Annotated in this window: 208 protein-coding genes, 3 pseudogenes and 3 riboswitches (2 of these 214 cut by a window edge); of the genes and pseudogenes, 100 read left to right on the top strand and 111 right to left on the bottom strand. The window is 70.7% G+C overall.

From position 1 onward, the window contains the following. The 4 genes in view from ACFVT5_RS17605 to ACFVT5_RS17590 are tightly spaced (at most 29 nt apart) and all read left to right on the top strand, a layout consistent with a single transcriptional unit that may run on beyond the window. A protein-coding gene (locus tag ACFVT5_RS17605; protein ID WP_389887814.1) for a hypothetical protein crosses the window boundary here: on the top strand, positions 1-194 show its 3' end. Its footprint begins 544 nt before the window's first position; only the last 194 of its 738 coding nucleotides appear in the window; its start codon lies off the left edge, out of view; the stop codon is at positions 192-194. A gap of 29 nt (positions 195-223) precedes the next feature. Continuing rightward, the gene (locus ACFVT5_RS17600) at positions 224-769 is read left to right on the top strand and encodes a hypothetical protein (protein ID WP_389887811.1); all 546 of its coding nucleotides are present in this window, start codon (positions 224-226) and stop codon (positions 767-769) included. 12 nt (positions 770-781) lie between these two features. After that, positions 782-1,537 (top strand): hypothetical protein, encoded by a 756-nt coding sequence (locus ACFVT5_RS17595; RefSeq protein ID WP_389887808.1) that lies wholly within the window; start codon positions 782-784, stop codon positions 1,535-1,537. 19 nt (positions 1,538-1,556) lie between these two features. Then, entirely contained in the window at positions 1,557-2,783 is a 1,227-nt protein-coding gene (locus ACFVT5_RS17590) for a lytic transglycosylase domain-containing protein (RefSeq protein ID WP_389887806.1), read from the top strand. 15 nt (positions 2,784-2,798) lie between these two features. Here ACFVT5_RS17590 and ACFVT5_RS17585 read toward each other — a convergent pair whose 3' ends face one another. The 3 genes from ACFVT5_RS17585 to ACFVT5_RS17575 all read right to left on the bottom strand — a co-directional run bounded on the left by ACFVT5_RS17585 (position 2,799) and on the right by ACFVT5_RS17575 (position 7,241). After that, positions 2,799-3,692, bottom strand: a complete 894-nt coding sequence (locus tag ACFVT5_RS17585; protein WP_389887803.1) for an LLM class F420-dependent oxidoreductase — start codon at positions 3,690-3,692, stop codon at positions 2,799-2,801. 154 nt (positions 3,693-3,846) lie between these two features. Beyond that, positions 3,847-6,411: an ABC transporter permease gene (locus tag ACFVT5_RS17580; RefSeq protein WP_389887800.1), complete on the bottom strand. Its 2,565-nt coding sequence runs from the start codon at positions 6,409-6,411 to the stop codon at positions 3,847-3,849. Between the two features lie 11 nt (positions 6,412-6,422). Next, entirely contained in the window at positions 6,423-7,241 is an 819-nt protein-coding gene (locus tag ACFVT5_RS17575; RefSeq protein WP_389887797.1) for an ABC transporter ATP-binding protein, read from the bottom strand. 202 nt (positions 7,242-7,443) lie between these two features. On the opposite strand from ACFVT5_RS17575, the gene ACFVT5_RS17570 reads away from it, so the two are divergent. Together ACFVT5_RS17570 and ACFVT5_RS17565 are read left to right on the top strand one after the other, a co-directional pair. Next, positions 7,444-7,671: an antitoxin gene (locus tag ACFVT5_RS17570; protein WP_389887794.1), complete on the top strand. Its 228-nt coding sequence runs from the start codon at positions 7,444-7,446 to the stop codon at positions 7,669-7,671. 37 nt (positions 7,672-7,708) lie between these two features. Beyond that, a complete protein-coding gene (locus tag ACFVT5_RS17565; RefSeq protein WP_389888197.1) occupies positions 7,709-8,047 on the top strand; it encodes a fic family toxin-antitoxin system, toxin component in 339 nt (112 codons plus the stop codon). A gap of 13 nt (positions 8,048-8,060) precedes the next feature. Here ACFVT5_RS17565 and ACFVT5_RS17560 read toward each other — a convergent pair whose 3' ends face one another. From ACFVT5_RS17560 to bioB, 4 genes are all read right to left on the bottom strand, one after another. Continuing rightward, on the bottom strand, positions 8,061-8,720 hold the full coding sequence (locus ACFVT5_RS17560) for a class I SAM-dependent methyltransferase (protein WP_389887791.1): 660 nt from the start codon (positions 8,718-8,720) through the stop codon (positions 8,061-8,063). A 34-nt stretch (positions 8,721-8,754) separates the two neighbouring features. Beyond that, on the bottom strand, positions 8,755-9,474 hold the full coding sequence (bioD, locus tag ACFVT5_RS17555) for a dethiobiotin synthase (RefSeq protein WP_389887789.1): 720 nt from the start codon (positions 9,472-9,474) through the stop codon (positions 8,755-8,757). Positions 9,475-9,481: 7 nt separating this feature from the next. Beyond that, positions 9,482-10,690 carry an adenosylmethionine--8-amino-7-oxononanoate transaminase gene (locus ACFVT5_RS17550; RefSeq protein ID WP_389888194.1) on the bottom strand — a complete coding sequence of 403 codons (1,209 nt, stop codon included), beginning with the start codon at positions 10,688-10,690 and terminating at the stop codon, positions 9,482-9,484. A gap of 124 nt (positions 10,691-10,814) precedes the next feature. Beyond that, positions 10,815-11,975, bottom strand: coding sequence for a biotin synthase BioB (gene bioB / locus ACFVT5_RS17545; protein ID WP_389887786.1), 1,161 nt, complete (start codon positions 11,973-11,975; stop codon positions 10,815-10,817). A gap of 212 nt (positions 11,976-12,187) precedes the next feature. Between bioB and ACFVT5_RS17540 the strand changes: the two genes are divergently transcribed. Next, on the top strand, positions 12,188-13,327 hold the full coding sequence (locus tag ACFVT5_RS17540; protein ID WP_389887783.1) for an 8-amino-7-oxononanoate synthase: 1,140 nt from the start codon (positions 12,188-12,190) through the stop codon (positions 13,325-13,327). 42 nt (positions 13,328-13,369) lie between these two features. Here ACFVT5_RS17540 and ACFVT5_RS17535 read toward each other — a convergent pair whose 3' ends face one another. Further along, positions 13,370-13,603: a DUF397 domain-containing protein gene (locus tag ACFVT5_RS17535; RefSeq protein WP_389887780.1), complete on the bottom strand. Its 234-nt coding sequence runs from the start codon at positions 13,601-13,603 to the stop codon at positions 13,370-13,372. 9 nt (positions 13,604-13,612) lie between these two features. Further along, entirely contained in the window at positions 13,613-14,470 is an 858-nt protein-coding gene (locus ACFVT5_RS17530; RefSeq protein ID WP_389887777.1) for a helix-turn-helix domain-containing protein, read from the bottom strand. A gap of 273 nt (positions 14,471-14,743) precedes the next feature. On the opposite strand from ACFVT5_RS17530, the gene ACFVT5_RS17525 reads away from it, so the two are divergent. Continuing rightward, a complete protein-coding gene (locus ACFVT5_RS17525) occupies positions 14,744-15,175 on the top strand; it encodes an ATP-binding protein (protein WP_389887774.1) in 432 nt (143 codons plus the stop codon). Positions 15,176-15,223: 48 nt separating this feature from the next. Here ACFVT5_RS17525 and ACFVT5_RS17520 read toward each other — a convergent pair. The 4 genes and pseudogenes from ACFVT5_RS17520 to ACFVT5_RS17505 all read right to left on the bottom strand — a co-directional run. After that, a pseudogene (locus ACFVT5_RS17520) lies at positions 15,224-15,457 on the bottom strand (DUF6328 family protein); the annotation flags it as partial. A gap of 121 nt (positions 15,458-15,578) precedes the next feature. Continuing rightward, complete coding sequence (locus tag ACFVT5_RS17515; protein ID WP_389887771.1) at positions 15,579-16,055, bottom strand: C40 family peptidase; 477 nt, start codon at positions 16,053-16,055, stop codon at positions 15,579-15,581. A 3-nt stretch (positions 16,056-16,058) separates the two neighbouring features. Then, a riboswitch (cyclic di-AMP (ydaO/yuaA leader) is annotated at positions 16,059-16,232 on the bottom strand. 338 nt (positions 16,233-16,570) lie between these two features. Continuing rightward, positions 16,571-16,885, bottom strand: a complete 315-nt coding sequence (locus tag ACFVT5_RS17510; protein WP_389887768.1) for a hypothetical protein — start codon at positions 16,883-16,885, stop codon at positions 16,571-16,573. Between the two features lie 7 nt (positions 16,886-16,892). After that, on the bottom strand, positions 16,893-17,561 hold the full coding sequence (locus ACFVT5_RS17505; protein WP_389887765.1) for an ATP-dependent Clp protease proteolytic subunit: 669 nt from the start codon (positions 17,559-17,561) through the stop codon (positions 16,893-16,895). Between the two features lie 208 nt (positions 17,562-17,769). Here ACFVT5_RS17505 and ACFVT5_RS17500 point away from each other — a divergent pair, with 208 nt between their 5' ends. The 8 genes from ACFVT5_RS17500 (at position 17,770) to ACFVT5_RS17465 (ending at position 24,656) form a co-directional block, all read left to right on the top strand. Then, on the top strand, positions 17,770-18,048 hold the full coding sequence (locus ACFVT5_RS17500; RefSeq protein ID WP_389887762.1) for a type II toxin-antitoxin system Phd/YefM family antitoxin: 279 nt from the start codon (positions 17,770-17,772) through the stop codon (positions 18,046-18,048). 296 nt (positions 18,049-18,344) lie between these two features. Continuing rightward, positions 18,345-18,647, top strand: a complete 303-nt coding sequence (locus ACFVT5_RS17495) for an urease subunit gamma (RefSeq protein ID WP_389887759.1) — start codon at positions 18,345-18,347, stop codon at positions 18,645-18,647. 14 nt (positions 18,648-18,661) lie between these two features. Continuing rightward, positions 18,662-18,973 carry an urease subunit beta gene (locus ACFVT5_RS17490; protein WP_389887756.1) on the top strand — a complete coding sequence of 104 codons (312 nt, stop codon included), beginning with the start codon at positions 18,662-18,664 and terminating at the stop codon, positions 18,971-18,973. After that, entirely contained in the window at positions 18,966-20,687 is a 1,722-nt protein-coding gene (locus ACFVT5_RS17485) for an urease subunit alpha (RefSeq protein WP_389887753.1), read from the top strand. The genes ACFVT5_RS17490 and ACFVT5_RS17485 overlap by 8 nt, the downstream gene beginning before the upstream one ends. Continuing rightward, complete coding sequence (locus tag ACFVT5_RS17480) at positions 20,687-21,361, top strand: urease accessory protein UreF (RefSeq protein WP_389887750.1); 675 nt, start codon at positions 20,687-20,689, stop codon at positions 21,359-21,361. Before ACFVT5_RS17485 ends, ACFVT5_RS17480 begins: the two co-directional genes overlap by 1 nt. Before the next feature lie 88 nt (positions 21,362-21,449). Next, positions 21,450-22,139: an urease accessory protein UreG gene (gene ureG, locus ACFVT5_RS17475; protein ID WP_389887747.1), complete on the top strand. Its 690-nt coding sequence runs from the start codon at positions 21,450-21,452 to the stop codon at positions 22,137-22,139. Beyond that, the gene (locus ACFVT5_RS17470) at positions 22,136-22,897 is read left to right on the top strand and encodes an urease accessory protein UreD (protein ID WP_389887744.1); all 762 of its coding nucleotides are present in this window, start codon (positions 22,136-22,138) and stop codon (positions 22,895-22,897) included. Before ureG ends, ACFVT5_RS17470 begins: the two co-directional genes overlap by 4 nt. 160 nt (positions 22,898-23,057) lie before the next feature. Next, positions 23,058-24,656, top strand: a complete 1,599-nt coding sequence (locus tag ACFVT5_RS17465) for an alpha/beta hydrolase (RefSeq protein WP_389887741.1) — start codon at positions 23,058-23,060, stop codon at positions 24,654-24,656. A 64-nt stretch (positions 24,657-24,720) separates the two neighbouring features. Here the strand turns inward: ACFVT5_RS17465 and ACFVT5_RS17460 are convergent, their stop codons facing one another. Beyond that, positions 24,721-25,758: an NAD-dependent epimerase/dehydratase family protein gene (locus ACFVT5_RS17460; protein ID WP_389887738.1), complete on the bottom strand. Its 1,038-nt coding sequence runs from the start codon at positions 25,756-25,758 to the stop codon at positions 24,721-24,723. A gap of 100 nt (positions 25,759-25,858) precedes the next feature. After that, positions 25,859-26,614, bottom strand: coding sequence for a lysophospholipid acyltransferase family protein (locus ACFVT5_RS17455; protein ID WP_389887735.1), 756 nt, complete (start codon positions 26,612-26,614; stop codon positions 25,859-25,861). Positions 26,615-26,823: 209 nt separating this feature from the next. Here ACFVT5_RS17455 and ACFVT5_RS17450 point away from each other — a divergent pair, with 209 nt between their 5' ends. Then, a complete protein-coding gene (locus tag ACFVT5_RS17450; RefSeq protein ID WP_389887732.1) occupies positions 26,824-28,203 on the top strand; it encodes a hypothetical protein in 1,380 nt (459 codons plus the stop codon). Between the two features lie 29 nt (positions 28,204-28,232). On the opposite strand, the gene ACFVT5_RS17445 is transcribed toward ACFVT5_RS17450, so the two are convergent. From ACFVT5_RS17445 to ACFVT5_RS17425, 5 genes are all read right to left on the bottom strand, one after another. After that, positions 28,233-28,403, bottom strand: a complete 171-nt coding sequence (locus ACFVT5_RS17445) for a hypothetical protein (RefSeq protein WP_389887729.1) — start codon at positions 28,401-28,403, stop codon at positions 28,233-28,235. Between the two features lie 130 nt (positions 28,404-28,533). Then, the gene (locus ACFVT5_RS17440; RefSeq protein WP_389887726.1) at positions 28,534-29,484 is read right to left on the bottom strand and encodes a cytochrome c oxidase assembly protein; all 951 of its coding nucleotides are present in this window, start codon (positions 29,482-29,484) and stop codon (positions 28,534-28,536) included. Positions 29,485-29,598: 114 nt separating this feature from the next. Beyond that, positions 29,599-30,624 (bottom strand): 6-phosphofructokinase, encoded by a 1,026-nt coding sequence (locus ACFVT5_RS17435; protein WP_389887723.1) that lies wholly within the window; start codon positions 30,622-30,624, stop codon positions 29,599-29,601. Between the two features lie 168 nt (positions 30,625-30,792). Then, complete coding sequence (locus ACFVT5_RS17430; RefSeq protein ID WP_389887720.1) at positions 30,793-31,521, bottom strand: type 1 glutamine amidotransferase; 729 nt, start codon at positions 31,519-31,521, stop codon at positions 30,793-30,795. Positions 31,522-31,554: 33 nt separating this feature from the next. Further along, positions 31,555-32,793 carry a MurT ligase domain-containing protein gene (locus ACFVT5_RS17425; protein ID WP_389887717.1) on the bottom strand — a complete coding sequence of 413 codons (1,239 nt, stop codon included), beginning with the start codon at positions 32,791-32,793 and terminating at the stop codon, positions 31,555-31,557. 136 nt (positions 32,794-32,929) lie between these two features. On the opposite strand from ACFVT5_RS17425, the gene def reads away from it, so the two are divergent. Beyond that, positions 32,930-33,475 carry a peptide deformylase gene (gene def / locus ACFVT5_RS17420; protein ID WP_389887714.1) on the top strand — a complete coding sequence of 182 codons (546 nt, stop codon included), beginning with the start codon at positions 32,930-32,932 and terminating at the stop codon, positions 33,473-33,475. A gap of 96 nt (positions 33,476-33,571) precedes the next feature. Here the strand turns inward: def and ACFVT5_RS17415 are convergent, their stop codons facing one another. Then, positions 33,572-34,228 carry a TetR family transcriptional regulator gene (locus ACFVT5_RS17415; RefSeq protein WP_389887712.1) on the bottom strand — a complete coding sequence of 219 codons (657 nt, stop codon included), beginning with the start codon at positions 34,226-34,228 and terminating at the stop codon, positions 33,572-33,574. Positions 34,229-34,392: 164 nt separating this feature from the next. On the opposite strand from ACFVT5_RS17415, the gene ACFVT5_RS17410 reads away from it, so the two are divergent. Beyond that, entirely contained in the window at positions 34,393-35,622 is a 1,230-nt protein-coding gene (locus ACFVT5_RS17410; protein ID WP_389887709.1) for an acyl-CoA dehydrogenase family protein, read from the top strand. Here ACFVT5_RS17410 and ACFVT5_RS17405 read toward each other — a convergent pair. The 4 genes from ACFVT5_RS17405 to ACFVT5_RS17390 all read right to left on the bottom strand — a co-directional run bounded on the left by ACFVT5_RS17405 (position 35,602) and on the right by ACFVT5_RS17390 (position 39,266). After that, positions 35,602-36,216, bottom strand: a complete 615-nt coding sequence (locus tag ACFVT5_RS17405) for a cupin domain-containing protein (protein ID WP_389887706.1) — start codon at positions 36,214-36,216, stop codon at positions 35,602-35,604. The two genes, ACFVT5_RS17410 and ACFVT5_RS17405, sit on opposite strands and share 21 nt — an antisense overlap. 19 nt (positions 36,217-36,235) lie before the next feature. Continuing rightward, positions 36,236-37,459 carry a cytochrome P450 gene (locus ACFVT5_RS17400; RefSeq protein WP_389887703.1) on the bottom strand — a complete coding sequence of 408 codons (1,224 nt, stop codon included), beginning with the start codon at positions 37,457-37,459 and terminating at the stop codon, positions 36,236-36,238. 97 nt (positions 37,460-37,556) lie between these two features. Next, on the bottom strand, positions 37,557-38,666 hold the full coding sequence (locus ACFVT5_RS17395; RefSeq protein ID WP_389887700.1) for a type III polyketide synthase: 1,110 nt from the start codon (positions 38,664-38,666) through the stop codon (positions 37,557-37,559). A gap of 120 nt (positions 38,667-38,786) precedes the next feature. Continuing rightward, positions 38,787-39,266, bottom strand: coding sequence for a DUF3574 domain-containing protein (locus tag ACFVT5_RS17390; protein ID WP_389887697.1), 480 nt, complete (start codon positions 39,264-39,266; stop codon positions 38,787-38,789). A 159-nt stretch (positions 39,267-39,425) separates the two neighbouring features. Between ACFVT5_RS17390 and ACFVT5_RS17385 the strand changes: the two genes are divergently transcribed. Continuing rightward, on the top strand, positions 39,426-40,148 hold the full coding sequence (locus tag ACFVT5_RS17385; RefSeq protein WP_389887694.1) for a transcriptional regulator: 723 nt from the start codon (positions 39,426-39,428) through the stop codon (positions 40,146-40,148). On the opposite strand, the gene ACFVT5_RS17380 is transcribed toward ACFVT5_RS17385, so the two are convergent. The 5 genes from ACFVT5_RS17380 to ACFVT5_RS17360 all read right to left on the bottom strand — a co-directional run bounded on the left by ACFVT5_RS17380 (position 40,145) and on the right by ACFVT5_RS17360 (position 45,934). Beyond that, positions 40,145-40,405 (bottom strand): DUF6213 family protein, encoded by a 261-nt coding sequence (locus tag ACFVT5_RS17380; RefSeq protein ID WP_389887691.1) that lies wholly within the window; start codon positions 40,403-40,405, stop codon positions 40,145-40,147. The two genes, ACFVT5_RS17385 and ACFVT5_RS17380, sit on opposite strands and share 4 nt — an antisense overlap. A gap of 115 nt (positions 40,406-40,520) precedes the next feature. Then, on the bottom strand, positions 40,521-41,912 hold the full coding sequence (locus tag ACFVT5_RS17375) for an NADP-dependent succinic semialdehyde dehydrogenase (protein ID WP_389887688.1): 1,392 nt from the start codon (positions 41,910-41,912) through the stop codon (positions 40,521-40,523). A gap of 94 nt (positions 41,913-42,006) precedes the next feature. After that, positions 42,007-42,522 (bottom strand): NUDIX domain-containing protein, encoded by a 516-nt coding sequence (locus tag ACFVT5_RS17370; protein ID WP_389887685.1) that lies wholly within the window; start codon positions 42,520-42,522, stop codon positions 42,007-42,009. Then, complete coding sequence (locus ACFVT5_RS17365) at positions 42,519-44,066, bottom strand: ATP-dependent DNA ligase (RefSeq protein WP_389887682.1); 1,548 nt, start codon at positions 44,064-44,066, stop codon at positions 42,519-42,521. Before ACFVT5_RS17365 ends, ACFVT5_RS17370 begins: the two co-directional genes overlap by 4 nt. A 110-nt stretch (positions 44,067-44,176) precedes the next feature. Continuing rightward, positions 44,177-45,934 carry a phosphatidylglycerol lysyltransferase domain-containing protein gene (locus ACFVT5_RS17360; protein ID WP_389887679.1) on the bottom strand — a complete coding sequence of 586 codons (1,758 nt, stop codon included), beginning with the start codon at positions 45,932-45,934 and terminating at the stop codon, positions 44,177-44,179. A gap of 189 nt (positions 45,935-46,123) precedes the next feature. Between ACFVT5_RS17360 and ACFVT5_RS17355 the strand changes: the two genes are divergently transcribed. Together ACFVT5_RS17355 and asnB are read left to right on the top strand one after the other, a co-directional pair. Further along, entirely contained in the window at positions 46,124-47,389 is a 1,266-nt protein-coding gene (locus ACFVT5_RS17355) for an alpha/beta hydrolase (protein ID WP_389887676.1), read from the top strand. Between the two features lie 371 nt (positions 47,390-47,760). Continuing rightward, positions 47,761-49,620, top strand: coding sequence for an asparagine synthase (glutamine-hydrolyzing) (asnB, locus tag ACFVT5_RS17350; protein ID WP_389887674.1), 1,860 nt, complete (start codon positions 47,761-47,763; stop codon positions 49,618-49,620). A gap of 31 nt (positions 49,621-49,651) precedes the next feature. Here asnB and ACFVT5_RS17345 read toward each other — a convergent pair whose 3' ends face one another. Together ACFVT5_RS17345 and ACFVT5_RS17340 are read right to left on the bottom strand one after the other, a co-directional pair. Further along, on the bottom strand, positions 49,652-50,746 hold the full coding sequence (locus ACFVT5_RS17345; RefSeq protein ID WP_389887671.1) for a hypothetical protein: 1,095 nt from the start codon (positions 50,744-50,746) through the stop codon (positions 49,652-49,654). Between the two features lie 34 nt (positions 50,747-50,780). Continuing rightward, positions 50,781-51,647, bottom strand: coding sequence for an ABC transporter permease (locus ACFVT5_RS17340; RefSeq protein ID WP_389888191.1), 867 nt, complete (start codon positions 51,645-51,647; stop codon positions 50,781-50,783). Between the two features lie 157 nt (positions 51,648-51,804). Here ACFVT5_RS17340 and ACFVT5_RS17335 point away from each other — a divergent pair, with 157 nt between their 5' ends. Next, on the top strand, positions 51,805-52,893 hold the full coding sequence (locus ACFVT5_RS17335; RefSeq protein ID WP_389887668.1) for an S-(hydroxymethyl)mycothiol dehydrogenase: 1,089 nt from the start codon (positions 51,805-51,807) through the stop codon (positions 52,891-52,893). Next, complete coding sequence (locus ACFVT5_RS17330) at positions 52,893-53,522, top strand: MBL fold metallo-hydrolase (protein WP_389887665.1); 630 nt, start codon at positions 52,893-52,895, stop codon at positions 53,520-53,522. Before ACFVT5_RS17335 ends, ACFVT5_RS17330 begins: the two co-directional genes overlap by 1 nt. A 94-nt stretch (positions 53,523-53,616) precedes the next feature. Here the strand turns inward: ACFVT5_RS17330 and ACFVT5_RS17325 are convergent, their stop codons facing one another. The 6 genes from ACFVT5_RS17325 to ACFVT5_RS17300 form a co-directional block, all read right to left on the bottom strand. Beyond that, entirely contained in the window at positions 53,617-54,369 is a 753-nt protein-coding gene (locus ACFVT5_RS17325) for an anti-sigma factor domain-containing protein (protein WP_389887662.1), read from the bottom strand. Next, positions 54,366-54,890, bottom strand: a complete 525-nt coding sequence (sigK, locus tag ACFVT5_RS17320; protein ID WP_389888188.1) for an ECF RNA polymerase sigma factor SigK — start codon at positions 54,888-54,890, stop codon at positions 54,366-54,368. The genes ACFVT5_RS17325 and sigK overlap by 4 nt, the downstream gene beginning before the upstream one ends. Positions 54,891-55,065: 175 nt before the next feature. Next, positions 55,066-55,662, bottom strand: a complete 597-nt coding sequence (locus ACFVT5_RS17315; RefSeq protein WP_389887660.1) for a hypothetical protein — start codon at positions 55,660-55,662, stop codon at positions 55,066-55,068. Then, positions 55,659-56,561 carry a DUF6286 domain-containing Asp23/Gls24 family envelope stress response protein gene (locus ACFVT5_RS17310; RefSeq protein WP_389887657.1) on the bottom strand — a complete coding sequence of 301 codons (903 nt, stop codon included), beginning with the start codon at positions 56,559-56,561 and terminating at the stop codon, positions 55,659-55,661. The genes ACFVT5_RS17315 and ACFVT5_RS17310 overlap by 4 nt, the downstream gene beginning before the upstream one ends. Then, positions 56,561-56,743, bottom strand: a complete 183-nt coding sequence (locus tag ACFVT5_RS17305; RefSeq protein ID WP_389887654.1) for a hypothetical protein — start codon at positions 56,741-56,743, stop codon at positions 56,561-56,563. The genes ACFVT5_RS17310 and ACFVT5_RS17305 overlap by 1 nt, the downstream gene beginning before the upstream one ends. A gap of 81 nt (positions 56,744-56,824) precedes the next feature. Beyond that, the gene (locus tag ACFVT5_RS17300) at positions 56,825-57,328 is read right to left on the bottom strand and encodes an Asp23/Gls24 family envelope stress response protein (RefSeq protein ID WP_389887650.1); all 504 of its coding nucleotides are present in this window, start codon (positions 57,326-57,328) and stop codon (positions 56,825-56,827) included. Between the two features lie 177 nt (positions 57,329-57,505). Between ACFVT5_RS17300 and ACFVT5_RS17295 the strand changes: the two genes are divergently transcribed. The 3 genes from ACFVT5_RS17295 (at position 57,506) to ACFVT5_RS17285 (ending at position 59,172) form a co-directional block, all read left to right on the top strand. Then, positions 57,506-58,111 carry an RNA polymerase sigma factor gene (locus tag ACFVT5_RS17295; protein ID WP_389887647.1) on the top strand — a complete coding sequence of 202 codons (606 nt, stop codon included), beginning with the start codon at positions 57,506-57,508 and terminating at the stop codon, positions 58,109-58,111. Continuing rightward, the gene (locus tag ACFVT5_RS17290; protein WP_389887644.1) at positions 58,102-58,734 is read left to right on the top strand and encodes a hypothetical protein; all 633 of its coding nucleotides are present in this window, start codon (positions 58,102-58,104) and stop codon (positions 58,732-58,734) included. The genes ACFVT5_RS17295 and ACFVT5_RS17290 overlap by 10 nt, the downstream gene beginning before the upstream one ends. 81 nt (positions 58,735-58,815) lie before the next feature. Then, positions 58,816-59,172, top strand: a complete 357-nt coding sequence (locus ACFVT5_RS17285) for an Asp23/Gls24 family envelope stress response protein (RefSeq protein WP_389887641.1) — start codon at positions 58,816-58,818, stop codon at positions 59,170-59,172. A 24-nt stretch (positions 59,173-59,196) separates the two neighbouring features. On the opposite strand, the gene ACFVT5_RS17280 is transcribed toward ACFVT5_RS17285, so the two are convergent. Continuing rightward, positions 59,197-59,625 (bottom strand): ATP-binding protein, encoded by a 429-nt coding sequence (locus tag ACFVT5_RS17280; protein WP_389887638.1) that lies wholly within the window; start codon positions 59,623-59,625, stop codon positions 59,197-59,199. A 216-nt stretch (positions 59,626-59,841) separates the two neighbouring features. Between ACFVT5_RS17280 and ACFVT5_RS17275 the strand changes: the two genes are divergently transcribed. Then, positions 59,842-61,869, top strand: a complete 2,028-nt coding sequence (locus ACFVT5_RS17275) for an ATP-binding protein (RefSeq protein ID WP_389887635.1) — start codon at positions 59,842-59,844, stop codon at positions 61,867-61,869. Between the two features lie 42 nt (positions 61,870-61,911). Here the strand turns inward: ACFVT5_RS17275 and ACFVT5_RS17270 are convergent, their stop codons facing one another. Together ACFVT5_RS17270 and ACFVT5_RS17265 are read right to left on the bottom strand one after the other, a co-directional pair. Further along, entirely contained in the window at positions 61,912-62,586 is a 675-nt protein-coding gene (locus ACFVT5_RS17270) for an SRPBCC family protein (protein ID WP_389887632.1), read from the bottom strand. Further along, entirely contained in the window at positions 62,583-62,954 is a 372-nt protein-coding gene (locus tag ACFVT5_RS17265; RefSeq protein WP_389887629.1) for an ArsR/SmtB family transcription factor, read from the bottom strand. The genes ACFVT5_RS17270 and ACFVT5_RS17265 overlap by 4 nt, the downstream gene beginning before the upstream one ends. Positions 62,955-63,239: 285 nt before the next feature. Here ACFVT5_RS17265 and ACFVT5_RS17260 point away from each other — a divergent pair, with 285 nt between their 5' ends. The 3 genes from ACFVT5_RS17260 to ACFVT5_RS17250 all read left to right on the top strand — a co-directional run bounded on the left by ACFVT5_RS17260 (position 63,240) and on the right by ACFVT5_RS17250 (position 68,507). Next, positions 63,240-63,881, top strand: a complete 642-nt coding sequence (locus tag ACFVT5_RS17260) for a chaplin (protein WP_389887626.1) — start codon at positions 63,240-63,242, stop codon at positions 63,879-63,881. Positions 63,882-64,234: 353 nt separating this feature from the next. Next, on the top strand, positions 64,235-66,679 hold the full coding sequence (locus ACFVT5_RS17255; RefSeq protein ID WP_389887623.1) for a PQQ-dependent sugar dehydrogenase: 2,445 nt from the start codon (positions 64,235-64,237) through the stop codon (positions 66,677-66,679). A 1-nt stretch (position 66,680) separates the two neighbouring features. Then, the gene (locus tag ACFVT5_RS17250; RefSeq protein ID WP_389887620.1) at positions 66,681-68,507 is read left to right on the top strand and encodes a ThuA domain-containing protein; all 1,827 of its coding nucleotides are present in this window, start codon (positions 66,681-66,683) and stop codon (positions 68,505-68,507) included. Between the two features lie 57 nt (positions 68,508-68,564). On the opposite strand, the gene ACFVT5_RS17245 is transcribed toward ACFVT5_RS17250, so the two are convergent. Beyond that, on the bottom strand, positions 68,565-69,662 hold the full coding sequence (locus tag ACFVT5_RS17245; RefSeq protein WP_389887617.1) for an acyltransferase family protein: 1,098 nt from the start codon (positions 69,660-69,662) through the stop codon (positions 68,565-68,567). Positions 69,663-69,913: 251 nt separating this feature from the next. Between ACFVT5_RS17245 and ACFVT5_RS17240 the strand changes: the two genes are divergently transcribed. After that, the gene (locus ACFVT5_RS17240) at positions 69,914-70,942 is read left to right on the top strand and encodes a 6-phosphofructokinase (protein ID WP_389887614.1); all 1,029 of its coding nucleotides are present in this window, start codon (positions 69,914-69,916) and stop codon (positions 70,940-70,942) included. Positions 70,943-70,978: 36 nt separating this feature from the next. Continuing rightward, entirely contained in the window at positions 70,979-71,221 is a 243-nt protein-coding gene (locus ACFVT5_RS17235; RefSeq protein ID WP_389887611.1) for a DUF1876 domain-containing protein, read from the top strand. A 19-nt stretch (positions 71,222-71,240) separates the two neighbouring features. Here the strand turns inward: ACFVT5_RS17235 and ACFVT5_RS17230 are convergent, their stop codons facing one another. The 3 genes from ACFVT5_RS17230 to ACFVT5_RS17220 all read right to left on the bottom strand — a co-directional run bounded on the left by ACFVT5_RS17230 (position 71,241) and on the right by ACFVT5_RS17220 (position 74,062). Beyond that, positions 71,241-72,806: a DHA2 family efflux MFS transporter permease subunit gene (locus tag ACFVT5_RS17230; protein ID WP_389887609.1), complete on the bottom strand. Its 1,566-nt coding sequence runs from the start codon at positions 72,804-72,806 to the stop codon at positions 71,241-71,243. Position 72,807: 1 nt separating this feature from the next. Next, complete coding sequence (locus ACFVT5_RS17225; protein ID WP_389887606.1) at positions 72,808-73,116, bottom strand: GNAT family N-acetyltransferase; 309 nt, start codon at positions 73,114-73,116, stop codon at positions 72,808-72,810. Positions 73,117-73,297: 181 nt separating this feature from the next. Beyond that, a complete protein-coding gene (locus tag ACFVT5_RS17220; protein WP_389887603.1) occupies positions 73,298-74,062 on the bottom strand; it encodes a 2OG-Fe(II) oxygenase in 765 nt (254 codons plus the stop codon). A gap of 188 nt (positions 74,063-74,250) precedes the next feature. On the opposite strand from ACFVT5_RS17220, the gene ACFVT5_RS17215 reads away from it, so the two are divergent. Then, complete coding sequence (locus ACFVT5_RS17215; RefSeq protein WP_389887600.1) at positions 74,251-74,595, top strand: DUF6401 family natural product biosynthesis protein; 345 nt, start codon at positions 74,251-74,253, stop codon at positions 74,593-74,595. Positions 74,596-74,685: 90 nt separating this feature from the next. Here ACFVT5_RS17215 and ACFVT5_RS17210 read toward each other — a convergent pair whose 3' ends face one another. Continuing rightward, positions 74,686-75,873, bottom strand: coding sequence for a D-alanyl-D-alanine carboxypeptidase family protein (locus ACFVT5_RS17210; protein ID WP_389887597.1), 1,188 nt, complete (start codon positions 75,871-75,873; stop codon positions 74,686-74,688). A gap of 239 nt (positions 75,874-76,112) precedes the next feature. Here ACFVT5_RS17210 and ACFVT5_RS17205 point away from each other — a divergent pair, with 239 nt between their 5' ends. Beyond that, positions 76,113-76,946: an NmrA family transcriptional regulator gene (locus ACFVT5_RS17205; RefSeq protein WP_389887595.1), complete on the top strand. Its 834-nt coding sequence runs from the start codon at positions 76,113-76,115 to the stop codon at positions 76,944-76,946. 139 nt (positions 76,947-77,085) lie between these two features. Then, positions 77,086-77,730 (top strand): hypothetical protein, encoded by a 645-nt coding sequence (locus ACFVT5_RS17200; protein ID WP_389887592.1) that lies wholly within the window; start codon positions 77,086-77,088, stop codon positions 77,728-77,730. 15 nt (positions 77,731-77,745) lie between these two features. Here ACFVT5_RS17200 and ACFVT5_RS17195 read toward each other — a convergent pair whose 3' ends face one another. The 5 genes from ACFVT5_RS17195 to ACFVT5_RS17175 form a co-directional block, all read right to left on the bottom strand. Then, on the bottom strand, positions 77,746-78,450 hold the full coding sequence (locus tag ACFVT5_RS17195; protein ID WP_389887589.1) for a peptide deformylase: 705 nt from the start codon (positions 78,448-78,450) through the stop codon (positions 77,746-77,748). 84 nt (positions 78,451-78,534) lie between these two features. After that, positions 78,535-79,992 (bottom strand): flotillin family protein, encoded by a 1,458-nt coding sequence (locus tag ACFVT5_RS17190; RefSeq protein WP_389887586.1) that lies wholly within the window; start codon positions 79,990-79,992, stop codon positions 78,535-78,537. A gap of 138 nt (positions 79,993-80,130) precedes the next feature. Then, a complete protein-coding gene (locus ACFVT5_RS17185; RefSeq protein ID WP_389887584.1) occupies positions 80,131-80,655 on the bottom strand; it encodes a hypothetical protein in 525 nt (174 codons plus the stop codon). A 147-nt stretch (positions 80,656-80,802) separates the two neighbouring features. Continuing rightward, on the bottom strand, positions 80,803-82,695 hold the full coding sequence (locus ACFVT5_RS17180) for an NAD-binding protein (RefSeq protein ID WP_389888185.1): 1,893 nt from the start codon (positions 82,693-82,695) through the stop codon (positions 80,803-80,805). A gap of 148 nt (positions 82,696-82,843) precedes the next feature. After that, on the bottom strand, positions 82,844-83,335 hold the full coding sequence (locus ACFVT5_RS17175) for a nitroreductase family deazaflavin-dependent oxidoreductase (protein WP_389887582.1): 492 nt from the start codon (positions 83,333-83,335) through the stop codon (positions 82,844-82,846). Between the two features lie 222 nt (positions 83,336-83,557). Between ACFVT5_RS17175 and ACFVT5_RS17170 the strand changes: the two genes are divergently transcribed. Continuing rightward, entirely contained in the window at positions 83,558-84,556 is a 999-nt protein-coding gene (locus ACFVT5_RS17170) for a PP2C family protein-serine/threonine phosphatase (RefSeq protein WP_389888182.1), read from the top strand. Positions 84,557-84,581: 25 nt separating this feature from the next. On the opposite strand, the gene ACFVT5_RS17165 is transcribed toward ACFVT5_RS17170, so the two are convergent. The 3 genes from ACFVT5_RS17165 to ACFVT5_RS17155 all read right to left on the bottom strand — a co-directional run bounded on the left by ACFVT5_RS17165 (position 84,582) and on the right by ACFVT5_RS17155 (position 86,725). Next, entirely contained in the window at positions 84,582-85,346 is a 765-nt protein-coding gene (locus ACFVT5_RS17165) for a DUF2470 domain-containing protein (protein ID WP_389887579.1), read from the bottom strand. A 127-nt stretch (positions 85,347-85,473) separates the two neighbouring features. After that, on the bottom strand, positions 85,474-86,211 hold the full coding sequence (locus tag ACFVT5_RS17160) for a hypothetical protein (protein ID WP_389887576.1): 738 nt from the start codon (positions 86,209-86,211) through the stop codon (positions 85,474-85,476). Then, positions 86,204-86,725 (bottom strand): SigE family RNA polymerase sigma factor, encoded by a 522-nt coding sequence (locus ACFVT5_RS17155; RefSeq protein ID WP_389887573.1) that lies wholly within the window; start codon positions 86,723-86,725, stop codon positions 86,204-86,206. The genes ACFVT5_RS17160 and ACFVT5_RS17155 overlap by 8 nt, the downstream gene beginning before the upstream one ends. 378 nt (positions 86,726-87,103) lie before the next feature. Between ACFVT5_RS17155 and ACFVT5_RS17150 the strand changes: the two genes are divergently transcribed. After that, on the top strand, positions 87,104-87,565 hold the full coding sequence (locus ACFVT5_RS17150) for a subtilase-type protease inhibitor (protein WP_389887570.1): 462 nt from the start codon (positions 87,104-87,106) through the stop codon (positions 87,563-87,565). Positions 87,566-87,698: 133 nt separating this feature from the next. Here ACFVT5_RS17150 and ACFVT5_RS17145 read toward each other — a convergent pair whose 3' ends face one another. Both ACFVT5_RS17145 and ACFVT5_RS17140 read right to left on the bottom strand, forming a co-directional pair. Further along, positions 87,699-88,571 carry a putative protein N(5)-glutamine methyltransferase gene (locus ACFVT5_RS17145; RefSeq protein WP_389887568.1) on the bottom strand — a complete coding sequence of 291 codons (873 nt, stop codon included), beginning with the start codon at positions 88,569-88,571 and terminating at the stop codon, positions 87,699-87,701. 191 nt (positions 88,572-88,762) lie between these two features. After that, positions 88,763-88,954, bottom strand: a pseudogene (locus ACFVT5_RS17140) (DUF5133 domain-containing protein); the annotation flags it as partial. A 260-nt stretch (positions 88,955-89,214) separates the two neighbouring features. Here ACFVT5_RS17140 and ACFVT5_RS17135 point away from each other — a divergent pair. Continuing rightward, a complete protein-coding gene (locus ACFVT5_RS17135) occupies positions 89,215-89,796 on the top strand; it encodes an ATP-binding protein (RefSeq protein WP_389887565.1) in 582 nt (193 codons plus the stop codon). Between the two features lie 76 nt (positions 89,797-89,872). Here the strand turns inward: ACFVT5_RS17135 and ACFVT5_RS17130 are convergent, their stop codons facing one another. The 7 genes from ACFVT5_RS17130 to ACFVT5_RS17100 form a co-directional block, all read right to left on the bottom strand. Then, positions 89,873-90,871, bottom strand: a complete 999-nt coding sequence (locus ACFVT5_RS17130) for a phosphotransferase (protein WP_389887563.1) — start codon at positions 90,869-90,871, stop codon at positions 89,873-89,875. Between the two features lie 84 nt (positions 90,872-90,955). Next, complete coding sequence (locus tag ACFVT5_RS17125) at positions 90,956-91,393, bottom strand: nitroreductase family deazaflavin-dependent oxidoreductase (protein WP_389887560.1); 438 nt, start codon at positions 91,391-91,393, stop codon at positions 90,956-90,958. Between the two features lie 48 nt (positions 91,394-91,441). Continuing rightward, the gene (locus ACFVT5_RS17120; protein WP_389887557.1) at positions 91,442-93,418 is read right to left on the bottom strand and encodes an RICIN domain-containing protein; all 1,977 of its coding nucleotides are present in this window, start codon (positions 93,416-93,418) and stop codon (positions 91,442-91,444) included. 464 nt (positions 93,419-93,882) lie between these two features. After that, positions 93,883-94,341, bottom strand: a complete 459-nt coding sequence (locus tag ACFVT5_RS17115) for a DinB family protein (RefSeq protein WP_389888179.1) — start codon at positions 94,339-94,341, stop codon at positions 93,883-93,885. A gap of 76 nt (positions 94,342-94,417) precedes the next feature. Beyond that, positions 94,418-96,574, bottom strand: a complete 2,157-nt coding sequence (locus ACFVT5_RS17110; protein ID WP_389887554.1) for a PP2C family protein-serine/threonine phosphatase — start codon at positions 96,572-96,574, stop codon at positions 94,418-94,420. 194 nt (positions 96,575-96,768) lie between these two features. Next, entirely contained in the window at positions 96,769-97,344 is a 576-nt protein-coding gene (locus tag ACFVT5_RS17105) for an SRPBCC family protein (RefSeq protein ID WP_389887552.1), read from the bottom strand. After that, the gene (locus tag ACFVT5_RS17100) at positions 97,341-97,691 is read right to left on the bottom strand and encodes an ArsR/SmtB family transcription factor (RefSeq protein ID WP_389887550.1); all 351 of its coding nucleotides are present in this window, start codon (positions 97,689-97,691) and stop codon (positions 97,341-97,343) included. The genes ACFVT5_RS17105 and ACFVT5_RS17100 overlap by 4 nt, the downstream gene beginning before the upstream one ends. A gap of 166 nt (positions 97,692-97,857) precedes the next feature. Between ACFVT5_RS17100 and ACFVT5_RS17095 the strand changes: the two genes are divergently transcribed. Beyond that, on the top strand, positions 97,858-98,898 hold the full coding sequence (locus ACFVT5_RS17095; RefSeq protein WP_389887548.1) for a hypothetical protein: 1,041 nt from the start codon (positions 97,858-97,860) through the stop codon (positions 98,896-98,898). Here ACFVT5_RS17095 and ACFVT5_RS17090 read toward each other — a convergent pair. After that, positions 98,881-99,270: a hypothetical protein gene (locus tag ACFVT5_RS17090; protein WP_389887545.1), complete on the bottom strand. Its 390-nt coding sequence runs from the start codon at positions 99,268-99,270 to the stop codon at positions 98,881-98,883. The genes ACFVT5_RS17095 and ACFVT5_RS17090 overlap by 18 nt on opposite strands. 406 nt (positions 99,271-99,676) lie before the next feature. Between ACFVT5_RS17090 and ACFVT5_RS17085 the strand changes: the two genes are divergently transcribed. The 7 genes from ACFVT5_RS17085 (at position 99,677) to ACFVT5_RS17055 (ending at position 105,503) form a co-directional block, all read left to right on the top strand. Continuing rightward, positions 99,677-101,545: an MFS transporter gene (locus ACFVT5_RS17085; RefSeq protein WP_389887542.1), complete on the top strand. Its 1,869-nt coding sequence runs from the start codon at positions 99,677-99,679 to the stop codon at positions 101,543-101,545. Next, positions 101,545-102,093 (top strand): MarR family winged helix-turn-helix transcriptional regulator, encoded by a 549-nt coding sequence (locus ACFVT5_RS17080; protein WP_389887539.1) that lies wholly within the window; start codon positions 101,545-101,547, stop codon positions 102,091-102,093. The genes ACFVT5_RS17085 and ACFVT5_RS17080 overlap by 1 nt, the downstream gene beginning before the upstream one ends. A 9-nt stretch (positions 102,094-102,102) precedes the next feature. Continuing rightward, complete coding sequence (locus ACFVT5_RS17075) at positions 102,103-102,846, top strand: dienelactone hydrolase family protein (RefSeq protein WP_389887536.1); 744 nt, start codon at positions 102,103-102,105, stop codon at positions 102,844-102,846. A gap of 64 nt (positions 102,847-102,910) precedes the next feature. Then, entirely contained in the window at positions 102,911-103,189 is a 279-nt protein-coding gene (locus ACFVT5_RS17070; RefSeq protein WP_389887533.1) for a DUF6295 family protein, read from the top strand. Between the two features lie 70 nt (positions 103,190-103,259). After that, positions 103,260-103,769 carry a MarR family winged helix-turn-helix transcriptional regulator gene (locus tag ACFVT5_RS17065; protein WP_389887530.1) on the top strand — a complete coding sequence of 170 codons (510 nt, stop codon included), beginning with the start codon at positions 103,260-103,262 and terminating at the stop codon, positions 103,767-103,769. Between the two features lie 38 nt (positions 103,770-103,807). Continuing rightward, complete coding sequence (locus tag ACFVT5_RS17060; RefSeq protein WP_389888177.1) at positions 103,808-104,683, top strand: ABC transporter ATP-binding protein; 876 nt, start codon at positions 103,808-103,810, stop codon at positions 104,681-104,683. Further along, positions 104,643-105,503 (top strand): ABC transporter permease, encoded by an 861-nt coding sequence (locus ACFVT5_RS17055; protein WP_389887528.1) that lies wholly within the window; start codon positions 104,643-104,645, stop codon positions 105,501-105,503. The genes ACFVT5_RS17060 and ACFVT5_RS17055 overlap by 41 nt, the downstream gene beginning before the upstream one ends. Positions 105,504-105,552: 49 nt before the next feature. Here the strand turns inward: ACFVT5_RS17055 and ACFVT5_RS17050 are convergent, their stop codons facing one another. Next, the gene (locus tag ACFVT5_RS17050; RefSeq protein WP_389887525.1) at positions 105,553-106,785 is read right to left on the bottom strand and encodes an aromatic acid exporter family protein; all 1,233 of its coding nucleotides are present in this window, start codon (positions 106,783-106,785) and stop codon (positions 105,553-105,555) included. A 207-nt stretch (positions 106,786-106,992) separates the two neighbouring features. Here ACFVT5_RS17050 and ACFVT5_RS17045 point away from each other — a divergent pair, with 207 nt between their 5' ends. Next, complete coding sequence (locus ACFVT5_RS17045; RefSeq protein WP_389887523.1) at positions 106,993-108,162, top strand: lactate 2-monooxygenase; 1,170 nt, start codon at positions 106,993-106,995, stop codon at positions 108,160-108,162. A 66-nt stretch (positions 108,163-108,228) separates the two neighbouring features. After that, complete coding sequence (locus ACFVT5_RS17040; RefSeq protein WP_389887520.1) at positions 108,229-108,987, top strand: class I SAM-dependent methyltransferase; 759 nt, start codon at positions 108,229-108,231, stop codon at positions 108,985-108,987. Between the two features lie 60 nt (positions 108,988-109,047). Here ACFVT5_RS17040 and ACFVT5_RS17035 read toward each other — a convergent pair whose 3' ends face one another. Both ACFVT5_RS17035 and ACFVT5_RS17030 read right to left on the bottom strand, forming a co-directional pair. Next, on the bottom strand, positions 109,048-109,350 hold the full coding sequence (locus ACFVT5_RS17035) for a hypothetical protein (protein ID WP_389887517.1): 303 nt from the start codon (positions 109,348-109,350) through the stop codon (positions 109,048-109,050). A gap of 46 nt (positions 109,351-109,396) precedes the next feature. Beyond that, on the bottom strand, positions 109,397-110,224 hold the full coding sequence (locus ACFVT5_RS17030) for an aldo/keto reductase (RefSeq protein ID WP_389887514.1): 828 nt from the start codon (positions 110,222-110,224) through the stop codon (positions 109,397-109,399). 182 nt (positions 110,225-110,406) lie between these two features. Between ACFVT5_RS17030 and ACFVT5_RS17025 the strand changes: the two genes are divergently transcribed. Further along, entirely contained in the window at positions 110,407-111,033 is a 627-nt protein-coding gene (locus tag ACFVT5_RS17025) for a GntR family transcriptional regulator (protein ID WP_389887512.1), read from the top strand. Here ACFVT5_RS17025 and ACFVT5_RS17020 read toward each other — a convergent pair. From ACFVT5_RS17020 to ACFVT5_RS17010, 3 genes are read right to left on the bottom strand one after another with little or no spacing between them, the layout of a single operon-like run. Further along, positions 111,030-111,386, bottom strand: a complete 357-nt coding sequence (locus tag ACFVT5_RS17020; RefSeq protein ID WP_389887509.1) for a cupin domain-containing protein — start codon at positions 111,384-111,386, stop codon at positions 111,030-111,032. The two genes, ACFVT5_RS17025 and ACFVT5_RS17020, sit on opposite strands and share 4 nt — an antisense overlap. Beyond that, a complete protein-coding gene (locus ACFVT5_RS17015; protein ID WP_389887507.1) occupies positions 111,383-112,222 on the bottom strand; it encodes a carbon-nitrogen hydrolase family protein in 840 nt (279 codons plus the stop codon). Before ACFVT5_RS17015 ends, ACFVT5_RS17020 begins: the two co-directional genes overlap by 4 nt. A gap of 43 nt (positions 112,223-112,265) precedes the next feature. Then, on the bottom strand, positions 112,266-112,469 hold the full coding sequence (locus ACFVT5_RS17010; RefSeq protein ID WP_389887504.1) for a hypothetical protein: 204 nt from the start codon (positions 112,467-112,469) through the stop codon (positions 112,266-112,268). A 216-nt stretch (positions 112,470-112,685) separates the two neighbouring features. Here ACFVT5_RS17010 and ACFVT5_RS17005 point away from each other — a divergent pair, with 216 nt between their 5' ends. The 6 genes and pseudogenes from ACFVT5_RS17005 to ACFVT5_RS16980 all read left to right on the top strand — a co-directional run bounded on the left by ACFVT5_RS17005 (position 112,686) and on the right by ACFVT5_RS16980 (position 117,391). Next, on the top strand, positions 112,686-113,372 hold the full coding sequence (locus ACFVT5_RS17005; protein ID WP_389887502.1) for a DUF2848 domain-containing protein: 687 nt from the start codon (positions 112,686-112,688) through the stop codon (positions 113,370-113,372). A 312-nt stretch (positions 113,373-113,684) separates the two neighbouring features. Further along, positions 113,685-114,872, top strand: coding sequence for a cytochrome P450 (locus tag ACFVT5_RS17000; protein WP_389887499.1), 1,188 nt, complete (start codon positions 113,685-113,687; stop codon positions 114,870-114,872). A gap of 14 nt (positions 114,873-114,886) precedes the next feature. Further along, positions 114,887-115,081, top strand: a complete 195-nt coding sequence (locus ACFVT5_RS16995; RefSeq protein ID WP_389887496.1) for a ferredoxin — start codon at positions 114,887-114,889, stop codon at positions 115,079-115,081. Between the two features lie 115 nt (positions 115,082-115,196). Beyond that, complete coding sequence (locus ACFVT5_RS16990) at positions 115,197-115,562, top strand: YciI family protein (protein WP_389887493.1); 366 nt, start codon at positions 115,197-115,199, stop codon at positions 115,560-115,562. After that, positions 115,562-116,796: pseudogene (locus ACFVT5_RS16985) on the top strand (RNA polymerase sigma factor). The gene ACFVT5_RS16990 and the pseudogene ACFVT5_RS16985 overlap by 1 nt, the downstream one beginning before the upstream one ends. A 115-nt stretch (positions 116,797-116,911) precedes the next feature. Beyond that, positions 116,912-117,391, top strand: a complete 480-nt coding sequence (locus ACFVT5_RS16980; RefSeq protein WP_389887490.1) for a VOC family protein — start codon at positions 116,912-116,914, stop codon at positions 117,389-117,391. 69 nt (positions 117,392-117,460) lie between these two features. On the opposite strand, the gene ACFVT5_RS16975 is transcribed toward ACFVT5_RS16980, so the two are convergent. Both ACFVT5_RS16975 and ACFVT5_RS16970 read right to left on the bottom strand, forming a co-directional pair. Further along, complete coding sequence (locus tag ACFVT5_RS16975) at positions 117,461-118,555, bottom strand: chemotaxis protein (protein WP_389887487.1); 1,095 nt, start codon at positions 118,553-118,555, stop codon at positions 117,461-117,463. Between the two features lie 210 nt (positions 118,556-118,765). Beyond that, positions 118,766-123,055 carry a discoidin domain-containing protein gene (locus ACFVT5_RS16970; protein WP_389887485.1) on the bottom strand — a complete coding sequence of 1,430 codons (4,290 nt, stop codon included), beginning with the start codon at positions 123,053-123,055 and terminating at the stop codon, positions 118,766-118,768. A gap of 239 nt (positions 123,056-123,294) precedes the next feature. Here ACFVT5_RS16970 and ACFVT5_RS16965 point away from each other — a divergent pair, with 239 nt between their 5' ends. Both ACFVT5_RS16965 and ACFVT5_RS16960 read left to right on the top strand, forming a co-directional pair. Further along, positions 123,295-123,918, top strand: coding sequence for a hypothetical protein (locus ACFVT5_RS16965; RefSeq protein WP_389887482.1), 624 nt, complete (start codon positions 123,295-123,297; stop codon positions 123,916-123,918). 100 nt (positions 123,919-124,018) lie between these two features. Continuing rightward, on the top strand, positions 124,019-124,687 hold the full coding sequence (locus ACFVT5_RS16960; protein ID WP_389887480.1) for a fibronectin type III domain-containing protein: 669 nt from the start codon (positions 124,019-124,021) through the stop codon (positions 124,685-124,687). Positions 124,688-124,718: 31 nt separating this feature from the next. Here the strand turns inward: ACFVT5_RS16960 and ACFVT5_RS16955 are convergent, their stop codons facing one another. Next, a complete protein-coding gene (locus ACFVT5_RS16955; RefSeq protein WP_389887477.1) occupies positions 124,719-125,876 on the bottom strand; it encodes a S1 family peptidase in 1,158 nt (385 codons plus the stop codon). Between the two features lie 306 nt (positions 125,877-126,182). On the opposite strand from ACFVT5_RS16955, the gene ACFVT5_RS16950 reads away from it, so the two are divergent. The 4 genes from ACFVT5_RS16950 (at position 126,183) to ACFVT5_RS16935 (ending at position 128,584) form a co-directional block, all read left to right on the top strand. Continuing rightward, on the top strand, positions 126,183-126,605 hold the full coding sequence (locus ACFVT5_RS16950; RefSeq protein WP_389887474.1) for a hypothetical protein: 423 nt from the start codon (positions 126,183-126,185) through the stop codon (positions 126,603-126,605). A 308-nt stretch (positions 126,606-126,913) separates the two neighbouring features. Further along, entirely contained in the window at positions 126,914-127,438 is a 525-nt protein-coding gene (locus ACFVT5_RS16945) for a SigE family RNA polymerase sigma factor (protein WP_389887471.1), read from the top strand. Further along, positions 127,428-128,096, top strand: a complete 669-nt coding sequence (locus ACFVT5_RS16940; RefSeq protein ID WP_389887469.1) for a L,D-transpeptidase — start codon at positions 127,428-127,430, stop codon at positions 128,094-128,096. The genes ACFVT5_RS16945 and ACFVT5_RS16940 overlap by 11 nt, the downstream gene beginning before the upstream one ends. Continuing rightward, entirely contained in the window at positions 128,093-128,584 is a 492-nt protein-coding gene (locus tag ACFVT5_RS16935) for a nucleotidyltransferase domain-containing protein (RefSeq protein ID WP_389887466.1), read from the top strand. The genes ACFVT5_RS16940 and ACFVT5_RS16935 overlap by 4 nt, the downstream gene beginning before the upstream one ends. 66 nt (positions 128,585-128,650) lie before the next feature. Here ACFVT5_RS16935 and ACFVT5_RS16930 read toward each other — a convergent pair whose 3' ends face one another. From ACFVT5_RS16930 to ACFVT5_RS16920, 3 genes are all read right to left on the bottom strand, one after another. After that, positions 128,651-129,580 carry a hypothetical protein gene (locus ACFVT5_RS16930; RefSeq protein WP_389887464.1) on the bottom strand — a complete coding sequence of 310 codons (930 nt, stop codon included), beginning with the start codon at positions 129,578-129,580 and terminating at the stop codon, positions 128,651-128,653. Further along, complete coding sequence (locus tag ACFVT5_RS16925; RefSeq protein ID WP_389887461.1) at positions 129,577-130,587, bottom strand: SPFH domain-containing protein; 1,011 nt, start codon at positions 130,585-130,587, stop codon at positions 129,577-129,579. The genes ACFVT5_RS16930 and ACFVT5_RS16925 overlap by 4 nt, the downstream gene beginning before the upstream one ends. Before the next feature lie 254 nt (positions 130,588-130,841). Beyond that, positions 130,842-131,036 (bottom strand): antitoxin, encoded by a 195-nt coding sequence (locus ACFVT5_RS16920; RefSeq protein WP_389887458.1) that lies wholly within the window; start codon positions 131,034-131,036, stop codon positions 130,842-130,844. Between the two features lie 102 nt (positions 131,037-131,138). On the opposite strand from ACFVT5_RS16920, the gene ACFVT5_RS16915 reads away from it, so the two are divergent. Next, complete coding sequence (locus ACFVT5_RS16915; protein ID WP_389887455.1) at positions 131,139-131,936, top strand: helix-turn-helix transcriptional regulator; 798 nt, start codon at positions 131,139-131,141, stop codon at positions 131,934-131,936. Positions 131,937-131,972: 36 nt separating this feature from the next. Here ACFVT5_RS16915 and ACFVT5_RS16910 read toward each other — a convergent pair whose 3' ends face one another. Continuing rightward, positions 131,973-133,247 carry an alpha-L-fucosidase gene (locus tag ACFVT5_RS16910; RefSeq protein WP_389887452.1) on the bottom strand — a complete coding sequence of 425 codons (1,275 nt, stop codon included), beginning with the start codon at positions 133,245-133,247 and terminating at the stop codon, positions 131,973-131,975. 322 nt (positions 133,248-133,569) lie between these two features. Between ACFVT5_RS16910 and ACFVT5_RS16905 the strand changes: the two genes are divergently transcribed. Both ACFVT5_RS16905 and ACFVT5_RS16900 read left to right on the top strand, forming a co-directional pair. Next, positions 133,570-134,058, top strand: coding sequence for a DUF2165 domain-containing protein (locus ACFVT5_RS16905; protein WP_389888174.1), 489 nt, complete (start codon positions 133,570-133,572; stop codon positions 134,056-134,058). A gap of 99 nt (positions 134,059-134,157) precedes the next feature. Continuing rightward, entirely contained in the window at positions 134,158-136,548 is a 2,391-nt protein-coding gene (locus ACFVT5_RS16900) for an FHA domain-containing protein (protein WP_389887450.1), read from the top strand. Between the two features lie 80 nt (positions 136,549-136,628). Here the strand turns inward: ACFVT5_RS16900 and ACFVT5_RS16895 are convergent, their stop codons facing one another. After that, positions 136,629-137,918, bottom strand: coding sequence for a streptophobe family protein (locus ACFVT5_RS16895; protein ID WP_389887447.1), 1,290 nt, complete (start codon positions 137,916-137,918; stop codon positions 136,629-136,631). 362 nt (positions 137,919-138,280) lie between these two features. Between ACFVT5_RS16895 and ACFVT5_RS16890 the strand changes: the two genes are divergently transcribed. Further along, entirely contained in the window at positions 138,281-139,114 is an 834-nt protein-coding gene (locus tag ACFVT5_RS16890) for a hypothetical protein (RefSeq protein ID WP_389887444.1), read from the top strand. A gap of 109 nt (positions 139,115-139,223) precedes the next feature. Here the strand turns inward: ACFVT5_RS16890 and ACFVT5_RS16885 are convergent, their stop codons facing one another. Continuing rightward, on the bottom strand, positions 139,224-140,096 hold the full coding sequence (locus tag ACFVT5_RS16885; protein WP_389887441.1) for an LLM class flavin-dependent oxidoreductase: 873 nt from the start codon (positions 140,094-140,096) through the stop codon (positions 139,224-139,226). A gap of 146 nt (positions 140,097-140,242) precedes the next feature. Between ACFVT5_RS16885 and ACFVT5_RS16880 the strand changes: the two genes are divergently transcribed. Further along, the gene (locus ACFVT5_RS16880; RefSeq protein WP_389887438.1) at positions 140,243-140,542 is read left to right on the top strand and encodes a hypothetical protein; all 300 of its coding nucleotides are present in this window, start codon (positions 140,243-140,245) and stop codon (positions 140,540-140,542) included. A gap of 131 nt (positions 140,543-140,673) precedes the next feature. On the opposite strand, the gene ACFVT5_RS16875 is transcribed toward ACFVT5_RS16880, so the two are convergent. The 3 genes from ACFVT5_RS16875 to ACFVT5_RS16865 all read right to left on the bottom strand — a co-directional run bounded on the left by ACFVT5_RS16875 (position 140,674) and on the right by ACFVT5_RS16865 (position 144,181). Further along, positions 140,674-141,519 carry a nitroreductase/quinone reductase family protein gene (locus ACFVT5_RS16875; protein ID WP_389887435.1) on the bottom strand — a complete coding sequence of 282 codons (846 nt, stop codon included), beginning with the start codon at positions 141,517-141,519 and terminating at the stop codon, positions 140,674-140,676. A 366-nt stretch (positions 141,520-141,885) separates the two neighbouring features. Further along, positions 141,886-143,070, bottom strand: a complete 1,185-nt coding sequence (locus tag ACFVT5_RS16870; RefSeq protein ID WP_389888171.1) for a diaminopropionate ammonia-lyase — start codon at positions 143,068-143,070, stop codon at positions 141,886-141,888. 136 nt (positions 143,071-143,206) lie between these two features. After that, positions 143,207-144,181, bottom strand: coding sequence for an aldo/keto reductase (locus ACFVT5_RS16865; RefSeq protein WP_389887433.1), 975 nt, complete (start codon positions 144,179-144,181; stop codon positions 143,207-143,209). Positions 144,182-144,371: 190 nt separating this feature from the next. On the opposite strand from ACFVT5_RS16865, the gene ACFVT5_RS16860 reads away from it, so the two are divergent. After that, a complete protein-coding gene (locus ACFVT5_RS16860; RefSeq protein ID WP_389887430.1) occupies positions 144,372-144,920 on the top strand; it encodes a 2'-5' RNA ligase family protein in 549 nt (182 codons plus the stop codon). A 263-nt stretch (positions 144,921-145,183) separates the two neighbouring features. Here the strand turns inward: ACFVT5_RS16860 and ACFVT5_RS16855 are convergent, their stop codons facing one another. Both ACFVT5_RS16855 and ACFVT5_RS16850 read right to left on the bottom strand, forming a co-directional pair. After that, positions 145,184-148,111, bottom strand: coding sequence for an FAD-binding and (Fe-S)-binding domain-containing protein (locus ACFVT5_RS16855; RefSeq protein WP_389887427.1), 2,928 nt, complete (start codon positions 148,109-148,111; stop codon positions 145,184-145,186). Positions 148,112-148,240: 129 nt separating this feature from the next. Further along, complete coding sequence (locus tag ACFVT5_RS16850) at positions 148,241-148,756, bottom strand: MarR family winged helix-turn-helix transcriptional regulator (protein ID WP_389887424.1); 516 nt, start codon at positions 148,754-148,756, stop codon at positions 148,241-148,243. A 114-nt stretch (positions 148,757-148,870) separates the two neighbouring features. Between ACFVT5_RS16850 and ACFVT5_RS16845 the strand changes: the two genes are divergently transcribed. Beyond that, positions 148,871-150,670, top strand: a complete 1,800-nt coding sequence (locus ACFVT5_RS16845; protein ID WP_389887421.1) for an ABC transporter ATP-binding protein — start codon at positions 148,871-148,873, stop codon at positions 150,668-150,670. Between the two features lie 53 nt (positions 150,671-150,723). Continuing rightward, the gene (gene mltG, locus ACFVT5_RS16840) at positions 150,724-151,566 is read left to right on the top strand and encodes an endolytic transglycosylase MltG (protein ID WP_389887418.1); all 843 of its coding nucleotides are present in this window, start codon (positions 150,724-150,726) and stop codon (positions 151,564-151,566) included. A gap of 82 nt (positions 151,567-151,648) precedes the next feature. Here mltG and ACFVT5_RS16835 read toward each other — a convergent pair whose 3' ends face one another. The 6 genes from ACFVT5_RS16835 to ACFVT5_RS16810 form a co-directional block, all read right to left on the bottom strand. After that, a complete protein-coding gene (locus ACFVT5_RS16835; RefSeq protein WP_389887416.1) occupies positions 151,649-152,764 on the bottom strand; it encodes an NAD(P)-binding domain-containing protein in 1,116 nt (371 codons plus the stop codon). Positions 152,765-152,864: 100 nt separating this feature from the next. After that, positions 152,865-154,061: an LLM class flavin-dependent oxidoreductase gene (locus ACFVT5_RS16830; RefSeq protein ID WP_389887413.1), complete on the bottom strand. Its 1,197-nt coding sequence runs from the start codon at positions 154,059-154,061 to the stop codon at positions 152,865-152,867. A 2-nt stretch (positions 154,062-154,063) separates the two neighbouring features. After that, complete coding sequence (locus ACFVT5_RS16825; protein WP_389887410.1) at positions 154,064-155,107, bottom strand: ABC transporter substrate-binding protein; 1,044 nt, start codon at positions 155,105-155,107, stop codon at positions 154,064-154,066. Between the two features lie 155 nt (positions 155,108-155,262). Further along, positions 155,263-156,051, bottom strand: a complete 789-nt coding sequence (locus ACFVT5_RS16820) for an ABC transporter ATP-binding protein (protein ID WP_389887408.1) — start codon at positions 156,049-156,051, stop codon at positions 155,263-155,265. Then, on the bottom strand, positions 156,024-156,896 hold the full coding sequence (locus tag ACFVT5_RS16815; RefSeq protein ID WP_389887405.1) for an ABC transporter permease: 873 nt from the start codon (positions 156,894-156,896) through the stop codon (positions 156,024-156,026). Before ACFVT5_RS16815 ends, ACFVT5_RS16820 begins: the two co-directional genes overlap by 28 nt. Positions 156,897-157,049: 153 nt before the next feature. Beyond that, positions 157,050-157,133, bottom strand: coding sequence for a putative leader peptide (locus tag ACFVT5_RS16810; RefSeq protein WP_389888168.1), 84 nt, complete (start codon positions 157,131-157,133; stop codon positions 157,050-157,052). Positions 157,134-157,301: 168 nt separating this feature from the next. On the opposite strand from ACFVT5_RS16810, the gene ACFVT5_RS16805 reads away from it, so the two are divergent. The 3 genes from ACFVT5_RS16805 (at position 157,302) to bla (ending at position 160,058) form a co-directional block, all read left to right on the top strand. Continuing rightward, the gene (locus ACFVT5_RS16805; protein WP_389887402.1) at positions 157,302-157,724 is read left to right on the top strand and encodes a YjbQ family protein; all 423 of its coding nucleotides are present in this window, start codon (positions 157,302-157,304) and stop codon (positions 157,722-157,724) included. Positions 157,725-157,891: 167 nt separating this feature from the next. Continuing rightward, on the top strand, positions 157,892-159,082 hold the full coding sequence (locus ACFVT5_RS16800) for an alpha/beta fold hydrolase (protein WP_389887399.1): 1,191 nt from the start codon (positions 157,892-157,894) through the stop codon (positions 159,080-159,082). 91 nt (positions 159,083-159,173) lie between these two features. Then, the gene (bla, locus tag ACFVT5_RS16795) at positions 159,174-160,058 is read left to right on the top strand and encodes a class A beta-lactamase (protein WP_389887396.1); all 885 of its coding nucleotides are present in this window, start codon (positions 159,174-159,176) and stop codon (positions 160,056-160,058) included. Between the two features lie 133 nt (positions 160,059-160,191). Here bla and ACFVT5_RS16790 read toward each other — a convergent pair whose 3' ends face one another. Further along, positions 160,192-161,328, bottom strand: coding sequence for a PQQ-dependent sugar dehydrogenase (locus ACFVT5_RS16790; RefSeq protein WP_389887393.1), 1,137 nt, complete (start codon positions 161,326-161,328; stop codon positions 160,192-160,194). Positions 161,329-162,390: 1,062 nt separating this feature from the next. Continuing rightward, entirely contained in the window at positions 162,391-162,606 is a 216-nt protein-coding gene (locus ACFVT5_RS16785; protein ID WP_389887391.1) for a hypothetical protein, read from the bottom strand. A 527-nt stretch (positions 162,607-163,133) separates the two neighbouring features. Here ACFVT5_RS16785 and ACFVT5_RS16780 point away from each other — a divergent pair. Continuing rightward, on the top strand, positions 163,134-163,607 hold the full coding sequence (locus ACFVT5_RS16780) for a hypothetical protein (RefSeq protein ID WP_389887388.1): 474 nt from the start codon (positions 163,134-163,136) through the stop codon (positions 163,605-163,607). A gap of 84 nt (positions 163,608-163,691) precedes the next feature. Continuing rightward, complete coding sequence (locus ACFVT5_RS16775) at positions 163,692-164,291, top strand: LysE family translocator (protein WP_389887385.1); 600 nt, start codon at positions 163,692-163,694, stop codon at positions 164,289-164,291. A 180-nt stretch (positions 164,292-164,471) separates the two neighbouring features. Here ACFVT5_RS16775 and ACFVT5_RS16770 read toward each other — a convergent pair whose 3' ends face one another. After that, positions 164,472-165,365 (bottom strand): helix-turn-helix transcriptional regulator, encoded by an 894-nt coding sequence (locus ACFVT5_RS16770; protein ID WP_389887382.1) that lies wholly within the window; start codon positions 165,363-165,365, stop codon positions 164,472-164,474. Positions 165,366-165,625: 260 nt separating this feature from the next. Between ACFVT5_RS16770 and ACFVT5_RS16765 the strand changes: the two genes are divergently transcribed. Continuing rightward, positions 165,626-166,480 (top strand): SDR family oxidoreductase, encoded by an 855-nt coding sequence (locus ACFVT5_RS16765; protein WP_389887379.1) that lies wholly within the window; start codon positions 165,626-165,628, stop codon positions 166,478-166,480. A gap of 44 nt (positions 166,481-166,524) precedes the next feature. Next, complete coding sequence (locus tag ACFVT5_RS16760; protein WP_389887376.1) at positions 166,525-166,938, top strand: cupin domain-containing protein; 414 nt, start codon at positions 166,525-166,527, stop codon at positions 166,936-166,938. A 24-nt stretch (positions 166,939-166,962) separates the two neighbouring features. On the opposite strand, the gene ACFVT5_RS16755 is transcribed toward ACFVT5_RS16760, so the two are convergent. The 3 genes from ACFVT5_RS16755 to ACFVT5_RS16745 form a co-directional block, all read right to left on the bottom strand. After that, positions 166,963-167,604 carry an endonuclease gene (locus ACFVT5_RS16755; RefSeq protein ID WP_389887373.1) on the bottom strand — a complete coding sequence of 214 codons (642 nt, stop codon included), beginning with the start codon at positions 167,602-167,604 and terminating at the stop codon, positions 166,963-166,965. 112 nt (positions 167,605-167,716) lie between these two features. After that, positions 167,717-168,871 carry an RES domain-containing protein gene (locus ACFVT5_RS16750; protein WP_389887370.1) on the bottom strand — a complete coding sequence of 385 codons (1,155 nt, stop codon included), beginning with the start codon at positions 168,869-168,871 and terminating at the stop codon, positions 167,717-167,719. Positions 168,872-168,882: 11 nt separating this feature from the next. After that, complete coding sequence (locus ACFVT5_RS16745; RefSeq protein WP_389887368.1) at positions 168,883-170,361, bottom strand: alpha/beta fold hydrolase; 1,479 nt, start codon at positions 170,359-170,361, stop codon at positions 168,883-168,885. A 315-nt stretch (positions 170,362-170,676) separates the two neighbouring features. On the opposite strand from ACFVT5_RS16745, the gene ACFVT5_RS16740 reads away from it, so the two are divergent. Beyond that, positions 170,677-171,837, top strand: coding sequence for an esterase-like activity of phytase family protein (locus ACFVT5_RS16740; RefSeq protein WP_389887365.1), 1,161 nt, complete (start codon positions 170,677-170,679; stop codon positions 171,835-171,837). 134 nt (positions 171,838-171,971) lie between these two features. On the opposite strand, the gene ACFVT5_RS16735 is transcribed toward ACFVT5_RS16740, so the two are convergent. After that, entirely contained in the window at positions 171,972-172,646 is a 675-nt protein-coding gene (locus tag ACFVT5_RS16735) for an NADPH-dependent F420 reductase (protein ID WP_389887362.1), read from the bottom strand. Positions 172,647-172,744: 98 nt separating this feature from the next. Between ACFVT5_RS16735 and ACFVT5_RS16730 the strand changes: the two genes are divergently transcribed. The 4 genes from ACFVT5_RS16730 to ACFVT5_RS16715 all read left to right on the top strand — a co-directional run bounded on the left by ACFVT5_RS16730 (position 172,745) and on the right by ACFVT5_RS16715 (position 176,185). After that, positions 172,745-173,134, top strand: coding sequence for a winged helix-turn-helix transcriptional regulator (locus ACFVT5_RS16730; protein WP_389887359.1), 390 nt, complete (start codon positions 172,745-172,747; stop codon positions 173,132-173,134). 173 nt (positions 173,135-173,307) lie between these two features. Then, the gene (locus tag ACFVT5_RS16725; RefSeq protein WP_389887357.1) at positions 173,308-174,849 is read left to right on the top strand and encodes an amidohydrolase; all 1,542 of its coding nucleotides are present in this window, start codon (positions 173,308-173,310) and stop codon (positions 174,847-174,849) included. Between the two features lie 149 nt (positions 174,850-174,998). Continuing rightward, positions 174,999-175,147: riboswitch (cobalamin riboswitch) on the top strand. A 35-nt stretch (positions 175,148-175,182) separates the two neighbouring features. Next, entirely contained in the window at positions 175,183-175,404 is a 222-nt protein-coding gene (locus ACFVT5_RS16720) for a CbtB-domain containing protein (protein WP_389887354.1), read from the top strand. A 22-nt stretch (positions 175,405-175,426) separates the two neighbouring features. Further along, positions 175,427-176,185 carry a CbtA family protein gene (locus ACFVT5_RS16715; RefSeq protein ID WP_389887351.1) on the top strand — a complete coding sequence of 253 codons (759 nt, stop codon included), beginning with the start codon at positions 175,427-175,429 and terminating at the stop codon, positions 176,183-176,185. Positions 176,186-176,281: 96 nt separating this feature from the next. On the opposite strand, the gene metE is transcribed toward ACFVT5_RS16715, so the two are convergent. Further along, a complete protein-coding gene (gene metE, locus ACFVT5_RS16710; RefSeq protein ID WP_389887348.1) occupies positions 176,282-178,597 on the bottom strand; it encodes a 5-methyltetrahydropteroyltriglutamate--homocysteine S-methyltransferase in 2,316 nt (771 codons plus the stop codon). A gap of 151 nt (positions 178,598-178,748) precedes the next feature. Then, positions 178,749-178,982: riboswitch (cobalamin riboswitch) on the bottom strand. Between the two features lie 42 nt (positions 178,983-179,024). Continuing rightward, positions 179,025-179,741 carry a TetR/AcrR family transcriptional regulator gene (locus tag ACFVT5_RS16705; RefSeq protein ID WP_389887345.1) on the bottom strand — a complete coding sequence of 239 codons (717 nt, stop codon included), beginning with the start codon at positions 179,739-179,741 and terminating at the stop codon, positions 179,025-179,027. A gap of 181 nt (positions 179,742-179,922) precedes the next feature. Between ACFVT5_RS16705 and ACFVT5_RS16700 the strand changes: the two genes are divergently transcribed. The 3 genes from ACFVT5_RS16700 (at position 179,923) to ACFVT5_RS16690 (ending at position 186,699) form a co-directional block, all read left to right on the top strand. Then, positions 179,923-181,170 (top strand): FAD-dependent monooxygenase, encoded by a 1,248-nt coding sequence (locus ACFVT5_RS16700; RefSeq protein ID WP_389888165.1) that lies wholly within the window; start codon positions 179,923-179,925, stop codon positions 181,168-181,170. A gap of 279 nt (positions 181,171-181,449) precedes the next feature. Next, positions 181,450-185,349, top strand: a complete 3,900-nt coding sequence (locus ACFVT5_RS16695; RefSeq protein ID WP_389887342.1) for a metallophosphoesterase — start codon at positions 181,450-181,452, stop codon at positions 185,347-185,349. Between the two features lie 105 nt (positions 185,350-185,454). Then, a complete protein-coding gene (locus ACFVT5_RS16690; RefSeq protein WP_389887339.1) occupies positions 185,455-186,699 on the top strand; it encodes a HupE/UreJ family protein in 1,245 nt (414 codons plus the stop codon). On the opposite strand, the gene ACFVT5_RS16685 is transcribed toward ACFVT5_RS16690, so the two are convergent. Both ACFVT5_RS16685 and ACFVT5_RS16680 read right to left on the bottom strand, forming a co-directional pair. Continuing rightward, entirely contained in the window at positions 186,663-189,041 is a 2,379-nt protein-coding gene (locus tag ACFVT5_RS16685; RefSeq protein WP_389887336.1) for an FdhF/YdeP family oxidoreductase, read from the bottom strand. The two genes, ACFVT5_RS16690 and ACFVT5_RS16685, sit on opposite strands and share 37 nt — an antisense overlap. A gap of 66 nt (positions 189,042-189,107) precedes the next feature. Further along, a complete protein-coding gene (locus ACFVT5_RS16680; protein WP_389887333.1) occupies positions 189,108-189,740 on the bottom strand; it encodes a DUF1345 domain-containing protein in 633 nt (210 codons plus the stop codon). 171 nt (positions 189,741-189,911) lie between these two features. Between ACFVT5_RS16680 and ACFVT5_RS16675 the strand changes: the two genes are divergently transcribed. Next, positions 189,912-190,373 carry a GreA/GreB family elongation factor gene (locus ACFVT5_RS16675; protein WP_389887330.1) on the top strand — a complete coding sequence of 154 codons (462 nt, stop codon included), beginning with the start codon at positions 189,912-189,914 and terminating at the stop codon, positions 190,371-190,373. A gap of 67 nt (positions 190,374-190,440) precedes the next feature. On the opposite strand, the gene ACFVT5_RS16670 is transcribed toward ACFVT5_RS16675, so the two are convergent. After that, on the bottom strand, positions 190,441-191,478 hold the full coding sequence (locus ACFVT5_RS16670) for a medium chain dehydrogenase/reductase family protein (protein WP_389887327.1): 1,038 nt from the start codon (positions 191,476-191,478) through the stop codon (positions 190,441-190,443). Positions 191,479-191,702: 224 nt separating this feature from the next. Between ACFVT5_RS16670 and ACFVT5_RS16665 the strand changes: the two genes are divergently transcribed. Together ACFVT5_RS16665 and ACFVT5_RS16660 are read left to right on the top strand one after the other, a co-directional pair. Then, positions 191,703-192,047 (top strand): SCO0607 family lipoprotein, encoded by a 345-nt coding sequence (locus ACFVT5_RS16665; RefSeq protein WP_389887324.1) that lies wholly within the window; start codon positions 191,703-191,705, stop codon positions 192,045-192,047. A gap of 342 nt (positions 192,048-192,389) precedes the next feature. Next, positions 192,390-194,051, top strand: coding sequence for a PHB depolymerase family esterase (locus tag ACFVT5_RS16660; protein ID WP_389887321.1), 1,662 nt, complete (start codon positions 192,390-192,392; stop codon positions 194,049-194,051). A gap of 131 nt (positions 194,052-194,182) precedes the next feature. Here the strand turns inward: ACFVT5_RS16660 and ACFVT5_RS16655 are convergent, their stop codons facing one another. From ACFVT5_RS16655 to ACFVT5_RS16645, 3 genes are all read right to left on the bottom strand, one after another. After that, on the bottom strand, positions 194,183-196,381 hold the full coding sequence (locus ACFVT5_RS16655) for a hypothetical protein (RefSeq protein ID WP_389887318.1): 2,199 nt from the start codon (positions 196,379-196,381) through the stop codon (positions 194,183-194,185). A gap of 232 nt (positions 196,382-196,613) precedes the next feature. Then, positions 196,614-197,699 (bottom strand): sensor histidine kinase, encoded by a 1,086-nt coding sequence (locus ACFVT5_RS16650; protein ID WP_389887315.1) that lies wholly within the window; start codon positions 197,697-197,699, stop codon positions 196,614-196,616. Further along, the gene (locus tag ACFVT5_RS16645; protein ID WP_389887312.1) at positions 197,696-198,334 is read right to left on the bottom strand and encodes a LuxR C-terminal-related transcriptional regulator; all 639 of its coding nucleotides are present in this window, start codon (positions 198,332-198,334) and stop codon (positions 197,696-197,698) included. The genes ACFVT5_RS16650 and ACFVT5_RS16645 overlap by 4 nt, the downstream gene beginning before the upstream one ends. 411 nt (positions 198,335-198,745) lie before the next feature. Between ACFVT5_RS16645 and ACFVT5_RS16640 the strand changes: the two genes are divergently transcribed. The 3 genes from ACFVT5_RS16640 (at position 198,746) to ACFVT5_RS16630 (ending at position 202,264) form a co-directional block, all read left to right on the top strand. Continuing rightward, entirely contained in the window at positions 198,746-200,425 is a 1,680-nt protein-coding gene (locus tag ACFVT5_RS16640; RefSeq protein WP_389887309.1) for a SpoIIE family protein phosphatase, read from the top strand. Beyond that, on the top strand, positions 200,425-201,219 hold the full coding sequence (locus ACFVT5_RS16635) for an SDR family NAD(P)-dependent oxidoreductase (protein WP_389887306.1): 795 nt from the start codon (positions 200,425-200,427) through the stop codon (positions 201,217-201,219). The genes ACFVT5_RS16640 and ACFVT5_RS16635 overlap by 1 nt, the downstream gene beginning before the upstream one ends. A gap of 172 nt (positions 201,220-201,391) precedes the next feature. Beyond that, positions 201,392-202,264 (top strand): aldo/keto reductase, encoded by an 873-nt coding sequence (locus tag ACFVT5_RS16630; RefSeq protein ID WP_389887303.1) that lies wholly within the window; start codon positions 201,392-201,394, stop codon positions 202,262-202,264. Positions 202,265-202,324: 60 nt separating this feature from the next. Here the strand turns inward: ACFVT5_RS16630 and ACFVT5_RS16625 are convergent, their stop codons facing one another. Beyond that, positions 202,325-203,818, bottom strand: a complete 1,494-nt coding sequence (locus ACFVT5_RS16625; RefSeq protein WP_389887300.1) for a short-chain fatty acid transporter — start codon at positions 203,816-203,818, stop codon at positions 202,325-202,327. A 157-nt stretch (positions 203,819-203,975) separates the two neighbouring features. Here ACFVT5_RS16625 and ACFVT5_RS16620 point away from each other — a divergent pair, with 157 nt between their 5' ends. Then, positions 203,976-204,488: an HIT family protein gene (locus ACFVT5_RS16620; RefSeq protein ID WP_389887297.1), complete on the top strand. Its 513-nt coding sequence runs from the start codon at positions 203,976-203,978 to the stop codon at positions 204,486-204,488. 1 nt (position 204,489) lies between these two features. On the opposite strand, the gene ACFVT5_RS16615 is transcribed toward ACFVT5_RS16620, so the two are convergent. The 3 genes from ACFVT5_RS16615 to ACFVT5_RS16605 all read right to left on the bottom strand — a co-directional run bounded on the left by ACFVT5_RS16615 (position 204,490) and on the right by ACFVT5_RS16605 (position 210,005). Next, a complete protein-coding gene (locus ACFVT5_RS16615) occupies positions 204,490-205,257 on the bottom strand; it encodes an NPP1 family protein (RefSeq protein ID WP_389888163.1) in 768 nt (255 codons plus the stop codon). A gap of 202 nt (positions 205,258-205,459) precedes the next feature. Beyond that, the gene (icmF, locus tag ACFVT5_RS16610; RefSeq protein WP_389887294.1) at positions 205,460-208,708 is read right to left on the bottom strand and encodes a fused isobutyryl-CoA mutase/GTPase IcmF; all 3,249 of its coding nucleotides are present in this window, start codon (positions 208,706-208,708) and stop codon (positions 205,460-205,462) included. Between the two features lie 145 nt (positions 208,709-208,853). Beyond that, positions 208,854-210,005, bottom strand: a complete 1,152-nt coding sequence (locus ACFVT5_RS16605; RefSeq protein WP_389887291.1) for an acyl-CoA dehydrogenase family protein — start codon at positions 210,003-210,005, stop codon at positions 208,854-208,856. A 138-nt stretch (positions 210,006-210,143) separates the two neighbouring features. Here ACFVT5_RS16605 and ACFVT5_RS16600 point away from each other — a divergent pair, with 138 nt between their 5' ends. Beyond that, a complete protein-coding gene (locus tag ACFVT5_RS16600; RefSeq protein WP_389887289.1) occupies positions 210,144-210,890 on the top strand; it encodes a TetR family transcriptional regulator in 747 nt (248 codons plus the stop codon). A 198-nt stretch (positions 210,891-211,088) separates the two neighbouring features. Here the strand turns inward: ACFVT5_RS16600 and ACFVT5_RS16595 are convergent, their stop codons facing one another. Then, complete coding sequence (locus ACFVT5_RS16595; RefSeq protein WP_389887286.1) at positions 211,089-211,832, bottom strand: DUF1775 domain-containing protein; 744 nt, start codon at positions 211,830-211,832, stop codon at positions 211,089-211,091. Positions 211,833-211,921: 89 nt separating this feature from the next. After that, a complete protein-coding gene (locus tag ACFVT5_RS16590; RefSeq protein WP_389887283.1) occupies positions 211,922-212,719 on the bottom strand; it encodes a hypothetical protein in 798 nt (265 codons plus the stop codon). Positions 212,720-213,147: 428 nt separating this feature from the next. Here ACFVT5_RS16590 and ACFVT5_RS16585 point away from each other — a divergent pair, with 428 nt between their 5' ends. From ACFVT5_RS16585 to ACFVT5_RS16555, 7 genes are all read left to right on the top strand, one after another. Continuing rightward, positions 213,148-215,001 (top strand): right-handed parallel beta-helix repeat-containing protein, encoded by a 1,854-nt coding sequence (locus tag ACFVT5_RS16585; protein WP_389887280.1) that lies wholly within the window; start codon positions 213,148-213,150, stop codon positions 214,999-215,001. Positions 215,002-215,386: 385 nt separating this feature from the next. After that, positions 215,387-216,043 carry a ThuA domain-containing protein gene (locus ACFVT5_RS16580; RefSeq protein WP_389887277.1) on the top strand — a complete coding sequence of 219 codons (657 nt, stop codon included), beginning with the start codon at positions 215,387-215,389 and terminating at the stop codon, positions 216,041-216,043. Beyond that, entirely contained in the window at positions 216,028-217,116 is a 1,089-nt protein-coding gene (locus ACFVT5_RS16575; RefSeq protein ID WP_389887274.1) for a Gfo/Idh/MocA family protein, read from the top strand. The genes ACFVT5_RS16580 and ACFVT5_RS16575 overlap by 16 nt, the downstream gene beginning before the upstream one ends. 48 nt (positions 217,117-217,164) lie before the next feature. Continuing rightward, a complete protein-coding gene (locus tag ACFVT5_RS16570; protein ID WP_389887271.1) occupies positions 217,165-220,197 on the top strand; it encodes an alpha-mannosidase in 3,033 nt (1,010 codons plus the stop codon). A gap of 176 nt (positions 220,198-220,373) precedes the next feature. Next, complete coding sequence (locus ACFVT5_RS16565) at positions 220,374-221,351, top strand: ABC transporter permease (RefSeq protein WP_389887268.1); 978 nt, start codon at positions 220,374-220,376, stop codon at positions 221,349-221,351. Continuing rightward, a complete protein-coding gene (locus tag ACFVT5_RS16560; RefSeq protein WP_389887265.1) occupies positions 221,348-222,289 on the top strand; it encodes a carbohydrate ABC transporter permease in 942 nt (313 codons plus the stop codon). Before ACFVT5_RS16565 ends, ACFVT5_RS16560 begins: the two co-directional genes overlap by 4 nt. A gap of 26 nt (positions 222,290-222,315) precedes the next feature. After that, on the top strand, positions 222,316-223,562 hold the 5' portion of the coding sequence (locus ACFVT5_RS16555; RefSeq protein WP_389887263.1) for a substrate-binding domain-containing protein. 394 nt of this gene lie beyond the right edge of the window; only the first 1,247 of its 1,641 coding nucleotides appear in the window; it begins with the start codon at positions 222,316-222,318; the stop codon falls past the right edge of the window.

The following is a 223,562-nucleotide window of genomic DNA, read 5'->3' as shown; positions in this document are numbered from 1 at the left end:
GCGTCACGCTCACCACCCAGGCCGTACGCGTGGGCACCGTCAGCCTCGACGGAAACAGCGCCCACCTGCTCGTCTTCCTCGACCAGACCGCGCACCGGGGCGACAAGAAGCCCACGACATCCGCCGCCCAGCTCTCCGTCACGGCCAGCCTGCGCGACGGCGTGTGGCAGATCGTCGACATCAAGGCCCGTTGACATCAGGGCCCGTTGAAGGGAACCAGCGCATGACACGGTCCATCCGCACGGCGGTGCTGCTGCGCCGGCCGCTGCTCGCCGCGGCCCTGGCCCTGGCCCTGGTCGCGGGCGGTGTCGCGGCCTGGGCCGGCTGGTCCTGGTACGGCGCGGCCCACGACGAGTCGGCGGACTACGCGGCGGCCCGCGACGCGGCCCTGGAGGCGGGGGAGCAGGCCGTACAGAACCTCAACACGCTCGACCACCGCCAACTGGACCGCGGGCTCGATCTGTGGGAGTCGTCCACGACGGGCGAGCTGCACAGCCAACTTGCCAAGGGACGCGAGGAGTTCGCCGTGCAGGTCGCGGAGGCGAAGACGGTCAGCACGGCGAAGGTGCTGTCCGGGGCGCTGACGGAGCTGGACCAACGGGCGGGCCGGGCACGTGTGTTGGTCGCGCTGCGCGTCACGGTACGGGCGTCGGACGCGAAGGCCACGGAGAAGGACAGCCGCATGCTCGGTGAACTGACCCGGACGAAGGGCCACTGGAAGCTCAGCGCCCTCGGCCAGGCGCCGGTCGGCGACACGGCGACGGACTGAGGAGGTACGGACATGTCGACGACCCGCCATCACATCAACCGCCGGCGCCGCCTGGAGGCGAACTCGACCCGGGGCGAACGGGACGCCGGGGGAACGGCGTTGACCACCGCGGCCCCGCCCGCCGAAACCAAGCCGACCCCCAAGTCGGTACCCAGGCCGACCCTCAAGTCGCTACCCAAGGCGACTCCCAAATCCGTACCCAAGGCGACAACGTCCGTCCCGAAGCCCAAGCCCGCCCCCCGGACGGGTCGGCGTCACGTCGCCCTGCTCGCCGGTCTCTGCCTCCTCACCCTCCTCCTCGGCGCCTTCGCCGGATGGGCCCGCGCCGAGGTGAGCGCGCTGCGTGACCGGCCCGCGCTGCGCAACACCGCGCTCACCGACCCGGCCCGTACCAGCGAGATCAAGGGTCAGGTGAGCCGGGCCGTCGGTGGTGTCTTCTCGTACGACTACGCCAACCCGGGCACCTCCGAGAAGGCCGCCGCCACCTATCTCACCGGCAAGGCGGTCGAGCAGCACCGCACCCTCGTCTCCGGGGTGATCGCCCAGGCGAAGAAGCAGAAGGCGGTGATCACGACCACGGTGACGGACAGCGCCGTGGAGCGTATCGACGGCGACCGCGCCCGGGTGCTCGTCTTCGCCGACCAGAGCAGCACCGGCACATCCGCCAAGGCCCAGGAACCCACCTACGCGGGCGCGATGTTCGCCGTCGACCTGCTCCGAAAGGACGGCCACTGGCTGATCTCCGGCATCGACACCTTCGGCAGCTGACCTGACGAAAGGGCCCACCGTGTCCCCGCAGTTCCCGCGTTTCCGACGCCCCCGCCTACGCCCCCGTCTGCGCCGTGGCGCGCGCGGCACCGCCGTGGCCGCCGCCGCGATGGCCCTGCTCACGGCGTCGCAGGCGTCCGGTGTCGTCCAGGAGATGACGGCCGACCGGCACGACGAACAGCCCGTGTCGGCCGATGGACCGCTGCCCGAGGTCGACTCCCAGGGCGACGACTCGTACCACACCGAACTGCCGCCCCTGAAGACCGTGAACGCCCCACCGCAGACGTACACGCCCGCACGGGTACGGGCCGAGTCGGGCATTCCGGCCACCGTGCTCGCCGCCTACCGCAGGGCGGAGGCGTCCGTGGCGGGCACCGACCCGGGCTGCCGGCTGCCGTGGCAGTTGCTCGCGGCGATCGGCAAGGTCGAGTCCGGGCAGGCGCGCGGCGGAGCGGTGGACGCGCGCGGCGACACCCTGGGCCGGATCACCGGACCGCCCCTGAACGGGAACGGCTTCGCCCTGATCCGCGACACCGACAAGGGTGCCTGGGACGGCGACACGGTGTACGACCGGGCTGTCGGGCCGATGCAGTTCCTGCCGTCGACCTGGCGGCGCTGGGGCGCCGACGGCAACGGCGACGGCCGCGCGAACCCCAACAACATCTTTGACGCGGCGCTCGCGGCGGGCCACTACCTGTGCGCGGGCGGCCGTGATCTGAGGCGCCCGGCCGATCTCGAACGGGCCGTCCTCAGCTACAACTACTCCCGCGAGTACCTCCAACTGATCCTGTACTGGCTGGAGTTCTACCGCGAAGGCGTGCACACCGTGCCGGACGGCAAGGGCGTGATCCCGGACAGTCCCGGCGCGGGCGGCAAGACCCCGGCCACCCGCCCCGTCGGCGGAGGCGGTGGCGGTGGCGGTGACGACGGCAAGGGCGGCGGCATCGTCATCGGCCCCGACCCGACGCGGAGCCCCACGCCGAGTCCGACACCGCATCCCACACCCGACCCCACGGACAGCCCGACCGGCAGCCCGTCACCGTCACCGTCCCCGACCGACAGCCAGCAGCCCACGGACCCCGGGACGCCCCCGACGGACCCGCCGACCGACCCGCCCACGTCGGACCCCGGCACCACGCCCTGCCCCACGGACAGCGCGTCACCGCCCGCGGACCCGTCGGGCGAGCCCACGCCGACCCCCGGCAACACCGGCAGCCCGTCCCCCTGCGCGACACCCGGCACATGAAGGACGCCCGCGAACTCAGTCGGACGCCCGCAGCTCCGCGATGACCTGCCCGAACGCCTCCATCGAGTGCTCCATCACGGTCACGTACGAGAAGCCGTACCGTTCCCGCTGGGCGCTGACCTTGCGGACGATCTCGTCGGCCGTTCCGACCAGGACGATCGGCAGCCCGACGATCTGGTCCTCGGTGAACTGCGGCATGAGCGCCGGCCAGTCGCTCAGGGCGGCTCCCGGATCGTCGGTGATCACGACGAGCTGGACGAGCAGGTTCAGCTCGGCGGGCTCGGGACGCGCGTCGGCGGCGTAGCGGCGGTAGGTCGCGACCCGCTCGTCCAGTTCCTCGGCGGTCAGCGGGGTCGGCGTCCCGGCCGTGTCGCCCGGTACCGTACGGCCTCCGCTGAAGGCGGCGATGTCGGCGTGCTCGGCGGTGAGCCGCAGCATCCGGTCGCCGTTGCCGCCGATCAGCAGGGGCACCCGCGGCTGAACCGGCTGCGGCTGGTGGTCGGAGGAGCCGAGCAGCCGCCCGACCTGCTCGACGGTGCGCCGTAGCTGGTCGACCCGCTCCCCGGGCGAGCCGAACGGCAGACCGGCCGTGTCGTGCTCCGCCGGGACGTATCCGGTGCCGAGGCCCAGCTCCAGGCGGCCACCCGTCAGGGCGTCGGCGGTCGCCACCTCGCGGGCCAGCAGGGTCGGGTTCCAGAAGCCCGCGTTGAGGACGAAGGTGCCGACGCGCGGTCGTGTCGTCGCGTCGGCCGCCGCGATCAGCGCGGGGAAGGGCGCCGCCATCCCCAGATGGTCGGGCGCGAGGATCACGTCGTAGCCCAGTTCCTCGGCCCTGCGGCACTTCGCGCGCCAGGCGTCACCGGGAGCGGGGGCCAGCATGTTGACCCCGAAACGGAACGGTCGCGGCATGAACTCTCCTCACCAGTAGGGCACTTGCGCGACACGCTATGTCGGTGGCCCGGCACGTGCGAGCGCGCCACGACGTCCGGTCGGTCATTGATGGCGCGTGAGCCACAGCGTCCGGTCGGTCCATCGTGACGACTGCCCCACGCCGTCCGTGCGGTCATTCGTGGGCGATCGCCGCCAGCACGTTCATGCGCGACGCGCGCAGTGCGGGCAGGAGTGCGGCGGCGAGTCCGACGACGACCGAGCCGATGACGACCGCCGCGATCGTGCCCCAGGGAATCGCGAGCGCCGTCATGCCCTCCAGGGCGAGGACCCGCTGCACGGCGAGTCCCCACACCAGGCCGAGCCCGAGCCCGAGCACCGCGCCGAACACGGCGATCACCACCGACTCCAGACGGATCATCCGGCGCAACTGCCGCCGCCCCAGACCGATCGCGCGCAGCAGCCCGATCTCCCGGGTGCGTTCGACGACCGACAGGGCCAGGGTGTTGACCACCCCGAGGACCGCGATGACGATGGCGAGGCCGAGCAGCGCGTACACGAGATAGAGCAGGACGGCGACCTGGTCGCGCACCAGCTTCTTGTAGTCGGCCTGATCGCGGACCTTGACCTGCGGATACGGGTCGAGGGTCGTCTCCAGGCGGGTGCGCAGGGTGTCGGCGCCGGTGCCGGACGCGGCGTTCACGAAGAGCGCGGAGTCCTGCCCGCCGGGAACGTACTTCTCCACCGTGCCGAAGCCCAGGAAGAGGCCGCCGCGCATCCCGGGGCCCTGCGGGGCCTTCATGCCGGTGAGGGCGCCGACCGTCAGCTCGGTGCGTACGAGCCCGGGGAACTCGACGGGAACACGGCTGCCCACGGTCAGCCCGTGTTCCTCGGCGAAGTCCCGCTCCATGGCGATGTGGTCGGGCGCGAGCGCGGAAGCGGTGTTCCCCTGCGTGTACTTGAGGTGGCTGACGTCGTCGAGCCGTGGCTCGTAGCCCGCCGCCGTGGACTCGACGCGCCGGCCGTCGGGCATGGTCAGGGCGAGCTTCGTCATACGGGAACGGACGACCAGGCCCGCGCCCTCGGTGGCCCGCACCTTCTCGGTGATCTCCTGCGGGAACGGCAGCCCCATGTCGTTCTGCACGGTGAAGTCGGCGCCGAGCGTCGTGTCGATCTGCCGGTCGAACGACTCGGTCATGGACGCGCTCGCCACCGACATGCCGCCCACCAGGGCAAGGCCCACCATGAGGGCCGCCGCGGTCGCCCCCGTACGGCGAGGATTGCGCAGCGCGTTGCGCTGGCTCAGCCGACCGACCGGGCCGAACACGAGGGGGAACGCGCCACCGAGCACCCGTATCACCGGACGCACCAGGAGCGGACCGGCGATCACCGTGGCGACGAGCGTGAGGACCACACCGATCGCCAGCAGTGAACTCGCGGTCGCGGTCCGGTCTGCCGTGGCGCAGCCCACGAGCGCGGCGGCGCCCAGTGCTCCGACGACGGCCCCCGCGACCGCCCGCACCCGCAACGGCCGTCCCACACCGGTGACTTCGGCGTCCGACAGTGCGGCCATCGGCGACACACGGGCCGCCCGGCGGGCCGGCAGATACGCGGCGACGAAGGTGACGCCGAGCCCGACCGCGTAGGAGGCGACCGGCGTTGCCCAGCCGATGACCATCTCGGTGGACTTCAGGTTCATCCCGATGGCGCCCATCAGCCCGATCAGGCCCCACGCGAGAGCGATGCCCGTGGCCAGGCCGAGTGTCGAGCCGACCAGACCGAGCAGGACCGCCTCGGTGAGGACCGAACGGCGGACCTGGCGGCGGTCGGCGCCGATGGCGCGCAGCAGGCCCAGCTCACGGGTGCGCTGCGCGATGAGCATGGAGAAGGTGTTGACGATCAGGAACACGCCCACCAGTACGGCGATCCCGGCGAATCCGAGCATCACGTACTTGATGATCGCCAGGAAGCTGCCGAGATCGGCGGCGGACGTCTTGGCCTGCTCGGCGGCGGTCTCCAGTTGGTAGGCGTCGCCGAGTGCCGCTCCGACGCGCTGCTTCAGTTCCTCGTCGGAGACTCCGGGGGCCGCTGCCACGGAGATGGCGGTGGCGACGTCGTCCGCGCCGAGCAGTGCCCGCCGCGCGGTCGGCGGGTCCAGGAAGAGGAGGGCGGCGCCCGGGTTGGTCGTACGGAAGGTGGCGATCCCGACGATCGTGACCTTGAAGGAGCCGGGCCGCGCGATGACCGTCAGGGTGTCGCCGATGCCCAGGTGCTTGGCGTCGGCGGTGTCGGCGTCGAGCAGCGCTTCGGTCGGCCCTTTGGGTGGGTGCCCCGAGGTGAGGCTGACGGGGCTGCGGTCGGTGGGGTTCCAGGCGGTCGCGATGGTCGGCGCGCCCGTCGTCGGGCCCACCGGGTCGTTCTTCGCGTCGACGACGGTGATGTTCTCGACGGACGCCTCGGCGTGGGCCCCCGCGACCCCGTCGATCGCGCGGACCCGTTCGGCGAGGCTCGCGGGCACGGTCCGGGTGATCCCGGATGCCTCCGCCGACCACAGGTCCTTCTCCGGATTCACCGTCACATCGGCCGACGTGGACGCGAACAGCCGGTCGAAGGTACGGGTCACCGTGTCCGAGAAGATGAGACTGCCCGCGACGAACGCCACGGACAGCAGGACGGCGAGGGCGGACAGTAGGAGCCGCCCCTTGTGCGCGAAGAAGCTCCGCAGGGTCGCCTTCAGCATTCCGGCCCGCCTCAGCCGCGCGCCGGACCGGAGCCGCCGGAGCCCTCCGGCGGTTGCTGACTCCCGGAGAACAACCGCATCCGCTCCAGGACCGCTGCCGCCGTCGGCCGGGGCATCTCGTCCACGATGCGTCCGTCGGCGAGGAAGAGCACCAGGTCGGAGTGGGCGGCGGCACCCGGGTCGTGCGTCACCATGACGACCGTCTGGCCCAGCTCGTCCACCGCCTCGCGCAGAAAGCCGAGGACTTCGAGTCCGGCGCGTGAGTCGAGATTTCCGGTGGGCTCGTCGGCGAAGATCAGTTCCGGGCGGGACGCGAGGGCCCGCGCACAGGCGACCCGCTGCTGCTGACCGCCGGAGAGCTGCGCGGGCCGGTGCTTCAGCCGGTCGCCGAGCCCGAGCGTCCCGATGACCCGGTCGACCCACGCGCGGTCGGGTGTGCGGCCCGCGATGTCCATCGGGAGCGTGATGTTCTCGGCCGCGTTCAGCGTCGGGATCAGGTTGAACGACTGGAACATGAAGCCGACGCGGTCCCGGCGCAGCCGCGTCAGCTCACGGTCCCGCAACCCGGTGATCTCGGTGTCCCCGAGCCAGACCTGACCCGCCGATACGGTGTCGAGCCCGGCGAGGCAGTGCATCAGCGTGGACTTGCCGGAACCGGACGGGCCCATCACCGCCGTGAAGCGCCCGCGTGCGATGTCCACGTCGACGGAGTCCAGCGCGAGTACCTTCGTCTCGCCGCTGCCGTACGCCTTGGTCAGGGCGCGGGCCCGCGCGGCGGTCTCGGCGGCCCCCACGCGCCCGGTGGCCGATTCTGCGGCAGGTGTGGACAAGGCGGCCTCCCGGTCGTGGATGTGCCCGGCTCTCGTACGCGCGCCCGAGCGTAGTGTGGCGCACGGCACACCGGGTATCCCTCAGAAGGCGGGTACCCCGAGACCGATGTAAGGGGCACTGGACCGGGCGCCCCCGATGCGCCCTTCCCGCACCTCCGGCGCCCCCTTGCGAGTGCTAGCGTTCTGGCGCTAGCTTCGGGGTATGGCGAAGACTCAGCTGAACGTACGGGTGGAGGAGGACACCGCCCGAGCCGCGCGGGAACGCGCACTGGCCCGCGGGATGAGTGTCAACCGCTACATCGAGGAACTGGTCAGACAGGACACCGGCGAGATGGGGCATACGTTCGTGGAGGCGGCGGCCGATTTCATGAAGCAGTACGAGTCCGTGTTCGTCGAGGAATTCGGCGCGGAGCGCGAAGGTCGTCGTTGAGCCGTTGAATCTCTCCGTCGACCTTGCCTGGCTCCTCATGATCGCCGAACAGAAGACACCAGGAGATCCCCAAGTCACGGACTGGGGAGCCCTTGTGGCGGCCGTCGGCCGGCATGAGGCCGAGATATTCGGCATCCCCGTCTACGAGACGCCGCACGACCGTGCCGCGTCCTTACTTCAACTCCTGCTCCACGTACCCGCGTTGGAGCGGTCCAACGCACTGTTCGCGGCCTCCGTCGCGTATGCGTATCTCGTCGCGAGCGGCCTCAAGGTCGTGACCTCACCCGAGCAGGTGCGTGACCTCGCCCGGCTGGTCAAGAGCGGCGAGGCCACCGTGCACGACATCGCGCGGGAACTCCGCCAGTGGAGCCTGTGAGCCGCTGACGGCGTCAGGGGCGCCGCGCCGTGCCGAGCACGCAGTACGAGGTCGGCAGGCGCGGCCCCCGCTCGGGCAGCAGCAGCCGCCGGTACGTACCCATCTCGAACCCCGCACCGGAGATCGCCCGCAGCGGCTCGCGCCCCACATGGCAGCCGCCGAACAGCAACGGCCACACGGTCCGGTCCAGGGCGCCCTGCACCGTGGCCATGGCCCGCCCGGACGCCCGCCCGTGCTCAAGGAAGCGCAGCTCGGCGCCTGGGCGCAGCACGCGCCGGATCTCTCCGAGCGCCCGGTGCGCGTCCCGCACACTGCACAGCACCAGGGACACCACCGCCGCGTCGAACGCCTCGCTCTTGACCGGCAGCGCCTCCGCCGCGCCCGGCACCACGTCGACCGGCACATCGGCACGCGCCGCCGCCGTCACCGCCAACTGCCGCAGCATGGCTTCCGGTTCGATCGCGACGACCTCGGAGACCGCCGGCGGGTAGTACCGGAAGTTGAGTCCGTTCCCCGCGCCGATCTCGATCACGCGGCCCGAGAGCCCGGCGAGCATCTCCTGCCTGAGGGGTCCGACCGCCGGTTCCGACGCGACGCTCATCCGGGCGTAGAACCGTGCGAACCAGGGATGGTGCACGGCGTCCTTCGGGACTGCGGTCGGCCGCTGCGGCATGGGAACGCTCCTCAAGACAGCTGGGCCACCGACCCTAGACCGGCGCCTGCTCCCCGGTGAAGCGCGCCACGTCCCAGGTTCCGTGCAGCGCGGGCGCCAGCCACCCGGCAGCCGCCGCCCGGAAGACCGCCGGGTCGTACGCCCCCGCACCCTCGGGCACCGCCCCGAGCAACGGCGCTTTTGCGACCACCGGCAGATCCGCGAGGTTGCAGCGGGCCGCCAGATCCGGCTCACGCGGCCAGGACCCGACGACCACACCGAGCAGATCCACCTCCCGTGCGCGCAGCGCCTCGGCGGTCAGCGCGGTCGTGTTGAGCGTCCCGAGCCCCGCCGCCGCGACAAGCAGCACCGGAGCCCCCAGCATCCGTGCCGCGTCGGCCAGCGTGGAGCCCGCGCCGTCGAACCGTACGAGTAGGCCGCCCGCGCCCTCGACCAGGACGAGGTCGTGTTCGGCGGCGAGCTTGGCCGCCGCGTCGGCCGTCTCCCGCGCGCCGACCGGCGCGAGCCCGGCCCGGTGCGCGGCCGTGGCCGGGGCCAACGGGTCGGGGAACCGGGCCAGTTCGACCGCCGTCACCCCGCCGGCCAGCCGTACCACCTCGTCGGCGTCACCCCGCTCGTCCCCGGTCACACCGGTCTGCGCGGGCTTCAACACCGCCACGGAACGCCCGGCGGCCAGCGCCGCGCAGGCGAGCACCGCCGTGGTCACGGTCTTGCCGACCTCGGTGCCCGTCCCGGTCACCACCAGCACCGTCATACGCCCCTCACCCCTCCGCCGCGGCAGCGCACACCGCGCGGGCCACCCGCGCCACGTCGTCGTCGCCCGTCACATAGGGCGGCATCGTGTAGACGAGATCCCGGAACGGCCGCAGCCACACACCCTCGCGCACCGCCGCCCGCGTGGCCCGCTCCATTTCCACCTCGTGGTCGAGCTGGACCACACCGATCGCCCCCAGCACCCGGACGTCTTTGACACCGGGCAGGTCCGCCGCGGGTGCCAGGCCCTCGCGCAGCCCCGTCCCGATCCGTTCGACCTCGGTACGCCAGTCCTGGTCCAGGAGCAGCCCGATGGACGCGCAGGCCACCGACGCGGCCAGCGGATTGCCCATGAACGTCGGTCCGTGCGCGAGTACCGGCACCTCGCCGCGCGAGATCCCGTCCGCCACGCGCGCGGTGCACAGCGTCGCCGCCATCGTCAGATAGCCCCCGGTCAGCGCCTTGCCCACGCACATCACATCCGGCGTGACCCCCGCGTGCTCCGCCGCGAACAGCTCACCCGTGCGGCCGAACCCGGTCGCGATCTCGTCGAACACGAGCAGCACCCCGTGCGCGTCGCACGCCTCGCGCAGCACCCGCAGATACGCGGGGGAGTGGAACCGCATCCCGCCAGCGCCCTGCACCACCGGCTCCACGATCACCGCGGCCAGCTCGTGCGCGTGCCGCTCGATCAGCTCGCGCAGCCCGTCCGCGTATGTCTCGTCGTACTCGGCGGGCGGCGCGTCCGCGAACACCTGGCGGGGCAGGTCACCCGACCACAGCTCGTGCATGCCGCCCTCCGGGTCGCACACCGACATCGGCTGCCAGGTGTCGCCGTGATAGCCGCCGCGCCAGGTCAGCAGCCGGTGCTTCTCGGGACGGCCGAGCGAACGCCAGTACTGGAGGCACATCTTGACGGAGACCTCGACCGAGACGGAGCCCGAGTCGCACAGGAAGACATGCTCCAGACCGTCGGGGGACAGGTCGACCAGGAGCTTCGCGAGGCGTACCGCGGGCTCGTGTGTGAGACCGCCGAACATCACATGGCTCATCCGGCCCACCTGGTCGCGCACGGCGTCGTCCAGGACGGGGTGGCGGTAGCCGTGGATCGCGGACCACCACGACGACATGCCGTCGACCAGTTCGGAGTCGTCCGCGAGCCGCAGCCGGACCCCGCTCGCCGACGCGACGACGAGTGGGTCCCGGCGGCCGGGCATCGGACCGTACGGATGCCAGACGTGGCGGCGGTCCAGGGCGAGCAGATCGTCGGTCGGCAGCGTGCCGGTGGGCAGCGTGCCGGTCGTCAGGGTGCCGGTCGGTAGATCGTGGGTCGGCGGGGCGTCACGCATTGGGCGCGAGATCCGTTCCGGCGCCCCGTCGGCGTACCGCCACGAGGTCCGTACGCGCCTCGGACACCTCCGGTGACACCGGTGCGGAGTCGCCCGTACCGCAGCCGCTGCCGGCCCCATCGGCGGAGCCGCAGCCGCCGCCCGCCGTCGCGCGGTGCTCCGGCAACGTGACGGTGTCCGCGCCCTCCACCTCGAAACCGGCGTCCGCGATCATTTCCAGATCCGCCTTGCCCGCCTGGCCCTCACTGGTGAGGTAGTCGCCGAGGAAGATCGAGTTGGCGAGGTGCAGCGCCAGCGGCTGGAGCGTCCGCAGATGGACCTCACGGCCGCCCGCGATCCGGACCTCCGCGTCCGGGCAGACGAACCGGACCATCGCCAGGATCCGCAGACAGCGCTGCGGGGTGAGGTTCCACTCCTTGGCGAGCGGGGTGCCCTCGAAGGGGATGAGGAAGTTGACCGGCACCGAGTCCGGGTCGAGGTCCCGCAGCGAGAAGACGACGTCGACCAGGTCCTCGTCGCTCTCGCCCATGCCCGCGATCAGCCCCGAACACGCCGAGAGCCCGGCCGCGTGCGCCTTACGGACCGTGTCGACCCGGTCGGCGTAGGTGTGCGTGGTCGTGATGTCCCCGTACGTCGCCTCGGACGTGTTGAGGTTGTGGTTGTACGCGTCGGCGCCCGCGTCCCGCAGCCGGTCGGCCTGGCCGTCGGAGAGCAGCCCGAGGCAGGCGCACACCTCGACGCCCTCGTTCTGGTCCTTGATCGCCTTGATGGTGTCCGAGACCCGGTCCACGTCCCGGTCCGTGGGACCCCGCCCGCTCGCCACCAGACAGACCCGCTTCGCGCCACCCGCGAGCCCGGCCGCCGCGGCCTGGGACGCCTCGTCGGGCTTCAGCCAGGTGTACTTGAGGATCCCCGCCGTGGAACCGAGGCGCTGGGAGCAGTACGAGCAGTCCTCGGGGCAGAGCCCGGACTTGAGGTTCACCAGATAGTTGAGTTTCACCCGCCGCCCGAACCAGTGCCGGCGCACCTTCCCGGCCGCGGCCACCACATCGAGCACGTCGTCGTCGGACGTCGCCAGCACGGCCAGCGCCTCGTCGCGGGTCGGCAGCTCACGCCGAAGCCCCTTGTCCACCAGCGTGTTCAACAGGTCCATGACGCAGATCTTGACGTACGCCACGCCGTCCGGCTAGGGAGACATCGGACAACACTGCCCGTTCAAGGTGTGGGTATTGCCACATCCTGGGTGGGCCGCGTGACCGCTAGGGTCTGTGCACTGCCTACAAAACCACCCCTGGATCCCGCCTGCCCACCGCCCGGCCCGCCGGTGCCCGTGACCGTCCGGATCCGCACACGCCGGAGGCGCGCATGGCGGCAACGCCGTTCGACTGGATCGACGCACAGGCCGCCCGGCGCCGCGCGGCCGGACTCGTCCGCACCCTGCGCCCGCGCCCGGCCGACTCCCCGCTCCTGGACCTCGCGAGCAACGACTACCTCGGTCTGACCCGCCATCCCGAGGTCGTCGCCGGGGCCGCGGACGCCGCCCACCGCTGGGGCGCGGGATCGACCGGCTCACGCCTGGTCACCGGATCCACCGCGCTGCACGCGGAACTCGAAGCCGAACTCGCCGCGTTCTGTGGCTTCGAGGCGGCCCTCGTCCTGTCCTCCGGCTACGCGGCCAACCTCGCCGCCGTCACCACACTCGCCCCGCACGGCTCGCTGATCGTGTCGGACGCGGGCAACCACGCCTCGCTGATCGACGGCTGCCGGCTCGCGCGCGGGACCACCCAGGTCGTCCCGCACGCCGACCCCGACGCCGTGCACAAGGCCCTCGCCACCCGGACGGGTGACGCGGTGGTGGTGTCCGACTCGGTGTTCTCGGTCGACGGCGACGCGGCCCCGCTCACCGAACTCGCCGCCGTCTGCCGCAGGAACGGCGCCGGACTGCTCCTTGACGACGCGCACGGACTCGGCGTCCTCGGTACGGGTGGCCGGGGCGCCCCCCACGCGGCGGGTCTCTCCGGGGCCGACGACGTCGTCGTCACCGTGACCCTGTCGAAGTCGCTGGGCAGCCAGGGCGGCGCGGTGCTCGGCCCGGCCCGGGTGATCGACCATCTCGTCAACGCGGCCCGCACCCTCATCTTCGACACCGGGCTCGCCCCGGCCGCCGCGGGCGCCGCGCTCGCGGCACTGCGGCTGCTGCGCCGTGAGCCGCACCGCGCCGACCGGGCACGCGAGGTCGCCGCCGGGCTGCACGACCGGCTCACCGCGGCGGGACTTGAGGCGGTACGGCCGGACGCCGCCGTGGTCTCCGTGCGCGCGCCCTCGCCCGAGCAGGCCGTGCGCTGGGCCGCCGACTGCCGCGCGGCGGGACTGGTCGTGGGCTGCTTCCGGCCGCCGTCCGTACCCGACGGTGTCTCGCGGCTGCGGCTGACCGCCCGCGCGGATCTCACCGACCGGCAGATCGGCGACGCCGTACGGGTGATCGTGGACACCGCGCCCCGATAACCGCCGGGTGCGGGCGGTGCACCGGGCAGTGCGCCGGGCGCTTTACGCGAGGGTGCCGACGAAGGTGCTCCAGGCGGCCGGGGTGAAGAGCAGGGCCGGTCCCTGCGGGTTCTTCGAGTCGCGGACGGCGAGCAGGCCCGCCGCGCGGCCGGCCACCGGCTCGGCCGTCTCCACACAGTTGTTCATTCCCGTGCTACGGCTGCTGCGGCGCCAGCGGGCGCCGCTCAGGGACGTGCTCCTCGGAACGGGCAGGGTGGGACGAGGCAGTGCAGACATGGTGCCTCCTTATGCGCCGTGACGGATTCCGGCGATGAAGTCCAACGAGTCCTCTGGGGAAAGGGCGTGGCTCTGCAGGGAGGTGAAGGCATCGACGTACGCCTTGAGGTCTTCTTTCCGCTCCAGGTAAACGCTATGCGTCAAATGGTCAAGAACGACCACGTCCAGATCAGCAATGGCCGGAAATGAGAACACAACGAAAGGACCGGTGAGTCCGATGTGCTCCCCGGTGGCGAACGGCACCACCTGGAGCCGCACATGGGGCAGCTCCGCCGACTCGACCAGGCGCTCCAGCTGACGCTCCATCACCGACGGGCCCCCGACCGGCCGTCGCAGCACCGCCTCGTCGACCACCACGCTCAGCTCCGGCGGCGGATCCGCCCGCAGCACGTCCTGCCGCGCCAGGCGCACATCGACCAACTCGTCGATCTGCCGGTCCGGTACATCCCGGACCGCCGACCGGGTCACCGCCCGCGCGTAGTCCGGGGTCTGGAACAGCCCCGGCACCACCGACGTCTCCATCGTCCGCATCCGGTTGGCCTGCGCCTCCAGGCAGATGAAGTCCCGGTACGCGGGCGACAGCAGCGCCCGGTAGGCGTTCCACCAGCGGCTGCCGCCGTCGTCGCCGTCCCCGGCGAGCGCGACCAGCAGCTCACGCCGGCCCGGGTCCTCGACCCGGTAGGCATCGAGCAGCAGGCGCACATCCGCCGGCGTCACACCGCTGCGCGCCGTCTCGATACGGCTCACCTTGGACTGGTGCCAGCCCACCAGACGCGCGGCCTGGCCACTGGTGAGTCCGGCGCCGTCGCGCAGCGTGCGCAACTCGGCGCCGAGCTTGCGGCGGCGCACCGCGGGACCGTAGTGCATGGCCGTCTCCTCCCGGCCGCGGACGAGTTCACCGCCAGACGGTAGAGGACGGGTGGGGGCGGGTGGCAAATGCGGGTGACGGCCGGTGCCAAATCCGGTCGGTCGTAGCAGAGTTCACCGCTTCGAGCGACAGATATATGCACATCCTGGTGGATCGCCACGCGTGACCGGCGCAAAGATGGCAGGCTGACGCGCAGCACCAGTCCGGGACCGCCCTCGAACCATCCGCCTCGTGTCGGAGTCCGGTCCCGGTGGGAAAGGGACGACGTCGCCATGGCCGACCACCAGGAAGCATCCGTGACGCTGCCGAGCGATCCCGCATCGGTCTCCACGGCCCGGAAGTACGTGAGCGACGTCCTCGCCGGATGGGGCCTGCCGGGCGACGCCGAGGCGCACGACACGGTCCGGCTCATCGTGTCGGAACTCGCCACCAACGCCGTCCAGCACACCCTGGGCCAGTCGCCCACGTTCACCGTCGACATCGCCCTCGAACGCGACGAACAGTTGCGGATCGGTGTCACCGACAGTCACCCCCGCTACCCCAAGCGGCTGCCCGCCGCCGTCCAGCAGGACAACGGCCGGGGCATGGTGATCATCCGCTGGCTCACCGCGGAGTGCGGCGGCCGACTGTCCGTCAGCCCCACGCCCGAGGGCGGCAAGACGGTGTGGATCGCCCTGCCGTGGACGGTGCCCGTCCAGAGTTGACGCCGGAGGCCGTGCCGGGCCCGGATCGCGGGTGCCGAATCGTTCCCGTCACCCGGTTCGGGGGTCCGACGGGGGCCCCGGCAGGACCACCCACAGCGCCGCACACGCGGTCAGTGTGCTGACGCCCGCGATCACCCCGCCGACCCGCCCGAGCGCGACATCCACCACGAGCAGCACGGAGCCGGTCAGCGCGAGCCCCAGCACGCCGAGCCCGTACTCGGCGAGCCGCGAGGAGACCCGGACGATCTCCGGCTTCGCGCGCCGCCGGAAGAGATACCGGTGCGTGTCTTGAGCACACCGTGCCGGGTGACACGCCGTCAGGGGGTGACGTGCGCGCGGTCGGGCGGCCTGCGCGGCGGTGGCGGGGCGGTCGCGATCCGTCCCGCCACCCGGACCGCGCGGGTCAGACCACCCGGCCGTACCAGACGCTCTGGGTCCAGATCTTCTGGAGGCGCACCACGTCCCCTGTCTTGGGCGAGTGCCAGATACGTCCCTTACCGGCATAGATGCCGACGTGGTAGACGTACTGGCCCGAGTGGAAGAACACCAGGTCTCCGGAGCGGCGGTTGTCCGCCGACACATGGCGCGTCTGGTTGTACTGCGCCGCGGCCGTGCGCGGGAGCGTCTTGCCCGCGCGCTTGAACGAGTAGAGCGTCAGCCCGGAGCAGTCGAACCGGCGCGGCCCGGTCGCGCCCCACTGGTACGGGGCGCCCTTCTTGGAGGCGGCCACCTGGAGTGCCCTGGTTCCCGTCGTCGCCGCCGCGGCGGCGTCGGACGCGGCACCGGGAACCACGATGCCACCGCCGACGGCGGCGAGCGTCAGGGCCGATGCGGTACCGGCCCGGGTCAGCAGCGACGGAACACGATTGAGCGCGGTCATGGGTAACCCTTCGTCAGCCGCCTGTGAAGGATGACCTGTCGGGTTAGGGCAGGCGAAGATGCCCTGCCGCTGACGCGGCTTCACCCCAAGGGCCGGTCCGGATCTCTCCGGTGGCCCGTCGTGCCTGGGTCCTCCACTCCTGCCGATCCACTTCTGTCGACCCGGCATCCGGACGGCGGCAGGACTCGGCGTCCGCCCGGACCGCCCCGCCGCCGATGGCGGGGGCTTGTCGTCGAACGGATCTTCACGCATGAATGTCGTGAAAACCGAGAGTCACCGGTACTTTGTGAGCCTCCTCACCGCTGATCCGTTCGGGTGGACAGACACCTTTTCGAACACGCGGGGAGACACCTGACGATCGCCGTACCAGCGGCGGAACGCATTTTTCGGGTGCCGGGGTGGCCGAGTCGCGCAACTCAGGTCATCGCCGTGACGACCACTTAATAAGTCGTTCGGTGGTACCTCTTTCGGCCCGTTTGTGCCGCGTTCCGGACGCTGTGTCACCGTCGCCGCGCTCACTCCTGTCCGGTGGGCACCCTCGGTATCCCCACGCGGGCCGCGCGGCGCTCGCCGTCGAGGGTGCGCAGCGCCCGGGTCAGCGTCTCGCTGTGCACCTCGCTCTCGCCCCGCTGATGCATCAGGGCCAGGGCGTCCCGCAGTTCCGCCGCCCTGCCGACGAGGGCCTGCGCGGCACGCAGCCCGCGGTACGTGTCGCCGCCCCGCGCCGGATTGATCCGGCCCAGCAGATCGACGACCTCCAGATAACGGTCGATCAGTTCGCCCTCGGCCCGGGTCAGCGCGGGCAGCGGCGGCAGTTCCGGTGGCAGCATCGGCGCGTCACCTCCCGTGCGGTGCCGTGCGCGAGGTCTTGCGGCTCGGGACGACCCGGTCGATCAGGCCGTACTCGACGGCCGCCGGCGCGTCGAGGATCTTGTCCCGGTCGATGTCGGCGTGGACCCGCTCGGGGCTCTGCCCGGTGTGCCGGACGAGCATCTCGGTCAGCTGGTCACGGGTGCGCAGCAGTTCACGCGCCTGGATCGCCAGGTCGTCGGCCTGCCCCTCGATCGGCTCCCGCAACGACGGCTGATGGATCAGCACCCGGGAACCCGGCAGCGCGGACCGCTTGCCCGGTGTCCCGGCGGCCAGCAGCACGGCCGCCGCCGACGCGGCCTGCCCCAGACAGACCGTCTCCACGTCACAGGTGACGTACCGCATCGTGTCGTAGATCGCCGTCATTGAACTGAACGAGCCGCCGGGGGAGTTGATGTACAGCGAGATGTCGCGGTCGGGCGCCAGATATTCGAGGTACATGAACTGCGCCATGACGTCGTTCGCCGAGGTGTCGTCGACCGGCGTGCCCAGAAAGACGATCCGCTCCTCAAGAAGCTTCGCGTACGGGTCCAGCGTGCGCTGCCCCGCGGTCGTGCGCTCCGTGAACTCGGGCAGCACATGGCGGGCGTCCGCCGGCTCATGGGTCGGGCGGAACGGACGGGACGGGCGGTTCATGGTGGTCGCCTCCTCGGAACGGGCTCTGTAAAAAATGTACAGGACGTACGTACCGGGAGGAGGATCGATAAGGGCCCCGCGCGCCCGTACGACCAGGAAAACCGCAGCTCAGAGCCGTAACGCCGTTCGCTGAGGGTGAATCCGGGTCGCGAGCCACCGCCACCGTGGGACCGGCCGGTTGCCGCGGGGTCCGTCTAAGCTGGGGACCATGGCTTACGAGATTCCGGTGACGCAGGCCCGAGCCGAACTCGCGGATCTGATCAACCGTGTCGTGTACGGCGGTGAACGCGTCGTCGTCACCCGCCATGGGAAGCCCCTGGTGGCCCTGGTGTCGGCGGCCGATCTGGAGCGCCTGGAGGAGTCCGAGGAACCCGCGGACGAGCAGGTCGTCAGCTCGGTGTCCACGCTGCGGGCCCTGTCGTCACCGGCGGCCGAGCGTCAGCGCTTCGGCATCACGGCCGAACACCGGGGCCCCGAGGCGAGGTAGCCCCCGCGCCGCTCCGAAAACGCGAGACCGTGCGCCCCGGAGGACTCAGGGGCCGCCGGAGGGGAATCCCGGTGACGGCGGTCATGGGTCGGTCAAGGATTGGTTAACGTCCCCGAAACTCCGCTGAACTAGCGTGCGTACCTGTGCCACCTGGGATTTCGTAGGCGAAGCGCGTGATCGATCACGCGCGTCGGTGTGTCCGTGACGGCCCTGTCCGCCCCTGACATCCCGACCGTCGCGGTGGCCGCGGCGACCGGACCCCGCACGGTCCGGAGCGAGGATCGTGAGGTGGAGCCGTGCAACTGACCCCGCACGAGCAGGAGAGACTGCTCATCCATGTGGCCGCGGACGTGGCCGAGAAACGCCGGGCCCGCGGCGTGAAGCTCAACCACCCCGAGGCCGTCGCGCTGATCACCTCGCATGTGCTCGAAGGCGCCCGCGACGGCCGGACCGTCGCCGAACTCATGGCGTCCGGCCGTAAGGTCCTCACCCGCGACGACGTCATGGACGGCATCCCCGAGATGATCCACGACGTCCAGGTGGAGGCCACCTTCCCGGACGGCACCAAACTCGTCACCGTCCACGACCCGATCGTCTGACGGGGGGCCGCCGCGTGATTCCCGGAGAGTTCCTGTTCGCGGACGAGCCCGTCGTCGTCAACGAGGGCCGCGAGGTCACCCGCCTCAGCGTGCTCAACGCCGCCGACCGGCCCGTCCAGGTCGGCTCCCACTACCACTTCGCCGAGGCCAACCCCGGACTCGCCTTCGACCGGCACAGCGCCCACGGCAAGCGGCTCAACATCGCCGCCGGGACCGCCGTCCGCTTCGAACCCGGTATCCCCGTCGATGTCGAACTCGTCCCCCTGGCCGGTCTGCGTATCGTGCCGGGCCTGCGTGGCGAGACCGGAGGTGCCCTCGATGCCTGAGCTGTCCCGTGCCGCGTACGCGGACCTGTTCGGCCCCACCACCGGCGACCGTATCCGGCTCGCCGACACCGATCTGCTGGTCGAGATCGAGGAGGACCGCTCCGGCGGCCCCGGACGCTCCGGCGACGAGTCCGTGTTCGGCGGCGGCAAGGTCATCCGCGAGTCGATGGGCCAGGCCCGCACATCCCGGGCCCAGGGCGCCCCCGACACCGTCATCACCGGTGCCGTGATCATCGACCACTGGGGCATCGTCAAGGCCGACATCGGTATCCGGGACGGCCGGATCACCGGCATCGGCAAGTCCGGCAACCCGGACACCATGGACGGTGTGCACCCCGACCTGGTCATCGGACCCGAGACCGAGGTCATCGCGGGCAACGGCAAGATCGTCACCGCCGGAGCCGTCGACACCCACGTCCACTTCATCTCGCCGACCCTCGTCGACGAAGCCCTCGCGTCGGGCGTCACCACCCTCGTCGGCGGCGGCACCGGACCCGCCGAAGGCACCAAGGCCACCACCATCACGCCCGGCTCCTGGCACCTCGCCCGGATGTTCGAGGCGATGGAGTCCAGCCCCGTCAACATCGGCTTCCTCGGCAAGGGCAACACCATGTCCACCGAGTCGATGCACGCCCAACTCCGGGCCGGCGTACTCGGGTTCAAGATCCACGAGGACTGGGGCGCGACCCCCGCCGTCATCGACGCCTGTCTCGGCGTCTGCGAGGACACCGGCGCCCAGCTCGCCGTCCACTCGGACACCCTCAACGAGGCGGGATTCGTCGGCGACACCTTCGCCGCCGTCGCGGGGCGGACCCTGCACGCCTTCCATGTCGAGGGCGCGGGCGGCGGTCACGCACCCGACATGATCACCGCGGTGTCGCTGCCCCATATGCTGCCCAGCTCCACCAACCCGACCCGCCCGCACACCGTCAACACCGTCGAGGAACACCTCGACATGCTGATGGTCTGCCACCACCTCAACGCGGCGGTGCCCGAGGACCTCGCCTTCGCCGAGTCCCGGATCCGGCCCACGACGATCGCCGCCGAGGACGTCCTGCACGATCTGGGCGCCATCTCGATGATGTCGTCGGACTCGCAGGCCATGGGCCGTATCGGCGAGATCGTCATGCGTACCTGGCAGACCGCGCACGTCATGAAACGGCGCCGGGGCGCGCTGCCCGGCGACACCCGCGCCGACAACCACCGGGCCCGTCGCTATGTCGCCAAATACACCATCAACCCGGCCGTCGCGCAGGGCCTGGACCGCGAGATCGGCTCCGTCGAGTCCGGCAAACTCGCCGACCTCGTCCTCTGGAACCCCGCGTTCTTCGGAGTCAAACCACAGGTCGTCATCAAGGGCGGACAGATCGCGTACGCGCAGATGGGCGACGCCAACGCGTCCATCCCGACCCCGCAACCCGTGCTGCCGCGCCGGATGTTCGGCGGACACGGCCGCGCCCCGGCCGCGAACTCGCTCAACTTCGTCGCCCAGGCCGCACTTGACGACGGACTGCCCGAACGCCTCGGCCTCTCCCGCCGGTTCGTGCCGATCACCTCGACCCGCGGACTGACCAAGGCGGACATGCGGCAGAACGACGCGCTGCCCCGGGTCGAGGTGGCTCCCGACAGCTTCGCCGTCACCATCGACGGAGAGCTGGTCGAACCCGCTCCGGCGAGTGAACTGCCCCTGGCCCAGCGCTACTTCCTGTTCTGATGTCCCGCGCCGCACTGCTCGTCCTGGCCGACGGCCGCTTCCCCGCCGGTGGGCACGCCCACTCCGGCGGCGCCGAAGCGGCCGTCGCCGCCGGACGCGTCACCGACGGGCCCAGCCTGGGGGAGTTCTGCCGGGGGCGGCTGCACACCACGGGGCTGGTGTCCGCCGCGCTCGCCGCCGCCGCGGCGCTCGGCACCGACCCGCTCGTCCTCGACGAGGCAGCCGACGCCCGCACCCCGTCACCCGCCCTGCGTAACGCCGCCCGCCGGCTCGGCCGCCAGCTCATCCGGACCGCCCGCGCGACCTGGCCGCACCCGGAACTCGACGCGCTGGCCACGGCCCGCCCGCGCGGCGCCCATCAACCCGTCGTGCTCGGTCTCACCGCCCGCGCGGCCGGACTCGGGCCCGAGGACGCCGCGTACTGCGCCCTGTACGAGAGCGTCAGCGGGCCCGCGACCGCGACCGTGCGGCTGCTCAGCCTCGACCCGTTCGACGCCACCGGCGTACTCGCCCGGCTCGCGCCCGAACTGGACCGGGTCGCCCGGAGCGCCGTCGACGCGGCGCTGCGGGTAGGCGAGGAGGGCCCCGACGCGCTGCCCGCCGCGTCGGCGCCGCTCCTGGAGATCGCCGCCGAAGCCCACGCGGCCTGGCCGGTACGCCTCTTCGCGTCCTGAGAGCCGCGCTCCCCCACGACCCCACCCGCCCCGAATCCCCCCGAGCCACCCCCGCACCCCGCACCCCGCCCCCGAAAGGCACCCCGCCATGCATCTCGATCACGACACCACGAGCTTTCCCCAGCGGCACACCCACAGTGCCGCGCCCCTGCGGAGTGACGGCAGTCGGCGAGCGTTGCGGGTCGGGCTCGGTGGGCCCGTCGGGTCCGGGAAGACCGCGACCGTCGCCGCGCTCTGCAAGGAACTCCGCGACGACCTGTCCCTCGCCGTCGTCACCAACGACATCTACACCCGCGAGGACGCCGAGTTCCTGCTCCGTGAGGCCGTGCTGCCGCCCGAGCGGATCACCGCCGTCGAGACGGGGGCCTGCCCGCACACCGCGATCCGCGACGACATCTCCGCCAACCTCGAAGCCGTCGAGGACCTGGAGGACGCGATCGGACCACTCGATCTGATCCTCGTCGAGTCCGGTGGCGACAACCTCACGGCCACCTTCTCGAAGGGACTCGTCGACGCGCAGATCTTCGTCATCGATGTCGCGGGTGGCGACGACATCCCCCGCAAGGGCGGCCCCGGCGTCACCACCGCCGACCTCCTCGTCGTCAACAAGACCGACCTCGCGCCGTACGTCGGCTCCGATCTGGAGCGCATGGCCGCCGACGCGAAGGCCCAGCGCGCCGAACTCCCCGTGGTCTTCCAGTCGTTGCGGACCGACGACGGTGTGCGGTCCGTCGCCGAGTGGCTCCGTGGACGCCTCGCCGACTGGACCATGGCGTGACCCCAGCGGCGGGCGTCCGCGCCACCGCCCGGATCACCGCGGCCCCCGACGGCCGCGGCGGCACCGCCCTGCCCCTGCTCACCGGCGAGGGCCCGCTCGCCGTCCGCCGCACCCGCGCCACCGGACCCGAGGCACGTGTCCTGCTCGTCGGCGCCATGAGCGGACCCCTCGGCGGCGACCACTTCACCGTCGACACGGAGGTCCGCGACGGGGCGCGGCTGCACATCGGATCGGCCGCCGCGACCCTCGCCCTGCCCGGCCAGTCCAAACACCCCGCGCGTTACGACGTACGCCTCACCGTGGGCGACGACGCGTCGCTGCGCTGGCTGCCCGAACAGCTCATCTCCGCACGCGACAGCGACCTGCGTGTCACCACCCGCGCCGAACTCGTCCCCGGCGCCCGCCTGGTGCTGCGCGAGGAACAGGTACTCGGCCGCAGCGGAGAACCCCCCGGCACCCTCACCAGCCGGCTCACCGTCCGCAGCGCGGGCCGGACCCTCCTCGACCAGGAACTCGCCTGCGGACCCGGCGCACCCGGCGGCTGGGACGGCCCTGCCGCACTCGCCGGCCACCGCGCGGTCGGGCAACTCGTCGTCGTACGACCGGAGTTCGCGCAGGCCATGCCGGAAGCCGGGATACTCGGGGAGCACGGAGCGATCATGCCGCTGGCCGGGCCCGCCGTGCTGGTCACCGTGGTCGCGCCGGACGCACGGCAGGTACGGCGCGATCTCGACGCGGCGCTGCACCGGCTGGCGTGAGGTGCCCGCACCCATCGTTCGGCAGGTCGACATCTCCGCTCAACGGAACGTCGGTACCCGGTTATCGGATTGGTAAAGAACGCGGTCCACGCCTGTTCTCAGGGACCTCACAGCCGACAGGATCCCCGTACTGCTCGAAACTGCGTACGGGAGGTCACACTTGAGACGGACAGGACGAGCGAGACGAGTCGCCGTACTCGGCTCCGCCGGCACCCTCATAGCGGGGACGCTGATAGCCGGCGCGCTGTCCGCACCGGCGGCCAGCGCGCACTCCGCCGGCCAGGGCCAGGACCGCGAGGCCCGCGGCACCGCGATCGCCGCGGACCGCGCGGAGAAGGCCGGCATCGACTGGAAGAACTGTGACGCGGACTGGGGGCTCCCCCAGGGCATCCAGTGCGGCTGGGTGACGGTCCCCCTCGACTACGCGAAGCCCTACGGCAAGCAGATCAAGCTCGCCGTCGACCGCGTCGCCAGCACCGGCACCAAGGAGGAGCGCCAGGGCGCCCTCGTCTACAACCCGGGCGGTCCCGGCGGCTCCGGCCTCCGCTTCCCGGCGCGCGTCACCAACAAGGCCCCGCTGTGGGTCAAGACGTCGAAGGCGTACGACTTCGTGGGCTTCGACCCGCGCGGCGTCGGCCACTCGGCGCCCATCTCCTGCATCGACCCGCAGGAGTTCGTGAAGGCCCCCAAGGCCGACCCGGTCCCCGACAGCGAGGCCGACAAGCGCGCCCAGCGCAAGCTCGCCGCCGAGTACGCGGACGGTTGCGCCGAGCGCAGCGGCGAGATGCTGCCGCACATGACCACGCCCAACACCGCGCGTGACCTCGATGTCATCCGCGCGGGACTCGGCGAGAAGAAGCTCAACTTCCTGGGCGTCTCGTACGGCACCTACCTGGGCGCCGTCTACGGCACCCTCTTCCCGAGCCACGTCCGCCGCATGGTCGTGGACAGCGTGGTCAACCCGTCGCGCGAGAAGATCTGGTACGAGGCCAACCTCGACCAGGACGTCGCCTTCCAGATGCGCTGGGACGACTGGACCGCCTGGGTCGCCAAGAACGACGCGACCTTCCACCTGGGCGCCACCCAGGCGCAGGTCCAGCAGCAGTGGCTGAAGCTGCGCGCAGCCGCGAAGAAGAGCCCCCTCGGGGGCGTGGTCGGCCCTGCCGAGCTGATCGGCTTCTTCCAGAGCGCGCCGTACTACGACTCCCAGTGGGTGCCCATCGCCCAGACGTGGAGCAAGTACGTCGCCGGTGACACCCAGGCCCTGATCGACGCCGCGTCGCCCGACATGTCGGACATCGCGGGCAACGCGTCGTCGGAGAACGGCAACGCCGTCTACACGGCCGTCGAGTGCACCGACGCCAAGTGGCCGAGCAGCTGGCAGAAGTGGGACCGAGACAACACGCGGCTCCACAAGGACTACCCGTTCATGACGTGGGCCAACGCCTGGATGAACCTGCCGTGCGCGACCTGGCCGGTGAAGCAGCAGACGCCCGTGAACGTCAAGACCGGCAAGGGCCTGCCGGCCGTCCTGATCGTCCAGGCGACGCGTGACGCGGCGACGCCGTACCCCGGCGCCGTCGAACTGCACCAGCGGTTCAAGGGCTCCCGTCTGATCACCGAGAAGGACGCGGGCTCGCACGGTGTGACCAACCTGGTCAACCCGTGCATCAATGAGCGGGTGGACGCCTACCTGCTCAGCGGCACGGTGGACAGCAGTGACGTGACGTGCGGTCCGCACGCCACGCCGAAGCCGTAGTCAGCTCAGCGATACGGGGGAGGGGCGGCCGGATCTCCGGCCGCCCCTCCTTCGCGTTCGGCGGTCAGCGGCCGGCGAGCCAGGCGTCCTCCGCCGCGTAGTCGAAGAGATCACCCATCGGGTCGTACGCGGCGGCCATCACCGGGAACGCCTCGCGCCAGTCCCGGCCGCGCACCCGCTCGGTCAGCCAGGCCACCGTCTCCGGCAGGGCATCGAGGTACGTGGTCACGGGCCGGTAGCCGAGTTCCCGCTCGGCGGCGGTCATGTCGTACACGATCGGATGCGCGATCGTCCACGGGCTGCCGCCGACCTCAGGCGCCGGGGCGTCACCCTCGATGAGGACGGTCTCGGTCTCGCAGTCCATCAGCGCGTCGACGGCGGCGCCGATCTCCAGGACGGTCGGTACGTCCGGGTCGCCCGCGTTCAGCACCCGGGTGCCGGGCCGGGCGGCGGCCAGTCGGATCAGCTCGGCGACATTGCGCACGCTCACCGGATGGAACCTGCTCCGCCCACCGTAGGCGAGGACCCGCGTCTTGCGTCCGTCCAAGTTCCGCTTCACGAAGTACAGTTCGCGCGGAGTGCGGCAGTGCGGGCCGTGCACCGCGCCCGCCCGCAGCAGTGTCGTGGGCAACCGGTCGCCCGCCGCGAGGAGTTCGTTCTCCATTGCGACCTTCCGCGTCCCGTAGCTCGCGTCGCCGGCCGCGACCGTGAGCTGCGTCTCCGGGAGCGGCACCGGAAGGGCCGGGAAGCCGTCCGGCTCCTCCTGGGTGTCGAAACTGCGGCCCTGCTCGTCGGCGTAGACCGCGCCGCTGGAGATCACCACCGCCGAGCCGACGCGGTCACCGAGCCCGATGAGCTGCCGCGCGTGTCCCGCCGTGAACGCGACCATGTCCACCAGGACGTCGCAGCCGTCCCCGACGACCTCCTTCAGGGCCGTGTCGTCCGCGCGGTCCAGCCGCACGGTTCGAATGTCGTCCGGCCAACTCGGGTCACGGCCACCGCCCTTGGAGGCCGCCGTCACCGTCCATCCGTCCTCGGCGAGCAGGCGCACCGCGACCCGCCCCATCTGTCCCACTGCCCCGATCACCACTGCGTTCTTCATGCGGGGACCGTAGGCCGGTGTCGAGCCGCGTGACCAGGTGAATTAGCGGGCAGCAGATTTCACGCTCGGCGTAGCGCACCGGTCGGCCGGACGGAAAGCCTCAACTCAGCGGCAGTCGCGGGAACTTACGGGAGGACCGGCCGCTCTCCTCGGGCGCCGTCCCCTTCGCGGCCTTCTCGGCGGTCTCCTCGGCCTTGACCACGGCCGCGTACCGGTCCACGTACTCCTGCCCCGACAGCTCCAGGATCGCGTACATGATCTCGTCGGTGATCGCCCGCAGGATCACCTTCTCGTGCTCCATGCCCGCGTACCGCGAGAACTCCAGCGGCTTGCCGAAGCGGATGCGGACCGGGTGCAGATTCGGCAGCACCTGGCCGGGCGGCTGGGCCTCGAAGGTGCCGATCATCGCGCACGGCACCACCGGGACGCCCGCCTTGAGCGCCATCGCGGCGACCCCGACCTTCCCCTTGTACAGGCGGCCGTCGTGCGACCGGGTGCCCTCCGGATAGATCCCGAGGAGTTCGCCCTTGCTCAGCACGCCGACCCCCTCACGGATCGCCGCCTGCCCGGCCTCCTTGCCCGACCGGTCCACGGGGATCTGCCCGGCGCTGCGGAAGAACGCCGCAGTGAGCCGCCCCCGGATCCCGGGGCCCGTGAAGTATTCGGCCTTCGCCAGGAAGGTGATGCGCCGCCTCAGGATCGCCGGCATCAGGAAGTGGTCCGAGAACGACAGATGGTTGCCCGCGACGATCGCGGCACCCGTCTCCGGTACATGCTCCAGGCCCTCGATACGGGGACGGAACAGCAGCCGCAGCAGTGGTCCGAGGAGCACGTACTTGAGGACGTAGTAGAACACGGGCGGGCTCCCGACTGCGCCAATTGGCCGAACGAACTGCGTTCTCGCAGTTCAGGGGGGTTGTTCGAAGGGGCCCAGTGTAAGCGCGGTGCGCCCGCCTGTGACCACTTCTGATCGCACGGATACCGGTACCCCGCCGAACTCGTGCATCTTGCTCCGGGTGCGTACACACTGATGGACCTGACCGCACTGACGGGGGGACGGACGGGATGCGACGAGTCGCGCGCCGCGCGCTGGGCACGGTACTGGCCGGGCTTGCGCTGGCGGGCTGTTTCGGGCCGGGCCCGTCGAGGGGATGGGACGGCGAGTCGGTGCCGGAGGAATCCTCACGGACCGCCCTTCCGGTGGCCCCCGCGCCGGACGGCCGCTGGGCGCTGACCGACATGTCGACGCGGCTGCTCGGCCAGGGCCGTACGCTCGTACGCCTCCCGGACAGCGCGCACGAGTCGGGAAGCACGGACGAGTCGGAGAGTACGACGGACCGGGCCGGGCGGGGCTGGCGGCTGACCCTGCCCGAGGAGTTCGCGCTGACGTCACGTCAGCCGGGCACACCCCACTCCGCGTTGACCTTCGGCATGACGACCGTCCTGGTCGGCGGTGACGGCCGGGGCTCCGGGGCCACCGCTGTCGCCGGTGTGGACCTGGAAGCGGGCACCCTCACCTGGCGGCACCAACTGCCCGCGCACACACGGGTGTTCCTGCCGCACGACACGTCCACGGCGGTGGCCGTCGCGGTCACCTGCGGCGCGGAGGACTGCCGTCTCACCGGCTGGAACTCATGGTCCGGCCGGCGCGAGTGGACCCGTACCGTGAAGGGACCCGTCCGCGTCCTCGACTCCTGTCAGGCAGACGCGCTGGTCCGCGACGAGGACAGCGTGTACGACTACTGCCTGCCTTATCTGGTCACCGGCGACCGCGTCGGAACCGTCGGTGTCGAGGACGGCGCCGTCCACTGGGAGAAGGGCCTGAAGCCGCCCGCCGGAACCGTCGACCGGATCGGCCGGTGGGGTGACCGCACCGTCCTGGTCACCGCGCCCGCCAAGGGCACCTGCCGTGCGACCGTCCTCGCGGGCGCCGCCGCGTCCGTGGACGGGGACCGGGGACGGCGCTGGGACATCGTGTGGGATCAGCCGCAGGCACCCCGGGACCCCGCGACCGGCTGCCGCTGGGACCGGAGGATTCCGCTGGTCGCACAGGTCGGCATGGTCCTGCCGGACAAGGAGGGCGCGCGGATCATCGCGCCGGACGCCGGGAACACCTCGCGCGGGCGGCTCGCGCCCGGCGAATACCTGGTCCCCAGTGGCGGTGGCGGTGGCGGGAACCTGGTCGTCCGCGCCGCCGGACGCGCCGACCGGCCGCTGCACGGATCCGACCCCGTCCGCCCCAAGGGCCTCGGCCCTGACGCCACCGTCGTCTCGGGGAACCGATTCTGGCAGGACGGCCGCCGTCTCGTCCTCTTCGGGTATGACGGCAAGATGCTGTGGGAGACCACGTCCGACTGCCAGGCGTTCGCGCCGGTGCAGGGCAGTCCGGTCACGTACTGCGACGGCGGGGACCTGGTCGAGGTGGTACCGGCGCAACGGGACTGACACGGGCCGACCCGGATCCCAGGAGGAGGTCAGTTGCCCCGGGACACCACCATGCCGAGGGTCAGCAGGACCAGGACGACCCAGCCGAACCACAGCCAGCCGTTGCTTCCCAGCGCCACCGAGTAGGCGGTCACCGCCACCAGCCCGCCGACGGTGAGCACCCCCATGGTCTTCGTGGAACCGTGCGTGGAACCGGGCATCTGGACACCCTCCTCACGGCAGCGGGGCGCCACCCGCCCGAGCTGCGGCCGTATGTCCATCCTCACCCGGAAACAGGCCGCACCGCTAGAGCGGGGCACACCGGTACCCGGCGGGTCGACCCATGGTGCGCTAGCGGCTGCGCGCGTTCAGCGAGGCCAGATAGGCGTTGTACGCCGCCAGCTCCTTGTCCCCGTCCCGGTCGGCGGCCCGGTCGCTGCGGCGCGCCTGGCGCTGGTCGGAGGCGTACCACTGGAACAGCAGGGCGATCAGCACCAGGACCGAGGGCACCTCGCTGAACGCCCAGGCGATACCGCCCGCCGCCGTCTGGTCGGCCAGCGGGTCGATGCCGAGGGAGGCGGGCGGGTTCTGGTACGGGCCGATCATCGGGCCGCTCGCCATCATCAGGGCGATCCCGAAGAAGGCGTGGAAGGGCATGCCCGCGAACAGCTCCAGCATCCGCATCACATAGCCCGGCCGGTGCGGACCGGGGTCGACGCCCATGATCGGCCAGAAGAAGACCAGACCCACGGCGAGGAAGTGGACCATCATCGACAGGTGCCCGATCCTGGAGCCCATCAGGAAGTCGAAGATCGGCGTGAAGTACAGCCCGTAGAGGCTGGCGATGAACAGCGGGATGGTGAACGCGGGATGCGTGATTACCTTCAGATACCGGCTGTGCAGGAACATCAGGAGCACCTCGCGGGGCCCCTTGTGGCCGCGCTTGGCGACGGGCAGCGCCCGCAGCGTCAGCGTGATCGGCGCCCCGAGCAGCAGCAGGATCGGTGACAGCATGCTGATCACCATGTGCTGCACCATGTGCACGCTGAACATGACCATGCCGTAGTCGTTCAGCCGGGTGCACATCACCAGGAGGATGGACAGGACGCCGATGGTGAAGGAGATGGTCCGTCCGACCGGCCAGCGGTCGCCCCGCCGGACCAGCCGCAGCACGCCCCAGCCGTACAGGGCGAGTGCCAGGACGCAGCCGACGAGGAAGAACGGGTCCGTGGACCACTGGAGCCCCCGTCCCAGCGTGAACGGCGGCAGATCCATGGTCATGCCGTGCCCGCTGTGATCCATCCGCCGGCTCCTGTTTCGTGCTGGTTGAGCGCTGTCTGTCCGGACCAGACTAGAACCGCCCCCGGCCACCACTGCGGCCGGGGGCGGTTCCGGTGCGGAACACAGGTCACCGCGTCACAGCACGCACTCCGCCTCGGCGTACCGGTCCTCGGGAACGGTCTTCAGGGTCTCGACGGCCTCGGCGAGCGACACCATCACGATGTCCGTGCCGCGCAGCGCCGTCATCATGCCGAACTCGCCCCGGTGCACGGCCTCCACGGCATGCCAGCCGAACCGGGTGGCGAGCACCCGGTCGTACGCGGTGGGCGTACCGCCGCGCTGGACATGCCCGAGGATCACCGGACGGGCCTCCTTGCCGAGGCGCTCCTCCAGCTCCAGGGAGAGCTGCCGGGCGATGCCCGCGAACCGCTCGTGCCCGTAGACGTCCTTGCCGCCCTCGTCGAACTCCATGGAGCCCGCAGCCGGCTTGGCGCCCTCGGCGGCCACCACGATCGCGAACTTCTTGCCCGCCGAGAACCGTTCGCCGACGCGCTTCGCCAACTCCTCGATCTCGAAGGGGCGTTCCGGTACGACGATCGCGTGGGCGCCCGCCGCCATGCCGGAGTGCAGGGCGATCCAGCCGGTGTGGCGGCCCATGACCTCCACGATGAGGACCCGCTGATGCGACTCGGCGGTGGTCTTCAGCCGGTCGAGTGCCTCGGTCGCGACGCCCACGGCTGTGTCGAAGCCGAAGGTGACGTCGGTCACGGCGATGTCGTTGTCGATGGTCTTCGGCACACCGACGATCGGCAGCCCGCCGTCGGAGAGCAGCCGGGCGGCCTTGAGGGTGCCCTCGCCGCCGATGGGGATGATCGCGTCAAGCCCCAGCTCGGCGACATGGCCCCGGGCCCGCTCCACACCGTCACGCAGATGCGCGGGCTGTACCCGGGACGAGCCGAGGATGGTTCCGCCGCGCGCGAGGATGCCGCCGACCGCGTCGAGGTCGAGCTTGCGGTAGTCGCCCTCCAGCAGGCCCTTCCAGCCGTCGTGGAAGCCGATGACCTCGTCGCCGTGGTCGACGACGGCGCGATGGACGACCGATCGAATGACCGCGTTCAGGCCGGGGCAGTCGCCGCCGGAGGTGAGGACACCAATACGCATTGCCCGGAATACCTTTGCACCGTGGACCGAGGACCGGACCACGTTGTCCGGCGGGACACGGCCACCATACCGGCGGCCCCGGTTTCGGCCCTACCAGGCGTCCGCCCACTGGACACACCCGCACAAGTGAGCGGATTCCGCATCAGACGGGTTGGTGTCAGGGAGGTGCTACGCGGGCTGCTGGGCGGCAGCCACCCGCTCCGCGCGGAGCGCGTCGTACCAGCGGTCGTCGGTGGGCGGCAAGGCGTTCACGTCGAGGGCGAGCTTGAGCAGCAGGTCCGCGATGAGCGGATTGCGGGCGAGCACGGGACCGTGCATGTACGTCCCGAAGACCGTGTCGTTGTACGCACCCTCGGTGCCGTCACCCGTGCCGTTCCCGTTGCCGAGGCGGACCCGGGCGAAGGGTCGTGCCGTCGGGCCGAGGTGTGTGACGCCCTGGTGGTTCTCGAAGCCGGTGAGCTGCGGCAGCCCCAGACGCGGGTCGATGTCGCCGAGTACGTCCCCGACGCAGCGGGCGCCCTCGCCCCGGGTGGAGATCACGTCGAGCAGTCCCAGGCCCGGCTCGCGCTCGCCGAGGTCGTTGATGAACTCGTGACCGAGGATCTGGTACCCGGCGCACACCGAGAACACGATCGCGCCGTTCTCGACGGCCCGGGTCAGACCGCCGTCGCGGCGCAGCCGCTCGGCTGCGAGGCGCTGCGGACGGTCCTCACCGCCACCGATCAGATAGATGTCGCCGGAGGTCGGCACCGGCTGGTCGCTGCGGACGTCGATACGGGTGACGTCGAGACGGCGCTGATGCGCCCGGCGCTCCACGACCAGCGCGTTGCCCTGGTCGCCGTAGGTGCTCAGCAGGTCCGGGTAGACCCACACCAGACGCAGACTGCTGTCGCTCATGATCGAAATTCCTTGGTCCGTGGGGCGGTGGGGTCAGTTGCCGACGCGGCGGCGCAGGTCCTGGAACGCGGTGTAGTTCGCGATGACCTCGATCCGGCCGGGCGGCGCCATCTGTACGGCCTGGTCGACGCTGTCGCACACCTGGAAGTTCTGGTTGGCCACTTCGAGGCGGACCGCGAGGTCGAGCTTGCGGTCGCCGATCACGAAGATCGGGTGCCCGCCGAGCCGGGTGTAGTCGACGTCCCAGAGCCAGGAGGTGTCGGTGCCGTCCGCGCCGCGCGCGTTCACCGAGAGGATCACCGGGGTCGGCGGCGGATCGATCAGCGAGAACGTCTCCAGCCAGCCCGCCGGGTTCTTCGCCAGGAGCAGCCGCAGATCACGGCCCATGAACTGCACGACGTCGTACCGTCCGGCGACCGCCTGCACCTGGTACATGCGCTCAAGCGCGACCTGCGGCGGCACCCCGAAGACGGCGGCGACGGCGGCCGATGTGGCAGCGTTGGCCTTGTTGGCGCGGCCCGGGAGCTGGAGGTGGATGGGCCAGGCGGAACCGTGCGGGTCGAGGACGTAGTCGCCCTGGAGCACCCAGCTCGGCGCGGGGCGGCGGAAGCCGCACTCACCGCAGTACCAGTCGTCGCCGGGGCGCTGCATCACACCGCCGCAGGACGGGCATGACCAGGCGTCGTCCTTCCACATCTGGCCCGCCGCCACCCAGACGACGTTCGGTGACGACGACGCCGCCCAGACGACCAGCGGGTCGTCTGCGTTGGCGATGACGACGGCCTTCGATCCCGACAGGCCCTCGCGCCAGTGCTCGGCGAGCATCCGGGTCTCGGCGGCGCGGTCGAGCTGGTCACGGGAGAGGTTCAGCAGGGCGATGGCCTTGGGCTCCACATCACGGGCGACGCCCGCGAGGTACTTCTCGTCGACCTCGATGACACCGAACCGGGCGTCCGAGCCGCCCGCGAGGGCCGAGGTGATGCCGGCGGGCATATTCGCGCCGAGCGCGTTGGAGACGACGGGACCCGCGGCGCCGAGCGCCTCCGCGATCAGCCGGGTGGTCGTGGTCTTGCCGTTGGTGGCGGAGACCAGTACGACATCGAGATGCTGGGCGAGCCGTCCGAGGAGTTCCGGGTCGAGTTTGAGCGCCACCCGGCCGCCGATCACCGAGCCACTGCCGCGGCCCGCCGCCCGAGAGACCGCCGCGGCTGCCTTGCCCGCCGTCACGGCCAGCTTGGCCCGCGGCGTCAGCGGGTCCGAGTTGCCTGCCATCGTTCTGGATCCTCCTTGCGTTCGGCGCCGCGCCTGCCCGGCATCAATGGCCCTCAGCCTATCGAGATCCGGTCACCTGCCCGAACTGTGGCACCGGCGCGGAGTGGGCGGGTCTCGTGAACGTACCCTTATCGCCATGCGACACAGCACGATTCCGGGCGCCACGGGGCGTGTCCGGCCCCTCATCCTGCTCGGCGATCCGGTGTTGCGCACGCCCTGCGACGAAGTCACGGACTTCGGGCCGCCCCTGGCGCGTCTGGTGGAAGACCTGTTCGCCACGATGTACGCCGCCCGGGGGGTCGGCCTCGCCGCGAACCAGATCGGCGAGTCGGCGCGGGTGTTCGTATACGACTGCCCCGACGACGAGGACCGCAGACATCTCGGGCATGTTGTGAACCCGCGCCTGGTGGAGGCGGACGGGGTGGTGATGCGGGGGCCCGAGGGCTGTCTTTCGCTGCCGGGCCTGGAGGCGGGGACGGAACGCTTCGACCACGCGGTGGTCGAGGGCGTGACATCGCGGGGTGAGCCCGTACGGGTCCACGGGACGGGGTTCTTCGCCCGGTGTCTCCAGCATGAGGTCGATCACCTCGGCGGTGGTCTGTATCTCGACCGGGTCACCGGTTGGCGCCGTCGCCGCTTGGGGCGGGCGGTCACCAAGGCCCGGTGGAACAGGGCCATCTGAGTCCGTCACCGATGTTGCCGGGCCCTGCCCGCCATGGCCCGTCTTCTCTCGGGTCAGGGGCTTCTCCCGGGTCACCGTTTCTCTCGGGTCACGAGGTCAGAACCCCGGACCCCCGACCCGGTCGCCCGCGACCGCGAGCCGGCCCCACAGCAGATCCGCCAAGCAGGTCACCAACTCGCTGCGCGAGCAGGGGCGTTCACCCAGCCACCAGTCACCGGCGGCATGCATCATGCCGACGATCCCGTGCCCCCAGACGCGCGCGAGGCGCTGGCTCTGCGGCCCGAGGTCGAGCCGTTCTCCGATGACGTCGGCGAGTTCCTCGCCGAGGCGCCGCAGCAGGGGAGCGGAGTGCAGCCCCACGTCGAACCCCTGGTCCGCGCCGCCCTCGCCCTGTGAGGTGCCCTCGGCGGGATGCATCAGAAAGCGGTACACCTGAGGCCGGGCCTCGATGGCCGCGAGGTAGGTGTCGAGGGTCGCCTCGACGCGGGCGCGGCGCTCCGCCGGCGCGTCCAACGCGGCTCGCAGCGAGGCGAGCAGCGCATCGGTGTGCCGCTTGGCGAGGGCCGCGTACAGGCCGCCCTTGTCGCCGAAGTGGCGGTAGAGGATCGGCTTGGTGATGCCCGCCTCGGCGGCGATGGCGTTCATGGAGGCGCCGGGTCCGTCCCGGAGCACGACCCGGTCCGCGGCCTCCAGCAGCTCGCGACGGCGACGGTCGGCCGACCGCTGCTGATCGCTCCGCTGTGTGGTGTCCATGGTCTCTCCCCACCCCGATGACTCGATGACGCCTGCGAAACGTAACACTCCTGGTCGGAAGTACCACGAACGGGACGAGTGGAGTTGACACGCGCTACCGGGCGGTAACAGACTCGCTGTTACCGCAAGTAACATATGCTGTGGACGCAGGCGCTGGAGGGGTCATGGCCGAATTCACCATGGAGCTGAACGACGAACAGCGGGAGGTGCGGGACTGGATCCACGGTTTCGCCGCCGATGTGATCCGCCCCGCCGCCGCCGAATGGGACGAGCGCGAGGAGACCCCCTGGCCCGTCATCCAGGAAGCCGCGAAGGTCGGCATCTATTCCCTCGACTTCTACGCCCAGCAGTACTTCGACCCCACCGGACTCGGCATCCCGATGGCGATGGAGGAACTGTTCTGGGGTGACGCGGGCATCGCCCTGTCCATCGTGGGCACCGGTCTCGCGGCGGTCGGCGTCCTCGCCAACGGCACCGAGGAGCAGATCGGCACCTGGATCCCGCAGATGTACGGCGACCAGAACGATGTGAAGGTGGCCGCGTTCTGCTCGTCCGAACCCGACGCCGGCTCCGATGTGGCCTCCCTGCGCACCCGCGCCGTCTACGACGAGGCCAAGGACGAATGGGTCCTGAACGGCACCAAGACCTGGGCGACCAACGGAGGCATCGCCAACGTCCATGTGGTCGTCGCCGTCGTGGACCCCGGCCTCGGCTCCAAGGGCCACGCCTCCTTCATCGTCCCGCCCGGCACCCCCGGCCTCGCGCAGGGCCAGAAGTTCAAGAAGCACGGCATCCGCGCCTCGCACACCGCCGAGGTCGTCCTGGAGGACGTACGGGTCCCCGGCTCCTGCCTGCTCGGCGGCAAGGAGAAACTGGACGAACGACTGGCCCGCGCCCGCGAACGCGTCAAGGCCGGCGGCTCGGAGCGGGTGAAGAACGCGGCGATGGCCACCTTCGAGGCGTCACGCCCCGCCGTCGGCGCGATGGCCGTGGGCACCGCACGCGCCGCGTACGAGGTCGCCCTCGACTACGCCAGAACGAGGGAACAGTTCGGCCGCCCGATCATCGACAACCAGGGCATCGCCTTCCAACTCGCCGACATGCGCACCCGTATCGACGCCTCCCGGCTGCTGGTGTGGCGGGCCTCCTGGATGGCCGTCAACGGCAAGAAGTTCACCTCCGCCGAAGGGTCGATGTCGAAGCTGTTCGCCAGCGAGACCGCCAAGGAGGTCACGGCGCAGGCCGTGCAGATCCTCGGCGGCAACGGCTTCACCCGTGAGTACCCCGTCGAGCGCATGCACCGCGACGCAGCGATCTACACCATTTTCGAAGGCACCAGCGAGATCCAGCGCCTCGTCATCGCGCGCGCCCTGTCAGGGATGCCCATCCGCTGACCACACGGCCGGCTGCGGAGACTCACCGCTCTCACCGCTCTCCTCGTCCTCACCGTTCTCGTCGCTTCCGTGCCGCAGCGGCGTCAACTGCTCGATGTCGTACCGCATGCGCAGCGCGGCGATCGCGTCGTGGTCCGGGGGGCCGTCGGCCGAGAGGATCTCCAGGAGTTCGTCGAAGTACCGCTCGTGATCGGGCGGTGGCGACGACTGGAAGAACATCTTCGCCGGGCTCCCGGTCGGATTCGCGAAGGCGTGCGGGCACCCGGGCGGCACCAGGATGACGGTGCCCGGCGTGGCCCGCACCACCCGGCCGCCCGAGAACGACTCCCAGCGCTGCCAGCGGTCCGGGGTGCGCACCCGTGGCTCGAAGGCGAGTACGTCCAACTCGCCCTCCAGGACGTAGAACAACTCCTCGCTGCGGGTGTGCAGATGGGCGCCGACATCGAATCCCGGCGGTACGACCACCTCGAAGCTGGACGCGATCCGTGAGTGCGTACCGGTGACCTTGAAGGTGACGTCCTGGGCGGCGGTGCGTACCCTGCGGCCGTGGCCGGGCGGTACCAGCAGCCCCTCGGACGGTGTGAGCGTGGTCATCGGATCTCCTGCCGCCCGGTCACCAGGTGACCGGAAGGGCCTCGGGGCCCCGGATCAGGGCGCCGCGCCGCCATGGCACCTCGCTGGGCGGCACCGCGAGACGCAGCCCCGGCAGCCGGTCGAGCAGCGTCGACACCAGCAGCTCGGACTCCATCTTCGCGAGGATCCCGCCCACGCAGTAGTGCGGTCCATGACCGAACGACACATGCGGATTGGGGCTGCGGTCGAAGTCGATACGTTCCGGGTCCGGGAAGACGTCCGGATCGCGGTTCGCGGCCAGGTACGACACATAGACCGCGTCACCCTCGCGGATCCGTACGCCCCGCACCTCGACATCCTCCGTCGCGATCCGGGACAGGCCCACCGCGCTGCGGTGCGGGATGTAGCGGATCAGCTCGTCGATGGCCTGTGAGCGCAACTCCGGCTCGGCCACCAGCCGTTCGCGCAGCGCGGGACGGGTCAGCAGCAGATAGAACATCTGCCCGCTGTTGTTGGTGACGGCCTCGCCGCCGATCTGGATCAGCAGCGCGAGCCCGACCGCCTCCTCCTCGGTCAGCTCACCCCGGCCCACCGCCGCGCCGAGCAGTCCGACGACATCCTCGGACGTGCTGTCGCGCCGCTCCCGTACCAGGTCGGTGAAGTAAGCGAGCATCTCGTCCTTGGCCCGCTCGCTGACCTCGGCGCCGTACGACGAGGACAGGATCCGGTCCGTCCAGGAGTGCATCCGCTCCTGGTCCCGGGGCGGCACTCCCATCAGCTCGCAGATCACGGCGATCGGGAACGGCGCGAGGATCCGCTCGGTCAGATCGGCGGACGGCCCGTCCCGCAGCAACTCGTCCACCAGCCCGTCGAGCAACTCCTGGGACTTCGCCCGTACGCGCTCCACGCCTCGCGCCGTGAACGCCGTCGTGACCGAACGGCGCAGCCGGGTGTGGTCGGGCGGATCCGCGAACCCGACCGCGCCCGCCACCGGGATGAAGTGCGGGGCGAGCCGGGTCACCGGCCGCCCCATGACCGCCTTCCGGCTGAACCGGGTGTCGTTGGTCACCGCGCGCACATCGTCGTAGCGGGTCACCAGCCAGGCCCAGCCCTCGCCGTTGGGCAGCGCGATACGGGTGACCGGGCCCTCGCGCATCAGCTCCGCCAGGACGGGGTCGAAGTCCACCGCGGTCAGGTCGAGCGCGGGCCAGAACCTGATGGGTGGCAGTGTGGCAGTGACATCGGTCGTCATCTTGTCGGTCATGCGGGGTGTGTCCTCGTCGAGTCGGTCGAGCGGAGCCCGGCGCGGGATGACCCGCGCCGGGCCTACGGTCAGGGGTGATGGCCCGCGACGGCGCGGTTCAGGCGGTCGGCGCCGGTGCCGGAGCCCGCGTGACCCGCATGGCCCGCGCCAACGGCTGGTCGGCGTTCACCCAGCGGCCCAGTGCCATCTCGGCGGTGATCCCGGGGCCGAATCCGGCGAGGAGTCCGCGGGCGCTGGGGGCAGCGCCGCCTTCGTCGAACAGCCGGCGCAGTGCGTCCAGGACGACGGCGCTGGCGATGTTCCCGTACTCGGTGAGCGTCGCCCGGCTGAACCGGAACGCCTCCGGATCGACCTCCAGGAATTTGCTGAGGTCGTCCAGGATGCGGGGACCGCCCGCGTGCACGATGTAGAAGTCCAGGTCGGTCGCGTCCCAGCCATGGGTGCTCGCGAGCTGTTTGAGGGCCGGAGCCAGCGGCTCCATGGTGGCGGGCACCCGCTTGTCGAGCAGGAAGTGGAAACCGGTGGCGCGTACGTCGTACGCGATCCACTCCTCGGTCTTGGGGATCAGATAGGAGCCGTTGCGCTCCAGTTGGATGCCGGTGCCGCCCTGCCCGCGCACCACGGCGGCGGCCACACCGTCACCGAAGAGCCCGTTCGAGAGCAGCGAGCCGATACCGATGTCGGTCGGCTGGTAGCACAGCGAGCAGAACTCGCAGGCCACGATGAGCGCGTTCGCCTCCGGGTAGGCGGTGCAGAAGTCGTGCGCGCGGTTGATCGCGGCACCGCCGGCCGCGCAGCCGAGCTGGGCGATCGGTATCTGGCGGGTGTCGCTACGGAAGTCCATGGCGTTGATGAGCCACGCCGTGAGTGACGGCATCATGAAGCCCGTGCACGAGACATAGATGATGACATCGATGTCGGCGGGCCCCAGTTCGGCGTCGTCGAGCGCGCGGCGCACGACGTCGGGAACCCGGGCCTTGGCCTCGGCCACGTACAGCTTGTTGCGGTCCTCGAACCCCGGGTGCTTCAGTGTCTCCTCGATCGGTTGCACGAGGTGCCGGGTCTGGACCCCGGTGTTCCTGATCAGTCGCAGTGCCAAAGGCAGTTGAGGGTGATCCGCGTGGCGGGAACTCGCCAGAGCGAGTGTCTCCTCCATGGTGATGATGTGTTCCGGAACGGATACAGCGGGCCTGCACAGAGTCGCCATGATGCTGAGCCTTCTCTCGCCCCCCGGCTGAAGGGTGGTCCACCCACGATCTCCCGGACCGACCGGGATATCGCGCGGTGTTACTCCAGACCGGGGGTGAGGCGTGCGGCCCGGCGGCCGTCAGCCGAAGTCCGCGCGGGTCGCGTCGTCGAGCCTGGCCACCGACTCCTGGCCGTACAGGCGTTGGTAGGCGGACCGGATCCGCTCGATCCGGCCGTCACGGGCACGGGCCTCGGCGGCCGGGTAGAGCAGGACCAGCTCGTACGAGCGCTCCCGCTCGATGGTGCCGTGCGCGTCCCGCCACTGGCCCCGGCCGTCCCGCACCGTGAGCCCTTCCGGGAAGTCCGGGGTCACCCTGGTGTCGATGAACCCCATGAACTGCCGGTCCGTGACGGCGGGCCCGCCGTCCGGGCGCTCGGTGCCGAAGAACAGCCGCGTCTCGATGTACGCCTTGCCCCGGGCGGAAGGGGCGCCCTGCACGGTGGGCGACGGCGTGGACCGGTCGTCCAGGGCGGCGCCCGCGGCCGGGACACCGGCGGCCAGCACGGCGAGTGCCGCGGTCGAGGTGAGCAGTCGGGCACGCGCGCTCAGGGTCCGCATCGGGGATCCTCCCTGGTGGGGTGCGGTGGACGCCGCTCACTCTGACGAGTCCGGACCCCGCTCCGGGGCGGGTGGCTCGCAAGGCCGCGCGCAAACCGCCCGATCGGGGCACTCCGGCCCGTGAGACGCTGGCGAGGGGCGAGCCGAAGGGACCCAGGGATGACCCGGACGACCGGGACGGACACCGCACACACGGCAAAGGAGTTGCTCCGGTCCACCACGGCCGATCTGGCGCCCGATCCGACGGCCAACCGCTTCGTCCCGCTGGTCGCGCGCGGCGCGGCTAGCCCCGCGGCCCTGCTGGTGCTCGCCCTGGAACAGCGGCACGTCATCCCCGCCGACCGCCGCGCCTTCGAGCACTTGGTCACCCGGTCGGCCGATGAACCGGAGAGCGCCGCGTTCTTCTCCGCTCTCGCCGCCGGCGAGTCCCTGGCCGGGGACCGGATCGGCGCGCTCGTCACGGCGCTGGGCGCGGACGAGACGGTGGCGGAGGCGTATGAGCCGCTGGCGGGCTGCCAGGCGTATCCCGCGTACGTCGCGTGGCTCGCCCTGAACGGCGCGCCGTCCGACACGGTCCTCGCGCTGTCCGCGAACTTCTCGGCGTGGGGCGGCTACTGCGCCACGCTCGCCGGGGGCCTGCGCGCGCACTACGGACTCGACGACGCGGCCTGCGGATTCTTCGACTTCTTCGCCACGCCCGCGCCCGACCTGGACCGACTGGCGACCGAGGCCGTCCGGGCGGGCCTGGCCTCCGGACGCCTGACGGAGCGCACGGCCCGCGCACACGGGCGGCTGCTCCAGGGCTACGAGGCCATGTTCTGGGACACCCTCGCCGGGCTCCGACCGGCAGACGTGCACGACACGGTGTCCGACACGGTCTAGGACTTCGGGCGCCGCTCCGCCTTCGCCGGGGTGGCGCTGCTGTGGGCGATGCACGCCACGTCGATCCGGTCGGCGAGCTTGGCCAGTTCGATGGTGAGCGCCGCGACGGTGTCCTCGTCGAGGTCGTTCCGCCCGGCGTCCACCATGCGCAGCCAGTGGCCACCGACCGCGCGCAGCAGCTTGCTGACATCGGCCGCCGCCACATGCAAGTGGCCATGGCTGTCAATGATCAGAGGCGGTGTCACTTCCCGACCCACTGGACCTCCCGAGCCACTTGAACTCCTACCGGACCTCCCGTCGGCCCTCGGCGGACGACGACCTGTGGATCGTAGCCGCCGGACCACCGAGCGAGGCGTAGCCGCACTAGGCCGGTCAGGCGCCCTGCCAGACCGTGGTGATGTTGCAGAACTCGTGCATGCCGTGGCCCGACAGCTCCCTGCCGTAGCCGGACCGCTTGACCCCGCCGAACGGGAAGGCGGGGTGCGAGGCCGTCATACCGTTGAAGAAGACACCGCCGGCCTCCAGGTCCCGGGTGAAGCGGTCGATCTCGGCGTCGTCGCGGGTCCACACATTCGAGCTGAGGCCGAACGGCGTGTCGTTGGCGAGGGCCACGGCCGCGCCCAGGTCCGCCACCCGGTACAGCGTGGCCACCGGTCCGAACGCCTCCTCGTGGTGGATGCGCATGTCCGGTGTGACATCGGCGAGGACGGTCGGCTCGTAGTACCAGCCGTCGTGGAACCCGTCGGGACGCCGCCCGCCGCACAGGACGGTCGCTCCCGCCTCCACGGCGTCGTCGACGAGTTCCTCCAGGTCGCCGCGGCCCTGCTCGGTCGAGAGCGGGCCCACATCGGTGGACTCCTCCAGCGGGTCGCCGACCGTGAGGTCCCGCATCCCCGCCGTGAACCGCTCGGCGAACGCCTCGAACACGTCCTCGTGGACGATGAACCGTTTGGCCGCGATGCAGGACTGCCCGTTGTTCTGCACCCGGGCCGTCACCGCCGTCCGCGCCGCGCGGTCGACATCGGCCGACGACATCACCACGAACGGGTCGCTGCCGCCGAGTTCGAGTACGGTCTTCTTGACCTCGTCCCCGGCGACCGACGCGACCGCGCGGCCCGCCGGCTCACTGCCGGTGAGGGTCGCCGCCGCGACCCGGGGGTCCCGCAGAACGCCCTCGACGGCGCGGGACCCGATGAGCAGGGTCTGGAAGCAGCCATTGGGGAAACCCGCACGGCGGAACAGGTCCTCCAGGTACAGGGCGGTCTGCGGCACGTTCGACGCGTGCTTGAGCAGGCCGACGTTCCCGGCCATCAGCGCGGGCGCCGCGAAGCGCACCACCTGCCAGAGCGGGAAGTTCCACGGCATGACCGCGAGGACGACACCGAGCGGCCGGTACACGACCCGGGCGCGGGTGGCACCGGAGTCCTTCACGTCGACCTCGGCCGGGTGCTCGTCGGCGAGCAGCGCCTCGGCGTGGTCCGCGTACCAGCGCATCGCCTTCGCGCATTTCGCGGCCTCCGCGCGGGCCTGCGCGACGGGCTTGCCCATCTCGGTCGTCATGACCTTCGCGATCTCGGCCTGGTCGTGGTCGAGCAGATCGGCGGCGCTGTGCAGCAGCCGGGCCCGCTCGTACAGGGAGACCGTGCGGTAGTGCTCGAACGTGGACCGCGCGGTCGCGATGCGCCGCTCGATCTCCTGGGCGTCCAGGGCGTCGTACGTGGTGACTGTCTCGCCGGTGGCCGGATTCACCGTCGCGATGGGCATGGCAATGACCTCCTGTTGCGCGGTCCTTCGACCTTCGCCCCGCACGAAGGGCGCCGCAAGGCGACGGGTGCCCGGAAATCCTCCGGGCATGACCTCACGGCCCGCCCGTGCCTTCCGGGGACGGGTCGGCTGAGTCGGCCGGGTCGACGCCCAGGAGGTCCGCGAGCCGGTCCAGGAACACGACCTGCCCCTTGATCAGCGCGTCACGGGCCGCCGCCAGGCCGTACCAGGCGACCCGGTCCAGCTCGGGGAAGGTGCCGGTCCGGCCCGAGCGCGGCGGCCACTCCATGGTGAAGGTGCCGGGCACCACGGCGGCCGGATCGAGGTCGGCCTCGACCGCCCAGGCGGTGACGGTCTTGCCGCCCGCCTGCCGGGTCTCGCCGAGCGGCAGCGCATCCCCGTCGGGCGGTGCGAGCCCCAGCTCCTCCTGGAACTCCCGGAGCGCCGCGTTCCACGCCTCCTCGGGCGGTGCGTACTCGCCCTTCGGAATCGACCACGCGCCGTGGTCCCGGCGCGCCCAGAGCGGGCCGCCCATGTGCCCGAGCAGTACCTCGGGACCGTCGGGGGAGCGCCGGAACAGCAGGAGACCCGCACTGCGCCTGTCCGTCATGACCCCAGTGTGGACCCCGTGGCGAGCACCGTCTCGACCGTGTCGGCCTCCTCGGGCGACTTGTCCTCGCGGTAGCGCACCACGCGGGCGAAGCGGAGGGTGACGCCCGCCGGATAGCGGGTCGAGCGCTGGAGCCCGTCGAAGGCGATCTCGACGACGAGTTCGGGCCGTACCGTCACCACGAACCCGTCGTCGGTGACGGCCAGTTCCCGCAGCCGTCCGGTCTGCCAGGCGAGCATCTTGTCCGTCAGCCCCTTGAACGTCTTGCCGAGCATCGCGTACGACCCGTCGGGCCGCCGCGCCCCCAGATGCAGGTTGGACAGCGTGCCCCTGCGCCGCCCATGGCCCCACTCGGCTGCCAGGATCACCAGGTCGAGGGTGTGCACCGGCTTGACCTTCACCCAGGACGCGCCGCGCCGCCCCGCGCTGTAGGGCGCGTCGAGCCCCTTGACGACGACACCCTCGTGGCCCCGGTCGAGCGTGGCGGCGAGGAACGTGTCGGCGGCGGCCCGCAGCGCCGGATCGGCCGGGTCGGCCACCACCGTGCGGCGCACCCGCATCGGCTCGGGCACCAGCCGCGCCAGCTCCTCGTGCCGCTCGGCGAACGGCAGGTCGAGCAGGTCGCGGTCGCCCGAGGACAGCACGTCGAAGAAGACGGGGGACAGGGGCAGCGACTCGGCCGCCGCCGTGACGTCGACGCGGGAGCCGACCCGGCCCGCGATCTCCTGGAAGGACCGGGGCCGCCCGTCGCGCCCCAGCGCGATCACCTCACCGTCCACGATGAACCGCTCACCCGCCAACTCCCGTACCGCGAGGACCACTTCGGGGAGCCGGTGGGTGATGTCGTCGAGGGTGCGGGTGTACGCGCGGATCCGGTCGCCGTCGCGGTGCACCTGGACGCGGATGCCGTCGAGCTTCTCCTCGACCGCGCACGGGCCCACCTTGTCGAGCGCGTCGCCGACCGACGGCGCGCTCTGCGCCAGCATCGGAAGCACGGGCCGCCCGACCGTGAGCCGGAATGTGTCCAGGGCGGGCGGCCCGTCGGCGAGCAGCGCCCGCGCCACGGTCTGCAACGATCCCGCGAGCATCACCGCGCGCCGTACCGCGCCGGGCTCGGCGCCGGTGGCCCGCGCCAGGCCCTCCATCGCGACGGCGTCCAGGGCGCCCTGCCGTACCTCGCCGGTGAGCAGCCCGAACAGGAAGCGCTGCTCCTCCTCGGTGGCGGCGCCCATCAACGCGCCGACCAGCCGCTTGCGTTCGGCCTGCGAGCCGGCCCCGGACACCGCGCCCAGCTCCGTCAGCGCCGCGTCGACCCGCTGGACGGTCAGCGACGGCTCGGCCGCGGGCTCCACCGGGTCGCGCAGCGCGCTCCAGCCGACACCGAGCCGGCCCTGCGGGAGACGGCCCGCGAGATACGGGATGACGATCGGTACGTCGTCCGGCGCGGCATCCCGGAACAGCTCGGCGAGCAGGGCGATCTTCCGGGACCGTGCCGAGGTGGCGGCGACGTCCCGTGAGACATGGGCGAGCCGGACAAGCAGCATGCCGCCATCCTGCGGCGGCCCCACCTGATCCGCGAGCCGCCCGCACCGCACATGTTCCGTGTCGCGGGCGCCTCTCGGCCGTCACGGGCCGAGCGGCGCGCCCCCGGCCGTCACGGGCTGAGCGGCGCCGATCGTGGCTTCGGCTCGGGCGCCGCCTCCGCACGTAGCCACGCACCGCCCCGTACCAGCTGGCGCAGCCGCTCCGCCGGGCGCGGCAGCACCACGAACGCCTCGGCCTGGAGGCACGCCCAGCCGATCCGCGGCAGGTCACGCGCGCTCGGGTACACCACGAACCGCGGCTCCCACACCGGCTGGAACTTGGCGTTGAAGCGGTACAGCGACTCGATCTGGAACCAGCGCGACAGGAAGATCAGCAGCCCGCGCCAGACCCGCAGCACCGGTCCCGCGCCGATCCGCTCACCCCGGGCGAGGGCTGCCCGGAACACCGCGAAGTTGAGCGAGACCCGGCTCACGCCGAGGCCCGGCGCCGCCCGCAGCGCCGCCACGATCAGCAGCTCGTTCAGGCCCGGCTCCGCCGTACGGTCGCGGCGCATCAGGTCGAGCGACAGACCGTCGTCGCCCCAGGGCACGAAGTGCAGCAGGGCCCGGACGCGCTCCTGGCCGTCGTCGTCGATCTGGTGCGCGGTGACGACGACGCAGTCCCCGTCGTCGGGGTCGCCGAATCGGCCGAGCGCCATGGAGAACCCGCGCTCCGTCGCGCTGCCCCGCCAGGCCGCCGCGGCCTCCCGCAGCCGCCGCTTCTCCTCGTCGGACAGCTCCCGCATCCGCCGCACCCGGCAGTGGTAGCCGCCGCGTTCGATGCGGTTGACCATCTGGCGCACATTGCGCATGGAGCGCCCGCCGAGGCTGAACGCGCCGGTGTCGACGATCGCCTCGTCGCCCAGCTCCAGCGCCCGCAGGCCCCCTTCGCGGGTCCACACCTGACCGCCGACCTCGCTGCACCCCATCACCGCGGGCGTCCAGGCGTGCCGCGCGCACTCGGCGAGGAACTCCTTGATCGCGCCGGGCCATGCCTCGATGTCCCCGATCGGGTCACCGCCCGCCACGGCGACGCCCGACACCACCCGGTAGGCGATGGCCGCCTTGCCGGTCGGCGAGAACAGCACGCTCTTGTCCCGGCGCAGCGCGAAGTAGCCCAGCGAGTCCCGGCGGCCCTCCTTCGTCAGCAGCGCGTGCAGCCGGTCGCCGCCGGTGCCCGCGCGCGACGGGACCGGACGCAGCGCCAGATAGATCGTGGTCGTCGCCGTGACCAGACCGAGCGCGATCAGCGAGAAGTACACGAGGTCCGCGGCCCGGTCACTCTCGTACCCGATCGGACCGCGCATACCGAAGAGCCCGTACCCCACTTGGCGCAGCCGGTCCATGAGGCTGATGCCGTGGCCCGCCTCGTCACCGGCGCGCACCCCGACGACGGCCAGACCGAGTCCGACGCTGCAACAGCCGAGGACGAGGAAGTTCCACAGCGCGCGGCTGCGGGTGCGTGGATCGCCCAGGGCACGGAACTGCCGCCGTTCGGCCACCAGGGTGACGCACAGCGCCGCCGACACGGCGGCCGGCACCAGCGCGTGATGGCGGACCCCTTGCAGCACGGCGCTCAGCGCGAGGAGTACGACGGCCGCCTGCCAGGCGCGCTGTTTACGGCGGCGAAGCCCGCCGGCGAGCATCACCAGAAGGATTCCGGCGGCCAGGGCGCCGGCTCGGGCGACGTCGTCGGCGAGCCCCGGCACGTAGAGCGCGATGTGCTCGAACCGGCCTTCGCGTATCCGTGGCACCACGGAGGACACGATGTCGGCGAGGCCGATGATCAGGCAGGTGTGACCGGCCAAGGACGCGGGTCGTTGTCTCACGGCGGCAGCGTACGAGCGCTGAGCGGCATCGGAGTAAGAGCCGGGCAGGAGCTGGGTAAGAACGGGATGACGAGCAAACCCCGGCCCTCTGCCTCGCCTCTTCTCCGGTGAACAACACCGGGCCGCCGCCCGTGCGGCGCCCGGACCGCGAGTGAACTCCCCCGTGCGGGGCGGAAAGTCGAGGGATCCATGGGCCTGACGAGTCGGGCACTCGAATATGTCGTGGTGCTGTTCGCCGTGCTGTGCGTGGCGCTCACCGCGTGGCTGTGGCCGCGTCTGGCGAGGACCGGGCCGTTGACGGTCGTCGGCAGGCTCGGCACCATCGCCGTCACCCAGACGGCCGTCCTGTGCGCCTTCGCTCTCGCGATCAACACGAACTTCGAGTTCTACGGTTCCTGGAACGAGCTGCTCGGCCATGTCGACAAGGCGCCCGCGCAGGTCACCGCCCTCGGGGCCACGGGTCCGAACTCCGCGGCCCTGGCGGCGCCCGGCGGCCTGGTGCAGCCCGCGGGGCCGCAGGGGCTCGACACGATCAAGGACCTTCCGCGCGGGGCCGCCGACGAGGTGGGACGGGTCGATTCCGTGCGCATCACCGGGCGCAGGTCACGGGCGATCAACCCGGCGTTCGTGTATCTGCCGCCGCAGTACTTCCAGAAGCAGTTCCACCGTCAGCGCTTCCCCGTGATCGTCGCGATCAGCGGCTACCCCGGCGGCATCATGAACCTCGCCCAGCACCTCCGGGTCCCGCAGACCGCGGCCGGACTGCTGAGCGCCAACAAGATGCAGCCCACCGTGATCGTGATGCTCCGGCCGACCATCGCACCGCCCCGCGACACCGAGTGCGTGGACGTGCCGAGCGGCCCGCAGGCCGAGACGTACTTCGTGAAGGACCTGCCCGAGGCGCTGAAGCGGACCTATCGGGTCGGCCACGACCCCAGCGCGTGGGGCGCGCTCGGCTACTCCTCGGGCGGCTCCTGCGCCCTGCAACTGGCGATGCGTAACCCGGGCGTGTACACCTCGGCGGCGGCCCTCTCGGCGAACTATCAGGTCGGCAACGACCTCACCACCGGAAACCTGTTCGGGAACGGTCCGGCGGGCGAGCGCCGCAAGCAGGGCCACGACCTCCTCTGGCGGCTGGAGAACCTGCCGCAGCCGCGGATCTCCGTCCTGGTCGCCAGCAGCAGGCAGGGCGAGAACGACTACGGCGACACCATGAAGTTCCTCGCGGCGGTGAAGCCCCCGATGACCTCGGCGAAGATCATCCTGGACCAGGGCAGCCATCACTTCACCACCTGGCGCCGGGAGATCGGGCCCGCCCTCCAGTGGATGAGCGGCCAGTTGACGTTCCCGCAGGACACCACGCCCAACAAGCGCAAGCCGCCCACCAAGGGCAAGCCGGGTGAGGCCAAGGCCACCCCGCCCTCGGCGACCGAGCCCGGCAAGGTCACCCACTAGGCGCGTGCGGCGAGGGCCTTCGCGTCCGCGTGACCGGCGTTGATGAAGTCTTTGCCGGTGGCCGATTCGCGGCGACCCGTACCCCCGGCCGGGTGGCGCACGTCCCGCTCGGCCCGGGTCGGCCCGTCCGGCGGCTGCGGGTGAGGCGGCGCGGAGGGGCCGGAACCGCTCGGTCGGCGCGGCCGTCCGGGTTACGGCCGCGTTGACCGCGACTCCGGCATGACACACGCTCGTCATGTAGATGCTGGATGCAGCTTGTTTCCGTCCGGTGTCCGGCTGCCGGGCTGTCCGGCTGTCCGGCCGTACGTGACGGCTGGGGAACACCAGGTCGGTACCGGTGCGGACGGGACGGCGGACGCGGGAGGACGCACATGTGCGGCATCACCGGCTGGGTCTCCTTCGACCGTGACCTGCGGGCCGCGGCCGGCACCGTGGACGCGATGACGGAGACGATGGCCTGCCGAGGGCCCGACGACCGGGGCACCTGGATCGACGGCCCCGCCGCGCTCGGCCATCGCCGGCTCGCCATCATCGACCTGCCCGGCGGGCGCCAGCCGATGACCGCCGCGACACCCGAGGGCACCGTCGCACTCGTCTACTCCGGCGAGACCTACAACTTCACCGAACTGCGCCGTGAACTGACCGGACTCGGCCACCGTTTCGGCACCGCATCCGACACCGAGGTCGTCCTGCGCGGCTATCTGGAGTGGGGCGACCGGCTCGCCGAACGCCTCAACGGCATGTACGCCTTCGCCGTCTGGGACGGTCGCCACGACCGGCTCGTCATGATCCGCGACCGTATGGGCATCAAGCCGTTCTACTACCACCCGACGTCGGACGGCGTCCTGTTCGGCTCGGAACCCAAGGCGATCCTCGCCAACCCGCTGGTCAGGCCCCGGGTCACCCTCGACGGACTGCGCGAGCTGTTCGCCTTCGTCAAGACACCCGGCCACGCCGTGTGGGACGGCATGCGCGAGGTCGAGCCCGGCACCGTCGTCACCGTCGACCGCGCCGGTCACCACCGCCGTGTCTACTGGGAGTTGCCCACCCGGCCGCACCTCGACGACCGCGCCACCACCATCGCCACCGTCCGCTCGCTGCTCGACGACATCGTCCGCCGTCAACTCGTCGCCGACGTGCCCCGCTGCACCCTGCTCTCCGGCGGCCTGGACTCATCGGCGATGACCGCGCTCGCCGCCCGGCAACTCGCCGAGCACGACGAGAAGGTCCGCAGCTTCGCCGTCGACTTCGTCGGACAGACCGAGCACTTCGTCGCCGACGACCTGCGTGGCACCCCCGACACACCCTTCGTGCACGAGGTCGCCCGCGCCTCCGGCACCGAGCACCAGGACATCGTCCTGGACTCCGCCGCGCTCGCCGACCCCGAGGTCCGCGCCCAGGTGCTCCGGGCCCGCGATCTGCCGATGGGCCTCGGCGACATGGACGACTCGCTCCTCCTTCTCTTCCGCGCGATCCGCGAGCACTCCACCGTCGCGCTGTCCGGCGAGTCCGCCGACGAGGTCTTCGGCGGCTACCGGCAGTTCTTCGACGAAGAGGCACGGCGTGCCGACATGTTCCCGTGGCTGGTGGGACACGGACCCCAGGCCGGCGACGCGACGGACATCCTGCGGTCGGACCTGAGGCGGGACCTCGACCTCGCCGGATATGTCCGGGACGGCTACGCGACCGCCGTCGCCGGGATCCGACGCCTCGACGGTGAGAGCGACTTCGAGTACCGGATGCGGCGGATCTGTCATCTGCACCTGACCCGGTTCGTACGCATCCTGCTCGACCGCAAGGACCGTACGAGCATGGCGGTCGGCCTGGAGGTCCGGGTGCCGTTCTGCGACCACCGGCTCGTCGAGTACGTCTACAACGCGCCCTGGTCCCTGAAGTCCTTCGACGGCAGGGAGAAGAGCCTGCTGCGTGAGGCGACCGCGGATCTGCTGCCCCGGTCGGTGTACGACAGGGTGAAGAGCCCCTACCCGTCGACGCAGGACCCCGCGTACGCCGTCGCGCTCCAGGGCCAGGTCAAGGATCTGCTGACCCGGCCCTCACACCCGGTCTTCGGCCTGGTCGACCGGGACCGGGTACGGCAGGCCGCCGACCGGACCGGGCCGAGCGCCGACCAGGGGTCACGCGCCGACCAGGCGTCACGGCGGGGCCTGGAGCGGACTCTCGATCTCGCGCTGTGGCTGGACCTCTACCGGCCGGAAGTGGTGCTCAGCTGACCGGTACGCCTGAGTATGGGCGCTCCTGGCCTCACCATTCGCCGTCCCCCACCGGTCGGCCCGGTCCGGGGTCGCCCAGCGGCTTCACCTGGCCCGGGGCGGGCTGCTGCCACGGTTCGTGGTCGTCGCCGAGCCAGTCGCCGACCGGTTTCACGCCGCTCAGCGGTCCGGAGGGCGCGAGGTCGGTGCCGTCCTCGTCGTAGTAGTCGAACCACGGCAGCCCCGCGCGGGTGTACGCGGCACGGTCGACCGGGGACGGGGGTGCCGCTTCTCCGGTGATCCGCCGCCATTCGGGCGGGGTCACCAGATGCACGAACGTACGGGCCGACGGCTCGCTCGCCCAGTCCTTCAGGGCCCGGTCGTCGCGATAGACCTCCTGGCGCATCCGGCCTCCCGCGCCCAGACCCATCGCGGGTGCCGGGCGGGGCATCGCGCTCGGTGCGCGGGGCGGTCCGCCCGGCGGAGGCGGGCCACCCGGTGTGGGCAGGCCGCCCGGTTCGGGGAGGCCCGCGGCCTCGGCCGAGAACGGGAACGCGCCGCCGTATCCCCCGGGCGGGGCCATGGGCCGCCTGCGCCGCGCCAGGACGTCCTGCTCCGCACGCCAGGCCCGGTACGCCGTGGGTCCCAGCGGGAACGCCTGGAGCTGGACGCCGCCCCAGGTCTCCTCACCCGTCACCTGGCCCTCGACCGTGGCACCCAGGCCGAGCGGCACGGCGACGAACTGACGCACCGTCCCCGAACCGGAGTTGATGCCGTCGAGCCAGGGCTGGCGGGGCAGCACCACGTAGTTCTGCGGCTTCCGGGCGAGGGTGCCGGTCCACGGCTTGCCCGATATGGCGCACACCTTGCCGACGCCGACCTGGAGCGCGGCGGGTTCGCTGCTGCCGCCGAAGCTCAGCCACATCGCCTCGCGCAGGAACACCGGAAGCATGACGCCGCCCCGCGCGCGCCACTCCGGGGGGACCGTGTCCGGATAGTCCTCGACCCGGCGCACCGGGAACTCGCCGAGACCCGGCGGCAGCGGATGCGTACCGGACTCCGGCAGCCGCAGGGTCCGGATGAACCGGACCCGCACCGCCCCGAGCAGCAGACTGTTCCCGTCGATCCGGGCCGAACCTACCCCCATGACGCCCCCTCAGATGCGAAAATCTTCCCCGCTCTTACCACGAACGGGAAGCGCGATTGGTTCCGCCCTCGGGGTCGGCGGGACCGTCGACGATCCCGGTGTCGCGGTGCAGCCGGCCCCGGGCCACCAGTTCCACCGTGACGGCCACCGCCACCGCCTGCACCGCCATCAGCGCGATCAGCACGAACAGTTGCACCGCCCCGGCCATCACCGGTGACGCACCGCCCAGCAACATGCCGACGAACGCGCCGGGCAGTGTCACCAGGCCCACCGTGCGGGTCTGGTCAAGGCCCGGAAGCAACGCCTCCGACGCGGCCGGGCGGATGATCTCCAGCCGGGCGTCCCGCTCCAGGAACCCGAGCGCCAGACATGCCTCGACCTCACCGGCGCGCGTGTGCAGTTCGTCCAGCGCCCTGCGGCCACCCAGCACGGTCGCGGTCAGCGCGCCCCCGATGAGGATGCCGGTGACCGGGATCATCGCGATCCCGCGCACCGGCAGCAGCCCGGCCAGGACCAGCGCGGCCACCACCGGGACCACCGGCCCGGCCACCGGCACGGCCGCCCACCACCAGGTCCGGTTGGCCGTCATCCGGCGCCCGGCGGTTCGGGTGGCGACCGCGAACATCAGCAGCAGGAACCCCAGCGTCGCCGCGATGTGCTGGACGACCCAGCCGATCGCCAGTGACACGACGGCGAGTTGAGCGGCGGCCCGGCCACCCGCGACGAGCATGTCCCGGGCCCTGCGGTTCGACCCGTCCGACGAGAGGTGGAACACGGCGGCCGTCGCCGCCGCGATCAGCAGCAGCACCCCGAGCGCCACGGCGAGCCCCGCGTTCACCGGCAGCAGCGCCTGCGCCGCGTGGAACGGGAGTGGGACCCCCGCCGGACCGGGCGGGGACATCGAAGCGAGAGCACGCACCCGCCAACCCTAGGCCCGCCGGTGAGCGCCGCCGGCACGGGTGCGTCCCGTGAGCCACGGTGTCCGTGCCGCGAGCGGGAACGTACGCTCCTGGGGACGACGTAGGCCGAACGGCGTGACAGGAAAGAGGCAGGCAGACATGGCGACGCAGCAGGTGCGGGGCGTGATCGCGCGGGCGAAGGGCGAGCCGGTCCGGATCGAGACGATCCTGGTGCCCGACCCGGGGCCGGGCGAAGCGGTGGTCAAGATCCAGGCGTGCGGGGTCTGTCACACCGACCTGCACTACCGCGAGGGCGGCATCAACGACGACTTCCCCTTCCTCCTCGGCCACGAAGCGGCGGGCATCGTCGAGTCGGTCGGCGCGGGCGTCACCGACGTCGCCCCCGGTGACTACGTGATCCTCAACTGGCGTGCCGTCTGCGGCCAGTGCCGTGCCTGCCGGCGCGGACGCCCCTGGTACTGCTTCAACACGCACAACGCCCGGCAGAAGATGACCCTGGAGGACGGCACCGAACTCTCCCCGGCCCTGGGCATCGGCGCCTTCGCCGAGAAGACCCTCGTCGCCGCCGGACAGTGCACCAAGGTCGACCCGGCCGCGTCCCCGGCCGCCGCCGGACTCCTCGGCTGCGGTGTGATGGCGGGTCTGGGCGCCGCGATCAACACCGGCAACGTCGGGCGCGGCGACTCCGTCGCGGTCATCGGCTGCGGCGGTGTCGGTAACGCCGCCGTCGTCGGCGCGCGGCTGGCCGGCGCCGCGAAGATCATCGCCGTCGACATCGACGACCGGAAGCTGGAGACCGCGCGCGGTCTGGGCGCCACGCACACCGTCAACTCCCGCTCGGCCGACGCGGTCGAGGCCGTCCGCGAGCTGACCGGCGGTTTCGGCGCGGACGTCGTCATCGACGCGGTCGGCCGGCCCGAGACCTACGAGCAGGCGTTCTACGCCCGCGACCTCGCCGGCACCGTCGTCCTGGTCGGTGTGCCGACGCCCGAGATGCGTCTGGACCTGCCGCTGCTCGACGTCTTCGGCCGGGGCGGCTCGCTCAAGTCGTCCTGGTACGGCGACTGTCTGCCGTCGCGTGACTTCCCGATGCTCATCGATCTGTACCTTCAGGGCCGCCTCGACCTGGACGCCTTCGTCACCGAGACCATCGCCCTCGACGAGGTTGAGCAGGCGTTCGAGCGGATGCACCACGGTGACGTGCTGCGCTCGGTGGTGGTCTTCTGATGCCCGCCCGGATCGACCATCTCGTCACCTCGGGCACCTTCTCGCTCGACGGCGGCACCTGGGACGTCGACAACAATGTGTGGATCGTGGGCGACGACACCGAGTGCGTCGTCATCGACGCCGCCCATGACGCGGACGCCATCGCCGCCGCCGTGGGCGAGCGCCGCCTCACCGCGATCGTGTGCACGCACGCGCACGACGACCACATCGACGCGGCCCCGGCCTTGGCCGACCGCACCGGCGCCCCGATCCTGCTGCACCCCGCGGACGAGGAGCTGTGGCGGCTCACGCACCCCGACCGGGCACCCGACGGTGAGCTGGCCGACGGCCAGGAGCTGACCGTCGCGGGCACCGTGCTGCGCGTCCTGCACACGCCCGGCCACTGCCGGGGGGCCGTCAGCCTGTACGCGCCCGACCTGGGCAGCGTCTTCACCGGGGACACCCTCTTCGCGGGCGGACCCGGCGCCACCGGACGGTCCTTCAGCGACTTCCCGACGATCATCGACTCCATCCGGGACCGCCTTCTCACCCTGCCCCCCGACACCGTCGTCCGCACGGGCCACGGCGACACCACGACCATCGCAGCCGAGGCACCGCACCTGGCGGAGTGGATCACCCGCGGCCACTGAACCCCTCCGGGGAGGCTCCCAACGCCAGGAGCCTCCCCACGAACCCACCGACGCCCCGCGAACCCATCAAAGTCCCGCGAAGCTGTCCGGGCCCTCACCCCGCCGGGAACTCCAGCAGTGTCAGCGGCTTCGTCGTCGGGTGTGGGGAACCTCCGGTCGGCTCGATCGTCACGCCCATTCCGGATGCTCCGCCCACCGTGCCGTCCATCAGGACCGTGTTCGTGGTGCGTGTCGGATCCAGTAGCCCGGCGGGTCGCATCGTGCCGTCCTTGTCGGCGAACCAGAGCTGATACACCTTCCCGCTCGGCGGCGCGGACATCCCCGCTGTGACGAATACGGCCCTGTCGCGCTGCCGTGAGACGACGACCGTGGCGTTCGCGTGCGTGCCCAGCGGGCCGGACCGGGTGCGGGCGTCCGGAGCCGCCAGGACCTCGGCGAGGTCGGCGGCGCGCCGCTGCTCGGCCCGTACCTCCTGACGTGCCTGCTCGGCCTGCCGCTGCTGCCAGACGGCGACCCCGCCGAGCGCGGCGGCCACCAGACACGCGGCCAGCGCGAAACGGGACATTGGGCGGCTCCGGTGCCCAGAGGCGCCCCGGACGCCCCGGCCGGAGCGCGGCGGCTCCTGCCGGACGGCGGCGACCCGCCGCAGGACGTGGTCCCGCATCGCGGGCGGCGGTGTCACCGACACGGCAAGTCCGAGGCGCGCCGTCGTCGCGGTCAGCTCGTCCACCTCCCGCGCACAGGCAGCACACGCCCCCAAGTGCCGCTCGAACGACTCGCGTTCGTCGCCGGGCAGGGCGTTCAGCGCGTAGGCGCCGGTCAGGGTGTGCGGGTCGATGTCGCTCACGCGCCCACCCCGAGACAGTCCCGCAGCCGTATCAGCCCGTCCCGCAGCCGCGTCTTGACGGTGCCCAGCGGTACCGCCAGCAACTCCGCGACCTGACGGTACGTCAGCCCCTGGTAGTACGCCAACGTCACCGACTGGCGCTGGAGTTCGGTCAGGCCGCGCAGACAGCGCCGTACCTGCTCGCGCTCCAGCCGGGCCTCGACCTGCTCGGCGACCTGGTCGTACGCGGGTGTCCGGGCCAGAAGTGCCGCCCTGCGCTCGCGATCACCGGCCGCCTGCGCCGAACGGACCCGGTCCACCGCGCGCCGGTGGGCGAGTGTCAGCACCCAGGTCATCGCACTGCCGCGCGACGGGCGGTACCGGGCCGCCGTCCGCCACAGCTCGACCAGCACCTCCTGGGTGACCTCCTCGGACTGGGCGGGATCCCGCAGAACGGTACGGACCAGACCGAGGACCGGTCCGCAGACCGCGTCGTACACCTGCGTGAAGGCCGCCTGGTCGCCGCGGGCCACCCGCAGCATCAGCTCTTGCAGATCCGGTCTCGATGTGTCGGGCGCGCCGATGCGCGCGGCTTCGTTCACGCGGGTGATCCTCCAGGACGTTCGCCGGCCACGAAAGGTGTCACGAGAGGTGTTCGTGGCTGCTGTGGTCCCGGATTGGTCGGCCGCGCCGGTGAGTTGCCCGACGGACCGACCGTCACTCCACGCGGCCCGCCCGGTGCCGGGGATGACGGAACCGCACCACGGTGTCCACCCGGCACGCGCCGGTCGCCGTCCGGGCCCGCTCGACGGGTCCCGCGACGAGGGCACGCAGGACACCGGCCGGCTCCGCGCGGGGCTCCAGGTCCACGGTGAGCGTCACCCGGGGCCGCGCCCCGGTGTCGTCGATACGGGCCCGGCTGCCGGACACCTCCGCGAGCCGGTCGGCATCGGCCTCCACGGCACGGGCCAGCGCCCGGGTACGGAGCCGGACGCCCGGTTTCGGCAGAACCAGGTGCCGTGGCCGCCGGGTCCGGGTCTGTCCGAGGAACCACCAGGCGAGCGCCAGGAACAGCACCGCCGACGCGGCGAACACGACGGGCACCCACCAGCCGTATCCCTGTGCCCGCGACAGCGCGTCACGGTCCACCAGCCGTGCGCCCGCGTCGGGCGCGGGCCACCAGCCGGGCAGCCCGAATCCCACGTCACCCCGCTCGACCAGGGATGTCACGGCGACCCAGCCGCCGCCCACGGCCAACCCCGCGCCGAGCAGTCCGAGCAGCACCCGGTTCACCGCGCCACGCGACGGCCTCATCCGATCCACGCCCGAGCGTCCGGCTCCGGCACCACGCGCACCCGTACCCGAGGTGGTCGCACCAGGCCGCAACCGCGCAGTACCTCATCGACCGCCCGGTCGACGGCGTCGCGTACGGACGGCAGGTCGCCGAACGCGGCCGTGGCCCGCAGCCGTACCTTCCGGCGGCTCATCCGCAGCCGGACCGCCGACACACCGGGCACCGCGAGGACCGCGTCCCGCAGCAGCAGACCGAGGGCCGCGCGGTCCAGGGTCGCCGCGGTGCCGGGTCCGGGCACCGTCAGCGGCAGCCGGCGCCGGGCGCCCGGGGTGAGCGCCAGCGCGACCAGCCACAGGCCGAGGACCGCGATCGCCGCTCCCACACCCCACACCCAGGGATCGACCAGCCGCACCGCCGAGATCCGGTCAAGGGTGCCGACCCGCCAGGCGGCGGCGGAGCGGCCCGTACGGACGAACGCGAAGTCGGTGAGGAACGCCCCGCAGACCGCCGCCGCCGACAGCGCGACCAGCCCCGCGGACAGCCGCCGGTCCGACCAGGGCCGACGCGCCCGAGCGGACTCGTCGGCCGGGGGAGTGACCGGGGCGGCCGGGGCAGGGGTGACCGGTTCCGGCGCGGCGAGCCGGGTGATCGTGACCCGGGTGCCGGGCACGTCCAGACCCGTCAACTCCGCCGTCCGGTCCGTGACATGACGCCGGACCCGGTCGCCCGCGCCCGGCAGATCGGCCGCATATCCCAGCCCCACGTCCAGATCGAGGCGCGCCGAACGGCCCCGCCGGGTCACCTCGGCCCGGGGCCTGTCGCCGACCGGCACATCGGCCTCGGTCGCGGCCCGTTCGGCGATGCGGCGCACCGCCCGGTCCCCGACCGTCGTGGCACCGCGGTCCGCCGCCGCGCCCATCAGCGCCGCCCGCCGCGCGAGGCGAGGAAGTCACGCGGGTCCACGTCACGGTCCAGCAAATGGCCCACCGCGAAGCCGACCGCGCCCAGGGCGGCCACCAGCAGGAACGCGCCGAAGCCGCCGAACCAGCCGGCGAACGCCAGGGCCATCCCCACCAGGAGACCCAGCACTGCTCTGTTCATCGTCGACCTCTTGTCATCGTCAACTTCTCGGAGGGGGATTACGCGCTCTCGGACTGCGATGACGCGCTCTCGAAGCGGGGCTCAAGCGACCCGGGATTCGGACGGTGACTCGTCCTCCTCACCGGGCAGGTGAACGTCGTTGAAGGCGATGTTGACCTCGACGACCTCCAGGCCCGTGATCCGCTCGACGGAGTCGATGACGTTCTCACGCACGTCCCGCGCGACCTCCTTGAGAGGCACGCCGTACTCCACGACGACGTCGATGTCGATCGCCGCCTGGCGCTCGCCGACCTCGACCTTGACGCCCCGGCCGACACCGGCCCCGCCGCCCGGCACCCGCTCGCGGACCGCGCCGAAGGTGCGGGAGATGCTGCCGCCCATGTCGTGCACGCCGGGAATCTCCCGTGCGGCCATGCCGGCCACCTTCACGACGACGATGTCCGCGATCGACGTCCTGCCGCGCGTGGCGGCCGGCTCCTCGTGTCCGCTCTTTCCGCCACGGAGCGTGGTCGAGTGCTCCGCGCGCGCGGCGTTCCTCCCGCTCGCGCCGGGTGCCTTGGCGTTGGAAACTTCGTGAGTGGTCATACCGGTCACTCCTCGGTCTTCCTGGGGTTGTCCGTGTGCTTGGACACGGGTGGCGGCGCATGTGTCACGCGGATCGGGGAGAGATCTTCCGTGACGACGCGCGCCGCCCGGTGTCCTATGCGGACGGAGGGGCGCGCACACGGCCGCGTACCGCGCCCAGCACGGAGGAGCGAGCGATTGCCCGGGAACGGCACCGACGGCACCGAACCGTCCAGACACGCGTTCGACGCGCCCCGCGCGGCCGAGCCGGACGACAGTGTCCTGGCCGTCCGCGCGCGGGAGGGCGACGAGGACGCGTTCGAGGCCCTGGTGCGCCGGCACGGCTCGCTGCTGCTGAATCTGGCGACCCGGGTGCTCGGTGACCGCGTGGAGGCCGAGGACGCCGTGCAGGACGCCTTCGTCAGCGCCTGGCGCCGGCTGCCCGAGTACCGGGGCGATGCCGCGTTCCGCACCTGGATGTACCGGATCGTCACCAACCGCTGTCTCAATGTGCTGCGCGCCCGCCGCCCCGCCGCCCGGCTCGACGCCGTCCCCGAACCGGCCGCGCCCGAGTACGAGGGCTCACCGGCGCGTGTCGCCGAGTCGCACGAGGCGATGCGGGACCTGGCCGTCGCACTCGGCGACCTCTCACCGGAACAGCGGGCCTGCTGGGTGCTGCGCGAGCTGCACAGCCAGTCGTACGAGGAGATCGCGGAAGCGGTCGGGATCAGTCAGCAGGCCGTCCGCGGCCGGATCTTCCGGGCCAGGCGCCGACTGACGGAGGCGATGGGAGCATGGCGTTGAACGCGAACCCGGGGCCGCCCGACGGTGTGCCCGACGACGAGATCCTGGCCTGCGGACGGTCCCTGGAGTCGATCTGGGCGGTCCACGAGACGCCCGAGGCCGACCGGGACCCGCATCTGCGGGACTGCCCCTACTGCTCCGCCGCGCTCCGGGAACTGACCGAGCTCGACCTCCTGGTCGCGCACGCGCGTACCGCCGACGAAACAGCGGCCGGCGACGGCGAGGGACCGGACACCGACCGGTTCACGGCCCGCGTCATGGACATCGTCCGGCTCGAACTGCGGCCGGGCCGCACGCTGCCGCTCGGTGACCACGAGGAGGACCTCTGGATCGTCGAGGCCGCGGCGGCGAAGACGTTCCGCGCGGCGGCCGACGCGCTGCCCGGGGTCCGGGCGGGCAGTTGCCAGGTCCTTCCGGCGACACCGGGCGCCGACCGGGCACGCGGCCCGGTGCGGGTGCGCCTGGAGGTGCTGGCGTCCCTGCGCTGGAACCTTCAGGAGGTCGCCGACGCTGTACGGGACCGGGTCACCGACGCGGCGCACCGGAGGCTCGGCATGGAGGTGCGGAGCGTGGACGTGACGGTGGTCGACCTTCTGGACGACGACGACGACGCCCGCCGATGACGACAACGACAACGACGGCGCCGGATACGACGGATGGGGCGACGACGCGTACGTCCGCGACGACGACCAAGGGGGCGGACGATGAACGCGGGGACCAGACGTCACACGGTCGAGGAGGCCGTGGCCGACGCCGCACGCGAGGTGCCCGGCGTGGCCTATCTGCGGCCGGGGCTGAGCGGTCTCCTCGGCGGTACGACGGCCCGGATCGCACGGGCCACGGGCCGCCCCGAACCGGTCGCCGGGGTCCGTGCCACGCCCACGGAGGACCGGACCGGCTGGCACGTCGACGTCAAGCTGACGACCCTGCCGGGGCATCGCGTGGTCGACGTGACCCGTGCCGTACGGGACGCGGCAGGGGCGGCGGCGCGGGACGCCCTGTCCGGTGATGACGGGCGGGTGACGGTCACGGTACGGGTGACGGTGACGGGGTCGCTCTGACCGGTGGCACTCGCGGGAGACGGTTCAGTTCAGCGAGAGCACCGCTCGTACCGTCTTGCCGCCGTGGCCGTCGCCGACCACGCTCCACCGGCGGGACAGCGCGTGCACCAGGGCGATGCCCCGGCCGGACTCGGCGGTCGCCGACGGCGGGTTCAGTACCGGCCGGTCCGGGCTGTCGTCGCGCACCTCCACCGTGAACTCGTCGGCGTCGACGCGCAGGCTCAGCCGGCAGTGACTGCTGCCGACCCGGGTCGCGTTGGCCACCAGCTCCGACACCACGAGCTGGGCGTCCCGCACCCGCTCGGACACGTCGGCCGCGTCCGGCGCGCCGGACGGGCCCTCGCCGAGGAACGCCTTGGTGAGCCGCCGGGCCCGGCCCGCCGAAGCGGAGCCGTGCGGAAGGACTAACTCGACGCGTGACGTGCGCCGGCCGCCGCGCGGATGCGCGCGCATGATCACCACTCCTCTCGTCCGGGACGTCGGAAACCCTTACGCCGGGCCCTGCCGGGTACCCCGCCCATCCCGTAACAGGCCCCATGCCCGCTGTGCCTGATCGCCAAGCAGACCGCTGGTCACAAGCCGGTCAACACGTGTCGCCACGTGACCGAATCAGGCTGCTTTCCCGCACGGGCGGTGCGCGGGCTCCGTGTGCTGGTCCACACTGTCCCCGTGGTGGCGAGCACTCCGCAGGAGTCGACGAGCTTCGTCGGACGTACGTCCGAACTGACCCGACTGGCAGCCGCGTTCGGCACACACCGGATGGTGACGCTGACCGGGACGGGCGGTGTCGGCAAGACCCGTCTCGCGCGGCACGCCATCGCGACGGGTGTCTTCCCGCACGCCGACTCCGTCGCTTGGGTCGATCTGTCGCCGCTCCAGGACGACCGGTTGCTCGCGGCAACGGTGTCCGACGCGACGGGTCTCGCCGACCACACGCCCCGGATGCCCGCCGACGCGCTGTGCGCCTGGCTCGCCGACAAGAAGCTCCTGCTGGTCCTCGACTCGTGCGAGCACCTGGTCGACGCCTGCCGTGATCTCGCCGGTGACCTGCTGACGGTCTGCCCGGGGCTGACGGTCCTCGCGACCAGTCGGCAGCCGGTGGGCGTACCGGGGGAGCTGCGGTTCGACGTCGAGCCGCTGCCGTGCGACGACGACGCGTTCACCCTGTTCATGGACCGTGCCGCCACCGCGGTGCCGGGGGTGTCCTTCGCGGACCCGGAGAGCGCGCGGGCCGCCGCGAGCATCTGCCGGCGCCTCGACGGCATTCCCCTCGCCATCGAACTGGCCGGTGCGCAACTCCGCGAGGGCACCCTCGAAGACGTCGCCGAGCGGCTGCGCACCGGTGGCTTCGGCCTCGCGGGTCTCACCACCGCAGAACCGATCCGGCCGCTGCGCCACCAGACCCTCCGTACCGCCATCGGCTGGAGCCACGAACTGTGCGCCCCGCTCGAACGGCTGCTGTGGGCCCGCCTGTCGGTGCTGCGCGGCACCTTCGACGAGGCGTCCGCGCGGGCGGTCTGCGCGGGCGGCCCGTTACCGGACGAGGCGGTGGCACCCGCACTGGACGGCCTCGCCGCCAAATCGGTGCTCTCCCGGTCCGGCAACGCCTTCCGCATGCTCGACACGGTCCGTGAGTACGGGCACATGTGGCTGACCGAACTGGGTGAGGAGATGGCCGCCGCCGAACGGCACGCGCGCGCGTTCCGGAATCTGGTCAAGGGCGCCGACGACGGCTGGCTCGGACCCGCCCAGGCCGACGGGTACCGCAGTCTCGCCGCCGCCCACCCCGATGTGTGCGCCGCGCTGGACCACCTCATCGCGACGGATCCGCAGAGCGCCGCCGACATGGCGGCCCGGGTCGGATTCTTCTGGGCCTGCACCGGTCACCTGCACGAGGCCCGCGGCTACCTGGAGCGGGTGCTCGCCGGCTACACCACGTCCGGCGCCATCCGCACCCGGACCCTGTGGGCGCTCGGCGTCACCGTCCTGCTCCAGGGCGAGCACGAGGCGGCGGCGGCCCTGGGGGAGCGGTGCGCCAGGGAAGCGGAACGGGACGGTGATCTGGAGGGGGTCCGCTCGGCCGCGTATCTCGGGGGCATCACCCACCTCCTGGAGGGGCGCCCGCTCGCCGCGGGCGCCGTCGCCGACCAGATGCTCGCCGCCGCCCCCGCCGACCCCTTCGCCTCACCGTCACTTCTGCGCTGCCATCTGGTACGGGTCTTCGCGCTGACCGGCGCCGGACAGCTCGACCTGGCGGCGGCCGAGGCGGACGCGCTGCGGCAGGGCTGTGTCGACCGCGACGAGTACTGGACCCGCTCGTACACGGACTACCAGCTCTCGCTGATCGCCCTGTTCCAGGACCGGCCGCTGCATGCCGCGGCGCACGCCAGGTCCATGCTCGACGGCAAGCGCCGGATCGGCGACAGCTTCGGTATCGCGCTCGGCCTGGACCTGCTGGCCGCCGCGGTCGCCGCCGGGGGGGACGGCGAGGCCGCGGCCCTCGTCTCGGGCACGGGCCTCGCCTACTGGCGAGCCGTCGGCCACGCCCAGCGCGGCACACCGGAACTCGTCCCGATCCGCGCGGAGTGCGAGCGCACGGCCCGCGCGGCGGTGGGCGACGCGGCCTATGAGCGGGCGTTCCGGCAGGGCGTCGAGGAGGACGCGGAACTGGTCCTGGCCCGCGCCATGAAGGACTGACCGGCCCCGGACCGCGCGCCCAGGGGACCGGGACCGGGATGGTCAGGCTCCCGGTGTCTCCGATGTCTCCGGTGCCGCGCTGCCCGGCGCCGGCGGTGCGTAGAAGTCCGTCGTCGCCCGTACGGCCGTCGCGACCGTCTCCGGTGCGGCCCCGGACGCCTCGTACGCGACGCCCCATTCCTCGCTGCTGCGGCCCATGTACTCGCGGGCCTCGTCCGACACCTGCCATGCCTCGGGGTCCTTCACGGACTCGCCGGTGAGCAGATACATGCCGAGGCCGAGGAGTGCCAGGTCCCAGCCGACGCCGACCGCGCCGGGGCCGAAGGTGTCCCAGAACTCGGGCGGCGTCACGGCCACATGCTCCAGTTCGAAGACGGTGCGCTCGTCGCCCTCGGGCGTCAGCCGCACCTCGACCTCGCTGAAGCCGGGGTTCTCGCCGAACAGCCAGCTCACCCGGAGCAGCCGTGGCCGTTCGCAGTGCAGCACCTCGCCGCCGGCGTTGCCCTCCAACTGGTAGTGGCCGCCCAGCTTCAGATCGCCGCTCACCGGCAGGAACCAGCGGGCGATCCGCTCGGGGTCCGTGCAGGCGTCCCAGACGTCGTCGGCGTTCGCGTCGTAGGTCCGCCGCAGCAGGACCGTACGGGCCTCTCCCTCGGGCACCGCGCGGGTGCCGACCTTGCGGTGGACGTCATTGATCCGGTCGACGATGTCGCTCATGTCGGTTCTTCCTTGTCGTTCTCGTCGTTCCTCGGGAGGGATGCGCGGCGCTCGCGCTTACCGCGCGCCAGTTCGGTGCCGAGTGCGTCGAGGCGCTGTTCCCAGAAGCCCCGGAACCGCTCCAGCCATTGGTCGACCTCCGCCAGGGGAGCGGCCTCGACGGCGTACAGCCGCCGGGTGCCCTCGGCCCGCACGGAGGTGAAACCGGACTCGCGCAGCACCCGCAGATGCTGCGACACGGCCGGCTGCGAGATCCCGAACTCGGCCCGGATCGTCTCGCTGACCGCGCCCGATGTCCGCTCGCCGTCGGCGAGCAGCTCCAATATCCGGCGTCGCACCGGATCCCCCAGTACATCGAATGCGTGCACGTCTCCGACTGTGCCAGCCACCACTTATATAAGTCAAGACTTAAGTTATGGGAGGTGTCGACTGAGCTGCCGGACCCCCGATGGGGTGCGGCCGATGGGGCCCGACGGTCAGTTCGATAAACAGGCCACTCGATGGGGTGAAAGACCGATAAGCCATAACTCGGATGGTTCTTTCGCGTTTCACCCGGTGCGGGCGAGTGCCCGCGACGATGTCTGGAAGGCAGGGAACCTATGAAACGGGTTACCCGAAATGGATTGATCGCCGTAGCCGTTGCCGGAGGTGCCGTGGTCGGTGCCGCACCGGCCCACGCCGACTCCGCCGCCGGCGGTGGCTCGGCGGGCTCTCCGGGTCTGATCTCCGGCAACACGATCCAGCTCCCGGTGCACATCCCGGTGAACGTGTGCGGGAACACGGTCGACGCGGCCGGTGTCCTCAACCCCGCGGCCGGCAACTCCTGCGCGAACCGTTCGCACGGGAGCGGGCAGGCCAAGGGCGGCAAGGGACATGGCGCACCTCAGGGCGGTCACGGCGGCCGTACCGAGGGGAGCGGCGGGGCGAACGGCGGCGGGGCCACCGCTCTCGGCGGAGGAAAGGACTCACCCGGGCTGCTGTCCGGCAACGCGCTGCAACTCCCCGTGGATCTCCCGGTGAACATCACCGGCAACTCGGTGAGTGTCGTCGGCATCGGCAACGCGGCCGTCGGCAACGAGTCGTCGAACACCTCCGGGCACAAGCCGCCCCGTGAGCGCCCGAAGCCCGAGCCGCGTCCGGTACGTCATGAGCCGCACCAGCCGGCGCCCCGGCACGTCCCGACGCTCGGCCCGACCACCGCGCTCGCGCACACCGGCGCCGACCCCCTGACCCTCGCGGTCCCGGCCGGTCTCGCCCTGCTCGCCGGAACGGTTCTCTACCGCCGCTTCCGCTGAGCGCTCCGCGGGAAGACCGGTGTGAAGGCTGCCGGCTGCCGGTGGCTGGTCGCGCAGTTCCCCGCGCCCCTTGCGGGGCGCTGTGCCGTACGGAACTTCCGGTCCCGCAGGGCCCCGTCGCATCCCCCGGATGTGGCGGGGCCCTGCGGCGTTGTGAGCGCTCTCCGGAGAGTTTTGACACGGCCTTGACAAATAGATGCGGCGTTGCCAGCATGCAAAAGACTTGAGCCGCTCACGCAAGATTTCAAGCATCACGTGCAAGTAGCAAGCATGAGCACGAGCACGAACAGAGTGCAAGCGCGGCCGGCGCGCGCCTCACCTGACACCCCCACGTACGTCAGGAAGGAAGCCTCATGTCCACACGCCCGCACATCGGGTGGAGACTGCTCACGGCGTGCGCCGTCCTGGTGGCCGCGGCCTTCGCCGCGCACCCGGCGTCCGCCGCCCCCGATGCCGCAGCTCCCGCCGCGATACCTCCCGGCGACTACCAGCAGGTCCAACTCGCCCTCGGCGCAGCTGAGTTGGGTGAGGCCATGTCCCTGGCCGTACTGCCCGACCGGTCCGTCCTGCACACCGCGCGCGACGGCACGGTCCGCCTCACCGACGCGGCGGGCAGCACCAAGACCGCCGGGAAGCTCGACGTCTACACACACGACGAGGAAGGGCTCCAAGGCGTGGCCGTCGACCCGGCCTTCGCCTCGAACCGGTATGTGTACCTGTACTACTCGCCCCGGCTGAGCACCCCGGCCGGTGACGCCCCGACCAGCGGATCGGCCGCCGACTTCGAGCCGTTCAAGGGGCATCTGAACCTCTCGCGATTCGTCCTGCGCAGTGACGGGACCCTCGATCCCGCGAGCGAGAAGGTCGTTCTTGAAGTGCCCAACGACCGTGGCCAGTGCTGCCATGTCGGCGGGGACATCGACTTCGACAGCGCGGGCAATCTGCTGCTGACGACCGGCGACGACACCAACCCGTTCGAGTCGCAGGGCTACTCGCCGCTCGACGAACGCGCCAACCGCAACCCGCAGTTCGACGCCCAGCGCACGTCCGGCAACACCAACGACCTGCGCGGCAAACTGCTGCGCATCAAGCCGACCGCCGCCGGCGGCTACACCGTCCCGGCCGGCAACCTGTTCGCGCCCGGCACCGCGAAGACCCGTCCCGAGATCTACGCGATGGGCTTCCGCAACCCGTTCCGGATGTCCGTCGACCGTGCGACCGACACCGTCTACCTCGGTGACTACGGGCCCGACGCGGGCAGCACGGCGGCCGACCGGGGCCCGAGCGGACAGGTCGAGTTCGACCGCATCACCTCGGCGGGCAACTACGGTTGGCCCTACTGCACCGGTACGAACACCTCCACCGAGACCTACAACGAGTACACGTTCCCCAGCGGTCCGTCCGGCGCCAAGTACGACTGCGCGGGCGGCCCCACCAACAACTCGCCGCACAACACCGGCCTGACGAAGCTCCCGCCGGCCAAGTCGAGTTGGATCCGCTACGCGGGCGACGCCGGGTCACCGCCGGAGTTCGGCAGCGGCTCCGAGTCCCCGATGGGCGGCCCGGTCTACCGCTACGACGCCGGGCTCAACTCGTCCGTCAAGTTCCCGCAGTCCCTGGACGGCCGCTTCTTCGCCGGTGAGTACGGCCGCAAGTGGATCAAGGCCATCGAGGTCAAGGGCGACGGCTCACCGGGCGTCATCGAGAGCTTCCCATGGACCGGCACCCAGGTCATGGACATGGCCTTCGGACCGGACGGCGCCCTCTACGTCCTGGACTACGGCACCGGCAGCGGCAACCAGGCCCTCTACCGGATCGAGTACCTCGCGGGCAGCAACCGCAACCCCGTGGCGAAGGCCGCCGCCGACCGTACATCGGGGGCGACACCGCTCACCGTCGCCTTCTCGTCGGCGGGCAGTTCCGACCCTGAGGGCGGCGCCCTGCGCTACTCCTGGAACTTCGGCGACGGCTCCACCTCGACCCAGGCGAACCCCTCGCACACCTACACCACGAGCGGCACCTTCCGGCCGACGCTCACCGTGACCGACCCGGAAGGGCTCACCGGTACCGCCAGCCTCGTCGTCACGGCGGGCAACACGGCGCCCACCGTCACCCTGCAACAGCCCCAGAACGGCGCGCTGTTCGCGTTCGGTGACACCGTCCGCTTCACCGTGCAGGTCAGCGACCCGGAGGACGGGACCGTCGACTGCGCCAAGGTCAAGGTGACCTACGCGCTCGGCCACGACAGCCACACCCACCAGATCACCTCCAAGAACGGCTGCACCGGCACCCTCACCATCCCCAGCGACGGTGAACACGACAGCGCGGCCAATCTGTACGGCGTGTTCGACGCCGAGTACACCGACAACGGCGGTCTGACCTCGCACAGCCTCCGTACGCTGCAACCGCGGCACCGGCAGGCCGAACACTTCGCCCGGCAGTCCGGTATCCAACTCGCGGGCCATGGAGCGGCCGAGGGCGGCAACACCGTCGGCTTCACCGACAACGGCGACTGGATCGCCTTCGAGCCCTACGCCCTCCAGAACGCCCGCTCGATGACCGCGCGGATCGCGTCCGGTGGCGCCGGCGGCACCCTGGAGGTCCGTACCGGCTCACCGACCGGCACCCTGCTCGGCACCCTCACCGTGCCCGTGACCGGCGGCTGGGAGAACTACCAGAACGTCACCGGCACCCTCACCGGAGCCCCCTCGGGGACGACCTCGCTGTACCTCGTCTTCAAGGGCCCATCGGGCCAGGGCAACCTCTTCGACCTCGACTCCTTCACGATCGGGTCCTGACATGAGCCGACTCCCCGTCCCACGCCGAATCTCCTTACGGCGCCGACCTTCCTTGTGGCGCCGCCCCTCCGTACTGCGCCGACTGACCACCGCCGTGGCCGCCGCCACGGCCCTGACCCTCGCCGCCCTGCTCGGCGCGCCCGGCGCGCAGGCACGCAGCGGCGAGGACCCGTTCCAGATCCTGGTCTTCTCGAAGACCGCGGGATTCCGCCACGACGCCATCCCGGCCGGCATCAAGGCCCTCACCGAACTGGGCGCGGCCAACAGCTTCACCGTCAAGGCGACCGAGGACGCCTCCGTCTTCTCGGCGGCCGGACTCGCCCCGTACAAGGCCGTCGTCTTCCTCTCCACCACCGGTGACGTCCTCAACACCACGCAGCAGAACGCCTTCCAGACCTGGATCGACTCCGGCGGCGGCTATCTCGGCGTGCACGCCGCCGCCGACACCGAGTACGACTGGCCGTACTACGGACAGCTCGCCGGCGCCTGGTTCAAGAGCCATCCCGCGATCCAGCGGGCCACCGTCGTCACCGAGGACCGCACCCATCCGGCGACGGCCCACCTCGGCCCGACCTGGACCCGCACCGACGAGTGGTACAACTACCGCACCAACCCCCGTCCCGGTGTGCACGTCCTCCAGAGCCTGGACGAATCCACCTACAGCGGTGGCGAGATGGGCGGCGACCACCCCATCACCTGGTGCCACCCGCAGGGCCAGGGGCGGGCCTTCTACACGGGCCTCGGCCACACCGCCGAGTCGTACACCGACGGTGCCTTCCGCTCGCTGCTGCTCGGCGCGGTCCGCTGGACGGCGGGCACGGTGACGGCCAACTGCGGCCCGACCACCACCCCCGCGGACACCTCGTCGAACGTGCACCTCTTCTACTACCCGTGGTACGGCACACCCCAGACCGCCGGTTCCTGGCGGCACTGGCAGCAGGGCGGGCACACCCCGCCCACCGACATCGGCGCCGACCTCTACCCGGCGCTCGGCCCCTACGACTCCGGTGACTACGGCGGAGCGGTCGCCCAGCACATGCGTTGGATCCGCCAGTCCGGCGCGGGCGTCCTCGTCTACAGCTGGTGGGGACAGGGCAGCTACGAGGACGGGCTCGCCCAGGGCGTACTCGACGCGGCGGCCCGCGAAGGGGTGAAGGTCGCCTGGCACATCGAGCCGTACGCCGGCCGCACCGCCGCGTCGGTCGCCGCCGACATCGCCTATCTCGACCGGCGCTACGGCACCCATCCCGCCTACTACCGTTCGGCCGAGCACGGCGGCAAACCGGCGTTCTACGTCTTCGAGAGTCTGCGCATCACGGACTGGTCGGCGCTCGACGCGGTCACGGGCGACCACATCGTCCTCGCCCAGACCACCGACACCTCCAAGATCGCCCACTTCTCGGGGATGTACACCTACGACGGCATCGCGGGTGCCACCGCACCCGGCTGGAAACAGGCCGGGGACTACGCCCGCGCGAACGGCCTCATCTGGGCGCCGTCGGTGGCCCCCGGCTACATCGACGACCGGGCGGTCCCCGGCAACACGACCCCGACCCTGGGCCGTGCGGACGGCGCCACCTACGACAAGGAGTGGTCCAACGCCCTCGACCCGGCCATCGGCGGCTCACCGACCTGGGTGTCCGTCACCTCGTTCAACGAGTGGCACGAGGGCAGTTCCATAGAACCGGCGGACGACACCCCACCGACCGGCCACGCCTACCAGACGTACAACGGCGCCTACGGCCGCACCGGCCCGGCGGCGGAAACCGCGTACCTCGACCGGACGGCGTACTGGACAGCGCGTTTCGAGCAGTCGCGGCTGAAGTGAACTGAAACCGGCGGCCGGTGTCACGCGAAAGCGGACACCGGCCGCCGGGCGGGCTTTTCAACCCGTCCGGCGTTTGAGGACAAGCCCGAAGGGCGATGGCTGGGGTCCGGGGCGAAGCCCCGCGGCGGTTCCCGACCCACCACGGAACGCCCACCGCATTCTCGGCTCGACCACCCCCCGAAAAACCTTCCGCACCGGCGACATACAGAGCAGCGTGATCATCGCGACCGCCGCGGCCGTGACGGCGACCTCGCCGAGCGGGGTGTGCAGCCACGGATGCTCGTACCAGCCCCAGAAGCGCGACGACTTGATCACGAAGCCGTGCAGCAGATACGCGTAGAGCGTGCCGGCGCCCAGGGATGTGCACCACATCCGCCGCCCCGGCACCCAGGCCAGGAAGCACGCCGAGAGCAGCAGGGCCAGCGCGAACAGGGCGGGCGTGGTGACCAGACCCGCCCAGCGCGATACCCCGAGCCCATCGACGCTGCCCCGGCGGTACAGCCACCCCGCGTCGAACCCCGGCGCCACCGCGTACGCCGTCACCAGAGCGGCCCCGATCACCGGCAGCGCCGCCCACCGCACCGGCCAGGTACGCAGCCGGGCGAAGTGCGCGGGCCGCAGGGTGAGTCCGGCGACGAAGAACGGCAGGAATCCCAGGACGCGTTGGAGCGCGAGATCACCGCCCAGATCGGGGGAGACCGAGGCGAGTACCGCGAGCGCCAGCGCGACCGGCAGCGGATGGCGCAGCGCCAGCCACAGCGGGGTGCTGATCCGCCAGATGAACAGCGCCACCAGGAACCACATCAGATACCAGGGGTCCAGCAGGCTGAAGGGATACCCCGGATCGTGCCGCGCGACGCGGTAGAAGAGCGTGTACGCGACCTCGAAGACGAGGTAGGGCACGACGACCCCGGTGACCAGCCGCCGCAGCCGCCCCGGCGCCATGTCGAAACTCCGGGAGAAATAGCCGGAGATGAGCGCGAAGGCCGGCATGTGGAAGGCGTACACGAAGAGATACAGCGCGGTCACCGTGCGGCTGCCGTAGGTCAGCGGCTCCCAGGCGTGGCCGCAGGCCACCAGCACGACGGTGAGGTACTTGGCGTTGTCGAAATAGGGGTCGCGTCCGGCGCCTTGGGCGGCGCGTGACTGTCGCATGGGGGTCCTGTGCCGGTCGACTGCGGTGTGTCTGCCCGCCTGCCCGGCACGGCGGATCCCATGACACCGGAACGCGCCATCGCACCGTCGCCGGGGCACGGCGAAGCCCACCGTCCACCCTGACGTGCGGACCGCTCCCGCCGCCGGATGCCACGCGGGCGGGCCGGGTGATGGTGCGATCCTTCCTGTATGGGGTCAAGCTGGGATATGGATCACATAACCGTGCGGGACGGGCCGAGGGAGAAGGAATCATGCGGGTGGGCGTACTCACCGGCGGTGGAGACTGCCCGGGACTCAACGCGGTGATCCGCAGCGTCGTACGTAAGGGCGTGCAGGAGTACGGCTGGTCGTTCGTCGGCCTGGTGGACGGGTGGAACGGCGCCGTCCATGACGTGACCGTGCCCCTGGACGTCGCCGCGGTGCGTGGCATCCTGCCGCTCGGCGGCACCATCCTCGGGTCGTCGCGCACCAACCCGCTGAAGTCCGCCGACGGCATCGACCGCATCAAGGAGACCGTCGGCGCCCATGAGCTGGACGCCCTGGTGGTCATCGGCGGTGAGGACACCCTCGGTGTGGCGAGCAAGCTCACCGACGCGGGCGTCCGCCTCGTCGGGGTACCCAAGACCATCGACAACGACGTCGCCGGCACCGACTACACCTTCGGTTTCGACACCGCCGTGAACATCGCGACCGAGGCCATCGACCGCCTGCACACCACGGCCGAGTCGCACAAGCGGACCCTCGTCGTGGAGGTCATGGGACGGCACTCCGGATGGATCGCGCTGCACGCGGGCGTGGCCGGGGGCGCGAACGCCATCCTCATCCCCGAGCTGGAGTTCGACCTCGACGAGGTGTGCGGCTGGGTCGAGAAGCGGTTCGAGATCAACTACGCGCCGATCATCGTGGTGGCCGAAGGCGCGGTCCCCAAGGCCGGTCAGATGGTCCTCAAGGACGACGCGCGTGACGAGTTCGGGCATGTCCGGCTCTCCGGCATCGCCGACTGGCTGGCCCACCGGATCGAGGACATCACCCGCAAGGAGGCCCGTACGACGGTACTCGGCCATGTCCAGCGCGGCGGCACCCCGACCGCCTACGACCGGTGGCTCGCCACCCGGTTCGGACTGCACGCCGTGGACGCGGTGCGGGACGGCGCGTTCGGCACGATGGTCGCCCTGCGCGGCACCGACATCGTCCGCGTCCCGCTGGCGGACGCCGTCCAGGGCATCAAGCGGGTGCCGACCGAGCTGTACTCGGAATTCGGCATCTTCTTCGGCACCTGACCCGCTGCGCGCGGGTGGCTCCTGAGGAGGCTCGTCATGGCGCGCACACTGAAATGGAACGTCTCCCTCTCGCTCGTCGAGGAGGACGGTACGACGAAGGCACGGATGGTCCTGGACACCGGGACCGCACAGCTCACCGGAACGGGAACCGCCCGGTGCAACCCCGAGGACCTCGACATCCCGGCGATCGGTGACGAACTCGCCGCGAGCCGCGCCATGCAGCAAGTGGCACGACAACTCCTCGGTGCCGCCGAGAAGGACCTGGCGGCGCTCGGCTAGGCGGTGCCCTTCCGGTCGGTCAGGCGGTGCCCTTGCGGTCGTCGCCCTGGCCGGGGAGTTCCCTGCCCCCGGGCTCCAGCGGAGGGCAGGTCGCCGCCATGTTCGAGCGGCACAGGGGTTTCGGGGCCTTCGCCAGGCGGGGGCCCACCGCCGCAGGGCGGATGAGGAGTGCCGCCGTCACGGAGGCCAGTGCGAACAGCGCGGAGCAGCCGATCACGGCGCGGTGGAACGACGCGTTGACGGCGCTCGGTACGGTGTACGCGGTCCCGGACAGGCCGACCGCCAGGGGCAGCGCGGCGACCACCAGGAACTGGCCGATCCGTGCCGCTGTGTTGTTGACGCCGCTCGCCAGGCCCGCGTGCACCGGCGCGACCGACGCCAGGACCGTCGCCGTCAGCGGCGCCACGAACAGGCTCATGCCCAGACCCAGCACGACCACGGCGGGCAGCACGTCCGGGACATAGCCCGAGCCGGGGTGCACCCGCAGCATCAGCAGCGTCCCGACCCCGGCGATCAGCGGCCCCGCCACCAGCGGCAGCGTCGGGCCAACGCGGCGGGCGAGGTCCCCGGCCCGCGCGGACAGCAGCAGCATCAGCACGGTGATCGGCAGCGTCGCCGTCCCCGCCTGGAGCGCGTCGTACCCGAGGGCCGTCTGGAGTTGCACCGGGAGCAGGAACAGCACGCCGCCGATGCCCGCGTACAGGCACAGCGTCATCGCGTTCGTGGCGCTGAACAGGCGTGAGTGGAACAGCGACAGCGGCAGCATCGGGTCGGTCCTGCGGCGTTCCACCATCAGGAACGCGATCCCGGCCAGCACGCCGCACACCGCGGGCACCGCGACCGCGGCGGGCGAGGTGTGGCCGGACGCGCCGATCAGGGCATAGCTCACCCCGGCCAGGAAGAGCGCGCCCAGGCACGCGCCCAGCACGTCGAAGGGCTTGCCCGCGGCCTCGGTGTCACGGCTCTCCGGCACATGCCGCAGCGCGATCAGGATCACCACGGCGGCGATCGGCACATTGATCAGGAAGATCCACCGCCAGCCGGGCCCGTCGATCAGCCAGCCCCCCAGGAACGGCCCCAGCGCCCCGGCCACACCCGTGAGGCCCGACCAGGCGCCCACCGCCCGGGACTGGTCGTCGGGGTGGAAGGTGGAGCGCACCAGCGCGAGCGAGCCCGGTGTGAGCAGGGCGCCGCCCACTCCCTGGAGGGCGCGGGCGGCGATCAGGGTGGCGTCGTTCGGCGCGATCCCGCACAGCGCCGACGCCACCGCGAACCACGCGACCCCGAGCACCAGGGTCCGCTTGCGGCCCAGCCGGTCACCGAGCGCGCCGCCCAGCAGGAGCAGCGCCGACAGGGTCAGCATGTAGGCGTTGACCACCCACTGGAGCGCCGACAGGGACGCGTGCAGATCGCGGCCCATCCGCGGCAGCGCGACATTGACGACCGTGCCGTCCAGCATCGCTATGCCGGAGGCGAGCACCACACACCCCAGGACCCAGCGTCCGCGCGCCGACGACAGACGCACCCCCGCGTCCGCGCCGGACCCCTGACCCTCGCCCCCCTTTTCGGGTCGGCCGTCGCTCACGTCAGTCGCTCACTCGGCTCCGCTTCGAGTACAGCAGGTCCTGGTACTCCGGATGCCGCGCGATCCACGCCGTGTAGAACGGACACACCGCGAGGACCTGCGTCCCGGCCGCCCGCGCCGCGTCCAGCGATGTCCGCACCAGCGCGCCACCGACTCCCTGGCCCTCGAACGCGGGATCCACCTCGGTGTGTACGAAGGCGATCAGCTCCGCCGTCCGGATGTACTGCGCGAACCCCGCCAAGGTGTCGCCGAACCGGGCCTCGTAACGGTTCGCGTCCGGTGCGTCGATGACCTCGGGCGGCGCGCTCATACGGCGGTTCCTTCCTTCCGGCACAAGGGGGTTGCATTCCCCCGGTTGACTGACACCAGAGTGGCCCGCGGGACGGTGGAACGCGAGCCCACCGCACAAGGTACGCCCGATCGGTCAGTTGCCGCAGAGGGCGTCGGCCGGCGTCCGGTCCGCGTTCGCCCGGGGGCATCGAGGAGGGTGTTCACGTCGCGTCGTGGAACACCAGCCCCAGCGTGTGCCGGAGACCCGAGCGCACGGTGCTCACCCCGTGCCGCATCGGCCCCGCCGACCAACCGCGCGCCGAACGTACCGGCCGGTCCCGGGTGGTGAACACCAGACCGTGCCCCTGACGCAGCGTCATGGCATGGCCCCGGGTCTGTGCGCGGGCGCGCTGCTCGGTCATCAGGAACTCGCCGCCGGTGTAGTCCTCGCCGGGCACATCGAGCCCGATGACGACCTGGAGCGGGAAGACGAGGTCCCCGTACAGGTCCCGGTGCAGGGCGTTCCAGTCGCCGGGCCCGTACCGCAGGAGGATCGGTGTCGGCCTGGTCTGCCCCGCCTCGTGGCACCGGGCGAGCCACGCGTCGAGGGTGTCCGGCCAGGGCGCGGGGCGGCCCAGGCGCGCCGCCCAGTCCCGGGCGATCGGTAGCAGCAGCGGGTACAGCGCGGTCCGCAGCGTGCTCACGGCCTCGGGCAGCGGATGGTCGAAGTACCGGTACTGCCCGGAGCCGAACCGGTACCGCGCCATGTCGATCGTGGAGCGGAACCGCGTCACGTCGTCGTAGAGACCCGCGATCTCCCGGCATACGGCGGGCGACAGCAGCCGGGGCGTGAACGCGCTGCCCTCGCCGTCGAGCCCGGCGGCGAGGGCGGCCGGGTCGACGGCGGCGACCCGGTCCCGCGCGGATACGGACGTGATCTCGGAGGTCGGCGGGGTGGTGTCGGGCGGGGTGGTGCGGACAGTCATCGGATGCTCCCTGGGGATGGTTCTCCGTCCATCGTGCGCGGGCCCGGGAGCCGTCCGCTGGCGGGAATCGGACCTCGCCCTGGGGAGCGCGCGGGGGCGTGCGGATGTGACCCGAATCACCTGGGCTACGGGTATTCCGGCTGCTCGGAGGGGTCGGCGTGGTCGTCGGCCGAGGCTAAAGTCGACATATGTACGAGTCGCCCGACGAGTCCGTGGGCCGCCCGCTGGCCCGGGTGGTCGACCGGTTCATGCCCCGCCTCTCGGAATTCGCCTTCGAGCCCGGCCTGGTGGCGGCCGTCGACCAGCACGCGGCGGCGGTGCGTGACGCGCTCGTCCCCGCCCAGCGCCGCGCAGAGCGGGACCCCGGCCGGATCCCGTCACCGCGCCGCGAGGACCTGGAGGACTACGCCATCGGTTTCACCGACGTCCTCGCCGAGAACGCGTGGGACGAACCCGTCGGCTACGACTTCGCCGCCCTGCGCCTCACGGCCATCTGCTGGCTCGTACGGGAACACGATCTGCTGGGTCCCTGAGCCGCCCGGACGGCACGGTCGGGCGGGAACCCCGGACTGTCGGCCGGAGGCTCGCGGACCGGCCGTCAGTCTTCCCCCCTAATCCTCCCCCTACTCCTCCCTCCCGGCCTGCCGCCGCCTGCGCCGCGCGCGCAGGACGAGCAGCCCGGTCAGGACGAACGCCGACCCGGCGGCGCCGGCCAGCGCGACCGGTGACGCGGACAGCACCGAGTCCTCGTCCGACTGCCCCACCGCGACGGCCATCGGTTCCGGTGGCGCGGCCGGACGTGGCTCGGCGGGTGGCGGAACCAGTGACCCGATCGGCCGTACATGACCCACCGCGGCGAAGCCCCAGTTCAGCAGCGAACGGGCCTCCTCGTACACCGCGTGCCCGTCCCCGTCCTGCGGGTTCATCACGGATACGAGGATGGTCCGCCCGTCGCGCTCGGCCGCCGCGATGAGCGTGTTGCCGGCGTTGGTGGTGTAACCGTTCTTCACCCCGATGAGACCGCGGTACGGGACGACGCCATCCTCACCGGTGAGGAGCCGGTTCGTGTTCTGGATGGGGTACGTGTAGCCGTCGCCCGGGAAGTCCGCCAGTTCCGTGGCGCAGTAACGGGCGAACTCCGGGTCGGTCAGCCCGGCCCGCCCGAACACCGCCAGGTCGTAGGCCGACGACACCTGCTCGTCCGCGTCGTACCCGTCCGGTGAGACCACATGGGTGTCGCGGGCGCCCAGCGACACCGCCTTGGCCTGCATCTGACGGACCGTGTCTTCCACCCCGCCGTTCATCGCGGCGAGTACGCGCACGGCGTCGTTGCCCGAGCTGAGGAACACCCCGCGCCACAGGTCCGCCACGCGGTAGGTGTGTCCGGCCGACACACCCACCATGCTGCTTCCGTCGCCGACTCCGGACAGCTCGTCCTCGCTCACGGTGTGCCGACTGGTGGCGCGCAGATGCGGCAGGGTCGTGACGGCGAAGAGGGTCTTGAGAGTGCTCGCGGGCGGCAGTTTCCGGTGCGCGTCGCGCGCCGCGAGCACCTCACCCGAACCGGCGTCCGCGACGACCCAGGACAGCGCCGACACGTCCGACGGCGGAGCCGGAGTACCCGGCGAACCGGGATTGCTCCGGACCCCCGGCTCTTCGAGTGCCGTCCCGGCGGGCGCGGGCCGGGGCCTGGGCGGCTCGGGCTCCGTGGGCCGGGCGACCGCGACGGGCCCGGACACCAACATCAGCGCACCGATCGCGAGGGCCACATTGCGGGCGGAGCCGGGGCGCGAAACATATCTGATGGCCATTCAATCACCGTAGAAACGGACCGCGCGACGCGCAGATCGGCTTGATCCGGGTGGGGGTATGGGGCCCTGGTCGGGGTGGGTTTCGGGTGCCGGAGGTTCGTTGCCGGCGCCCGGTCGCCCGGGGTGCGGGAGCGCCTTGGCCGGGGGTGCCTTGGCCGGGGGGTGCCGTAGACGCACGCTTATGTTCCTGAGCGAGGTGGCTATGGGGGCCGGGGGGTGGTCGGCGGTTGGGTAGGGGCATGACGAACTCAGTGAACGCACAGGACAGCACGACCCTGGTCATCGGCGGGACCGGGAAGACCGGGCGCCGTGTCGCCGAGCGGCTCACCGCGCGTGGGCTGCCGGTCCGTATCGGATCCCGATCGGGTGAGCCGCCCTTCGTGTGGGAGGACCCCGCCACCTGGGAACCGGCCCTCGAAGGTGTCGGCTCCGTCTACATCACGTACTACCCGGACCTCGCGTTCCCGGGCGCCGCCGAGGCCGTGGGGGCGTTCTCCCAGGTCGCCGTGGACCGGGGCGCCCGCCGGCTGGTGCTCCTGTCGGGGCGCGGTGAGGAAGGCGCCCGGATCAGCGAGGACAAGGTCAAGGAGTCCGGCGCCGACTGGACGGTGGTCCGGGCCAGTTGGTTCGACCAGAACTTCGACGAGGGCTTCTTCCTGGACTCGGTGCTCTCCGGCGAGATCGCCCTGCCGACCGGCGACGCGGTGGAGCCCTTCGTGGACGCCGACGACATCGCCGACGTGGTCGTCGCCGCCCTGGTCGAGGGCGGCCGGCACATCGGCAGGACCTATGAACTCTCCGGTCCCCGGCTGCTCAGCTTCTACGACGTGGCCGCCGAACTCTCCAAGGCCACCGGGCGCGAGATCACCTACGTACCCGCCACCGACGAAGCCTTCCGCGCCTATCTGACGGAGAACGGGCTGCCCGTCGACTTCGCCGACCTCTTCGACCTCCTGATCGACGGCCGCAACGCCCACCTGGTGCACGGAGTGCGCGAGGCGATCGGCCGGGAACCGCGCGACTTCTCCGCCTACGCGCAGGACGCGGCGGCGGCCGGAGCCTGGAAAGTGTGACGGATCGGAAGGGCGATCCATCGGAAGGACGACCCGTCGAAAGGGTGACCGGTCCGAAGGGTGACCCATCGGAAAAGTCACCCGCGCGGGGGACCCCGGCCGGGTGCGCGGTGGACGGCCCGTCGGCCATGATGCGGTCGTGCACCGCTCACTCGCCGCTGTCGGCGTCACCTGTCTGATGGTCGCGATCACCTGTACCGCGTGCGCGCGGGAGGACATCACCGACAACGCGGCGGCGGCCCCCGCGTCCACCCCGGCCGCCGGTGCGGAACAGGCCGTCGCCGCCGTCCCGTCGCCGGTCCGGCAAGGGGCGGGGTACCTGGGCGACAGCAGCGCCCTCGACCTGCCGGTGCCGGATCGGCCGCCGATGTCCCGGGCGCCCGACAGATCAGGGGCGCCGCAGTCGGCGGCGCAACTGACGGTCACCCCGGACGCCGTGGTCACCGACGCGCGCCCCGCATCCGGCGGCGGACGCCGACCGGCCGACGGAGAGCACTGGGACGCCGTCCGCGTCGACGTCACCAACACCGGCTGGGACACGTACGAGGGACCCATCGGTGACGCCTTCACGCTGCTCGACTCCGGCGGACGCGGTCACCGGCCGGTGCCCGGGGTGGCCGGGCTCACGGTCGGTGAGCCGCTCGACCCGCGCGGGCGGCTGCTCCTCGGCGAACGGGCCGACGGCTGGGTCACGTTCTCGCTGCCCGCCGACGCCACGGCGAGCGAACTCCGGTTCCGGCATCCGGGCGGGGCGCCGGACGACGATGCCCGCTGGCACCTCTAGACGGCCCGTCACGCCTTACGCGCTGTCGCCCTCGGGCAAGGGGAAACCGAGTGCCGCCGCGGCCTCCGTGGGCGTCGGCTGCGTCCAGCGTTCCGCCATCGCCCGCGCCGACGACAGCGAACGAAGCTCCGCCCGGTCCAGATACAGCGTGCCGTCGAGATGGTCGGTCTCGTGCTGGACGATCCGGGCCGGCCAGCCCGCGAACTCCTCGTCCACCGCCCGCCCGTGCTCGTCCAGCGCCCGCAGCCGCACCCGCGCGTACCGGGCCACGACCGCCTGCCACCCGGGCACACTCAGACAGCCCTCGAAGAACGCGGCACGCGCCGTACCCACCGGCTCGTACGCGGGATTGACCAGCACACGGAACGGCAGCGGCACCCGGCCGCGCGCATCGCCGATCTCCGGCGGCACCGGCGCCGGGTCCTCGACGACCGCGAGCCGCAGCGGCACACCGACCTGCGGGGCGGCGAGGCCGACGCCGGGCGCCGCGCGCATCGTGTCCCGCATCGCCGAGACGAACGCGGCGAGGCGTACGGGGTCCAACTGGCCGTCGAACGGCTGCGTGGGGCGGCGTAGGACCGGGTCGCCCGCGGCGACGATCGGCAGCGGCCCGGGAACGGCCAGCAACTCGTCGACGAGGGCGACGAGATCGCCTGGCGTGGCGGGATCGACGGTCGGGGCGGGTGTGGCGGGGTCGCGGCGTCCGGCGGGCGATGTCATGCCGTCAGGATGCCAAACGGGGCGCGGGGCGAGTGCCGATCCCTCTCGACAGTCGCCCCGCGCCCCGCTGTGTACGACGCGTCCTCAGTCGCTCAGCTCGATCTTTCCGTTGACCTTGCTGCCGCCCGCGGTCTCGGCCGTCACCTCGGCGACACCGGCGCCCTTGTCGGACGTGCCGCCCCGCGCCATGTTCTTCAGCAGCGCGGCGAGGTCGACTCCCGTGGTGGAGCTGAGGAGTTCGACGCCCTGGGCGACGTTGTCGGCGACCGTACGGGACAGCTGGCTCGCGCCGTCCGTGGAGATCACCGTCAGCTTGTCGACGGCGCTCAGCGGCTCCGACGCCTTGGCGACGACCTGCGGCAGCACCTCGACCAGCATCTGGAGCACCGCCGCGTCGCCGTACTGCGCGAACGCGTCCGCCTTCTTACGCATGGCCTCCGCCTCGGCGGCACCCTTCGCGCCGATCGCTGCGGCCTCGGCCTCACCCTCGATGCGGACGGCGTCGGCGAGCGCGGCGCGGTGCGCCTTCTCGCCCTCACCGGTGAGCCGGGACCGCTGCGCGTCCGCCTCGGCCTCCTTGACCTGCGCGATCCGCCGGGCCTCGGCCTCCTGCTCGGCCTGGTAGCGGGCCGCGTCGGCGGGCTTACGGATCTGGGTGTCCAGCTCGCGGTCGGTCAGCGCGGCCTGCCGCTCGGCGACCTTCTCCTGCTCGCTGAGGACCTGCTGGCGCCGTGCGGCCTCGGCGAGCGGGCCCGCCGCGTTCGCCGTCGCCGCGGCCTCGTCCGTCTGCGCCTTGATCTCGGCCTGCTTCAGGTACAGGGTCCGCTGCGCGACCGCGATCTCTTCCTCGGCCTTGAGCCGCGCCTGCTCGGCGGCGCGCCGGGCGACCGCCTCGGCGATATCGGCCTCCTGCTTGGCACGGGCGGCCTCGGGGCGGCCCAGGTCCTCCAGGTAGGAGCCCTCGGTGGTGATGTCCTGGATCTGGAAGGCGTCGAGGACGAGGCCCTGCCCGGACAGGCTGGCCTCCGCCTCCTCGGCGACCTGACCGGCGAACGCGGCCCGGTCCCGGATGATGTCCTCGACCGACATCCGGCCGACGATGGAGCGCAGGGCGCCCGAGAGGACCTCCTGCGTGAAGCCGACGATGCCGCCCTGCTGTGCGAGGAACCGCTGGGCCGCGGCGCGGATGGAGTCCTCGGTGCCGCCGACCTTGACGATCGCGACGCCTTCGAGGTTGGCCTTCACACCGCGCAGCGTGACCGCGCCGCGTACGGCGATCGGAATGTGCCGGCTGGACAGGTCGAGCGTGAACTTCTGCTGCACGAACGGCACGACGAACACGCCGCCGCCGACCACGACCTTCTGGCCGCTGTTGTCCGTGAACACCCGCCCGGTCTCCGGGTCGGTGGCCTTCTTGCCGCGCCGGCCGGTGACGATGAAGGCTTCGCTGGGCCCGGCGACCTTGTAGCGCGTGACGGTGATGAGAGCGAGCAGGACGACGAGTACGACGATTCCGATGACGGATATGGCGACTGGGCTCATGAGGAGATCCCCCCTGCCTTCCGGGCCTTCCGGGGACGGCAGATCGAAGCGGTACGTGTGGGTGTGCGTAGGTATGGGTGCGCTAGGTGTAGATGTGGTGATCTGAGCGGTGGTACGTGGGGGTGGGGGAGCGGGCGGTCAGTCGCCCTCGGTGTGCACGGGCCGGACCACGACCGAGGTGGGCGTGGGCGCCGCCTCGACCCAGACCTCGGCGCCGTAGGCGACGGCGACCGCGCTGCGGGCCGAGAACTTCATCGGCTGGCCCCCGAGGCGGACCATGACCTCGCCGTAGCCGTTGACCGGGATCGCGGTGACGACACTGCCCGCGGTGCCCACGAGGTCGTCGCCCCGGGGCGTGGTGGCGGTCTGGTCCCGCATCAGGGCCCTGCTGAAACGCCAGGTGAGCCACGCCGCGCCGGTGCCGGCCGCCGCGCCCGCGACGGTCGCCGGGCCCGCGCCGAGTGAGGTGACGCCGAGCACGATGGCTCCGCCGAAGCCGAGCATCGACACGAATCCGGCGATCACCGGCAGGGACAGGAGCCCGTCGAAGAATCCGTCGAGGACACCTACGCCGCCGAAGAGCCCTTCGAGGACACCGTCGAAGACGAGGGAGAGCGCGAGGACGGCGAGGCCCGCGATACCCAAACCGAGAAACCAGGTCATCGTTGACCCCCCTCCGCGTGCTCTCTTCCTTGGCCCTCGCAATGATCGCATGAACACGCCAGAAGACACATTGCCGGGATCCGGCAGTCTTTGCAGTTCTTTGATGCCGGGCACTCGGCGCTCGGCGCTCGGCCTGACCGGTCCCGGTCAGTGCGGTGGGGTGGCTCCTGTCATGGTGTCGGGGCGGTGGCCCAGGAGGTCGGCCAGGCCGCGGCGGGTGGCGGCGACCACCACGCGGTCCTCGGGGCGCAGTACGTATCCGGGGTGCAGTTCCCAGAGGAGTCGGGGTGGGGTCGCGGTGCCCCGGGCGTCGGGCGGCGGGGCCGGCGCGGGGATCGTGGGGGTCGCCCCGGCGGACCCGGTGTCCAGGGCCAGTACCCGCCACGCCCCGGGCCGGAACGCCTCCGCGACCGTACGGCCCGCCAACTGCGCGTGCCCGGCGACCTCGACGGCGGCGATGAGCAGTACCCGCCGCTCGACGGGGATCGCCCCCAGGATCTGCCGCCCCATCATCGCCCCGGCGAAGGCGGGCGCCGCGAGATAGGAGACGCTGCGGCTGCGCGTGGTCGCGCGCGGATGCGCCGTCCGCAGGGTCCGGTACACGGCGGTCGCGAAGTCGTCGTCGTACAGCCGCATCACCACCCGCAGCGTGGGGTCGACCGACCTGGCGTACAGCGCGGCCTCCAGATTCGTGGTGTCGACGCTGGTCAGCGCGAGCAGCGAGTGCGCCCGGTGCACCTTGGCCGCTTCGAGTACGCCCTCCTGCGTCACGTCACCGAGTACGACCGGAACCCGTAGCCGCCGCGCCAGCGCCAGCCCGCGCGCGTCCGGGTCGGACTCGACGCACACCACGGGGATGTCGAGTTCGCGCAGCCGGGCCAGTACCCGGGTACCGATCTTGCCGAGGCCCAGCAGGACGACATGCCCGGACAGCCCGCGCGGCGGCCTGCGGACCGCCGAACCGCTGCGGAAGGTGCCGAGCGCCTCAAGAACCGCCGCGAACAGCACCGGGAGCAGCAGCAACCCGACCAGACCGGAAAGGAGTTGAAGGATCTGACGGGCGGCGGGTTCGCCGGTGGCGGGCTCGTTGATGGAGAACAGGTCGAGCACGGTGAGATACACGGCGTGCAGCGGATAGTCGCGGTCGCTGGTGGTGAGCATCGCGGCGATCGCGAGCGCCAGCACCGCGGCGACCAGGCCGGCGAACGACCAGCGCAGCCGCCGCGACAGCAGATACCCGAGCGGCACGCTCCGCCCGCTCGGCAGGTTCGGTCCCGAGTACGACACGGTCTCCAGGACGACCCGCCCCCGCGCGGCCCCCGCCGCCACCGTCTCCTCGTCGGGCAGGAGTTGGGGCCCCGGCACGCCCCCGTCGGGTGCCGGTTCGGCGGACGGGTCCGACAGGAGCGCCAGGGTGCAGATCTCGGACCCGCCGGGAGCCGCGGGCCCCGGGCCCGTACGCTCGGCGGCCCGCAGGATCAGCCCCTCGGCCTCGACCACCTTGCTGGTGCCCGCGACGGCCGCCGCCGCGAGCGCCGGGGCGGCCGTGTCCGCGTCGGACAGGATCGTCGTCGAGGCGTCGAACGCTCGCGGATCCGTCCCGGGCGTCGCGAGCGCCGCCGCCTGGTCGAGCACGGCCTCCAGATACTGGCCGAGCCTGCGGTTGTAGAGCCGGATCACCAGCCGCAGCCGGGGGTTGAGCCGGCGCGCGGCAAGTGCCGTACGGATGTTGGTCTCGTCGTCGTCGTGCACCAGCGCGAGTGCCGCCGCCCGTTCGACGCCCGCGTCGGCGAGTACCTCGTCGGTGAGTTCGTCGGCCTCCAACAGCCGCTCGGACGCGGCCGGTTCGCCGATGCCCGCCGCCCGGTTCATCGCGGCGGACATCCGCCCGATGAGCGCCGACGCGCGGGCCCGGCCCACCACGGTCGGGCTCACGCTCCGGCCCGCGGGCGGCAGCACGAGCGTCACGTGTGAGCCGTACACGGACCGGAGTTCGGTGGCGAGGCGTCGCGCGAGGGCGTCGTCGCCGCAGACGACCATGTGTCCGGAGGGGGCGGCTGATGGTTGCGTGGGGAGAGCGGGCACGAGGAGTAAGACTGCCGTACGCCGTCCACGGTTTCACGTCCTTCGCGATCTTTCCGGATCCCGGTGGGTGGTGCGGGTCCGCGGTGCCGGAGCCGCGGGGCGCTCAGAGCCGTCGTACCGGTGTCACCTCGACGAACGGGATCAGGTCGCGGCCGACCCGGTAGAAGTCCTCCACCGTGCCGTCCGTCTCGATGCCGCACACATCCATCAGCCGCCGCGCGGTCCTCGGGTGCCGGGGCGCGTATCCGGCCATCGCGCGGCCCGACTCCTCCGGGCCCATGGCACGGGCGACCGCCGCGACACGGTGCCGTCCGACCTGGACGGTGACATCGGGTGTCACACGGACATTGCGGTACCACTGCGCGCCGGGGCCGAATGCGGACGCCAGGTGGTACGCGCCGGTCGCCCGGTCCCGTCCGGTGATCTCCAGGACCGCCTGACGGGGCTCGCCCGAGGTGCGGCCGGTGTGCGTCAGGAGGAGGAACCGGTGGCCGAGCAGGGCGCCCAAGTGCCAGCGGTAGAGCAGGATCGGGGCGCGGGCCACGCGTCGTCGCCAGCCCGTCGGTGACGGCGTCTCCCGGACCTTGCGCGCCATGGTGCCCCTTTCGCCGGCGGTCCGGATTTCCGGCCGACCGGCCTCGATTCGATAACGGCGCCGTGGCGGGAACCCGTCGGCACGGAGACCTTTGCATAGTCTCCCTTCGGGAAGGGGCCAAGGGGGTCAGGGGTGAGCAATCCAGGGCGAATACGGCGTGTCGGCGCGGGAGACGCCTCCGGTACCGGTCACGCGGTGCTCTCCGTGCTGCCGTTCGCCGTGATGGCCGTCGTGGCCGGAGTCGATCTGTCGCTCGGTCCCGGGGTCGGTCTGCTGCCCCTCGTCTCGCTCGGTCCCGCCTTCGGCGGACTGGTCGGCGGCTGGCGCCGTACGGCCCTGATCGGCTTCCTCGCCCTGCTCCTGTGCTACGGACTCGGCGTGTACAACGGCCTGTTCGAGAACCGGCGCGGTTTCACCGCCGTCGCGTCGGTCGCCGGGGTCACCGTGGCGGGCGTCGTGGCGGCGGTGACGCGGCAGCGCCGCGAGGCCGAACTGGCCAATGTCCGCTCGATAGCGGAGGTCGCCCAACGGGTCCTGCTCCGCCCGGTGCCGCGCAGCGCGGGCCATCTGCGGGCCGCCGTCTCGTACATGTCGGCGGTTGCCGAGGCCCGGATCGGCGGTGATCTGTACGAGGTGGTGCCGAGGCCCGGCGGGGTCCGCGTCATCATCGGTGACGTCCAGGGCAAAGGACTCGACGCGGTGGAGACGGCGGCCGTGGTACTCGGCGCGTTCCGCGAGGCGGCGTACGACGAGGACGGGTTGCCGGCGGTCGGCGCGCGGGTGGAACGGGCCGTGGACCGCGCGCTCCAGGGCGAGAAGTTCGTCACCGCCCTCATCGGCGAGATCAGCCCCGGCGGCGGCGTGACCTTCCTCAACTACGGGCACACGGCGCCGATGGTGATCCGCGCCGGCGGCCAGGTCGAGTTCCCCGAGCCGCCCCAGTTCGCGCTGCCGCTCGGCCTCGGCATCCACGGCACCGAGTCCCCCCGGCCGTTCCGCGTGGACTTCGGCGCCGGCGACCAACTCCTGCTCCACACCGACGGCGTCACCGAGGCACGCGACGCCGGGGGCCGCTTCTACCCCCTCGGACAGCGCGCCCACTTCCTGAAGGACCCCGACCCGGAAACGGCCCTGGACACCCTCCGCGAGGACCTGCTCCAGCACGCGGCCGGCCCCCTCCACGACGACGCGGCCCTGCTGCTGCTCCGATACCGCGACTGACGCCGGACGGACCGGGCCGCGGCCTTCAGTCCTCCGGCAGCGGCCGGAGTACCGGGCGCCGCAGGGCGCGGGCCGAGGCGATCAGGACGTGCATCCGCTCGGTGACCTGGGCCAGGCTGTCCGCGGGCCGATGGAACGGCAGCCGTACGTCGGCGTGTCCCCGGGCCCGCTCCAGCCGGAGGGTCAGCCCGTGCCGGTCGAGCGCGAGCGGCTGCACCCGCACCACACCGTGCAGACTCTCGGCGTCCACGAGCCGCGTCAGCCACTCGACGGCCTCCCCGTGCGCGTCGGCGAGATGCGTCAGCAGATGCGCCTCAGCCGTGGCCAGGGGATCGGGCACGGCCCGCGTGAACTCGCCCGGGTCGATGCCGATATGACCGCCCGGCGCGTGCAGCACCACGCACGACACCTTGAACGCGAGATGCGCCCCTTTTTCTCCCTCGGCCCCACAGGCGCCCTCGGCCCCCGCGTCGGCGTCGGCGTCGGTGACGAACCGGCCGGACAGCCACAGCCGCGACCGGATGCGGTCCCGTACCGGCACCGGCGAGGCGTCGCAGAACTCCAGGAGCGCGGTGGGCTCGCCGCGCGGCGCGCACACCGCGGCGGCGGCGAGCGCGCTGTCCTCGGGGGCGCACAGCCGTACCCCGCCGTCCTCGGTGACGGTGTGCGCCCCGACGAGTTCCTCGCGCCAGTTCTCCGTCGTCACCGCGCAGGACCATGCGGCGGCGAGCACCGACCGCGCCCGTTCCGCCGCGGTGGGGGCGGTCGCGACAGCCTGACGGACACCCATCCGTACCTCCATGATTAGGTAAGCCTTGCCTAACCTAGCGGAGGTGGGAGTGCGAAGGCCAGGGCGCGACACGGCGGCGCCACGGGCTCGCGGTCACTTCACCTATGCGGTCACTTCACCTATGCGGTCACTTCAGATACGCGGTTGTCTTCGGCACCGGCGTGCCACCTTCGCCGAACCGCGCGGACTGGACGATGCCCTGGGCCAGACGCATCAGCTCGTCCGGCGGGTCGTTGTCGCACACCGTCGCCTGGATCGCCCGCCCGTTGCCCTCGGCATCGTCCGGCGCTGTCAACGCCCAGCTCATCCGGGCCTTCATGCCGAACGTGTCGCAGCCGGTGTCCTTCACGTCGAGGGGCGAGAGCTGGGCGACGCTCCCGGCCAGGTGTGTGGGATCGTCGGTCAGTCGGAAGGCGACGACGAGCTGGACATCCGGGAAGCCCGTCTCCGGGTCGGGTGTCGGACAGTCCTCCCCGAAGAGGGGGGCGTCGCACGGCGGTTGGAACGTCAGCTTCTGACTGCTCACATATCCGATGGTGGGCACGTCCGTCGGGGGGGCGAAGGTCACCGAGTCCCAGCCGTCGGGCACGGCCATCACCAGATTCGCCAGGTCGGTGAACTGTGCGTCGAAGGTGGCCGGGGAGGACGCGGCGTGTGTCCCGGTGTCGGGCGCCGGCGCCCAGGGCCGCACCAGGCCGACGACGGCGACCGTGGCGGCGAACGCGCCGACCATAGCCGCCCGTCGCCGTCGGCGCAGGCTCACCCGCCGCCGGATCTGGGCCATTCGGTGGGGTGGCGCGTCCAGGCGGGGCGCCGCGCGGTCCAGAAGTACCCGCAACTCCTGCTCCAGATCGGGCTCACGCATGGACGTCATCCCCTTCGGCCTCGACGGGTTCCGGTACGGCGAGCTGGGCGCGCAGAACGCCCAGCGCCTTCCAGGTCTGACTCTTGACCGTGCCGGGCCGGCAGCCGAGGACCCGGGCCGTCTCCGCGACCCCCAGGTCCTCGAAGTACCGCAGGACCACCACGGCCCGCTGGCGCGGCGGCAGTTGGCGCAGCGCCTCGACCAGGGTCCGTTCCAGGTCGACCGTCGCGAACGCGTCGTCGCGCTCCGCCACTTCCGGCAACTCCCCATGCGGTATCTCGCCCCGCCAGCGCCGCTGCCACATCGACGCGTATGTGTTGAACAGCGCCGTGCGGACGTATCCCTCGGGGTTCTGGTCCGCGATCCGTTTCCAGCGCGGCCACACCTTCGCCAGGACCGTCTGCAACAGGTCTTCCGCGAGATGCGCGTCGCCCGTCAGAAGCCATGCCGCCCGCAACAGGCGTGGACCGCGCGCGGTGACGAACTCCTCGAAGTCCCTTACCGCCTCGTTCACCGTCGAGCCCCCGCCGTCGTGCCCTTGCCATCGTATGTACCAACACATCCCTTCAACCGGGTGAGGTGGCGCTTCGGTTGCCCCGGCCCGAAAGGAAATCCCCGCGACCTCCGCCGAAGCTCTCCACTCGGAATGTTTCAGGCCGATTACTGAAGGACGACATTCCGGCCAGACGGCCGAACGGAACTCCCCGCGCCCGCCTGGCTCCTGGATCCCCGGGGGCGCATTCCGTTACTTCGCGCCACTGATTCAATACGCAAGGTTACTGAAACGCAGGGGGTCGACGTGAATTCCGGCGCGGAACTCGGCAGACTCACGCTCGCCGACCAGGCACCGAACCACCAGGCACCTCCCTACCCGAGCGGAAGGATGCACACCATGCCGAACACCGCGCGCTGGGCAGCGACGGGAACGCTGATGACAGCGGCACTCTGCGGACCACTGACCGGCTCCGCACTCGCCGCCCCCGCCCCGGCGCCCGCGCTCGACGCGCCCGCCACCGCGTCCTCGGGCCTGTACGCGCCGTCAGCCCTCGTGCTCACGGTGGGACGCGGCACGCGTGCGACGAGCGCGGTACCCGAGCGCGCCGTCACGTTGAGCTGCGCGCCCACGGCGATCGGCACCCACCCGGCCGCCGAGCGGGCCTGTGCCGAACTGACCCTGGCCGCCGGTGACTTCGACGCCCTGCCGGCCGCTGGTCCCGGCCCGTGCACCCGGCAGTACGACCCGGTCGTCGTCACCGTGGAAGGCGTCTGGCGGGGCCACCGGGTCACGTACGAGCGGACCTTCGGCAATGAATGCGTGAAGAACGCCCAGGAGTCGGCCTTCTTCACGTTCTGAGACCGGGACCTTGCGCGGCCGCGGTCCGTGGGGGGCCACGGCCGCGCGCGTGGGGGGTCCCAGTGGGGGACCGGCCGGGTGGGGTTTGACCCCCGCCCGGCCGGTCGAGCACCAGCCGAGGGCGGCGCGGACTTCAGCGGTCCGCGCCACCCCGGCCAACTCGGTCGGCCCGGCCACCCGGGCGGGTGCCGATGACGACGGTCGCGTACAGCTCGTCGGAGTGCTCCACGCGCGCGAGGAGCCCGTCGCGCTGGAACACCTCGACGGCGTGGGGCGCCTGGCGTTCGCCGGTCTCCACGAACAGATGGCCGCCGGGCGCCAGCCAGCGGGTCGCTTCGGCCGTCACCCGGCGCAGGACGTCGAGCCCGTCGGCCCCGCCGTCGAGCGCCACCAGCGGTTCGTGCTCGCGGGCCTCGGGCGGCAGCAGTCCGACCTCGTCGGACGGCACGTACGGCACGTTGGCGAGCAGGATGTCGACCCGGCCGCGCAGCCCGGCGGGCAGCGGCGCGAACAGGTCGCCCTCGAACACCTCGCCCCCGGTGACATTGCGGCGGGCGCAGGCAACGGCGGCGGGGTCGACGTCGGACGCGTACCACTCGGCCTGGTCCAGATCCGCGACCAGCGCGGCGCCGACCGCGCCGGAGCCGCAGCACAGGTCGACGACGACGGCGCCCGACCGGGGCGCGAGGCGCACGGCACGGTCGACGAGGAACTCGGTACGGCGGCGCGGTACGAACACTCCGGGGTCGACCGTGATCCGCAGTCCGTGGAACTCGGCCCAGCCCAGGACGTGTTCGAGCGGAAGACCGGCCGCGCGGCGCTCCACCATCGCGGAGAGTTCCGCCGGGGTCCGGGCGGTGGACAGGAGCAGCCGCGCCTCGTCCTCGGCGAACACACACCCGGCGACGCGCAGCGTGGCCACGACCACGGACAGGGCCGGGGACGAGGGGCGCGGTACGGAAGGAGACGGGGAAGGCGAAGGCGAGGTTGGCGGTGGGACCGTCATGGGGAAGGCATGCCTTTCGGGGAGCCGAAGGGCGCTCTCCCGGTCACCTAAGCGCGGTGGACCGCTCGGCCGAAAGGCGAGAGCACCCGGCCTGAACTGGCGGAAATGGGGCTCACCTCCCTGGTCGTTCCTCGCTGGGAAAGGGAACACTACCCGAGCGCGTCGGACACCGTACAGCGCCCCGTCCGCACCCGCAGATAGCGCTCCGCGGCGAGTTCCGCCTCGCGGGCGTTCTGCTGGCCCATCAGCACGCACAACGTGTACGCCGTGTCCTCGAACCGTGCGCGCGCCGCCTTGTTGGACGGATTGGCCAGCATCAGGCGTTCCCAGACCCGATACCGCTCCAGCAGACCGGCGACCTGTGGTTTGTCCGGCAGAAGCATCACAACGCTCACCTCCCGACGGCACTCGCGTCGACGCCGACATCTTCACCCCAAATGGCCCGGTCCTCCTGTCGGAGGGGCTCGCCACGCCGGAACTCCGCAGCCCGCACAAGGGAAATCCCTCTCGTGTTGCACGGGTGGAGTAATGGCCGCACTCTGGAGTAACTCAGAAGCTACAACCGCTCACGCTTCGTATTCGGGGCTCGTCCTGGGTGTGGCGAGAGGAAGCGACTGTGCTTCGCGGGTGAGGAGCCACGAAAATGAACGATCCGACCCATTGCTACTACTGCGTCGAGGTAGAGGCGCGTCAGGAACGGGTTGCGCAGATCAGACGCATTCTGTCCGCACATCTCAAGTACTGGAAACTTGATCTCCAGGTGGCGCCCGTGTGCCAGGGCGTCGACGAACTCCTGCTGAACGTCGTCGCGCACGCCGACGAGAAGAACGCCGTCGTCGAGCTGTGGTGGAACGGCAAGCACCTGATCGCGTCGGTGTCCGACAACGACGGGCGTCCGCCCCGCCTGCTCGGCCCCGCGCGCGGCGGCCTGGCGAAGGTCGCCGCGCTCAGCGACGGTTGGGGCACCTGCGGCACTCGGGGCGGCGGCAAGCTCGTCTGGTTCACGCGTCGTGTGGAGGCCGCCGAGCGGCTGCCGCTGAGCTGGCCGATCCCGTCCCCGGTCCTGCGCGAGGCCAAGCACCGTCCGAAGGGCCTCCCGGCCCTGGTGCCGGTGGGTGTCCCGGCCGAAGGCCGCGACACTCACGGGCGGGAGGCCGTGGCGGCGCGGGCGCTGCGCGGGCTGATCCCTTCGAGGGTGACGCGGTACGGGGACGCCTTGATGTAGCGGGACCACGTCCGGGGCCGGCGCGCACCTCCGCCGGCCCCGGACGCGTTCCCGTAGTGCGCTCCGGCAGCCCCAGCTAGGCGATTGCGTCGTCGTCCGTACACCCGGTGAGCCGCGCGAGTGTCCCGGTCAACCCTTCCCAGGACTGCTCGGCGTCGGCGGTCCGCGTGTGGGGCGCCCGGAACAGGTTCAGGTAGACGGACACGTCGTCCAGGTCCCAGCGCAGCCGGTACAGCGTGAGGGCGGCCGGATCGGGCACGTGCCCGGAGGCCGCCGCGTACCGCGCGAGGTCGTCCGCGTCACGGGCCACATGCCACAGATCGCGCTCCGGTACGGCGAGCCCCGCCGTGTCCCAGTCGACCAGCAGGGGCCGGGTGCCGAGCCGCAGCAGATTGCCGGGATGCGGTTCGCCGTGGGTGACCACGCGCGGTGCGTCCCGCTCGCGCAGCGCGGCGGCCTCCCGGTCGAACGCGGCCAGGCGGTGCCGGAACCCCACCGCGTGCTCGGTGACCAGGGCCCTCGCGGACTCGGCGTAGGGGCCACCGCTCCAGGGGCGATCCAGCTCCCCGAGCGCGGCCTCCAGGGCGGCGCGGGACGGCAGTTCGGGTGCCAGGACGGAGACGGAAGCGGGCGGCGCGGCCCGGTGCAGCTCCGCGAGGAGATCCAGGACGCGCCCGCGTTCCTCGGCGTCGAGTACCTGTCCGAACTCTCCGGAGGTCGCGTCGAGGAAGGGGAACACGCTGACGGCGTACCGCTCGTCGAGCCGCAGTACGGTCCCGCCGTCGGGCGTCCGCTCCGGTGCGACGACGAAGCCCAGGTCCTCGCGCAGGGACGCGGCGGTGTCCATGGCGCGCCGCAGTCCCCCGTACGCGGCCCGCGTGCCGGTTCCGCAGTGCGGCTTGTACGCCAGGTCGGCGACGGTGACGAACCACGGCCGCCCGCCGGTGTCGACGGCGGTCCAGTGATGGTCACCGAAGCCGACCGGCGCGTACGTCAGGGACGCTGCGTCGATCTTCCACGCGGTCAGGGCACGGCGCAGTGCGGACTCGTCGATGTCCGCGGGCTGGTCCTTCATACGCGCGAAGCTAGCGTGCCGGTCCGGGCCCCGGCACGCCGTTTTCCGGTGCCCCGGTGTCCGCTCCGGCACGCCGCTTCGGTGTCACCCGGTCGGCTCCAGGACGAAGACGGGGATCTGCCGGTCGGTCTTGGCCTGGTAGTCGGCGTAGTCCGGGTAGGCGGCGACGGCGCGGCTCCACCAGAGCGCCTTCTCCTCACCGGTGACCTCACGCGCGGTCATGTCCTGGCGGAGCGGCCCGTCCTGGAGTTCCACCCGGGAGTCGGCGACCAGGTTGTAGTACCAGACGGGGTTCTTCGGGGCGCCGCCGATGGACGCGACCACCGCGTACGTCCCCTCGTGTTCGACGCGCATCAGCGGGCTCTTGCGGAGCTTGCCGCTCTTGGCGCCGATCGACGTGAGGATGACGACGGGCAGGCCCCGCATCGTCGTTCCCTTGGTCCCGCCGGAGCCTTCGTACAGTTCGACCTGGTCGCGGGCGAACTGGCTGGGGCTCGGCTCGTACTCGCCTTCGAGCGGCATGGCGACTCCTTCGTCTTCGTGATGGCCGTGTCCCGCCACGGCGGGCGATCATGAGTCAACAATGACCGGTGGCGAAATCTTCCTCGCCTCGCTCGAACGGCGGTCACCTTCGTGCCGGGGGTCGTCCGCCGGAGCCGTGGTGCCGGCGCCGGCCCGCCGCGAGTCGGACCGGGGGACCGGCGGCGGTGCGTCCTCCTGGCCACCGTCCTGCTGCTCGTCGTCCTCCTGGCCGCCGTCCTGGTCACCGTTCTGCTGGTCGCCGTTCCGGCCGGTGTCCTGGTCTCCGTCCCCGTCCCCGTCCTCGGCCACGTCCTCGTTCCCCTGGGCGTCGTCGTTCGCCTTCTCCGGGGTGTCGGTGATCTTCCTGGTCTTCGGTGACGCCCCATCTGTCGGGGCGTTCTTGGCGGTCATCGGGATCGGGTCGATCAGCCACCGCTGTTCGGGGGACGCGTCGCGGATCTTGACCACCACGTCCGCGTCCTTCCCGGCACCGGTCGGAACGATGGCCAGGTCGTCGTCCCAACGGGTGATGAGCCGGCCCTGGACCGTCAGGTCGTAGCGCACGTCGTCCGCGTCGGCCGCTGTCGGCCCGACGCAGCGGCCGAGTGACACGGTGCCGTCGTCCGCGTGGGAGTTCAGGCACAGCCGCGTGTCGGCGAGGCTGCGCAGCAGTCCGTCGTCCTCGTACGCCCACTGCTGTGTCCGGGCCGTTGAACAGGCGGCCAGTGTGGTGCCGGCGCCGGACTCCGCCCTGCCGCCGATGACGTCGATGCACAGGTCGGCGGCGGCGTTGCGCAGTCTGCTGCGCAACGCGTCCACGGGAAGCCCGGCCGACGCGGGCGGCAGATCGGGCGAGGTGACGGGCGGGGTGACCGGCCCCGCGCCGGGCGCCGTACCGCTCGCGGCCCCGCCGGGTCCGGTGTCCTCGGCGCCGCTCGGCCAGAGACTGGCGGTCAGGATCGCGGCGGCCAGGACCGCCGAGCCGACTCCGATGCCCGCGACGACCGTCCTCGAATCGCGGCGGTGGGAACCGCCTTCGCGCCGGGGACCGCTCTGCACGATGACGGGCAGCAGTCGGTGCCGGCCCGCTCCCGCCGGTCGGGGCGGGGGACCGCCGGCGGCCCGGGACGGGAAGGCGGCGCGGGGGGAGCGCGTCGGGAATCCCGGACGGGACGAGAGGGACGGGGTGCGCCGGCGCTGCCGAGCGGCGAGATAGGGGCGGGCGCCCCAGCCGAGTACGGACTCGGCAAGAAGTACGCCCAATTTCCCGTTGAAATGGCTGAGTTGTTCGGCGGCCGACCGGCAGTGCCCACACGAGCGGAGATGTTGCTCCACATCGGGCAGAAGGGGGCCACCACGACGCATCGGTACGTCGAGGAGACGGTTGTAGTAACGGCATTCCTGAAGAGTCGACAGCTCGATATGGGCGCGTAGGCACGCTGTCCTGAATTGGTCGCGCGCCTGTTCCCTTTTGGTTTCCGCCTCGTCATTTTCCATGGCCAGCAGACCGGCCGGTACGGATAGCGGTTCGGCGTCGACCTCGGTGTGCCAGAGCAGGTACTGCGCCGTTCTCGACAAGGACCGGAATGCGCGCCCGGCGAGTTGCCTGTTCTCGGCGATCCGCACTCTTCCGCCGCCCGGATCCCGGCCGATGACCGGTACGCGGGCCTGCGGGAGCAGTACGGCGATGGTCGGGTCGGTGCTCCACGCCTTGGCCAAGTCCCGTACGCCGAGCAGGAACAGGGGCCGCAGGGCGAGCGCGGGCTCGGTCCTGCGGAGGTCGTCGAGAACCCGGCGGAAGGCCGCCGCCGCGAGCATCGGCGTGGTCTCGGGGGAGGCGGCGGAACAGATCGCCGCGTAGTCGTGGACGGGTTCCCAGTGGCGTATCAGCAGGGCCGCGACGGTGTGGGTGTCCTCATCGGCGGTGGAGGTCCTGAGGGTGGCGGTGAGGTCGTCGTCGGAGCGGCCGGGCGCTGACCCGGCGCTGGGCGGACGACTGGGGCGAGGGGGGTGCGGGGTCGGCACGGAGGTAGGTCCTTCCAGGGCGCACGGGGCACACAGAGGATCAGGCCGGCGAGAGAACGGCTCCGCCGGCGGCACGCTTTGCCGACGGCGCTCGGGGATGGGGCCTCGGCGTGACAGGCCGTGCGATGCCTCCGCCTGAGCGCCTTTTGGGGTCGGGCGGCAGGAAGACGTTCCCATCAAAGGGGGACCGATGGTGCTGACTCGGCCATTGCTCGTGCGGTAACGCTGTCACCCTGGCACATACGGCTCACGCGTAACAAGGGAAAAGAAGAAAGGGCCCGAACGAAAGGCGAGTTGCCCTTTGGGGCGGTCCGCCGAAGGGGTGACTTGCCTGCGAATCGGCGGTAGTTGACGATCCCGTCGACAGTGAGGTCCGTACCAATACGGCGCGTTCCTGACCGGCAACGCCCGTTTGTCTTCGGGTCGTTACGTGGTGATGTCGACTTCTGCGGCGGGCGGTGGGATCAGGCGCCGACGACTCCGTCGATTCCCTCGCGCAGGAAGTCCGCGTGACCGTTGTGCCGCGCGTACTCGTGGAGCAGATGCAGCATCACCAGGCGCAGCGACACGTCCTCGCCCCACCGGGCCTGATGGCCCGTCACATCCAGGGACTCGGCGTCCTGTTCGATCCGGCGGGCGTGCTCGACCTCGCTCCGCCACGCGTCGAACGCCTCCGAACGCGTCGAGTTCCGGGCGTCGTACGCCACTTGGAAGTCGAAGTCGTCCGACCACACCAGCGGAATGTCCTCGGCGCCGATCACTCGCCTGAACCAGGTCCGTTCGACCTCCGCCATGTGCCGCACCAGGCCGAGCAGGGTCAGCGTCGACGGCGGCATCGACCGGAGCCGCAGTTGTTCGTCGGTCAGCCCCTCGCACTTCATGGCGAGCGTCGCGCGCTGGTAGTCGAGAAAACCCCGCAGCATCTCGCGCTCACCCCCGGTCAGCGGAGGCGCGATGCGGTCGTCGGTCACGGCGGGGGTCCCCTCGGTCGCGGAGGGATCACCCTATGCGCCGGTGGCCGTTCACGTGCCGCAGCAGCATCAGGGCCACGTCGTCGGTGCGCTCCTGGGTCCGCTCCACATGGTGTACGAGATGGTCCGCGAGGTCTTCCAGGGGCCGGGCGTGGGCGGCGGCCAGGCGGTCCGCGATCTCCGAGAGTGCCTCGTCCAGGTCGGTGTCCCGGGACTCGATGAGCCCGTCGGTGTAGAGGACCAGGAGTGAACCGGGCGGAAAGGGCACCTCGGTCCTCGGGTAGGTGGCGCCGGCGTCGACGCCGAGCAGCGGGCCACCGTCCAGGCCGAGCACCTGGACCCGGCCGTCCGGGCCGCGCAGCAGGGGCGGCGGATGTCCGGCCCGCGCCAGCACCAGGCGGTCGGCGGCGGTGTCCAGATGCAGATAGAGACAGCTCACGAAGAGGTCGGACTCCAGATCGACGAGCAGCCGGTTGGCGCTGCGGACGACCTCCGTCGGCGACTGGCCGACCGCTGTGTAGGCGCGGACGGCCGTGCGGACCTGGCCCATCAGACCGGCCGCGGTGACGTTGTGTCCCTGGACGTCGCCGATGACCACGGCGGCGCCGGTGCCGGCCGGGATCAGGTCGTAGAAGTCCCCGCCGATCTCCATGCCCCTGGTGCCCGGCAGATACCGGGCCGCCGCCTCGATGCCCGTCAGCAGGGGCAGCCGGCGCGGCAGCAGGGCGTCCTGAAGGCCGTGCGCGAGACGGTGCTTGGTGTCGTAGAGGCGGGCCCGCTCCAGGGCCTGCGCGATCAGGCCGCTGAGGCTCGTGAGCTGGGCCCGCTCCTCGGCGGGAAAGGCACGCGCCTCGGTGTAGCCCAGGACGCAGGTGCCGACCGGGCGGCCGGAGGCGACGAGCGGCAGATAGGCCCACGCCCCGAGCCCGTCGGGGGTGGCCCGGCGGGCCGGGTAGAGCCGCTCCAGCTCACGGCGCGACTCGAAGAACGCCGGGACGCCCGTGACGAGTGCGTGGGCCCCCGGGGTCGGCGCGGTGAGCGGCATCCCCTCGAAGCGGTCCACCACGGACGGGTCCTCGTAGCCGCGCTGCCCGAGCACATGCAGCCGCCCGTGCTCCGAGCCGAGGATCACCACTGCGTGGCCGCCGAGCGCGGGCAGGATCTCGTCGGCGACGAGCTGGATCACGTCCTGCACCCCCACCGCCTCCGTGAGGGCGCTCGCCAGGCTCAGGATGTGCGAGATGTGCACCAGGCGCGCGGCCTCCTCGTCGGGCTCCGCGTGCGAACGCCCCGGTACCGTACGGGACTTGGCGCGGGTGATCCGCACGCTGAGCCCGCTGGTGCTCGGGTAGAGCCGGAACGACAGCCAGCGGCGCGGCGGGCGCAGCGCCACGAACGAGGTCGGCTGCTGACTGATCAGCGCGGCACGGTAACGGTCCTCGTACACCGGGTCGTCCAGCCAGGGCAGCGCTGCCCACAGCTGTCTGCGCAGGATGCTCTCGACGGTGACGCCGAGCAGGTTGGCCGCCGCCGCGTTGGCGTAGGTGACCCGCCCGTCGAGGTCGAGCGCGCACATCCCGTACGGCAGCCGCGCCACCATGCGGGCCGCTTCGACGGCGGCCGGCACGGGGGGCACCGGGTCGGGCACCGGCGGAGCCGCGCCCGGGACGACGGGCCGCCCCGCACGGGCCGCGTGCTCCAGACCGAGGGCGAGCCGTTCGCAGGCGCTGGTGAGCAACTCCCGCTCTCCGTTGGACAGTTCCGGCGGATGGGAGCCGGGCCAGCTCACGAACACCGCGCCGTACATGACGCCGTGCACCGCGACCGGCAGCGCGGCCAGCGCGAAGGGGTACGGCAGGACGACCGCGACCCGGGGATAGCGGCTCGACATCTCCTCCTCGCCGCTCACCCACACCGTCCGGTGCTCCCGTACGGCGTCGGCGACCGGGATCGGCGAGCCGAGGGCAACCCGCTCCCATGGCGCCGCGAACGCCCTCGGCAGTCCCGCCATCACCGTCATGACCAGCACCGGCTCACCGGGTGCGAGGAGGTAGACGGCGCCGGAATGGCCATGGACGGCGTCCACGATCCCGGCGAGGGCGTGCGAGAGGAGGGAGCGGTCGGACGGGGTGCCGGTGGCGGGGGCGACGATGGGGCGCTGGACGGAGGGTCCCCGTTCGGGCATGACGGATCACCTCCTCGGCCGGTCACCCTCCGAGCCGGCTGCCCATCGGGCTCCCGACACCAAGGCTGCCCGCTGCGTGCGGTCCGCGCACGGCGAGGGGGTGCGGCGGGGTCGGGCGAGAGAAGGGCGTCGTACGACCGCGCTGGTCAGGAGGCGGTGCTCCAGGTCAGGGGACGGTGTCAGGACCGGCGGTGTCAGGAGGCGGTGTCCTCGTCCCGCGGCTGCTCGGGCAGGCCGGTGTTCGGGATGTCGAACTTCCGCGCGTACTGATCGTTCAGCTCGGACCAGCCGAACTCGGTCGCCGCCATGCCCCGGATCGGCGGGATCGGATCGCCGTCGAGGAGGTGTTCGGCCACGTCCAGGCAGAGGTGCCAGCCCGCGGCGACCTTCGGGAGCCAGTCGCGCGCCTGCACGGTGTGGTGGAGGGCGAGCCGGGTGCCGGAACCGGTCGCTGTCAGCTCCCAGCGCAGGATGTCGTCACCGAGGGTGTATTCAAGGAGCGTCGGCGGCTCGGCGCGCGTCACCTCGGCGGGCAGGTCCTGCGGCTTCTCGTCATCGATCATCGTGAGCGTGACCGCGCCGGGCGTGCCGAGATCGCGGCCCGCGGTGTACGGGGCCCAGGCGGCGAGCTGGTCGGGATCGGTGAGCGCGGCCCACACCTTCCGGGGCGGATGCCGCAGGTCACGCGTGAAGACGAGTGTCCAGCGGTCACCGGTCGCCGTGCAGTCGACGTCGCCGATGGGGCTGGGCCGGTAGGCGTCGGGGTTCATGACTCCTCCTGAGGGTCGGGGGTGGGGTGTGGCTGGTCGTCGGGGTCGTCGAGTGCGTCGAGATGGCGCTCAAGGGCGTCGAGATGGCGGTCCCACAGTGCGCGATAGGGCTGGAGCCAGTCGTCCAGGGCCTGGAAGGGGCGCGCGTGAATCCGGTAGATGCGCTGCTGCGCCTGCGTACGGCAGGTCACGAAACCGGCATCGCGCAGCACCTTCAGATGCTTGGACACCGTGGGCTGACTGACCCGCAGTGTCTCGACCAGTTCATTGACGCTGCTGTCGCCCACCAGGAGCCGATCGAGAATCCGGCGGCGGGTGGGTTCGGAGAGCACGGAGAACGTATCCACGGACACGGCTTCTATATTCCTCGTGAGGTATATGCCTGTCAAGGCATACATGTGTTCCGCCGGCGCCTGCACGGGCGCGAAAACCCATGGAGAACCTGGCCCTGATCCCCGATCATGGAAGGCGCCGACCGGTCACCGGAATCCGGCCGGCGGGGAGGCCGGGCAGGTGCTGGAGATCGTCTGCGACGAGTCCGGATCGGACGGCGAGAATCTCATCGGCGGCAACACCGATGTGTTCGCCCACGCCGGCGTGCGCGTCGCCGTGGAAGACGCGGCGGCGGCCCTGGTGGAGATACGGGACCGGGTGCGTTCCCCGGCCCGCGAGTACAAGGCGACCCATTTGCTCCGGGAGAAGCACCGCTCGGTTCTGACCTGGTTCCTGGGTCCGTCCGGTCCGCCCGCGGATGGCGCCCGTGTACACCTGACCGACAAGGCGTTCTTCGTGGTCGGCAGGGTCGTGGAGCTGCTGGTGGGGGAGCAGGGACGGCCGCCCGGCGTCGAGATGTTCCGCGACCCGGGGGTCGAGGAGATCGCCGTGGCCCTCTACCGCGCGGGGTGCCGGATGCCCGAGCGCGCGCGGTGGCGGCGCTTCCTGATCGCGTCCAACGACATGATGCGGCTCAGATTCCGCGCCGAGGGCACCGACCCGGTAGAGGCGTTCTTCCAGGCGCTCGACGGCCTGTGCCCGCCCGGCGCCGAGGGTGAGCCGGCCGGCATCCTGGACCTGCTGCGGCGAAACCGGTCCCGCGCCGAGGTGTTCCGGGCCCGGATCGACGACACCCCGGACCTGATTCCGGCCATGGACCCGCTGTTTCCCGCGATCGTCGCGACGGCCGCCCACGCACACGCCCACACGAACGCCCCCGCCCACGCCCCCGCGTACGGACAGGGTCACCCCGTATCCCTGGTGCACGACCGCCAGAACATGCTCACCGAGGAGCGGATCGCCTGGCTCACGACCGCGCTGCCGCTGGCCGGGCTGCGGCTTGTCGAGTCCTGGTCGGATCCGCGCGTCCAGCTCGCGGACTTCCTCGCCGGAGTGGCGCGCAAACTCGCCTCCGACGAGTTGAACGACCGGGGCGACCCGGAGCTGACCGCGCTCCTGCGCCCCCATGTGGACCCGCTCTCGATCTGGGCCGACAGTCGGAGCGGGTCCCTCCTGGGGGTGGCCCCACGGGGCGGTGGCCGGTCAGCCGCGGATCGATGAGGACAGGTCGCCGTTCGGGTGCAGGGTGACGCGCAGGAACGTGTTCTGGGCGGACGCCGAGTGCCCGTTCGCGATGATGACGCCCACCTTCGTGCTGCCCATGAAGAGGTCCGCCTCGTAGCGGTGCGGCCCGAACCGGTACACCTTCGCGGTGGTCTTCCCGTCCGCGAGTGTCGGGTTCGAGACCAGGACACCGCCCTGTCCGAGTACGGGTCCCTGCTGCTGGCCGACGGAGGGGTTGAAGGGGTTGAACGGCTCGGGGGGCACCGAGGACGCGACGGCGCCCGACGCGGAGAGACCGACGACGAAGACGGAACTGGCCGCGAGGCCAGTGGCGACGACGGCTGCACGGAACGACGGGAGAGCGCGCATGAGGGAGGGTTCCTTCGCGGTCGGGGGCAGGGGGGTCGCGGTGCGCCACCGGGTCACCCGTGTCGACAGCATCCGCGACGCCTGTCAACGTTACCTGTAAGTCATATAACGGACATCTCGCGCGATTCACTCGACCGTGTCACGCCGCTCGGCGACCTGGTCCCGCCGCCCGATGGCCGGGTCCCACCGTCCGAGAGGCGGCCTCCGTCCCGCATCGAGCGGTGGCCTCCGTCCCGTGCCGAGCGGTGGCCTCCGTCCCGTGTCAGGAATAGATTGGTTGAAGTCAAGCAAGTAATGGTCCCGGTGGGAGTGGTGTCCCGTGGGAAGTGCCGCCGCTGAAGCGTCCGGACGCGGTCCGGAGCCGACCCCGTCCGGCGGAGCCGGTGGGTTCGTGCCCGGTGGATTTGTGGCAGGACCGCGCTACAAGTGGATCGCCCTGTCGAATACGACCCTGGGCGTGCTGATCGCCTCGATCAACATGTCGATCATGCTGATCGCGCTGCCCGACATCTTCAGGGGGATCGGCGTCGATCCGCTCCAGCCCGGCAACACCGGTCTGCTGCTCTGGCTGATCATGAGCTATCTGGTCGTCACCGCCGTGCTCGTGGTGAGCTTCGGCAGGCTCGGCGACATGTACGGGCGCACCCGTATGTACAACCTGGGCTTCGCCGTGTTCACGGTGTTCTCCGTGCTGCTCTCGGTGACCTGGATGCACGGCACGGCCGGAGCCCTGTGGCTGATCGCGATGCGCGTACTGCAAGGCGTCGGCGGAGCCATGCTCATGGCCAACTCGAACGCGATCCTCACCGGCGCCTTCCCGGCCCGGCAGCGCGGTCTCGCGCTCGGCCTCAACCAGGTCGCCGGGATCGCCGGTTCCTTCTTCGGTCTGGTCCTGGGCGGACTGCTCGGCCCCCTCGACTGGCGGCTGGTCTTCCTGGTCTCCGTGCCCTTCGGCGTCTTCGGCACCGTGTGGGCGTATCTGCGGCTGCGCGACACCGGGATCCGCACGCCCGCGCGCCCCGACTGGTGGGGCAATGTCACCTTCGCCGTCGGGCTCATCGCCCTGCTCGCCGGAATCACCTACGGCATCCAGCCCTACGGCGGCCACCCCATGGGCTGGACCAATCCCTTGGTGCTGGCCATGATCGGCGGCGGAATCGCCGTGCTCGCCGTGTTCTGCGTGGTCGAATCGCGGGTGCCCTCGCCGATGTTCCACCTCGGGCTGTTCCGCATCAGGGCCTTCACGGCGGGCAATCTCGCCAGCCTCCTCGCGTCCCTGGGACGCGGTGGCCTGATGTTCATCCTGATCATCTGGCTCCAGGGAATCTGGCTGCCCCGCCACGGCTACAGCTTCTCCGAGACACCGCTGTGGGCCGGTATCTACATGCTGCCGCTCACCGTCGGCTTCCTGGTCGCCGGACCGGTGTCGGGGTGGGCGTCCGACCGGTTCGGGGCACGGACCTTCGCGACCGGCGGCATGCTGATCGCCGCCGGGACCTTCGTGGCGCTCCAGGCGCTGCCGGTCGACTTCAGCTATCAGACGTTCGCGCTGATCCTCCTCTTCAACGGCATCGGCATGGGCCTGTTCGCCGCCCCCAACCGGGCCGCCATCATGAACAGCCTGCCGCCCGACCAGCGCGGTGTCGGCGCCGGGATCAGCACCACCTTCCAGAACTCGGCCATGGTCCTGTCCATCGGCATCTTCTTCTCACTGATGATCGCCGGGCTCGCCGGAGCCCTGCCCGGGGCCCTGTCCAGCGGCCTCACCGCGCAGGGCGTGCCGACCGCCGACGCCGCCAAGGTCGCGGCACTGCCCCCGGTCGGCGTGCTGTTCGCCTCGCTCCTCGGCTACAACCCGATCAAGACCCTCCTCGGACCCCAGGTGCTGAGCGGTCTCCCGCCCGGCCACGCCTCGTATCTGACGGGCCGTGAGTTCTTCCCGCAGCTGATCTCGGGACCCTTCTCGGACGGGCTCTCCGTCGCCTTCGACTTCGCCATCGCGGCCTGCCTGATCGCGGCCGTCGCCTCGCTGCTGCGCGGTGGACGGTATGTGCACGACGACCGGAGCCACCGGAAGGTCACCGGTGAGCGGGCTGCCGGGAAGCCGGTTGCCGGTTCGTCGGTCGCCGTCGCCGGTTCGTCGGTCACCAGTGAGTCGGCTGCCCGTACGGCGGGTACGACCGTCACCCCGACCCCCGCGCCCCGGACCACCCCCGGCACGGCACAGCGGGTCACCCCATCGACCCCGCCCCCGAACGACCCGAGGAGCCCCTGATGTCCGAGCCGGACGGCGACCCCGCGGCCGAACTCGAACTCGCCGGACGGCTGCGCGCGGCCATCCAGCATCTGCTGCCGCTGATGCGCGGCCAGACCGTGCATCCCGATCTGACGCCCAGCCGGCTCACGGCCCTCGCCGTCCTTGAGGCCGAAAGCCCGCTGCGCATCAGCGAGTTGGCGTCCCGGATGGGCGTCGCCCTGTCCACCACGTCCCGCATGGTCGACCTGCTGGTCTGCGCCGGCTGGCTCGACCGGCAGACGGACCCGGTCGACCAGCGCGCCAGCCTCGTCGGCCTCAGCGACTCGGGGCATACGGTGCTGACGTCCGTACGCCGCGAGAACACCAGCACACTCGCCCGGGAGGTCGCCCTGCTGTCGCCGGAACTCCAGCGGCTCCTCCACGACGCGCTGCCCGCCCTCGAAGCCCTGGGTACCCGCGCTCGCCGGTCCCGGACCGCGAATCCCCGGACCGTGAACACCGGGACCGCGAACACCCGGACCGAAAGCCCCCGCACCGCCGGCCCCCGGACCGCCGACCACTCCTAGGGAACCCCCATGTACGACGCACTGCTCGCCGAGACCGTCACGCTCACCGGCCACGACGGTGACCTCATCGAGGCGTACTCCGCCCGGCCGCTGACCCCGGGACCGCTCGGCGGTGTCGTGGTCATCCACCACATGCCGGGCTACGACCGGGCCTCCAAGGAGATCACCCGCAGACTCGCCGCCGAGGGCTATGCCGCCGTGTGCCCCAATCTCTACAGCCGCGAGGCCCCCGGCGCCGCCCCGGACGACGCCGCTGCCGCCGCCCGAGCCCAGGGCGGCGTCCCCGACGCCCGGCTGGTCGGCGACGTGGCGGGTGCCGCCCGGTATCTGCGCGGCCTTCCGTCGTCCAACCAGCGTGTGGGCACCATCGGTTACTGCTCCGGAGGCCGGCAGTCCGTGCTCGCCGCGTGCAACCTGGACGTGCAGGCCGCCGTCGACTGCTACGGCGCCTTCGTCATCGGCAGCCCGCCCGCCGGGTTCCCGCTCGCCGTCGAACCCCTCACCCCCCTCCTGGGCGACCTCTCCGCCCCGCTGCTCGGCCTCTTCGGCGCCGACGACCAGCACCCGGCACCCGCCGAAACAGCCGAGCTGGAAACCGAGTTGACCAAGCACGGCAAGACATACGAGTTCCACACCTTCGAAGGCGCCGGGCACGCGTTCTTCGCGGTGGACCGGCCCAGCTACCGGCCCGAGGCCGCCGTCGAGGGCTGGAACCTCGTCCTCGACTTCTTCGGCCGCCACCTCGCCGGCTGACCACCCCGACCCCTACGGCCCGCGCGCTCCACACGGACCGCACGCGGACGCGGAAGGCGACACCATGTGCACGTATCTCACCGAGAAGATCGCCATCGAGGGCAGCGGCAAGGGAGCCCGGGGATACTTCCCGCTCACCGAGGCCCTGGTCTACATCGACCACCCCCAGCACGCGCCCTACGAACACACCGTCAACATCGACTTCCTCAACCCGGGGCAGGGCCCCTCGGCGCGCGTCGCCGTCGAACTCACCGAGGAGGCGGCGCTCGCGCTGATCGAGGCGGTACGCCAGGCGCTCGCCCTCGCGCCGCCGGGACTGGCGTCGGCGCCGCCGCACCCGTAGGCGAGGCTTTGTCCCGCCCTTGACCCTCCCTTTCCCTGGATACCTCTCACTCAGAGGTAATCTGGAACACATGGACGGACTGGAGACAGTGGACGCGGGGCAGGCACCCGAGGCGGCGGACGCCGTCGACCGGGCCGACTTCCCGGACGCCCTGGCCGCCGCGCTCGCCGGAGTGCAGCGGCTGATCCGCCGCCGGCTGCGCGGGGGCACCACCGAGCCACGGCTGCGCGGCGCCCAGGTCGACCTGCTGCGGCTGATCGTGGCCCGGCCCGGCATCGGAGTCTCCGACGCCGCCAAGGAGCTGTATCTCGCGGGCAATTCGGTTTCCACCCTCGTCAACCAACTGGCCCGCGCCGGATATCTGGTCCGGGAGACGAACCCCGACGACCGGCGCTCCGCCCGGCTGCTGCCGACCCCGGCGGCCCAGGCCCGCCTGAGGGACTGGCACGAACGCCGTTCGGCGCTGGTCCGCGAACAGGTGGCCCGACTCGACGAGGCCGACCGACAGGCCCTGGAAGCGGCCCTTCCGGCGCTGCGCCGACTGGCCCGCTCGCTGCACGAGGAGGTCGAGGGCACATGACCGACACGACCCGGGACACCACGGACACCACAGCCGCCATGGACGCCACAGCCGGCACGGACGCCACCGCCCCCGCGGAACCCGGCGCGGTCACCTGCGTCGGCCTCCGGTACGCCTTCGGCGAGACCGTCGCCGTGGACGGCCTGGACCTCCACGTCGCCGAGGGCGAGGTGTTCGGGCTGCTCGGGCCCAACGGCGCGGGCAAGACCACCGCGATCCGCTGCATCACCACCCTGCTGCCCGTCCCGGCGGGCATGGTGCGGGTGTTCGGCCACGACCCCAGCAAGGAGCGGATGCCCGTACGGCGGCTCCTGGGGTATGTGCCCCAGCAGTTGTCGGCGGACGCCGGGCTCACCGGACGCGAGAACGTGACCCTGTTCGCCCGGGTCTTCGACGTGTCACGGCGCGAGCGTGCCGAGCGGGTCGCCCAGGCCCTGGAGGCCGTCGACCTCACCGAATCCGCCGACCGGCTCGCCAAGACCTACTCCGGTGGCATGATCCGCCGCCTCGAACTGGCCCAGGCCCTGGTCAGCGCCCCCCGGCTGCTGATACTCGACGAGCCCACGATCGGCCTCGACCCCATCGCCCGTACCAGCGTGTGGGAGCACATCAACGCCGTACGGGCCGCCACCGGCATGACCGTCCTCGTCACCACGCACTACATGGACGAGGCCGACCAGTACTGCGACCGGGTCGCCCTGATGCACCGCGGGCGCGTCCGTGCCCTGGGCACCTCCGCCGAACTGCGGACGGGCCTGAAGGAGCGGCGCGGCGCCGCGGGGGAGGCCACGACCGACGAGTTGCCGACGCTCGAAGACGTCTTCCGGGACATCGCGGGCAGCGGCCTCGACGACCAGTCAGGAGACTTCCGCGATGTCCGAAGCACCCGTCGTACAGCGACCCGCGTCGGCTGACGCCACCCACCCGCGCGGCCTTGACCTGCTGGTATCTCCGCCCAGCCCGCGTACCGGCTGGCGCGTGCTGCCTGCCAGGGTCGTCGCGATGTGCGTCGTCGAACTCCAGAAGCTGCGCCACGACCGGACCGAGCTGTACACCCGGGCCGTGCAGCCCGCGCTCTGGCTGCTGATCTTCGGCGAGACCTTCACCCGGATCCACGCGATACCCACCGGCGGCATCCCGTACATCGACTACCTCGCGCCCGGCATCATCGCCCAGTCCGCGATGTTCATCGCCATCTTCTACGGCATCATGATCATTTGGGAGCGGGACGCCGGGATCCTCACCAAGCTCCTGGTCACGCCCACACCACGGTCCGCCCTGATCACCGGCAAGTCGTTCGCCGCGGGCGTCAAGGCGCTGATCCAGGCGGTCGTCGTCATCGTCATCGCGGCGCTGCTCGGTGTCGCCATGACCTGGAACCCGCTGCGGCTCCTGGGAGTCGCCGTCGCCGTGATCCTCGGATCGGTGTTCTTCTCCTGTCTGTCGATGACGATCGCGGGCATCGTGCTCACCCGCGACCGGCTGATGGGCATCGGACAGGCCATCACCATGCCGCTCTTCTTCGCCTCCAACGCCCTCTACCCGGTGGCGATCATGCCGGGCTGGCTCCAGGCCATCAGCAAGGCCAATCCGCTGAGTTACCAGGTCGACGCGTTGCGCGGACTGCTCCTCGGCACCCCCTCGCATCTCGCCCTGGACTACGGGGTGCTGGTGTTCGCCGCGATCGTCGGGATCACGGCGGCCTCCTCGCTCCTCGGCCGACTCGCCCGTTGACCCGTTGACCCGCTGACCCGCTGACCCGCAGGCCAGCTCCCGGCCGTCGTCAGCGGCTGTTGCCCGGCGTGAGCCGCTCCCGCAGCCGGTCCAGCCAGGCACGCGGCCCGAGTTGCTCCCGGGTACCCCGGTCCAGCTCCTCCATCAGGCGCCGTCCCCGGTGCTCCATGTCCAACTCGTCCAGGATCCGGTTCACCTCTGTCAGCAGCGCGCCGTGCAACTGCCAGTCGCGGGGGTCACGCCGTACTCCGTCGAGCAGGAGCCGCGCCGCGTGGTCGCGGCTCACGCCCGCCGCCCTCAGCTGCTCCGCGAGACGCTCCTCGGCCGCGTCGGCGTTGGCGCTGACCTGAGTCGTCACCAGTACCGCGAAGCTGACCACCGCGTCCGCGACATGCCCCAGGAGTTCCTGGAGCGCCACGCCCTCCTCCTGCGGGAACATCGGCTCCCCGGCGCGTTCCTTCGCGAGATCCGTGAGGGTACGGGCCAGGACCCGCAGGACGACCGTGCAGATCTCCAGCGTGTCGAGACCGGTGCGCAGCAGGATCCGGTTCAACAGGCCCTCGCGGACCCGGGGGTTGAGCCTGAGGCTGTCCTCGGCCTGCCGCAGCGCCGCGTCCACCTCGACGATGTCGTTGTCGAGCTGCCGCGCCTCGTGCAACTGTTCCGCCGCCTTCTCGGGCGGGGTGCGCGCGGTGAGCTGTTCCCCGCTGCGCAACAGCAGTTGCCGCATCCGGCGGGCCAGGCCCTCGATGGACTCGCCCGCCGTGTCGATCCAGACGGGCGGCGCGAGCACGAAGTTGAACAGCAGCCCCACGACCGCGCCGATCACTGTCTCCAGCACCCGGTCCCACGCCGTGTCGCCGACCCGGGTCACGCCGAGCACGAGCATCGCGCTGATCGCCACCTCGGGCACGAACTCGCCGACACGGACGAACTGTCCGACCGTGAGCGACGCCAGGATGATCAGCCCGAGGCTCCACCAGCTCAGCCCCACCAGGGCACTGAACCCGATCGCGATGAGCACCCCGACGACCACCGAGTTCACCCGGCGGATCCCCGTCGTGAGGGTGTTGTACAGCGTCACCTGCACCACGAGCAGCGCCGTCAGGGGCGCGGTCAGCGGCGCGGTCTCGTTGCTGAGCTGGAGTGCGACGACATACGCGATCGTGGCCGCCGCCGTGGACCGCAGGGTCTGCACCACCACCGGCTCGCGCCGCCGCCTCACCAGATCGGCCACCGGAGCGGCCATCGCGCCTCGTACGTCCCGCATCCGTTCAGGCATTCCGTCGCACCCCGTCACGCTCACCGACCGGCATCGCAGGGCCCACTCTGGTACGGACGGCCGCCCGGCGCCGACAGGACGCTCCGATGCGCCGGATCGGGACCGGCACCGCGCTGTCCGGGCGGCCCGTGCTGGACGTTCCGGTCCGCACTCGTCAGGATCGTGCCGTTGCAGCGCGATCTCACGGGCGAGAGGCGGAACCGGCGAATGACCACGCACTGGGCTGACTTCCAGTACGAGATCTATCTGAACGGTATGACGGGCGCGGTGCCCAGGCTCCCCACCGATCTGTCCCGCCTTGAGGAACTGACGGAGCGACGGCTCGGCCCGGGAGCCGTCGGCTATGTCGCGGGCTCCGCGGGCAACGGCAGCACCGCGCGCGCCAATCGGGCCGCCCTGGACCGGCTGCGGATCGTGCCGCGGGTGCTGCGCGACGTCCACGAACGCGACCTGTCCGTCGACGTCCTGGGCCGTACGCTGCCCGCGCCGCTGGCCCTGGCGCCGGTCGGCGTTCTGTCGATCATGCACCCGGACGCCGAGCCGGCCGCGGCCCGCGCCGCCGCGGCGCGCGGGGTGCCGTACATCCTGTCGTCCGCGTCGAGTACCCCGCTGGAGCAGGTCGCCGAGGCGATGGGCGACGCGGAGCGCTGGTTCCAGCTGTACTGGGCCAAGGACCGCGAGGTGACCAAGAGTTTCCTGGCGCGCGCCAAGGCCGCCGGGTACACGGCCCTGTTCGTCACCCTCGACACCCCGATCCTGGCCTGGCGGCCCCGCGATCTCGACCAGGCGTATCTGCCGTTCCTGCACGGTGTGGGCACCGCCAACTACTTCACCGACCCGGCGTTCCAGGCCGGTCTCGCCAAGCCGGTGCACGAGGACCCGAACGCGGCCGTCCTGCACTTCGTCGGCATGTTCGCCGATCCGTCGAAGACCTGGCCCGACCTGGGCTTCCTACGGGAGCACTGGGACGGTCCGATCGTGCTCAAGGGCGTTCTGCACCCCGACGACGCCCGCCGCGCCGCCGCCGCGGGCATGGACGGCGTCGTCGTGTCCAACCACGGCGGCCGGCAGGTCGCCGGGGCCATCGGCGCCGCCGACGCGCTGCCGGGTGTGGTGGAGGCCGCCGGGGACCGGCTCGCCGTCCTGTTCGACAGCGGTGTGCGCACCGGCGACGACATGGTCAAGGCCCTCGCGCTGGGCGCCCGCGCGGTCCTCGTCGGCCGCCCGTACGCGTACGGGCTCGGCCTCGACGGTCAGGCGGGCGTCGACCACGTCATCCGCTGTCTGCTCGCCGAGTTCGACCTCACCCTCGCACTCTCCGGGCACGCGAGCCCCGCCACGCTCACCGCCGACGACCTGGTACGGGACTCCGGCTGACGGGGGAGAGGGCGCCGCCCGGACGGGGCCGGAGCCACGGCGGCGCGACGGCCTATGCTGAGCGTGATGTTCACCCCCGAGGGCCCCACCTTCCGCGAACTCGCCGTGCAGGCGCTGTCGTCCGTCGAGCACGGCTACGACCTGCTGGCCCCGAAGTTCGACCACACACCGTTCCGCACGCCGGACGACATCCTGGACCCGGTCGGGCCGCTCCTCGCCCGGCTCGGCCCCTTCGACCGGGGGCTCGACCTGTGCTGCGGGACGGGCGCGGGACTCGGCGTGCTGCGCGAGGTGTGCCGGGAGCGGGTCGTCGGCGTCGACATCAGCGCGGGCATGCTCGATGTGGGCCGCGAGGGGCACCTGAAGTCCGGTGCCGGTGATGACCTTGGCGAAGGTACGGCGCCCGGACCGCCGACCGACTGGGTGCGCGCGGACGCGCTGTCGCTGCCGTTCGGCCCCGTCTTCGACCTGGTCGTCAGCTTCGGCGCCTTCGGGCACTTCCTGCCCCGTGAAAGGCCCGCGCTGTTCGCGGAAGTCCACGGGGTGCTGCGGCCGGGCGGCCGGTTCGCGTTCCCGATCATGGCGCCGCCGCGTCCGGGCTCCGCCGGCTACTGGGTCCTGCTCGGCTTCGACTCCGCGATGCGGGTGCGCAACGCCGTGTGGCGGCCCCCGTTCGTCATGTACTACCGGGTGTTCCGCCTCGCCGACGTCCAGGAGGAGCTGTCCCGCGCGGGCTTCGCCGTGGAGCTGTACGCCCTTCCGGAGCTGGGCCGCCGCCCGGACGGCAGCCCGCGCGCCCGGCTGGTGGTCGCGGAACGCCGGTGACGCCGGGGCTCGGTCGTACGTAGCCCTCGGTGGTACGTGGCCCTTGGCCGCCGGTGGCCTTCAGTCGTCGGGGTTGGCCTCCAGGCGGGTGAGATCCATGTCGTCGAGGAGCGCCTCATGGGTCCGCCCGGTGGTCTGGGCGTCCCGCTCGATCTCGACGGCCGCCCATCCCGCGAGGCTCATCACCAGGACCCGCAGCCCGTCCGTGCCGTACTCCTCCAGGACCTCGTCGGCGACGGTCAGGGCCTCCTCCGGGATCCGCTCGGCCGGATGGAGACCGACCACCTTGCGCAGCAGGGCGACCGAGATCCGCGAGATGTCCGGGATGATCTCCCGCAGCCGCCGGTCCTCGTCCTCGTCCACCGTCCGCTTCCCTCCTCGGGTCGGATCCTTGTCTCGGATCCTCGGGTCAGAACTCCTCGTGGCGCTCCGGATCCCCGCCGAGCCGGTGCCGCGGCCGGTGGGCGATCGACGCCAGCTCGTCCGGCGTCAGCTCGAAGCCGAACACGTCGAGGTTGTCCCGCTGACGCCCCGGATCGGACGACTTCGGGATCGGTACGGCACCGAGCTGGGTGTGCCAGCGCAGCACGGCCTGTGCGGGTGTCACGTCATGCGTCTTGGCGACCGCCGTGATCGCCGGGTCGTCCAGCAGGGCACTGCCTCGGCCGAGCGGGCTCCAGCTCTCGGTGGCGATGCCCCGCGCGCGGTGGAAGGCGCGCAGCGCTTCCTGGGGGAGCAGGGGGTGCATCTCGATCTGGTTGACCGAGGGCAGGACGCCGGTCTCGCTCTCCAGACGCTCGATATGGGATTCGGTGAAGTTGGAGACGCCGATCGAGCGGACCAGACCCTCGTCCCTGAGCTTGATCATCGCCCGCCAGGACGTCACGTACCGGTCCACGCGCGGCAGCGGCCAGTGGATGAGATACAGGTCCACGTACTCCAGGCCGAGACGCTGCCGGGATCCTTCGAAGGACGCGAGCGTCTGCTCGTACCCGTGGTCGCGGCCGGGGAGTTTCGTCGTGACGACGATTTCCTCGCGGGGGACGGAGCTGCGGGCGATGCCGCGTCCGGTGCCCGTCTCGTTGCGGTAGTTGGTCGCCGTGTCGATCAGCCGGTACCCGATGTCCAGCGCTCCGGCGACCGCGCTCTCCGCTTCGGCGTCGTCCATCGGATACGTGCCCAGACCGAGGCCGGGGAGTCGGGTGCCGTCGTTGAGCGCGTGAGCCGGGACTGTCACCGTGTCTTCCCTTCGTCCCCCACTGTCTCCTCCCCAATGCTACGGGGCGGGTCCCGGCCCCCGTGGCGTCATCGGTCAGCCGGGACCGGCGTCGGACAAGGGGGCTCCTGCGAGGGCGCCGGGCGGTGGTAACTTTTCCATAGCTCCGTATACGAGCTGTATGCGATCTCTTGGGGGTAGCCGTGACGTCCGGTCGCGAGAAGGCGTACGCGTACCTCAAGGAGACCGTGCTCACGGACCCCGCGATGTCGGGGGAGTTCCTCTCCGAGCAGGAGATCGCCGACCGCATCGGAGTCTCCCGCACCCCGATCCGCGAGGCCCTGCTCCTCCTCGCTGCCGAGGACCTGGTCCAACTGGTGCCCAAGCGGGGCGCGCGGGTCGCCGCCCTGTCCGGCCGCGAGATCAGCGAACTGATGGAGCTGCGCGGCCTGGTGGAGCGGTACGCGGCCGAGCACGCGATCGGTTCGGGCCGGGCGCCCGTGAAGGAACTGGGCGACCTCCTGGACCGGCAGCGCGCTCTCACCGGCCCCGACCAGGCGCGGGAGTTCATCGCGGTGGACCACCTCTTCCACGCCACGCTCGTCTCGGCCGTGGGCAATTCCCTGCTCGACCGGCACTACGACGGGCTGCGCAGCCGCCAGGTTCGGGCCGGTGTCGTCGCGCTGTACAGCGGCCACGGACGCCAGGAGGCGGTGCTCCACGAGCACCGGGCCATCCTGGACGCCCTCACCGCCGGTGACCCCGGCGCGGCGCGCGCCGCGATCGACAGCCACCTGGAGTCGACACTGAAGGTGCTGCTCGCGGGCTAACCGTCGGTGTCGGTGGCCGGGTAGGTGAACACCAGCATCGTGACGCCCTCCTGGGACGTCCACGGGCCGTGCGGCATGCCGGGCGGGCGGCACGCGTACGAGCCCCGCGTGAAGGTGCGGTCCAGCGTCAGGTCGTGCAGCGAGCCCGCGACGAGATAGACCTCCTCCCAGAAGTCGTGCCGCGCCACGCCCTGCGCCGAGGTGTCGGTACCGGGCTCCCACCGCACCAGCGCGGTGGTCCGCAGCCCCGATCCGTCGTCGGCGAGTACCCGCTCACGGACACCGGGGCCCGCGCCCTCGGGCGCCGTCCACTCCCCGGCCGGGTGATGGAACTCCAGTTCCGGCTTGCTCATGCCCGTGCTCCCTTCTCCATGCCCGTTCCGTCGCCGAGCCGGCGGTTGGCCAGTACGGGGATCTTCTCGCGGACCGATGCCACCTCGGTCAGGTCCAGGTCGGCGACGAGCAGCCCCGGCCCGGCGCCGAGCCGGTCGCGCACCGTTCCGTCGGGGCCGACGACCGCGCTGTGCCCGATCCCGGTCGGCGCGGACCCGTGCGGCGCCGCACCCGTGGCCGATTCCGTCGCCGCCGGGTCCGCCTGGCCGACGGCGGCGACCCATACGGTCGCGTCCAACGCCCGTGCGCGGACGAGGAGTTCCCAGTGCTCGCGCTTGCCGGGACCGGCACCCCAGGACGCGGCGAGCAGGGTCGCCACGGCCCCGGCGTCCGCGTGCGCGCGGAACAGTTCGGGGAAGCGGACGTCGTAGCAGGTCGCGAGGCCGAGCCGGACGCCGTCCACGTCGATCGTGGTGACCCGCGAGCCCGCCGCGACGGAGTCGGACTCGCGGTATCCGAAGGCGTCGTACAGATGGATCTTGTCGTACGCCGTGTCGACGCCCGGTCCGGTGGCGAGCAGGGTGTTGGCCACGCGCCCGCCGGGTGCCGGGGTGAACATGCCCGCGACCACGACGATCCCGGCGTCGGCGGCCAGGGCGCGCACCGCCGTCGCCCAGGGGCCGTCGAGCGGTTCGGCGACGGGCGCGAGCGGTGTGCGGAAGCAGGCCATCGACGCCTCCGGGAACACCACGATCCGGGCGCCGGCCGACGCGGCACGCGCCGTCTCCTCCGCGAGCAGTTCGAGATTCCGCGCCGGTTCGGGTCCTGTGGTGAGCTGACTGAGGGCGATACGCACGGGGAACGGCCTTCCGGTGAGGGGACTTGGGGTTCTGTAGCGGCTACGGCGCGGGGGTTCCGGTGTTGCTGTCCGTGCCCTCGGCGGTGGCGCCCACGAGCCGGGCGTCCTCCTCCTCGGCGTGGTCGGCGTCCCGCCCCAGGCACAGGCCCACGACGGTGACCGCGGCGGCCACGGCGAGGTACAGCGCGAGCGGCACCCAACTGTGGAAGGTGCCGAGCAGCGCGGTGAACAGCAGCGGCGCCACGGCACCGCCGATGATCCCGGCCAGGGTGTACGCGAGCGAGGAGCCGGTGTATCGCAGCCGCCCTGTGGGGTGTGCTGCATGCTTCCCGTTCCTTGCCTGGGGGACATCGACCTTTCGGCATACTTCTTGTATACAGGTCGTATGCGCAACCCCCGCGCCGGATGTTAACCGCTTCGAAACCCACTTCTGTTGATGACACCCTCTTCTGGAGATGCCATGGCCACGCTGACCTTCGAACTCCCCGACGGCTCCACGCGCGATGTCGATGTCGTACGCCTGCTCAACGCCGGGTACGCCGGGCGCGGTCAGGAGGACGTGGCCGCCCATGTCGCCGAACTGGCGGAACTGGGCGTTCCCGCGCCCTCGGTGACCCCCGCCCTCTACCCCGTATCGCCCTATCTCGCGCAACAGACCGAGCGGGTCGCCGCGCAGCACGGCCGCACCTCGGGCGAGGCGGAGTGGGCCCTGGTCGTCGCCGACGACGGAGACCTCCTGCTGACCGCCGCCTGCGACCACACCGACCGCGACCTGGAGGTGCACGGGGTCGCCTGGAGCAAGAACGCGGGCCCCGACGTGCTCGCCCGCCGCGCCTGGCGCCTGGCCGAGGTCGAGGACCGGCTCGACACACTGACCCTGCGGGCCTGGGTCACACACCGGGGTGAGGAGACCGAGATCCAGCACGGCACCCTCGCCGAACTGCTGACGCCCGGCTACTGGACCGAGGTGCTGCGCGCCCGGGGCGATCTGGCGCCCGGCACCGTCCTGATCTCCGGGACCATCCCGATGGCCGAAGGCGTCGACCAGTTCGCCGAGCGCTGGCGCGTCGAACTGGCGGACCCGGCGACGGGGGACACGATCCGGCTCGCCTACGACGTGGTGCCGATGCCGGAGCCGATCGGCTGAGCGGGCCGACCGGCCGCACGGAGGGGATGCCGGGCCGATACGCGTGGCCCGTACAGGAGTTCGCGGTCGAATTGGAGCCGGACATCCGGACGGGAGGGTGCCGCTTCCGGACGCGGGGCGCCGCGCGCCGGCACCCGGCGCCGGGGCGCACTCCGCTGACCAGGGCGGGTCCGGCGCGGCGGTGGTGGTGGGCGGTGGGGATCGGCCAGATGCGCCATATGACCGGTCTGGCCGAACTCGACGTGGCCTCCATGTTGCCCGAGGCATCTAATGAAGATCGTCAGGCCGACACCCACCCCCGCGAGGTGCTCGATGACCGATCCCGTCGCCTTCCCCCAGGACCGCACCTGCCCCTACCACCCGCCCACCGCCTATGACCCGCTGCGCGCCGACCGGCCGCTGACCCGGATCTCGCTCTACGACGGCCGGGAGGTGTGGGTCGTCACCGGACACACGGCGGCCCGTGAACTCCTCGTCGACACCCGGCTGTCCAGCGACCGCGTACGCGACGGATTCCCCCTGACGAACGCGCGCATCGCCGCGTTCCGCGACCGCCGCGCCGCGCTCCTCGGCGTCGACGGGGCCGAGCACCGCACCCAGCGGAGCATGCTCATCCCGAGCTTCACCGTGAAACGGGTCGACACGCTGCGCCCGCGTATCCAGCAGACCGTGGACCGGCTCCTCGACGCCATGGAGGCCCAGGGGCCGCCAGCGGACCTCGTGAACGCGTTCGCGCTGCCCGTGCCGTCCATGGTGATCTGCGCGCTGCTCGGTGTGCCCTACGCCGACCACGACTTCTTCGAGGAGCAGTCGCGGCGGCTGCTGCGCGGCCCGCAGGTCGCCGACGCCGAAGAGGCGCGCCTCCGCCTCGACGCCTATCTGGGCGGCCTGATCGACCGGAAGCGGAAGGACCCGGGGGACGGACTGCTCGACGAGCTGATCGCACGCCAGATCGCGGAGGGAACCTTCGACCGCGAGGAACTGGTCGCGCTCGCCACGATCCTGCTGGTCGCCGGGCACGAGACCACCGCGAACATGATCTCGCTCGGCACCTTCACACTGCTGCGCCACCCCGAGCAGTTCGCCGAACTCCGTGCCGATGAGTCCCTGATGTCCGCCGCCGTCGAGGAGCTGCTGCGGTTCCTGTCGATCGCCGACGGGCTCGCGCGGGTGGCCACCGAGGACATCGAACTGGCCGGGACGACGATCAGGGCCGGCGAGGGCGTCCTCTTCTCGACGTCCGTCATCAACCGGGACACCGCCGCCTTCCCCGAGCCCGACGCCCTGGACTGGCACCGCACGTCCCGTCGCCATATCGCGTTCGGCTTCGGGGTCCACCAGTGCCTGGGCCAGAACCTGGCCCGCGCCGAGATGGACATCGCCCTACGGACCCTGTTCGCGCGGTTGCCGGGGCTGCGGCTCGCGGCGCCCGCCGACGAGATCCCGTTCAAGCCGGGCGACTCGATCCAGGGCATGCTCGAACTGCCGGTGACCTGGTGAGGAAGGACGGGACCATGCGGATCGACATCGACAGGGACAGCTGCGTCGGCGCGGGACAGTGCGCCCTCGCGGCGCCGGATGTGTTCACCCAGGACGACGACGGCTTCAGCGAACTGCTGCCGGGCAGCGAGGACGGAGCCGGCGACCCGATGGTTCGTGAGGCCGTCCGGGTGTGCCCGGTGGGGGCCATCGCGGTGATCCAGGACTGAGAATTCTCCTGTGCCGCCGCTTCGGATGTCGATTCGGGCGGATGCCGTTCGTTCAGAGAGTGAGCAGCCGGCGAGAAGGCCGGCGGCGAACGGCGGTACCAAGGAGGAACCGGTCATGAAGCAGTACCTGCTCAGTGTGATGCAGCCCCCCGGCGAGCGGCCCGCGCCCGAGATCCTGGACGGGATCATGCGGAACGTCGAAGCCCTGCACCAGGAACTCAAGGCCGCCGGTGCCTGGGTGTTCGCCGGTGGGCTGCACTCCCCGGACACGGCGACCGTCATCCGGATCAAGGACGGCGACGCCCTGGTCACCGACGGCCCGTACACCGAGAGCAAGGAGTATCTCGGCGGGTTCACCATCATCCAGGCGCCCGATCTCGACGCGGCGCTCGCCTGGGGCGAGAAGACGGCCAGGGCCACCACCCTGCCGATCGAGGTCCGTCCCTTCTACGACGCCTCCGACGACACCTCCGACGACTGATGACCCCGGCCCCGGCCCCGGCCACCGCGCACGTCGAACGCGTCTTCCGCGCGGCGTACGGGCGCGCGGTGGCCGTCCTGGTCCGGGTGTTCGGGGACATCGACCTCGCCGAGGAAGCGGTGCAGACGCCTTCACCAAGGCCCTGGACCGCTGGCCCACCGAGGGGACACCGCCGAGCCCCGCCGGCTGGATCATCACCACCGCGCGCAACAGCGCCGTCGACCGCGTCCGCAAAGAGGCGTCGCGCGCCGACCGGCACGCCCAGGCGGCGCTGCTCCTCGCGCCCGACGCACCGGCCGAGGAGGGCCCCGTGCGCGACGAACGGCTCCGGCTGATCTTCACCTGCTGCCACCCGGCACTGGCCCCCGGGGCCCAGATCGCGCTGACCCTGCGCCTCCTCGGCGGACTCACCACGCCGGAGATCGCCCGCGCCTTCCTGGTCCCCGAGACGACCATGGCCCAGCGCCTGGTACGCGCCAAGAACAAGATCCGCGCCGCCGGCATCCCGTACCGCGTCCCGCGCGACGCGGACCTTCCCGACCGGCTGCGCCCGGTCCTCGCCGTCGTCTACCTGATCTTCAACGAGGGGTACGCGGCCGGGTCGGGCGCCGACTGGGTGCGCGCGGACCTGTGCGCGGAGGCGATCCGGCTCGGGCGGCTGCTCACCGAGCTGATGCCCGACGAACCCGAGGCCGCCGGGCTGCTCGCGCTGATGCTCCTGATCGAGTCCCGGCGCGCCGCCCGCACCGGGCCCGACGGTGAGCTGGTGCTCCTCGGCGACCAGGACCGGGACCGCTGGGACCGTGCGCTGATCGCCGAGGGCCAGGAGCTGGTACGCGACTGTCTGCGCAGGGGCCGGCCGGGCTCGTACCAGATCCAGGCGGCGATCAACGCGGTGCACAGCGACGCCGCGCGCGCCGACGCCACCGACTGGGGCCAGATCCTTCAGCTCTACGACCATTTGGCGGCGATCGCGCCGAGCCCCGTGGTCGACCTCAACCGGGCCGTCGTCCTCGCCGAGGTCGAGGGTCCCGAGGCCGCCCTCGCGCGCGTGGACGCCCTCGCCCTTGACGGCTACCACGCCTTCCACGCCGTACGGGCCGATCTGCTCCGTCGCCTGGACCGGCCCGACGAGGCGGCCGAGGCGTACCAGGCGGCCCTTGAGCGGACCGGGAACGCGGCGGAACGTGCCTTCTTCGCACGGCGGTCCCGCGAGGTACGCGGGATGCCGTGACCGGGGAAGCGGGGGCGCCGTGACCGGGGGGAATCCGCCCGGCGCGCGAGCGATGAGTTTCCGGAGCAGCATCGGTCGTACCGGTAAGCATTCGCGCGCGTGCAGGGAGGCACCCATGAGCAGCGAGCCACTCACCACTTGCCTGTGGTTCGACGGTCAGGCCGAGGAGGCGGCGAACCACTACATCTCGATCTTCAAGGACGCCGAACTGGGCTCGATCGGCCGGTACACCGAGGCGGGGCCGGGTCCTGCGGGGTCGGTCATCGCCGTCGAGTTCAAGATCAACGGCCAGAAATTCGTGGGGCTGAACGGCGGACCGCAGTTCACCTTCGACGAGGCGATCTCGTTCCAGATCCACTGCGAGGACCAGGACGAGGTCGACTACTACTGGAACCGGCTCATCGAGGGCGGCAGCCCCAGTCAGTGCGGCTGGCTGAAGGACAAGTTCGGCCTCTCCTGGCAGGTCATCCCCAAGGAGCTGATGTCCATGATCGGCAGCCCCGACCAGGAGAAGGCGGCCCGTGCGACCCGGGCCATGCTCACGATGACCAAACTGGACATCGCACCGCTGCGGAAGGCGTTCGAGGGGGAGTGAGGAACCGGCCCCGCGCACGGGTCGCGGGGCCCTTCCCCAGTACCGATCCACGTACCGCGTCACCGCGGCTCAGTACCGCAGCACCGCGGCGATGTGGTTCTGCTCGGCCAGGGTGCCGTCCGGGACGAAGCGGACCTTCGCGTCGGTGTCCAGGGAGCGTTCCACGATCTCGTCCACCAGGTCCTCGCGGGCGTCCAGATCACCGGACTCGGCGGGGACGAGATGCTCGCCGTCGTCCCGTACCGTCGTGCGGTAGTTCTCCTCGACGGCGAGTGTGCCGACCCGGCCGCCGAGCGCGCTCTGCCACACCTCGTCGACCCCGGCGGCGAAGTCCCGGCGCCCCCTGGCCTTGTCCAACTCCTGGAGCAGGGCGCCGATCTCGGCCTCCTGATGCACGGCGCGGAACGGGCGGACGGCCTGCCACACCACGTCGGCGGGGCCGTCCGCGAGCCCGCCGTGCGGGACCCGCGAGGCGTCCCGGGCGACCGTGCCGGCGTCGTCGAGCAGCGAGAGCGCGGCCGCCTCACCGGCCACGTACAGGGGCCGGGGCGCCGCCGCGAGGACATGGCGCATCGCCTCGTCGGCGCCGCGCAGGAACTGCCGGGTCGCCTCGTCGGTGAAGGTGCTCGGCACATCGCCGATCCGCTCCTCGCGCTCCACGTCCTGCGCCGTCAGGCTGCGCGTCAGCGGGAAGCCGCCCTTGTACACCTCGGTGACCCGCTCCGGGCCGCCGTTCCAGAGCGAGACACGGTTCGCCGAGACCGCCATCACCCAGTAGGGCCGCTCGGCCTCGCGCGCGGCGACGAGATTGCGGGTCAGGAAGGTGTCGGCGAGTACCACACGCTCGGGCGCGGTGCGGCCCAGGTACCACACGTGGTGTTCACCGGGCGCGGCGAAGATCGCGAGTCCGTCCTCGACATGCGCGAGGTCGACCTCGGTGTGCGCGCGGTCGAGCTGCTCCTCGACGTCGGCGCGCCGTTCGCGGGTGACGGCGGGATCGGCCCGCAGCCGCTCCTTCGCCTCGGCCAGCAGATTGCGCAGCCGTACGGGGTCCTGCGCGTTGTCCGGCTCACGGCGATGCGTCGGCATCACCAGGGAGACCGCGGGGTACGGGCGCGGTGCGCGCAGTCGGGCGAGAACGGCGGGGGTGAGTGCAGGGTGCATGGAACCCTTTCCGAGCGGGCGGCTTGCGCCGGTCTGGGCTGGGCGCCGACCCGTTCGTCTTTCCGGTCGGCCCGAAATAAACCCTATATCCGATTCTCGGCTCGGGCATGTGAGCGGTCCCGAACGGCGCAGCGCCGCGGGAAACCAAGGGGACGCCGAGGGGCGGGCGGCGGGAAGTGTCCCCGTCGCCCGCCCCGGTGAGCGGTCGCCTTACGGCAGTTGGTTGATCTTGAACGTGGACGTCGTGTTCTTCACGTCCTGCGCGTTGTCGCTCATCTTCAGGTTGTGGAAGGTGACTTCACCGACCGCGGGACCCTGCCCCGCCTCGGGCATCTCGTTCGCCCAGAGCCCGAAGCCCGACTTCGCGTCGTACGCGTCGCCGCTCTTGTGCGCTCCGGTGATCGTGACGTCCGTGAGGATCGTGTCCTTGATCGGGAACTGTGGCTGTCCTCCCACATAGTTGGTCTGGAACATGATCCCGCTGTACGTCGGATCGACGATGTCGACGTTGTTGACGCGGATGCCCTGGAACACCTTCGACGCGGAGAACATCCAGATACCGGGGAAGGTCTGCCCGCCCCAGAAATGGCCGCCCGCGCGGACGATGGAGATGTTCTCCAGCGTCGTCGGTTCGGTGCCGAAGCCGTTCATCGGATAGCCGAAGTCCAGGGAGCTGACGGTGATTCCGGAGTAGACCAGGGTGTCCGCGATATGGATGTTGCGGAAGGTGTTGTTGTAACCGCCGTAGACGGCGATTCCCGCGGCACGCCAGGTCAGGATCGTGGTCAGGTTCTCGTAGACGTTGTTCTTCTCGTCCGCGCCGCCCGCGTCGATCGCCGAGAACAGCGCGAAGCTGTCGTCGCCGGTCGCCCTGGCCTCGTTGTTGACGACGTGGTTGTCGGTGGAGCCGTTGGTCATGTTGACGCCGTCGGCGAACATGTTGCGGATACGGGAGTTCTTGATGGTGATGTTGTCGGTGTTGGCCCCCCAGTAGAGGCACACCATGTGCTCGTTCCAGATGTTGTCGATGGTGATGTCGGAGACGTTGGAGAAGTCGAACACCTTCCCCGGTCCGTCGATACGGGACGTGTAGTTGCCGAAGTACGCGAAGTTCGAGAACGACGAGCCCTTCGCCGTGTTCTCGGCGCGGAACCCGATGTCCGTGTTGTCCTGCGACGACGGCGCGTGGAACCGGGTGAACCAGGGCCCGGCCCCGACCACCTGGACCGCCTTGCCGTAGACCTGGAACTTGCTGGACGTCTCGTAGTCACCGGCCGGCAGATAGACGCCGACCAGCTTGCCCGTGGTGTCCATACGGACCTTGTCGAGCGCGTTCTGCACGTCCTGGTGCGAGAAACCGGTCGGCACGGTGTACGTCGCCGGGTCCGGGTTCGCGACCGCGGAGACCTGCTCCAGGCTGACGAAGTCGATCGCGTACTTGGAGGTGTTCGCCGCGTCCTTCTGGAGCCGGATCTTGCTGCCCGCCGGGACCGTCCTGCCGAGCATGATGTTCGCCTCGTCATAGATATGACGGGGGTCGCCCGCGCCCGGCGAGTTGCCCGGACCCGCCTCATTGCCGTACAGCCACGCGTACTTGGACGTGAGGTCGATGGCCTTGAGGAAGGTGCCGTCGACATAGACGTTCAGCGTCGCGTTGGTGCCGCCGCCGCCCGCCGAGTCCGGGATGGAGAACCGGGTCACCAGCGTGTTCGTGCTGGCCTTGGCCGTGAACTCCACATAGTTGCCGGTGTTGTCGAGGCTGACCGCCTTACGGCCCGATGCCTCGCCCGCGATGTCACCGATCGTCCGGTTGGGCCCGACGGTCCTGGCGCCACCGCCGACGACACCGTCCTCGGCCTCGTACATGTCGAACGGCATGCTCGCGCCCCGCCCGACGAACAGCGGCTTCGACGCGGTGTTGTTCTCGCGCTTGACCGGGACCTCGTTGGCATCGGCGGCGATCACGGTCTTCACCGTGAACTTGCCGTTCACCGCCGGCCAGGTACCGAGGTTGATCGCGCTCGAACTCGCCCCGGCCGCCAGCGACCCGTCGTACGAGCCGGTGAGGGTGCGGACCGTGGAGCCGTTCGCGTCGAGGACCGTCAGCGTGATGCCGTGACTGCCGCCCGCCGACGCGATGGTGCCCTGGTTCTTCAGGACCACGGAGAACGTGACCGTGTCGCCCCCGGCCGGGGCGCTCGGTGACCAGTTCACCGCCGACGCCACCAGGTCCGAGCTGGACACCGGCTTGACGACCAGCGCCGTCGGGCTGGTGTAGCTGTTGTTGCCGTCGTTCTGCTCGATGACCTTGTTGTCCGGGTCGACCACGGCACCGACCTGGTACGTCCCGGCGTCCTTGGCGCCGATGTCGGCCGTGACGGTCTTGGACTCACCGGCCGCGAGCGCGCCCACGGCAGCGGTGCCGACCTTGGTGCCGCCGAGTTGGAACGCCACATCGGTGGCCTCGGACGCGGCGTTGCCGGAGTTGCGGACCGTCGCGGTGAGGCTGATCGGGTCGGACTCGACCGGGTCCGCGGGCGCGGAGGTGACCGAGGTGACGACCAGATCGGGGTTCGGCGCGGGGGTGCCGAGTACCTGGAACTCCGCGACCTGACCGGCCGGGGCACCGGTGTTGGCGGTGAACTTGAGTTGGACGTCCGCGACCCGGGCGGTCACGGGGATCGACACGGTGTTCCCGCTCGACGGGTTGAACGTGTAGTCCTTGCCCGCCACCAGACTGGTGAAGTCGGTGGCCTTCTGCTCACGGCCGAGCACCTGGAACGTCTGCGTGCGCTGGCTCCACGCGGCGTCCGGGTTCAGCTTGACGACCACGGTGTTGATGTCCGCGTTCGCGCCCAGCTTCACCGTCAGCGTGTTGGGGTAGCTGCCGCCGGCGCCCTCCCAGTAGGTGCTCGTCAGACCGTCGTTGGCGTTCGTGGCGACAAAGGTGAACACCGTCGAGGACGCGCTGATCGCCTTGCCCACGGCGAGGTTGACGTCCTCGCTCGTGGAGCCGTTGCGGGTCACGGTGTTGCTGTTCGCGGACTGGTTGCCCGCCGCGTCCTTGGCCCGCACGTAGTACGTCACCGTGGCCGACGACGGCTGGGGGTCCGTGTACGTGGTGACATCGCCCGCGACACTCTTCAGGAGCGTCCCGTTGGCGTAGATGTCGTAGCCGGTGACCTTCACGTTGTCGGTCGACGCCTGCCAGGTCAGCTTGACCTGACCGGCCACCGCCTCCGTGAAGGCGACGTTGCCCGGCGCGGTCGGCGCCTGCGTGTCGCCCGAATCACCGTTCCTGGTCACGGTGTTGCTGTTCGCGGACTGGTTGCCCGCCGCGTCCTTCGCGCGCACGTAGTACGCCACCGTCTCCGACGCGGGCCGGGTGTCGGTGTAGGTGGTGACGGCGCCGTCGACTGTTGAACGCAGCACCCCGTTCGCGTAGATGTCGTACGCGGTGACCTTCACGTTGTCCGTGGACGCCGTCCAGGTCAGCTTGATCTGGCCCGTCGCGGGTTCCGTGTACGCCAGCGAGCCGGGCGCGGTCGGCGCCTGGGTGTCGCCGGTGGTGGGACCGTAGACCTCCAGCTCGGACAACTGCCCGGCAGGGCGGCCCGTGTTGGCGCTGACCAGGACGCGTACGTACCGCGTGGTGGTGGCGTCGAAGGACACCGTCGCCGACTGGTCGTTCGCCGCGCTGAACTCGTACCCCTTCGAGGCGACGAGGTCGGCGAAGTCCGTCCCGTTGGTGCTGCCCTGGATCTTCAGGGTCTGGGTCCGGGTTTCCCAGCCGGCCGGGAGCCGCAGGACGACCTTGTCCACGCGCAGGGACGCGCCCAGGTCGGACTGGATCCACTGCGGGAGGCTGCCGTTGGCGCTCTCCCAGTAGCTGGAGCTGTTGCCGTCACCGGCGTTGGCCGGGATGTACGTCTGGGTGGAACTGCTCGCCGTGAACGTCTTGCCGCGGGCCAGGTTGCCCGAGGAGTCGCTCGCGCCGTGCACCTCCAACTCCGAGAGCTGGGCGGCTCCCCAGCCGGTGTTGGCCGTGATGTTCACCCGGACGTAGCGCGTCTGCGTCGCCGGGAAGGAGATCGTGACCGTGTTCGCCGACCCCGGGCTGAAGGCGTACGCGGCCGAGGTCTTGATGGTGTCGAATCCGGTGCCGTCGCTGCTGCCCTGTAAGGACAGCGTCTGCGAACGGCTCTCCCAGGAGCCCGGGAGCTTCAGGACGACCTCGTCCACGCGCGTGCTCGCGCCGAGGTCGGCCTGCACCCAATGCGGGAAGTCCGAGCCCGAACTCTCCCAGTACGACGACGCGTTGCCGTCCGTGATGTTCGCCGCGCCGTAGTCGGCCTTCGCGCTGCTCGCCTTGCCCGTCTTGCCGGCGGCGAGGTTCGGACCCCCGGCCGCCGAAGCGGTCAGGGCCGGGAGTCCGATCATCACGAGGGCGGCGGTGAGGAGGGCGGCCAGTGTCCGCCATCGCCGACGATGTCTTCTCATGCTTCCCCTGTCCATGGCTGCTAGATCCGGAGGCTCAGGTTCTTGCGTTCAGTTGTTGGAGAATTGCAGACCGGTGTTTTCGAGTCCACAGTTTCAACAGACCTTCTTGCTGAACCCTGCGCGATCGCCCATGACCCTTGACGTCGGACTGGTCCGGTCCTTTACTGCTCCACGCGCCAGTCGTTCAAATAGCAGTCCATCGTTCAGTCATGTGAACATCAGTGAAGGGAAACAGGATCATGAACAGGACCGTGTCGAAGACGCGACGGACGGCGGCCGGCTTAGCCGCCGCGTGCGGGCTCCTGGCAGTGACCGCACCCCAGGCCCACGCCGAGGTCGAGCCCGGCGGCTGGACATCCGAGTCGCCCTCGTTCAACACCCAGCAGAAGGGCTGTGGCACCGTCAGCGGGCTCACCTTCAAGCTGAGTTGTGGCGACACCAGTGGTGAACAGCGTGCCGAGCGCCGCTACGCCACCTACACCGGAGGCACCCATCAGTTCGAGGGCTCCTTCCGGATCTCCGGCATGGGCGGCAGCCGGATCAGCCTGAAGCAGACGTTCCGCGACACCAGTGGCTCCCAGGGCCCGTTCTTCATGCTGGCCGTCGAACGCGGTGGACGGCTCTACAGCGTGGAGGGCGGCGCCACCCTGTCGCCGAACGCGGGCACCGTCGGTGCCACCGTCCGGGTCAACACCGTGAACCAGGTCGGCAAGACCCATCGCACGTACATCAACGGCTCGTTGGTGAACACGGTGTCGAGCGCGTCCGGCAGCTACTACGACAAGTTCGGCGCCTACCGCACCAACAGCGGCAACGGACCGGTCACCGTCACCTGGAGCGCCGTCAAGTTCTGGCGGAAGTGATCCGATGACGTCCCGGAATCGTGTACGTGTCCTTCGAAGGGTTCCACCACGGGTCCTTCGACGCGCCCTGATCGCGGCCCTGTTGCTCGCCGCAGGACCGGTGAGCTGCACGACACCTTCCCCCGCACGGGGACCCGCCCTGCACGCGACGCGCCTCACGCCCGTCGACATCCGGCTGACCTGGAGTGCGGCGCCGGCCACCGTGTCGGGCCAGGCGCTGGAGTACGCGACGGACCCCCAGGGCCCGTACACGGTTCTCGGGTATCTGCCGGCCGGGGTGACGTCCTATCAGCACCCCCGGCTCATGCCGGAGACCACCTTCTCCTACCGCCTGCGCGCCTACACCGGCCGGGCGTCACGACCCGTGACGGTCGACCTGCCGCCCGGTGAGCCGGGCGCCGACGATCAGAACGACGACGCCGTGTGGGCCCGCCCCAGGACGGTCCGTACCCAAGGCGTCGCCGCGCACCCGCTGCGCACCGCCGGTTCCGCCCCGACCGCCCTCAAGGTGAAGGTCGAGCAGGCCAACGGGATTTCCTTCACCTGGACCGACCACGCGTCCGACGAGGACGGCTATCTGCTGGAGAACAGGCCCGAGGGCAGCGCCGCGTACCGCGTGGTGGCGGTCCTCGACCCCGACATCAACGCCTTCGGCCTCAGCACCCTCGCCGACGAGAAGCACGCCACGTACCGGGTCCGCGCCTTCCGGTACGGGGTGCGGTCGGACGTCGTGCGGGTGACCACCGGCAAGGACCCCGGGAACGGCTGACCGTCCCCGGGGCCTCATCGCCCGGTGTGTGTCACGCGGTGTGCAGGGTCAGTCCGTAGCGGTTCAGGATCGGGTTGACCGGCTGGAACCAGGTCTCGCCGCCCGAACTGCAGTTGCCCCAGCCGCCCGACGTGACACCCTGTGCCTGGTCGCCGCTGATGAAGGAGCCGCCCGAGTCGCCGCCCTCGGCGCACGCGTTGGTCTTCGTCATTCCGTAGACCGCGCCCTGGCTGTAGTTGACCGTCTCGTTCTTGGCCAGCAGATTGCCGCAGCGCCAGTGCGTGGTGGAACCCGACCGGCAGATCGAGGCACCGATGGGAGCCTCAGCCGATCCGCGCACCAACTGGTCGGAGACCTGACCCCAGCCGAGAACGACCGGGACGGTCCACCAGCCACTGCCGACGTTCACCCAGGCGTAGTCGTTGCCCGGGAACGTCGAGCCCTGGAAGTTGCCTATGTACGAGCGGTCCCAGCCGTACACCGCGGGCCCGGCGCCCGAACAGTGACCGGCCGTCACGAAGCCGCCGTACACCGAGAAGCCGATCGAACAGCGGACGTTGCCCGTGTAGTACGGGTCGCCGCCGACCGTGCCGGCCGCGAAGGTGGTCGGCGCCTGCGCGCTCTGGCCGACGGTGACGGGACCCGCCTTGCGGGCCTTGGCGAGGAAGGACCGGACATCGTTGTCAGACTTCTTGGCCGAGACCACGTCGACCACGACCCGGTTCGTCTTCGGGTCGACACGCCAACTGGCCACGCCCTGCGGCGCCTTGAGCTTGTCGATACGAGCCTTGGTCGCGTCGAGCTGCGCCGCCGTGTGCTCGACGAGCCGCACGCTCGCCCCGGTCGCCCGCACCGCGGACGCCTTGCTCGTGTCGGCCAGCGCGACGGTCAGCCGGGAGGTCTCGGAGTCGATCCAGGAACCGCCGTACGACGAACCGGCGGCCTTGCGCGCCTTGCCCTCGACCGCGGTGGCCGTTTTCTCCGCCGCGATACGCGCCTCGGCCTGACTTCTGGTCAGCCCGAAATCGCGCTGCATGGCGGAGATCAGCGCCCCCGAAGCGGGGGCTTCGGCCGAGCCGGCGGAGGAGGAGTTGTCCGCGGCTGCAGCCGGGACGAGTCCCGCCGCGGCCCAGGCGCCGGCGACCAGGAGTGCGGACAGGGCGGTACGCAGGGTTTTCGTGCGTCTCATGGGGTGTGGCCCTTCGTTGTTCCAGCATGTGGGGGAGGAACAGCAAAGCCCTGAGAGAGCGCTCTCAGGGACTGCCGCTGGGGAGCCTAACCGAGGATCATGGGCAGGTCCATGCCAATGCAGGCCCTCGTATTCCGTGTCCAGGCGGCGCACCGAGCGTTTTTGGACACGTGCTGTCGCGAAGGTGTCCGGAGACTGGCTGGAATCGCATGGTGACAGCGAGTCAGGAGGGGCAATAGAGAGGGGGAGGAGCCAAGGGCCCTTGAGGAGCCCCGCGCTCGGCACGCTGATGTCACGGAGGTGGCCGTGCACGACGAATTCCTGTGCCAGCTCACCGCGTACGGAGTGTGCGGCGGCCAGTGGGTCGGCGTACCGCTCGGCACGTATCGCGCTCCCACGCTGCCGCTCGCCCTGTGGTGGCTGCGGGACCGGGCGCTGTGGATCGCCGAACGGCTCGATCCCGACCCCGAAGGGGCGCCCTTCCCGGCGGGCGCGCTGGCACCCGTGGCGGCCGACACGCCCGACGTGCCCACCGCACTGCGTGCGTGGTGCGGCGATCCGGCCCAACAGGACGCCGTGGCGGTGGAGTTGACGGGCGGTCGGCTGATGCGGTTCGCGGCCCAGGACGACACCACGGAGTACGAACTGATGGCGGAGTCCGTGGACGCCCTGCGGATGCAGCGCATGGCGTCCCGGTTCGGGGTGCCCGCGGGCGCGGGCCTGTGGTGACCGTGTCCCGCCGCCCGGGACACCACGACCACGGTTGGGCGCTCAACTCGCCCGGGTAGTCACACGCGTCCGCGTCCCACCCGGGCAACCTCCGCCCGGCATCCTTCACCCGGGCGTTCTCCACCCCGCGTTCTCCGCCCCGTGTTCTCTGTCCGGCTGACGACCGCGCCGCACCCCTCCCAGACTGGCGCGCCCCGGCCCGCGCACTGCTCAAGTCCCGCCCTGTGCTTCGATGTACGCGACAAGGACGCGGGACGGGGGCGGGCGGGTCCTACGGCACACCGGGAAGTCTGTGAGGCGGGCGGGGCATGACCGAGGAGGAGTTCGACGTGTTCTACGCCGCCGCGTTCCCCCGCCTCGTGGGCCAGATGTTCGCCCTCACCGGCGACCGCAACGAGGCCCAGGACGTCGCCCAGGAAGCCTTCGTACGGGCCTGGGACAAGCGGCAGCACCTGCTCGCCGACGCGGCGCCCGAGGCATGGGTGCGCACCGTCGCGATGCGGCTCGCCGTGAGCCGCTGGCGCCGGGCCCTCCGCTGGGCCGACATCGTGCGCCGCACCCCGCCCCCCGAACCCACACCGGGCCCGGGGCCGGAACGCACCGCGCTCGTCCAGGCGTTGCGCAAGCTCCCGGAACCACAGCGCCTGGCCGTGGTCCTGCACCATCTGTGCGACATGAGCCTGGAACAGGTAGCCTCCGAAACCGGCGCGCCGATCGGCACCGTCAAGGCCCGGCTGTCGCGGGGACGCGCCGCGCTGGCCCGGCAGTTGTCCCTGGCGGACGCGGAGGCCCTCGGTGGGAAGGGTGAGAAGGAGGACGACCGTGTCCGATGATCGCCTCACTCTCGCGCTGCGCGATCTGGCCGAGCGCCACCGCACGGCACCGGTCGTGCCCGGCGCCGAGATCCGCCGCCGCGCCGTACGCCGCGGGCGACTGCGCAGGACGAGCCTTGCCGGGGGCGCCGTCGCCGGCCTCGCCGCCCTCACCCTCGCGCTCACCGCAGACTTCGGTGCCGAGGAGCCCACGTCGCGCCCGGTCCAGGCCGCCGCGCCCAGCGACTCCGAGGAGCCGTTCGCCACGGTCGACCTGGAGCGCCGGGCGATGACCGTCGACGGCCGTGACCTCCCGGTCTCCACCGGAGTCGCCAAGACCCCGACACCCACAGGCCGGATGACCGTCGTCGCCAAATTCGCCACGCAGCGCCTCTCCGCCGCGTCGTCGGGCTTCGCCGTGTACGACCTGAAGCTGCCCTGGGTGGTGCAGTTGCGCACCCCCGCCGGCGGCACGAACTACATCGTCGCGCTGACGTTCAACGAGAAGGCGCCCGGCCAGTACGACGCCACGGGCGGCTGGATCGGACTGCGTACGCGCGACGCCAAGTGGCTCTACACACAGGTCAGTCCCGGCGACGAGGTGACCGTGGAGGGCCCGGCACCCGCCTCCCCCGTCGTACCGCGCGGCAAGGTCACGACGCAGCCGGGACCGCGATGACGGGCGACGACGTCCTCGCCGTACTGGCCCTGCTGCGGAACGCCGGGGCCGAGGTCTGGATCGGCGGCGGCTGGGGCATCGACGCGCTCGTGGGACGGGAGACCCGCCCGCACCGGGACCTGGATCTCGTCCACCGTGCCGAGCAGGAACCGGCCGTCCTCGCCGCCCTCGGCACGGTCGGGTTCACCGAGACGGTCGACCAGCGGCCCGTCCGCTTCGTCCTCGCGGACGGCCGGGGCCGCGAACTCGATCTGCATCCCCTGGAGTTCGGGCCCGACGGCTCCGCGGTCCAGGCGTCCTTCGAGCCGGACCACCCCTTCGCCTACCCCGCGTCCTGCTTCGTCACCGGCACCGTCCAGGGCGTCACGGTCCCCTGCCTCTCCGCCGAGCAGCAGGTCTGCTTCCACCAGGGGTACGAGCCTGCGGAGCGGGACCGGCACGACATGGCGCTGCTGCGCGACGCCTACGGGATCGCCACCCACTTCTGACGGCGGACGGCACCGAACGCTCGGCGCGCGGCCCATCAGGACGTGCCGGTCGAGGAGTTGGACGCATCAGACGAGCAGCCGCAGCCGGGTGTCCGCCACGCCGAGCCGTACCGTCTGCCCCCAGGTGAACTCCAGCGCGTCCGTCTCCATGCCGTCCCCGAAGGCGACAAGGCGCTCCGACTCGACCGTCAGGCGCAGCCGCCCGGCACGGGTGAGCGTGCCCTGCACCCGGGACGTTCCGGTGGCGGGCGAGGGCCACGCCTCGCGGACGAACCAGGCGAGCGCCGGATCGGTCGGTCCTGGCAGGTCGAGCGCGCTGCCGCGCTCCAGCCACAGCGACCGCAGCCAGCCCGTCGCACCCGTGCCGGTACCGACGACCAGACCCGACGACGCCTGCGCCTCGTCCGCGTCGAGGTCCTTCTTGGCTTTGAGGTCGGCGCCGGTACGCGGGTCCGTGCCCAAGCGGTAGCGGGACGTCTGGTGGTCGGGTCTGCCGAGATAGATCTCGTTGAGCGCGAGCAGCCGCTGGGTGTCGTCGGCGACGGCCTCCACCATCGTGAGGTCGTCGAAGGCACCCGTACCGGAGACCGCGGCGCGCAGCAGCGCCGCCGTGTCCCGCGCCCGGTGCCGCACGAGGACCCCGGGGTTGCGTCCCGGGTCCGTGTCGACGCCGATCACCGGCTGCCCGGCGAGGTACTTGGCGGTGTTCGCGACCAGACCGTCCTGCCCCACGACGACGACCACGTCCTGCGGCGCGAACAGGAACCGGTCCAGATCGGCACGCTCCACGCGTACCTGACGCCAGGTCAGCGGTACGGCCGCCGTCACATCGGCGAGCGCGCGGTGCGTACGGGCGTGCCGGTCGACCGCGTCCGTCAGGCTCCGGCCGCGTGACGCGAGGAAGAACTCGGCCTGACCGTGGGTGCCGTGGTGGGCCAGCAGTTCCTGGTACTCGGTGACCCGGTGCACCAGGACCACGCGCGGCGCGAGACTCACGGCTGCCCGCCTCCCGCGCCGCCGAGCTTCGCGAGGAGCCCGGTGAGCACATCGGGCGAGAGCGTCAGGCTGTCGATGCGCGGCAGGTTCTCGGCGAGCCGTGTCAGGCCCAGGGCGTGCAGTGTCGCCGGATCCACCTCGGCGTGCACCCGCAGCCAGGCCGCCTGCGCGTCCGCTCGGGCCCCGCCGACCTGGCGCGCCGCCTCGGCCTCCGCGCGGGCGAGCCGCACCGTGCGGGCCGCCTCGGCCTCGGCGTGTACCGCGTCGGCCGCCGCGCTCTCCTCCGCCTCGCGCCGGGTGTTGGTACCGCGCTGCTCGACCAACTCCTCCTCACGGCGGGCGAGTTCGATTTTGCTGGCGAGTTCGTTCTCGGCGATGGCGCGCTCCCGCTCCACCGCGACGGCCCGCCGCTCGTACGTCGCCCGGTCCGCCTCCTGCTGGATCTGTTCCCGGGCCGGGGTCCGCAGGGCGCGTTCGACGTCGGGTTCGGGACGGATCGCGACGACCCGGACCGCCACGACTTCGAGCCCCGTCGCGGGCAGGCGCGGTTCGGTGGCGAGACCTTCCTCGATCCGTTCCCGTACGGAGGCGACACCGGTGAGCAGCACATCGGCGAGCGGGCTGCGGGCGAGCGTGTCCAGCGCGTGCTGCTGCGCGGCCTCGGTGAGCAGGGTGGAGATCTGGTCCAGCGGCGTACCGCGCCAGATCCCGGTGTCCGGGTCGACGGAGAAGTCGAGCCGGGCGGCGGCCACGGCCGGGTCACCGACGCGGTAGGTCACGGTGGCCTGCACCGTGACGTCCTGGAAGTCGGCGGTCCTGGCGTGGAAGGCCATCGTCAACTCACGGTCGTCCACGGGCACTTCGGAGAGCGCGGCGGTCAGCGACCGGTACCAGAAGCTGAGGCCCGGTCCGTCGTGGACGAGCTTGCCGCCCCTGTGGTGCCGTACGTGCGCGGTGGGTGCGGAACGCAGGTGCCGCCAGCCGAGGCGCCTGCTGATGTCGGCCATGGGAATCCCCCTTTTCGTCATGGCGACGATATCGGCCGTGACCGATTATCGTCAAGACGACGAAAGGGGTGGGCGGGGAATGGGTGCGGCGGCCGGGGCGCGGTAGGTGCGCGCGGCTCGGTAGGCGCGGCTCGGCCCCGGATCCCCGCCGAACACGTCGGCGGCGGTCCGGGGCCGTGACCTCGCGAGGTCCCGCTCGGATGGGCCGTTGTTCCCGGTCAGGCTCCCGGTAAGGCTCCCGGTAAGGCTCCCGGTCAGGGCTGGGGCGGCTGCTGCAGGTCCCCGCCACCGCCGAACTGGTCCTTGAGCTTGTCCTGCGCGGTGTCGACCTGGCCGCTGTGCTTGCCCTGGGTCCTGTCGTCTACGGCGTCGCCCGCCTTGTCGACGCCCTTCGATGCCTGGTCTTCATGCCCCTTGAGCAGACCTTTGAGCTTGTCCAACATGGACATGAGCCCACCTCCTAGCAGGTTGTCTCCGTCCCAGCTTCACCCGACCGGGCCCCGCCCGCATCCGCGCGCCGCCACGCACAGAACCGCTGGTAGCTTTTCACCGTGATTCCTGGGGGGAGCGGGCCCCGAGCCGCCCTGTGTCTGGACGCGCCACCGCGCCTGGCGAGCCTCGGCGTGGGCGTCCACGGCACCACCGGGCCCACGGACACCTTCCGCCTCCCGGACCTGTGGCAGTTCCATCTGTACGGGTACACGGCCGACCTCACCGTGGACGGCACCCCGTACCCGATCCGGCCGGGGAGCGTGAGTCTGGTGCCGCCCGGGGCCGAGGTCCACTTCCGCTACCGGGGCCGGTCCGAGCATCTGTACGCGCACTTCGAGCCGGCCGCGCCGACCGCGACCGGTACGGCCCTGACCGTGCCGGTGATGCAGGACGCGGGCGCCGAGACACCGATGCTCGCGGAGTTGCTCCGCCGGGCCGTCGCGGCGGCGCCCCGCAACCCGGCACGCGCCGCCGCCGAGGTGTGGACGGCGCTGTGGCGGGTCGCCGAACTGGCGGCGCCGTACGGGGAATCCCCCAGCGCGCCCGCCCCTGTCGCGGTGGCCATGGCGCACATCGAGACGCATCTGGCGGGACCGCTGAGCGTGCCCGACCTGGCGCGGGTGGCGGGTGTCTCGCACAACCATCTGACCCGGCTGTTCCGGGCGCGTACCGGCGGCACCGTCGTCGCCTACATCCGCGCCCGCCGGATGGAGCGGGCCCGGCATCTGCTGCGCGAGTCGACCCTGTCGATTTCGGCCGTGGCCGCCTCGGTCGGCATCGCCGATCTCCAGGCGTTCAACAAGGCGTGCCGCCGCGAACTCGGCGCGTCCCCACGCGCCCTGCGCGGCGGCACCTGATCCCCGAGCCGCCACCCGGCCCGGTGCGGGTTCCGGTCAGGTCCGCCCGACACCCCGGTACAGGTCCAGCTCGCCGTCGAGTTCGAGGGCGAGGACCGTCGCGTACGGGTCGATGTCGCCGGGCCCCGGTGCGTCGATCCAGGTCATGCCAGGCACCTCGTGCAGACCGCCGACGACGACATGACCGAGTTCCGCGCCCGTCCCGAGCACGCTGACCCGCTTCACGGGCGTACGCAGCCCCCGTACCGCGACGTGCTCGCGCGGCACGTCGAAGCAGACCAGGAACAGGGTGCGGCCGTCGGCGGACAGCGTGCTCGGGCCGTAGTGATGGCCCGGGGGCAGCCCGGCGGCCGTGCCGTACACCGCGTCGGCGTGCCGGGCGATCCAGTCGCCGAGGCCCGTCAGCCGTTCGGCCTGCGCCTCCGGCACTGTGCCGTCCTCGCGCGGGCCGACGTCGAGGAGGAGATTGCCGCCCATGCCGATCGTCTCGGCGAAGTAACGCACCAGCATGCCCACCGACTTGTGGTGGTCGTCGGCGGGCTGATAGCCCCAGGAGTCGTTGATCGTCAGGCACAGCTCCCAGGGCCCGTCCGGAGTCCGCACCGGCAGGCCCTGCTCCGGGGTCGCGTAGTCGCCGTGGCTGAGCATGCGCGCGTTGAGGACGGTCTCCGGGTTGCCCGCCAGGATCCGCCGCGCCAACTCCCGCATCCGCCACTGCTCCTCGTCGCGCTCCCACTCGCCGTCGAACCAGAGCAGGTCCGGCCGGAAGCGCTCCACGAGTTCGCCGACCTGGCCGTCGCGGTAGGCGAGATACCGCGCCCACGCCACCGGATCCTCGACCCCGTCCTGCGGGGCGACGAGCGGGTTGCCGTTCACGTCGTTGTGGGGCGGCGGGTCGGGGTGCAACACGCTCGCGTAGTCCGGGTGGTTCCAGTCCGAGTGCGAGTAGTAGAGGCCCACCTTGAGGCCCCGTTCGCGCAGCGCGTCGACATAGGGGGCGACCAGGTCGCGGCCGGCCGGGGTGCGGTGGGCCACGTTCAGGTCGCCGTGGGCGGTGTCCCACAGGGCCACGCCGTCGTGGTGCCGGGCGGTGAGGACCGCGTACCGGGCGCCCGCCCGCGCGAACAGATCGGCCCACGCGCGCGGGTCGTAACGGGACGCGGTGAACCCGTCGAGCTGCCGCATGTACCGGTCGTGGGGGACCTCGCCCGTGTAGAACGCCCAGGACTCGGGGACACCGTCGACCGCGTAGATACCGTAATGGATGAAAATGCCCAACTTCGCGTCGGGGAACCAGGGTTGCATCGGCATGCCGTCACGCTAGGCGGGAGCGGTCCGGCGGCGCGTGGGCCGGGGTCACCACTGGTGGTCGGTTTTCACCCTCGGTGCCCGAGCCGCACCGGCGCCGCGCACGGCCGGAAACGATCGACGGGGGTGGCGTCCGAAGTGCCGTGCGGCGCATGCTCGTTGACCGATCGGAGCGGGCCCGCCCGGTGCGGGGGAGCGAGGAGGGCGCGTGGGGGAGCGAGTGGGACATGCGGGGGAGCAAGGGGGACGCGCGGGCGACACAGAGGGGCACGCCGGGGAGCGAGAGCACCGAGCCGGGGCGGCGGGCGGCCCGCTCGACCGGGTCCTGTCGTGGGGCACGCTGCCGCTCGCGGCGACCGCGCTGACCGTGACCGTCGCCGTCTACGCCGCGCTCGTCGTCCTCGGCAACATCACGGACTTCGGGACCAATCAGCAGTTCGTACGGCACGTCCTCGCGATGGACACCACGTTCAAGGACCCCGACCTGATGTGGCGCGCGATCGAGTCACCCACTCTCGCCGACATCGCGTACGTCGCCGTCATCGTCTGGGAGGCCGTCGCGGCGGCCCTGTTGCTGACGTCGGGTTGGCTGTGGTGCCGCGCCCTGCGGCGGGGCGGGGTCGACCGCGCGCGCCGGGCGGGCACCCTGGGCCTGGTCATGCTGCTCCTGCTGTTCGGCCTCGGCTTCATCGGGATCGGCGGCGAGTGGTTCGCGATGTGGCAGTCCGAGAACTGGAACGGCCTGGACGCGGCGATTCGCGTGGTGACTCTGGCCGGCATCACGCTGATCGTGACGCATCTGGCCAAGGACTGAGCACCAGGCCCAAGGGCCGGGCACCGAGCTGATCCGCAGAGCTGAGAGGCGAGATCCCTCGATCGGCACAGAAGCCTACTAATAGGTAGAATTCCGGGCATGGCAGAGCGGCCCGTCGTGCCGACCGCACCCGACCTCGTGCTGGAGACCGACACCGGCTCCACGGTGCTGAGTCCGGGCCGGGACTATCACGTCGGGCGCGACCCGCTCAGCGACATCGTCATCGACGACGCCCGGGTCTCCTGGCACCACGCGGTGCTCCGCGTCGAGGCCGACCACTGGACCCTGGAGGACGAGGGCAGCACCAACGGCACCTACGAGGAGGGCCTGCGCATCTTCGCGCACGGCGTGGGACCGGGCACCCTGATCCGCTTCGGCAACCCGGACGACGGCCCCCGCGCCCTCCTCACCGACCGTGACCTGCCGCCACCGCCCGCGCCCGTCCCGCTCTCGCAGGCCCATCCGCTCACCGTCCTCCCCGCCGTCGTCGTCGCCCCCGCCGCCAGCGGCACCTTCCGGCATCCGACGTCCGTCCGCCCGCTGCCCACCCGCACCGTCCGGATCGGACGCGCCGCCGACAACGACCTCGTCATCGACGACCTCGTCGTCTCCCGCCGGCACGCCGAACTCCGCACCCACGCCGACGGCACCTACGAGATCGTCGACCTCGGCAGCCGCTACGGCACGTACCTCAACGGCCAGCCGGTCCGGCGGGCCCCGCTCTCCGACGGCGACATCATCGGCATCGGCCATTCGACGTTCTGCCTCGTCGGCGACCAGTTGCAGGAGTACGTCGACACGGGCGAGGTCTCCCTCGACGTACAGGACCTGACCGTCGAGGTGGACCGGGGCCGCAAGACCCTGCTCGACGCGGTGTCGTTCCCGGTCGGCGAGCGGTGCCTGCTCGCCGTGGTGGGCCCCAGCGGCGCCGGCAAGTCGACGCTGCTGAACGCCCTCACCGGACTGCGCCCCGCCGACCACGGCACCGTCCTCTACGACGGCCGCGACCTCTACCACGACTACGCGGAACTGCGCCGCCGCATCGGACTCGTACCGCAGGACGACATCCTGCACGTGCAGCTCACCGTGCGCCGTGCCCTCGGCTACGCGGCCCGGCTGCGCTTCCCGCAGGACACCGCCGAGGCCGAACGCCGGGCCAGGGTCGAGGAGGTCATCCGCGAACTCGGTCTGGAGCAGCGCGCCGACCAGCCCATTCACAGCCTCTCCGGCGGCCAGCGCAAACGCGTCAGCGTCGCCCTGGAACTCCTGACCAAACCCTCGCTGCTCTTCCTGGACGAGCCCACGTCCGGACTCGACCCCGGCATGGACCGCTCCGTGATGCATATGCTGCGCGACCTCGCCGACGACGGCCGCACGGTCGTCGTGGTCACCCACAGTGTGCTCAGCCTCGACGTGTGCGACCGGCTGCTCGTCCTCGCGCCCGGCGGCAGGATCGCCTACTACGGCCCACCGCGCGACGCCCTCGCGTTCTTCGGGTTCAGCGAGTGGCCCGAGGCGTTCGAGGCGTTCGAGCAGGACCGCGCACGGGACTGGGCGGGCGAGTACCGGGCCTCGCCGCTCCACGAGCGGTACATCGTCGCCCCCGCGGTCTCCACCGCGCCGCCGGATCTCCCGCACGACGAGCCGATCACCGTCCCCCCGCCGCCGCCGAAGGCCCAGAGCTGGGGCGCCCAACTGCGGACCCTGGTACGGCGGTATGCCGCGGCGCTCGGCGCCGACCGGACCTTCCTCGTCATCATGGTCGCGCTGCCGTTCGTGATGGGCGCCATGGCCCGCGCCCTCGCCGGCACCGGGCTGACCCACCAGACGGCGCTGAACACGCTACTCATCCTGTGCGTCGGCGGCGTCCTCACCGGCGCGGCCAACGCCGTACGGGAACTGGTGAAGGAACGCGTGATCTACCGGCGCGAACGCGCCGTCGGGCTCTCCAGATCCGCGTACCTGATGTCGAAGGTCATCGTGCTGGGGACGATCACGGTGCTCCAGGCCGTCGTCCTCACCCTGGTCGCGCTCCTCGGCGTCGACCTCAACGCACCTGGCGGAAAAGGGGTGTTCCTGCCCCCACTCGTGGAGATCGCCCTCGTGGTCGCCCTGTTGGCGTTCAGCGCGATGATGCTCGGCCTCCTCGTCTCCGCGCTGGTGCGCAAGGAGGAGGTCACCATGCCCCTCCTGGTGCTCATCGCGATCGTCCAGGTGGTGTTCTGCGGCGCCCTGTTGAAGCTGCACGGAGTGCCGGGGCTTGAGCAGGTGGCGTGGCTGGTGCCCGCACGCTGGGCGTTCGGCGCGATGGGCGGCACCGTCGATCTCGCGAGGTTCGTCCCCGGCGACCTGACCGCCGATCCGCTGCTGCGGCACTCGGCGGGCGTCTGGCTGCTCGATGTGGGCATGCTCGTCGTCCTGTCGGCCGTCTACGGCTACGCGGTCGCCCGACTGCTGCGGCGGCAGGAGCCCGCGGTCATGCGGAAGTGACTTTCGTACGGGGCTTGATTACGCGGCTTGATCACGGGGTTTGATTACGGGACCTTGATCACGGGGTCTGATTACGGGGCTTACGTACGCGTGACCTCGCCGTGCCGACGCACCCGCCGGGCCGACAGCGCGCCGAGGAAACCGGCGACCAGGCCCCACAGCGCGGCGAACCCCAGCGCCGTCCACCACCGGGGCCACAGGACGACCTGCGCGGACAGAGGGCCGCCGACCTCGCCGATGCCGAGCAGCGAGAGCCCGTAATGCGCGGAGACCCGGGCGAGGAGGCAGACCGCGAGCACGGTCACGACCAGCGCGACCGCGAGCCGTACGGCGTGCCGCCAGGCGGGTACCCGGGCGGGTGAACGGACCGCCGACAGGAACGCGGCGGCCAGCAGCGCGACCGCCGCGACGACGATCAGCCACCACGCCCGGCCGTCGACGTCGGCGAGCGTGCGGACGTTGACGGTGGAGTTCGTGGGGGTGCGCAGCACGGTGTCCAGGGCGTGTGGCATCGGCAGCCCGAACGGCCCCTCGACCCGGCCCTTCCATGAGACACCGAGGCCGAGGGTGAACCCGAGCCACGCAAGGTTCGGCAGCCCGAGCAGCAGAACGGCGAACGTCTCCGCCGGGTGCCTCCCGCTCGCCGCCTCGATCAGGCCGACGACGAGCGCTACGGCGACGTAGGTGAGCAGCAGGACGACCATGGCGTGCGCGGCCGGCCGTACCGACTCCTGGAAGCGGACCAGCCGGGCCGGGAGCGGCGCGCTGCGCGACACCAGCAGCACCAGCGCGAACAGACCGAGCAGCCAGACCGAACCGATCACGACGGTGAGTGGCACATCGGCCCGGAAGGCGACCCGGGGCGAGGTGCCCAGCAGATGACCGATGGCGTTGAGCGTGCCGTTCCCGGTCGACACCGCGAACTCCTGCCGGGCCGCCAGGGACAGCCCGATGAGGGCCAGTGCCCACAGGACGGCGACCCGTGCGGCCCAGCCGGCGAGTTCCCGTGTCTTCGCGACCGCGCGATGGCGCAGCGGACGCAGGAAGGCGGCGCCCATCACCAGGGCGCCGGCCAGCGTCACCGACAGGGGCAGCACCGTCAGATCGCCCTGTGTCGTGGCCAGGGCGCCCGCGCCGCCGGAGATGTCCACGGACCCGCCGACGGCGATCAGGACGACCGCGACGACGACCCTGGGGAACGCGTTGTCGGGCAGCCCGCTCGCGCCCGCGGCCCACAGTCCGAGCGCGGCCAGGACGGCCATCGTGACGAGCGTGGCGAGCACCGCGACGAGCGCCTGGAACCAGCCGTGCGGAGCGCGTCGCACGGCACCCGGTACATCCGTACGCTGCGGCGATCTCTGCTGGCTCACGCAGTCACGCTAAGCAGCGGGCCCCCGCGGCGCCCCTCGGGAGGGCCGACCGCGTCAGCTCGCGGGGCGTCAGGAACCGGGACACACAAGGGGCGGGGTCGGGGCGGGCTCAGAGCGGGCTCAGCGACAGAGCACCATGACGGTGGCGTCGAAGTCGGGGAACTCTCGGGTGGCCCGTGGTCGCGCAGGTGGGCGCGTCACCCGCTTGCCCGCTTCCCCGGCGTGGCGGGCGGAACCGTCGTCCGCAGGTGGGCGGCGGGCCCGGGGTCCGGGTGGGTGACGCTGCGTCAGATGTTCGGGCGTGTCCCTCGGCCGGAGCGCACGGTGAGGCGGTCACGCCCGCCTCCCACCAGGAGACTTGTATGCCCGCTCAGACCTCTCGGCCGCTTGCCCGGCCGCGCCCCGACCGAGCCCGGCCCCGTACCGCCCTGCGTGGTCTGGCCGTCCTCGCCACCGTTGTCGCGGTGGCCTCGCTGACGGCCGCGCCCGCCCAGGCCGGGTCCGGCCTGCCCTCGCACCACTGTGTGGTGAACGGCAAGACGGCGCCCCCCGGCGACATGGTCCGGGGCACTCCGGGCAACGACATCATCGAGTGCGAGAACGACATCGAGAACGTCACGATCTGGGGCGGCGACGGCGACGACAACATCCGCGTCAAGGGTCACGTCATCGACTCGCAGGTCCTCGGTGGCGACGGCAACGACCGTATCCAGACAAGTCACTTGCTGCCCCGTCAGGGACAGAGCACCATCCGGGGCGGCACGGGCGACGACACCATCATCGTCCCGACCGTGATCGGCACCGCCGACCACGGCGCCACCGTCTACGGTGACCAGGGCGACGACACCATCACCGTCGGCAGCGTCTTCGGCCAGCCGGGCCAGTACATGCGCGGCGGCGGCCAGGTCTTCGGCAACGACGGCAAGGACCTCATCACCACCGGTCTCATCGACTTCGGCGGCCGGGTGCTCGGCGGCAGCGAGGACGACATCATCGAGGCGAAGGCTGTCGGCGTCGAGACCGGAGGCGTCATCCAGGGCGGCCCCGGCCGGGACACGATCCGCGGTCTCGGCAACACCGTGCTGAAGGTCGGACCGGGCTGGGGCCAGGTCGACGGCGGACTCGACGAGGACGCCTGCAAGGTCGAGCACGCCAACCCGAGCCGCGCCCGCAGCACCATCGCCAGCTGCCCCTGACCGGGGTCCCGCCGGCGGCACGCACACAGAACGGCGCCTCTTCCCGGAGCACCGGGGAGGGGCGCCGCTCCGCGACCATCGAGGGGGATCGAGGGGGGTCAATGAGCTGTTACGGGACCAGAGGGCGGACCTCGTCGGCCACGAACCGTACGAACGCCTCGGGGTCCGGTTCGTCGCCGGTGGGCTGGAGCACCACGGTGTCGGCGCCCGCCTCCACCAGCCGCTGGACCGCTTCGGCCACCGCAGGCGCGTCACCGGCGACCCCGAGATCCGGGTCGGGCTCGGTGCCACCGGCGGACAGTTCGGTCCGCAGGCGCGCGGCGGCGTCGTGGCCGGTCGCGGTGAGGAGATAGACGACGAACGGGTGGTCGCCGGTGCGCCCGGCCGTCGCCCGCCCCTCGTCCACCAGCGCGCGCGCCTTGCGTACCGTGTCCGGCGACGCCCCCGCGTCGAGGACCGTGCCGTCCGCGGCTTCGCCGGTGAGCCGCAGCGACCGGGGGCCGACCGCTCCCGCGAACACCGGCGGCGCCGTCGCCGGCGGCCAGTCGAGCGCCACGCCGTCCAGCTGCACATAGCGGCCCTGTGTGGTGACCCGGTCGCCCGCGAGGAGTGCGCGCAGCGCGGTCAGATACTCGCGAAGCAGCGTCACCGGTGACTCGACCCGGGCGCCGACCTGGCCCATCCAGTCCTGCACCCCGTGCCCGACGCCGAGCGTCAGCCGTCCGGGGAACAGCCGGAGCAGCGTCGCGGTCTCCATCGCGGTGAGCGCGACGTTCCGCAACGGCACCGGCAGCAGTCCGACGCCGACCCGCAGGCGGTCGGTCCAGGCGAGAGCCGCGGCGGCGCTCGCGATACCACTTTCGAGGAAGCAGTCCTCCCAGAGCCAGAGTTCCTCAAGTCCGGCCGCCTCGGCGGAGCGGACCACCTTCCGTAGCCGTTCCGGCGGGAACTGGGGACGGAACACCGCTCCGAGATCAGTCATGCGCTCTTTCCTACCCGTCCCGTTCACCGCGGACAACATCTTTACGGCCGCGCCGAGGGGGTGTTCGCGCGATGACCGGATGCGCCCCACGGGTGAGCGGTGTCGAACGGCCGTGTCCAGCCGTGACCTCGGGCGTTGCACCGGGCATGACCTCAACACGACGCATTCTCGCCGCGGTGGCCCTCGCCACCGGCGCCTCGGCATTCGCCGCCCCCGCCGCGACCGCGGCCGGCACCTCGCAGCAGGTGATGGAGGTGCCCTCCGTCATCAGCCGGCTCGACTCGCTCTCCGCGAGTTCCGTGACGCCGGAGCACCGGGCCGAGATGCCGACCGTCACCGGCCAGCTCGGCGGGCTGAACCAGGGCGTGAGCCGGCTGAACGAGCTGCACCAGCTGACCGATCTGGTCGCCCCGGTCACCGGGCTGCTCCCCGCCGTGGAGTCCTAGACACGACCGGTCGCGTACACCGCCCGGCCCGGCGCCGGTCACGGAGCACCCCTCCGTGACCGGCGCCTTTCGTGTGCCGTGCGGCTACCGAGTCGGCGCCCTTCGTATTCCGCGCGGCCACCGGGACGCCGTCACGTACCTGCCGCCGCTTCGATCACCGGGATCAACTGCTCTTCCTCGTACGTCAGATGACGTTCGAGTGCGTCCGTCAGCCGCTCCACCTCGGCGAGTACGGTCGCGGGCTCCGTGCCGGTGTCGGCGATGACCTTCCGCAACTCCTCGACGAGGCCCGCGATCGACAGATGCTCCACGCGCAACCGCTCCACGACCGGGGCGAGTTCGGGATGCCGAGCGGCGAGGAACGGGAACATTCCGGCCTCCTCGCCCTGATGATGGTTGTGCAGCCCTTGGCAGAAGGAGAGGCAGTTCACGCGGAGCTGGGCACCCAGGCCGGGGCCCGATGCGGCGATCTCCTTGCGGATCAGGGCGAGTTCACGGCGGAAGGCGCCATGAATCGTGCGCAGCACTTCACCGAACGAGGTCGCCGCGGTGGTCGGTGGACCGTTCTCGATCGCGGTCAGAGCGACCACCGGGATGACCCGTTCGGTACGGGCCTGGTACTCCGCCCAGCCCGGATCGGCCTCGGCGGCCCGCGCGAAGGCACGGTCGCGCTCATCGCCCTCCAGTACGACGGCGTCCGCCTCGTAGACGAACACGCCGTCCTCGACGGAGACACGGGGATGGGCCACGAGGTTGTGGAACCAGGCGGGGTGCTTCGGGCCGCCACCGGCCGACGCGATCACGAGGACGCGTTCGCCGCCGTCGGGAAGGTAACCGACGGGAGTGGTGTGCGGGGCGCCCGACCGGGCACCGGTGGTGGTGAGCAGGAGAAGTCGGCCGCCCTCGAAGGGGCCGCCGACGCTTCCGTTGTTGGCGCGGAACTCGTCGATCACTTGCTGATTGAAATCGTTCGGCATTCTCGGCTTTCTTGACGGGGCAGGGGAAGAGACTGTTTTCGGGCATGCCGAATAGGCGTCATGCCGTACAGACGGGCATACCGAGTGACCGCCTGGTGAGCGGCGGAGAATTCCACGGAGCATTACGGCCGTGGTGAGGGAAGAGGCGTGGAGGCACGCTGAAGAGCGCGCACTCGACACGCGGAAGGGTGAAGAGAATTGGGGGTCCTCGCGCCCGCCCCGGAATCACTCCGAGGCCGGGAGCCCCACTCGTGAATGGCCCATGGCCGACCCGGCAGTCACGCGAGAAACCCTAATGTAAGGACCGTGGGGAAGCAATATCGCATTTCCACCGGGGACTGCGGTTTCCGGACAGAGTGCCTCGCGTCAGCCCTCGGTGCCCGGCGCGGTCGTCAGTGGATTGGCCGCCGTGCCCTCCGTGTTGAGGAGGACGAGTGTCGAAGTCGCCGTCAGGGCAAGGGCGGTGCGGCGGTCGAAGGCGCCAGGACCGGTGAGGGCGGCGCGGACCCCGGCGAGGGATGCGGCGCCGCACGGGCCCGAGGAGACTCCGAGATCCGCCAAGTCCCGTGCGGCGCGGGCGGCTTCGGCGTCGGTGACCGCGACGGCGGCGTCCAGTCCGTCGCGCAGAAAGGGCCACGCGAGCGCGGACGGCGTACCGCAGTTGAGTCCTGCCATCGTGGTCGCGCCGGTCGTGATCGAGGTCGACCCGCCCTGGGTGAGGCTTTCCAGGACGCACGCGGCTGCCTGGGGTTCGACGGCGAGCAGCGCCGTCCCGTGCCGCCCGGCCGGCCCGGCGCGGTAGTGCGTGACGGCGGCCTGGGCCAGCGACCCGACGCCCACCGGGATGGCGACCAGCCCTGGCGATCCGGCTCCCTCGGCGGCGAGTTGGGCGTCGACCTCGGCGAACAGCGTGCAGTAGCCCTCGACGATCCAGCCCGGGATCCGCTCGTATCCCGGCCACGCCGTGTCCTGGACGAGGATCGAGTGCGGCCCGCCGCCCGCCTCTTCGGCGTCGCGTACGGAGTGGGCCGCGCGTCGCACCGCTTCGTCGTACGACCCGTCGACCTCGATCACGCGGGCGCCCTCGGCGGCGATGGCGGCCACGGCGGCCGGATGTACACCGTGGGGCACGAACACCTCGGCGCGCTGCCCGAAGAGCCGCGCCGTCCAGGCCACCGCCCGGCCGTGATTGCCGTCCGTCGCGGTGACAAAAGTGATCGGATCCGGGGTGGGTGCGAGGATCTGGCCACTCTCTTCCGCCGTACGTCCGGCGAGCGCCCGGTGCATCGCCCAGGACGCGCCCAGCGCCTTGAACGCCGGAAGCCCGAGACGGCTCGACTCGTCCTTCACGAAGACGCGGGCGACTCCCAACTCATCGGAGAGGGAAGGGAGTTCGACCAGGGGCGTCGGGGCGTGGCCGGGCAGCGTGGCGTGGAAGTCCTGGACACCGGCGGGCGCGGGCGCGCAGCTCCAGGTACGGGCGGCGGGGCGCACGTACCAGGGGAGCGGGTGCGGTGGGCGAGTCGTCGGGTGCTCGGGGCGGGCGGGAATCTTCGGCACCCGAGTAGCGTGCGGCCCCTACCGGTGTCCGGTCCAGCACCGGGTGCGGGATTCCCCGGCGCGGTCCGGTGATGGCGGCGGGTGCCGGAAGGGGCCCAGCGGTGCGACGGCTCAGAGGTGCGACGGCTCAGCGGTTGAGCGGTGACATGTCGGAGTACCGGTCCCCGGCGGGTGCCGTCAGGGAGCCGAGCCGCCGGATCTGCTCGGGCGTGAGCCGTACGGCGTCGGCGGCGGCGTTCTCCTCGACCCTCGACACCCGCTTCGTGCCGGGGATCGGCGCGATGAAGTCGCCCTGGGCGAGCAGCCAGGCCAACGCGGTCTGTGCCGGGGTCGCGCCCACCTCACGGGCCACGGTCTCGACCTCGTCCACCAGGCGCAGATTCCGGTCGAAGTTCTCGTCGCTGAACCGGGGGTTGCTCTTGCGGAAGTCGTCGTCGGCCAGTTGCTCACGGCTGCGGATCTGGCCGGTGAGGAAGCCACGGCCGAGCGGCGAGTACGGGACGAATCCGATGCCCAACTCGCGTAGCAGCGGCAGGATTTCCGCCTCCGGGTCCCGCGTCCACAGCGAGTACTCCGTCTGGAGCGCGGCGACCGGATGCACCGCGTGCGCGCGCCGGATGGTCTCGGGCGCCGCCTCCGAAAGACCGATGTGCCGGATCTTTCCCTCACGGACCAGCTCGGCCAGGGCGCCGACGGTGTCCTCGATGGGCGTGTCCGGGTCGACGCGGTGCTGGTAGAACAGATCGATCCGATCGGTGCCGAGCCGCTTCAGGGAGCCCTCGACAGCGGCCCTCACATTCTGCGGAGAACTGTCGACACCGCTCCGGGGTCCGTTCGGTGTGTGCGTCATGACGCCGAACTTGGTCGCGAGGACCACCTCGTCCCGCCGCTTCGCGAGCGCCCGCCCGACCAACTCCTCGTTGGTGAAAGGGCCGTACACCTCGGCGGTGTCGAGGAACGTCACCCCGAGGTCGAGCGCCCGGTGAATCGTACGGATCGACTCCGAGTCGTCGGTGTTGGCGCCGGTGTAGAAGGCCGACATGCCCATACAACCGAGTCCGATACGAGAGACGTCCAGTCCGCCGAGCGAGACGTGTTCCATGGAACCGCACCCTTTCCAGTCAGTTTCCGATCAGCTTCCTGTCAGTGACAGCTCAGCTCCCTGCCAGCGACAGCGCCTGCGTCGAGCCTGCTACGGGACGCCGAAGATCGCCTCCGGGCGAACCGGCCGCGCGGCGCCTCGTACCGGGATCGCCCACCGTCGTCCCGCGCCCGGCTGGCATGATGCCGCCATGTCCAGCGCAGTGACGGCAGGGAACCCCACCCCTCCAGGCACGACGGCGGTGGTGATCACGCTCGCCGAGGCCGACGTCCTGCTCGATGCCGCCCGTCAGGTGAACGGCTCCCTGGTCCGCCCCGGCCTCCCCGCCCACGTCACCCTCCGCTACCCCTTCCTGCCGGCCGCCGAACTGTCCGCCGCGACCGATCGGGCGGTACGGGACTTCGCCGCGGCCACCCCCGCGCGTGAGGTGGACCTGACCGAGGTGACGACGGCTCCGGGCTTCGTCGCCGTGGGCGCGCCCGCCCTGCAACCGGTGGCCGACGCCTTCGGTGAGCGCTGGCCGGGGATCGCGCCCTACGGCGGCCGGTTCGGACCGCGCCCGCCGGTCCATGTCACCGTCGCCATCGGGGCCACCGAGGAGGAATCCGCCGATGTGGTGGCGCGGCTACGTCCGCTGCTGCCCGTAACCGGCCGGGCCGACGCGCTGCGGCTGGCGGTGCTCACGGACCGGGGCTGGCGGATCCGGCTGACCGCCGCCTTTCGTACCCGTGGGTTGTAACCGCCCCGAGATTCACTCGTTCGACGGAACGACCACGGACCCTTGATCACGTTCATCCACCCGTGAAGCCTCAAAGCCTCGCCGACCTCCCGCCGAGCCACGCGCTGCTCGGCACCAGGAGGAACTGGCGCTCCGGTCCCGGGCGATGCTCGCGGGAGCGGCGGCCTTGGACCGCTATCTGTCGGACGGCGAGCCGGCGACCGAGGCCACGCGGGAGACCTCGGCCACTCGAACCTAGACCGCCCCACCCCCGGGGGCTCCCCTCAAGGCCGCGTCGCCGCCTCCAGTTCCATCAGCACCGAGTAGTAACTCCGGCCCGTCGCATGATCCATACCCACCTCGCACATCCGGTTGGCCGACAGATGCGCGTCGAAGTGGCGTGCCGTCACCTCGGCGGCCTCCTTGTGGGTGGCGGACTCGGTGAGTTCCTTGTGGAGCATGCCGCGGTCGCCCGCGAAGGCGCAGCAGCCGACGTCGTCCGGTACGACGACCTCGTCCGCGCACGCTTCCGCGACCGCCCGCAACTGCGCCTCGTCGCCGAGGTGTTGCATGGAACAGGTGGGGTGCAGTACCGCGCTGCCGACGGTGCGCCGCACGGTGAGACGCGGAAGCAGTTCCTCGGCGGCCCAGACGACGGAGTCGACGACGGTCAGCTCCTGGTGCAACTCCCTGTTGTCGGGCGTCAGATAGGGCACCACCTCGTGCGCGATGCCCAGCGTGCACGACGACGCGTCCACGACGAGCGGCAGCTTGCCGCCCGCGGTCCAGCCCCAGGCGGCCTCGACGATCCGGTTGGCCATGACGGCATTGCCCCGGTCGTACCCCTTGGAGTGCCAGATCGTCGCGCAGCAGGTGCCCGCGACATCGTCCGGAATCCACACCGGCTTCCCCGCGCGCGAGGACACCGCCACGACGGCCTCGGAGAGCGAGGGTCCCTCGCGGTTTTCGGGACCGCCGAAGATGCGGTTGACGCACGCCGGGTAGTACACGGCGGACGCTCCCACGCGCGCGGTACGCGGCAGCTTGCGCGGCGCCGCGCCGGGGATGCCGGGCAGCCACTCGGGTACGAGATCGGGGCGCACCGCGGTGCGTGCCGCGCGCGTGACCTTGGTCAGGACCCGGTCGCCGATCTTGTCGGCGGCGGCCACCGCGAGCCGTGCGGACGCCTCGACGGCCTTGAAGTTCCGGGCGACCAACGCGGCCGTCCGCTCCTCGCGCGGTGAGTGCCGTGCGTGGCGGAAGTCCTTCATCATGACGCCGGTGTCGATGCCGACCGGGCAGGCCAGCTTGCAGGTCGAGTCGCCCGCACAGGTGTCCACGGCGTCGTACCCGTAGGCGTCGAGCAGTTCTTCCTCGACGCTCGACCCGGCGGGCTGACGCATCATCTCGCGGCGCAGGACGATGCGTTGACGGGGTGTCGTGGTCAGGTCGTGGCTGGGGCAGGTCGGCTCGCAGAAGCCGCACTCGATGCACGGGTCGGCGATCAGCTCCACCTTGGGGATGGTCTTGAGGCCGCGCAGATGCGCCTTGGGGTCGCGGTCGAGGACGACCCTGGGGGCGAGCACGCCGTCGGGGTCGATGACCTGCTTGGTGCGCCACATCAACTCGGTGGCCATGGGACCCCATTCGAGTTCCAGGAACGGCGCGATGTTCCGTCCGGTGGCGTGTTCGGCCTTGAGGGAGCCGTCGAACCGCTCGACGGTGAGGCGGCAGAACTCGTCCATGAAGGCCGCGTACCGGTCCACGTCCTCGGGGCGGCCCGCGTCGAAGGCGAGCAGGAAGTGCAGGTTGCCATGCGCGGCGTGGCCCGCGACGGCCGCGTCGAAGCCGTGCCGTGTCTGGAGTTCGAGGAGAGACTCGCACGCGTCGGCGAGCCGCGAGGGCGGCACGGCGAAGTCCTCCGTGATGAGCGTGGTGCCCGATGGACGGGCGCCGCCGACCGCGGTGACGAACGCCTTACGGGCCTTCCAGTACCCGCCGATGGTCTTCGCGTCCCGCGTGAACGTGTTCGTCACCGAAGCGACCGGCGCGACCAGGTCGAGCCCTTCGAGTGCCTTACGCGCGGCCTCTTCGTACGCCGTCTGTCCCGCCTCGTCCGGTGCCCGGAACTCCACCAGGAGCGCCGCGGTCGACTTGGGCAGCGTGGCCCAGTCGGCGGGTACACCCTGGACGCTGACCGACGCGCGCAGGGTGTTGCCGTCCATCAGCTCGACGGCGAGCGCCCCGGCCTCGTTGAACACGGGCACCGCGGCGGCGGCGGCCGTGAGCGAGGGGAAGAACAGCAGCGCCGTGGTCACCCGCCGGTCCAGCGGAAGCGTGTCGAAGACGATCTCCGAGATGAACCCGAAGGTGCCTTCCGAACCGACCATCAGCCCGCGCAGGATCTCCACCGGGGTCGCACCGTCGAGGAAGGCGTCCAGACGGTAGCCGTTGGTGTTCTTGATCTCGTACTTCGCGCGGATACGGGCCACCAGCTCCGGGTCCGCCTCGATATCCGCCTTGATCGCCAGAAGCCCTTCGCACAGGGCGGGTTCGGCGTGGGCGAGCCGCTCGTCGGCGTCGGGTACCGCGGTGTCCACGACGGTGCCCGAGGCGAGGACGAAGGTCAGCGAGGCCACCGTGCGGTACGAGTTGCGGGTGGTGCCGGCCGTCATGCCGGAGGCGTTGTTCGCGACGACACCGCCGACCGTGCACGCGATGGCGCTGGCCGGGTCGGGACCGAGGACGCGCCCGTGCCGTGACAGCGTCGCGTTCGCCCTCAGGACGGTCGTGCCCGGTCCGATACGGGCCCGCGCGCCGTCGTCCAGGACCTCGATGCCCGTCCAGTGCCGACGGACGTCGACGAGGATGTCCTCGCCCTGCGCCTGCCCGTTGAGCGAGGTGCCCGCCGCGCGGAACACCACCTCACGGCCCTTGCCGTGCGCGTACGACAGCACCGCCGAGATGTCCTCGATGTCTTCCGGGACGACGACGACCTGCGGGAGGAAGCGGTAGGGGCTCGCGTCCGACGCGTACCGCACCAGGTCCGAGACCTTGGAGAGGACCTTGCTCTCGCCGAGCAGGGCGATCAGCTCGCCCTTGAGCGGCTCGGGCGTGCCCGACGACCGGCCGTCGGGCACCCGGTCGGGTGCCGGGCGGACCGGTCGGGATACGGGGCGCAGCGCGTCCGGGTCGGGCTCCAGCAGGGGCATCGTGTGCTCCTCGTTCCTTGTCGTTCCGGGGTGCGGCTGTCGTCGGTCGCGGTGCGTGCTCGGTCGCCGGGGAGTGGTGGACGGGGAGTGGTCGGCGGCCTCTGCGTATCCTCGGTCGTCGGCTCGTACTCAGCAATGCCCGTCCGGGGCGTTCGGTGCGGGGCCGGTGTCCGTGCCATGGGCGCTCAGGGCCTGGCCCGCGTGACCGACCGCCGTCCCGTCGACCAGGGCCGACAGCAGGCCGCCGAACACGGCGCGCTGCTCGGTGTCCAACGGAGCCAGGATGTCCTCCGCGGCCGTACGCCGCGCCTTGCGCAGTTCGCCCAGCGTCCGGCGGCCGACGTCCGTGATCTCGATGCGGATGACCCGCCGGTTGTCGGGATCCGGCACCCGGCGCACCCGGCCGCTCGCCTCCAGGCCGTCCACGAGCGTCGTCACGGCCCGTGGCACCACTTCGAGGCGCTGTGCCAGATCCGCCATGCGGGGCGGCGATCCGTAGTGCGCCAGGGTGCGCAGCAGGCGGAACTGGGCCGGGGTGATGCCCACACCGGAAGCCTCCAGATGGCGCTTCTGGATGCGGTGCACGCGGCGGGTCAGCCGCAGCAGTTGCTCGGCGAGCAGGCCGTCGGCGTCTGGGGTGGTCATGCCGGGAACAATACCAGGACTTTGTGCATTGTGAGTATAGGTAACAATGAGCTATGCTCTTCGAAGTCTTGCCGCGGCCGGTCAGGCCGCGGCCTCTCACCACCGTAGGAGCCCATGAGCCGCCAAGCAGTCCCCTGGACGCCGCCGCCTCCCGACAAGGAGCAGCCGCGGCAGATGCGCCGTATCCTCCGTCTCTTCCGCCCCTATCGCAGTCGGCTGGCCGTCGTCGGACTGCTCGTCGGCGCCGCCTCGCTGGTGTCGGTCGCCTCGCCGTTCATGCTGAAGGCGATCATCGACACGGCGATCCCGCAGGGCCGCGTCGGCCTGCTGAGCCTGCTCGCGCTCGGCATGATCCTGAGCGCCGTCGTCAGCAGCATCTTCGGCGTGCTCCAGACCCTGATCTCCACGACCGTGGGTCAGCGCGTCATGCACGATCTGCGCACGGCCGTGTACGACCGGTTGCAGCGCATGTCGCTGGCCTTCTTCACCCGCACCCGCACCGGTGAGGTCCAGTCCCGTATCGCCAACGACATCGGCGGTATGCAGGCGACCGTGACCTCCACGGCGACCTCACTGGTCTCCAATCTGACCAGCGTCGTCGCGACCGTCGTGGCGATGCTCGCGCTGGACTGGCGGCTCACCGCGGTCTCGCTGCTCCTCCTGCCGGTCTTCGTGTGGATCAGCCGCCGCGTCGGCCGCGAGCGCAAGAAGATCGCCACGCAGCGCCAGCGGCAGATGGCCGCGATGGCGGCCACCGTCACCGAGTCGCTCTCCGTCAGCGGCATCCTCCTCGGCCGCACCATGGGCCGGTCCGACTCCCTCACCCGCTCCTTCGCCGGCGAGTCCGACGAACTGGTCGACCTGGAAGTCCGGTCGAACATGGCGGGGCGCTGGCGGATGGCCGTCATCTCCATCGTCATGGCCGCCATGCCCGCCTTCATCTACTGGACAGCGGGCGTCGCCTTCGCGATCAGCGGCAGCGCCGTCTCGATCGGCACCCTCGTCGCGTTCGTCTCACTCCAACAGGGCCTGTTCCGGCCCACGGTCAGCCTCCTGTCGACCGGCGTGGACATGCAGACCTCGCTCGCACTCTTCCAGCGCATCTTCGAGTACCTCGACCTGCCGATCGACATCACCGAACCCGAGAACCCGGTGCACCTGGACACCGTCAAGGGGGAAGTCGCCTTCCAGAACGTCGAGTTCCGCTACGACAACAAGAGCGGACCCATCCTCGACGGCATCGACACCACGGTCCCCGCGGGCGGCAGCCTCGCCGTCGTCGGACCCACCGGTGCGGGGAAGTCGACCCTCAGCTATCTGGTGCCCCGGCTGTACGACGTCACGGGCGGACGCGTCACCCTCGACGGTGTCGACGTGCGCGACCTCGACTTCGACACCCTCGCCCGCGCGGTCGGCGTGGTCTCCCAGGAGACCTACCTGTTCCACGCGTCGGTCGCCGAGAACCTGCGGTTCGCCAAACCCGACGCCACCGACGAAGAACTCGTCGCTGCGGCCCGCGCGGCACAGATCCACGACCACATAGCCTCCCTCCCCGATGGCTACGACACCGTGGTCGGCGAGCGCGGCCACCGCTTCTCGGGCGGCGAGAAACAGCGCCTCGCCATAGCGCGCACCATCCTGCGCGACCCGCCGGTCCTCGTCCTGGACGAGGCGACCAGCGCCCTGGACACCCGCACCGAACAGGCGGTGCAGGAGGCCATCGACGCCCTCTCGGCCGACCGCACCACGATCACCATCGCGCACCGGCTCTCCACCGTCCGCGGCGCCGACCAGATCATCGTGCTCGACTCCGGCCGTATCGCCGAGCGCGGTACGCATGAGGAACTGCTGGACCTGGACGGCCGTTACGCCGCCCTCGTGCACAGGGACGCCCAACTGGAGCCGACTAGATGAAAATATGCCGGATTTGCTCGAATTCGGAGTAATTGTCGGGTTACCGTGCCCGCATGCAGAACATGACTCCGCGTCGTAGCTCGATGCGACTGACACGCCGGGGCCGGATCGCCCTCATCGCGACCGGAGCCGTGGTGACGGCCGCCGTGGTGGCGGTGGTGGTGCCGCTGCTGCAGTGGGAGACCAAGCCCGAGAAGCCCAAGCTGCTCACCATCCCCGAGGGCTGGCGCGCCGGCCAGGTGTACGCCGCCGTCGACAAGGCACTCTCCGTCCCGGCCGGTACGACCAAGAACATCCTGCCGAAAGCCGGCCTGAAACTTCCCCGTGATGCCGCGGGCAATCCCGAGGGCTATCTCTTCCCGGCCACATATCCGATCACGAAGAAGACGACGCCCACGTCCCTGCTGGCGTACATGGTGGACACCGCGAACAAGAAGTTCGCGCCCGCGCCGGTGGCGGCAGGCGCGAACAAGAACATCTCGAACCTGTATCAGACCGTCACCATCGCGAGCATCATCCAGGCCGAGGCGGGCACCAAGGACGACATGGGCAAGGTGGCCCGCGTCATTTACAACCGGCTCGACAAGGGCATGCCCCTGCAGATGGACTCCACCATCAACTACGCACTGGGCCGCAGCACCCTGCTCACCAGCGACGACGACACAAGGATCAACAGCCCCTACAACAGCTACACACGGATGGGGCTGCCGCCGACCCCGATCGCCAACCCGGGCGAAGACGCGATGCGCGCCGCGACCACTCCGACACCCGGCGAATGGCTGTACTTCGTCACCGTGAAGTCCGGCGACACCCGCTTCACGTCGAGTTACGACGAGCAGCAGAGGAACGTCACCGAGTTCAACCAGAACATGAAGAGCGCCGAGCCGACCGGCTGAGCCATGAACTGCGAGCCGTGAGCCGTGAGCCGTGAGCCCGTACCGGCCGGCCCCTTCCGGAGTGAGCGGCCGATCGGGTGCGTCAGGCCGCGACCGGCTCCCCGGAGAGCAGACGCCGGATGTCGCGGACGGCCGAGCGCCCGGCGCGATTCGCCCCGATCGTGCTCGCCGACGGGCCGTAGCCGACCAGATGGATCCGGGGATCGGCGACCGCGCGAGTTCCCTCGACCCGGACACCGCCACCCGGCTCCCGCAGCCGCAACGGTGCCAGATGCTCGATCGCCGCGCGGAAACCGGTCGCCCAGAGGATGACATCGGCGTCCACCCGGCGCCCGTCGTCCCACTCCACACCGTCCGGAGTGATCCGGTCGAACATCGGCAGCCGCTCCAGGACACCGCTCGCGCGGGCCTCCCGTACCGCATCGGTCAGCGGCAGCCCGGTGACCGAGACCACGCTCTTCGGCGGCAGCCCCCGCCGCACCCGCTCCTCCACCATGGCCACCGCGGCGCGCCCCAGACTCTCGTCGAAGGGGCCCTCACGGAAGACCGGCGGACGGCGGGTCACCCAGGTCGTCGCGGCGGCGAACGGCGCGATCTCCATCAGATGCTGGGTCCCCGACGCGCCCCCGCCCACCACGACCACCCGCTGCCCGGCGAACTGCTCGGGACCCGGGTACTGGGCGGTGTGCAACTGCCGTCCACGGAAGGTCTCCTGACCGGGATAGCGCGGCCAGAAAGGCCGGTCCCAGGTGCCGGTCGCGTTGACCAGGGCACGCGCCGACCACACCCCCGCGGACGTCTCCACCCGGAGCCGCCCACCCTCGCCCTCCCCGACAGCCCGTACATCGACGGGCCGGTGCACCCGCAGCCCGAAGGTCCGCTCGTACCGGTCGAAGTACGCGCGGATCACCTCCGACGAGGGCCGCGACGGGTCGGCCCCGGTCAGCTCCATACCGGGCAGCGCGTGCATCCCGTGCACCTTGCCGTAGGTGAGCGACGGCCAGCGGAACTGCCAGGCCCCGCCGGGACCCGGCGCGTGATCGAGGACGACGAAGTCCCGGTCCGGCACAAAACCGGTACGGCGCAGGTGATAGGCGCTGGACAGCCCCGCCTGCCCGGCGCCTATGACGACCACCTCTATGTCCCTCTCTACGTCGTCCCTCTCTACGTCGCTTTCTGCGTCCCTCGTGTCGTTCACGCTTCTACTAACCGGGCCGGGGAGCCGGATCTTCCCGCCCCCGACCTCGACCTCCACCCGGAACCCGGCCCCGAGTCACTGGGTCCCGCTCCCGCTCCCGCTACCGCCCCCCGGCCACCAGCAACGGCACTCCCGGTGAAGCCCCGTCGGGCCACGGCGTCACGCCGGCCTGCGAGGCCGGGATCCGGGGCAGCAGTCCACGCGTCGACAACTCCGGAATCACGCCCTCCCCGAACCAGTACGCCTCCTCCAGATGCGGATAACCCGACAGGACGAAGTGCTCGACGCCGAGCGCGTGATACTCCTCGATCCGGTCCGCGACCTCGGCATGGCTGCCGACCAGGGCCGTACCCGCGCCGCCGCGTACCAGACCGACCCCGGCCCACAGGTTGGGCGCGATCTCCAGCCGGTCCCGCGAGCCCCCGTGCAGCGCCAGCATCCGCTGCTGGCCCACCGACTCACTGCGGCCGAGGGCCTGCTGGGCAGCCGCTACGGTGTCCGCGTCCAGGTCGTCGAGCAGCCGGTGCGCGGTCGCCCACGCCTCCGCCGACGCGTCCCGCGAGATCGTGTGCAGCCGGATCCCGAACCGGACCGTGCGCCCCTCCTCCTCGGCAAGGCCCCGTATCCACTCGATCTTCTCCTTGACCTGCTGCGGAGGCTCGCCCCACGTGAGGTACACATCGCTGTGCCGGGCCGCCACCGGGCCCGCGGCGGCCGATGAACCGCCGAAGAAGATCTCCGGCAGCGGATCCGGCGGCAGCGCCGTGAGACCACCCTCGATCTGGTAGTGCTCGCCCTCGAAGTCGTACGGCCGACCGCTCCACACCCCGCGAACCACCGACAGGAACTCGGCCGTACGGGCATAGCGGCGGTCGTGGTCGAGATGGTCGCCGAAGCGGCGCTGTTCGGTGGAGTCGCCGCCCGTCACGACATTGAGGAGCAGCCGGCCACGAGTGATGCGCTGATACGTCGCCGCCATCTGCGCGGCCAGGACCGGTGAGATCACACCGGGCCGGAACGCCACCAGGAACTTCAGCCGTTCCGTGTGCTGGGACAGTGCGACCGTCGTCAGCCACGCGTCCTCGCACCAGGTGCCGGTGGGCGTGAGGACCGCTTCGAAGCCCAACTGCTCGGCGGCTTTGGCGATCTGGGTCAGATACTCGATGTCGGGCGCCCGGATCCCGCTCACCGGAGTGATACGGGACCGCTTGACGCCACCGTCCGTATAGGCGTGCCGGTCGACGAGGGTGCGGCCGTCGCCGCCGGTGGGCAGGAACCAGTGAAGATGCACGGTCATGGTCAGGACTCCTTGTAGGTACGCGGTGCGGAGGTCGACGCCGGAAGGTCGCCGTTGAACCGGGTGTCGACGTAGTCCTCGAAGGCGAACGCCCGCGGAATCAGCTTCAGCGCGGCGAAGGTGTCGGCGATCTCCTGCTCCGACGCGATGGCCGCCCGGTCGAGCGCGACCGGGACCCGGGTCCCATTGGTCCGCTTCACTGAGGCGAGCGCCACCTCGTACGGCAGACCTGTGTCTTTGGCCCACACCTTGGCCCACTCCTCGGGGTGGTCGAACACCCAGTCCTGCGCGCGTTGGAGGCGCTTCACCAGGTCCCCGATGGCGGCGGCCTTCTCCTTGTCCTTCAGCGCTCCGGGCGCCGCGACCTGGAAACTGAGCCCGTTGACCACCCCGTCGCCGTCCGTGAGAACCCGCCCCTGCTTCGCCTCCAACACCTGCGAGGTGTACGGGTCCCAGACCGCCCACGCGTCGACCTTGCCGCCCGTGAAGGCGGCGAGCGCGTCCGCCGGCTGGAGGTACTTGACCTCGATGTCGTTCAGGGTGAGCCCGGCCGCCTTGAGCGACGCGACCAACTGGAAGTGCGCGGACGACCCCTGCGCCACCGCCACCGACTTGCCCTTGAGCTGCTCCGGCTTCTTCAGCGGCGAGTCATCGCGTACGAGGATGGCCTCGCCCCGGGAGGAGCCGTGCGAGGCGGCGACTACGGTGATCTTCGAACCGGCCCCGGCGGCGAAGACCGGTGGTGTGTTGCCGACCGCGCCGATGTCCACCGCCTTGGCGTTGACGGCCTCCAGGAGCGGCGGACCCGAGGTGAAGGTCGACCAGCGGATCTTGTAGTCAAGATCTTCGAGTTCTCCGGCAGCTCGTAGCACCGACTCGGAACCTCCCTTCTGGTCCCCGACGTTGAGAGTGACAGAACCCTTGCCATCGGTTCCGTCACCTCCTCCCGCGCCACCCGACGACGAGTCGGCGGAGGAGATACCGGAGCAGGCGGCGAGCAGCAGGGCCAGGGGGAGCAGCAGGAGGGGGGCGGTGCGGCGTGGCATGGAGAGTCCGTTCGATGTGGAGTGTGCCCATGTCGTCCGTGGCGGCGTGGTGCGTGGCGGTGTGGTGCCTGCCCATGTCGCATGGGGCCCTGTGGCGCGTGCCGCTGTGGTGCGTGGCGATGGGGTGTGCAGCGGTGTGGTGTGTGCCGGGTGGGTCATGCGCTGGTCGCCGGGGTGTCGACGCCGAGTCGTTCGAGGAGCCGGGTGCGCAGGGCCGCGAAGCGCGGGTCCGCGATGTCACGCGGCCGGTCCAGACCGACCTCGGTCTCATACGCGATGACGCCCCCGTCCATCACGAGCACCCGGTCGGCGAGCAGCACCGCCTCCTCGACGTCGTGCGTGACGAGGAGGACGGCGCAGCCGCGGCGCTGCCACAGCTCGTCGACGAGCCGCTGCGCCTTGATACGGGTCAGTGCGTCGAGCGCGCCGAACGGCTCGTCGAGGAGCAGCAGATCGGGTTCGCGGACCAGGGCGCGGGCCAGCGAGGCGCGCTGGGCCTCGCCGCCGGAGAGGGTCTTGGGCCAGGCCCGCGCGTGCTGCTCCAGACCGACTTCGGTCAGCGCCCGTTCGGCGCGGGCGCGGTCCGGGCGGCCGGGGAGTCCGAGCAGCACATTGCGCCACACGCGTTTCCACGGCATCAGACGCGGCGACTGAAAGGCGACGGCCTTGCGGCGGGGTACGAGCACCGTGCCGTCGATCTCGCGGTCGAGTCCCGCGAGGATCCGCAGCAGGGTGGACTTGCCGCAGCCACTGCGGCCGAGGAGGGCGACGAACTCGCCGGGGCGGATGTCGAGATCGAGCCGGTCGATGACGGCACGCCCGTCGAAGGAGCGGGTGAGCCCTTGCACGCGGACCGCCGACGGCGCGGGCACCGGCGTCCTCGACGGCGGGGGGACGGGGGCCTTGCCGGTCGTGTTCACCGTCCGGTGAAGGTCGGTCGCCATTGCAGCAGCAGCCTTTCGAGGGTACGGACGACGAAGTCGGCGAGGAGGCCGAGGAAGGCGTACACGATGAGGCAGACCACGATCACGTCGGTGCGCAGGAAGTCCCGGGCCTGCACCATCAGGAAGCCGATACCGGCGTCCGCGTTGATCTGCTCGGCGAAGACGAGGGCCAGCCAGGCGATACCGAGCGAGTAACGCAGGCCGGTCATCGCCCCGGGCAGCGCGCCCGGCAGCACGACATGCCGCACGAGACCCCAGCGGGACAGGCCCAACGACTCGCCGGCCTCGATGAGTTGGGCGTCGACGCCACGGATGCCGGCGTACACATTGAGATAGAGGGGGAACGACACACCGAGGGTGATGATCGCGATCTTGGGTGCCTCGCCGATGCCGAACCAGATGATGAACAGCGGGATCAGCCCGACGAACGGCACCGTGCGCAGCATCTGCACACTCGCGTCCACCAGGTCCTCACCGATACGGAACAGCCCCGAGACGAGCGCGAGGGCGGTGCCGACGGCGGTGCCGAGCACGAGACCGACGGCGACGCGTTGCAGGGAGACGGCCATGGCGTGCGGCAGGGAGCCGTCGCTGATCAGATCGCCGGCGACACGGGCGATGGTGCCCGGCGACGCGAGCACATCGGACGTCAACACATCGGTGACGCTGAGGAGTTGCCACAGAGCGAGCAGAACGACGGGCCCCGAGGTACGGCGCAGCCAGCGGGGGACACGGGTACGGCGGGAGGAGGACGGGATCAGGGTCTCCAGCTCGGGAACTGCTGGATCACCTCGCGGTTCATCCGAAATGTCCGCCAATTCCGGCGGTGCGTGGCTGACGCTCATGAGGGCTCCACGACAGGGGGAGGACTGTGGGGGTGCGCCTCAGCACCCGCACACGGAGATCACGCCGTGGTCAGCACCACGGCGAAGGCAGGTGTGTACGGGAGGAAACGCGGGCGCGACGGGGGCGCGGGCGAAGGCGGGGGTGAAAAGGCGTCAGTGGCCGCGACGACACGCGGCGGAGGCCACCCGCAACAGGTCGATGTGACCGCGCGTGGTGAGCAGGACTGAACGCGACATGCGGCTGAACGTAGCCACGTCGTCGGCACACGGTCAATGCCGTCTCGAAAGGCGGACGGGGAGTATTGAGGGGTGGGCAGCGGGGAACGGTCCCCGGGGCGCTCTCCCAGCCCTGGGAGTGGTGGTGTCGTGACCACACCGGGCGGGCCCGTGCGCGACGATGAGGGCATGCCCGACGCCTTCACCACCCGTGTCCTGAACGTCGTCACCGGAGCCGAGGAGACCGTGGTCGATCTGACGCGGCAGTGCGCGTCGTTCCTCGGCGAGGTCGCCGAGGGCCGCGACGGTCTCCTGAACGTGTTCGTCCCGCACGCCACCGCCGGAATCGCGGTGATCGAGACGGGCGCGGGAAGCGATGTCGACCTACTCGCGACCCTGCACCACCTCCTGCCGGCCGACGACCGCTGGCAACACCGCCACGGCACCCCCGGCCACGGCCGCGACCACGTACTCCCCGCACTGGTCCCACCCCACGCCACACTCCCGGTAATCGCCGGCACCCTGGAACTGGGCACTTGGCAGTCGGTGTGCCTGGTCGACACGAACGCCGACAACCCGCACCGACAGGTCCGCTTGAGCTTCCTGGGCTGACCGAGCGCGCTCCACAGCCTGGCCCCCTAGGTCAGATGACGTATGCGCCGAGGGCGTCGTACGAACTACGTCATTTGCCTCAATCGGTCGTCGGGGTTGTCCTTCTAGCGTTCGGGGCGTTCCCGCGTCGAGTCCGGTGCGGGGATTCGGGCGAAGGAGGCAATGTCATGAGTGAAGTGAAGAACATCGTGCTGGTTCACGGTGGGTTCGTCGACGGGTCCGGGTGGCAGGGGGTTTACGACCATCTGACGGCCGACGGATACCGCGTGAGCGTCGTGCAGAATCCGACCCTGTCGCTGGCCGGTGACGTCGCCGCGACCCATCAGGTCCTCGACGGCGTCGACGGCCCCGCCGTGCTGGTCGGCCACTCCTACGGCGGCGCCGTCATCACCAACGCCGCCGTGGGGAACCCCAACGTCAAGGCACTGGTCTACGTCGCGGCGTTCGCAGGGGCGGAGGAACTCGCCGACGAGATCACGCGCTTCGCCGCACCGAGGCGTATCCGACTCCTGCTCACCCTGGCCGCGGAGATCAGGACGCGAGCGGCTCTCGGCCGCGGAGAATACGAGGCGGCCTTCCGGCAGGCGACCTTGGTCGGCCCCGCCGGTGTCCTTCCGCACTTCCAGGCACCCGCCTTGTGGCTGATGACGGACCTGGTGGAATCGGCCGTTCTCTCCGGTCGGCACGCCGAAGCCGAGGCGCACGTCGCAGCGTTGTACAGCGCCCAAGTGCCCGCGATATCGGGCAGGTTGGCGCTGGTGACGCACGGCGCGGCAGCCATGACCGCCGCCGACGACCGGTTCGTGGCACGGTTCGAACGCGCGCTGGCCCTGCCCGACGCCGACACCTGGCCGTTCGACCTGGCGCGCATCCAGCTCTTCTACGGCGAACGCCTCCGCCGCGCCAGGGCCACGCAGACAGCGCGCGAACAACTGGGCGCCGCCCTGGGGACCTTCACGCGGCTGGGGGCATCACCCTGGGCCGACCGCGCCCGGAGCGAACTGCGGGCATCAGGCATCGCGGCCGTCCAGGTCGGTGCCTCGCCTGACGCCCGCCTGCCACCTCAGCAGTACGAAATCGCCAGGCTCGCCGCCGCGGGCCTGACGAACAAGGAAATCGGTCAGCGGCTGCACCTGTCGCCGCGGACCGTGGGAAGCCACCTCTACCAGGTCTTTCCCAAACTGGGCATCACTTCCCGCGCGGCCCTCCGCGACGTCCTGCGGAAGGCCACCGCGGGGGGAGGGGTGACGGGCCCGCCGGTTCTGCCCTCTCGCTCAAGCCGGTCGCGCCACACGGTACAGAAAAACGGCACGGAAAATTTGCTGTCCGCTATGGAGCAACCATCCAACTCGCCTTGATACGGCGGTCACTGTGCCAACGTGATCGCGCGGTCGGTCAGGTAGCTTCAAGGTGAAGAGCCCGCCCGCACCGGCCTGAACAGGATTCCTAGTGGCTATCACCCGACGTGCCTCACTCGCCGCGCTGACCACCCTCGCCACCGCACCGCTCCTGGGAAGCGCCAGGCCAACAGCCGCCGTGGCGTCCGCGTCCGCGAAGACACCGACCGAATTCAGGGACCTGGAGCGGGAGTTCGACGCCCGGCTCGGCGTGTACGCGATCGATACCGGCAGCAGGCGGACCGTCACCTACCGGAGCGACGAGCGGTTCGCCTACTGCTCCACCCACAAGGCGCTCTCGGCCGCCGCGGTGCTGAAACAGAACTCCCTGGCGGGCCTCGACGAGGTCGTGCACTACACCCGCGACGACCTGGTGACCCACTCGCCGATCACGGAGAAATATGTCGACACCGGCATGACGCTGCGCGCACTGTGCGACGCCGCCATCCGCTACAGCGACAACACCGCCGCCAACCTTCTGTTCGCCGAACTCGGTGGCCCCAAGGAATTCCAGGCCGCCCTCGCCGCCCTGGGGGACCGCGTCACCCGGGCCGACCGTCTGGAGACAGACCTCAACGAGGCCGTCCCGGGCGACCGCCGCGACACCAGCACCCCCCGTGCGCTCGCCGCCGACCTGCGTGAATACACCCTCGGCCACACCCTCTGCGCCGACAAGAAGGCGCTTCTGATCGACTGGCTCAAGCGCAACACCACCGGCGACAACCTCATTCGTGCCGGCGTCCCGGCCGACTGGCAGGTCGGCGACAAGACCGGAGGCGGCGGCTACGGAACCCGCAACGACATCGCCGTCGCCTGGCCGCCCCATGGCGCCCCCGTCATCATCGCCATCCTCTCCAGCCGCGACACACGCGACGCGGAGTACGACGACAAGCTCATCGCACGTGCCGCCCAGCTGGTCGTGGCGGCCCTGAAATGACCGCCGGCGATCAAACCCGTACAGGTGCGGCTCGGCGACGGCACCCTCAGGGTACGGACGCCTGGCGCCGGTTCCGGGCCGGGGCTTGCGGGCCCCCGGCCCGGACAGGCACCGAGCCTACGTTCCGTAGTCGTTACGCCGGGTCGATGCGGGAGACGGTGCCGCCTTGGGCGAGGACGTACAACTCGCCCTTGCAGCCCTGCACGAACGAGACGACCTCGCCGCCGCTGACGCCGAGGTCGTTCACGCCCGTCACCTTGCCGTTCTTCATCTCCAGGGATCGGACGGTGCCGTCGCAGTAGTCGCTGAACACGTACTGACCCTTGAGGTCCGGGATCGCGTCGCCCCGGTAGACATAGCCGCCGGTCACCGCGCAGCCCAGCCCGTTACGGTCGTACTCGTGGACCGGCGGCACATGGTTCGCGGGCTCGGTGCCGCCCCGAAAGGGATGGGTGCCCTCCATCTGCGACCAGCCGTAGTTCTCGCCGCCCTTACTGTTCGCCGGGGCCCAGTCGATCTCCTCCCAGTCGCTCTGGCCGACGTCACCGATCAGCAGGTCGCCCGTGCCCGCGTCGAAGGAGAACCGCCACGGGTTGCGCAGCCCGTACGCCCAGATCTCGTCCTTCACGTTCGGATCGTCCACGAACGGGTTGTCCGGCGGGATCGCGTACGGGTCGCCGCCGTTCGGGTCGATCCGCACCAGCTTGCCGAGCAGCGTGTCGAGGTTCTGCCCGTTGCCGTGCGGGTCGCCGCCCGCGCCGCCGTCACCGAACGCGATGTAGAGATAGCCGTCGGGGCCGATCTTGATGTCGCCGCCGTTGTGGTTCGAGTAGGGCTGTGTCTGGGTCAGGACGGTGCGCCGGGTGTTCGGCTGGAGCTTGCCCTTCCGTACGGCGAACTCGTCGATGGTGCTGGTGCCTTCGAGGTTCGTGTACGAGATGTAGAAGTGCGCGAACTTCTTGTCGAACGCGATGCCCAGCAGGCCGCGTTCGCCGTCGGTGGTGGTCTCGGCGGATATGTCGAGGACGGGCTTGCCGAGCCCCTTATTGGTCAAAACCCTTACGGCGCCCGCGCGTTCGGCCAACCAGACGGTGCCACCGGGACCTGCGGTGCCGGCGGTGGGATTCTGGGCCGTGGCCACCTGCTTGAGCGTGACCTGCGCCGCCCGAGGTGGGGCGGATCGCTCGTCGGCGGACGCCGTGGTCAGGGCGAGGGAGGCGACGAGGCAGAGGGTGCCGACGATCGCCGAGCTTCTGGTGCGAACTTTCACCGTGGTCCTCCTGGAGGCGGCGCGTGGGGGAAGGGCACCCGGCTGCTGGGGGCAGAGGTAGGTGGGCGTCGCCCGCGCCAGCACGCAACCGGGGTGGGGATGGTGTGCTGCTGGCCAAGGAGGAGGATAGTGGGGCTGGGGTGGTTGGTATAGACCAGCGCATCAGCCATCTGGTGACACGGACGGCGGCTGAGTGCGGGAGGCAGGTCCCTGGCCGGGGAGCGTCCCGCACTCGGCGCCATGTCTGTTCCGGAGTCCCCGTTGCTGTGAGTTCGGCCGTGGAGTACCCCGCTGCGTGGAACTTTCGTAGGGGCGCGAAGAAACCGTTACAGGAAAGTGGAATTTCCCCTTCGGCGTTCCGATTCCCTGTCACGGCGGCCGACAGCGTGGCGAGATGTCGGGGGCCGGACGCTGTGAACCAGCAGTCGAATACAGATAAGGGCAGCGATAGGCGGGAGACCTGCCGTGACAATCCCGGCGAGTGTATGAGGTGCTTGTGTGACGCACAGCAGCACCGCGATGGCCGAGGTGCCGAGAAGGATGGCCCAGGCGACGCGTCGAAGGGGCCGGGTTTGAATGCCGCGACGGACAACGGAGGCGACTGCCGCTGTCCACGGTCCGTACAGGAGAAGCGGCCACCAGGTTGAAGTCTCCGAGCCGGCCGGGGAGGCCGCATGCTCCAGAGGCGCGTACGCGATGAGGGCGCTCAGCACGCTGGTGCCCGTGGCTACCGCCGTGCACACCAGAGTGGGAAACCAGGAGAACCCGAGGCGGGTCCGTTCACGTGGGCGGCGCTGCCGACGCCGGGCGTGGGCCGCCGAGTGCAGTGGTGGGTAAGAGGGCGTGTCCATGATGCTCTGCGCGTCGGGCGGGACCAGCTTTTCATTGATGACGCTCTCGAAAGCGGCAGTCAGGGGATCCGCCGGCTGAGGGCCCGGGTGTGCGTACGCGTGCGGGGAAGACCACATCCCGGAACCGTCGGTGTCATGAGAACCCTCCACCTGCCAAGGAAGCAGGACGGGCACCTCGTAGCCGATGGGTTCGGGGTCTCCCCGCCAGTAGTCACTCATGGGCACCGGAACCGCAGATCTCGGCCCAATCCGCACGCTGGGACTCCGCGATCCGGCGCAGCGCGGTTTCGAGGGTCCGCAGTGCGGCGCCCGCTTCGGGCACCTTGGTGCCGACCTCGACGGTGTGACCGATGGTCCGTCGCCGCCGGGAGAGCTCAGGAAGGGAGAGGTGGCCGGAACCATGATGTGGGTATGTATGAGACTCCATGCCCTGTGAACGAACGTGGACGGGCACATGGGGGAGCGCCAATTGGGCGAATGATGGATCGGTCGGGACTTTGGCCGGAAATACGCACCTCATGAGGTGAACTCGCGGCATGAATATAATTCAGGATTGACGCGGCTGAGGCTGAAGTCGCCGTGTCGTAAGGGGGATCAGCCGCCTGCGAGAGTCAGCCGCTTTCGGCGCGGCAGGCGTCGACCGGTGCAAGGGCGCGCGCATCGCGCTACGCCACCCTGCGCCACCTGATGAACTCAAGCCATTCTCGGTTTACGGGGTGGCGGTTCACGGAGGCCGGCACCGGTGGTGCGGTAGCGCTGATCGAACTCCACGGCTGCGAGGACACAGTCACGCGCATGCCAGGCCGTGCCTGGCCTGAAGGGTCGCGGCATCAGTTCTCGCGGTGTGTGTGCCCGTCGCCAAGGCGGCGTGCGGGAATATGAACGCCTCCGCCGCAGAAGCGAATTGAGCATGGACATAAAATGCGATCCTCGACGAATCGGCGGGGGCACATCATGGAGATCACCGTCCAGTGGATACGGACATCCTGGACGAAGCAGTCCCGGGGAGGGGAGGCGGCCTCGCCTAGGAACGCGGCGCCGGTCGGCTTCGCTCTCCCGCACTCCGAGACCGCTTCCGCACACGTGATTCGCATGCATGAGCGAGACGGCTTCGAACCGTATGACACCCAGGAAGACCCCCGCAAAGTCGATGTCCAACTCCGCGAAGCCGTCGGACGATTGCGGGTCCTCCCCCGAGTCCAACCCCTGTTTGGCCTGCCGCCCAGGCCGAGACGGCCCCCGGCGGTGCGACTTGCCCCCGGCCAATGGGTGCGTTGGCAACTCAACTACCGCTTCAGCAGTGCGGCGGGGATACGGGACTGGTCGTACTGGCTGGACACGTTCAACATCGCCTACGGCCCCGTGGACGCCCGTGTGTTCCTGTCCACCCCCACCGTGTTCGTCGACGAGCGAGGGCCGGTCCGATAGCTCCGATCTGAACGTCGGCGGGTGGTCGGCGGGTGTTCGCGTGTCTAGGCTCCTTGTGCGCAGTGGCAACCAGTACTCGGATTCGTGGCCGCGGTCATTCCCCTCACGTTGATTCCCGGCGCCAGCTTCACCCTTGTCACGCAGCAGGTGATCGCTGGTTCGCGGTCCGATGGCGTGCTCGTCGCGTTCGGCTCGGCGTGCGGGCTCCTGGTGCACGCGACGTTCGCGGCGGTCGGCTTGTCGGCCCTGGTCATGTCGTCCGCTCAGGCGTTGACGGTGGTAAAGCTCGTGGGCGGCGTCTATCTCATCTGGCTGGGCGTGACCACATGGCGCTCGGCACGTAGGGGCGTCGAAGCGACGGTACGGAAGCGATGGCGCTTGCCGTGGGCTCAACTCGGGGGCTTCGGACAGGGGTTGTGGTCCAACGTCCTCAATCCCAAGGCGGCGTCCGTCTACCTCACGCTCGTACCGCAGTTCCTCGCCTCCAGCCGCCCCCTCGCGCCGCAGATCGCGGCAATCGCCGTCGCGCATATGGCCGTCGTCCTTGTCTGGCTGCTGTTCTGGACATCCGTGGTCGCCGCCGCGCGCACGGCAGTTGACACACCTCGGTTCCGCCGTGCGATGGGCCGTCTGGCAGGAGCCGTACTGATCACCTTGGGAATCCGCACCGCAACGGCGAGGTAGGCGCGGTCTATCAGGCTCATCTGTGTCTAGGACATGCCCATGCAGCCCAGGCCGATGGTTAAGACCTGAAGGCTCTGGCCGAGTGTGCGTGTGTGCACGGTGCTCTCCTGTCGGTGGTCTCGTGGTGGTGGTCGCCTGCTGGTGGTGTGCTGCGCGTGGTGGGCCGGGTTTCCAAGGCCGTCAGGTCGGGTCGTTGCCGGTGGGTGCCGCTGCCTGCTCGGTCTGGTCGAGGGTGGCCGCCCAACTCGCGAGGAGAGTGAGGGCGTCGTGGTCCGGGGTGCCGGGCCGGGCGCTGTAGGCGGTGAGGGTCAGGCCGGGCTGCGCGGGCAGTTCCATGGCGTCGAAGTCGAGGGTGATGACGCCGACCGCGGGGTGGCGGAAGGACTTGCGGCCGGTGTGGTGCAGGCGCACGTTGTGTTTGGCCCAGGCGGTGCGGAACTCCTCGCTGCGGGTGACGAGTTCGCCGATGAGACCGGTCAACTCGCTGTCGTGCGGGGCGCGTCCGGCTTCGGTACGCAACAGGGAGACGGTGGTGTTCAAGGACTCCTCCCAGTGGGGGAAGAAGTCGTGGCCACGCGGGTCCAGGAACTGGTAGCGGGCGATGTTGACGGGCGGCTGGGAGTCGCCGGGGAAGAGCGGGGAGTAGAGGGCGCGGCCCAGACGGTTGACGGCGAGGACGTCGAGGCGGCCGTTGCGGATGAAGGCCGGGGAGTCGGTCATCGAGTCCAGGACACGCAGAACGCTGTCGGGAATCGGACCGCGGGTGCGTTTCGTACGGCGCGGGGGACGGTGTGCCGCGGCTCTGGCCAGGTCGTTCAGGTGGGCGCGCTCGGCGTCGTCGAGCTGGAGGGCGTCGGCGATCGCGTCGAGGACCTGCGGTGAGGCTCCGGCGAGGTGCCCGCGTTCCAGGCGCACGTAGTAGTCGATGCTGACGCCCGCGAGCAGGGCGACTTCTTCGCGGCGCAGCCCTGGCACGCGCCGGTTGCCACCGTAGGCGGGCAGGCCCGCCTGCTGGGGGGTGATCTTGGCGCGGCGGGTGGCAAGGAATTCGCGGATGTCGCTCTCAGTGCTCACCCTTCCCAGGTTAGGTCGGGTGCGGCGCCGGTGGGGGGCCCTGTCAGTACCTGCAATGCCAGACCCTCCTCCACGCCCTTGATCTGGGGTTTCCTCGAATATGGCAGTGGCTGCGGTCCGAGTACGCGGCAGTAGCTGCGGTCCGAGTACGGCAGTGGGCTGCGGCCCCCGACACCTCCCCGGTGTCACCGGTGTCCGACCCCTTCCCCGGTCTTCTGCCCTTCCCTTTCCCTTTCGCCATCCCGACGGAGTCACCCCTGATGAGCAAGGTCTTCCTGATCACCGGTGCCGGACGCGGTCTGGGCGCGGACATCGCCCGCCAGGCCCTCGCGGCGGGTCACCAGGTCGTGGCCACCGGCCGCCGTCCCGAGCGTGTCCTCGAAGCACTCGGTGGCGAGCACGACAACCTGCTCGCCACCGCCTTGGACATCACCGACCCGGCCGCCGCGCACAGTGCCGTCCAGGCCGCCACCGACCGCTTCGGCCGCATCGACGTGCTGATCAACAACGCCGCCAACTTCTACGCCGGCTACTTCGAGGAGATCTCGCCCGAGCAGATGCGCCGGCAGATCGAGACGAACCTGTTCGGGCCGATGAACGTCACCCGCGCCGTGCTGCCCGTCATGCGCGCCCAGCGCGACGGCCATGTCATCACCATCTCGTCCCTCGCGGGCCTGGTCGGCCTGGAATTCTGCGTCGCCTACGCCGCCGCGAAATTCGGCGTCGAGGGCTTCATGGAGTCCCTGCGGTACGACGTCGAGCCGTTCAACATCCGCACCACGGTCGTCGAGCCGGGCTTCTTCCGTACGGAACTCCTGGTCGACACCTCCACCACATGGGCGGAGCTGTCCATCGACGACTACGCGGAGCGCACCGCCGCCACGAAGAAGGGGTGGCAGGCCATGAACGGGCAGCAGAGGGGCGACCCCGCGAAGCTCGCCGCCGCCCTGCTGACCCTCGCCGGCCAGGAACAGCCCCCGGGCCGCTTCGTCGCCGGTGCCGACGCCATCGACGCCGTCTCCGCCAAGGCCAAGGACCTGCTCGCCCAGGCCGATGCCTCGCGGGAGCTGGGCGAGGACCTGGCGCACGATGACGCCCAGACCGTCGGCGCCTGAAACACCCCCTGACCTTCAAGCACCCAGTACGGAGAAACCCCCTCATGGAACTCCTCAAGCAGCAGCCCACCACCAAGGCCCCGTCCGACTGGTTCGCGGGAGATGTCTGGTTCGACGTCATCTACGCCGGTCAGGAGCCGTCACGTATGCGCGTCAACCGGGTCCGCTTCTCCCCGGCCGCGCGGACGAACTGGCACTCCCACGCCGTGGGCCAGACCCTGCACGTCACCTCGGGTATCGCACTGATCGGTATCCGCGACGGCACGATCCTGGAGGCCCATCCCGGCCAGACCGTCGCCTGTCCGCCCGGTGAGGAGCACTGGCACGGCGCCACTCCGGAACTCTTCATGGAGCACTTCGCCCTGTGGGAGGGCACCGGCGACGGCAGGCCCGAGACCACCTGGCTGGAGCCCGTAACCGAAGAGCAGTACCAGGGCCCGCGGACCGGTACCCGCTGACCCGCTGACCCGCCGTGCCTGGTCTCAAGCGCTTTTGAGCAGCTCGTCGACGGCTCCCCTGGAGAGTTCGACCCGGACCAGGGCGGCGGCCAGTTTCGGCAGGTTTTGAGCGGTGACGAGGCGCGCCAGGCCCTCGGGCGTCTTCGGGAGCCCCAGCTCGGCGGCGGCGTGGCGGGCCCGGGTGTCGAACGCCGGGCGCAGCTCGGGCCACACGCCCTGCACCTCCCGGCAGAAGATGTCCGCTCCGACCGGCCCGATCCGGGGCACCTCCCGCAACAGCTCACGCATCCGCCCCGGATCCCCGTCCGCCTCGTGGCGCAGCCGCCGCAGATCTCCGTGGTAGCGGTCGAGAACGAGTGCGGCCCCGGCGCCGAGAGCGGTGGCCGTGCTCTCGTCGTAGCGCCGGTAGTGTGCGCGGCCGAGCGCGTCCACCCGGTCCTGCCATGAGGCGGCTGCCATGGCCTGCGGCGTGCGCATCCCCGCCCCGAACAGTTCGCGGGCCGCGGCCACCGCTATGTCGGCCTTGATGCGAACCGAGAACAGGACGCACAGGGTCAGCAGCTGGAACAGCGGCGCGGGTGTGTTCCGCAGCCGGATGCCCGCTTCCTCGGCGTGGGTGTGTCCGTACTCGTTCATCAGCTCTCGTACGGTCGTGCGCTGCACCATGACGGACCTCCCTGGACCGCACCCGAGCGGCGGCTGTCCGGGTCTTCCCTCAGCATCCATGTTCCCCACAACCACCCGCGCGGACCACTTGACCGAGAGCAGCGGGCCCACTTCACGGGCTCGAAGGGTCACTACGGTGTGTCAGCGATGGTCCACTCAGGGCACGGGCGACCACCAGCTCAGTGCGCGGTCGAAGACGAAGCATCGCGTCGGGCAGGTCCGCACCGGTATCGACGCAGCCCTCGGGGCCGGTGAACAGTGCGTAGTTGAGGCCGCCGTTCTGCGCGGAACGGAAGACGATGCCCTCCACACGCAAGGGCGACAGCCAGCGGAAATACTCGGTGAGGACCTGAGTGGGGACGTACGCCGTATGTTCCCGCCCGTCCAGCACCACCGGCTGGCTCAAGTCCGCGGCGAAGGACCGGATGAACTCGATCTGCCCGAGAAGTGACCCGCTGTCCCGGGCGGCGACGTTCGGAGCGGCCGGAGCGACGGACAGGTCGATCACAGGTATCGGACGGACCAGTTCGAAGGCTGCCACCGCTGCGTAGGGACGTGGATCGTGCGCCGATATCTCCGCGACCGCAGTCTCCACATCAGCGGAACCGTAGAACATCGACACGCCAGCCGGGCTCATCCTGTTGGCCGTGGCCCGATGCCGGGGAGTGGACCCGATGGTGGCGGCGACATAGTTCGGGGGAGTGGTGTCCCTACGCATCCGACCGCGCCACACCTGGTGGCCGGCCGGAAGCTTACGAACGAGCCCCAACTGGTCGACGACGGCTGACACGCCGTCGAGCATGGGCAGGTGAGACTTCCTGTGCAGGGCGATGTCGGCCAACAGCGTGAACCGTCGCTGATGTGTGACCCGATCGCGAAAGGCGGGCCATGGTTCGAGGGCGACCGTGCCCTGCTCCCCGCGCTGAAGCGGCGTACGCAGTCGCCATGAGGCGGGCCGCGCCCATGCCTGCACGGCGCGGGTCACTTGAGGGTCCAGGGCTCCCCGGCAGACGTCCTCGATCACTGCATCGGTGGGAATGCCGTGCTCGGGAATATCCAGCCGCTCGTACTTGTCAAGGACGGCCGCCATGACATTCCTGGCGAGACGGTCGAAGTCCGCGGCGATGGGCGTGATGGGATCCACCCGATCGCAGAAAGAACAGATTCCTGAGGTCAGTGACAAGCCGAGGTCGCGGCGCAGATCACCGTCGACGACATGGTTCAGGCACACCGGACGCGAGGGGAGAACCCCATCGGATGAGGGCACCGTACAACTCCCTACGTAAGCCGGTCGTACGCTTGCTTCTTCGCCTGCAGTCGGCCGTACAGAAGATCGAAGATCGTCCTGCGGCGGGTCGTGAAATGGATGTTCCAACTCGGGTCGTCGGCCAGCTCGCTCATCATCGATTCCCAGATCAACTCGAAGCTCTCCACCACACTCATCCGTCCGCGCCCCGCTCCGAAGAGTGGGAAGCAGATGGAGGACAACGAGATCCCCAACTCTTCCCTTTCCCGCCTGGCCAAGTCGAACGTGTTGTGCACGGCTCGGGGAATCGCATGAGGGGCGATTCGATAGTTGTTCGTACCGGACACGGGGGTGGCGATGGCCGCGTGATAGATCCTCTGGATGTTTCGCTTCCGCAGCGCGCCGGAAGGTGTCGGTGCCACCGTCCCCTCGGGAATGGGAAGGCCGTAACTGCCGTGGCTGCGAAGCCAGGCAGAGAGGTGCTCACCCGCGACATCCTCCAGGATCTGACCGCTCGCACTCTTCTCGGCAGCGGCCCAGCGAAGGCTGCCCGAGGTCGACGGCTTGAAGAACTGTGAGAGTTGAAGGTATGTGTTCTCCGAAGAGACCACGACGTCGATGTTCCTGAGCTGCTCCACCGGCCCGCCGTGGAGGAAGAACTCGGTCGCGTGCCGTGTCGTGCCGTTGACGGGGAGAGCAATGGGGCCGACGACTTCCAGCTCGGTCAGGACGTCGGTGGCGGAAGGGCCAGGTCGACGGTGGTGGGGAATGTCCGCGCCGGGCTGCGGCTCAGGAGGGAACGGCTCGACCAAGGCCCGCGCCAATTCCCTGCGCACCGCGTGGATGACGCGGCTGTCCGGTCCTTTCGGCTGAATGACGGTGAAGTGATCCCCCGGGAGTACGCCCGTCTCAGGGAAGAAACCGGCGGCGGAGGAGGGTACGACCACATTGTCGCTCTCGCCCGCGTAGGCGACGATGGGGATCGGGCATCGGTCCCGTGAGACATCCAGCGCCCTGACGTTGCCGTCAAGGACTCTGCGCTGAGTTTCCAGCACCGAAGTCTGTAGCGGCTTGAGTTCGCGTTCCTGAGTGTTCCGGGTCATGGGGATCAGCCCTTTGCGGGCCAGCAGGAACAGGTCCGACCCGTTATTGGGGCAAGCGAACATCACCAGTCGACGGACCTTCGCGAGATCTTTTCCTCGGCCCGCCTGCAACATGCGGGAAAGGAATCGCTGGGCAACCAGGCCGCCCTGACTGTGGGTCACGAGAACAATCCGTTCGTGCTCCGTGGTGAGGTCCTCGATGAAGCCGCGCAGACTCTCCGCCACGGTGTCCAGGTCCGGCATACGACGCAGGGGGTTCCAGGTCACCGGGCGTGTCGCGTACTCGAAGAACAGGAAGTCGAACTGGTCGGCCACGGCGGGAACCGCGGATAACTCCTGTTGCAAGGGCGTCCACGTGGCGGGTGACGAAAACAACCCATGCACGAAGACGATCGCGGCCTGACGCAAGTCTCCCCCTACAGTCGTGCCCGGCTTCAGGACATCCGCCCGGCATCATACGGAGACCTGCGGGAGCACCGCGTGCCGTGCCGACCTGATCACCGGCCTGATCACCGGCCTGATCACCGACCCGCCCTCCGTGACGGACCTCGCAGCAACCCTCGCCGTGCAGGCCGAACACGCACTCGACCGCGCCGGAAGGCACCTACCGGGACCGGCACTTCGGCCGACGTGCGAGTGGGCGGCCCTCTCACCCCGGTGCCTGTCCGCGTCACGCGGATGGGTGACTGCGCTCGGTACGGGGGACGGGCCAAGATCGACTACATGAAATCCTCCTTGATCCGACGCGCCTCCGCCGCGGCCCTGGTGCTGACGACCACGATGGCCCCCGCGGTGGCGGCCCAACCGGGCGACACCGCCGCACCCTCCCCGATCGGGGCGCAGGCGCGGTTGCTGGGCGAGAAGATCGTTCCGCACAAACTCTCCTTTCGGAACACGACAGTTGGCGGTCTTTCCGGCATCGACCGGGATCCGTGCACGGGTGAGTACGTCATGATCAGCGACGACCGCTCGGTCCTCCAGCCCGCCCGCTTCTACACCGCCAGGATCAAGGTGGACGGCGGCGGGGTGCACTCCGTCGACTTCACCGGCACCCACCCGTTCCGTCAGCCGGACGGCGCGGTCTACCCACCGGCGAGTGCCGGAGACGGCAAGGCCGTGGACCCGGAAGAGCTGCGGGTCGACCCGCGGAGCTGCCGGTACTGGTGGGCCCAGGAGGGTGACAGGCCGAAGTCGTCGAGCGACCCGGTGATCCAGCCGTCGATCCAGTTCGCCAACCGCGACGGTGCCTACCGTGGCCAGTTGCGGCTGCCGCCCAACTACCAGATCACCATGCACGAGCGGGGTCCGCGGCGGAACAAGTCGATCGAAGCCATCACGTTCGGCGCCGGGAGCCGCGTCCTCACCAGTGCCGTCGAGGGTCCGCTGCTCCAGGACGGACCGGAGCCCGACCTGAAGCACGGTGCCCTGATCCGCGTCACCCAGCAGACCCGGAACGGCGCCGTGCTGGGGCAGTTCGCCTACCCCCTGGAGAAGATCTTCGCCGAGTCCGACCCGTCCAGCCCGTGGCCCCCGGACACCGGCGTGCCCTCGATCCTCGCCTTCCCCGAGGACCCCAGCCGGTACCTCGTACTCGAACGTACCTGGGTGGCGGGCTCGGGCTTCAAGATCCGGATCTACGACGCCACCACGCGCGGCGCGACCGAGGTGCGGAACATGGACTCACTGGTCGGGCAGCGGGTCGTACCGATGCGGAAGAAACTGGTCGCGGACTTCGACGACTTGGGCCTGTCCACGGTCGACAACACCGAGGGCATGACCTGGGGCCCGACCCTGCGCGGCGGCGAACGAACCCTGCTCCTGGTCAGCGACGACAACTTCGCCGATGACGAGGTCACCCAGATCGTCGCACTCGGCATCCGCTGAGAACCAGTAAACGCGACTGGCCACCGATAACGGCAACTGGCCACCGACTGCGGCTCCATGGGGTAGGCGCCAGGTGGCGCGGCCGAGGTCGGTGGTCAGTCGGCGTTCGACGTGGCGGTTTTCGCTGGCCTCGGTCACGCGGAAGTGCTGGGCGAGACGGGCGGTGCGGTCGGTGAAGGGGCTTGCGGGATCGCGGAGTTGGGGTCGAAGCCGTTGAATGCCAGCCCGATGACGAAACCCGCGACCTCCTCAAGCTGACGGACGCGCGCCAGGGACCCCAGGACGGCCGGCGTCCCGCCGACGGCACGGACCAGTTCGCCGACGACCCGTAGCGCCGCCGGATCGTCACCGCACATCGCCACCGTCACCTGCGGCTCGCCACCGCCAGGACGTCTCACCCACTGCTCTGCGGGAAAGAGATGGAACGCCTTGACGACATGCGCGCCCGGAGCGAGTCCGGCGATGCGTCGCGCCATCGACTCATCCTGTCCGGTGAGCAACACACCGACTCCGTGTTCGACGGCATTCGTCGGATCGATCAACGGCGTCCCTGCGAGGGAGCCGTCGGACGCGCCCGCGTCGCGCAGCATGTTTTCGACGCCATGTGATGACACGGCGAGCAGTACCGCGTCGCGTCCCGTGACTGCCTCGCGTGGCGCGGCAGCGCGTACCCCATCGCCCAACCGGTCGGCGAGGTTCCGTGCCTTGGTCTGCGACCGGCCGCCGACCGTCACCTCATGTCCCGCACGAGCCCAGCCTTCGGCCAGAGCCGTCGCCAGCGTTCCCGTTCCCAGAATCCCGACGCGCATCGCCGCTCCCTCTCACACAGTGATCGTTGGACGGCCACGGTAGAGAAGGTGTGACGCACCGATCGGTGTGCTTCGGGGGCGCGATGATGGGTGGCGAGATGACTGATCACGATGCCCACCGTCATGAGTTGGTCGCCGATTGCCGACTGCGCGCGGCCACCGATCTCTTCGCCCACACCTGGGACCCCGTTGTCCTGGTCGCACTGCGCTCGGGACCGCACCGGCGCCGTGAACTACGCGTCGCGATCGGCGGGATCAGCGACAAGGTGCTGACGGACGCATTGCACCGATTGCTCGCCGGCGGTCTGATCAGCCGGCACGCGTACGCCGAGGCGCCGCCTCGGGTCGAGTACGACCTGACCGGTTTGGGGCAGAGCCTGGTCGACGGTCCGATGCGGGCGCTCGGGCGCTGGACGATCGAGCACGGCGACGAACTTCTTGAGGCACAGGAAAGCGCGGCGCCGGACGACGGCCGACGGTACGAGTGACCCGAAGTAAGGGAAGGCTAAGTTTAGTTAAGTGGATGGTCGGTTGCGGGAAGTGTGCTCGGTGTGCCCCTGGTGGGGCGGGTGGGTCGACGTGCGGCACTGACAGGTCCATGATCGTCGTCTCATCCGGCGCGGTCCTGTCGAGACCGCGTGGTGTCGCAGATGGAGGCTTCATGACGGACTTCGCAAGCGCCGCGCTCACGCTCGACCGGGTGCGGCTCGGCGCGGGTGGACCGCTCGCCCGCGTGCGCCTGGCGGACGGCAGGGTCACCCATGTCGTGACGGAGGTGGACGGGACCGGGGGACGGGCGGCATCCGCCGAGGGCGAAAGGGTGCTTGACCTCGAAGGACGCGTACTCCTTCCGGGGTTGTGGGACGCGCATGTGCACATGGCGGAATGGGCGAGTGCCCGGCACCGCCTCGACCTGTCCGGTACCGCCTCCGCGCGGGCGGTGGCCGACCTCGTGCGGGACCACGGCGGCCGGGAGCCCGGCCGCACGGTGCTCTTCGGGTACGGGTTCCGCGACGGGCTGTGGCCCGACGCCCCGCACAAGCGGCTCCTCGACTCGGCCCTGCCCGACCGGCCGACCGTCCTGGTCAGCGCCGACCTGCACGCCGTATGGCTGAACTCCGCCTGCCTCGCCCTGGTCGGCCGCGCCGACCATCCGACCGGTCTGGTCAGGGAACACGAGGCCCACGAGGTCCTGTCCGTCCTTCCCGAGACACCGGCCGATGTGGTCGACGGCTGGGTCGCGGACGCCTGCCGGGCCGCTGCCGCGCGCGGGATCACCGGTGTCATCGACTTCCAGTACGGCGACGCGGTCGGGGACTGGGAGCGTCGCTCGGCCGAGGCCACGCCCGCCGTACGGGTGTCCGCCGCCGTCTATCCGAGCCACCTGGACGCGGCCGTGAAACGTGGACTGCGCACCGGGTCCGAGATCGGCGCGTCCGGGGGCCTGGTACGGGTCGGTCCGCTGAAGCTCTTCACCGACGGCTCGCTCAACACCCGTACCGCGCTGTGCCACGACCTCTATCCGGGCCTTGAGGGCACGGACGGCGCCCACGGCATCGCGCAGACGTCACTGGACGAGTTGGTGCGGCTCATGCGCCGGGCCGCCGCGCACGGCATCGAACCGGCGGTACACGCCATCGGCGACCACGCCAACACCGTGGCACTGGACGCCTTCGACGCGGTGCGCTGCCGGGGCAGGATCGAGCACGCGCAGTTGCTGAGCCCCGAAGACCTGCCGCGCTTCGCGGAGTTGGGCGTCACGGCGGGGGTGCAGCCCCGGCACGCGACCGACGACCGTGATGTGGCGGACCGGCACTGGACCGGGCGCACCGACCGGGCCTTCGCCTATGCCGACCTGCTCGCCGCCGGTGCCCGCCTGGAGTTCGGCTCCGACGCTCCCGTCTCGCCGCTCGACCCCTGGCTCGCCATCGCCTCGGCCGTCAGCCGCACCGACGACGCCCGCCCCGCCTGGCACCCGGAACAGCGCCTGTCCGTACGGGACGCGCTCGTCGCGGCGGCCCGCGGGCGACGGCTCATCAGGGTCGGGGACGCCGCCGATCTGGTGGTCGTGGAGGTGGACCCGCTGTCGGCCGACCTGGACACGCTGCGCGCCATGCCCGTGCACGCCACGATGACGGACGGCCGGTGGACCCATGGCCCGTACCTCCATGGCCCGTACTCGCATGAGCCGGTACTGCCATGAGAGAAAGGTTCCTGACGGTGTATTCGATGGCGCGCGACGGTCGGGGTGGGCCGTCGACCCGCGTCGCGCGGCCCTGGTGGTCCTGAACGTCCAGAACCACGCCAGATGCCGGATCAGTCGGCTGGATCACACCAGGTGGCACGGTCTTGGCCAGGTACCCGCCAGGCGGTACCGTCGGTGCGATATCGACGACGGCAGGACGGAAGCCGGTGAGAATCCGGAACGGTCGCGCCACTGTGTGCCATCCCTTGTGCGAGGGGGGCGAGTCAGACCCGTAGCCGTCGTCCAGTGCACCACCGAGATGGGACGCGAACTCCCAGAGGAGGCCCCGCCATGGCGCAGCATGTCGCCCCGCCGGCCGTCACCACCCCCGCTCTCCCCGCCAAGCTGCCGATCGGCGCGATCGTCCCGTGGGCGGTTTTCTTCGGCATTCTGATGCTGGTCCTGCTCTACTTCGTCGGCGCCGAGCAGGGCGCCACCGCCGTGGTCTCCGGCGAAGACGTCCACGAATGGGTGCACGACGCCCGCCACCTCCTCGGCTTCCCCTGCCACTGACGCAAGGGAAACCGACACCTACATGAACTCCGCAACGGTAAGAAATCTCCTCGTACGCGGCATGCTCGCCGGCCTCACCGCCGGCGTACTCGCCCTGGTCGTCGCCTACTTCCTCGGCGAACCGTACGTCGACAAGGCGATCGGCTTCGAGGAGGCCCACGCCTCAGGGCACGAGCACGAGGTCGAACTCGTCTCCCGCTCCTTGCAGTCCACCGCGGGCCTGGCCACCGGTGTCCTGATCTACGGGATCGCCTTCGGTGGCATCGCCGCCCTCGCCTACTGCTTCGCGCACGGCCGGGTCGGCCACTTCGGTGCGCGGGCCACCGCGCTGTTGCTGTCCGGCTGCGCCCTGCTCGCCGTGTACGTCGTGCCGTTCCTGAAGTACCCGGCCAACCCGCCCGCGGTCGGCAACGGCGACACCATCGGCAAGCGGACCACCCTGTACCTGCTGATGGCGCTGCTCAGCGTCCTGATCGCCGTGGCCGCCACCCTGCTCGGCAAGCGGCTCGCACCGAAGCTGGGCACCTGGTACGCCACGGTCACCGCGGTGGCCGCCTTCGCCCTCGCGATCGGACTCGCGTACGCGTTCCTGCCCGTCATCAACGAGGTTCCCGCCGACTTCCCGGCCACCGTGCTGTGGCGGTTCCGGGTCTCCGCACTGGCCATCCAGATCACCCTGTGGGGCGGATTCGGCCTGGTCTTCGGGGAGTTGGCCGAGCGGCTGCTGAATCCCAAGCCCGCGACAGTCACTGCGGGCCGGACGGTCGCCGCGCCCCACTGACCGAACGCCACCGTACGAGTGAGGACTTGCGGAACCGGGGAGGGAGCCGAAGACCCCTCCCCGGCCGGTCCCGTCGTAAGGACGACGGTCCAGTCGTCAGGACGCGGGGAGTTCCGCGCGGACGGTGCGGGCGGCGGTGACCAGGTTCTCCAGTGCGGCGCGGGTCTCGGGCCATCCACGGGTCTTCAGGCCGCAGTCGGGATTCACCCACAGCCGTTCGGCGGGAATGGCCTTGAGTCCGATCCGCAGCAGTTCGGCCGCCTCCTCCGTACTCGGCACCCGCGGCGAGTGGATGTCGTACACCCCGGGTCCCGCCTCGCGCGGGTAGCCGTGGGCGGCGAGTTCGCGGGCGACCTGCATGTGCGAGCGGGCGGCCTCCAGGCTGATGACATCGGCGTCGAGGTCGTCGATGGCCTGGACGACGTCCCCGAACTCGGCGTAGCACATATGCGTATGGATCTGCGTGGCCGGACGCACGCCACTCGTACTGAGCCGGAACGCCTCGGTGGCCCACGCCAGGTAGGCCGGGCGGTCGGCCGTGCGCAGCGGGAGCGTTTCGCGCAGGGCGGGTTCATCGACCTGGATCACCGAAGTCCCGGCCGTCTCAAGGTCGTTGACTTCGTCGCGTAGCGCGAGGGCGACCTGGCGGGCGGTGTCGCCGAGGGGCTGTTCGTCGCGGACGAAGGACCAGGCGAGCATGGTGACCGGGCCGGTGAGCATGCCCTTGACCGGGCGATCGGTGAGGGACTGGGCGTACGTCGTCCAGCGCACCGTCATCGGCTCGGGCCGCGAGATGTCGCCGGCCAGGATCGGCGGACGGACATAGCGGGTGCCGTAGGACTGCACCCAGCCGTGCTGCGTGGCCAGGTATCCGGTGAGCTGTTCGGCGAAGTACTGGACCATGTCGTTGCGTTCGGCCTCGCCGTGCACCAGGACGTCCAGACCGGTCTTCTCCTGGAAGGAGATCACCTCCTGGATCTCCGCCCTGATGCGCTCCTCGTACCCCGCGGTGTCGATACGTCCGGCCCGCAGGTCGGCGCGGGCGGTGCGCAGTTCGCCGGTCTGCGGGAAGGAGCCGATGGTGGTGGTCGGCAGCAGCGGCAGGCCGAGATGGGCCCGCTGGGCTCCGGCCCGTTCGCCGTACGGCTCGGACCTGTGGGCGTCGGCCTCCGTCACGGCGCCGGCACGGGCCCGTACCGCCGGGTCACGCGTGATCGGCGAGCCCGCCCGGGAGGCCAGGTCCGCGCGGTTCGCGGCGAGTTCGGCGGCGATCGTGTCGGTGCCCTGCGCGAGACCCTTGGCCAGGGTGACGATCTCGGCCGACTTTTGGCGGGCGAAGGCGAGCCAGCGCAGGATCTGCGGCTCGATGTCCCGCTCCAGTGCCGAGTCGAGCGGCACATGCAGCAGGGAGCAGGAGGCCGACACGTCGACCCGGTCGGCGAGGCCGAGCAGGGTGCCGAGTGTGGACAGGGACTTCTCCAGGTCGTTCACCCAGACGTTGCGGCCGTTGACCACGCCCGCGACCAGGCGCTTGTCGGGGAGTCCGCCCACGGCGGCCAGGGCGTCCAGGTTGGCGGCGGCCTCGGTGAAGTCCAGGGCGAGACCGTCGACCGGAGCCTTGGCCAGCACCGGCAGCGCGTCGCCGAGCCGGTCGAAGTACGAGGCGACCAGGAGCTTCGGCCGGTCAGTGAGACCGCCCAGCTCCCGGTAGGCGCGTGTGGCGGCGTTCAACTCGGCCGGGGTGCGGTCCTGGACGAGGGCGGGCTCGTCCAACTGCGCCCATTCCGCGCCGGCCGCGCGCAGATCGGCGAGGATCTCGGCGTACACCGGCAGCAGCCGGTCCAGCAGGGTCAACGGTTCGAAGTCCGTCGGCGCGCCCGGGGCGGGCTTGGCCAGCAGGAGGTAGGTGACCGGACCGACCAGCACCGGACGGGCGCTCAGCCCGAGGGCGAGGGCTTCCGTCAACTCGGCGACCTGCCGGGTCGGGTCGGCCGTGAACACCGTGTCCGGGCCCAACTCGGGCACAAGATAGTGGTAGTTGGTGTCGAACCACTTCGTCATTTCCAGCGGCGCCACGTCCTGGGTGCCCCGCGCCATGGCGAAGTAGCCGTCCAGGGCGTCCGCTTCGACGGCGGCGCGATGGCGGGCGGGAATGGCACCGACCATGACGGTGGTGTCGAGCATGTGGTCGTAGTACGAGAAGTCACCGGTCGGCACCTCGTCCATACCGGCGTCGGCCAGCTCCCGCCAGGTGGCGCGACGCAGTCCGGCGACCGTGGCACGCAGGGCGTCGGCGGTGACGCGGCCCTTCCAGTAGCCCTCGATCGCCTTCTTCAACTCCCGGCCCTGACCTTGGCGGGGGTAGCCGTACACGGTGGCCCGTGCTGCCGCGGCTGCGGTCTTGGCGGTCACGGAGATCTCCTTCGCGAGATGAATCCCTGAGATCCCGGCGACGGGACGCGAGCGCGAAGGGGTGACGAACCGGACGGAGAAGCGCGGTCGCGCCCGCCCGATATGCACGCCGACCCGCCCACGAGGTCACCGGGATGTCCGCGCACGAGTGGGTCGTACGCGGGCAGATGGCAGGTCTTCGGACTCGCGGGCGCGTCTCGACGTACGGAATGCGTACGAGACACCTACTGGCCGTCGCTTCCCAGGTCCCGCTTGCCGGGCCCAGTGCATATGACGGCGGTCGTTCCCACTCACCGCTGCGGGGCAGTCCCGGATTCCCACCGGGTTCCCTCTTACGACGCGTCCCGCCTGGCGGACGGGGCGAACCAACTGCACGTGTCAGCCTACGGGAGTGATGAGCGCCCTGCCGACCGGTGCGTGAACTCCCCTACCGCGCCCGCTGGTCGATGAGTACGGCCAGGCCGTCCAGGATGCGTTGCAGGCCGAACTCCCATGCCTGGTCCTGTCCGCCGGACCGTGCCGTCGAGGTGAGGGCGGCGAGCAGGGCGGGGAAGCGCTCGCCGTGTGTCCGCATCAGATCTCCGAGCACGGCGTTCAACTGGGCCTCGGGTTGCCCCGCCGGGCCCGCCGCCCGCGCCTGCTGGGTGATGCCGCGTACATGGCCGGCCAACAGGACGACCGTGTCCATGCGTTCGGCACCGGTGAGCCCCGTGCCGTCCAGCGCGGACAGGGCACGGTCCGTCCAGGCCAGCTCGGCGGGCCCCATGACGCGCGGCCCGATGGTGGCGTCCAGGACCCAGGGGTGCCGGCCGAAGTGAGTGACGAGCGCGCGGGCCCAGTCCTCCAGTTGTTCCCGCCAGCCGGGGGGCTGTTCGTCCGGCGCCGGGTACGGGCCGATCGCGACGTCCACCATGAGCGCGACCAGCTCCGACTTGCCGGGGACGTATCTGTACAGCGCCATTTTGGTGACGCCCAGTTGTGCGGCGACGCGCTGCATGGCGACAGCGGCCAGTCCCTCGGCGTCGGCGATCTCGATCCCCGCCCGTGCGATGCGGTCCAGGTCGAGCGTCGGCCGGGGACCCCGCGTCGGCTTGGGGTGGGGCCCCCACAGCAGCCGCGCCGTCTCCGCGTGCTTGTCGCCCATCCCTGTCGCCCCTTCCGCGTCGGACGCGTCCACCCGGCCCGGCCGAGGACTTGTCGGCCCAGCCAATTGCGTCTACGGTACACAGTTATTAATAGTGTCCACTGGACACAGTTTTGCGGGCCGACGTGCCCGTGAAAGGGACGGGGAACCCATGGACAGCAACATGAACGCGAACACGCGTATGGACGGGAAGGGGGACAGGGATGTGAACGGGAACGTGAGCAGGAACGGGAACAGGAACGTCCTCATCTCCGGCGCGAGCATCGCCGGTCCGGCGCTGGCGTACTGGCTGGGGCGCCACGGCTTCCATCCGACCGTCGTCGAGCTGGCTCCGGCCCTGCGCGACGGCGGCCAGGCCGTCGACTTCCGCGGGGACACCCACCTGACCGTGCTGGAGCGCATGGGCCTGCTCCCCGCACTGCGCGACGTGCAGACCGGCGGCAGCCCGATGCGCTTCGTCGACGAGGGCGGCCGGACCCTGCTGCGCCTGCCCGCCGAATTCGCCGGCGGCGCCATCGAGGTGCTCCGCGGAGACCTGGCACGGATTCTGTACGAGCGCAGCCTTCCGTACACCGAGTACCTGTTCGGCGACTCCGTCACCCGCCTCACCGAGACCCCCTCCGGTGTGCGGGTCGACTTCCAGCGCGGAGCCTCACGGGACTTCGACCTGGTGATCGGCGCGGACGGACTGCACTCGACCGTCCGCCGCCTCGCCTTCGGCCCCGAGGAGGACTATGTGAGCCACCTCGGCTACTACGCCGCCACCTGGGAACTGCCCAACTACCTGGGAGCGGAGGGCGGTTCGATCGGCTACAACGCCCCGGGGCGGCTCGCCTCGGTCGGGGCCGACCACCGGGACCCGGCGCGGGCCGGGGCGTTCTTCGTCTTCGCCGCCCCTGAGCTGTCGTGCGACCGCCATGACCCCGAGCGGCAGAAGCGTCTGATCGCCGATGCCTTCTCCGGCCTCGGCTGGGAGGTGCCCCGCCTGCTCGACTCACTGCGCCGGGCACCCGACCTGTACTTCGACTCGATCAGCCGCGCGGACGTGCCCACCTGGTCGAAGGGCCGCGTGGGTCTCGTGGGCGACGCCGCGTGCGGCGCCACCATCGGGGGCATGGGCTCGGGAACCGCATTGGTGGGCGCCTATGTGCTGGCAGGCGAACTCGCGCGAGCCCAAGGCGACCACCGGGCGGCCTTCGCACGCTACGAGAACAAGCTCCGTAAGTACGCCGAGGGCTGCCAGTCGAACGGTGACCGCACCGGGAAGTTCCTCGCGCCCGGTACCGCGACCGGCCTACGCGTGCGCAACGGAGTGCTGTCCAAGCCCCTGTTCATGAACTGGATGCTCAAGCTCGGCGAAAAGGTCAGCAGCGGCGTCGACCTGCCCGACTACCCCACGGAGCCCCTGAGGAACTCCGCACACCGGTAGGGGCCCTGGCCCTATACCGCGCGGCACGGCCCGGCCGTCTGCTGTCCGAAGATCCTTCCGCTGATTGTTCACCTGCTCATCACCGGCGTTCATCTCCATCGCCGAAGGTTCGTCATGGGCATGCCCGATTTCGTTCACGGCGTGCCCTTCATGTCGAGCCATGCGGAAGGACGACTGTTGATGCGGTCAACACAGTGGCGAAGATGGCGGGTTGGTCGATCCGGCGGGCAACGACTGGCGGGCGCCGCCCTGACCGCGTTCGTCCTGCTGGGTGCGAACGTGACCGTGGCGCACGGCGACACCGGCACGGACCGGCGCGCCACGGATCAGCGCGCGACGGACAAGAAGAGTTCGGCGTCTGAGAACGCGACGACCCTGCCCACGCTCACCCCCGGCGAGGGTTCGTACCTGGAGGGTGTCCAGAAGGTCGCGGCCACACCGACCCTGGCCGGTGACTCCGTGACGCAGCTCGCGGTCGACGGGAAGGCGATCGACGCCGAGAAGACGGTCGGGGTGTCCCGGCTGAGCTTCGACGTCGGCTCGAACTCGACGGAGGCCCGCTACCACAACTACGTGCTCGTCAACGGCGATTACCGCGTGGACATCGGCGACCTCGTCAATGAGCGCGGCACCATCGACATCCCGAACGAACACCTCGTCAAGGGCGAGAACAAGATCCAGTTCTTCGCCGGCACCGTCGAGTCCTCCTGCGGCACCAACTACGACGACTTCGTGCTGTCCGACATCCAGCTCACCCTCCTCGGCGAGGTCGCGGACGGCGAGGAGAACGCGTACACGTACTCCTTCGGCGACGGCAGCTGCGGCTCGAACACCTCGCTCCTGAAGGAGGCGTCGCTCAGCTTCTTCGCCCTCGGCGACCCGAAGGGCACCACCGGTCTGCGGAGCGACCTGGACACCACGAAGCTCTCCAACGGCGAGCACACCCTCACCGCGACCACCACCTCGCGCAAGACGGTCACCAACAAGGTGACCGTCAACAACGCCCCGGCGGGCGCTCCCCGGCTGCTGCCCAAGGACGGCACGCTGGTGAAGGGCGGACAGTCGGTGTTCGCCAGCTTCCCGGCCGGCACCGACGGCGAGGTGTCCTCGCTCACCGTGGACGGCGACAAGCCGGTCTCCGCACCGCAGTTGGGCAACGGCGCGGCCACGTTCTCCTTCGACGTCGGCGCCAACTCGCTCGACGACAAGTACGACAACTACCTCCTGGTCAACGGCAAGCGGATCGACCTGGGCGGTACGTGGGTCAGCCAGCGGGTGGACATCGCCGTACCCGCGCGGTACCTGGTGCCCGGTGACAATGTCGTCAAGGTCGTCACCGGCGCGTACAAGGACAGCTGCGGCAACAACCGCGACGACTTCGACATCTCCCGCCTCCAACTCGCCCTGGACGGCGCCACGGTCACCGGCAAGGACATCGCGGACTCGTACGCGATGGGCGACGGCACCTGCGGCAACGCCACCGACCGGCTGCCCGAGGCCGCGTTGCACTACACGATCGACGCCCCGGCCGTCGCGGTCACCGACACACTCGGCTCCGGCAACGCCACCTTCGGTTTCACCGTGGGCAGCAACTCGATCGAGGCCCGGTACCAGAACTACCTCCTGGTGAACGGCCAGAAGCTCGTCCTGGACACCGACTACGTCAGCCGACACGTCGACCTGACGTTCCCCAACGAGTGGCTGGTGCCCGGCTGGAACACCATCGACGTCGTCACCGGCACCTATCCCACGTCCTGCGGATCCAACCGGGACGACTTCGCGCTCTCCGGGATCTCGCTGACACCGGCCGGCGGCACCGCCGAAGGCCGGATGGTGAAGGGCTCGTACAGCTTCGGCGACGGTAACTGCGGTGACAACGTCAATCCGCTGACTGAGGTCGACCTGGAGTTCTTCGTGGACGGCCCCGCCAAGGGCGTCCGCGCCGACCTCGACACCAAGAAGATCAAGGACGGGCAGCACAAGCTGGCCGCCACCTCGAAGTCCGGCAAGACCGCCACCCGCGCCCTGGTCACCGACAACTCGGCGCCCGAGGTCGTGAGCAGCACCCCCAAGGCCGGTCAGAAGATCACCGCGTCGGTCGTCCTCGGGGTACAGATGAAGGACCCCTCCGGCGTGGTGAGCGGCCCGGACATCAAGCTCGACGGCAAGACGATCAAGGCAGGTGCCGAGGTCGGACCCGGCCTGTCCGCCGGCCGGCACACGCTCTCCCTGACCGCGACGGACGGCCTGGGCAACACCGGAACCCGCGAGGTGACGTTCACCTCCGCCGGCATCCCGGACACCCCCGCACAGCTGACCCCCGCGTCCGGCACCACCGACGCCGGCCGGAACGTCACGCTGTCCGCGAAGGTGGCCGAGCCCGACGGCGGTGAGGTGACCGCCACCTTCTCCGAGGCCGAGATCCTCACCCCGGGCCAGGTGTACGAGGGCACGGCCACCGCCGTCCCGACCACCCTGAAGGTCAAGGGCGAGAAGAAGATCAAGGCCGCCGGGCTCGCACCCGCCGACGGCAAGATGCTCGCCGCGCCCTCCTCGTCCGATGTCACCTTCCAGCGGTTCGACATCCAGGTGAAGGGCCACGTCGACCAGCCGGTGCTGCGCTGGGAAGGCGTCATCGACCCCGAACGGCTCGCCGCGCTCCGGGTCTGGAACAGCCGCACCGAACAGTGGGACGTCGTCAGCAGCGCCCGCGGCGCCACCGAGGGCAACACGGTGCTGACCGTCGTCCTCGACCACGGGTACGTCGACCGTCAGCAGGTCCATGTGATGGTGACGGGTGAGGACCCCTTCGCCGACGACATCGACGCCGGTGACCCGAACTCGTTCGCCGACCCCTCCTCGTACGACTTCTCGATCGTCCACTACACCGACACGCAGTACCTCTCCGAGGGCGCGGTCGAGCAGGAGACGGCCGAGGAGCGCGCGGTCTGGGAGAAGGCGTACGGGGATGTCTCCCGCTGGATCGCCGCCAACAAGGACAAGCGGAAGATCTCCTATGTCGCCCACACCGGCGACATCATCGAGAACAACACCCGCAAACCCGCCGACGAGGCCACGCGGCAGCAGGTCGCCGGCGAGATGGAGGTGTCCTCCAAGCAGCAGAAGATCCTCGACGACGCGGGCATCCCGAACGGTGTGATCGCGGGCAACCACGACAACCAGTCGGGCACCGAGAACGGCCCGGACGCCCTCTACAACCAGTACTACGGTCCGCACCGTTACGAGGCGCTGTCGCAGGGCTGGGAGCACGCCAGTTACGGCGGCCCCTGGCGCGCGGGAGACAACCAGAACCACTACGATCTGTTCTCCGCGGGCGGCCAGGACTTCGTCGTCGTCGGTCTGTCCTACGGGGTGACCCGCGAGGAGGCCGAATGGGCCGACTCGATCTTCAAGCGCTTCCCCGACCGCAACGGCATCCTGCTCTCGCACGACTACCTCGCGCCGAGCACCAACCCCGACGGCCGAGGGGCCCCGTTCTCCGCGCCCGACGGCTCGATGCTGTACAAGACGGTGGTCCAGGACAACCCGAATGTGTTCCTGATCCTCGCGGGCCACGAGCACGGCGTGGGCACCAACGTGAAGCCGAAGGTCGGCGAGATCAGCCACGGCGTGGTCGAACTCCTCGCGGACTACCAGTTCTACACCGTGTCCGCGGACCGGCTCGGGCTCACCGAGATCGGCGGCTACCAGCCCGACGACCAACTCCAGTTCGGCGCGAGCTTCTTCCGGATGCTCCAGTTCAATGTGCAGCGATCCGAGGTGACGGTCGACACCTACTCACCGCTGCTCGACGAGTTCGGTGCCACCGAGTACGACACCAACCACCGGTACGACGGCACCGAGGACAACATGGTGCTGCCGGTCGACCTCAAGTCCCGCAAGACGACCTTCAAGACCGACGCGGTCGCGCTGTACAACCCGGTCGACGTCATCGGGCGCACCAAGACCAAGTCCGGTGCGGTCGCCTCGGTGACATGGAAGAACCTCAAGCCCGGTTCGACCCACGCGTGGTTCGTCACGGCCCGCTCCGGCGGCGGCGGTGTGACCGCGTCCGAGCCGAGCGTCTTCGTGACGAAGGACGCCCAGGGACGACCCGGCACGTGGGGTCCGGACACGCCCTTCTACGAGTGGTTCAACCCGTCCACGGACCGCCGCTGACCGGCTGACCGTCAGACGGCGTCCCCTGCCCGCCGCCCCGGACCCGATCGGTCCGGGGCGGCGGGCCCCTGCCGTCCGTCCCCAGATCAGGAGAACCGAGCCCACATGCGTCCCCCGGCCTCACCTCCGGCCCCAACTTCTGTCCCAACTCGGGCCCCGACTCGGGCCTCAGCGCCCGCCCCCGCTTCCGCCCCCACCCCCGCGCACCGCCCCGGCCGGCCGCTCGGCGCCCTGCTCACCGTCCTCGCCGCCCTCGCCATGGCGTTCGGCGCCGGTCTGCTCCAGGCGGCCCCCGCCGCCGCGCACGACGCCACCACGAACGCCTACGCCGAGGTCACCGGCAGCGCCACCCACCCCGAGGCCACCCTCGACCTCGAATACGACCTGCTGATGAAGTCGGCCTGGCTGTACGCCGATGCGTACGACGCGAAGGACCGCGCCGAGCAACTGCGCCAACTCCGGCTGAATGCGGACGCGGTGTCCTCGTACGTCACCGGACACTTCGCGATCGCCCGCGACGACACGGCCTGCACCGCCCGCACCGAGGGGGACGCGGACATCCGCACCCGGGGCAAGCGCGCGTACGCCGTGCTCACCGTCGCCTACACCTGTCAGGGCGGCACCGACGTACCGGTCACCATCAGCAGCGCGCTCTTCCCTGACGCCGAGAGCTTCGTACACAGCACGAGGACGATCGTGCACTACGACATCGACGGACAGCGCGGCTCGCAGATCCTCACGGTCACCGACCCCTCCGTGACCGCCGCCGCAGCGGACGGTCAGGAGTCCCACCAGGTCTGGGAGTTCTTCCTGCTGGGCACCGAACACCTGCTGTTCGGCCTGGACCACATCCTCTTCCTGTTGTCGCTGCTCATCGGCGCCCGTGGCCTGCGCGACATCGTGCTCACCGCGACCACGTTCACCGTCGCGCACAGCATCACGTTCCTGCTGGCCGCGTGCGGCGTCGTGGACGTGCCCGCGGCCGTGGTGGAACCGGTGATCGCCGCGTCCATCGCCGTCGTCGCGGTCGCGGGCTTCGTGCTGCGCGACCGCGAGGACAACGCGCGCTGGCGACTGCCCACCGTGTTCGTGTTCGGACTCGTCCACGGTCTGGGTTTCGCGGGTTCGCTCGGCATCGACGAAAGCTGGTCCTGGGAACTGCTGGTGTCGCTGCTCAGCTTCAACGTCGGTGTCGAAGCAGTGCAGTTGGGCATCATCGCCGTGGTGTTCCCGCTGCTGCTCCTGCTGCGCCGTTCGCCGGTCCACCGATGGGTGCTGCCCGCGCTGACGGCACCCATCGTCGTCGTCAGCCTCTACTGGCTCTGGGACCGGGTGGCCGTCAGCGCCTGAGCGTCCTCGGCCCCGGTGTCGGCATCGGTGCCGCTGGGGGTGACGCGTACCTTGATGTTCTTCATCAGGGGCTGATTGCTCTGCCTGCTGTAGTCGGCCGTGCCGATGAGGACGTTCATCTCGGGCATGTACCCCGCCGCACAGCCACGCGGAATGTCGTAGCTCAGCGCGCGGTACCCGGTGAGGCGGCGCTCGCTGCCGTCCTTGGAGGTGGCCGTGATGTCGACCGTGCTGCCGGGAGTGATACCGCGCGAGCGCATGTCGTCGGCGTTCATGAGGACGAGGGTGCGCAGGTTCTTGATGCCCCGGTAGCGGTCGTCTTCGGAGTAGATGGTGGTGTTCCACTGGTCGTGTGAGCGCATCGTCTGGAGGATCAGCACATCGCCTCGCGGCACGACGTCCGGCAGCGGAGCCGTGGAGAACTCGGCGCGGCCGGACGGGGTGTGGAAGACGAGTTCGCGGGCCGGCTGCTTGAGGCGGAACCCCAGGGGCAGCCGGACGCGGCGGTTGAAGTCCTCGAAGCCGTCCAGGGCTTGGGACATGGTGTCCCGGATCCGGTCGTAGTCCTCGATGTAGTGCTCCCACGGCACGGCGCTGTCGGGAAGCGTGGCCCGTGCCATGCCGGCGATGATCGCGGGTTCGGACAGCAGATGCGGCGATGCCGGGCGCTTCATGCCGAGCGACAGGTGGACCATGCTCATGGAGTCCTCGACGGAGGTGGCCTGGAGCCCACGGCGCTGATGGTCCTTCTCGGTCCGTCCCAGGCACGGCAGGATGAGCGCCTTCCGCCCGTGGACCACATGGCTGCGGTTGAGCTTCGTACTGACATGGACGGTGAGCCGGCAGCGCCGCAGCCCCTGCGCGGTGTACGCGGTGTCGGGTGCGGCCATCGCGAAGTTGCCGCCCATGCCGACGAACACCTTGACCGTCCCGTGGTGCATCCCCTCGACCGTGCCGACGGTGTCCAGGCCGTGCTCACGCGGAGGGTCGATGCCGCAGACGTCGGCGAGCCGGTCGAGGAACTCGGGCGTGGGCCGGTGATCGACGCCGCAGGTGCGGTTGCCCTGGACGTTGCTGTGCCCGCGCACCGGCGAAGGACCGGCGCCCTCGCGCCCCAGGTTCCCGCGCAGCAGCAGGAGATTGACGATCTCCCGCACGGTGTCCACGCCGTGTTCGTGCTGGGACACCCCCAGACACCAGCTGATCAGGGTCCGGTCGGCACGCGAATACACCTCGGTGGCCTTGAGGATGTCCGCGCGGGACAGCCCGGACTGACGCTCCAGTTCCTCCCACGGGGTCGACTCGCACAGGGCCTCGTACTCCTCGAATCCCTGGGTGTGGCGGTCGATGAACTCGCGGTCGAGCGCCTTCGGGTCCGTGGCGGACTCCTCGATCACCGCCTTGGCGATCCCGCGCATGAGGGCCATGTCGCCGCCCGACCTGACCTGGAGGTTGAGCGTGCTGGTCGGGGTCGACTTGAACAGGGCCATGTCGACCAGCTCGTGCGGGACGATGGTCCGGGTCGCGGCTGCCTCGATCAGCGGGTTCACATGGACGATCTGCGCGCCCCGCCGGTACGCGTCGGCGAGCGCGGTCAGCATGCGCGGGGCGTTCGACGCCGCGTTGGCGCCCATGACGAACAGGGCGTCGGCGCTCTCCCAGTCCGCGAGGTCGGCCGTGCCCTTTCCGGTGCCGAGCGATGCCCGCAGGGCCCGTCCGGACGCCTCGTGGCACATGTTGGAGCAGTCGGGGAGATTGTTGGTGCCGAATTCGCGGGCCATCAACTGGTACAGGAACGTTGCCTCGTTGCTGAGGCGGCCCGAGGTGTAGAAGGCGGCTTCGTCGGGGCCGTCGAGTGCCCGCAGCTCGCTTCCTACAAGGTCGAACGCGGCCTTCCAGGTGATGGGCTCGTAATGGTCCGTCTCCTCGTTGTAGACCATCGGCTCCGTGAGCCTGCCCGTGTCCTCCAGCGCGAAATCGGTCCACGTCGCCAGCTCCGACACGGAGTGCGCGGCGAACAGCTCACGTCCCGCACGCTTGGGCGTCATCTCCCAGGTGACGTGCTTGATGCCGTTCTCGCAGATGTCGAGCTTGAGGCCCTTGGTGTCGTCGGGCCACGCGCAGCCGGGGCAGTCGAAGCCGCCGTTCTCGTGGTTCATCTTGAAGATGGCGCGTGGCCCGTCGATCAGCGCGCGCTCCCGCATGAGGACACGCGTCACACTTTTGGCGGCACCCCAACCGGCCGCCGGATGGTGATACGCGCGCTGGGACGGCCGTTTCTCGATGCCGGGACCTTCGCCGCCGGCAGGTGTCCGTTCGCCACGCGGGGTTTCGTTCTCCATATTCCGAGACGCTACAACGGTCCCGGTACTTGCTCAAACGGATCGCCGCCGCCGTCCCACAGCAGGTCAGTGGGTGAAGATTCCCGCGACGAGATTGATGGCCGTGGCCAGAATTCCGGTGCCGAACACATACGACAGAAGGGTGTGCCGCAGCGCCATCGCGCGGATCGTCGAACTCGACACATCGGTGTCGGAGACCTGATAGGTCATGCCGAGGTTGTAGCTGAAATAGAAGAAATCCCGGTACGCAGGTGGCTGGTCGGAGTTGAAATCGATACCGCCCGCGGATGCCTCGTAATAGAGGTACGCGTATCGGGTGGCGTACATCAGGTGCAGCGATGCCCAGGCCATGAACACACCGATCAGGGCGGTCGCGGCGTGGGTGGTGTCGGAGTTGCCGAGCAGGAACACCACGATGCCGACCAGGCCGCACAGGGCCGCCGTGACGACGGCGATTTCCTCGGCTACGGGCCGCAGATCCTCACGTCGGGCATTGTGGCGGGTGGCGGCGGCGTCCATCGGCCACAGAACGATCCAGCCGGCCACGACGAAGAATGCCTCGGTCGCGGCGATACCGCTGAGAATACCGAGCGGTGCGTCGATCGAGAATCCGACGGCCACCCCGACCGCCGCTCCGCCGGCGACCGAGAAGGCCACCCGTGGAACCGCGGACAGGGACAACCGGGGACTCGTGTTCACAAGCGACAACGGTAATGGCTTTCCGCTGTTCGTGTGGCGAAAGCGGGGTGCGGGCCCAGTCGAGTGACGGGCGGAACTCGGCACGCGCCGCGGCGAAGCGGCCACTATGCTCACAAACGGCGGAATGGATCATCAGCACCCCGTAGTTCGACCTGCGAAGTGGGATCAGGAATGACCAGTGAATCCGGGCCGATCAGCGCGGAAGGGCGTCGGGCGCTCGAACGGGAACTCGCGGATCTGCGCGTCGAACGCGAGGCGGTGGCGGCCACCCTGGGCGGCACGGACTCGGCGGGGGACACCGCCGACCAGGCCGACGAGTTACAGCGCGCGACCCAGTTGGACCACCTGGACTCCCGTATCGCCGAGATCGACGTACGGCTCGAAGAGTCGACCCTCGCCGGACCGCCCCGCACCGATGTGGTCGGCGTGGGCAGCACGGTCGCCCTACGGTTCGCGGACGGCACCGTGGACACGGTCCAGATCGGCGACGCGGCCGAGGAGCCGGACCGGACATTGGTCACCGCCGACAGCCCCCTGGGCCACGCCCTACTCGGCCACCACACCGGCGACACCGTCACCTACGAGGCCCCGGACGGCGAGACGACGGCGACGGTGGTGTCTCTCGGCGTGTAGCCGCGCGGCTTCAGGTGACCGTCAAGTATCGCTCTCAGAAGCCCTGTTGTTGCCCTGCCCGGAGGCGCTACGGGTTGAGTACGACCTTTCCCGCGATCGTGCCCGATTCGGCGAGGCGCAGGGCGTCGGCGGCTCGGGTGAGGGGGAGTTGGGCGGCGATCTGTGCTGTGACGTCGCCGCGCTGGAGGGCGCCGAAGACCTGCGTGAGGTCGCCGCGCAGCCGGGCCCGGAACCGGTCTTTGGACAGGGCCCGCCCGGCCCACACGTTGAAGAAGTAGGCGTGCCGGCCATTGGGCAGTGCGTTCCATACCCAGACCCGGCCGAGCAGCTTGAACACGGGCCACTGCTTGGACCCCTCGTCGTCCCGGGTGGAGGCGCTGCCGTACGAGACGAGCGTGCCGCCGGGTGCGAGAAGGTGCCAGGAATCGACCGCGCTCCGGCCGCCGATGTGGTCGAACACGGCGTCCACCCCACCGGGGGCGAGTGCGCGGACCCGTACGGGAACGTCCTCAGTGCGGTAGTCGACGGGGGTGACGCCCCGTTCCCGCAGGGCGTCGTGGTGGCGCGCGGACGCCGTACCGATCACCTTCACGCCCGCCGCGCGCGCGAGTTGGACCAGGACCGAGCCGACCCCGCCGTTGGCGCCGTGCACCAGAATCGTCTGCCCCGCGCGGACCCGTGCCTTGCGGTGCAGCATCTGCCAGGCAGTGATGCCGTTGACCACCACGGTCTCCGCCTCCGCCGCGCCGACCCCGTCGGGCACCGGCACCACGTCCGCCGCGTCGACGCGCACGTGGCTGGCCCAGCCGCCGACCTTGACCAGCGCGGCCACCCGGGTGCCGGTCAGTTCCCGCTCGACGCCCTCACCGGTGGCCACGACCCTGCCGACCAGGTCGTATCCGGGCACGAACGGGAACGGCGGCTGGTCGTAGTACCGGCCGCGGCGCATCTGCTGCTCGGCGAAGGAGACCCCGGTCGCCTCCATCCGGATAACGACCTGGCCGGGCCCCGCGGTGGGAACAGCTCCATGCCGGATCTCCAGCCCTTCGGGCTCCACCTTGCCCGGCAGTACGACCTCGACGAGTTCCTCGGCGTTACCGTCCATCACGACCTCCACCGTGCTCCGCGCTCAGTTACTGAGCTTCCCTTTAGTTAGAAGGTATAACGTAACGGTGAGGGTGTCAAGAGATTCAGTGATGGGGTCTAACTGAAGCAACTCCCTTACCGATTGCGTACCTAAGCGGACCCCAACTGAGTAGCCGTACTCACGATCCGCGGGGCGCGCCTCGGGCAGGCTGGGGCCATCAGCCAACCAGGGGAGACCGCACCGTGAACGTGACCACCCGACTCCGCCTCCGCTCCACCGGCAACGGTGCGCGCCGGATTCGCCGGCCCGCTGTGGGCCTGGCCCTGGCCTCCGCGACCGTCGCGATCCTGGCCACCGGGTGCTCGATGCAAGACGCCAAGTGCGGCGGCGGCGAGTATCCGATCATGACCATCGGGGGCACCGGCAGCGCCTGCGCGTCCAACGGCGAGGACCCGCCGAAGGGATTCGTCCGCTACCCCGAGGGCAAGGAGCCGAAGCACGTCGACGACAAGTGGGACAAGTACTGGCGGACCCACACCGTCGACAAGAGCGGCGAGATCATCAAGGTCTCCGACGACTCCCAGTGACGCACGGCGGTCGTCCCGCGAAGCTGCCAGGCCGGCGCGCACACCCGCGCCGGCCGGCTCACCGCCCTGGTTCTCGTACGACCCCGGCGACGACCGCGCCCACCGCCTTGCCGACCGCCCCCGCGTCCGACGCGGCGCCCTTCCGGTCGGCGAAGGGCATGTGACCGGCTGGACCAGCTCCCCACCACCGGCAGCCACACCCAACTCCCGCCGGACACACTGCGAGAGGGAATTGTGGGTGCCGACCCCATATGAGCCCCTGTCGTACGCCTCTAACTTCCGGGTCACCGGGACATCGGGACATCACCGGATCCCGGATCCCGGATCACCCAAGGAGGCGCCATGAGATCGACCTTCGCCGCGCGGTTACGCGGACTGGCCGCGGTGGCGGTGCTGGTACCGGCACTGTGGGGCGGGGCAGGAACGCTCCCAGCCTCCGCGGCGGCCGACGCGACCCCCGCCGCCCCAGTACCCGCACCCGTACCCGTAACCACAGCCGTCACCCCGGCAACTCCCGTACCGGGAACCCTCGAACCCCACCGCGTCAACGCCGCCTACACCGCCGGCATCTCCTCCGGTGGCTACATGGCCACGCAACTCCATGTGGCGTACTCTGGAACGTTCAGCGGCTCGGGCGTCTTCGCGTCCGGCCCCTACAACTGCGCGCAGCGGGACCTCAACAAGGCTCTCAACGCCTGCATGGAGACCGTGCAGGACCTTCAGCTCGACAGGCTGGAGCAGACCACCCGGGACTGGTCTGCCCAGGGCCTGATCGACCCCGTCGCCCAGCTCTCCGGCGACCGGGTCTACGCGTTCAGCGGTGCCAACGACATGACGGTCAAACGGCCCGTGGTCGACGCTCTCTCCACCTACTACGGACGATTCGGCTCCCAGGTCCGCTACGACAGGACCACGGCGGCCGGGCACGCCTGGGTCAGCCCGCTGGGGACCAACTCCTGTACGGTCACGCAGAATCCGTGGATCAACAACTGCGGTCTGGACGCCCCGGGCGATCTGCTCGGACATCTGATCGGCTCTGTCGCCGCGCCGAGCGGAACACCCGGCGGCTCCCTGATCCAGTTCGACCAGAACCCGTACACGCCGGGCGGCAGCGCCAAGTCGATCTCCATGGACGACAAGGGCTTCGTCTACGTACCGTCGAGCTGTGCGAACGGCGCCACGTGCAAGCTCGTGGTCGCGCTGCACGGCTGCAAACAGGGCTATTCCTACCAGGGGTTCGGGACGCGGTTCATCGATCAGGCCCATCTCAACGAGTACGCCGACACGAACAATCTGATCGTGCTGTACCCGCAGGCCGTCCCCACGGCCACGCTCGACAACCCCAACGGCTGCTGGAACTGGTGGGGTTACCTCGGTGACGCGGACTACGCTCGGCACGGCGGCAAGCAGATCGAGACGATCATGGCGATGGTCCGGGCGGTCAGCGGTGACACGCCGCCTCCCGCGCAGAACCAGGTCGTCATCGCGAGCACGGACGCGCAGGACGGATACGTGAAGGCCGCCGCCGACGGTTCGGGCCCGGCCGTCGGTACGCTCAAGAGCGTGTACGGCCTGGCACTCGGCCGGGGCAGCGACGGCAAGTTCAACCGGAGCGTGCTGTCCTTCGACACCGCGCGCATCCCGGCGGACAAGACGATCACCCGTGCCTACGTGACGGTGAACCGGAGCAGTGGGGCGGGCGATCCCTGGGCGAGCCCGGCGGGCAACCGGCTGCTCATCGACGTGCGGACGGGCTGCTTCGGCGGCTGCTCCGTCGAACCCTCCGACTGGGCGGCCACCGCCACCGCGTCGGGCGCCGCCGACATCCCGCCGTTCACCTCGGGGAGCAGGAACTCCGTCGATCTGTCCGCGGCCGGACTCTCCGCGATCAACCGGACCGGCACCACACAACTCCGGTTGCGCTTCGGGGCGGATCAGACGGCGGCGGCCTATCTGTTCGTCAACAAGGACACTTCGGCGACCCTGACCGTCGAGTACCGGTAGGAGACGACGCGGCCCCGGGGCAGGAATGCCCCGGGGCCGCGAAGTCGAAGGCGAGGAAAGCGAAAGGACTAAATCTAAGGAGGATGAAGAAGGAAGCCCTTTCATGGCCTCGCCACGACTCAAGGTAGCAGTCAGGCGGGGATCAGGTCGCGCAGATTTTCCAGCGTGACGACCCGGGAGTCCGGGTGCAGACCCTCGGGGCGTTCCATGCCTATATACGTGACCGGGCCGTCCGGTACCGCCCCGCCGTCCCACAGGGTCGTGGCCGTCGCGCTGTCGGCCATCAGGCCGGTGAGATACCGGACCGTGAGGGCATCGCGCTCGACGATGGGGCGCAGCAGTGTCGCGACCGACACCCGGTTGTCCTCGACCCGGTTGGCCGACGGGGTGCCCTTGAGATACAGATGCAGCCACTTGGCGACCCAGCGGCCGTCACTCGTACGCTGGAACGCCAGCGGCAGAGCCACCCGACCGGGGCCGCGCAGCTCCGACTTCATGCGCACGGTACGCGGCTCGAAGGGCCGGCCCTTCTGTTCGGCGTCGCGGAGCATGAAGCCGAAGAACGACTCCTCGACCTCCTCGAAGCCTTCCCCCGAGTAGATGTTGACCTGCGGAACGATGTACGTTCCGCGCACGGCTCCCAGGCGCAGGTTGATGAACTCCGAGGCCCCATCGGGTGCTTCGGTGATGTCGCCGGAGTGCTCACCCTCGACGTCGCGGAGCGAGGTGTACGACAGCCAGGTGACGGTCCGGTAGCCGGCGTCCAGTATCAGTGCGGACAGGTCGAAGTCGGTGCGGTGATGGGTCTCTTTCCAGTAGACGAAGAAGCGCAGCAACTCACCGTCGACCGGCGAGACGGAGCCACGGGGCAGCACACCGAGACCGGACGCGGTCGCCCGGCCGCTGAGCGGGACCGCGACATCCAGGACGCCCGGGTCGATCAGCAGATGGCCCGGGGCCGGCAGACGGCGCCGTACCTCGTCGTCGAGCACCGTGATCAGACGATCGCGGGCCGGCGGCGGCACGGGCGCGCGGGTGTCGGTGGTGACCCAGGCCCGGCCGAGACGGTTCACGAAGACGCGTCGCTCGCCGGTCTCCCCGGCGCGGTTGTGGAAGTGGTCGCGGACCGACAGCACGACCCGGCCGGAGACCCCCGGGGCGACTTCCTGGGCGGCGGCCACGACGGCGTCGCGCTCGGCCTCGGTCCCGGCCGTGCGCAGCAGTCGGTCCAGCGACCGGAACAGCCTCCCGGGCGCGAGCTTGAGCAACTCCACCGTGCCGGTGACATCGCCGAGGCCGAGCAGTTCCTCGGCCCGGCTGTCGAAGGACCGTGCCTCTTTCTCGCCCCGGGCGACGGCGAACACATCGGCGGCATACGGCCATTGAGGGTACTCGTGCGGGTGCAGACGCTCACCGAGCCGCTTCCAGTCCTCGCGGTACGCGGCGACGTCGGAGAGTTTGGCGGGAGCCGCCGAGACCACGGCGTCGAGGCCCGCGAGCAGGGCACGGCGGACCGGTCGGGACAGCCCGCGGAACCGGGTCGCCTCCTGGAGCGTGACGTCACCGTCCGACAGCGCGCAGGCCAGCCGGAGCACATCGGTGACGGTGTCGAGCAGGAGATCCGCGCCCGCACGCAGACGGGCCTCGTTGACGACGGCGCGGCTCTCCCGGATCGGGATCGCCTCGGGCTGGGGGCCGTCGACACCGTGCTCGGCAAGGATCCGCAGGTCGCTCAGGCCGTCGTCGCCCAGCGGCGTGGTGCTTGCGGCCAGGGCCAGATAGAGCGAGGTGACCTCGTCGGCCAGATCGCCGCCCAGATGCAGGACCGTCAGCCGGTCGCCCGTCGCGGCGATCAGTTCGTCGTGCGCGGCGAGCATCTCGGCATAGGTGTGGCGGTAGTTGCCGTAGGTCGGCAGGGTGAGCAGATCGAGGACACCGGTCCGGAGCTGGGCGAGCGTGCCCGCGCGCGACGCCTCGTCGGCGAGCGCGTCGGCGACGCAGCCCATCCAGAAGTCGAACGTGTCGGGCACATTGGCCGGGAAGTCGATGAAGTACGCGTTGTGCTGGACGTGGTCGCCGACCATCTCGCGTACGGTGCCCAGCGCGCGGACGGCGGTGTCGACCACCGTGCCCCCGGACAGGCGTGACAAGTGCTCCAGCAGTTCCGCCGAGAGCTTGAAGCCCACGGACATCAGCGCGGCGTCGAACTGCCGCGCCGCCATGTCGCCCTCCCCGTCGGGTCCCGTGACTCCGGGCTGTCCGGTCGGTCCCGTAGGAGAGGGGAGGCGGTGGGTGTGCCGGATGACCAGCGATTCGAGAACGTCTCCCATCCCGGCATGGTCGCAGAGCTGTGCGAGCCGGCGCATGCGGGTTTTCCGGCACCCGGTGCGTTCATCACGAAGTGACGGGCCGTCATGTCCGGGAACCGGTCCCCGGTGTTGATGGCGACAATCGGCGATGGCCGCCCGTCCGGAACGTTGACAGCCGCCGCCCGTTCCGCCACGAAGGGACCGTGATGGCGGGCCGGCTTCAGCTCGCTGATCGTGCGGTGACCGTTCGGCTCTACGCTTCTTTTCGCCCGCGGGTTCGGTCGGGTCGGTGGTTCGCGTCGGGTCGGGGTACCCGCACGGTGACGGTCGTGCCTTGCTGCGGGGTCGACTCCACCGTGAAGTCCGCGTCGAGGAGATGCGCCCGCTCCCGCATGGCCGCGATGCCCACGCCTCCGGAGGCCGTCGCCCGTGGTGGGGTGCGGACGGGTGCCGTCGCGGTCGTGGGGGCCATGCCGTGGCCGTCGTCGGTGACCCTCGCCGACACGGTGTGGTCGTCGCTGTCGAGCGCGACGACGATTCGGGTGGGCCGGGCGTGCTTGACCGCGTTGGTCACCGCTTCCTGCACGATGCGGTAGACATGGGCCTCCGCGTCGGGCGGCAGGTCGGCGCCGTGGTCGTCCCAGTGTGCCCCGACGCGCAGTTCGGCGTCGATGCCGAAGTTCTCCGATGTGCTCCGGCACAGGGCTTCGAGGGCGGGACGCAGGCCGAGTTGGTCGAGGGCGGCAGGGCGCAGCTCCGCGATCAGATGGCGGAGCGAGGTGATCTGGTTGCCGATCAGGCGCCGCGCCTGGTTGATGGCGTCCTTCATGGTGTCGAGGCGGCTGCTGGACGCCGCCGACGCGAGGACGATCTGGACCGCGCCCAGTTCCTGAAGGGTGTCGTCGTGCAGTTCGCGGGCCCAGCGCCGCCGCTCGCGTTCCTCTCCGTCACGGCGGGCCCGGCTCCACTCCCGGTCGAGACCGCTGTGGCGCACCGCCGAACGGTGTCCGATCGCGGCGGCGCACGCGATCAGTGTGAGCGGCACGAGGTGCAGGCCGTTGAGGAGCGGCGCCTCCACGATGCGGACGAGCAGGGCCACGGCGATCACCAGGGACAGCGCGCTGACGACCGCCAGCCAGGTCCGCCGGGCCTCGGTGGTGAGGACGGCGGCGGCCAGGAACAGGACGCCCGCGGCGAGGCAGAACGCGAACTCGACGTGGAGCGACTGCACGGCGATCTCGCAGACGAGAGCGGTGAGCAGCAGGACCGAGCCCGCCGCCTCCGTGACGGCACCGGCGCGGGTGCGGGCGCCGGCACGTGACGCGGTCGCGGTGGTCATGCCAGCAGTCCGCGTTCTCGTGCGGCGGTCACCAGGTCCGCCTTGGTCTCGGCCCCCAGCTTCTCCCGGATCCTGGCACGGTGTGTCTCCACCGTCCGGACGGAGACATGCACCTGCTCCGCGATCTCCTGGTTGGTGTGGCCTCGGGCGAGCAGGGACAGCACCTCCACCTCGCGCGCCGTGAGACGGTCGTCCGTCGTCGCGCCGGGCGGGCCGAGGTCGGCGACGGCGAGACGGGCACCGAGCGAGGGCTGTACGTAGGTGCCCCCCGCGGCGACCTGGCGAGCCGCGCCGAGCAGTTCCTCGGCCGCCGCTTCCTTCAGCAGATAGCCGGAGGCGCCGTTGCGCAGGGCCTCGCGGGCGAACGCGGGGTCCTCCTGCATGGTGAGCACCAGGATCCGGGTGCGGGGCGACGCGGCGATGAGTTCCGGGATCGAACGGAGGCTGGACTGCCCCGACAGCGTCAGATCGAGTACGAGCACCGTGGGGCGGTACCGGCCCACGGCCAGCAGGGTCTCGCCGAGCGTGGAACTCTCCGCGACGATGTCGAACACCGGGTCGGCGGAGAGCAGGAGCCGCATACCGGCACGGACGACCAGGTGATCGTCCGCGAGCACGACGGTCAGGCGGTCCACAGGGGCCTCACGGGGGGAGTCCCCTGAGGACCGGTCGTCAGGGGACCGTACCCAGTCCTCGGCAGGCGCCCCCGCCGCGGCCCCTGCTTCAGGCACCCCCGTGGTCCCTCGGGCAGGCACTCCCGCAGCCCCCGCTCCAGGCACCCCCGCAACTCCACGGGCAGGCGCCCCGGCATACCCCCCACCGAGCGCACGGTCGGCATCCATGGATCCACCGTAAGTCTCAAGCCGCCGCCACGAGAGCCGGAGGGTCGGGGCTGCGGGGAAGCCGCGGCACCTGTGCGGCCGGTCCGCAGCCAACAGGGTGCGGGGCCGCGGAACCGGCTGCGGGTCAGTGCCGATGCCCGGAAGCCGCCGGCGCGGGAGCCTCGAAGGGGTGCAGTTCCTCGTCACCCTCCCAGGACGCAGCCCATGACCTCCCGTACCACCGCACCCACGACGGACGCCGCCTCCCGGCCTCTGTTCCGCGTTGCCCGGAAGCTCGCCGACACGGCCGTGCCGAAACTGGCCGACGCCACCTCCGTCGACGTGCTCGACCTCCTGCTCCACGGCGCCGCGCCGCCCCCGGGCCCTGTCGACGCGACCGTCCCGCTGCGCCGCGCCGCCTTCCTGAGCCGAAGGGGGGCGGCGGCACGCGGCGCCTACGCCGTCGGCGAGGTGAGCCTGATCCCGCCCGCGACCCCGTACCGTCACGCCCTGTCCGATCTCCGCCCCCGCCTGATCCACGACCTCTACCGTGACGCCGGATGGCTGGCCCGCGATCCCCGCCGCGCACGCCTGCTGCGCGCGGCGGGTGCCCACTCCGCACTCGTCCTCCCGCTGACGGTCGGGGGCGTGGTCCTCGGCCTGTTCGTCCTCTACCGGCGGACCGGGTCCACCCCCTTCGACGAAGCCGATCTACGGGAAGCCGGCCGCCTCGCGGACGACGCGGCGCTGTGCCTGGACAGGGAGCGCCGCCGTACCGAGGAGGACGCGCTCGTACGACTCCTGCGGCGCTCGCTGCCCGACGGGTTTCCGGCGGTCAGCGCGCTGGAAGCGGTCCACGGGCAGGTTCCGGCCGGGGCCCCCGACGGGCAGTGGTGCGACGTTCTGCCGCTGGCCGGCGCGCGGGTGGCCCTGGTGGTGGGCGCGGCGGAGGGCAGCGGGGTGCGCGCCGCCGCCTCCATGAACCGGCTGAGAGCCGCGATCACCACGCTCGCGGCCCTCGACCTGCCGCCCGACGAACTCCTCGCGCACCTGGACGACGTGGTGACCCGCCTGTCCCGGCAGCACCCGGCTCCCGGCCCGGCCCCCGACGACCCGGACCGGACCGGCGCGAGCTGCCTCTACGTGATCTACGACCCCGCCACCGAGCTGTGTGTCTCGGCGCGGGCAGGCGGTCCGACCGTGCTGGTCGCCCACCCGGACGGCGGCGTCAGCGCCCCCGGCCTCGCCGCGCATGCCCCCTTGGGCACCGATGAAGGGCCGTACGGGCCGTGCGAGCCGTACGAGAACACCGAGTTCTCCGCCCCCTCCGGCAGCCTGCTGCTTCTGAGCTGCGGCGGCACCGAAGGGTTGTGCCCGGCCGGTGACAGCGCGGTGGACGGGCTCGGCCCCGGGCCGGACACGTCGCGACCGCTCCGCCACCTCCTGCGCGACCTGCCCCCGGACGGCGACCGGACCCTCCTCCTGACCCGCACCCGGGCCCTGAACACCGACCACGTCGCCACGCTGACCCTGCCGCCGGACCCCGCCGCCGTCGCCGACGCACGCGCCTGGGCCGGTGCCCGACTGGCGGCCTGGACGCTCGACGACCTCGCGGACAGCACCACCCTGGTGGTCAGCGAACTCGTCACGAACGCGCTGCGCTACGCCACCGGACCCATCGGGATCCGCCTGATACGGGACGACCGGGTGCTGATCTGCGAGGTCTCCGACAGCAGCGGCTCCGGCCCGCATCGACGCCGGCCGAAGGCGACGGACGAGGGAGGCCGCGGTCTGTCGATCGTCACCCGGCTGACCCAGCACCAGGGCACGCGCTACACCGCATCCGGCAAGATCGTCTGGACGGAGCAGTCCCTGCCGGCCCGAGCGGATGTGGAGCGACGCTGATGCAGCTGAACCTTGAGGGCCGTACCGCCCTCGTCTCCGGATCGACCCAGGGCATCGGCGCCGCCGTCGCCACCGGGCTCGCACGCGCCGGCGCCCGCGTCGGCGTCAACGGGCGGGACGCCGCGCGGGTGGAGCAGGCCGTGGCGCGACTCCTGGTCGAGGTGCCGGAGGCGGAGTGTGTCCCGGTCGCGGCGGATCTCGGTACGGAGGAGGGCGCGGCCCGTGCGGTGGAGCTGATGCCGGGCGTCGAGATCCTGATCAACAACCTGGGCATCTTCGGCGTCCGGCCGGCCCTGGAGATCAGCGACGAGGAGTGGCGCCGCTACTTCGAGATCAACGTCCTCGCGGCGGTCCGTCTCACCCGCGCCTATCTGCCCGGGATGATGGAGCGGGGCTGGGGCCGCGTCCAGTACATCGCCAGCGACTCCGCCGTGGCGACTCCGGTCGAGATGATCCACTACGGCATGTCCAAGACGGCGCTGCTCGCGGTCGGCCGGGGCTTCGCGAAGGAGGCCGCCGGTACGGGTGTCACCGTGAATTCGGTGATCGCCGGTCCCACTCATACGCGCGGTGTCGAGGACTTCGTGCGCGAGCTGGTGGACCCTTCGCTGCCGTGGGAGGAGGCGCAGCGCGCGTTCATGCGGGAGTACCGGCCGCAGTCGCTGTTGCAGCGGCTGATCGAACCCGAGGAGATCGCGAACCTCGTCGTCTACCTCAGCTCGGAGCAGGCGTCCGCCACGACCGGGGGCGCCGTGCGCGTGGACGGCGGTTACGTCGACTCGATCCTCCCTTGAGCCCCGGATCACCCTCCGTTGGCTCCGGTACTCGTCTGCCCTCTTAGCCCGATCATTTGTTCGAATAATCGGGCTACGGAAGACGCCCCCGGGATGAGGGTGAAAGCTGGTAGGAGCACCCGCGCACCCTGTGCTCCCCGCACCCGGTGCTCCCTCGTCCCGGAGGATGATCATGAGTGCTCCCACCACCCAACGCCCCGCCGACGCGTCCGGCACCTTCGCCATCGGCGGCGATCTCGTCGTCAACCGGCTCGGTTACGGCAGCATGCAGCTCCCGGGCCCCGGCGTCTGGGGCAGCCCGAACGACCCCGCCGAAGCGGTGCGTGTGCTGCGCCGTGCCGTGGACCTCGGGGTCAACCTCATCGACACCGCGGACTCCTACGGTCCGTTCGTCGCCGAGCTGTTGATCAAGGAGGCCCTGCATCCGTACCCGTCCGACCTGGTCATCGCGACCAAGGCCGGGCTCGCCCGTACCGGACCGGGGGAGTGGCATCCCATCGGGCGCCCCGAATACCTGCGTCAGCAAGCCGAACTGAGCCTGCGTCACCTCGGCGTCGACCGCATCGACCTCTTCCAACTGCACCGCATCGACTCCCAGGTGCCGCTCGCCGACCAGCTCGGCGAACTGATCAGCCTCCGGCAGGAGGGCAAGATCCGCCATATCGGCCTCTCCGAGGTGAGCATCGCCGATCTCGGGCGGGCGCGGGACCTCGCGGAGATCGTCTCCGTCCAGAACCTCTACAACCTGGCCGACCGCGGTGCCGAGGACGTCCTGGAGTACGCCGCGTCCCGCTCCATCGGCTTCATCCCCTGGTTCCCGATGGCGACCGGTGAACTGGCGCGTCCCGGGGGTCCGTTGGACATGGCGGCGAAGGAACACGGCGTGAGCCCGTCCCAACTCGCCCTCGCCTGGCTGCTGCACCGCTCACCGGTGATGCTGCCGATTCCCGGCACGTCCAGCGTCTCCCATCTGGAGGAGAACACCGCCGCCGCGCTCGTCACACTGTCCGACGCGGAGTTCGCCGAACTGGCCACGGCCGTCTGAGCGCCGAACGGCCGGTTGCCTGTACGGAAATGATGTGAACCCCGTCCGGTGAGGCGGGGTTCACGGAAAACTGAGCGTTCGGGCGAAGAGCGTCACGAGGACGAGGACCACGGGGAAGCAGACCAGGAACATCGCGAAGGTGTAGCCCATGATGTCCCGCGCCTTGAGGCCCAGGATGGTGAGCGTGGGCAGCATCCAGAACGGTTGCAGCAGATTGGCGCTCGCCTCGCCCAAGTCGTACACCACGACGATCCAGCCCTGGTGGACGCCGAGTTGATTGCCCGCGTCCAGGACGTACGGCGCCTCGATGACCCATTTGCTGCCGCCGCTGGGCACGAAGACACCGAGGACCATGCTGTAGAGGGCTATGAAGGCCGGGTAGAGGAACTCGTTCGACACCGACACGAGCCAGCCCGCGATGGTCTTGCTCAGGCCGGTGAAGGCGATCATCCCGAAGATGCCGCCGTAGAGCGGGAATTGGAGCAGCACACCGGACGCGGCGGGGGAGCCCTCCTTCACCGCCTGCGCCAGACGCACCGGCCGCCAGTGCAGGATGAGCGCGAGGAGGATGAGGATCAGGTTGACCGTGTTCAGGTCGAGCGCGTTGAGGGCGCTGCCCTCGGCGCGGGCGAAGTGCCGGGCCAGATACCAGGCGCCCAGCGCGAACAGCAGCACCGCGAAGACCGGGCTGTACTCGATCCACTCGCCGGGTCGGTTCCGTCGCAGCGGTGTGCGGTCCGCGCCGACACTCGGTCCGAGGTCGATGCCCAACCGCTCGGCGCTCTTAGCGCGTTCCGGTGAGGGCGAGAGGAACCAGGCCGTGACGACGGCGATCACGAAGACGATCGCGGTGGCGGCCATGCCCTGCCACAGGAAGATCGTGTCGGTCAGTGGTATCAGCCCGTTCCCCGGTCCGCGCCCCTCCTCGATGACCTTCTGCACGGCCGGCGGGCTGGACGCGTCGCTCGCCACCTGCAACGCGGCCGACCCGGACAGACCTTGGGCCCATACGGTGCCCAGGCCGAGGAAGGCCATCGCGCCGAGCGCCCGGTAGTCGACGCCCGTGATCCGGCGGGCGATCTCCTTGGCCAGGATCGCCGTGAAGACCAGGCTGAACGCCCAGTTCAGATAGGCGGTGACCATGGCGACGGCGGCCGTGAAGGCGATGGCACCCCGTGGCGTACGGGGCAGCCCGGCGATCCTCGCGATCAGCCGTCCCATCGGCGGCGAGACCGCGACCGCGTACCCGGCGATAATGATCATCGCCATCTGGAGGGTGAAGGTGATCAGGGACCAGAACCCCTGCCCCCACGCGTCGACGAGTCCGAACCCGGTCGTGGCCGCCGGATCGGACGGGGCGCCGGTCAGCTTCTCGCCGGTGAGGAGGCCCAGCGCGAAGACCGCGAAGGTGCCGACCAGGACAAAACCGAGCGCGTCGGGCAGCCACTTCTCGGTGAAGGCGGTGAACCGCAGCGCCAGACGCGCCAGCCAGTTGTCCCCGCCGGTGTCTTCTCCGGCCGCCCGCTGCTGTTCCCCGGATGGTGCGGAAGTCATGTCGTCCTCCTGCCGAGGGACCGGAGTCCCTGCCTCCGTCGAGTGGCTGGTGAGGTGGGATGGTGCCAGTCGGGCGGGAGTTGCGGAAGAGGCCGTCGACGGCGCGGGGGATATCCGCACCCCGTCCTCACAGCAACAGATCACCGGACCGGGCAGGATGGGTCCGGTGACAGACCATCCGTACGACCCGACGGCGTACGTCGAGCGGGCCCGGCGCGGGCCGTGTTTCGTCTGCGAGTTTCTGGCAGGCAACCCCGACTACGCCCACGAGACCGTCTACGAGGACGAGGACCACATCGCGTTCCTCGACCGCTGGCCCACCGTCCCGGGCAAGGTCTTGGTCGCGCCGAAAGCACACATCGGGCACGTCGTACGGGACCTGGACGAGCGGGCGTACACGGGTCTGATGCGGGTCGTCCGCGAGGTCGCCCTCGCGGTCGAGGACGTGTACCCGACCGAGCGCATGTATTTGTACTCCCTCGGCAGCATGCAGGGAAACGCCCATCTGCACTGGCACATCGCCGCGCTGCCGCCCGGAGTCCCCTATGAACAGCAGCAGTTCCACCAGTTGATGACTGAGAACGGTGTTCTCTCGTTCTCCGCCGAAGAGGCCGCCGCGGCGGCGACCCGACTGCGCGCCGCGCTCGCGTCGCGCGCCGGGCGGGCCTGACTCAGGCGTTGGGGTCGAACGGGATGCCGGCCGGCTTGGCCTTGGCGAGGTGTCCGTTGAACTGACCGTCCTTGATGCCGAGGAGGGCGCTGCCGAAGTTGGCCTGGCTCAACTTGTCACGCAGGCCCGGGGGATACCCCTCCCAGCCGACGAGCGAGGGGAACTGCCAGGTCCCCTTGTGGTTCTCCGGCGGCTCGTCGTTGGAGTTCGCGGCGCGGAAGCAGTGTGTGCTGATGCCGTCCTTGTGGTACACGATCTTCGGGTGGGTTCCGTCGAACCGGATCTGGGACCGGTTGTGGACCGTGAAGCTGCCGTGGTTGGACGTGGAGACGTACTCGACCTGGTTGTTCTGCACCCACACCACGACGTGCTCCCAGTCGTGCCGGTGCCCGGCGCTGCCGGGGCCGAGGGAGACCTGGTCCTTCTCGAAATAGAGGGCGTACATGATCGCGCACCAGCCGTTGTTGCACTTCTCGCGCGAGTAGCCGTTGGTGTTGTCCAGGTCGGAGAGGTCACGGCATTGACCGTTGACGTCACCGCCCATGCCGAGGCCGGGCGCGATGGTTCCGTCAGGCCCGATGGCCGGGCTCGAATAGCAGCCGTCCTTGTCGTAGTCGTACGCGGGCTGGAAGGTCTGCTCCAGTCCGTTGGCATTGGCGGGCAGGGCCCCCGGCGGGGCGGCGAAGGCGGTCGACGGGAAGGCGAGGACCAGCGCGGCGGTGACCGCGCCGGTCAGCGACACCTTCCGCAACCGCCGCGACCTCAGCAACCTCGATGACGGCTTTCCGTGCACAGTGTCCTCCTCGGCGACCCGGCGCGCGGGCCCGAACTGCGGTGGGGGGTAAGCGGAGTTCAGCATGCCGCTTTTCCATGGACACGCCAAGAGGGGCCGGGCGTCACCGTGGTGAAGCCCGGCCCAATACTTGGTTCGCCGACCGTCCGAGGCAGGGTTCAGCCGGTCGGGGCGCCGCTCAGACGTTGCGCCGGTACTCGCCCCCGACCTCGAAGAACGCCTCGGTGATCTGCTGCAACGAGCACACCCGGGCGGCGTCCATCAGCACCGCGAAGACGTTCTCGCCGCGCACCGCCGCCTCCTTGAGCGCCCCGAGCGCCGACTCGGCGGCCTCACCGTGCCGGGACTGGAAGTCGTGCACCCGGGTGAGCTGGGACCGCTTCTCGTCCTCGGTGGCACGGGCCAGTTCGACGGTCGCCGGAGCGGCGGTGTCGGCACGCGGGTTACGGAAGGTGTTGACGCCGATGATCGGCAGCGTGCCGTCGTGCTTGCGCTGCTCGTACAGCATCGACTCGTCCTGGATACGCCCGCGTTGGTAGCCGGTCTCCATCGCGCCGAGCACTCCGCCGCGTTCACTGATCCGGTCGAACTCCTTCAGCACGGCCTCCTCGACCAGATCGGTGAGTTCGTCGATGACGAAGGAGCCCTGGAGCGGGTTCTCGTTCATCGCGAGCCCCCACTCCCGGTTGATGATGAGCTGGATGGCCAGCGCCCTGCGCACCGAGTCCTCGGACGGCGTGGTCACGGCCTCGTCGTACGCGTTGGTGTGCAGGCTGTTGCAGTTGTCGTAGAGGGCGATGAGGGCCTGGAGGGTGGTGCGGATGTCGTTGAAGTCCATCTCCTGCGCGTGCAGGGAGCGGCCCGAGGTCTGCACGTGGTACTTCAGCTTCTGGCTGCGCTCGTCCGCGCCGTACCGGTCCCGCATCGCCACCGCCCAGATACGCCGGGCGACCCGTCCCAGGACCGAGTACTCGGGGTCCATGCCGTTGGAGAAGAAGAACGACAGGTTCGGTGCGAAGGCGTCGACCGCCATGCCACGGGCGAGATAGGTCTCCACATAGGTGAAGCCGTTGGAGAGCGTGAACGCGAGCTGACTGATGGGGTTCGCCCCGGCCTCGGCGATGTGGTAGCCGGATATGGACACGGAGTAGAAGTTGCGGACGCCCTGAGCGATGAACCACTCCTGGATGTCCGCCATCATCCGCAGGCTGAACTCCGTGGAGAACAGGCAGGTGTTCTGGCCCTGGTCCTCCTTGAGGATGTCGGCCTGCACCGTGCCCCGTACGGACCGCAGCACCAACTCCCGTACCCCGGCCGCCTCTTCGGCATCGGGTGCCCGGCCGTGCTCGGCGGTGAACGCGTCGAGTTTCTGGTCGACGGCGGTGTTGAGGAAGAACGCGAGGATCGTCGGCGCCGGACCGTTGATCGTCATGGACACCGAGGTCGTCGGGGCCACCAGGTCGAACCCCGCGTAGAGGTCCTTCATGTCCTCAAGGGTCGCCACGGACACCCCGCTGGTGCCGACCTTGCCGTAGATGTCGGGGCGCGGATCGGGGTCGCGGCCGTACAGCGTGACCGAGTCGAAGGCGGTGGACAGGCGGGTCGCCTCGGCGTCCCTGGACAGATAGTGGAACCGCTGGTTGGTGCGCCGGGGATCGCCCTCGCCCGCGAACATCCGCGCGGGATCCTCGCCCTCGCGCTTGAAGGGGAAGACACCCGCCGTGAACGGGAAGCGGCCCGGCAGGTTCTCGGCACGCAGGAACCGCAGCAGTTCCCCGTGGTCGCTGTAGCGGGGCAGCGACACGCGGGGGACCCGGGTGCCGGACAGCGACTCGCGGCGCAGGGTCGTCCGCAGCTCCCGCTCCCGTACGGTGACCACCAACTCGTCGCCGGAGTACGCCTGTACGGTCTCCGGCCACTCGTCGAGAAGCCGCCGGGCCTGCGGGTCGAGGTCGTCCCGCGCGCCCGCGAGGAGCCCGTCGAGCACGGTCGTACCGGCCCCGGCCGCGGTCAACTCCTCGCGTACCGCGTCCAGTCGCTGCACCCGCCGCGCATGGTCGCTCTGCACCGCCGTATCGGCGTGATAGCCGCGGACCGTCTCCGCGATCTCGGCGAGGTAGCGGCTCCGCGACGCCGGCACGATCTGCGCCGCGCCACTGGAGCGACGCGTGGTGACCGGGGCCAGCAACCCCGGCTCCACGGGCATACCGCGCTCGGCGAGGAGGCCGCGCAGATGCTGGTAGAGCGCGGTGACCCCGTCGTCGTTGAACGTGGCCGCGCTCGTCCCGAACACCGGCATGTCCTGCGGCGACGACCCGAACGCCTCACGGTTACGGACGAGTTGGCGCCCCACGTCCCGCAGCGCGTCCTCGGCGCCGCGCCGCTCGAACTTGTTGATGGCGACGACGTCGGCGAAGTCGAGCATGTCGATCTTCTCCAGCTGCGTGGCCGCGCCGAACTCCGGCGTCATCACATACAGCGACACATCAGCGAACGGCACGATGGCCGCGTCGCCCTGACCGATACCCGGTGTCTCGATGACCACCAGGTCGTACCCCGCCGCCTTGCACGCCGTGATCGCCTCCGCGAGCCCCTCCGGGAGTTCGCTGCTGCCGCGCGTGGCCAGCGACCGGAAGAACACCCGGTCCCCGTCGAGGGAGTTCATCCGGATCCGGTCGCCGAGCAGCGCGCCACCGCCGCGCCGCCGTGTCGGGTCCACCGCAAGGACCGCGACCCGCAGCTTGTCGCCCTGGTCCGTCCGTAGCCGGCGGATCAACTCGTCGGTGAGCGAGGACTTGCCCGAGCCGCCCGTCCCGGTGATGCCGAGGACCGGCACCCGGCGCTGGGCCGCCGCATCCCGCAGCACCCGCAGATCGGCGTCGGGCGCGCTGCCCTCCTCCAGACCGGTGAGCAGCCGCGCCAGACCGGCCCGCTCCCCGGCGAGTACCTGCGTCACATCGGCGGGACCCGCCTCCCAGAGGCTGATGTCACAGTCCCTGATCAGCGTGTTGATCATGCCGGCCAGACCGAGGTGCTGTCCGTCCTCGGGCGAGAAGATATGGACTCCGGCCCCTGACAGCCGCGCTATCTCCTCGGGCACGATGACGCCGCCGCCCCCGCCGAACACCTTGACATGCCCGGCACCCCGCTCCCGTAGCAACTCGACCAGGTACTCGAAGTACTCGACATGCCCCCCCTGGTACGAGCTGACCGCCACGCCCTGTACGTCCTCCTCCAGCGCGGCGTCGACCACCTCGCTGACGGACCGGTTGTGCCCGAGGTGGATCACCTCCGCGCCCTGCGCCTGGAGGATGCGCCGCATGATGTTGATCGAGGCGTCGTGACCGTCGAAGAGGCTGGACGCGGTGACGAATCGGACGGGATGGTCCGGCCGGTGGAGCTGCGAGGCGGCGGTCCCGACGGACACGGTGCCCTCCAAGATTTAGTAGGACGTCCTAGTAGTGGGGCGTGTTCAGAGTAAGGGAGGAGGACACGGGATCCGCAGCGGGGCGGGCTCGAAGGAGTCCGCCCCGGTGCGGATCCAGGGGAGGTTGCGCCAGGGTGCGGTCCGGTTACGGCAGGTTGCGGGCCATGACGATCCGCTGGACCTGGTTGGTTCCTTCGTAGATCTGGGTGATCTTGGCGTCGCGCATCATGCGCTCGACCGGGTAGTCACGGGTGTAGCCGTAGCCGCCGAGGAGTTGGACGGCGTCGGTGGTGATGTCCATCGCCGCGTCGGATGCGTAGCACTTGGCGGCGGCGCCGAAGAACGTGAGGTCACTGTCGAGACGCTCGGACTTGGCGGCGGCGGCGTAGGTGAGCTGGCGGGCGGCCTCCAGCTTCATCGCCATGTCGGCGAGCATGAACTGGATGCCCTGGAAGTCGGCGATCGGTTTGCCGAACTGCTTGCGTTCCTGGACATAGCCGCGGGCGTAGTCCAGGGCGCCCTGGGCGATACCGAGGGCCTGGGCGGCGATGGTGATGCGGGTGTGGTCGAGGGTCTTCATCGCGGTGGCGAAGCCGGTGCCCTCGTCGCCGATCATGCGGTCGGCGGGGATACGGACCTGGTCGAGGTAGACCTCACGGGTCGGGGAGCCCTTGATGCCGAGCTTCTTCTCCGGCGCCCCGAACGACACGCCCTCGTCGTCCTTGTCCACGACGAACGCGGAGATCCCCTTCGACCGTTTGTCCGGGTCGGTGACGGCCATCACCGTGTAGTACTGCGACACCCCGGCGTTGGTGATCCACCGCTTCACCCCGCTGAGGACGTAGTGGTCGCCGTCGCGGACCGCCCTCGTCTTCATGCCCGCCGCGTCCGATCCGGCGTCCGGCTCGGAGAGGCAGTACGAGAACATCGCCTCGCCCCTGGCCAGCGGGCCCAGGTACTTCTTCTTCAGCTCCGGCGAGCCGGACAGGATCACCGGCAGCGAGCCGAGCTTGTTGACCGCCGGGATCAGTGACGACGACGCGCACACCCGCGCGACCTCCTCGATCACGATCACCATGGCCAGCGCGTCCGCCCCGGCGCCACCGAACTCCTCCGGCACATGCACCGCGTGCAGATCCGCCGCGACCAGCGCGTCCAGCGCCTCCTGCGGGAACCGCGCCTCCTCGTCCACGGCGGCGGCGAACGGCGCGATCTTCGCCTCGGCCAGCGCGCGCACCGAATCCCGGAGCATCTCGTGCTCCTCCGCCGGCCGGTACAGATCGAAGTCATGAGACATGAGGCAGCCTTTGTCGAGTGGGGTGACACGCCGATCGTATGACACCTAGTGTCGAAAGAGTAGGGTACTCAGTGCTCTCATGAGGGCTCTCATGCGAGCCTCAGGGCATGCTCCAGACCAAGTGCGAGGTTGCGACACATGAGCGGTGAGACGCGGGAGCGGCCCGCGAACGGCGGCCAGGCCAAGCCGGCCATGCGGGACGCGCTGGTCGCGGCGGCGCTCCAGCTGTTCGTGGAGCGCGGCTTCGAGCAGACCACGATCGACGACATCGTGGCCCTCGCCGGAGTGGGCCGCCGGTCCTTCTTCCGCTATTTCCCTTCGAAGGAAGCCGTGGTCTTCCCCGACCACGAAGGGCGCCTCGCCGAGATGAGCGGCTTCCTCGGCGCCAGTGGGCCCGACGACGACCCGGTGCAGCGGGTGTGCGACGCGGCCCGTTTCGTCGGGCGCATGTACGCCGACAACCCGGAGTTCTCCGTACAGCGTTACCGGCTGACCCGGCAGGTCCCGGGGCTGCGCACCCATGAACTGTCCGTCGTGTGGCGGTACGAGAAGGTCCTCGCCGAATTCCTGCGGGCCCGCTTCGCCGTCCGCCCCGACCGCACCCTGCGGGCCGATGTCGTCGCCGCGTCGGTCGTGGCCGCGCACAACCACGCCCTGCGCGCGTGGCTGCGCTCCGGGGGGCGCGGCGATGTGCTCGCCGATGTGGACGAGGCGCTGGAGTACGTGCACCAGGTCTGGTGCGACCTGTGCGCGGGGCCGGGGGCGGGCGCGGGTGGTGACGGGGGCGGCGATCCGGCGGACGACGTCGTCGTGGTGTTCGCCAAGCGTGGTGTGCCGATGTGGCGGCTCGTCCAGGGCGTGGAGGCGGCGCTCGACGAGACGTGAGCCGGTGCCTCCTCCGCCCCTCCCGCCGTCGCCGGATGTCTCGCCCTCCGTCCCCGGAACCGGGTGCCAGGGACGGAGGTACCGAGTGCCCTGCGCGGCGTGTGTGCCGAGCATCATGCGCGGGTGTGTGTGCCGAGCGTCATGCGGGCGTGTGTGCCGAACGGCGCCCCGGCGTGGGGCGCCGTCCTTATGCCCCGGTCAGCTGTCCTCGCCCGGCGTCCTCCCGCGCCGCGTGAACCACCAGATGCCCCCGCCCACGACGAGCGCCGCCGCCACCCCACCGGTGATCAGCAGGGCCGACGACGGACCGTCGCCGGAGTCGTCGGCGGCGTTCTTCGCGTCGGAGGGCGATGGTGTGCCCTCCGGTGACGGGGTGGACGACGGCGGAGGGGTGGACGGAGCGGTCGGGCTCGCGGTGGGGCTCGGGCTGAGTGGAGCGGCGCCCGGGGCCGCCGCCTTGAGCTTCAGGAGCGGGGCGGGCTGCGCCGGTTCCTTGTCGCCGCTGGGCAGTTCGATCCAGCGGGACACCTCGCCGTCGCTGTAGGTCTCGACGGCCTTGAACGCCAGCTCGTCGGCGTCCGGGAGCTGCCGCACGGTGACTTTGTGCACGGCGTCCGTTCCCACCGGGAGCTTCGGGCCGGCGACCGCGTATCCGTCGGCCGTGGCCTTGAACTTCCAGCCCTTGGGGGCGGAGTCGAGTGACACATCGCCCGGTGTGATGCCCTTCGGCAGGACGATCCGTACCTCGGTGAACCCCGCGGAGCCCGACTCGGCCTCCGAGGTGAAGTTGAGTGTGACGTTCTCCGCGAGGGCCTGCGGGGTGTCGGCGGTGACTTCTACGTGCGCGTACGCCGTGCCGGCCATCGCGAGGCCGGCCGCGAGCGCGATGGCGCCCGCGAGTCCGGTACGTCGTGCCGCACGGGTCAGGTCGTGTCTGGGCACAGGGGAACTCCTAGCTGGTGGGGGAGGGGCCGGGCGCGCTGAAGTCGCCGCCCCGGTAAGGGAGATGGAGGAAGAGAGGGAGGAGCGCGTCAGGCGCCGGACGTGACGGCGCGACGGGCTCCGGTGCCACGTGGTGGGCCCCTGCGCACCACCGCGTGGGCCAGGGCCTCCACCCCGGTACCGGTCGGGGCGGGCGGGGCCGCGTACCCGAAGAGTGGCCCGCGCATCGGCTCTCGCGTCGCCGCGCGGGCGGTCCGGAACGTGAGACGGGGCAGCACCCGCGCCAGTACGACACCGGCCGCCCGCCCCGCCGTGCGTGCCGTGTCCAGCGCCGATGTGAGCGCCGAGTCCGCCCGGTGCAGCAGCCATGCCACCGCCGCGGCGGCGAGCAGATGCGCCGCGGTCATCGCGAATCCGGCGTGATGCCAGGAATGCCCGTCGCCCGGGACCAGACCGGGGTGGCCACCGAGGGAACCCATGGTGGGGTGGTCCGCGACGACGCTCATGCCGGAGTGACCGGGGCCGGGATGGTCCGCGAAGGCACCTACGCCGGAGTGACCGGGGCCGGAGTGACCGCCCATGGCGCCGTACGACGAGGCCGCCGCTCCTCCGGGCGACCCATCCGTCGCCCGTCCGTACGACCCGCCCGCGACCGTCAGCACGCCGTGCAACGCGCCCTGGGCGACGAGCGTGCACGCGACGACGACCGGCAGCGGGCGCCGTCGCCTGGCCACCGGCCAGAACAGCGCGAACTGGGCCGCCGCGAGGGCCAGTACGAGCGCCCATGGCACCGGGCCCTCGGCGACCGTGTGATGCCCAAAAGCCGCGAGCACGGTGCCGACGACGGCGAACGCGCCGGTCCGTACCCATCCGCCCACGCGACTCACCGTCCCCTCCCGGCTTCGTACCGCGCTCCGGCCCCCGCTGCCTGCCGTACGCGCTCCCACCCGACCGCCGGGCGTGATCGCTCATCATCCTCCGACACTCGGCACCGGTCCCGCGAAATCCGGAATACCGACTGCCGAATGCCCGGGGCCCGTAACTGTGTATTAAGTCCAACGTGTTGACAAACTGTGGTGACGGTTTCTAGGTTCGCAGCACATCCCGCCCGGCCGTGCCCGTCGGGTCGCAACTCCCTTGAGTACCTGGTGTCTTGGGCCTTTTGCCTGCCGTCACAGGCAACGCACAGGTTCGTGGTGTCACGTGGAGGCTCGGAGACTCATGGGCACTGCTCTGTCGAATTGATGGACGAAAGCGTGCCTCGGTGGGCTCGCGTCAATTCGGCTGCCCCGTTCATCCCGACAAGAGGTGAAGAATGCATCGAAAAAGATTCCGAGGCGCTTCGATCTGGCTCGGTGGCGTCGCGTCGGTCGCCGCCGCCTCGCTCACGGTTCTCCTGGCCGCCGAAGGCAGTGCGGTGACCGTGGGCGGCGCCGATACCAAGGTGGCCGCCGCCGGCGCCGATGCCAAGGTGGTGGCCGCCGCCGGTGCCACCACGCCTTTCACGACGGTCGAAGCCGAAGCCGGGACGCTCGGCGGCGGTGCCCGCGTCCGCTCGATCAAACCGGGAGACCCGCCACCGACCGTGGCCACCTTGGAGACCGAAGCCTCGGGCTACGCGTTGGTCGAGTTGAAGGGCACCGGAGACTCGGTGACCCTGCCGAACAACTCGGGCAAGACGGCCAACACCCTGGTGGTGCGCGCGTCGATTCCCGACGCACCGAACGGCGGCGGTATCACCGCGTCACTGAACCTGTATGTGAACGGCGCCTTCCGCCAGGCGATCACGCTGAGTTCGCAGCAGGCGTGGAACTACCGCGGCGCCACGACCAATCCGGACGACCCCCACGCCGGCGGGGCCGCCTACCGCTTCTACAACGAGTTCCCCGTCCGGATCACCGGCGCTCCCGTTCCCGCGGGCAGCAACGTCACGCTCCGCAAGGACTCCGCCAACACGGCCGCCGTCTACGACGTCGACTCCGTCGACCTGGAGAACGTCGGGGCCGCGCGGACGCAACCGGCGGGCTCGCTCTCCGTCGTCGGCTACGGAGCGGATCCGGCCTTCGGGAAGGACTCGACGGTCGCCATCCGGAACACGGTGAACGCCGCCAAGCAGCAGGGCAAGTCGGTGTGGATCCCGCCCGGCAAGTATCTGACGAACAGCCTGGTGTCGAAGCCGCTGGACTTCACCGGGGTGACGGTGGAGGGCGCCGGTATGTGGTACTCCACGCTCTACCGCAAGGTCCCGCTGCCGGCCGTGTCGTGGCGTTCGCAGACCCTGGTGGGGTCGGGCACCACGCTGCGTGACCTCCAGATCGACTCCAACGCCGTCTGGCGCGATGTGGGTGGCCCCGGCGGCGCGGACTACGGCATCAACGCCAGTGGCGCCGGTGGATGGTCGGTCGACCGGATCTGGACGCGGCACACCGACGCCAACTGGCTGTCGGGCAGCAACGGCGTCATCCGGAACAGCCGGACCTCGGACGGCTACGGCGACGGGTTCAACATCAACAACAGCAACACGAAGAACCCCGACAAACTGGGCGACAACATCACGGTGCAGAACAACTTCGCCCGGGGCACCGGCGACGACTCCTACGCGACGTACTCCGATGCCGGGGCCAGTGGCACCAACGGACAGGTGGTCGGCGCCAAGATCCTCAACAACACCGCGATCGCGCCCTGGTGGGCCAACGGCCTGCGGGTCGCCGGCGGGAAGAACGTCGAGGTACGGAACAACCTGGTGAACAGCGTGTCGTCGAACAGCGCCCTGGACATCGGCGTGTTCGGCGACACCGGACACCCCCTGGAGTCCGCCACGATCAGCGGGAATGTTCTGATCGGCGGTGGCGGCTGGAACAGTGTCCGGCACGGTGTACGGATCAGTTCGCCGCCCAGTAGCTCGTTGTATCCGGACGCGTACACGAACGTCACCCTGACCGACAACGTCATGCGCGGGGCACTTCGCGCGGGTCTCTACGTCGACCGCACACGCGTGAACGTGACGCTGACGAACAACACCATCGACGGTCCCGCCAAGCAGGGAATCTGGGTCGCGTCGGGCGTCACCGGCACCGGAAAGTTCACGGGCAACAAGATTCAGAATCTGCTCCCGGGCCAGGTCGCGACCCAGAACGACTCATCGGCAACCTTCACGATCACCGGCTGAACTCGCGTGTCCTGAAGCCGAGCCAATCGCCGTACACCGCCATGTATCGCGGTACATCGCACGGTTGAGCCCGCGTTCCCGCTCGGTGGAGCGCGGGCTCAACCATCCCGTACGCGGACCTCGTACACAGCCCCGTACACAGGCTCCGCACAGGCCCCGTACAGGCGTCTCGGCGCCTCCCCGGCAGGCGATTACGAAAGCGCTTTCTCTACTTCGTCAAACGTATTGACAAAGTACGTTGACCGTTCGTAGGTTCGCAACGCACCCGGCCCCGCAGCGCCCCGATCAGCGGCAACTCCCGCTTCGACTCGGCCTGCTGGGCGACCTCACCCGACCCCGAACGCCGCATCGAGCCGTGCGGCGCCGATGGGAGCGTGCAATTACCTTGACCACCGACATCCGGCGGGCGCTCGTCGTCCGCGGCGGTTGGGACGGGCATCAGCCCGTGACGATCAGCGACGCATTCGTCCCGTTCCTCAAGGAACAGGGATTCGCTGTCGAGACCTCGGACGACCTCGCCGTGTACGAGGACGCGGAGCGTCTGGCCGCCACCGACCTGATCGTGCAGTGCTGGACGATGGGGACCATCACCCGGGAGCAGAGCGACAATCTGGCTGCCGCGGTGCGCGCGGGCACCGGCCTGGCCGGCTGGCACGGCGGCATTGTCGACTGCTTCCACGATCACGGTTACCACCTGCTGACCGGCGGAAAGTTCGTGATGCATCCGCCGGGCTTCCACGACCACACCGTGCACCCGCTGCCCGAGCGTGCCGACCATCCCGTGATCGCGGGCCTTGACGACTTCGCCGTGCACACCGAGCAGTACTGGGTGCTCACCGACCCGCACATCGATGTGCTGGCCACCACGACCTTCCCGCCCGACGAACTGCGTGACCGGCCCGCCGTGATGCCCGCCGTGTGGACCAGGACCTGGGGCGCGGGCCGGGTCTTCGTCTCGACCATCGGGCACAAGCCCGACGACTTCGACGTGCCGGAGGTCCGCGCGTTGACCGAAAGGGGACTGCTGTGGGCGAGCCGCTGAGGATCGGCATCGTGGGCGCGGGAAAGATCAGCGGCGCCTACCTCACGACGCTGGAGCATCTGACGTCCGTCCGCCTGACCGCCGTCACCGACCTCGACCACGGCCGGGCACAGGCCGTCGCGGAGCAGGCGCGGTCCGGGGGAGAGGTGGCCGTGGCGTCGTCCGTGACCGAACTGGTGGCCAGGGACGACGTGGACGCGGTCCTCAATCTCACGATTCCGGCCGCGCACGCGGAGGTCGCCCTGGCGGCTCTCGGCGCGGGCAAGCACGTGTACGGCGAGAAGCCTCTCGCGGCGAACCGCAAGGAGGCCGAGGCCGTGCTCTCGGCGGCGCACGCCGCGGGTCTACGGGTCGGCTGCGCACCCGACACCGTCCTCGGTACCGGAGTGCAGACCGCGCGTAAGGCGGTCGACGACGGTCTGATCGGCAGGCCGGTCGCCGCCACCGCCTTCATGACGAGCGCCGGCCACGAGAAGTGGCACCCGGACCCGGAGTTCTACTACCGGGCGGGCGGCGGCCCCCTGCTCGACATGGGCCCCTACTACCTGTCGGCCCTGGTCCACCTCCTCGGACCGGTGGTCAAGGTGACCGGCGCCTCCTCCCGGCCGCGTGCCGAGCGGACGATCGGCAGCGGACCCCGCGCGGGACAGACCTTCCCCGTCGAGGTGGACACCCACATCACCGGCGTCCTGGAGCACGCGGACGGCGCCCTGTCCACGCTGGTCATGAGCTTCGACGTACGGGCCGCACGGCTGCCGCGCATCGAGGTGCACGGCACCTCCGCCTCACTGTCCGTGCCCGACCCGAACGGCTTCGACGGTCCCGTCGACATCCACCGCGGTGACGGCTGGGAAACCCTGCCCGTGTCCGCGGGCATCGCGGACGCGGGGCGCGGCGTGGGCCTCGCCGATCTGGCCGAGGCCCTGTCGGCCGGGCGCCCGCACCGCGCGTCGGCCGAACTCGCCGCACACGTCCTGGACATCATGCTCACCCTCATGGACGCGGCGGACCAGGGCCGCGCGCTCCCGGTGACCAGCACCTGCGAGCGACCCGACCCGGTGACCGACCGGTAGGTCCCGATCCGCCCGCGCCCACGCTCGTACCAACAGGAGACCCCTCTCATGCACGACGACCGCAACCTGGTCGAAGCACGCCTGGAACGCGTCCTTCGGGAACGTGTCCGGCCGGCCGTCCACCCCGTCACCACCCCCCTGACCGTGGAAATCTGGTCGACGCCGGGCGAACCCGTCCCCGTCGCCGAGGGGTTGGCGGCGCCGACCCGCCCCATCGCCCCGGGCACCCCGTGGGGCACACCGTGGGGCACGAGCTGGTTCAAGGTCACCGGCACGGTTCCGTCCGCGTGGGCGGGCCGCACCGTCGAGGCCGTACTCGACCTGGGCTTCACCCCACGCACCCCGGGCTTCCAGTGCGAGGGCCTCGTCCACTTGCCCGACGGCACCCCGGTCAAGGGCCTGCACCCGCGCAACGCGTACGTGCGGGTCGGCGCACCGGTGGCCGGAGGCGAGCACGTCGACTGGCGTATCGAGGCCGCCTCCAACCCCGACCTCGACGCGGACGGAGTGCCGTTCCGGCCGACACCGATGGGCGACAAGGCCACCGCGGGCGACGCACCCCAATACGTCCTCGGCGAGATGCGGTTGGCCGTCTTCGACGAGACGGTGTGGAACCTGGTCATGGACCTGGAAGTCCTCGGCGAACTCATGGCCGAACTGCCCCTGGAAGGCGCACGCCGCTGGGAGATCCTGCGAGCGGTGAGCCGCGCCCTGGACGCCGTGGACCTCCAGGACGTGAACGGCACGGCGGGGGCCGCGCGGGACGAACTGGCCGGGGTGCTCGCCGTGCCCGCGTCCCCGTCGGCCCACCGCGTCAGCGCCGTCGGGCACGCCCACATCGACTCCGCGTGGCTGTGGCCGCTGCGCGAGACGGTCCGCAAGGTCGCCCGGACCGCGTCCAACATGACCGCCCTGCTCCAGGACGAGCCCGACTTCGTTTTCGCCATGTCGCAGGCCCAGCAGTTCGCCTGGATCAAGGAGCACCGGCCCGAGGTGTACACGCGGGTCAAGAAGGCGGTCGCGGACGGCCGGTTCGTCCCCGTCGGCGGGATGTGGGTGGAGTCCGACACCAACATGCCCGGGTCCGAGGCGATGGCCCGTCAGTTCGTGCACGGCAAGCGGTTCTTCCTGGAAGAGTTCGGCATCGAGAACGACGAGGCGTGGCTGCCCGACACCTTCGGCTTCGCGGCGGGCCTGCCCCAGATCATCAAGGCGGCCGGGGCGACACGGCTGCTCACCCAGAAGATCTCGTGGAGCCGGACCAACAGCTTCCCGCACCACACCTTCGCCTGGGAGGGCATCGACGGCACCCGCGTCTTCACCCACTTCCCGCCCGTCGACTCGTACAACTGCGAGATGACAGGCCGTCAGATCGCGCACGCGGCACGCAACTTCAAGGAGAAGGGCGTCGCCACCCGCTCCCTCGCGCCGACCGGGTACGGCGACGGCGGCGGTGGCACCACGCGCGAGATGATCGCCAAAGCAGCCCGGATGCGGAACCTGGAGGGCGCGGCGACCGTCGAGTGGGAGGCTCCCTCGGCCTTCTTCACCAAGGCCGAGGCCGAATACCCCGACCCGCCCGTGTGGGTGGGCGAGCTGTACCTGGAACTGCACCGCGCCACCCTCACCAGCCAGGCGGGGACCAAGCGGGGCAACCGGCGCAGCGAGTCCCTGCTCACGGAGGCCGAGCTATGGGCGGCGACGGCTGCGGCCAGGACTCAATTCCCCTATCCGTACGAGGAGTTGGACCGGATCTGGAAGACGGTGCTGCTGCACCAGTTCCACGACATCCTGCCCGGCTCGTCCATCGCCTGGGTGCACCGCGAGGCGCGCGACACGTATGCGCGGATCGCCGAGGAGCTGGAGAGCGTCATCGCGGCGGCACAGCGTGCGCTCGCCGGCGACGCGTCGGGCGGCAGCGAGCTGGTGTTCAACTCGGCCCCGCACACCCGCGGTGGTGTACCGGCCGGGGGCGCCGCGCCCCGGGCAGCGCAGGGCGAGGCGGTGCTTCCCGTCCCGCGCGAAGGAGGCGGCTACGTCCTGGACAACGGCCTGCTGCGGATCGAGATCGACGGACGCGGACTCGTGGTCTCCGCCTACGACCACCTCGCGCACCGGGAGGCCATCGCGCCGGGACAGGCCGCCAACCTGCTCCAGCTCCACCCCGACTTCCCCAACCAGTGGGACGCGTGGGACGTCGACGCCTTCTACCGGAACGTCGGAAGCGATCTCACCGACGTCGCCGCGCTGGAGATCGACGGCACCTCGGTACGCGTCGAGCGGGTCTTCGGGGACTCCCGGGTCGTACAGCTCCTGACGGTCCCGGTCGACGCCAAGCGGCTCGACATCGACACCGAGGTGGACTGGCACGAGACCGAACGCTTCCTGAAGCTCTCCTTCCCGCTGGATGTGAAGGCCGACCGGTACGCCGCCGAGACACAGTTCGGCCATGTCCACCGGCCCACGCATCAGAACACGAGCTGGGAGTGGGCCAAGTTCGAGGCGTGCAACCACCGCTTCGTGCACGTCGACGAGCCGGGCTGGGGCGTCGCGGTCGTCAATGACGCGACCTACGGCCACGATGTGACCCGCGAGGTACGCACCGGCGCCGACGCGGGAACGACGACCACGGTACGGGCGTCACTGCTGCGTGCGCCCCGCTACCCCGACCCGGAGACCGACCAGGGCGTGCACCGGTTCCGGCACGCGCTGGTCCCGGGCGCGACGATCGGCGACGCCGTCCGCGAGGGTCACCGGGCCAATCTGCCCCAGCGTCGGGTCACCGGGACCGCCGCCGAGGTCCCGCCGCTGGTGACCGTGGACAACGACGCCGTCGTGGTCAGCGCGGTGAAGGCGGCCGACGACCGCGGCGGCGACCTGGTGGTCCGGCTCTACGAAGCGCACGGCGGCCGGGCCCGCGCCACGGTCCGCGCCGACGGTTTCGCCGCCGACCGCGCCGTCCTGACGGATCTGCTGGAGCGCCCACTGAGGGACACCGAGCGGCCGACGCACGCGGACGGGGGCGTCGTACTCGCGCTACGGCCCTTCCAGATGGTGACGCTGCGCCTGCCACGCGCCTGACCACACGCCACACAGGGAGCCCACACGACATGGGGACTCCACGCGGGGAGTCCCCATGGGGACTCCACAGAGGGACGACATCCAAGGAGGCCGGACCAGCCGATCCAACTCACCCGACACCTTGTCAACCCGGGGCGGTCGACGAAGACCGTCTCCCGGTGAAAGGGCCGCACATCATGACAACGCTTCAACAACCCGCCGCCCGCCCGGCCGAGGAGGCCGGGCGGGGGGACAAAGGCCGGCTGGGGCGCCTGCGCCCGCGGCGCCGTCGCGACATGGCACTGTTCTGGTTCCTGATACCGGGCATCGTCGTCCTGCTGCTGTTCCACTACATCCCGCTCCTCGGGAACGTCATCGCGTTCCAGGACTACCAGCCCTACATCGGCATCCTGCACAGCCCCTGGAGCGGGTTCACCAACTTCGACGTCATCTTCAACGGCGACCAGCAGTTCGTCCGGGCCCTCGTCAACACCCTCGAACTGACCCTGATCCAGGTCGTGTTCGTGTTCCCCGCGCCCATCCTGCTGGCCCTCGCGCTCAACAGCCTGGTCAGCGAGCGGATCAAGAAGTGGGTGCAGAACGTCCTGTACCTGCCGCACTTCCTGTCCTGGGTGGTCGTCGTCTCCCTCTTCCAGCAGATGCTGGGCAACGACGGCATGCTCAACCTGTTCCTGCAAGCCCAGGACATGGGCAGTTGGAGCATCATCGGCGACCCCGACACCTTCAAGGCGCTGCTCACCTCGCAGGTCATCTGGAAGGACACCGGCTGGGGCACGATCCTCTTCCTGGCCGCGCTCTCCCGTGTCGACAACGACCTCTACGAGGCCGCCGCCATGGACGGCGCCAGCCGCCGGCGGCAGACCTGGCACGTCACCCTGCCCGCCCTGCGCGGCCTGGTGATCCTGCTGCTCATCCTCCGCCTCGGTGACGCCCTGTCCGTGGGCTTCGAGCAGATCCTGCTCCAGCAGAACGGCGTCGGCCTGGACAACAGCGAAGTCATGGACACGTACGTCTTCAACCACGGTCTCGTGGGCGGGGACTGGGGTGTCAGCGCAGCCGTAGGACTCGTCAAGGGAGTCGTCGGAGTCGCGCTCGTCCTGGGCGCCAACAAGATCGCCCACTTCTTCGGCGAAGAAGGTGTCTACCGGTCATGACCACTCTGTCTCCCGCCCACCCCGTGCGCCGCAAGCCGCGCAGGGCGTACAGCGCGATCCCCGGGGAGACCCCCGGATCCCTGCCGTGGCGCACCGTCAAGTCGCTGATCCTGCTGGTGTGCGTGGTTCTGGTCGTGCTGCCCTTCGTCGCGATCATCTCGACCTCGCTCGCCGACGCCGGGCAGGTCACCCAGGCCGGTGGTTACGTCCTCTGGCCCGACAACCCGACCTTCTCGGCCTACACCGCCCTGCTGTCCGGTGGGCTGGTGTCCAAGGCGATGCTCGTCAGCGTCGGCGTCACCGTCGTCGGCACGTCCCTCAGCCTGGTCAGTTCGATCTCACTGGCCTACGGGCTCAGCCGACCGGGCTCCTACGGCCACAAGCCCGTACTCCTCCTGCTGTTGATGTCGATGCTGTTCGTCCCCGGCGTCATCCCCAGCTACTTGATGGTCAAGCAACTCGGATTGATCAACAGCTACTGGTCCTTGATCCTGCCCACCATGATCAATGCGTTCAATGTGATCGTGCTGCGCTCCTTCTTCATGAGCATCCCCAAGGAGCTGATCGACTCGGCGCGCATCGACGGCGCGTCCGAGCTGTCGATCCTCACCAAGATCGTGCTCCCGCTGTCCAAGGCGTCGGTCGCGGTGATCGGCCTGTTCTACGCGGTGACGTACTGGAACGCGTTCTTCAACGCCCTGCTGTACATCAACGACGCGTCGAAGTGGCCCATGCAACTCGTGCTGCGGACCTATGTCGTCAACAACGCACAACTCAGCGGCGGCCAGGTCGATGTCGCGGCCGGCGCTCCACTGCCCCCCACCCAGTCGCTGCAAGCCGCGATCCTCGTCCTGTCGATCGTGCCCATCGTGATCGTCTACCCCTTCCTCCAGCGGCACATGAACAAGGGCGTGATGGTCGGGGCGGTGAAGGGGTGAAGGGTGAAGGGACGAAGGTCGAAGAGATGAAGACTGCCATGAAGCCACCACTCAGCCGCCGCGGTTTCCTCGCCTCGGCCGCCGGTGTCACCGCCGGGCTGACCCTGGCCGCCTGCGGGGACCACCGTCCCGCCACGGTCCGTGACGCCAACGCCAGGGCTCAACTGCCCACGTACATCCCGTACCAGGGCGTCCCGACCTCGATGCCCGCCACGGCGGACGGCGTCTCGCCCGGATATCTGCACTACCCGGCCAACCCCGTCAAGGCGCTGCCGGGCGGACCGCCCGCCAAGGGTCCCGCCATCGACATCATGACGCTGATCTTCAACCCGGTGCCGCCGCCGGAGAACCGCAACGTCATGTGGCAGGCCCTCAACAAGAGCGTCGGCTGCGACCTCAACTTCCAGATCACGCCGGTCAACGACTACCCGAACAAGTTCGCCGTGACGATCGCGGGCGGCGATCTGCCGGACGCGATGCTGATGCTGCGCCCGGACCAGAACTCCGCCGCCACACCGGACATGCTCGACGCCCTCTTCGAGGACCTCACCCCGCATCTGTCCGGCGACAACATCCGCGACTACCCGTATCTCGCCAACATCCCCAGCGCCTCGTGGGCCCCCTGCGTGCGCAACGGCGGGATCTACGCCCTCCCGATGCCGCGCCCGCTCTCCGGCGGCCCCACCTACACCCGGCTCGACCTGATCAAGAAGCGGGGCCTCGATCCGAACCCGAAGTCCTGGAACGAGTTCTTCCAGCTCTGCAAGGACGTGACGGACCCGAAGGCCCACCAGTACGCCATGGGTGACTGCGTCACCGCGTGGAACTTCATGATGATGATGCTGAAGGGCCCCAACAACTGGCGTGAGGAGGGCGGCAAGTTCACCTGGTACTTCGAGACCGACGAGGCCAAACAGGCGCTGGACGCGGTCCGCCAACTCACCAAGGCCGGCGTCATGCATCCCGACACGTACAGCGTGCTCGGCAAGGCCAAGGAGTGGTTCGGCACCGGACGCACCGTCATGAACCCGGACGCGCCGGTCGCGTGGAACGACTACTACACCACGTACGCCGCGACCGCGAAGGGCCTGGACATCGGCTACATGATGGCGCCCGGATGGAACGGCGGTACGGGCGGCCAGTGGCAGGGCTCGGCGAACTACGCGACGCTCATCATCAAGAAGGCCCCCAAGGCGCGCGTCCAGCAGATCCTGCGCGCCATGAACGCCCTCGCCTCACCCTTCGGCACCGACGGGTATCTGCTGCGCAAGTA

Source organism: Streptomyces sp. NPDC058001 (assembly GCF_042886315.1).
Taxonomy (GTDB): Bacteria; Actinomycetota; Actinomycetes; order Streptomycetales; family Streptomycetaceae; genus Streptomyces.
The sequence above is the reverse complement of the archived record's forward strand: the minus strand, read 5'-3'. Positions and strand labels throughout refer to the sequence as shown.

Excerpts from the sequence above, each read along its gene's own strand:
- ACFVT5_RS17600 (WP_389887811.1), top strand. The coding sequence starts at position 224 with ATGACACGGTCCATCCGCACGGCGGTGCTGCTGCGCCGGCCGCTGCTC.
- ACFVT5_RS17595 (WP_389887808.1), top strand. The coding sequence starts at position 782 with ATGTCGACGACCCGCCATCACATCAACCGCCGGCGCCGCCTGGAGGCG.
- ACFVT5_RS17585 (WP_389887803.1), bottom strand. The coding sequence starts at position 3,692 with ATGCCGCGACCGTTCCGTTTCGGGGTCAACATGCTGGCCCCCGCTCCC.
- ACFVT5_RS17580 (WP_389887800.1), bottom strand. The coding sequence starts at position 6,411 with ATGCTGAAGGCGACCCTGCGGAGCTTCTTCGCGCACAAGGGGCGGCTC.
- ACFVT5_RS17570 (WP_389887794.1), top strand. The coding sequence starts at position 7,444 with ATGGCGAAGACTCAGCTGAACGTACGGGTGGAGGAGGACACCGCCCGA.
- ACFVT5_RS17565 (WP_389888197.1), top strand. The coding sequence starts at position 7,709 with ATGATCGCCGAACAGAAGACACCAGGAGATCCCCAAGTCACGGACTGG.
- ACFVT5_RS17560 (WP_389887791.1), bottom strand. The coding sequence starts at position 8,720 with ATGCCGCAGCGGCCGACCGCAGTCCCGAAGGACGCCGTGCACCATCCC.
- bioD (WP_389887789.1), bottom strand. The coding sequence starts at position 9,474 with ATGACGGTGCTGGTGGTGACCGGGACGGGCACCGAGGTCGGCAAGACC.
- ACFVT5_RS17550 (WP_389888194.1), bottom strand. The coding sequence starts at position 10,690 with ATGCCCGGCCGCCGGGACCCACTCGTCGTCGCGTCGGCGAGCGGGGTC.
- bioB (WP_389887786.1), bottom strand. The coding sequence starts at position 11,975 with ATGGACCTGTTGAACACGCTGGTGGACAAGGGGCTTCGGCGTGAGCTG.
- ACFVT5_RS17540 (WP_389887783.1), top strand. The coding sequence starts at position 12,188 with ATGGCGGCAACGCCGTTCGACTGGATCGACGCACAGGCCGCCCGGCGC.
- ACFVT5_RS17535 (WP_389887780.1), bottom strand. The coding sequence starts at position 13,603 with ATGTCTGCACTGCCTCGTCCCACCCTGCCCGTTCCGAGGAGCACGTCC.
- ACFVT5_RS17530 (WP_389887777.1), bottom strand. The coding sequence starts at position 14,470 with ATGCACTACGGTCCCGCGGTGCGCCGCCGCAAGCTCGGCGCCGAGTTG.
- ACFVT5_RS17525 (WP_389887774.1), top strand. The coding sequence starts at position 14,744 with ATGGCCGACCACCAGGAAGCATCCGTGACGCTGCCGAGCGATCCCGCA.
- ACFVT5_RS17515 (WP_389887771.1), bottom strand. The coding sequence starts at position 16,055 with ATGACCGCGCTCAATCGTGTTCCGTCGCTGCTGACCCGGGCCGGTACC.
- ACFVT5_RS17510 (WP_389887768.1), bottom strand. The coding sequence starts at position 16,885 with ATGCTGCCACCGGAACTGCCGCCGCTGCCCGCGCTGACCCGGGCCGAG.
- ACFVT5_RS17505 (WP_389887765.1), bottom strand. The coding sequence starts at position 17,561 with ATGAACCGCCCGTCCCGTCCGTTCCGCCCGACCCATGAGCCGGCGGAC.
- ACFVT5_RS17500 (WP_389887762.1), top strand. The coding sequence starts at position 17,770 with ATGGCTTACGAGATTCCGGTGACGCAGGCCCGAGCCGAACTCGCGGAT.
- ACFVT5_RS17485 (WP_389887753.1), top strand. The coding sequence starts at position 18,966 with ATGCCTGAGCTGTCCCGTGCCGCGTACGCGGACCTGTTCGGCCCCACC.
- ACFVT5_RS17480 (WP_389887750.1), top strand. The coding sequence starts at position 20,687 with ATGTCCCGCGCCGCACTGCTCGTCCTGGCCGACGGCCGCTTCCCCGCC.
- ureG (WP_389887747.1), top strand. The coding sequence starts at position 21,450 with ATGCATCTCGATCACGACACCACGAGCTTTCCCCAGCGGCACACCCAC.
- ACFVT5_RS17460 (WP_389887738.1), bottom strand. The coding sequence starts at position 25,758 with ATGAAGAACGCAGTGGTGATCGGGGCAGTGGGACAGATGGGGCGGGTC.
- ACFVT5_RS17450 (WP_389887732.1), top strand. The coding sequence starts at position 26,824 with ATGCGACGAGTCGCGCGCCGCGCGCTGGGCACGGTACTGGCCGGGCTT.
- ACFVT5_RS17445 (WP_389887729.1), bottom strand. The coding sequence starts at position 28,403 with ATGCCCGGTTCCACGCACGGTTCCACGAAGACCATGGGGGTGCTCACC.
- ACFVT5_RS17440 (WP_389887726.1), bottom strand. The coding sequence starts at position 29,484 with ATGGATCACAGCGGGCACGGCATGACCATGGATCTGCCGCCGTTCACG.
- ACFVT5_RS17435 (WP_389887723.1), bottom strand. The coding sequence starts at position 30,624 with ATGCGTATTGGTGTCCTCACCTCCGGCGGCGACTGCCCCGGCCTGAAC.
- ACFVT5_RS17430 (WP_389887720.1), bottom strand. The coding sequence starts at position 31,521 with ATGAGCGACAGCAGTCTGCGTCTGGTGTGGGTCTACCCGGACCTGCTG.
- ACFVT5_RS17425 (WP_389887717.1), bottom strand. The coding sequence starts at position 32,793 with ATGGCAGGCAACTCGGACCCGCTGACGCCGCGGGCCAAGCTGGCCGTG.
- def (WP_389887714.1), top strand. The coding sequence starts at position 32,930 with ATGCGACACAGCACGATTCCGGGCGCCACGGGGCGTGTCCGGCCCCTC.
- ACFVT5_RS17415 (WP_389887712.1), bottom strand. The coding sequence starts at position 34,228 with ATGGACACCACACAGCGGAGCGATCAGCAGCGGTCGGCCGACCGTCGC.
- ACFVT5_RS17410 (WP_389887709.1), top strand. The coding sequence starts at position 34,393 with ATGGCCGAATTCACCATGGAGCTGAACGACGAACAGCGGGAGGTGCGG.
- ACFVT5_RS17405 (WP_389887706.1), bottom strand. The coding sequence starts at position 36,216 with ATGACCACGCTCACACCGTCCGAGGGGCTGCTGGTACCGCCCGGCCAC.
- ACFVT5_RS17400 (WP_389887703.1), bottom strand. The coding sequence starts at position 37,459 with ATGACCGACAAGATGACGACCGATGTCACTGCCACACTGCCACCCATC.
- ACFVT5_RS17395 (WP_389887700.1), bottom strand. The coding sequence starts at position 38,666 with ATGGCGACTCTGTGCAGGCCCGCTGTATCCGTTCCGGAACACATCATC.
- ACFVT5_RS17390 (WP_389887697.1), bottom strand. The coding sequence starts at position 39,266 with ATGCGGACCCTGAGCGCGCGTGCCCGACTGCTCACCTCGACCGCGGCA.
- ACFVT5_RS17385 (WP_389887694.1), top strand. The coding sequence starts at position 39,426 with ATGACCCGGACGACCGGGACGGACACCGCACACACGGCAAAGGAGTTG.
- ACFVT5_RS17375 (WP_389887688.1), bottom strand. The coding sequence starts at position 41,912 with ATGCCCATCGCGACGGTGAATCCGGCCACCGGCGAGACAGTCACCACG.
- ACFVT5_RS17370 (WP_389887685.1), bottom strand. The coding sequence starts at position 42,522 with ATGACGGACAGGCGCAGTGCGGGTCTCCTGCTGTTCCGGCGCTCCCCC.
- ACFVT5_RS17365 (WP_389887682.1), bottom strand. The coding sequence starts at position 44,066 with ATGCTGCTTGTCCGGCTCGCCCATGTCTCACGGGACGTCGCCGCCACC.
- ACFVT5_RS17355 (WP_389887676.1), top strand. The coding sequence starts at position 46,124 with ATGGGCCTGACGAGTCGGGCACTCGAATATGTCGTGGTGCTGTTCGCC.
- asnB (WP_389887674.1), top strand. The coding sequence starts at position 47,761 with ATGTGCGGCATCACCGGCTGGGTCTCCTTCGACCGTGACCTGCGGGCC.
- ACFVT5_RS17345 (WP_389887671.1), bottom strand. The coding sequence starts at position 50,746 with ATGGGGGTAGGTTCGGCCCGGATCGACGGGAACAGTCTGCTGCTCGGG.
- ACFVT5_RS17340 (WP_389888191.1), bottom strand. The coding sequence starts at position 51,647 with ATGTCCCCGCCCGGTCCGGCGGGGGTCCCACTCCCGTTCCACGCGGCG.
- ACFVT5_RS17335 (WP_389887668.1), top strand. The coding sequence starts at position 51,805 with ATGGCGACGCAGCAGGTGCGGGGCGTGATCGCGCGGGCGAAGGGCGAG.
- ACFVT5_RS17330 (WP_389887665.1), top strand. The coding sequence starts at position 52,893 with ATGCCCGCCCGGATCGACCATCTCGTCACCTCGGGCACCTTCTCGCTC.
- sigK (WP_389888188.1), bottom strand. The coding sequence starts at position 54,890 with ATGCTGCGGGTGGCCCGCGGCGACCAGGCGGCCTTCACGCAGGTGTAC.
- ACFVT5_RS17315 (WP_389887660.1), bottom strand. The coding sequence starts at position 55,662 with ATGAGGCCGTCGCGTGGCGCGGTGAACCGGGTGCTGCTCGGACTGCTC.
- ACFVT5_RS17310 (WP_389887657.1), bottom strand. The coding sequence starts at position 56,561 with ATGGGCGCGGCGGCGGACCGCGGTGCCACGACGGTCGGGGACCGGGCG.
- ACFVT5_RS17305 (WP_389887654.1), bottom strand. The coding sequence starts at position 56,743 with ATGAACAGAGCAGTGCTGGGTCTCCTGGTGGGGATGGCCCTGGCGTTC.
- ACFVT5_RS17300 (WP_389887650.1), bottom strand. The coding sequence starts at position 57,328 with ATGACCACTCACGAAGTTTCCAACGCCAAGGCACCCGGCGCGAGCGGG.
- ACFVT5_RS17290 (WP_389887644.1), top strand. The coding sequence starts at position 58,102 with ATGGCGTTGAACGCGAACCCGGGGCCGCCCGACGGTGTGCCCGACGAC.
- ACFVT5_RS17285 (WP_389887641.1), top strand. The coding sequence starts at position 58,816 with ATGAACGCGGGGACCAGACGTCACACGGTCGAGGAGGCCGTGGCCGAC.
- ACFVT5_RS17280 (WP_389887638.1), bottom strand. The coding sequence starts at position 59,625 with ATGCGCGCGCATCCGCGCGGCGGCCGGCGCACGTCACGCGTCGAGTTA.
- ACFVT5_RS17270 (WP_389887632.1), bottom strand. The coding sequence starts at position 62,586 with ATGAGCGACATCGTCGACCGGATCAATGACGTCCACCGCAAGGTCGGC.
- ACFVT5_RS17255 (WP_389887623.1), top strand. The coding sequence starts at position 64,235 with ATGTCCACACGCCCGCACATCGGGTGGAGACTGCTCACGGCGTGCGCC.
- ACFVT5_RS17250 (WP_389887620.1), top strand. The coding sequence starts at position 66,681 with ATGAGCCGACTCCCCGTCCCACGCCGAATCTCCTTACGGCGCCGACCT.
- ACFVT5_RS17245 (WP_389887617.1), bottom strand. The coding sequence starts at position 69,662 with ATGCGACAGTCACGCGCCGCCCAAGGCGCCGGACGCGACCCCTATTTC.
- ACFVT5_RS17240 (WP_389887614.1), top strand. The coding sequence starts at position 69,914 with ATGCGGGTGGGCGTACTCACCGGCGGTGGAGACTGCCCGGGACTCAAC.
- ACFVT5_RS17235 (WP_389887611.1), top strand. The coding sequence starts at position 70,979 with ATGGCGCGCACACTGAAATGGAACGTCTCCCTCTCGCTCGTCGAGGAG.
- ACFVT5_RS17225 (WP_389887606.1), bottom strand. The coding sequence starts at position 73,116 with ATGAGCGCGCCGCCCGAGGTCATCGACGCACCGGACGCGAACCGTTAC.
- ACFVT5_RS17220 (WP_389887603.1), bottom strand. The coding sequence starts at position 74,062 with ATGACTGTCCGCACCACCCCGCCCGACACCACCCCGCCGACCTCCGAG.
- ACFVT5_RS17215 (WP_389887600.1), top strand. The coding sequence starts at position 74,251 with ATGTACGAGTCGCCCGACGAGTCCGTGGGCCGCCCGCTGGCCCGGGTG.
- ACFVT5_RS17210 (WP_389887597.1), bottom strand. The coding sequence starts at position 75,873 with ATGGCCATCAGATATGTTTCGCGCCCCGGCTCCGCCCGCAATGTGGCC.
- ACFVT5_RS17205 (WP_389887595.1), top strand. The coding sequence starts at position 76,113 with ATGACGAACTCAGTGAACGCACAGGACAGCACGACCCTGGTCATCGGC.
- ACFVT5_RS17195 (WP_389887589.1), bottom strand. The coding sequence starts at position 78,450 with ATGACATCGCCCGCCGGACGCCGCGACCCCGCCACACCCGCCCCGACC.
- ACFVT5_RS17190 (WP_389887586.1), bottom strand. The coding sequence starts at position 79,992 with ATGAGCCCAGTCGCCATATCCGTCATCGGAATCGTCGTACTCGTCGTC.
- ACFVT5_RS17185 (WP_389887584.1), bottom strand. The coding sequence starts at position 80,655 with ATGACCTGGTTTCTCGGTTTGGGTATCGCGGGCCTCGCCGTCCTCGCG.
- ACFVT5_RS17180 (WP_389888185.1), bottom strand. The coding sequence starts at position 82,695 with ATGGTCGTCTGCGGCGACGACGCCCTCGCGCGACGCCTCGCCACCGAA.
- ACFVT5_RS17175 (WP_389887582.1), bottom strand. The coding sequence starts at position 83,335 with ATGGCGCGCAAGGTCCGGGAGACGCCGTCACCGACGGGCTGGCGACGA.
- ACFVT5_RS17170 (WP_389888182.1), top strand. The coding sequence starts at position 83,558 with ATGGCCGTCGTGGCCGGAGTCGATCTGTCGCTCGGTCCCGGGGTCGGT.
- ACFVT5_RS17165 (WP_389887579.1), bottom strand. The coding sequence starts at position 85,346 with ATGGGTGTCCGTCAGGCTGTCGCGACCGCCCCCACCGCGGCGGAACGG.
- ACFVT5_RS17160 (WP_389887576.1), bottom strand. The coding sequence starts at position 86,211 with ATGCGTGAGCCCGATCTGGAGCAGGAGTTGCGGGTACTTCTGGACCGC.
- ACFVT5_RS17150 (WP_389887570.1), top strand. The coding sequence starts at position 87,104 with ATGCCGAACACCGCGCGCTGGGCAGCGACGGGAACGCTGATGACAGCG.
- ACFVT5_RS17145 (WP_389887568.1), bottom strand. The coding sequence starts at position 88,571 with ATGACGGTCCCACCGCCAACCTCGCCTTCGCCTTCCCCGTCTCCTTCC.
- ACFVT5_RS17135 (WP_389887565.1), top strand. The coding sequence starts at position 89,215 with ATGAACGATCCGACCCATTGCTACTACTGCGTCGAGGTAGAGGCGCGT.
- ACFVT5_RS17130 (WP_389887563.1), bottom strand. The coding sequence starts at position 90,871 with ATGAAGGACCAGCCCGCGGACATCGACGAGTCCGCACTGCGCCGTGCC.
- ACFVT5_RS17125 (WP_389887560.1), bottom strand. The coding sequence starts at position 91,393 with ATGCCGCTCGAAGGCGAGTACGAGCCGAGCCCCAGCCAGTTCGCCCGC.
- ACFVT5_RS17115 (WP_389888179.1), bottom strand. The coding sequence starts at position 94,341 with ATGCTGCGGGGTTTTCTCGACTACCAGCGCGCGACGCTCGCCATGAAG.
- ACFVT5_RS17110 (WP_389887554.1), bottom strand. The coding sequence starts at position 96,574 with ATGCCCGAACGGGGACCCTCCGTCCAGCGCCCCATCGTCGCCCCCGCC.
- ACFVT5_RS17105 (WP_389887552.1), bottom strand. The coding sequence starts at position 97,344 with ATGAACCCCGACGCCTACCGGCCCAGCCCCATCGGCGACGTCGACTGC.
- ACFVT5_RS17090 (WP_389887545.1), bottom strand. The coding sequence starts at position 99,270 with ATGCGCGCTCTCCCGTCGTTCCGTGCAGCCGTCGTCGCCACTGGCCTC.
- ACFVT5_RS17080 (WP_389887539.1), top strand. The coding sequence starts at position 101,545 with ATGTCCGAGCCGGACGGCGACCCCGCGGCCGAACTCGAACTCGCCGGA.
- ACFVT5_RS17075 (WP_389887536.1), top strand. The coding sequence starts at position 102,103 with ATGTACGACGCACTGCTCGCCGAGACCGTCACGCTCACCGGCCACGAC.
- ACFVT5_RS17070 (WP_389887533.1), top strand. The coding sequence starts at position 102,911 with ATGTGCACGTATCTCACCGAGAAGATCGCCATCGAGGGCAGCGGCAAG.
- ACFVT5_RS17065 (WP_389887530.1), top strand. The coding sequence starts at position 103,260 with ATGGACGGACTGGAGACAGTGGACGCGGGGCAGGCACCCGAGGCGGCG.
- ACFVT5_RS17060 (WP_389888177.1), top strand. The coding sequence starts at position 103,808 with ATGGACGCCACAGCCGGCACGGACGCCACCGCCCCCGCGGAACCCGGC.
- ACFVT5_RS17055 (WP_389887528.1), top strand. The coding sequence starts at position 104,643 with ATGTCCGAAGCACCCGTCGTACAGCGACCCGCGTCGGCTGACGCCACC.
- ACFVT5_RS17050 (WP_389887525.1), bottom strand. The coding sequence starts at position 106,785 with ATGCCTGAACGGATGCGGGACGTACGAGGCGCGATGGCCGCTCCGGTG.
- ACFVT5_RS17045 (WP_389887523.1), top strand. The coding sequence starts at position 106,993 with ATGACCACGCACTGGGCTGACTTCCAGTACGAGATCTATCTGAACGGT.
- ACFVT5_RS17040 (WP_389887520.1), top strand. The coding sequence starts at position 108,229 with ATGTTCACCCCCGAGGGCCCCACCTTCCGCGAACTCGCCGTGCAGGCG.
- ACFVT5_RS17020 (WP_389887509.1), bottom strand. The coding sequence starts at position 111,386 with ATGAGCAAGCCGGAACTGGAGTTCCATCACCCGGCCGGGGAGTGGACG.
- ACFVT5_RS17005 (WP_389887502.1), top strand. The coding sequence starts at position 112,686 with ATGGCCACGCTGACCTTCGAACTCCCCGACGGCTCCACGCGCGATGTC.
- ACFVT5_RS17000 (WP_389887499.1), top strand. The coding sequence starts at position 113,685 with ATGACCGATCCCGTCGCCTTCCCCCAGGACCGCACCTGCCCCTACCAC.
- ACFVT5_RS16995 (WP_389887496.1), top strand. The coding sequence starts at position 114,887 with ATGCGGATCGACATCGACAGGGACAGCTGCGTCGGCGCGGGACAGTGC.
- ACFVT5_RS16990 (WP_389887493.1), top strand. The coding sequence starts at position 115,197 with ATGAAGCAGTACCTGCTCAGTGTGATGCAGCCCCCCGGCGAGCGGCCC.
- ACFVT5_RS16980 (WP_389887490.1), top strand. The coding sequence starts at position 116,912 with ATGAGCAGCGAGCCACTCACCACTTGCCTGTGGTTCGACGGTCAGGCC.
- ACFVT5_RS16975 (WP_389887487.1), bottom strand. The coding sequence starts at position 118,555 with ATGCACCCTGCACTCACCCCCGCCGTTCTCGCCCGACTGCGCGCACCG.
- ACFVT5_RS16970 (WP_389887485.1), bottom strand. The coding sequence starts at position 123,055 with ATGAGAAGACATCGTCGGCGATGGCGGACACTGGCCGCCCTCCTCACC.
- ACFVT5_RS16965 (WP_389887482.1), top strand. The coding sequence starts at position 123,295 with ATGAACAGGACCGTGTCGAAGACGCGACGGACGGCGGCCGGCTTAGCC.
- ACFVT5_RS16955 (WP_389887477.1), bottom strand. The coding sequence starts at position 125,876 with ATGAGACGCACGAAAACCCTGCGTACCGCCCTGTCCGCACTCCTGGTC.
- ACFVT5_RS16945 (WP_389887471.1), top strand. The coding sequence starts at position 126,914 with ATGACCGAGGAGGAGTTCGACGTGTTCTACGCCGCCGCGTTCCCCCGC.
- ACFVT5_RS16935 (WP_389887466.1), top strand. The coding sequence starts at position 128,093 with ATGACGGGCGACGACGTCCTCGCCGTACTGGCCCTGCTGCGGAACGCC.
- ACFVT5_RS16925 (WP_389887461.1), bottom strand. The coding sequence starts at position 130,587 with ATGGCCGACATCAGCAGGCGCCTCGGCTGGCGGCACCTGCGTTCCGCA.
- ACFVT5_RS16920 (WP_389887458.1), bottom strand. The coding sequence starts at position 131,036 with ATGTCCATGTTGGACAAGCTCAAAGGTCTGCTCAAGGGGCATGAAGAC.
- ACFVT5_RS16910 (WP_389887452.1), bottom strand. The coding sequence starts at position 133,247 with ATGCCGATGCAACCCTGGTTCCCCGACGCGAAGTTGGGCATTTTCATC.
- ACFVT5_RS16900 (WP_389887450.1), top strand. The coding sequence starts at position 134,158 with ATGGCAGAGCGGCCCGTCGTGCCGACCGCACCCGACCTCGTGCTGGAG.
- ACFVT5_RS16890 (WP_389887444.1), top strand. The coding sequence starts at position 138,281 with ATGCCCGCTCAGACCTCTCGGCCGCTTGCCCGGCCGCGCCCCGACCGA.
- ACFVT5_RS16885 (WP_389887441.1), bottom strand. The coding sequence starts at position 140,096 with ATGACTGATCTCGGAGCGGTGTTCCGTCCCCAGTTCCCGCCGGAACGG.
- ACFVT5_RS16880 (WP_389887438.1), top strand. The coding sequence starts at position 140,243 with ATGACCTCAACACGACGCATTCTCGCCGCGGTGGCCCTCGCCACCGGC.
- ACFVT5_RS16875 (WP_389887435.1), bottom strand. The coding sequence starts at position 141,519 with ATGCCGAACGATTTCAATCAGCAAGTGATCGACGAGTTCCGCGCCAAC.
- ACFVT5_RS16865 (WP_389887433.1), bottom strand. The coding sequence starts at position 144,181 with ATGGAACACGTCTCGCTCGGCGGACTGGACGTCTCTCGTATCGGACTC.
- ACFVT5_RS16860 (WP_389887430.1), top strand. The coding sequence starts at position 144,372 with ATGTCCAGCGCAGTGACGGCAGGGAACCCCACCCCTCCAGGCACGACG.
- ACFVT5_RS16855 (WP_389887427.1), bottom strand. The coding sequence starts at position 148,111 with ATGCCCCTGCTGGAGCCCGACCCGGACGCGCTGCGCCCCGTATCCCGA.
- ACFVT5_RS16850 (WP_389887424.1), bottom strand. The coding sequence starts at position 148,756 with ATGACCACCCCAGACGCCGACGGCCTGCTCGCCGAGCAACTGCTGCGG.
- ACFVT5_RS16845 (WP_389887421.1), top strand. The coding sequence starts at position 148,871 with ATGAGCCGCCAAGCAGTCCCCTGGACGCCGCCGCCTCCCGACAAGGAG.
- mltG (WP_389887418.1), top strand. The coding sequence starts at position 150,724 with ATGCAGAACATGACTCCGCGTCGTAGCTCGATGCGACTGACACGCCGG.
- ACFVT5_RS16830 (WP_389887413.1), bottom strand. The coding sequence starts at position 154,061 with ATGACCGTGCATCTTCACTGGTTCCTGCCCACCGGCGGCGACGGCCGC.
- ACFVT5_RS16825 (WP_389887410.1), bottom strand. The coding sequence starts at position 155,107 with ATGCCACGCCGCACCGCCCCCCTCCTGCTGCTCCCCCTGGCCCTGCTG.
- ACFVT5_RS16820 (WP_389887408.1), bottom strand. The coding sequence starts at position 156,051 with ATGGCGACCGACCTTCACCGGACGGTGAACACGACCGGCAAGGCCCCC.
- ACFVT5_RS16815 (WP_389887405.1), bottom strand. The coding sequence starts at position 156,896 with ATGAGCGTCAGCCACGCACCGCCGGAATTGGCGGACATTTCGGATGAA.
- ACFVT5_RS16810 (WP_389888168.1), bottom strand. The coding sequence starts at position 157,133 with ATGTCGCGTTCAGTCCTGCTCACCACGCGCGGTCACATCGACCTGTTG.
- ACFVT5_RS16805 (WP_389887402.1), top strand. The coding sequence starts at position 157,302 with ATGCCCGACGCCTTCACCACCCGTGTCCTGAACGTCGTCACCGGAGCC.
- ACFVT5_RS16800 (WP_389887399.1), top strand. The coding sequence starts at position 157,892 with ATGAGTGAAGTGAAGAACATCGTGCTGGTTCACGGTGGGTTCGTCGAC.
- ACFVT5_RS16785 (WP_389887391.1), bottom strand. The coding sequence starts at position 162,606 with ATGGAGTCTCATACATACCCACATCATGGTTCCGGCCACCTCTCCCTT.
- ACFVT5_RS16780 (WP_389887388.1), top strand. The coding sequence starts at position 163,134 with ATGGAGATCACCGTCCAGTGGATACGGACATCCTGGACGAAGCAGTCC.
- ACFVT5_RS16765 (WP_389887379.1), top strand. The coding sequence starts at position 165,626 with ATGAGCAAGGTCTTCCTGATCACCGGTGCCGGACGCGGTCTGGGCGCG.
- ACFVT5_RS16760 (WP_389887376.1), top strand. The coding sequence starts at position 166,525 with ATGGAACTCCTCAAGCAGCAGCCCACCACCAAGGCCCCGTCCGACTGG.
- ACFVT5_RS16755 (WP_389887373.1), bottom strand. The coding sequence starts at position 167,604 with ATGGTGCAGCGCACGACCGTACGAGAGCTGATGAACGAGTACGGACAC.
- ACFVT5_RS16740 (WP_389887365.1), top strand. The coding sequence starts at position 170,677 with ATGAAATCCTCCTTGATCCGACGCGCCTCCGCCGCGGCCCTGGTGCTG.
- ACFVT5_RS16735 (WP_389887362.1), bottom strand. The coding sequence starts at position 172,646 with ATGCGCGTCGGGATTCTGGGAACGGGAACGCTGGCGACGGCTCTGGCC.
- ACFVT5_RS16730 (WP_389887359.1), top strand. The coding sequence starts at position 172,745 with ATGACTGATCACGATGCCCACCGTCATGAGTTGGTCGCCGATTGCCGA.
- ACFVT5_RS16725 (WP_389887357.1), top strand. The coding sequence starts at position 173,308 with ATGACGGACTTCGCAAGCGCCGCGCTCACGCTCGACCGGGTGCGGCTC.
- ACFVT5_RS16720 (WP_389887354.1), top strand. The coding sequence starts at position 175,183 with ATGGCGCAGCATGTCGCCCCGCCGGCCGTCACCACCCCCGCTCTCCCC.
- ACFVT5_RS16715 (WP_389887351.1), top strand. The coding sequence starts at position 175,427 with ATGAACTCCGCAACGGTAAGAAATCTCCTCGTACGCGGCATGCTCGCC.
- ACFVT5_RS16705 (WP_389887345.1), bottom strand. The coding sequence starts at position 179,741 with ATGGGCGACAAGCACGCGGAGACGGCGCGGCTGCTGTGGGGGCCCCAC.
- ACFVT5_RS16700 (WP_389888165.1), top strand. The coding sequence starts at position 179,923 with ATGGACGGGAAGGGGGACAGGGATGTGAACGGGAACGTGAGCAGGAAC.
- ACFVT5_RS16690 (WP_389887339.1), top strand. The coding sequence starts at position 185,455 with ATGCGTCCCCCGGCCTCACCTCCGGCCCCAACTTCTGTCCCAACTCGG.
- ACFVT5_RS16685 (WP_389887336.1), bottom strand. The coding sequence starts at position 189,041 with ATGGAGAACGAAACCCCGCGTGGCGAACGGACACCTGCCGGCGGCGAA.
- ACFVT5_RS16675 (WP_389887330.1), top strand. The coding sequence starts at position 189,912 with ATGACCAGTGAATCCGGGCCGATCAGCGCGGAAGGGCGTCGGGCGCTC.
- ACFVT5_RS16670 (WP_389887327.1), bottom strand. The coding sequence starts at position 191,478 with ATGGACGGTAACGCCGAGGAACTCGTCGAGGTCGTACTGCCGGGCAAG.
- ACFVT5_RS16660 (WP_389887321.1), top strand. The coding sequence starts at position 192,390 with ATGAGATCGACCTTCGCCGCGCGGTTACGCGGACTGGCCGCGGTGGCG.
- ACFVT5_RS16655 (WP_389887318.1), bottom strand. The coding sequence starts at position 196,381 with ATGGGAGACGTTCTCGAATCGCTGGTCATCCGGCACACCCACCGCCTC.
- ACFVT5_RS16650 (WP_389887315.1), bottom strand. The coding sequence starts at position 197,699 with ATGACCACCGCGACCGCGTCACGTGCCGGCGCCCGCACCCGCGCCGGT.
- ACFVT5_RS16640 (WP_389887309.1), top strand. The coding sequence starts at position 198,746 with ATGACCTCCCGTACCACCGCACCCACGACGGACGCCGCCTCCCGGCCT.
- ACFVT5_RS16635 (WP_389887306.1), top strand. The coding sequence starts at position 200,425 with ATGCAGCTGAACCTTGAGGGCCGTACCGCCCTCGTCTCCGGATCGACC.
- ACFVT5_RS16630 (WP_389887303.1), top strand. The coding sequence starts at position 201,392 with ATGAGTGCTCCCACCACCCAACGCCCCGCCGACGCGTCCGGCACCTTC.
- ACFVT5_RS16625 (WP_389887300.1), bottom strand. The coding sequence starts at position 203,818 with ATGACTTCCGCACCATCCGGGGAACAGCAGCGGGCGGCCGGAGAAGAC.
- ACFVT5_RS16620 (WP_389887297.1), top strand. The coding sequence starts at position 203,976 with ATGGGTCCGGTGACAGACCATCCGTACGACCCGACGGCGTACGTCGAG.
- ACFVT5_RS16605 (WP_389887291.1), bottom strand. The coding sequence starts at position 210,005 with ATGTCTCATGACTTCGATCTGTACCGGCCGGCGGAGGAGCACGAGATG.
- ACFVT5_RS16600 (WP_389887289.1), top strand. The coding sequence starts at position 210,144 with ATGAGCGGTGAGACGCGGGAGCGGCCCGCGAACGGCGGCCAGGCCAAG.
- ACFVT5_RS16585 (WP_389887280.1), top strand. The coding sequence starts at position 213,148 with ATGCATCGAAAAAGATTCCGAGGCGCTTCGATCTGGCTCGGTGGCGTC.
- ACFVT5_RS16570 (WP_389887271.1), top strand. The coding sequence starts at position 217,165 with ATGCACGACGACCGCAACCTGGTCGAAGCACGCCTGGAACGCGTCCTT.
- ACFVT5_RS16565 (WP_389887268.1), top strand. The coding sequence starts at position 220,374 with ATGACAACGCTTCAACAACCCGCCGCCCGCCCGGCCGAGGAGGCCGGG.
- ACFVT5_RS16560 (WP_389887265.1), top strand. The coding sequence starts at position 221,348 with ATGACCACTCTGTCTCCCGCCCACCCCGTGCGCCGCAAGCCGCGCAGG.